The sequence below is a fragment of the Paraliobacillus sp. X-1268 genome (assembly GCF_003426095.1).
GTDB classification, from domain to species: Bacteria; Bacillota; Bacilli; order Bacillales; family Amphibacillaceae; genus Paraliobacillus_A; species Paraliobacillus_A zengyii.
This window is the reverse complement of sequence record NZ_QJSK01000001.1, coordinates 230,687-461,372: the sequence shown is the minus strand read 5'-3', so window position 1 is coordinate 461,372 and position 230,686 is coordinate 230,687. Positions and strand designations below refer to the sequence as shown.

At 34.3% G+C, this 230,686-nt stretch carries 226 protein-coding genes, 2 pseudogenes, 3 riboswitches and 1 other annotated feature (2 of these 232 cut by a window edge); of the genes and pseudogenes, 185 read left to right on the top strand and 43 right to left on the bottom strand.

The window, feature by feature from the left end; translation table 11 throughout:
* From rpsB to glnA, 62 genes are all read left to right on the top strand, one after another.
* On the top strand, positions 1-383 hold the 3' portion of the coding sequence (gene rpsB / locus D2K62_RS02365; protein ID WP_112180870.1) for a 30S ribosomal protein S2. Its footprint begins 385 nt before the window's first position; the window shows 383 of its 768 coding nt (coding positions 386-768); its start codon lies off the left edge, out of view; its stop codon occupies positions 381-383.
* Between the two features lie 135 nt (positions 384-518).
* Positions 519-1,406, top strand: coding sequence for a translation elongation factor Ts (tsf, locus tag D2K62_RS02360; protein ID WP_112180871.1), 888 nt, complete (start codon positions 519-521; stop codon positions 1,404-1,406).
* A 138-nt stretch (positions 1,407-1,544) separates the two neighbouring features.
* Positions 1,545-2,267 (top strand): UMP kinase, encoded by a 723-nt coding sequence (pyrH, locus tag D2K62_RS02355; RefSeq protein WP_112180872.1) that lies wholly within the window; start codon positions 1,545-1,547, stop codon positions 2,265-2,267.
* Between the two features lie 3 nt (positions 2,268-2,270).
* Positions 2,271-2,828, top strand: coding sequence for a ribosome recycling factor (gene frr, locus D2K62_RS02350; protein WP_112180873.1), 558 nt, complete (start codon positions 2,271-2,273; stop codon positions 2,826-2,828).
* A 230-nt stretch (positions 2,829-3,058) separates the two neighbouring features.
* Positions 3,059-3,841: an undecaprenyl pyrophosphate synthase gene (locus D2K62_RS02345; protein WP_112180874.1), complete on the top strand. Its 783-nt coding sequence runs from the start codon at positions 3,059-3,061 to the stop codon at positions 3,839-3,841.
* 86 nt (positions 3,842-3,927) lie between these two features.
* A complete protein-coding gene (locus tag D2K62_RS02340) occupies positions 3,928-4,692 on the top strand; it encodes a phosphatidate cytidylyltransferase (protein WP_112180875.1) in 765 nt (254 codons plus the stop codon).
* Positions 4,693-4,713: 21 nt separating this feature from the next.
* On the top strand, positions 4,714-5,859 hold the full coding sequence (gene dxr / locus D2K62_RS02335; protein WP_117160860.1) for a 1-deoxy-D-xylulose-5-phosphate reductoisomerase: 1,146 nt from the start codon (positions 4,714-4,716) through the stop codon (positions 5,857-5,859).
* Between the two features lie 42 nt (positions 5,860-5,901).
* The gene (rseP, locus tag D2K62_RS02330) at positions 5,902-7,161 is read left to right on the top strand and encodes an RIP metalloprotease RseP (protein ID WP_117160859.1); all 1,260 of its coding nucleotides are present in this window, start codon (positions 5,902-5,904) and stop codon (positions 7,159-7,161) included.
* A gap of 32 nt (positions 7,162-7,193) precedes the next feature.
* Complete coding sequence (locus tag D2K62_RS02325) at positions 7,194-8,897, top strand: proline--tRNA ligase (protein WP_117160858.1); 1,704 nt, start codon at positions 7,194-7,196, stop codon at positions 8,895-8,897.
* 100 nt (positions 8,898-8,997) lie between these two features.
* Positions 8,998-13,287: a PolC-type DNA polymerase III gene (locus D2K62_RS02320; RefSeq protein ID WP_117160857.1), complete on the top strand. Its 4,290-nt coding sequence runs from the start codon at positions 8,998-9,000 to the stop codon at positions 13,285-13,287.
* 1,234 nt (positions 13,288-14,521) lie between these two features.
* Complete coding sequence (gene rimP / locus D2K62_RS02315; protein ID WP_112180880.1) at positions 14,522-14,995, top strand: ribosome maturation factor RimP; 474 nt, start codon at positions 14,522-14,524, stop codon at positions 14,993-14,995.
* Positions 14,996-15,008: 13 nt separating this feature from the next.
* Complete coding sequence (gene nusA, locus D2K62_RS02310; protein WP_112180881.1) at positions 15,009-16,124, top strand: transcription termination factor NusA; 1,116 nt, start codon at positions 15,009-15,011, stop codon at positions 16,122-16,124.
* Positions 16,125-16,140: 16 nt separating this feature from the next.
* Positions 16,141-16,422: an RNase P modulator RnpM gene (rnpM, locus tag D2K62_RS02305; RefSeq protein WP_112180882.1), complete on the top strand. Its 282-nt coding sequence runs from the start codon at positions 16,141-16,143 to the stop codon at positions 16,420-16,422.
* Entirely contained in the window at positions 16,415-16,735 is a 321-nt protein-coding gene (locus D2K62_RS02300) for a YlxQ family RNA-binding protein (protein ID WP_112180883.1), read from the top strand. Before rnpM ends, D2K62_RS02300 begins: the two co-directional genes overlap by 8 nt.
* Positions 16,736-16,739: 4 nt before the next feature.
* A complete protein-coding gene (infB, locus tag D2K62_RS02295; protein ID WP_117160856.1) occupies positions 16,740-18,758 on the top strand; it encodes a translation initiation factor IF-2 in 2,019 nt (672 codons plus the stop codon).
* A complete protein-coding gene (locus D2K62_RS02290) occupies positions 18,755-19,033 on the top strand; it encodes a DUF503 domain-containing protein (protein ID WP_112180885.1) in 279 nt (92 codons plus the stop codon). The genes infB and D2K62_RS02290 overlap by 4 nt, the downstream gene beginning before the upstream one ends.
* Positions 19,034-19,073: 40 nt before the next feature.
* On the top strand, positions 19,074-19,424 hold the full coding sequence (gene rbfA, locus D2K62_RS02285; protein ID WP_112180886.1) for a 30S ribosome-binding factor RbfA: 351 nt from the start codon (positions 19,074-19,076) through the stop codon (positions 19,422-19,424).
* Between the two features lie 103 nt (positions 19,425-19,527).
* Positions 19,528-20,448, top strand: coding sequence for a tRNA pseudouridine(55) synthase TruB (truB, locus tag D2K62_RS02280; protein ID WP_117160855.1), 921 nt, complete (start codon positions 19,528-19,530; stop codon positions 20,446-20,448).
* Positions 20,445-21,410 carry a bifunctional riboflavin kinase/FAD synthetase gene (locus tag D2K62_RS02275; RefSeq protein WP_369974616.1) on the top strand — a complete coding sequence of 322 codons (966 nt, stop codon included), beginning with the start codon at positions 20,445-20,447 and terminating at the stop codon, positions 21,408-21,410. Before truB ends, D2K62_RS02275 begins: the two co-directional genes overlap by 4 nt.
* Before the next feature lie 122 nt (positions 21,411-21,532).
* Positions 21,533-21,802 carry a 30S ribosomal protein S15 gene (gene rpsO / locus D2K62_RS02270; protein ID WP_112180888.1) on the top strand — a complete coding sequence of 90 codons (270 nt, stop codon included), beginning with the start codon at positions 21,533-21,535 and terminating at the stop codon, positions 21,800-21,802.
* A 300-nt stretch (positions 21,803-22,102) separates the two neighbouring features.
* Complete coding sequence (pnp, locus tag D2K62_RS02265; protein ID WP_112180889.1) at positions 22,103-24,220, top strand: polyribonucleotide nucleotidyltransferase; 2,118 nt, start codon at positions 22,103-22,105, stop codon at positions 24,218-24,220.
* Positions 24,221-24,447: 227 nt separating this feature from the next.
* Positions 24,448-25,659 carry a M16 family metallopeptidase gene (locus tag D2K62_RS02260; RefSeq protein ID WP_112180890.1) on the top strand — a complete coding sequence of 404 codons (1,212 nt, stop codon included), beginning with the start codon at positions 24,448-24,450 and terminating at the stop codon, positions 25,657-25,659.
* 61 nt (positions 25,660-25,720) lie between these two features.
* Complete coding sequence (locus D2K62_RS02255; RefSeq protein WP_112180891.1) at positions 25,721-25,966, top strand: YlmC/YmxH family sporulation protein; 246 nt, start codon at positions 25,721-25,723, stop codon at positions 25,964-25,966.
* A 214-nt stretch (positions 25,967-26,180) separates the two neighbouring features.
* Positions 26,181-27,089, top strand: coding sequence for a dipicolinic acid synthetase subunit A (dpaA, locus tag D2K62_RS02250; protein ID WP_112180892.1), 909 nt, complete (start codon positions 26,181-26,183; stop codon positions 27,087-27,089).
* On the top strand, positions 27,083-27,676 hold the full coding sequence (locus D2K62_RS02245) for a dipicolinate synthase subunit B (RefSeq protein WP_112180893.1): 594 nt from the start codon (positions 27,083-27,085) through the stop codon (positions 27,674-27,676). The genes dpaA and D2K62_RS02245 overlap by 7 nt, the downstream gene beginning before the upstream one ends.
* 94 nt (positions 27,677-27,770) lie before the next feature.
* On the top strand, positions 27,771-28,817 hold the full coding sequence (asd, locus tag D2K62_RS02240) for an aspartate-semialdehyde dehydrogenase (RefSeq protein WP_112180894.1): 1,047 nt from the start codon (positions 27,771-27,773) through the stop codon (positions 28,815-28,817).
* A 15-nt stretch (positions 28,818-28,832) separates the two neighbouring features.
* Complete coding sequence (gene dapG, locus D2K62_RS02235; RefSeq protein WP_112180895.1) at positions 28,833-30,053, top strand: aspartate kinase; 1,221 nt, start codon at positions 28,833-28,835, stop codon at positions 30,051-30,053.
* 48 nt (positions 30,054-30,101) lie between these two features.
* Positions 30,102-30,971: a 4-hydroxy-tetrahydrodipicolinate synthase gene (dapA, locus tag D2K62_RS02230; RefSeq protein WP_112180896.1), complete on the top strand. Its 870-nt coding sequence runs from the start codon at positions 30,102-30,104 to the stop codon at positions 30,969-30,971.
* A gap of 144 nt (positions 30,972-31,115) precedes the next feature.
* Complete coding sequence (locus D2K62_RS02225; RefSeq protein ID WP_112180897.1) at positions 31,116-31,832, top strand: ClpP family protease; 717 nt, start codon at positions 31,116-31,118, stop codon at positions 31,830-31,832.
* The gene (locus D2K62_RS02220; protein WP_112180898.1) at positions 31,829-32,038 is read left to right on the top strand and encodes a YlzJ-like family protein; all 210 of its coding nucleotides are present in this window, start codon (positions 31,829-31,831) and stop codon (positions 32,036-32,038) included. The genes D2K62_RS02225 and D2K62_RS02220 overlap by 4 nt, the downstream gene beginning before the upstream one ends.
* Before the next feature lie 198 nt (positions 32,039-32,236).
* Positions 32,237-34,543, top strand: a complete 2,307-nt coding sequence (locus tag D2K62_RS02215; RefSeq protein ID WP_117160854.1) for an FtsK/SpoIIIE family DNA translocase — start codon at positions 32,237-32,239, stop codon at positions 34,541-34,543.
* A 385-nt stretch (positions 34,544-34,928) separates the two neighbouring features.
* Complete coding sequence (locus D2K62_RS02210; RefSeq protein WP_112180900.1) at positions 34,929-36,056, top strand: BMP family lipoprotein; 1,128 nt, start codon at positions 34,929-34,931, stop codon at positions 36,054-36,056.
* Positions 36,057-36,272: 216 nt separating this feature from the next.
* Positions 36,273-37,781, top strand: a complete 1,509-nt coding sequence (locus D2K62_RS02205; RefSeq protein WP_112182705.1) for an ABC transporter ATP-binding protein — start codon at positions 36,273-36,275, stop codon at positions 37,779-37,781.
* Positions 37,781-38,827, top strand: coding sequence for an ABC transporter permease (locus D2K62_RS02200; RefSeq protein WP_117160853.1), 1,047 nt, complete (start codon positions 37,781-37,783; stop codon positions 38,825-38,827). The genes D2K62_RS02205 and D2K62_RS02200 overlap by 1 nt, the downstream gene beginning before the upstream one ends.
* Positions 38,828-39,781, top strand: a complete 954-nt coding sequence (locus D2K62_RS02195) for an ABC transporter permease (RefSeq protein WP_117160852.1) — start codon at positions 38,828-38,830, stop codon at positions 39,779-39,781.
* 176 nt (positions 39,782-39,957) lie between these two features.
* Positions 39,958-41,244, top strand: a complete 1,287-nt coding sequence (gene yfmF, locus D2K62_RS02190) for an EF-P 5-aminopentanol modification-associated protein YfmF (RefSeq protein WP_117160851.1) — start codon at positions 39,958-39,960, stop codon at positions 41,242-41,244.
* On the top strand, positions 41,237-42,523 hold the full coding sequence (yfmH, locus tag D2K62_RS02185; RefSeq protein ID WP_112180904.1) for an EF-P 5-aminopentanol modification-associated protein YfmH: 1,287 nt from the start codon (positions 41,237-41,239) through the stop codon (positions 42,521-42,523). The genes yfmF and yfmH overlap by 8 nt, the downstream gene beginning before the upstream one ends.
* A 6-nt stretch (positions 42,524-42,529) precedes the next feature.
* Positions 42,530-43,249, top strand: a complete 720-nt coding sequence (gene ymfI / locus D2K62_RS02180) for an elongation factor P 5-aminopentanone reductase (RefSeq protein WP_112180905.1) — start codon at positions 42,530-42,532, stop codon at positions 43,247-43,249.
* A 69-nt stretch (positions 43,250-43,318) separates the two neighbouring features.
* A complete protein-coding gene (locus D2K62_RS02175) occupies positions 43,319-43,579 on the top strand; it encodes a DUF3243 domain-containing protein (RefSeq protein WP_112180906.1) in 261 nt (86 codons plus the stop codon).
* A 232-nt stretch (positions 43,580-43,811) separates the two neighbouring features.
* The gene (locus tag D2K62_RS02170; RefSeq protein WP_117160850.1) at positions 43,812-44,711 is read left to right on the top strand and encodes a helix-turn-helix domain-containing protein; all 900 of its coding nucleotides are present in this window, start codon (positions 43,812-43,814) and stop codon (positions 44,709-44,711) included.
* A gap of 80 nt (positions 44,712-44,791) precedes the next feature.
* Positions 44,792-45,370, top strand: coding sequence for a CDP-diacylglycerol--glycerol-3-phosphate 3-phosphatidyltransferase (pgsA, locus tag D2K62_RS02165; protein WP_112180908.1), 579 nt, complete (start codon positions 44,792-44,794; stop codon positions 45,368-45,370).
* Positions 45,370-46,617: a competence/damage-inducible protein A gene (locus D2K62_RS02160; RefSeq protein WP_112180909.1), complete on the top strand. Its 1,248-nt coding sequence runs from the start codon at positions 45,370-45,372 to the stop codon at positions 46,615-46,617. Before pgsA ends, D2K62_RS02160 begins: the two co-directional genes overlap by 1 nt.
* 210 nt (positions 46,618-46,827) lie before the next feature.
* Positions 46,828-47,910 carry a recombinase RecA gene (gene recA / locus D2K62_RS02155; RefSeq protein WP_112180910.1) on the top strand — a complete coding sequence of 361 codons (1,083 nt, stop codon included), beginning with the start codon at positions 46,828-46,830 and terminating at the stop codon, positions 47,908-47,910.
* A 318-nt stretch (positions 47,911-48,228) separates the two neighbouring features.
* Positions 48,229-49,791 (top strand): ribonuclease Y, encoded by a 1,563-nt coding sequence (gene rny, locus D2K62_RS02150; RefSeq protein WP_198663115.1) that lies wholly within the window; start codon positions 48,229-48,231, stop codon positions 49,789-49,791.
* A 174-nt stretch (positions 49,792-49,965) separates the two neighbouring features.
* On the top strand, positions 49,966-50,763 hold the full coding sequence (locus D2K62_RS02145; RefSeq protein ID WP_112180912.1) for a TIGR00282 family metallophosphoesterase: 798 nt from the start codon (positions 49,966-49,968) through the stop codon (positions 50,761-50,763).
* Between the two features lie 104 nt (positions 50,764-50,867).
* On the top strand, positions 50,868-51,128 hold the full coding sequence (locus D2K62_RS02140; protein ID WP_112180913.1) for a stage V sporulation protein S: 261 nt from the start codon (positions 50,868-50,870) through the stop codon (positions 51,126-51,128).
* 83 nt (positions 51,129-51,211) lie between these two features.
* Entirely contained in the window at positions 51,212-52,138 is a 927-nt protein-coding gene (locus D2K62_RS02135; protein WP_117160849.1) for a dipeptidase, read from the top strand.
* A 120-nt stretch (positions 52,139-52,258) separates the two neighbouring features.
* Positions 52,259-53,836: a tRNA (N6-isopentenyl adenosine(37)-C2)-methylthiotransferase MiaB gene (miaB, locus tag D2K62_RS02130; protein ID WP_112180915.1), complete on the top strand. Its 1,578-nt coding sequence runs from the start codon at positions 52,259-52,261 to the stop codon at positions 53,834-53,836.
* A 1-nt stretch (position 53,837) separates the two neighbouring features.
* A complete protein-coding gene (locus D2K62_RS02125; RefSeq protein WP_112180916.1) occupies positions 53,838-54,215 on the top strand; it encodes a YlbF/YmcA family competence regulator in 378 nt (125 codons plus the stop codon).
* 272 nt (positions 54,216-54,487) lie between these two features.
* Positions 54,488-55,045 carry an outer spore coat protein CotE gene (cotE, locus tag D2K62_RS02120; RefSeq protein ID WP_117160848.1) on the top strand — a complete coding sequence of 186 codons (558 nt, stop codon included), beginning with the start codon at positions 54,488-54,490 and terminating at the stop codon, positions 55,043-55,045.
* Positions 55,046-55,172: 127 nt separating this feature from the next.
* Positions 55,173-57,761 carry a DNA mismatch repair protein MutS gene (gene mutS, locus D2K62_RS02115; protein WP_112180918.1) on the top strand — a complete coding sequence of 863 codons (2,589 nt, stop codon included), beginning with the start codon at positions 55,173-55,175 and terminating at the stop codon, positions 57,759-57,761.
* 2 nt (positions 57,762-57,763) lie between these two features.
* Positions 57,764-59,608, top strand: a complete 1,845-nt coding sequence (mutL, locus tag D2K62_RS02110; RefSeq protein ID WP_117160847.1) for a DNA mismatch repair endonuclease MutL — start codon at positions 57,764-57,766, stop codon at positions 59,606-59,608.
* A 66-nt stretch (positions 59,609-59,674) separates the two neighbouring features.
* Entirely contained in the window at positions 59,675-60,124 is a 450-nt protein-coding gene (locus D2K62_RS02105) for a Dps family protein (RefSeq protein WP_117160846.1), read from the top strand.
* Between the two features lie 106 nt (positions 60,125-60,230).
* Positions 60,231-61,166: a tRNA (adenosine(37)-N6)-dimethylallyltransferase MiaA gene (gene miaA, locus D2K62_RS02100; RefSeq protein WP_117160845.1), complete on the top strand. Its 936-nt coding sequence runs from the start codon at positions 60,231-60,233 to the stop codon at positions 61,164-61,166.
* 38 nt (positions 61,167-61,204) lie between these two features.
* Complete coding sequence (gene hfq, locus D2K62_RS02095) at positions 61,205-61,429, top strand: RNA chaperone Hfq (RefSeq protein WP_112180922.1); 225 nt, start codon at positions 61,205-61,207, stop codon at positions 61,427-61,429.
* Positions 61,430-61,678: 249 nt separating this feature from the next.
* Complete coding sequence (locus D2K62_RS18675) at positions 61,679-61,828, top strand: hypothetical protein (protein ID WP_157967832.1); 150 nt, start codon at positions 61,679-61,681, stop codon at positions 61,826-61,828.
* 114 nt (positions 61,829-61,942) lie between these two features.
* A complete protein-coding gene (locus D2K62_RS02090) occupies positions 61,943-62,887 on the top strand; it encodes a DUF2268 domain-containing putative Zn-dependent protease (RefSeq protein WP_157967831.1) in 945 nt (314 codons plus the stop codon).
* Positions 62,888-63,082: 195 nt separating this feature from the next.
* Positions 63,083-63,994 carry a stage V sporulation protein K gene (gene spoVK, locus D2K62_RS02085; RefSeq protein ID WP_117160843.1) on the top strand — a complete coding sequence of 304 codons (912 nt, stop codon included), beginning with the start codon at positions 63,083-63,085 and terminating at the stop codon, positions 63,992-63,994.
* A 35-nt stretch (positions 63,995-64,029) separates the two neighbouring features.
* Entirely contained in the window at positions 64,030-65,253 is a 1,224-nt protein-coding gene (hflX, locus tag D2K62_RS02080) for a GTPase HflX (RefSeq protein ID WP_112180925.1), read from the top strand.
* A gap of 21 nt (positions 65,254-65,274) precedes the next feature.
* Positions 65,275-66,513: a methionine gamma-lyase family protein gene (locus tag D2K62_RS02075; protein ID WP_117160842.1), complete on the top strand. Its 1,239-nt coding sequence runs from the start codon at positions 65,275-65,277 to the stop codon at positions 66,511-66,513.
* A gap of 173 nt (positions 66,514-66,686) precedes the next feature.
* Entirely contained in the window at positions 66,687-67,079 is a 393-nt protein-coding gene (locus D2K62_RS02070; RefSeq protein ID WP_112180927.1) for a MerR family transcriptional regulator, read from the top strand.
* Between the two features lie 26 nt (positions 67,080-67,105).
* Positions 67,106-68,440, top strand: coding sequence for a type I glutamate--ammonia ligase (gene glnA, locus D2K62_RS02065; protein WP_112180928.1), 1,335 nt, complete (start codon positions 67,106-67,108; stop codon positions 68,438-68,440).
* An 881-nt stretch (positions 68,441-69,321) separates the two neighbouring features.
* Here glnA and ymzB read toward each other — a convergent pair.
* Positions 69,322-69,678 carry a protein YmzB gene (gene ymzB, locus D2K62_RS02060; protein ID WP_117160841.1) on the bottom strand — a complete coding sequence of 119 codons (357 nt, stop codon included), beginning with the start codon at positions 69,676-69,678 and terminating at the stop codon, positions 69,322-69,324.
* 195 nt (positions 69,679-69,873) lie between these two features.
* Between ymzB and D2K62_RS02055 the strand changes: the two genes are divergently transcribed.
* Together D2K62_RS02055 and D2K62_RS02050 are read left to right on the top strand one after the other, a co-directional pair.
* Positions 69,874-70,593: a 3-ketoacyl-ACP reductase gene (locus tag D2K62_RS02055; protein WP_112180930.1), complete on the top strand. Its 720-nt coding sequence runs from the start codon at positions 69,874-69,876 to the stop codon at positions 70,591-70,593.
* Positions 70,594-70,714: 121 nt separating this feature from the next.
* Positions 70,715-72,388 carry a ribonuclease J gene (locus tag D2K62_RS02050; protein ID WP_117160840.1) on the top strand — a complete coding sequence of 558 codons (1,674 nt, stop codon included), beginning with the start codon at positions 70,715-70,717 and terminating at the stop codon, positions 72,386-72,388.
* Positions 72,389-72,453: 65 nt separating this feature from the next.
* Here D2K62_RS02050 and D2K62_RS02045 read toward each other — a convergent pair whose 3' ends face one another.
* Entirely contained in the window at positions 72,454-73,989 is a 1,536-nt protein-coding gene (locus tag D2K62_RS02045; RefSeq protein WP_117160839.1) for a C40 family peptidase, read from the bottom strand.
* Between the two features lie 203 nt (positions 73,990-74,192).
* Here D2K62_RS02045 and D2K62_RS02040 point away from each other — a divergent pair, with 203 nt between their 5' ends.
* A complete protein-coding gene (locus D2K62_RS02040) occupies positions 74,193-74,444 on the top strand; it encodes a hypothetical protein (RefSeq protein WP_112180933.1) in 252 nt (83 codons plus the stop codon).
* A 58-nt stretch (positions 74,445-74,502) separates the two neighbouring features.
* Here D2K62_RS02040 and D2K62_RS02035 read toward each other — a convergent pair whose 3' ends face one another.
* Positions 74,503-75,168, bottom strand: a complete 666-nt coding sequence (locus D2K62_RS02035) for a restriction endonuclease (RefSeq protein ID WP_157967306.1) — start codon at positions 75,166-75,168, stop codon at positions 74,503-74,505.
* Positions 75,169-75,315: 147 nt separating this feature from the next.
* On the opposite strand from D2K62_RS02035, the gene D2K62_RS02030 reads away from it, so the two are divergent.
* Positions 75,316-76,134, top strand: a complete 819-nt coding sequence (locus D2K62_RS02030) for a YitT family protein (protein WP_112180935.1) — start codon at positions 75,316-75,318, stop codon at positions 76,132-76,134.
* 132 nt (positions 76,135-76,266) lie between these two features.
* Here D2K62_RS02030 and D2K62_RS02025 read toward each other — a convergent pair whose 3' ends face one another.
* Positions 76,267-76,623, bottom strand: a complete 357-nt coding sequence (locus D2K62_RS02025) for a hypothetical protein (RefSeq protein ID WP_198663108.1) — start codon at positions 76,621-76,623, stop codon at positions 76,267-76,269.
* Positions 76,624-76,905: 282 nt separating this feature from the next.
* Between D2K62_RS02025 and D2K62_RS02020 the strand changes: the two genes are divergently transcribed.
* From D2K62_RS02020 to D2K62_RS02005, 4 genes are all read left to right on the top strand, one after another.
* Entirely contained in the window at positions 76,906-78,126 is a 1,221-nt protein-coding gene (locus tag D2K62_RS02020) for a Bcr/CflA family efflux MFS transporter (RefSeq protein ID WP_117160838.1), read from the top strand.
* Between the two features lie 71 nt (positions 78,127-78,197).
* Positions 78,198-78,410 (top strand): hypothetical protein, encoded by a 213-nt coding sequence (locus D2K62_RS02015; protein WP_112180937.1) that lies wholly within the window; start codon positions 78,198-78,200, stop codon positions 78,408-78,410.
* A 91-nt stretch (positions 78,411-78,501) separates the two neighbouring features.
* Positions 78,502-78,732: a hypothetical protein gene (locus tag D2K62_RS02010; protein WP_117160837.1), complete on the top strand. Its 231-nt coding sequence runs from the start codon at positions 78,502-78,504 to the stop codon at positions 78,730-78,732.
* 83 nt (positions 78,733-78,815) lie between these two features.
* On the top strand, positions 78,816-79,817 hold the full coding sequence (locus tag D2K62_RS02005) for an LLM class flavin-dependent oxidoreductase (RefSeq protein ID WP_117160836.1): 1,002 nt from the start codon (positions 78,816-78,818) through the stop codon (positions 79,815-79,817).
* Positions 79,818-79,909: 92 nt separating this feature from the next.
* Here D2K62_RS02005 and D2K62_RS02000 read toward each other — a convergent pair whose 3' ends face one another.
* On the bottom strand, positions 79,910-81,388 hold the full coding sequence (locus tag D2K62_RS02000; protein WP_232827951.1) for a NarK family nitrate/nitrite MFS transporter: 1,479 nt from the start codon (positions 81,386-81,388) through the stop codon (positions 79,910-79,912).
* Between the two features lie 402 nt (positions 81,389-81,790).
* Between D2K62_RS02000 and D2K62_RS01995 the strand changes: the two genes are divergently transcribed.
* The 11 genes from D2K62_RS01995 to D2K62_RS01945 all read left to right on the top strand — a co-directional run bounded on the left by D2K62_RS01995 (position 81,791) and on the right by D2K62_RS01945 (position 91,623).
* The gene (locus D2K62_RS01995) at positions 81,791-82,609 is read left to right on the top strand and encodes a squalene/phytoene synthase family protein (protein ID WP_112180940.1); all 819 of its coding nucleotides are present in this window, start codon (positions 81,791-81,793) and stop codon (positions 82,607-82,609) included.
* Between the two features lie 111 nt (positions 82,610-82,720).
* A complete protein-coding gene (locus D2K62_RS01990; protein WP_117160835.1) occupies positions 82,721-83,281 on the top strand; it encodes an NADPH-dependent FMN reductase in 561 nt (186 codons plus the stop codon).
* Positions 83,282-83,423: 142 nt separating this feature from the next.
* Positions 83,424-84,368, top strand: a complete 945-nt coding sequence (coaA, locus tag D2K62_RS01985; protein WP_112180942.1) for a type I pantothenate kinase — start codon at positions 83,424-83,426, stop codon at positions 84,366-84,368.
* 336 nt (positions 84,369-84,704) lie between these two features.
* Positions 84,705-86,267 carry a DUF6583 family protein gene (locus tag D2K62_RS01980; RefSeq protein WP_112180943.1) on the top strand — a complete coding sequence of 521 codons (1,563 nt, stop codon included), beginning with the start codon at positions 84,705-84,707 and terminating at the stop codon, positions 86,265-86,267.
* Positions 86,268-86,285: 18 nt separating this feature from the next.
* The gene (locus tag D2K62_RS01975; RefSeq protein ID WP_112180944.1) at positions 86,286-87,509 is read left to right on the top strand and encodes an ABC transporter permease; all 1,224 of its coding nucleotides are present in this window, start codon (positions 86,286-86,288) and stop codon (positions 87,507-87,509) included.
* Positions 87,506-88,642, top strand: coding sequence for an ABC transporter permease (locus tag D2K62_RS01970; protein WP_117160834.1), 1,137 nt, complete (start codon positions 87,506-87,508; stop codon positions 88,640-88,642). The genes D2K62_RS01975 and D2K62_RS01970 overlap by 4 nt, the downstream gene beginning before the upstream one ends.
* The gene (locus D2K62_RS01965; RefSeq protein WP_117160833.1) at positions 88,635-89,306 is read left to right on the top strand and encodes an ABC transporter ATP-binding protein; all 672 of its coding nucleotides are present in this window, start codon (positions 88,635-88,637) and stop codon (positions 89,304-89,306) included. The genes D2K62_RS01970 and D2K62_RS01965 overlap by 8 nt, the downstream gene beginning before the upstream one ends.
* An 80-nt stretch (positions 89,307-89,386) precedes the next feature.
* The gene (locus tag D2K62_RS01960) at positions 89,387-89,590 is read left to right on the top strand and encodes a hypothetical protein (RefSeq protein WP_112180947.1); all 204 of its coding nucleotides are present in this window, start codon (positions 89,387-89,389) and stop codon (positions 89,588-89,590) included.
* Between the two features lie 99 nt (positions 89,591-89,689).
* A complete protein-coding gene (locus D2K62_RS01955; protein ID WP_112180948.1) occupies positions 89,690-90,034 on the top strand; it encodes a cupin domain-containing protein in 345 nt (114 codons plus the stop codon).
* Positions 90,035-90,155: 121 nt separating this feature from the next.
* On the top strand, positions 90,156-90,806 hold the full coding sequence (locus D2K62_RS01950) for a M50 family metallopeptidase (protein ID WP_112180949.1): 651 nt from the start codon (positions 90,156-90,158) through the stop codon (positions 90,804-90,806).
* Between the two features lie 94 nt (positions 90,807-90,900).
* The gene (locus tag D2K62_RS01945) at positions 90,901-91,623 is read left to right on the top strand and encodes a 3-ketoacyl-ACP reductase (protein WP_112180950.1); all 723 of its coding nucleotides are present in this window, start codon (positions 90,901-90,903) and stop codon (positions 91,621-91,623) included.
* Between the two features lie 114 nt (positions 91,624-91,737).
* Here the strand turns inward: D2K62_RS01945 and D2K62_RS01940 are convergent, their stop codons facing one another.
* On the bottom strand, positions 91,738-92,868 hold the full coding sequence (locus D2K62_RS01940) for a CAP domain-containing protein (protein ID WP_117160832.1): 1,131 nt from the start codon (positions 92,866-92,868) through the stop codon (positions 91,738-91,740).
* A gap of 274 nt (positions 92,869-93,142) precedes the next feature.
* On the opposite strand from D2K62_RS01940, the gene D2K62_RS01935 reads away from it, so the two are divergent.
* Positions 93,143-93,382 carry a YozQ family protein gene (locus tag D2K62_RS01935; protein WP_117160831.1) on the top strand — a complete coding sequence of 80 codons (240 nt, stop codon included), beginning with the start codon at positions 93,143-93,145 and terminating at the stop codon, positions 93,380-93,382.
* Between the two features lie 80 nt (positions 93,383-93,462).
* Here the strand turns inward: D2K62_RS01935 and D2K62_RS01930 are convergent, their stop codons facing one another.
* Positions 93,463-94,458, bottom strand: a complete 996-nt coding sequence (locus tag D2K62_RS01930; protein ID WP_112180953.1) for a methyl-accepting chemotaxis protein — start codon at positions 94,456-94,458, stop codon at positions 93,463-93,465.
* 277 nt (positions 94,459-94,735) lie between these two features.
* A complete protein-coding gene (locus tag D2K62_RS01925) occupies positions 94,736-95,689 on the bottom strand; it encodes an alpha/beta hydrolase (RefSeq protein WP_117160830.1) in 954 nt (317 codons plus the stop codon).
* A gap of 173 nt (positions 95,690-95,862) precedes the next feature.
* On the opposite strand from D2K62_RS01925, the gene D2K62_RS01920 reads away from it, so the two are divergent.
* Positions 95,863-96,495 carry a ribonuclease H1 domain-containing protein gene (locus D2K62_RS01920; protein ID WP_112180955.1) on the top strand — a complete coding sequence of 211 codons (633 nt, stop codon included), beginning with the start codon at positions 95,863-95,865 and terminating at the stop codon, positions 96,493-96,495.
* A 45-nt stretch (positions 96,496-96,540) separates the two neighbouring features.
* Here the strand turns inward: D2K62_RS01920 and D2K62_RS01915 are convergent, their stop codons facing one another.
* Both D2K62_RS01915 and D2K62_RS01910 read right to left on the bottom strand, forming a co-directional pair.
* Positions 96,541-97,254 carry a DUF2161 domain-containing phosphodiesterase gene (locus D2K62_RS01915; protein ID WP_112180956.1) on the bottom strand — a complete coding sequence of 238 codons (714 nt, stop codon included), beginning with the start codon at positions 97,252-97,254 and terminating at the stop codon, positions 96,541-96,543.
* 172 nt (positions 97,255-97,426) lie between these two features.
* Positions 97,427-99,238: a DUF2207 domain-containing protein gene (locus tag D2K62_RS01910; RefSeq protein ID WP_157967307.1), complete on the bottom strand. Its 1,812-nt coding sequence runs from the start codon at positions 99,236-99,238 to the stop codon at positions 97,427-97,429.
* Between the two features lie 188 nt (positions 99,239-99,426).
* Here D2K62_RS01910 and D2K62_RS01905 point away from each other — a divergent pair, with 188 nt between their 5' ends.
* Complete coding sequence (locus D2K62_RS01905) at positions 99,427-99,588, top strand: YfhD family protein (RefSeq protein ID WP_112180958.1); 162 nt, start codon at positions 99,427-99,429, stop codon at positions 99,586-99,588.
* Positions 99,589-99,631: 43 nt separating this feature from the next.
* On the opposite strand, the pseudogene D2K62_RS01900 reads toward D2K62_RS01905, so the two are convergent.
* Positions 99,632-100,294 (bottom strand): annotated as a pseudogene (locus D2K62_RS01900) (peptidylprolyl isomerase).
* Positions 100,295-100,523: 229 nt separating this feature from the next.
* Here D2K62_RS01900 and D2K62_RS01895 point away from each other — a divergent pair.
* Positions 100,524-100,994: a hypothetical protein gene (locus D2K62_RS01895; RefSeq protein WP_112180960.1), complete on the top strand. Its 471-nt coding sequence runs from the start codon at positions 100,524-100,526 to the stop codon at positions 100,992-100,994.
* 66 nt (positions 100,995-101,060) lie between these two features.
* On the opposite strand, the gene D2K62_RS01890 is transcribed toward D2K62_RS01895, so the two are convergent.
* Entirely contained in the window at positions 101,061-101,972 is a 912-nt protein-coding gene (locus tag D2K62_RS01890; protein WP_232824027.1) for a DMT family transporter, read from the bottom strand.
* A gap of 219 nt (positions 101,973-102,191) precedes the next feature.
* On the opposite strand from D2K62_RS01890, the gene D2K62_RS01885 reads away from it, so the two are divergent.
* On the top strand, positions 102,192-102,974 hold the full coding sequence (locus D2K62_RS01885; protein ID WP_112180961.1) for a SurA N-terminal domain-containing protein: 783 nt from the start codon (positions 102,192-102,194) through the stop codon (positions 102,972-102,974).
* 84 nt (positions 102,975-103,058) lie between these two features.
* On the opposite strand, the gene D2K62_RS01880 is transcribed toward D2K62_RS01885, so the two are convergent.
* From D2K62_RS01880 to D2K62_RS01870, 3 genes are all read right to left on the bottom strand, one after another.
* Complete coding sequence (locus D2K62_RS01880; protein ID WP_232824029.1) at positions 103,059-103,511, bottom strand: GNAT family N-acetyltransferase; 453 nt, start codon at positions 103,509-103,511, stop codon at positions 103,059-103,061.
* A gap of 93 nt (positions 103,512-103,604) precedes the next feature.
* Positions 103,605-103,847 (bottom strand): YppG family protein, encoded by a 243-nt coding sequence (locus D2K62_RS01875; protein ID WP_112180962.1) that lies wholly within the window; start codon positions 103,845-103,847, stop codon positions 103,605-103,607.
* Between the two features lie 179 nt (positions 103,848-104,026).
* A complete protein-coding gene (locus tag D2K62_RS01870; RefSeq protein ID WP_112180963.1) occupies positions 104,027-104,884 on the bottom strand; it encodes a MurR/RpiR family transcriptional regulator in 858 nt (285 codons plus the stop codon).
* A gap of 177 nt (positions 104,885-105,061) precedes the next feature.
* Between D2K62_RS01870 and gnd the strand changes: the two genes are divergently transcribed.
* The 14 genes from gnd (at position 105,062) to D2K62_RS01800 (ending at position 123,268) form a co-directional block, all read left to right on the top strand.
* Positions 105,062-105,958 carry a phosphogluconate dehydrogenase (NAD(+)-dependent, decarboxylating) gene (gene gnd, locus D2K62_RS01865; RefSeq protein WP_117160829.1) on the top strand — a complete coding sequence of 299 codons (897 nt, stop codon included), beginning with the start codon at positions 105,062-105,064 and terminating at the stop codon, positions 105,956-105,958.
* Positions 105,959-105,985: 27 nt separating this feature from the next.
* The gene (locus tag D2K62_RS01860; RefSeq protein ID WP_117160828.1) at positions 105,986-107,329 is read left to right on the top strand and encodes a GntP family permease; all 1,344 of its coding nucleotides are present in this window, start codon (positions 105,986-105,988) and stop codon (positions 107,327-107,329) included.
* Between the two features lie 83 nt (positions 107,330-107,412).
* Positions 107,413-108,960 carry a gluconokinase gene (gene gntK / locus D2K62_RS01855; protein WP_198671267.1) on the top strand — a complete coding sequence of 516 codons (1,548 nt, stop codon included), beginning with the start codon at positions 107,413-107,415 and terminating at the stop codon, positions 108,958-108,960.
* 178 nt (positions 108,961-109,138) lie between these two features.
* On the top strand, positions 109,139-110,134 hold the full coding sequence (locus D2K62_RS01850) for a substrate-binding domain-containing protein (RefSeq protein ID WP_117160826.1): 996 nt from the start codon (positions 109,139-109,141) through the stop codon (positions 110,132-110,134).
* Positions 110,135-110,158: 24 nt separating this feature from the next.
* The gene (locus D2K62_RS01845; protein ID WP_117160825.1) at positions 110,159-111,979 is read left to right on the top strand and encodes a sensor histidine kinase; all 1,821 of its coding nucleotides are present in this window, start codon (positions 110,159-110,161) and stop codon (positions 111,977-111,979) included.
* A complete protein-coding gene (locus D2K62_RS01840) occupies positions 111,972-113,165 on the top strand; it encodes a response regulator transcription factor (RefSeq protein ID WP_117160824.1) in 1,194 nt (397 codons plus the stop codon). The genes D2K62_RS01845 and D2K62_RS01840 overlap by 8 nt, the downstream gene beginning before the upstream one ends.
* 186 nt (positions 113,166-113,351) lie before the next feature.
* Positions 113,352-114,458 (top strand): multiple monosaccharide ABC transporter substrate-binding protein, encoded by a 1,107-nt coding sequence (chvE, locus tag D2K62_RS01835; RefSeq protein ID WP_117160823.1) that lies wholly within the window; start codon positions 113,352-113,354, stop codon positions 114,456-114,458.
* Between the two features lie 74 nt (positions 114,459-114,532).
* Positions 114,533-116,083: a multiple monosaccharide ABC transporter ATP-binding protein gene (gene mmsA, locus D2K62_RS01830; protein ID WP_117160822.1), complete on the top strand. Its 1,551-nt coding sequence runs from the start codon at positions 114,533-114,535 to the stop codon at positions 116,081-116,083.
* Entirely contained in the window at positions 116,067-117,233 is a 1,167-nt protein-coding gene (gene mmsB / locus D2K62_RS01825; RefSeq protein ID WP_112180972.1) for a multiple monosaccharide ABC transporter permease, read from the top strand. Before mmsA ends, mmsB begins: the two co-directional genes overlap by 17 nt.
* A 125-nt stretch (positions 117,234-117,358) precedes the next feature.
* The gene (locus D2K62_RS01820; protein ID WP_112180973.1) at positions 117,359-118,141 is read left to right on the top strand and encodes a PRC-barrel domain-containing protein; all 783 of its coding nucleotides are present in this window, start codon (positions 117,359-117,361) and stop codon (positions 118,139-118,141) included.
* 172 nt (positions 118,142-118,313) lie between these two features.
* On the top strand, positions 118,314-119,306 hold the full coding sequence (locus D2K62_RS01815; RefSeq protein ID WP_117160821.1) for a glycosyltransferase family 2 protein: 993 nt from the start codon (positions 118,314-118,316) through the stop codon (positions 119,304-119,306).
* Positions 119,254-119,628: a GtrA family protein gene (locus tag D2K62_RS01810; protein ID WP_117160820.1), complete on the top strand. Its 375-nt coding sequence runs from the start codon at positions 119,254-119,256 to the stop codon at positions 119,626-119,628. The genes D2K62_RS01815 and D2K62_RS01810 overlap by 53 nt, the downstream gene beginning before the upstream one ends.
* A gap of 12 nt (positions 119,629-119,640) precedes the next feature.
* Positions 119,641-122,214 (top strand): YfhO family protein, encoded by a 2,574-nt coding sequence (locus D2K62_RS01805; protein ID WP_117160819.1) that lies wholly within the window; start codon positions 119,641-119,643, stop codon positions 122,212-122,214.
* 244 nt (positions 122,215-122,458) lie between these two features.
* Positions 122,459-123,268, top strand: a complete 810-nt coding sequence (locus tag D2K62_RS01800) for an N-acetylmuramoyl-L-alanine amidase (RefSeq protein WP_117160818.1) — start codon at positions 122,459-122,461, stop codon at positions 123,266-123,268.
* Positions 123,269-123,309: 41 nt separating this feature from the next.
* On the opposite strand, the gene lexA is transcribed toward D2K62_RS01800, so the two are convergent.
* The gene (gene lexA / locus D2K62_RS01795; protein ID WP_112180978.1) at positions 123,310-123,942 is read right to left on the bottom strand and encodes a transcriptional repressor LexA; all 633 of its coding nucleotides are present in this window, start codon (positions 123,940-123,942) and stop codon (positions 123,310-123,312) included.
* 292 nt (positions 123,943-124,234) lie between these two features.
* Here lexA and D2K62_RS01790 point away from each other — a divergent pair, with 292 nt between their 5' ends.
* The 7 genes from D2K62_RS01790 (at position 124,235) to D2K62_RS01760 (ending at position 130,099) form a co-directional block, all read left to right on the top strand.
* Positions 124,235-124,900: a YneB family resolvase-like protein gene (locus tag D2K62_RS01790; RefSeq protein WP_117160817.1), complete on the top strand. Its 666-nt coding sequence runs from the start codon at positions 124,235-124,237 to the stop codon at positions 124,898-124,900.
* Between the two features lie 77 nt (positions 124,901-124,977).
* Entirely contained in the window at positions 124,978-125,202 is a 225-nt protein-coding gene (locus D2K62_RS01785; protein WP_112180980.1) for a DUF896 domain-containing protein, read from the top strand.
* A gap of 107 nt (positions 125,203-125,309) precedes the next feature.
* Positions 125,310-127,316 carry a transketolase gene (gene tkt, locus D2K62_RS01780; RefSeq protein ID WP_112180981.1) on the top strand — a complete coding sequence of 669 codons (2,007 nt, stop codon included), beginning with the start codon at positions 125,310-125,312 and terminating at the stop codon, positions 127,314-127,316.
* Between the two features lie 142 nt (positions 127,317-127,458).
* On the top strand, positions 127,459-127,887 hold the full coding sequence (sirA, locus tag D2K62_RS01775) for a sporulation inhibitor of replication protein SirA (RefSeq protein WP_112180982.1): 429 nt from the start codon (positions 127,459-127,461) through the stop codon (positions 127,885-127,887).
* Positions 127,888-127,958: 71 nt separating this feature from the next.
* Positions 127,959-128,183 carry a YneF family protein gene (locus D2K62_RS01770; protein WP_112180983.1) on the top strand — a complete coding sequence of 75 codons (225 nt, stop codon included), beginning with the start codon at positions 127,959-127,961 and terminating at the stop codon, positions 128,181-128,183.
* Positions 128,184-128,320: 137 nt separating this feature from the next.
* Positions 128,321-128,788 (top strand): CcdC family protein, encoded by a 468-nt coding sequence (locus D2K62_RS01765; RefSeq protein ID WP_112180984.1) that lies wholly within the window; start codon positions 128,321-128,323, stop codon positions 128,786-128,788.
* Positions 128,789-128,974: 186 nt separating this feature from the next.
* On the top strand, positions 128,975-130,099 hold the full coding sequence (locus D2K62_RS01760) for an ATP-binding protein (protein WP_112180985.1): 1,125 nt from the start codon (positions 128,975-128,977) through the stop codon (positions 130,097-130,099).
* Between the two features lie 52 nt (positions 130,100-130,151).
* Here the strand turns inward: D2K62_RS01760 and D2K62_RS01755 are convergent, their stop codons facing one another.
* Positions 130,152-130,262: a small acid-soluble spore protein P gene (locus D2K62_RS01755; protein WP_112180986.1), complete on the bottom strand. Its 111-nt coding sequence runs from the start codon at positions 130,260-130,262 to the stop codon at positions 130,152-130,154.
* Between the two features lie 217 nt (positions 130,263-130,479).
* On the opposite strand from D2K62_RS01755, the gene acnA reads away from it, so the two are divergent.
* The 4 genes from acnA (at position 130,480) to tlp (ending at position 133,894) form a co-directional block, all read left to right on the top strand.
* Positions 130,480-133,188, top strand: a complete 2,709-nt coding sequence (gene acnA / locus D2K62_RS01750) for an aconitate hydratase AcnA (RefSeq protein ID WP_117148777.1) — start codon at positions 130,480-130,482, stop codon at positions 133,186-133,188.
* A 113-nt stretch (positions 133,189-133,301) separates the two neighbouring features.
* The gene (locus D2K62_RS01745) at positions 133,302-133,448 is read left to right on the top strand and encodes an FbpB family small basic protein (protein ID WP_112180988.1); all 147 of its coding nucleotides are present in this window, start codon (positions 133,302-133,304) and stop codon (positions 133,446-133,448) included.
* Between the two features lie 65 nt (positions 133,449-133,513).
* Entirely contained in the window at positions 133,514-133,657 is a 144-nt protein-coding gene (locus tag D2K62_RS01740; protein WP_112180989.1) for an acid-soluble spore protein N, read from the top strand.
* Positions 133,658-133,669: 12 nt separating this feature from the next.
* Entirely contained in the window at positions 133,670-133,894 is a 225-nt protein-coding gene (gene tlp, locus D2K62_RS01735; protein ID WP_112180990.1) for a small acid-soluble spore protein Tlp, read from the top strand.
* A gap of 127 nt (positions 133,895-134,021) precedes the next feature.
* Here tlp and D2K62_RS01730 read toward each other — a convergent pair whose 3' ends face one another.
* Both D2K62_RS01730 and D2K62_RS01725 read right to left on the bottom strand, forming a co-directional pair.
* Positions 134,022-134,465 (bottom strand): GNAT family N-acetyltransferase, encoded by a 444-nt coding sequence (locus tag D2K62_RS01730; RefSeq protein WP_232827950.1) that lies wholly within the window; start codon positions 134,463-134,465, stop codon positions 134,022-134,024.
* A gap of 38 nt (positions 134,466-134,503) precedes the next feature.
* The gene (locus tag D2K62_RS01725; RefSeq protein ID WP_112182710.1) at positions 134,504-135,067 is read right to left on the bottom strand and encodes an MSMEG_1061 family FMN-dependent PPOX-type flavoprotein; all 564 of its coding nucleotides are present in this window, start codon (positions 135,065-135,067) and stop codon (positions 134,504-134,506) included.
* Between the two features lie 245 nt (positions 135,068-135,312).
* Here D2K62_RS01725 and D2K62_RS01720 point away from each other — a divergent pair, with 245 nt between their 5' ends.
* Genes D2K62_RS01720 through D2K62_RS01710 form a run of 3 tightly spaced genes read left to right on the top strand, consistent with a single transcriptional unit; the run spans position 135,313 to position 138,320 of the window.
* Complete coding sequence (locus D2K62_RS01720) at positions 135,313-137,592, top strand: AAA family ATPase (protein ID WP_117160816.1); 2,280 nt, start codon at positions 135,313-135,315, stop codon at positions 137,590-137,592.
* Between the two features lie 6 nt (positions 137,593-137,598).
* Positions 137,599-138,018, top strand: coding sequence for an acyl-CoA thioesterase (locus tag D2K62_RS01715; protein WP_117160815.1), 420 nt, complete (start codon positions 137,599-137,601; stop codon positions 138,016-138,018).
* 2 nt (positions 138,019-138,020) lie between these two features.
* The gene (locus D2K62_RS01710; protein WP_117160814.1) at positions 138,021-138,320 is read left to right on the top strand and encodes a hypothetical protein; all 300 of its coding nucleotides are present in this window, start codon (positions 138,021-138,023) and stop codon (positions 138,318-138,320) included.
* Between the two features lie 120 nt (positions 138,321-138,440).
* On the opposite strand, the gene yidD is transcribed toward D2K62_RS01710, so the two are convergent.
* The 3 genes from yidD to plsY form a co-directional block, all read right to left on the bottom strand.
* The gene (yidD, locus tag D2K62_RS01705) at positions 138,441-138,677 is read right to left on the bottom strand and encodes a membrane protein insertion efficiency factor YidD (RefSeq protein ID WP_117160813.1); all 237 of its coding nucleotides are present in this window, start codon (positions 138,675-138,677) and stop codon (positions 138,441-138,443) included.
* Between the two features lie 12 nt (positions 138,678-138,689).
* The gene (folE2, locus tag D2K62_RS01700; RefSeq protein ID WP_117160812.1) at positions 138,690-139,619 is read right to left on the bottom strand and encodes a GTP cyclohydrolase FolE2; all 930 of its coding nucleotides are present in this window, start codon (positions 139,617-139,619) and stop codon (positions 138,690-138,692) included.
* A gap of 138 nt (positions 139,620-139,757) precedes the next feature.
* The gene (plsY, locus tag D2K62_RS01695) at positions 139,758-140,342 is read right to left on the bottom strand and encodes a glycerol-3-phosphate 1-O-acyltransferase PlsY (protein WP_117160811.1); all 585 of its coding nucleotides are present in this window, start codon (positions 140,340-140,342) and stop codon (positions 139,758-139,760) included.
* Between the two features lie 165 nt (positions 140,343-140,507).
* On the opposite strand from plsY, the gene D2K62_RS01690 reads away from it, so the two are divergent.
* The 8 genes from D2K62_RS01690 to D2K62_RS19240 all read left to right on the top strand — a co-directional run bounded on the left by D2K62_RS01690 (position 140,508) and on the right by D2K62_RS19240 (position 150,021).
* Positions 140,508-141,488, top strand: a complete 981-nt coding sequence (locus D2K62_RS01690) for an ABC transporter ATP-binding protein (protein ID WP_117160810.1) — start codon at positions 140,508-140,510, stop codon at positions 141,486-141,488.
* Complete coding sequence (locus D2K62_RS01685; protein ID WP_112180999.1) at positions 141,488-143,014, top strand: ABC transporter permease/substrate-binding protein; 1,527 nt, start codon at positions 141,488-141,490, stop codon at positions 143,012-143,014. The genes D2K62_RS01690 and D2K62_RS01685 overlap by 1 nt, the downstream gene beginning before the upstream one ends.
* A 26-nt stretch (positions 143,015-143,040) precedes the next feature.
* The gene (locus D2K62_RS01680) at positions 143,041-143,460 is read left to right on the top strand and encodes a CoA-binding protein (protein ID WP_112182711.1); all 420 of its coding nucleotides are present in this window, start codon (positions 143,041-143,043) and stop codon (positions 143,458-143,460) included.
* 231 nt (positions 143,461-143,691) lie between these two features.
* Positions 143,692-145,644 (top strand): DNA topoisomerase IV subunit B, encoded by a 1,953-nt coding sequence (parE, locus tag D2K62_RS01675; RefSeq protein ID WP_112181000.1) that lies wholly within the window; start codon positions 143,692-143,694, stop codon positions 145,642-145,644.
* A gap of 15 nt (positions 145,645-145,659) precedes the next feature.
* Positions 145,660-148,119 (top strand): DNA topoisomerase IV subunit A, encoded by a 2,460-nt coding sequence (parC, locus tag D2K62_RS01670; RefSeq protein WP_117160809.1) that lies wholly within the window; start codon positions 145,660-145,662, stop codon positions 148,117-148,119.
* 169 nt (positions 148,120-148,288) lie between these two features.
* Positions 148,289-148,750 (top strand): flavin reductase family protein, encoded by a 462-nt coding sequence (locus D2K62_RS01665; protein WP_117160808.1) that lies wholly within the window; start codon positions 148,289-148,291, stop codon positions 148,748-148,750.
* A gap of 19 nt (positions 148,751-148,769) precedes the next feature.
* The gene (locus tag D2K62_RS01660) at positions 148,770-149,822 is read left to right on the top strand and encodes a C45 family autoproteolytic acyltransferase/hydrolase (protein ID WP_117160807.1); all 1,053 of its coding nucleotides are present in this window, start codon (positions 148,770-148,772) and stop codon (positions 149,820-149,822) included.
* Positions 149,823-149,892: 70 nt separating this feature from the next.
* Positions 149,893-150,021 carry a hypothetical protein gene (locus D2K62_RS19240; RefSeq protein WP_255421347.1) on the top strand — a complete coding sequence of 43 codons (129 nt, stop codon included), beginning with the start codon at positions 149,893-149,895 and terminating at the stop codon, positions 150,019-150,021.
* A 111-nt stretch (positions 150,022-150,132) separates the two neighbouring features.
* On the opposite strand, the gene hisJ is transcribed toward D2K62_RS19240, so the two are convergent.
* On the bottom strand, positions 150,133-150,972 hold the full coding sequence (gene hisJ, locus D2K62_RS01655) for a histidinol-phosphatase HisJ (protein WP_117160806.1): 840 nt from the start codon (positions 150,970-150,972) through the stop codon (positions 150,133-150,135).
* Between the two features lie 159 nt (positions 150,973-151,131).
* Here hisJ and D2K62_RS01650 point away from each other — a divergent pair, with 159 nt between their 5' ends.
* From D2K62_RS01650 to D2K62_RS01550, 22 genes are all read left to right on the top strand, one after another.
* Positions 151,132-152,259 carry an ATP phosphoribosyltransferase regulatory subunit gene (locus tag D2K62_RS01650; RefSeq protein ID WP_112181005.1) on the top strand — a complete coding sequence of 376 codons (1,128 nt, stop codon included), beginning with the start codon at positions 151,132-151,134 and terminating at the stop codon, positions 152,257-152,259.
* Positions 152,256-152,876, top strand: coding sequence for an ATP phosphoribosyltransferase (gene hisG / locus D2K62_RS01645; protein ID WP_112181006.1), 621 nt, complete (start codon positions 152,256-152,258; stop codon positions 152,874-152,876). Before D2K62_RS01650 ends, hisG begins: the two co-directional genes overlap by 4 nt.
* Positions 152,873-154,156, top strand: coding sequence for a histidinol dehydrogenase (gene hisD / locus D2K62_RS01640; RefSeq protein ID WP_117160805.1), 1,284 nt, complete (start codon positions 152,873-152,875; stop codon positions 154,154-154,156). The genes hisG and hisD overlap by 4 nt, the downstream gene beginning before the upstream one ends.
* Before the next feature lie 18 nt (positions 154,157-154,174).
* Positions 154,175-154,762, top strand: coding sequence for an imidazoleglycerol-phosphate dehydratase HisB (gene hisB, locus D2K62_RS01635; RefSeq protein WP_112181008.1), 588 nt, complete (start codon positions 154,175-154,177; stop codon positions 154,760-154,762).
* On the top strand, positions 154,759-155,358 hold the full coding sequence (hisH, locus tag D2K62_RS01630; RefSeq protein WP_112181009.1) for an imidazole glycerol phosphate synthase subunit HisH: 600 nt from the start codon (positions 154,759-154,761) through the stop codon (positions 155,356-155,358). Before hisB ends, hisH begins: the two co-directional genes overlap by 4 nt.
* Complete coding sequence (hisA, locus tag D2K62_RS01625; RefSeq protein ID WP_117160804.1) at positions 155,355-156,065, top strand: 1-(5-phosphoribosyl)-5-[(5-phosphoribosylamino)methylideneamino]imidazole-4-carboxamide isomerase; 711 nt, start codon at positions 155,355-155,357, stop codon at positions 156,063-156,065. The genes hisH and hisA overlap by 4 nt, the downstream gene beginning before the upstream one ends.
* Complete coding sequence (gene hisF, locus D2K62_RS01620) at positions 156,062-156,820, top strand: imidazole glycerol phosphate synthase subunit HisF (protein WP_112181011.1); 759 nt, start codon at positions 156,062-156,064, stop codon at positions 156,818-156,820. Before hisA ends, hisF begins: the two co-directional genes overlap by 4 nt.
* Positions 156,810-157,469: a bifunctional phosphoribosyl-AMP cyclohydrolase/phosphoribosyl-ATP diphosphatase HisIE gene (hisIE, locus tag D2K62_RS01615; protein ID WP_112181012.1), complete on the top strand. Its 660-nt coding sequence runs from the start codon at positions 156,810-156,812 to the stop codon at positions 157,467-157,469. Before hisF ends, hisIE begins: the two co-directional genes overlap by 11 nt.
* Positions 157,470-157,630: 161 nt before the next feature.
* Positions 157,631-158,455, top strand: a complete 825-nt coding sequence (locus tag D2K62_RS01610) for an amino acid ABC transporter substrate-binding protein (RefSeq protein WP_112181013.1) — start codon at positions 157,631-157,633, stop codon at positions 158,453-158,455.
* Positions 158,439-159,143, top strand: coding sequence for an amino acid ABC transporter permease (locus tag D2K62_RS01605; RefSeq protein ID WP_117160803.1), 705 nt, complete (start codon positions 158,439-158,441; stop codon positions 159,141-159,143). Before D2K62_RS01610 ends, D2K62_RS01605 begins: the two co-directional genes overlap by 17 nt.
* A gap of 13 nt (positions 159,144-159,156) precedes the next feature.
* Positions 159,157-159,909 (top strand): amino acid ABC transporter ATP-binding protein, encoded by a 753-nt coding sequence (locus D2K62_RS01600; RefSeq protein ID WP_117160802.1) that lies wholly within the window; start codon positions 159,157-159,159, stop codon positions 159,907-159,909.
* 136 nt (positions 159,910-160,045) lie between these two features.
* Positions 160,046-161,041: an LLM class flavin-dependent oxidoreductase gene (locus tag D2K62_RS01595; RefSeq protein ID WP_117160801.1), complete on the top strand. Its 996-nt coding sequence runs from the start codon at positions 160,046-160,048 to the stop codon at positions 161,039-161,041.
* Positions 161,042-161,094: 53 nt separating this feature from the next.
* On the top strand, positions 161,095-161,352 hold the full coding sequence (locus D2K62_RS01590) for a hypothetical protein (protein ID WP_112181017.1): 258 nt from the start codon (positions 161,095-161,097) through the stop codon (positions 161,350-161,352).
* 16 nt (positions 161,353-161,368) lie between these two features.
* Positions 161,369-161,890, top strand: coding sequence for a DinB family protein (locus D2K62_RS01585; protein ID WP_117160800.1), 522 nt, complete (start codon positions 161,369-161,371; stop codon positions 161,888-161,890).
* A gap of 181 nt (positions 161,891-162,071) precedes the next feature.
* Positions 162,072-162,440 carry a nuclear transport factor 2 family protein gene (locus D2K62_RS01580; RefSeq protein WP_112181019.1) on the top strand — a complete coding sequence of 123 codons (369 nt, stop codon included), beginning with the start codon at positions 162,072-162,074 and terminating at the stop codon, positions 162,438-162,440.
* A 163-nt stretch (positions 162,441-162,603) separates the two neighbouring features.
* A complete protein-coding gene (locus D2K62_RS01575) occupies positions 162,604-163,167 on the top strand; it encodes a hypothetical protein (RefSeq protein WP_112181020.1) in 564 nt (187 codons plus the stop codon).
* A gap of 37 nt (positions 163,168-163,204) precedes the next feature.
* Positions 163,205-163,786, top strand: coding sequence for a copper resistance CopC family protein (locus D2K62_RS01570; protein ID WP_157967830.1), 582 nt, complete (start codon positions 163,205-163,207; stop codon positions 163,784-163,786).
* A complete protein-coding gene (locus D2K62_RS01565) occupies positions 163,783-164,868 on the top strand; it encodes a copper resistance D family protein (protein WP_112181022.1) in 1,086 nt (361 codons plus the stop codon). The genes D2K62_RS01570 and D2K62_RS01565 overlap by 4 nt, the downstream gene beginning before the upstream one ends.
* A 34-nt stretch (positions 164,869-164,902) precedes the next feature.
* The gene (locus D2K62_RS01560; protein WP_112181023.1) at positions 164,903-165,265 is read left to right on the top strand and encodes a VOC family protein; all 363 of its coding nucleotides are present in this window, start codon (positions 164,903-164,905) and stop codon (positions 165,263-165,265) included.
* Positions 165,266-165,300: 35 nt separating this feature from the next.
* Entirely contained in the window at positions 165,301-165,435 is a 135-nt protein-coding gene (locus D2K62_RS19235) for a hypothetical protein (protein WP_255421346.1), read from the top strand.
* A 230-nt stretch (positions 165,436-165,665) separates the two neighbouring features.
* The gene (locus tag D2K62_RS01555; protein WP_117160993.1) at positions 165,666-166,856 is read left to right on the top strand and encodes an MFS transporter; all 1,191 of its coding nucleotides are present in this window, start codon (positions 165,666-165,668) and stop codon (positions 166,854-166,856) included.
* 16 nt (positions 166,857-166,872) lie between these two features.
* Positions 166,873-167,154 (top strand): hypothetical protein, encoded by a 282-nt coding sequence (locus tag D2K62_RS01550; RefSeq protein ID WP_112181024.1) that lies wholly within the window; start codon positions 166,873-166,875, stop codon positions 167,152-167,154.
* A 121-nt stretch (positions 167,155-167,275) separates the two neighbouring features.
* Here the strand turns inward: D2K62_RS01550 and D2K62_RS01545 are convergent, their stop codons facing one another.
* Both D2K62_RS01545 and msrA read right to left on the bottom strand, forming a co-directional pair.
* The gene (locus tag D2K62_RS01545) at positions 167,276-167,932 is read right to left on the bottom strand and encodes a YitT family protein (protein ID WP_117160798.1); all 657 of its coding nucleotides are present in this window, start codon (positions 167,930-167,932) and stop codon (positions 167,276-167,278) included.
* Positions 167,933-168,116: 184 nt separating this feature from the next.
* The gene (gene msrA / locus D2K62_RS01540) at positions 168,117-168,644 is read right to left on the bottom strand and encodes a peptide-methionine (S)-S-oxide reductase MsrA (RefSeq protein ID WP_112181026.1); all 528 of its coding nucleotides are present in this window, start codon (positions 168,642-168,644) and stop codon (positions 168,117-168,119) included.
* Between the two features lie 118 nt (positions 168,645-168,762).
* On the opposite strand from msrA, the gene D2K62_RS01535 reads away from it, so the two are divergent.
* Positions 168,763-168,903 carry a small, acid-soluble spore protein L gene (locus D2K62_RS01535; RefSeq protein ID WP_369974615.1) on the top strand — a complete coding sequence of 47 codons (141 nt, stop codon included), beginning with the start codon at positions 168,763-168,765 and terminating at the stop codon, positions 168,901-168,903.
* A gap of 14 nt (positions 168,904-168,917) precedes the next feature.
* Here the strand turns inward: D2K62_RS01535 and gltC are convergent, their stop codons facing one another.
* Positions 168,918-169,811, bottom strand: coding sequence for a glutamate biosynthesis transcriptional regulator GltC (gene gltC, locus D2K62_RS01530; protein WP_112181027.1), 894 nt, complete (start codon positions 169,809-169,811; stop codon positions 168,918-168,920).
* A 126-nt stretch (positions 169,812-169,937) separates the two neighbouring features.
* Here gltC and gltB point away from each other — a divergent pair, with 126 nt between their 5' ends.
* Both gltB and D2K62_RS01520 read left to right on the top strand, forming a co-directional pair.
* Positions 169,938-174,500, top strand: a complete 4,563-nt coding sequence (gene gltB / locus D2K62_RS01525) for a glutamate synthase large subunit (protein WP_117148779.1) — start codon at positions 169,938-169,940, stop codon at positions 174,498-174,500.
* A 15-nt stretch (positions 174,501-174,515) separates the two neighbouring features.
* Positions 174,516-176,012, top strand: a complete 1,497-nt coding sequence (locus D2K62_RS01520; RefSeq protein WP_117160797.1) for a glutamate synthase subunit beta — start codon at positions 174,516-174,518, stop codon at positions 176,010-176,012.
* A gap of 37 nt (positions 176,013-176,049) precedes the next feature.
* Here the strand turns inward: D2K62_RS01520 and D2K62_RS01515 are convergent, their stop codons facing one another.
* Positions 176,050-176,469: a hypothetical protein gene (locus tag D2K62_RS01515; RefSeq protein WP_117160796.1), complete on the bottom strand. Its 420-nt coding sequence runs from the start codon at positions 176,467-176,469 to the stop codon at positions 176,050-176,052.
* 200 nt (positions 176,470-176,669) lie between these two features.
* Here D2K62_RS01515 and D2K62_RS01510 point away from each other — a divergent pair, with 200 nt between their 5' ends.
* The 9 genes from D2K62_RS01510 (at position 176,670) to D2K62_RS01470 (ending at position 187,046) form a co-directional block, all read left to right on the top strand.
* Positions 176,670-177,746 (top strand): branched-chain amino acid aminotransferase, encoded by a 1,077-nt coding sequence (locus D2K62_RS01510; RefSeq protein WP_112181031.1) that lies wholly within the window; start codon positions 176,670-176,672, stop codon positions 177,744-177,746.
* Between the two features lie 48 nt (positions 177,747-177,794).
* Positions 177,795-178,790 (top strand): LLM class flavin-dependent oxidoreductase, encoded by a 996-nt coding sequence (locus D2K62_RS01505; RefSeq protein ID WP_112181032.1) that lies wholly within the window; start codon positions 177,795-177,797, stop codon positions 178,788-178,790.
* Positions 178,791-178,867: 77 nt separating this feature from the next.
* Positions 178,868-179,083, top strand: a binding site (T-box leader).
* A 60-nt stretch (positions 179,084-179,143) separates the two neighbouring features.
* Positions 179,144-180,259: a glutamate 5-kinase gene (gene proB, locus D2K62_RS01500; protein ID WP_117160795.1), complete on the top strand. Its 1,116-nt coding sequence runs from the start codon at positions 179,144-179,146 to the stop codon at positions 180,257-180,259.
* A 2-nt stretch (positions 180,260-180,261) separates the two neighbouring features.
* A complete protein-coding gene (locus D2K62_RS01495) occupies positions 180,262-181,506 on the top strand; it encodes a glutamate-5-semialdehyde dehydrogenase (protein WP_112181034.1) in 1,245 nt (414 codons plus the stop codon).
* Positions 181,507-181,596: 90 nt separating this feature from the next.
* On the top strand, positions 181,597-182,523 hold the full coding sequence (locus tag D2K62_RS01490) for a manganese-dependent inorganic pyrophosphatase (protein ID WP_117160794.1): 927 nt from the start codon (positions 181,597-181,599) through the stop codon (positions 182,521-182,523).
* 182 nt (positions 182,524-182,705) lie between these two features.
* Positions 182,706-183,965, top strand: a complete 1,260-nt coding sequence (ilvA, locus tag D2K62_RS01485) for a threonine ammonia-lyase IlvA (protein WP_112181036.1) — start codon at positions 182,706-182,708, stop codon at positions 183,963-183,965.
* A gap of 167 nt (positions 183,966-184,132) precedes the next feature.
* The gene (add, locus tag D2K62_RS01480) at positions 184,133-185,191 is read left to right on the top strand and encodes an adenosine deaminase (RefSeq protein WP_112181037.1); all 1,059 of its coding nucleotides are present in this window, start codon (positions 184,133-184,135) and stop codon (positions 185,189-185,191) included.
* 265 nt (positions 185,192-185,456) lie between these two features.
* Positions 185,457-186,377: a cysteine synthase A gene (gene cysK, locus D2K62_RS01475; RefSeq protein WP_117160793.1), complete on the top strand. Its 921-nt coding sequence runs from the start codon at positions 185,457-185,459 to the stop codon at positions 186,375-186,377.
* A 15-nt stretch (positions 186,378-186,392) separates the two neighbouring features.
* Positions 186,393-187,046: an SDR family oxidoreductase gene (locus D2K62_RS01470; RefSeq protein ID WP_112181039.1), complete on the top strand. Its 654-nt coding sequence runs from the start codon at positions 186,393-186,395 to the stop codon at positions 187,044-187,046.
* An 81-nt stretch (positions 187,047-187,127) separates the two neighbouring features.
* Here D2K62_RS01470 and D2K62_RS01465 read toward each other — a convergent pair whose 3' ends face one another.
* Positions 187,128-187,565 carry a YaiI/YqxD family protein gene (locus D2K62_RS01465; protein ID WP_112181040.1) on the bottom strand — a complete coding sequence of 146 codons (438 nt, stop codon included), beginning with the start codon at positions 187,563-187,565 and terminating at the stop codon, positions 187,128-187,130.
* A 102-nt stretch (positions 187,566-187,667) separates the two neighbouring features.
* Here D2K62_RS01465 and D2K62_RS01460 point away from each other — a divergent pair, with 102 nt between their 5' ends.
* Positions 187,668-188,534, top strand: coding sequence for a CvfB family protein (locus D2K62_RS01460; RefSeq protein WP_117160792.1), 867 nt, complete (start codon positions 187,668-187,670; stop codon positions 188,532-188,534).
* 44 nt (positions 188,535-188,578) lie between these two features.
* Here D2K62_RS01460 and dapA (D2K62_RS01455) read toward each other — a convergent pair whose 3' ends face one another.
* Positions 188,579-189,466 carry a 4-hydroxy-tetrahydrodipicolinate synthase gene (gene dapA, locus D2K62_RS01455; RefSeq protein WP_117160791.1) on the bottom strand — a complete coding sequence of 296 codons (888 nt, stop codon included), beginning with the start codon at positions 189,464-189,466 and terminating at the stop codon, positions 188,579-188,581.
* 148 nt (positions 189,467-189,614) lie between these two features.
* A riboswitch (Lysine riboswitch) is annotated at positions 189,615-189,802 on the bottom strand.
* Between the two features lie 230 nt (positions 189,803-190,032).
* On the opposite strand from dapA (D2K62_RS01455), the gene D2K62_RS01450 reads away from it, so the two are divergent.
* The 10 genes from D2K62_RS01450 (at position 190,033) to tenA (ending at position 207,682) form a co-directional block, all read left to right on the top strand.
* Positions 190,033-191,757, top strand: coding sequence for a methyl-accepting chemotaxis protein (locus tag D2K62_RS01450; RefSeq protein WP_117160790.1), 1,725 nt, complete (start codon positions 190,033-190,035; stop codon positions 191,755-191,757).
* Positions 191,758-191,939: 182 nt separating this feature from the next.
* Entirely contained in the window at positions 191,940-194,708 is a 2,769-nt protein-coding gene (locus D2K62_RS01445; protein ID WP_112181044.1) for a bifunctional diguanylate cyclase/phosphodiesterase, read from the top strand.
* Positions 194,709-194,855: 147 nt separating this feature from the next.
* On the top strand, positions 194,856-195,245 hold the full coding sequence (locus tag D2K62_RS01440) for an IDEAL domain-containing protein (RefSeq protein WP_117160789.1): 390 nt from the start codon (positions 194,856-194,858) through the stop codon (positions 195,243-195,245).
* A gap of 147 nt (positions 195,246-195,392) precedes the next feature.
* The gene (gene htpG, locus D2K62_RS01435) at positions 195,393-197,273 is read left to right on the top strand and encodes a molecular chaperone HtpG (RefSeq protein WP_117160788.1); all 1,881 of its coding nucleotides are present in this window, start codon (positions 195,393-195,395) and stop codon (positions 197,271-197,273) included.
* 179 nt (positions 197,274-197,452) lie between these two features.
* Positions 197,453-200,647, top strand: coding sequence for a DEAD/DEAH box helicase (locus D2K62_RS01430; RefSeq protein ID WP_117148781.1), 3,195 nt, complete (start codon positions 197,453-197,455; stop codon positions 200,645-200,647).
* Positions 200,648-200,903: 256 nt separating this feature from the next.
* A complete protein-coding gene (locus tag D2K62_RS01425; RefSeq protein ID WP_117160787.1) occupies positions 200,904-202,259 on the top strand; it encodes a cytochrome ubiquinol oxidase subunit I in 1,356 nt (451 codons plus the stop codon).
* Positions 202,256-203,269 (top strand): cytochrome d ubiquinol oxidase subunit II, encoded by a 1,014-nt coding sequence (locus D2K62_RS01420; RefSeq protein ID WP_117148782.1) that lies wholly within the window; start codon positions 202,256-202,258, stop codon positions 203,267-203,269. Before D2K62_RS01425 ends, D2K62_RS01420 begins: the two co-directional genes overlap by 4 nt.
* Before the next feature lie 39 nt (positions 203,270-203,308).
* Entirely contained in the window at positions 203,309-205,042 is a 1,734-nt protein-coding gene (gene cydD / locus D2K62_RS01415) for a thiol reductant ABC exporter subunit CydD (protein WP_112181050.1), read from the top strand.
* Positions 205,039-206,757, top strand: a complete 1,719-nt coding sequence (gene cydC / locus D2K62_RS01410; protein ID WP_117160786.1) for a thiol reductant ABC exporter subunit CydC — start codon at positions 205,039-205,041, stop codon at positions 206,755-206,757. Before cydD ends, cydC begins: the two co-directional genes overlap by 4 nt.
* 55 nt (positions 206,758-206,812) lie before the next feature.
* A riboswitch (TPP riboswitch) is annotated at positions 206,813-206,921 on the top strand.
* Positions 206,922-207,007: 86 nt separating this feature from the next.
* The gene (gene tenA / locus D2K62_RS01405; RefSeq protein WP_117160992.1) at positions 207,008-207,682 is read left to right on the top strand and encodes a thiaminase II; all 675 of its coding nucleotides are present in this window, start codon (positions 207,008-207,010) and stop codon (positions 207,680-207,682) included.
* 178 nt (positions 207,683-207,860) lie between these two features.
* On the opposite strand, the gene D2K62_RS01400 is transcribed toward tenA, so the two are convergent.
* A complete protein-coding gene (locus tag D2K62_RS01400; protein WP_117160785.1) occupies positions 207,861-208,373 on the bottom strand; it encodes a DUF3231 family protein in 513 nt (170 codons plus the stop codon).
* Between the two features lie 144 nt (positions 208,374-208,517).
* Here D2K62_RS01400 and D2K62_RS01395 point away from each other — a divergent pair, with 144 nt between their 5' ends.
* The gene (locus D2K62_RS01395) at positions 208,518-209,153 is read left to right on the top strand and encodes a spore coat protein (RefSeq protein WP_117160784.1); all 636 of its coding nucleotides are present in this window, start codon (positions 208,518-208,520) and stop codon (positions 209,151-209,153) included.
* 45 nt (positions 209,154-209,198) lie between these two features.
* On the opposite strand, the gene D2K62_RS01390 is transcribed toward D2K62_RS01395, so the two are convergent.
* Positions 209,199-210,332, bottom strand: a complete 1,134-nt coding sequence (locus D2K62_RS01390) for a zinc-dependent alcohol dehydrogenase (protein WP_117160783.1) — start codon at positions 210,330-210,332, stop codon at positions 209,199-209,201.
* A gap of 88 nt (positions 210,333-210,420) precedes the next feature.
* On the opposite strand from D2K62_RS01390, the gene D2K62_RS01385 reads away from it, so the two are divergent.
* Complete coding sequence (locus D2K62_RS01385; RefSeq protein WP_369974625.1) at positions 210,421-210,900, top strand: DUF2512 family protein; 480 nt, start codon at positions 210,421-210,423, stop codon at positions 210,898-210,900.
* 102 nt (positions 210,901-211,002) lie between these two features.
* On the opposite strand, the gene D2K62_RS01380 is transcribed toward D2K62_RS01385, so the two are convergent.
* Positions 211,003-211,836 (bottom strand): manganese catalase, encoded by an 834-nt coding sequence (locus tag D2K62_RS01380; RefSeq protein WP_117160781.1) that lies wholly within the window; start codon positions 211,834-211,836, stop codon positions 211,003-211,005.
* A gap of 159 nt (positions 211,837-211,995) precedes the next feature.
* Between D2K62_RS01380 and D2K62_RS01375 the strand changes: the two genes are divergently transcribed.
* A complete protein-coding gene (locus D2K62_RS01375) occupies positions 211,996-213,321 on the top strand; it encodes an amino acid permease (protein WP_117160780.1) in 1,326 nt (441 codons plus the stop codon).
* On the opposite strand, the gene D2K62_RS01370 is transcribed toward D2K62_RS01375, so the two are convergent.
* Positions 213,307-213,936 carry a LysE family transporter gene (locus D2K62_RS01370; protein WP_112181058.1) on the bottom strand — a complete coding sequence of 210 codons (630 nt, stop codon included), beginning with the start codon at positions 213,934-213,936 and terminating at the stop codon, positions 213,307-213,309. The genes D2K62_RS01375 and D2K62_RS01370 overlap by 15 nt on opposite strands.
* Before the next feature lie 109 nt (positions 213,937-214,045).
* Here D2K62_RS01370 and D2K62_RS01365 point away from each other — a divergent pair, with 109 nt between their 5' ends.
* Positions 214,046-214,867, top strand: coding sequence for a manganese catalase (locus tag D2K62_RS01365; protein ID WP_117160779.1), 822 nt, complete (start codon positions 214,046-214,048; stop codon positions 214,865-214,867).
* 52 nt (positions 214,868-214,919) lie between these two features.
* Here the strand turns inward: D2K62_RS01365 and D2K62_RS01360 are convergent, their stop codons facing one another.
* The gene (locus D2K62_RS01360) at positions 214,920-215,246 is read right to left on the bottom strand and encodes a four-helix bundle copper-binding protein (protein ID WP_112181060.1); all 327 of its coding nucleotides are present in this window, start codon (positions 215,244-215,246) and stop codon (positions 214,920-214,922) included.
* 209 nt (positions 215,247-215,455) lie between these two features.
* Here D2K62_RS01360 and D2K62_RS01355 point away from each other — a divergent pair, with 209 nt between their 5' ends.
* The 3 genes from D2K62_RS01355 (at position 215,456) to D2K62_RS01345 (ending at position 218,030) form a co-directional block, all read left to right on the top strand.
* Positions 215,456-216,898, top strand: coding sequence for a UDP-N-acetylmuramoyl-L-alanyl-D-glutamate--2,6-diaminopimelate ligase (locus D2K62_RS01355; protein ID WP_117160778.1), 1,443 nt, complete (start codon positions 215,456-215,458; stop codon positions 216,896-216,898).
* Between the two features lie 96 nt (positions 216,899-216,994).
* A complete protein-coding gene (locus D2K62_RS01350; protein WP_112181062.1) occupies positions 216,995-217,183 on the top strand; it encodes a PspC domain-containing protein in 189 nt (62 codons plus the stop codon).
* 160 nt (positions 217,184-217,343) lie between these two features.
* On the top strand, positions 217,344-218,030 hold the full coding sequence (locus tag D2K62_RS01345) for an SGNH/GDSL hydrolase family protein (protein WP_112181063.1): 687 nt from the start codon (positions 217,344-217,346) through the stop codon (positions 218,028-218,030).
* Between the two features lie 84 nt (positions 218,031-218,114).
* Here the strand turns inward: D2K62_RS01345 and D2K62_RS01340 are convergent, their stop codons facing one another.
* On the bottom strand, positions 218,115-218,267 hold the full coding sequence (locus tag D2K62_RS01340) for a YjcZ family sporulation protein (protein ID WP_117160777.1): 153 nt from the start codon (positions 218,265-218,267) through the stop codon (positions 218,115-218,117).
* Positions 218,268-218,312: 45 nt separating this feature from the next.
* Positions 218,313-218,435: a YjcZ family sporulation protein gene (locus D2K62_RS01335; protein ID WP_112181065.1), complete on the bottom strand. Its 123-nt coding sequence runs from the start codon at positions 218,433-218,435 to the stop codon at positions 218,313-218,315.
* 173 nt (positions 218,436-218,608) lie between these two features.
* Positions 218,609-218,653: riboswitch (PreQ1 riboswitch) on the top strand.
* 84 nt (positions 218,654-218,737) lie between these two features.
* Here D2K62_RS01335 and queC point away from each other — a divergent pair.
* From queC to queE, 3 genes are read left to right on the top strand one after another with little or no spacing between them, the layout of a single operon-like run.
* Positions 218,738-219,406, top strand: coding sequence for a 7-cyano-7-deazaguanine synthase QueC (gene queC, locus D2K62_RS01330; protein WP_117160776.1), 669 nt, complete (start codon positions 218,738-218,740; stop codon positions 219,404-219,406).
* Entirely contained in the window at positions 219,406-219,873 is a 468-nt protein-coding gene (gene queD, locus D2K62_RS01325) for a 6-carboxytetrahydropterin synthase QueD (RefSeq protein WP_112181067.1), read from the top strand. The genes queC and queD overlap by 1 nt, the downstream gene beginning before the upstream one ends.
* Positions 219,866-220,594, top strand: a complete 729-nt coding sequence (queE, locus tag D2K62_RS01320; protein WP_198671266.1) for a 7-carboxy-7-deazaguanine synthase QueE — start codon at positions 219,866-219,868, stop codon at positions 220,592-220,594. The genes queD and queE overlap by 8 nt, the downstream gene beginning before the upstream one ends.
* 192 nt (positions 220,595-220,786) lie before the next feature.
* On the opposite strand, the gene D2K62_RS01315 is transcribed toward queE, so the two are convergent.
* The 3 genes and pseudogenes from D2K62_RS01315 to D2K62_RS19010 all read right to left on the bottom strand — a co-directional run.
* A complete protein-coding gene (locus D2K62_RS01315) occupies positions 220,787-221,479 on the bottom strand; it encodes an SdpI family protein (RefSeq protein WP_117160774.1) in 693 nt (230 codons plus the stop codon).
* A gap of 31 nt (positions 221,480-221,510) precedes the next feature.
* A complete protein-coding gene (locus D2K62_RS01310) occupies positions 221,511-221,699 on the bottom strand; it encodes a PspC domain-containing protein (protein WP_117160773.1) in 189 nt (62 codons plus the stop codon).
* A 106-nt stretch (positions 221,700-221,805) separates the two neighbouring features.
* Positions 221,806-221,947: pseudogene (locus D2K62_RS19010) on the bottom strand (IS1595 family transposase); the annotation flags it as partial.
* Between the two features lie 175 nt (positions 221,948-222,122).
* Here D2K62_RS19010 and D2K62_RS01305 point away from each other — a divergent pair.
* Complete coding sequence (locus D2K62_RS01305; RefSeq protein WP_117160772.1) at positions 222,123-222,953, top strand: undecaprenyl-diphosphate phosphatase; 831 nt, start codon at positions 222,123-222,125, stop codon at positions 222,951-222,953.
* Between the two features lie 51 nt (positions 222,954-223,004).
* Here the strand turns inward: D2K62_RS01305 and D2K62_RS01300 are convergent, their stop codons facing one another.
* Positions 223,005-223,547: a site-specific integrase gene (locus D2K62_RS01300; protein ID WP_112182714.1), complete on the bottom strand. Its 543-nt coding sequence runs from the start codon at positions 223,545-223,547 to the stop codon at positions 223,005-223,007.
* 609 nt (positions 223,548-224,156) lie between these two features.
* Between D2K62_RS01300 and D2K62_RS01295 the strand changes: the two genes are divergently transcribed.
* Positions 224,157-224,624, top strand: a complete 468-nt coding sequence (locus D2K62_RS01295; RefSeq protein WP_117148784.1) for a GNAT family N-acetyltransferase — start codon at positions 224,157-224,159, stop codon at positions 224,622-224,624.
* A 160-nt stretch (positions 224,625-224,784) separates the two neighbouring features.
* Complete coding sequence (locus D2K62_RS01290) at positions 224,785-225,594, top strand: YitT family protein (RefSeq protein WP_117148785.1); 810 nt, start codon at positions 224,785-224,787, stop codon at positions 225,592-225,594.
* A 118-nt stretch (positions 225,595-225,712) separates the two neighbouring features.
* On the opposite strand, the gene D2K62_RS01285 is transcribed toward D2K62_RS01290, so the two are convergent.
* A complete protein-coding gene (locus tag D2K62_RS01285; RefSeq protein WP_117148786.1) occupies positions 225,713-226,534 on the bottom strand; it encodes a vanadium-dependent haloperoxidase in 822 nt (273 codons plus the stop codon).
* 146 nt (positions 226,535-226,680) lie between these two features.
* Entirely contained in the window at positions 226,681-227,241 is a 561-nt protein-coding gene (locus D2K62_RS01280; protein WP_112181072.1) for a hypothetical protein, read from the bottom strand.
* Between the two features lie 104 nt (positions 227,242-227,345).
* Here D2K62_RS01280 and D2K62_RS01275 point away from each other — a divergent pair, with 104 nt between their 5' ends.
* The 5 genes from D2K62_RS01275 to D2K62_RS01255 all read left to right on the top strand — a co-directional run bounded on the left by D2K62_RS01275 (position 227,346) and on the right by D2K62_RS01255 (position 230,227).
* A complete protein-coding gene (locus D2K62_RS01275) occupies positions 227,346-228,254 on the top strand; it encodes a phosphatidate cytidylyltransferase (protein WP_112181073.1) in 909 nt (302 codons plus the stop codon).
* A gap of 84 nt (positions 228,255-228,338) precedes the next feature.
* Positions 228,339-228,680: a hypothetical protein gene (locus tag D2K62_RS01270; protein ID WP_117148787.1), complete on the top strand. Its 342-nt coding sequence runs from the start codon at positions 228,339-228,341 to the stop codon at positions 228,678-228,680.
* Between the two features lie 228 nt (positions 228,681-228,908).
* Entirely contained in the window at positions 228,909-229,010 is a 102-nt protein-coding gene (locus D2K62_RS01265) for a YjcZ family sporulation protein (protein ID WP_112181075.1), read from the top strand.
* Between the two features lie 495 nt (positions 229,011-229,505).
* The gene (locus D2K62_RS01260; RefSeq protein WP_112181076.1) at positions 229,506-229,610 is read left to right on the top strand and encodes a YjcZ family sporulation protein; all 105 of its coding nucleotides are present in this window, start codon (positions 229,506-229,508) and stop codon (positions 229,608-229,610) included.
* Between the two features lie 227 nt (positions 229,611-229,837).
* Positions 229,838-230,227, top strand: a complete 390-nt coding sequence (locus tag D2K62_RS01255) for a hypothetical protein (protein ID WP_198663120.1) — start codon at positions 229,838-229,840, stop codon at positions 230,225-230,227.
* Positions 230,228-230,274: 47 nt separating this feature from the next.
* On the opposite strand, the gene D2K62_RS01250 is transcribed toward D2K62_RS01255, so the two are convergent.
* A protein-coding gene (locus tag D2K62_RS01250) for a polysaccharide deacetylase family protein (RefSeq protein WP_112181077.1) crosses the window boundary here: on the bottom strand, positions 230,275-230,686 show its 3' portion. The gene runs 155 nt beyond the window's last position; 412 of the gene's 567 nt are visible here — the last part of the coding sequence; the start codon falls outside the window, past its right edge — the gene reads right to left on this strand; the stop codon is at positions 230,275-230,277.

Sequence of the window (230,686 nt, the reverse complement as noted above, 5' to 3'; positions counted from 1 at the left end):
TTCCTAAAAAAGAAGTAGTAGGCTTAATGAAAGAAAGAGATCGTCTTGACAAATTCCTTGGTGGAATTAAAGAGATGAAGAAAGTTCCTGATGCTTTATTTATCATTGATCCACGTAAAGAGCGTATCGCTGTTGCAGAAGCACACAAATTGAACATCCCGATCGTTGGTATTGTAGATACTAACTGTGATCCTGATGAAATTGATTATGTAATTCCAGCAAATGATGATGCTATTCGTGCAGTAAAACTTCTTACTGGTAAAATGGCAGACGCTATTTTAGAATCAAAACAAGGTGAAGAACTAGAAGAAGTTGAAGCTCCTAATGCTACAGAAGCTGAGGCAACTGAGCAAAAAGAAGCGGAAGCTGCAGTAAAAGAATAAGTTTAATTTACATGGGGTGATAAGGGGGTAACCCTTTATCACCTTTTTTCAGAAATACTATCTTACATTTGAATGATTTTACTTATATAATTGATAGAAAACTATCAATTTGGATAATCTAAGGAGGAAAACATAATGGCAGTAACAGCACAAATGGTAAAAGAACTGCGCGAGCAAACTGGTGCGGGTATGATGGATTGTAAAAAGGCTTTAACAGAAACAAACGGTAATATGGAAGAAGCAATTGATTTTCTTAGAGAAAAGGGTATTTCAAGTGCAGCTAAAAAATCTGATCGTATTGCAGCAGAAGGTTCTGCATATGTAATGGTTGACGGTAATACTGCTGTATTATTAGAAGTTAATTGTGAAACAGATTTTGTTACAAAAAATGACCAATTCAAGTCAATCTTAGAAGAATTAGCAAAACACTTATTATCACAAAAACCAGCAAATGTTGAAGCAGCACTTCAACAGCCATTACATGGTGAAGGTGAAGTATTAGAGCAATTTATTCATGCTAACATTGCAAAAATTGGTGAAAAATTATCTTTACGTCGTTTCTCTATTTTCGAAAAGACAGATGCTGACGCTTTTGGTGCTTACATTCATATGGGTGGAAATATTGGTGTTGTAACTATACTTGAAGGCACAACAGATGAAGCTTTCGCTAAAGATGTTGCGATGCATATTGCTGCAGTAAATCCTCGTTATGTGACACGTGATGCTGTTGCAACTGAAGAAGTAGACAAAGAGCGTGAAGTACTTAAGACACAAGCTTTAAATGAAGGTAAGCCAGAGAAAATTGTTGAAAAAATGGTAGAAGGTCGCTTAAGTAAATTCTTTGAAGAAATTTGTTTGCTTGAACAGAGCTTTGTTAAAGATCCAGATCAAAAAGTTAAAAAACTAGTTGCAGATAAAGGAGCAACTGTTAAAGGCTTTGTTCGTTATCAAGTCGGTGAAGGTATGGAAAAACGTGAAGATAACTTTGCTGAAGAAGTAATGAACCAAGTAAACAAAAAATAACGTTATATCTCATTTTATATCGTGGGATAAAATCGATTTAAACAGTTAGGGGACACGTGGTGTTCCCTTTTGTTTAGAAACAAGACAAGAAATATGAAAATAGAAGAAAACAATAAAATTACATATATGGAGGTTATTATGACTACTGCCCACTATCAAAGAATTGTGTTAAAATTAAGTGGAGAAGCGCTAAGTGGAGAAAAAGGTTATGGACTTGAACCAAGTGTAATTAAATCGATAGCTACGCAAGTAAAAGAAATTGCAGAGTTAGGTGTTGAAATTGCAATTGTAGTAGGCGGCGGTAATATATGGCGCGGTAAAGTTGGAAGTGAAATGGGAATGGATCGTGCAAACGCTGATTACATGGGTATGTTAGCAACAGTAATGAACTCCTTAGCTTTGCAAGATAGCTTGGAAAACCAAGGAATTCAAACGCGTGTTCAATCATCGATTGAAATGCGCCAAGTTGCCGAGCCATATATTAGAAGAAAAGCAATTCGTCACTTAGAAAAAAAACGGGTTGTTATATTCGCGGCTGGTACAGGTAATCCATACTTTTCTACTGATACAACGGCGGCACTACGAGCTGCTGAAGTAGATGCTGAAGTAATCTTAATGGCAAAAAATAATGTAGACGGTGTGTATACATCAGATCCTAAATTAAACAAAGATGCAGTTAAATATGAAGAACTTACTTACTTACAAATGTTAAATGATGGACTTGGTGTAATGGATTCTACGGCTTCATCGTTATGTATGGATAATGATATTCCGCTTCTCGTTTTTTCAGTTATGGAAGAAGGAAATATTAAGCGCGCCGTACTTGGTGAAAAAATCGGTACAATTATAAGGGGGAGATAAGTTATGTCACAAGCAGTAATTAATGATCTAAAGTCAAAAATGGCTCAAGCAGTGCAATCTTTTTCTAAACAATTATCGACGGTAAGAGCAGGCCGTGCTAATCCTGCATTATTGAATAATGTGTTTGTTGATTATTACGGTGCCCCAACACCTTTAAATCAACTTGCAACGATATCGGTACCAGAAGCACGTTTATTACTAATTGCACCTTTTGATAAAACATCTATACCGGATATTGAAAAAGGAATTCAAAAAGCGGATTTGGGATTAGCGCCTTCTAGTGACGGAAATGTTGTACGTATTAGCATTCCAGCACTTACAGAAGAACGTAGAAAAGAATTGGTAAAAGTTGTTGGCAAATATGCCGAAGAATCTAAAGTTCAAATTCGTAATATTCGTCGTGATTCAAATGATCAATTAAAAAAAGATGAAAAAAATGGCGATATAACAGAGGATGAATTAAGAGGTTTCCAGGATGATGTTCAAAAAGAAACCAATAACTATATTTCTGAAATTGATGAAATAGTAAAATCAAAAGAAAAAGAAATATTGGAAGTCTAATCGTAAATAATTAATTGAAGATGTATAATAGACGAAGGCCCTCTGAATAAAGGGGGTCTTTCCTTTTTATAACAATATTACTACTGAACAGTTAGAAAGCTAGCTGAAGTGAAAGTGTTTTTCATTTGCTAGTGATTCGAGTGCCATTACGTGGTAAACTGATTAAAGGTATGATATCTTATAATGAATTCATCATAGCGTTAAGTTTTACACACGATGGGGGACAGACAATGTCGATTTTTAGATTTCCTTTCTTTAAAAATAAAAACTCTAAAAAGCAGTTAATTGAAGAAAATGATAGAATAAATGATGCTTTTGCACTACCTGAACATGTTGCAATCATAATGGATGGAAATGGTCGTTGGGCTAAAAAACGTGGACTTCCAAGGTTTGCTGGTCATAAGGAAGGTATGGATAATGTAAAAGATATTGTACGTGTAGCAAACAAGCACCATATTAAAGTACTTACTTTATATGCTTTTTCGACAGAAAACTGGAAAAGACCTAAATCAGAAGTAGAATATTTACTTAAATTACCTAAAGAATTTATACATACATATTTACCAGAGCTAATTAGAGAAAATGTTCAAATTAAAACAATTGGAGCATTTGATTTACTACCAGAACATACGAAAAAAGCTGTACAAGCTGCGAAAGACAAAACGAGTGAAAATGACGGACTCATTCTAAACATTGCGTTAAATTATGGTAGTAGATACGAAATAATACAAGCGATAAAACATATTGCGAAAGATGTAGAAACAAATCAGTTGGATATGGATCAGCTTGATGAATCTGTATTCTCCAATTATTTATTCACAAGTGATCTAAAAGATCCAGATTTAATTATTCGAACAAGTGGAGAGCAACGTTTAAGTAACTTTTTATTGTGGCAAGCAGCCTATTCAGAATTTTGGTTTACTGATGTGTATTGGCCTGATTTCAATGAGAAAGTATTTGAGCAAGCGTTAGTGGATTATCAAAACCGTAAGCGTCGCTTTGGTGGTTTATAGTCACTATATATTTTAAAGTGTAAATGAGCAGATATAAAATATACTAAATCAAAACTAGTAGATTTAGGACATGAAGGTGAACAAATATGATGCAAAGAGTAATCACAGCAATTATAGCAATACTGCTTTTCTTCCCGTTTGTTTTTATAGGCGGATGGCCCTTTTATATAGTAATGTTCTTAATTGGTTCAATTGGTCTGTTAGAACTATTGTACATGAAGAAGATGACGCAATATCCAATTCCAACTGCTTTTACACTTCTTTTATTATGGACGTTATTATTCGATTTTAAGATTGATAAATCAGAAATAATGTTGATTATTGTTTTATTGTTATTAAGTTATACTGTACTTGTTAAAAATAAGTTTACATTTGAAGATGCTGGTTTTCTGTTATTATCAGCTATGTATATTGGTTTAGGTTTTTATTACTTTATTGAGACACAGCAAGCTGGATTAGAATTTATTTTTTACGGGATAGTTATTATTTTAGCCACTGATACAGGTGCATACTTTTTTGGGAAAGCATTTGGTAAGCGAAAACTGTGGCCAGAAATTAGTCCGAATAAAACAATTGAAGGTGCATTGGGTGGAATCTTTTTAGCTTGTGTTGTTGCGGTTATTTTTCAACTAATTGCACCAGTACATTCCTCTATACTGATCGTATTACTTGTAACTATTTTTGCAAGTATATTTGGGCAAGTGGGCGATTTAGTGGAATCTGCTTTTAAACGATACTATAATGTAAAAGACTCCGGAAAAATACTACCTGGTCATGGTGGGATTTTAGATCGATTTGATAGTTGGTTATTTGTCTTTCCATTTCTGCATTTTATTCAATTTGTTTCATAGAATCAGATAGGAGTGTTTGAAATGAAACATATCACTTTACTCGGTGCCACTGGTTCAATAGGGCTGCAGACCTTAGATGTGATTCGACATCATCCAACTGATTTTTCGATCCATGCATTGGCTTTTGGCAAAAATGTTAAACAAGCCGTTCCTTTAATAAATGAATTCAAACCAACTAAAGTTGTTGTTTTCGATAATGAGACAAGGCAGTTATTAAAGAAAGAAGTTTCATCTGTTCAGATATTAATAGGAAATGAAGGCCTGGTAGAAGTTAGTGTGGATATAGAAACAGATGTTTTAGTAAATGCTGTAGTAGGTAGTGTGGGACTAGATGCGACAATGCATGCCATACAAGCGAATAAAACAATTGCGATTGCGAATAAAGAAACATTAGTAATGGCAGGGCATTTAGTAATGGAGAAGGCGAGAAAGCATCAGGTAAACCTATTACCGATTGACAGCGAGCATTCTGCTATTTTTCAATGCCTACAAGGCGAGAACAGTAAAGAAGTGAACCGCCTTATATTAACTGCATCTGGTGGTAGTTTTAGAGACAAAACAAGAAAAGAATTAGAAGATGTTACGGTTGATGATGCGTTAAAGCACCCAAACTGGAATATGGGTAAAAAAATAACAATTGACTCAGCGACTATGATGAATAAGGGATTAGAAGTGATAGAAGCACATTGGTTATTTGATATCCCATATGATGCAATCGATGTTATATTACATAAAGAGAGCATTATTCATTCCATGGTAGAATTTCATGATAAAAGCGTAATCGCGCAATTAGGTACAGCTGATATGCGTACACCAATCCAATATGCATTAACATATCCATCACGTTTAGCATTACCACAAACAAAGCGATTAGATTTATTAGAAATAGCAGAACTACATTTTGCTAAATTAGATTTTGAACGTTTTCCATGTTTGCATATGGCTTATCAAGCTGGTAAAGTTGGCGGAACAATGCCAACGGTGTTAAATGCTGCAAACGAAATCGCTGTTCAATTATTTTTACAAGATAAGATAACTTTTTTACAAATCGAATCTATTATTGAACGCGTTATGAATGAACACGAAGTTATCACTTATCCAGATCTAGAAGTAATTCAGGCAATAGATAAAGAAACAAGAATAAAAGTTGCTTCTTTTCTAAAGTGATGTAAGTTAAGTAGTAGGTAAAAATAAAGGAGAGTGCTGTTGTTGAACACAATTATTGCATTTATTTTAATGTTCGGCTTACTTGTGTTCGTTCATGAGTTTGGACATTTTATCTTTGCTAAAAAAGCAGGGATGTTAGTAAGAGAACTTGCAATTGGATTTGGTCCAAAAGTCTTTTCGATAAAGAAAAAAGAAACACTATATACGATTCGATTGTTACCTATGGGTGGATATGTTCGTGTGGCTGGTGAAGATCCAGAAATAACGGAATTAAAACCAGGACAGCAAATTGCACTTGAATTTAATCAAGCAGGTTCTGTCGATAAAATTATTATTAATAAAAAATCGAAACATCCAACTGCTCGTGTTATTGAAGTGGAAAAGGCAGATTTAGAACATGAATTATTTATCGAAGGTTATGATGTAGGAGAAGAGGAGAAGTTACGATTTACTGTTGATCCGAAAGCAGATTTTGTTATGGATGAAGTCGAGACGCAAATTGCTCCTTTTGATCGTCAATTTGCTTCCAAAACAAAAAGACAACGTTTCATGCAATTATTTGCTGGCCCGATGATGAACTTCCTTCTTACAATTGTAATCTTCGCTATATTAGGGTTTACACAAGGTGTTCCAACAGATGAAGCTAAATTAGGAACTATTCAAGAAGACAGTCCAGCTGAGGAAGCAGGATTTGAAGCTGGTGATGAAGTAATTGCAATTGATGGCACGCAGGTGACAATGTGGACGGAATTTCAAACGACAGTTAGAGATAATCCGGAGACAACGTTAACCATGACGATTTTACGAGAGAATGGTGAAGAACAGGAACTTGTCGTAACACCACGATTGGTAGAATCACAAGATCAACAATTCGGGCAATTGGGAGTTAGGCAGTATATGGAGAAATCAATTGCAAAAGCAATTCCATATAGTATAGAGGAAACATACGCGACTTCCATCTTAATTCTCACTAGTTTGAGCCAACTTGTAACAGGTGATTTTTCAATTGATATGCTTGCTGGACCGGTTGGGATTTATGACGCAACTGATCAGGTTGTACAAAATGGGTTTGCAACCTTCTTAATGTGGACGGCTATGTTAAGTGTTAATCTAGGTATTATCAACTTACTTCCGTTACCAGCATTAGATGGGGGAAGATTATTGTTTGTTGGTATCGAAGCTGTTCGAGGTAAACCAATTTCTCCAGAAAAAGAAGGGTTTGTTCATTTTGTCGGATTTGCTTTACTGATGTTATTAATGATTGTCGTAACATGGAACGATATTCAACGCTTATTTTTATAAGAAATGAACTATTACAAGAGGTGTAAAATAAAATGAAACAAAGTAAAACACTAATACCTACATTAAAAGAAATACCAGCAGACGCAGATGTAACAAGTCATCAATTATTATTGCGAGCAGGCTTTATTCGACAGACTGCATCGGGAATCTATAGTTTTTTACCATTGGGAAAGCGAGTACTTCGAAAGGTAGAAGATATAGTTCGTGAAGAGATGGATAATATTGGGGCAAATGAAATGTTAATGCCAGCTTTACAACCAGCTGAATTATGGAAAGATACTGGCAGATGGCAAACTTTTGGTCTAGAGCTGATGCGAATTAATGATAGACATGAGCGAGAATTTGCATTAGGAGCTACACACGAAGAAGTAGTGACAAGTTTGATTAAAGATGAAGTGAAAAGTTATAAAAAACTGCCACTTACTGTTTATCAAATTCAATCAAAGTTTCGTGATGAAAAAAGACCTCGTTTTGGCTTATTAAGAGGTCGAGAATTTATTATGAAAGATGCTTATTCGTTTCATGATTCATATGATAGTTTAGCTGATATGTATGATAACATGTACCAAGCCTATTCAACTATATTTACAAGATTAGGTTTGAATTTCCGAGCAGTTATAGCAGATTCAGGTGCAATGGGTGGAAAAGATACACATGAGTTTATGGCGTTATCTGAAGTTGGTGAGGATATTATCGCATTCTCAGATACATCTGATTATGCCGCCAATATCGAAATGGCTGAAGTGGTTGATCAATACGAGAAGTCGAATGAGCAAGCTTTAGCGTTAGATAAAGTTGCCACACCTAATCAAAAAACAATGCAAGATGTAGCTGATTACCTTGAACATACATTGGACAAGGGGTTAAAAGCCTTATTTTTCAAAGTTGATGAATCTTTTGTTTTAGTTGTTACAAGAGGGGATCATGAAGTTAATACAATAAAGCTTAAAAATCTTTATCAAGCTGCAACTGTTGAATTAGCAACAGAAACAGAAGCAAAAGAAATATTAGGTGCAGGTTTTGGTTCTTTAGGTCCAATAAAAGTTGAAAATGATGACGTGGATATTGTGGCGGATTATGCCGTTCGTCATGCTGTAAATGTGACGTGTGGTGCTAATGAAGAAGGCTATCACTATGTGAATGTAAATCCAGAGCGTGACTTTTCTGTAACTAAATATGCAGATATTCGTTTTGTTACAGAAGGGGATCCTTCTCCAGATGGACAAGGTGTAATTAAATTTGCTAGAGGTATTGAAATTGGTCAAGTTTTCAAATTAGGTGAATTTTATGCAGAGAAGCTAGGGGCTAGCTTCTTAAATGAGCAAGGAAGAGCAACTACGATGATTATGGGCTGTTATGGAATTGGTGTTTCTAGAACGTTAGCAGCAATTGTGGAGCAATACCATGATGAAAAAGGGATAACATGGCCAAAACAGCTTACACCTTTTCAAGTACATTTACTTGTCCTAAATAGTAAAAAAGAAGAACAAGTAACGCTTGCTGATGAATTGTATGCTGATTTAAAAGCTAAAGGTATTGAAGTACTTTACGATGACAGAGCTGAACGTGCTGGTGTTAAATTCGCTGACAGTGACCTTATCGGAATCCCTTATCGAATTTCTGTTGGTAAGCGTGCAGATGAAGGTATCGTAGAATGTAAAACACGTGTTAATGGGGAACAGTCAGATCAGCATAAAGATGATGTAATTGCTTATATACAAAGTTTATTAGCATAAGAATTTAAAAGCCCTTGTCCTAAAGAATAGGTGACAAGGGTTTTTATGCGTAGTAGAATAAGATAGAAAGATTATTTGTTCAAATGCTAGGGGGATTAAATTGAGTATATCGAGTAACGATAAAATGAAAGTATTATTAGAACAAATAAATTTGACAGATCCTGAAGACACTTATTTTTCGGAAAGTCAATTAACGAAATTAGAAGTATTCAAAGCAGAAAAACGTTGGCATTTTCATATTCAGATCAAACAAATCTTACCTGCTAAAACGTATCGACTTTTCTGTTTGAAACTACAAGAAACCTTCTCGCATATTGCCTCTGTAGATTGGACACTTTATGCTGAAAATAAAAATATGATTAACGAAGAGGTTAGTGCCTATTGGCAGGATTTCATTGGATCAGTCGGGGATCTTTCACCTGCATATAAAGATCTTGTTGAGAAGCAACAACCACAAATAAATGGTAATAAGATTATTGTAACCGCCCGAAATGATGCGGAAGCAAATGCCCTTAGAAAAAGGTTAGAACCAGCATTTCGAACATATTGTCATAAGATCGGTGCAATGGCTTATACATTATTAGTTGATGCGAAGACTGAAATAGAAGATATAAAGAAGTTTAGAGAGCAAAAAGCCCTGGAAGATAAAGAATTAGTCCAAAAAGCAGTAATGGATAAAGAAGTTCGCGCTAAAGAGAAACAGGCAGGCGTTTCGAATGAACCAGTAATGATTGGATATAAAATTAATGATGAACCAGTACCAATGAAAGAAATAATAGAAGAGGAAAGACGTATTGTTGTACAAGGGTATGTTTTTGCTGTTGATATTAGAGAATTACGTTCAGGAAGACATTTGTTAATCATTAAAGTAACAGACTATACAGACTCTTTCTCCTTAAAAATGTTCTCAAAAGGTGATCAAGATGCTGATAAATTTAAAACAGTTAAAGAAGGCATGTGGATTAAAGCAAGAGGTAGTGTACAAACGGATACATTTACCAATGAATTAACGATGATGCTTAATGATATTAATGAAATAAAAGTTAAGAAAAAAGAAGATAAAGCTCCTGAAGATGAGAAGCGTGTTGAATTACATGCGCATACCACAATGAGTCAAATGGATGCTGTTGTAACAGCATCAAAATTAATTGAACAAGCTAGTAAATGGGGACACAAAGCATTTGCCATTACGGACCATGCAGTAGCACAATCTTATCCGGAAGCTTATGCAGCAGGTCAAAAGCATGGTGTTAAAATACTCTATGGCCTAGAAGCTAATATAGTAGATGATGGTGTACCAATTGCTTATAATGAACAAGATATTGATCTCGAGTCAGCAACTTATGTTGTTTTTGATGTTGAAACAACTGGTTTATCTGCAGTCTACGATACGATTATTGAGTTGGCGGCAGTGAAAATTAAAGATGGAGATATCGTGGACCGGTTTGAATCGTTTGCAAATCCACATCATCCGTTATCAGAGACGACAAATGATTTAACTGGTATTACAGATGATATGGTGAAGGATGCTCCTGATATTGAACAGGTACTAGAAGATTTTAAAAAATGGGCAGGAGAAGATATTTTAGTTGCACATAATGCAAGCTTTGATATGGGTTTCTTAAACCAAGGAAACGAAAAGGCTGGATTAGATAAAGCAATTAATCCTGTCATTGATACGTTAGAATTAGCTCGGTTTTTGTTACCGACTTTAAAAAGTCATCGCTTAAACACATTGTGTAAGAAGTTTGATATCGAATTAACCCAACATCACCGTGCGATTTATGATGCGGAAGCAACAGGTTATTTAATGTGGAAATTGTTAAAAGAAGCAAGAGAAAAAGAAATCACCAATCATAACCATTTTAATATTCATATGGGTGAGGGAAATGCCTATCAACGCGCACGTCCACATCATGCAACAATACTTGCACAAAACGAAATTGGACTAAAAAACATTTATAAGTTAGTTTCTCTTGCACATATAGATTATTTCTATCGCATACCGCGAATACCACGTTCTAAATTACAAGCACACCGTGAAGGTATTTTAGTTGGTTCTGGTTGTGAAAAAGGTGAAGTTTTTGAAACAATGATGCAAAAGTCGCAGGAAGAAGCTGAAAAAGTTGCTGCTTTTTATGATTATATTGAAGTGCATCCACCGGCAAACTATTATCCGTTGATCAGTAGAGAGCTTGTTCAAAATGAAGCGCAAATTTTAGATATATTACGAAACCTCGTTGCACTTGCGGACCGGTTAAAGAAACCTTGTGTTGCAACAGGAAATGTACATTATTTAGAAGATCGAGATAAGTTATATCGTCAAATTCTTATTTCATCTCAAAGCGGAAACCCGTTGAGTCGACAAACACTTCCAGATGTACATTTCCGAACAACAGATGAAATGCTTGCGAGTTTTGACTTTTTAGGTCAAGAAAAGGCAAAAGAAATAGTTGTTGAAAACACACAAAAAATTGCGGATCAATTAGAATCAATTAAACCGATAAAAGAAGATCTATATACACCAAACATTGATGGAGCAGAAGACGAAATACGAGAAATGAGTTATAATTTCGCTAAAAACATTTATGGTAATGATTTACCTGAAATAGTTGAAAAGCGTATTGAAAAAGAACTGAAAAGTATTATTGGGCACGGTTTTGCTGTTATTTACCTTATCTCACATAAACTTGTAAAAAAATCATTAGATGATGGTTATTTAGTTGGTTCTCGTGGTTCAGTTGGTTCGTCATTGATTGCAACATTAACAGAAATAACAGAGGTAAATCCTTTACCACCACACTATGTGTGTGCAACCTGTCAACACCATGAGTTTTTTACAGATGGTTCTGTTGGTAGTGGCTTTGATTTACCAGATAAGAATTGTCCGTCTTGTGAAACAAGTATGCGTAAAGATGGTCAGGATATACCATTTGAAACCTTCCTAGGATTTAAAGGGGATAAAGTTCCCGATATTGATTTGAACTTCTCAGGTGAGTACCAACCAGTAGCACATAACTATACTAAATTGCTGTTTGGTGAAGATAAAGTATTTCGAGCCGGTACAATCGGTACTGTGGCAGAGAAGACTGCATATGGTTATGTAAAAGGATATGCAAGTGATAATCAATTACAAATGAAAGCTGTAGAAACCGATCGCTTAGTTCAAGGCTGTACGGGAGTAAAACGTACTTCTGGACAGCACCCTGGTGGAATTATTGTTGTACCTGATGATATGGAAATCTATGATTTCACACCTATCCAGTTTCCTGCCGATGATCGTAATTCAGAATGGAAAACAACGCATTTTGATTTCCACTCGATTCATGATAATTTATTGAAATTAGATATACTTGGACACGATGATCCTACCGTGATACGAATGCTACAAGATTTAAGTGGTATTGATCCAAAAACAATCCCAACAGATGACGAAGAAGTAATGAAAATTTTCTCAGGCCCTGAAGTATTAGGTGTAACGAAAGAGCAAATCATGTGTAAAACAGGTACATTAGGTGTTCCGGAGTTTGGTACGAAATTTGTTAGACAAATGTTAGAAGATACAAAACCAAAAACATTCGCAGAGCTCGTAATTATCTCTGGTTTATCCCATGGAACTGATGTGTGGCTTGGGAATGCACAAGAACTAATTAATAAGGGGATTTGTAAATTACCAGATGTAATTGGTTGCCGTGATGATATTATGGTTTATCTAATGCATAAAGGGCTAGATGCCTCATTAGCTTTTAAAATTATGGAATTCGTTCGTAAAGGAAAAGGTCTACAAGACGAATGGATTGTAGAAATGAAGAAAAATAATGTTCCTGAATGGTACATTGATTCGTGTAAGAAAATTAAGTACATGTTTCCAAAAGCACACGCTGCAGCATATGTTTTAATGGCGGTTCGAATTGCTTACTTTAAAGTACATCATCCGATTCTTTTTTACGCAGCTTACTTCTCTGTGCGTGCAGATGATTTTGATTTAGATCTTATGGTGAAAGGTTCATCTGCGATGCGTAAACGAATCGAAGAAATTTTGGCTAAAGGTAATGACGCTTCACCAAAAGAGAAAAACGTTTTAACAGTATTGGAATTGGCGCTTGAAATGAATGAAAGAGGATTTACTTTCCAAAGCGTTGATTTATACAAATCAAGTGCAACAGATTTTCTAGTTGATGAAAATAGTTTGATTCCGCCGTTTAATGCTGTTGATGGTTTAGGAACAAACGCAGCATTAAATATTGTAAAAGCACGTGAAGAAGGCGAGTTTTTGTCAAAAGAAGACTTACGAGAAAGAAGTAGAATTTCTAAAACAGTTATAGAATATTTAGAGAATCATGGTAGCCTAAAAGGAATGGAAGATAAAAATCAATTATCGTTATTTTAGATAAAGATTTTTTTATGAAAAAATGTTTAATTACTCAACTTTCACAATGAAAAACAGGCGCTTAAGTCTTGGTATAACAATATAGTCTAACAATAGAAGTTGACTTCACACTTCTTTAGTAATCATCCGTGCGTGTGATCTTAAGCACTTGAGAGAGAAACGCTGTCATAAGTGTCTTACAACTTTAGACACGCTACGGTAGCCAATGGTCTCCCTTTCCGTAGCACAAAACGTTTGCTATTTCCACAGGACAAGGAATGCTTCTAAGAATTTACATCGCACGAAGGAAATCGATTTGTATTTTCGAGGAGTCTCAACCATTTGCTACCTTCGCTGGATAGCGTATCTTTGTTTTAAACTTTTGAAAATATTACTCTTATTGAACCTAACGCTTATCTTGCTATGCTTTAATTACAAATAATTGAGCATTTTACACAATTTTTAATTCGCGGACTAAAACTAGCGGATCAAGCGAAATGGCCGAGACTCCTGCAGGAACAGCACGGGCTGAAGATCCACTTAGTAAAGCGATTTTCGCTTTACTAAGTTAGCTGAAGCCGTGCCTGCGGAAAGGGAGGCTATTTCGCTTGAGGAGCGGGGAATAAGTTCTGTTATATTTCCATATAAATCAAACACGTTACCGCAGAGTCTATGTTAACTCAACTTTATCACCCAGTGAATACGGATTGATGATTGACTGGGCCTAGTTGGTGGAAAGCTTTATAGTACTTGACTGTCTTTTAAATGCCTGCTCCCTTAGAGGTTTCCGTTTATTACGAAACAAACCTCTAAGTCGCATTTTACATCAATTGTGACATTTTAATTGTAATAAAGCATACGAGCGAGCATGAAAAGGGTGTATTTAACTTGTTGTTTTGCGTTTCCTTGCATGAAATTAAGGAATATGGTATAGTAATTTATGGTACGAATTGATACGTTAGTAAGAAAGAGTGGGGGAACCCACTCTTTCTTCACACCTATCATTCTTTTTGATAAATAGAACCTTATTGTTAAAGAGGATGGTATACGTTTTGCATGTATTCTATGTGCAGACATCTTTTGATTTTAGTATGAAGCGTAGTATTCCCTTGCCGTTTTTTGGCAAGGGTTTTATGTTTCTTATATAAGATGCTAATGAAAAAAGACTAAAATGTGTAAACTTTAAAAGTATAACTAAAAACGTAGTAACCTAATGTAATACAGTTTATTTAAAGTGATAAAGGAGGCGAAATGAATGGGAATGAAAGTAACGGAAAAAGCAGAACAACTTCTTGAACCTATCTTAGAAGAAATGAATTTACAACTTGTAGATATTGAGTTTGAAAAAGAAGGAAAAAACTGGTTTCTTCGTATTTTTATTGACAAGCAAGGTGGTATCGACATAGAAGAATGCGGCATCGTATCCGAGAAATTAAGTGAGCAATTAGACGCTGATGATCCAGTTTCAGTACCTTATTATCTAGAGGTTTCATCACCAGGTGCAGAGCGCCCATTGAAAAAACCAAAAGATTACATTGATCATATAGGTCATAACGTATTTCTTACGTTATATGAACCTATCCAAGGCGCTAAATCATTTGAAGGATTGTTAAAAGCTTTTGAAGAGGATATCATTACATTAGAAGTATTAAACAAAACAAGGAAACAAGAAGTGACTATTCCTTATCAAAAAATAGCAAAAGCCCGATTAGCAGTTACATTTAATTAAAGGGGGAGACATAGTGAGTAGTGAGCTTTTTGATGCCATTGATTATTTAGAAAAAGAAAAAGGTATTAATAAAGAAATATTAATGGAAGCGTTAGAGGCGGCGCTTATATCTGCTTATAAGAAGAATTTCAAATCCGCAACAAATGTACGAATCGATTTGAATGAAGACACTGGGAGCATGCATGTTCTTTCTAGAAAAGAAGTTGTCGAAGAAGTAGAGGATAACAACCAAGAAATTAGTCTGGACGAAGCAAAAGGAATTAAACCAGATTATGAAATAGGCGATATAGTAGAACTAGAGGTTACTCCAAGAGATTTTGGACGTATCGCAGCACAAGCAGCGAAACAAGTGGTTACACAGCGTGTTCGTGAAGCGGAACGAGGCGTTATATTTAATGAGTATATTGACCGTGAAGAAGATATTATGAATGGGATTATACAACGCATTGATCCACGTTTTGTTTATGTTAACCTTGGTAAAGTAGAGGCGAAACTGCCTGAGGGCGAACAAATGCCGACAGAGGATTACCATGTGCATGATCGACTTAAAGTGTTTGTAACGAAGGTTGAAAATACGAATAAAGGACCACAAATCTTTGTTTCTAGAACACATCCAGGTCTATTAAAGCGTTTATTTGAAATGGAAGTTCCAGAAATTTACGATGGAACTGTAGAAATACGTTCTGTAGCAAGAGAAGCAGGTGACCGTTCTAAAATATCTGTTTATGCGGCAGATTCTGATATTGATCCTGTTGGCTCTTGTGTTGGTCAACGAGGTCAACGTGTTCAAACAATTGTCAATGAGCTTAAGGGTGAGAAGATTGATATAGTAGAATGGTCAGAAGACCCAATTGTTTATGTGTCTAACGCTTTAAGTCCATCAAAAGTCGTTGATGTTCTTGTGAATGAAAAAGATAAAGCAACGACTGTAATCGTTCCTGATAATCAATTATCGTTAGCTATTGGTAAACGTGGTCAAAATGCACGATTAGCAGCCAAATTGACTGGTTGGAAAATTGATATTAAAAACGAATCAGAAGCGCGTGAAGCAGGTTTAATAACAGAACCTGTTCGAGTACTTGATGAAGAAGCATCATCATTTGATGGAGACGGCGATTTATTTGATTAAGGAGGAGAAATAAGTCATGCCTAAAAAGAATAAAAAGGTTCCTCTTCGCAAATGTATTGTTACACAAGAAATGAAGCCAAAACAAGCATTAATTCGAATTGTTCATAATAAAGATGGTGAAGTGTTTGTTGATCCTTCAGGTAAAAAGAATGGACGAGGAGCATACATTTCTAATAGTTTAGAAGTAGTAGAAAAAGCTGAAAAGTCTAAAGTTTTAGATCGTCATCTACAAACACATGTAGATGAAACGGTGTATCAACAATTAAAGCAAGTGATAGAAGGTAAAGACATTGAGTAAGGGGAAAGAATATCTCAACTTAATTGGTTTAGCTTATCGCGCACGTAAATTGACGTTAGGTGAAGAATTAATTATTAAAGATATCCAAAAACAAAAAGCGAAGCTAGTACTGCTTGCAAGTGATACTGGTCCACAGACAACAAAGAAAATTACGGATAAATGTAATTTTTATGATATTCCAATACGAGTTGTTGATGATCGGGATACCATATCGCATGCAATAGGTAAGTCTGGAAGAGTAGCAATTGCTATTTTAGATGAAGGTTTCGCTTCGAAAATAACCTCGTTACTCGATAAATCTATTCGGGGGTGAATGTATGAGTAAATTACGCGTATATGAATATGCAAAACAAAAGAATGTATCAAGTAAAGAAATTATAAATAAATTAAAAGAAATTGATGTGGAAGTTTCCAATCATATGTCAACTATTTCTGATGATACAACTAAAAAGTTGGATGAAATATTTACAGAAAATGCTACACCAGAAGTTGCTGTAAAAGGTAAAGAGAAAGCAACTAATACTACTAAAAAGGATTCAGGTAATACACAATCTAAGTCAGCTCGTGAGTCCGAAGAAAAGTCTTCTACAAAAATAACGTATACAGATTCATTAACTGTAGGTGAGCTAGCTGAAAAATTAGGTAAGGATGCAACAGATCTAATTAAGAGCCTAATGGCTGCTGGAGTTATGGCTACTAAAAATCAAAGTTTAGATGATGAGACTATAACTATGATGGCTGAAGAGTATGGCGTTGAAGTTGAGAAAGAGACAGAAGTTGATGAAATGGATTTAGATAACTTTATTCAAGAAATCAATCAAGGTGAAGCAATTGAACGTCCAGCTGTAGTTACGATTATGGGACACGTTGATCACGGTAAAACAACTTTACTTGATTCTATTCGCCATACCAAAGTAACAGAAGGAGAAGCTGGCGGTATCACTCAACATATTGGTGCATACCAAATCGAAAGTAATGGTAAATATATTACTTTCTTAGATACACCAGGGCACGCTGCCTTCACAAGTATGCGTTCACGTGGTGCTCAAATAACAGATATTGCGATTCTTGTTGTTGCTGCAGACGATGGTGTTATGCCACAAACAGTTGAAGCAATTAATCATGCAAAGGCTGCTGAGGTTCCAATCATTATTGCAGTAAATAAGATGGATAAAGAAGGCGCTAATCCTGACCGTGTTATGCAAGAATTAACTGAATATGAATTAATCCCTGAAGACTGGGGTGGAAATACAATATTCGTTCAATTATCTGCATTAAAAGGAGAAGGTATTGACGATTTAATCGAAATGATTCAACTAGTTGCAGAAGTTGAAGAATTAAGAGCGAACCCTGATAATCGTGCAATTGGTACTGTTATTGAATCACAATTAGATAAAGGCCGTGGACCGGTAGCAACATTACTTGTGCAAAATGGTACGTTACACGTAGGAGATCCAATAGTTGTTGGAAATACGTTTGGCCGTATTCGCGCAATGGTAAATGATGTAGGTCGTCGTGTTAAAACTGTTGGTCCATCAGCTCCAGTTGAAATAACTGGATTAAATGAGGTGCCATCGGCGGGAGATCATTTTGTTGTCTTTGCAGATGAGAAAAAGGCACGTCAAATTGGTGAAGCACGTCAGCAGAAACAAATTGAAGTAAACCGTGGTGGTGGCGTTAAAGTTAGCTTAGATGATTTATTTGAACAAATTAAGCAAGGCGATATTAAAGATATTAACTTAATTATAAAAGCTGATGTACAAGGTTCACTAGGTGCTTTATCATCTTCTCTAGAAAAGATTGATGTAGAAGGCGTTAAGGTTCACATCATTCATACCGGTGTTGGTGCAATTACAGAATCAGACGTTATTTTAGCATCTGCATCAAATGCTATTGTGATTGGCTTTAATGTACGTCCAGATGTTAATGCTAAAAAAGCAGCCGAATCAGAAAAAGTAGATGTTCGCCTATATCGTGTTATCTATAAAGTTATAGAAGAAATTGAATCTGCAATGAAAGGGATGCTTGATCCAGAATTCGAAGAGAAGGTAATTGGACAAGCGGAAGTTCGTGAAATTTTCAAAGTATCTAAAATTGGTACGATTGCAGGTAGTTACGTAACTGATGGTAAAATCACGCGTGATGCAGGCGTACGCGTAATCCGTGATGGCATTGTTATTTATGAAGGTGAAATTGACACATTGAAAAGATTTAAGGATGATGTCAAGGAAGTTGCGCAAAACTATGAGTGCGGGATAACCGTAGAAAAGTTTAATGATATTAAAGAAGGCGACGTTTTTGAAGCGTATGTCATGGAAGAAATTAAACGCACATGATTCTTTATGCTGAAGTAGAATGTTATATCTATCATGCACATTCATTGAAAGAAAAACGTTCTGTTATTAAAAAGATAACAAAACGGATTCATAATGAGTATAATATTGCAATTAGTGAGATAGATTTTCAAGATCTTTGGCAACGTACTATGTTTGGTTTAGTAACGATCTCTAATGAGAGAGTACAGGCGGAAAGGGTAATCGATCAGGCTTTTAAGTTGATTGATTCTTTTCCGGAAATCGAACGCACAAAAACGCAAAAGGAATGGTTATAAGTTACTGTACACCATTGCTGAATTCTAAGAGGTGAACTTCATGAATCAAATGAGAGCAAATCGCGTTGCAGAACAAATGAAAAAAGAGTTAGGTGACATCCTTAGCAGAAAAATTAAAGACCCACGCGTTGGTTTTGTAACAATAACTGATGTGGAAGTTACTGGTGACCTGCAACAAGCAAAGGTTTATATTTCTGTTCTAGGTGAAGAGAAACAAAAACAAGATACATTAATTGGTTTAGCGAAAGCAAAAGGATTTATTCGTTCTGAAATAGGTACGCGCATTCGTTTACGTAAAACACCAGAATTGTTTTTTGAATTCGATGAAGCTATTGAAAAAGGTAATCGAATTGAACACATCCTACGCGATATAAATGATTCTAATACGTGATATTTACTTCCTAAAACCCTTGTTCTATAATAGTACAAGGGTTTTAGTTTATTTTTAATTACCCCGCTTAAACAAAAAATTAAAGAGATGGTGAATAAAGATTATGAATGGTATTCTGCCACTTTGGAAACCAATAGGGCCTACATCCCATGATTGTGTTATCCAAATGAGAAAGTTATGTCATACCAAAAAAGTTGGTCATACTGGAACGTTGGATCCAGCTGTAGAAGGTGTATTGCCAATTTGTATTGGAGAAGCGACGAAAATTGTTCCATATCTAACGGATACAACAAAGACTTATATTGGTGAAGTAACACTCGGTTACGCAACAGATACAGAAGATCAAACCGGAACTGTTACGGAGGAAAAGTCAGTAGGTGAAACGTTTGATATAAGTACATTAGAAGCTGTTTTAGCAACATTTACAGGTGAAATAAGCCAAGTGGTTCCTTTGTATTCTGCTGTTAGGGTTGATGGTAAGAAATTGTATGAATATGCTAGAATGAATGAACCTGTTATCAGACCAGAACGTGAGGTTACGATTAAATCCATTAAATTATTGGAAGATACAATAAAGGTTGAAGAGAATCTCTTTAGGTTTTCATTTGAAGCAACCTGTTCTAAGGGAACGTATATGCGAACGCTATGTGTAGACATTGGTAAAAAGTTAGGTTATCCTGCTCATATGTCTCGTTTAGTACGTACAGAAACAGGCAATATTACTGCTGCACAGACTTTCACTTTTGAACAACTAAAAGAAAAAAGTGAGCTAGGACAATTAGAAGAAATTTTACTTCCGATGCAGCAAGGTATCCAACACTTAGATGTTTATCACGTAGAAGGGCATTTAGCTAAAAGAGTTTGGCAAGGCCAGAAGTTAGCGTTACCTGATCAAGAAATTAAAACAGACCCGTTTAGAGTGGAATATCAAGATGAACTCTTAGCCATCTATCAGATCCATCCATCAAAAGTAGAAGAAATAAAGCCAGTTCGTGTATTCCGTTACAATCAGGAAAGTAGGTGAAAACCTTGGAAATCATATCGTTACAATATCCACACCAATTTATTCGAACAGAAATGGAAGAAACCGTAGCAGCTATTGGATTCTTCGATGGTATACATAAAGGGCATCAAAATGTTATTGAAACTGCAAAAGAAATTGCAAAAAGGGAAAATAGGAAGAGTGCTGTTATTACATTCTCTCCTCATCCTTCAGTTGTACTAAAAAAACAAAAAAAGCCTATTCACTATCTAACACCATTTACTGAAAAAAAAGCGATTTTAGAAGATATGGGTATTGATGTTTTATATATCATTACCTTTAATAAGGTTTTGTCGCAATTGTCCGCAAGTGAATTTGTTTCAGATTTTATTGTTGGTCTTCATATTAAACACCTTGTAGCTGGGTTTGATTTCACCTATGGTTATATGGGTAAAGGAACAATAACCACATTAAAAGAAGATGCAAAAGGTAAATTTGCTGTTACGACAATTGATAAATTAGAAGATGAAGGCGAGAAAGTTAGCTCAACTTGGATTCGTCAATTGTTAATTGATGGAGAAGTGAAAAAAATAAATGATTTATTAAATAGACCATATCAAACGAGTGGAATAGTCGTACAAGGCGAAAAACGCGGAAGAACAATTGGTTTTCCTACTGCTAATATAGCAGTCGAAGCGGATTATGCACTTCCTAAAGTCGGTGTTTACGCAATACGCGCTTCAATTTCCAATCAGGAAAAAGTTACTGGAATGGCTAATGTAGGATATAAACCAACGTTTCATGAAGACAATCAAATAGACCATCCTACCATTGAAGTACATCTATTTGATTTTGAACAAGATATCTATGGCAAATCAGTGCGTATAGAGTGGATTGACTTTATTAGAGATGAAGTGAAATTTAATGGTGTCGATCAATTGATCGACCAATTAAAGAAAGACGAGCAACAGATTCGACATTTGTTTACTACAATTGATGATTAATACTTGCAATTTATGATAAAAGGATGTAATCTAAATAACGGAAACCTTCCACTTGGCAAATCGATTCTCCGACGTTTGCTAGGGGACAGGGGTTTTACAATTTTTCACAGGAGGTGAACAGGATGGCTATAACACAAGAACGCAAAAATGAACTTATGAATGAGTTCAAAACGCATGATAACGATACCGGATCTCCAGAGGTTCAGATCGCTGTCCTAACAGAAGAAATTACGAACTTGAATGAGCATCTTCGTTTCCACAAGAAAGATCATCACTCACGTCGTGGTTTATTGAAAATGGTTGGTAAGCGTCGTAACTTACTAAATTACTTACGTAATAAAGATGTTGCACGTTACCGTGATTTAATTCAAAAACTTGGATTACGCCGATAATATACGTAAAAGCGGGATTATTCCCGCTTTTTCTGTATGTTTAAAATAATTCGGTTGATCCGATAATGTTTGTAGGAAGTATTTGTTTTGGGTGTATATGTCCTATTATAATCCTTTCGCTCGATTCTGATCAAACAGTTGAAACTATTTTTTCAACTGTTTGATCAGGATGGAGCAACATAATGTAAATGATGCAAAAGGATAGTAAAACAAGAAGTGATACGGATTTATATAGCCCTAATGATGGATATACTACTACAAAGCGTTTTTTTGGTAAATAAGAGAGGGGTACATAAGTAAATGGTAGCAAATAAAAAAGTGTTTTCAACAGAAATATCAGGTAACACGTTCTCTGTAGAAATTGGAGAATTAGCAAAACAGGCAAATGGTGCATGTATGATTCAATATGGAGATACTTCTGTATTATCAACAGCAACTGGTTCTAAAGAGCCAAAAGACTTACCGTTTTTCCCGCTAACTGTAAACTATGAAGAACGTTTATACGCAGTAGGTAAAATTCCTGGAGGTTTTATTAAAAGAGAAGGTAGACCGTCTGAAACAGCTGTTCTTACCTCTCGTTTAATTGACCGTCCAATACGTCCACTATTCCCGGATGGATATCGTAACGATGTTCAAGTAATAAGTATGGTAATGAGTCTAGATCAAAACTGTCCGTCAGATATTGCTGCAATGATTGGTTCATCCATCGCGCTATCTATCTCAGATATACCATTTGATGGTCCAATTGCTGGTGTTATTGTTGGAAGAGTAGACGGTGAATTTGTTATTAATCCTACTACTGAACAACGCGATAAGAGTGACATTGATCTTACGGTTGCTGGAACAAAAGACGCTATTAACATGGTAGAAGCGGGTGCAGATGAAGTACCAGAAGATGTTATGCTTGAGGCTATAATGTTTGGACATGAAGAGATTAAGCGTTTAGTTGCTTTTCAAGAAGAAATTATTGCTGAAGTCTCTAAAGAAAAAATGAATATTACATTATTCGAACTAGATAAAGAATTGACTGTTGAAGTGGAAGAAAAAGTTAAAACGACTTTAGTAACAGCAATTCAAGTACAGGAAAAGCATGCGCGTGAAGATGCAATTGAAAAAGTAAAGAAAGATTTGCTTGCAGAATATGAAGAAAAAGAAGCAGATGATAAAACAATTAAACATGTAAAAGGAATTCTAGATAAGATTGTTAAGGAAGAAGTTCGTCGTTTAATTACGAAAGAAAAAGTTAGACCAGATGGTCGTAAAATTGATGAAATACGTTCTTTATCATCTCGTATTAGTGTGCTTCCAAGAACACACGGATCTGGTTTGTTCACACGTGGACAAACACAAGCGTTAAGCATATGTACGCTTGGTGCTCTAGGTGATGTGCAAATTTTAGATGGTATTGGATTAGAAGAATCAAAACGCTTCATGCATCATTATAACTTCCCATTGTTTAGTGTCGGGGAGACTGGTCCAATTAGAGGACCAGGTCGTCGTGAAATTGGACATGGTGCATTAGGAGAGCGCGCACTAGAAAAAGTGTTGCCTACTGAGAAAGACTTCCCGTATACTATTCGTCTTGTATCAGAAGTGTTAGAATCAAACGGATCGACTTCGCAAGCAAGTATTTGTGCTAGTACTTTAGCAATGATGGATGCAGGTGTGCCAATTAAAGCACCAGTTGCTGGTATTGCTATGGGACTAATTAAATCAGGTGATGATTATACGATTTTAAGTGATATTCAAGGTATGGAAGATCACTTAGGAGATATGGACTTTAAAGTTGCAGGAACTGCTAAAGGTGTTACTGCTCTTCAAATGGATATAAAAATTGATGGTTTATCACGTGATATTTTAGAAGAAGCACTTACGCAAGCCAAAAAAGGTCGTATGCATATTTTAGAGCATATGCTTGAAACGATTAACGAACCAAAAGAAGAACTATCCACATATGCTCCGAAAATCTTAACGATGTCAATTCATCCTGATAAGATTCGCGATGTAATTGGACCAAGTGGTAAACAAATCAATAAAATCATTGAAGAAACAGGCGTAAAAATAGATATTGAGCAAGATGGTGGAGTATTCATTTCATCTATCAATAATGAAATGAATCAAAAAGCGAAACAAATTATTGAAGATATTGTACGTGAAGTGCAAGTTGGTGAAATGTATCTTGCTACAGTTAAACGAATTGAAAAATTTGGTGCGTTTGTTGAATTGTTCAAAGGTAAAGAAGGACTTGTACACATTTCAGAAATGGCAGCTGAACGTATTAATAAAGTAGAAGATGTTGCTTCTATAGGGGATCAAATGATGGTTAAAGTAAAAGAAGTTGATCGTCAAGGTCGTATTAATTTGTCACGCAAAGCCGTTTTAGCTGAAGAAAAAGAGAAAGAAGCAGAAAGTAAATAAACTTACCACTGAAAAGAAACTGGTTTACCAGTTTCTTTTTCTTACATATATAGTCGTTTCATAATAAACGATAATCTTATAGTAAACTGGCTTTTTAAAAGACTGTCGAGTAATATGATAGAAATACTTCAAACTTAAAACAGTCAACGAATTGCACTTATTTTTTGTGCGAAAGTTGCGTTATATATTAGTAGAAACTAATGGTTAAAAAATAGGAGGGCATCCAGATGCTTCAGAAACATACTTCCAGAAATGGATTACGTATTGTATTGGAAAATATACCGAGTGTTAGATCAGTAACAATAGGAGTTTGGGTTCGTACGGGTTCAAGAGATGAAACGCTAGACAATAATGGGATTTCACACTTTTTAGAGCATATGTTTTTTAAGGGAACAAAAAAGAGAACTGCCAAAGAGATTGCTGAAGAGTTTGATGCGATTGGTGGTCAAGTAAATGCTTTTACTTCAAAAGAGTATACTTGTTACTATGCTAAAGTCCTTGATACACATAAAGACTTCGCCTTAGAGATGCTAACAGATATGTTCTTTAATTCAAAATTTGCTCAAGAAGAAATCGATAAAGAAAAAAATGTAGTATTAGAAGAAATAAAGATGTCAGAGGATACACCAGATGACATTGTTCATGACTTATTAGCAGAAGCCTCTTATGGGGGACATCCATTAGGATTTCCAATCTTAGGAATAGAGGAAAGGTTAAATGCTTTTACATCTGAGGATTTACACCAGTACAAACTGGAACATTATCGACCAGATAATATAGTAGTATCTGTAGCAGGAAATGTCGACACATCTTTTATTGATAAAATTGAAACGTCTTTTGATCAATTTACACAAACTAGCAAAGTTAGTACTTTTGAGAAATCAATTTTCACTCCAAAACAATTAACACGTCAAAAAGAAACAGAACAAGCACATCTATGCTTAGGATATCAAGGGTTGCCAATTGATGCTGCGAATATATTTAGCTTAGTCATTGTTAATAATGTACTTGGTGGTAGCATGAGTTCAAGACTGTTTCAAGAAATTAGAGAAAACCGTGGATTAGCCTATTCTGTATTTTCTTATCACAGTTCGTTTCTTGATGATGGATTATTAACAATCTATGCGGGAACAGGTGCAGAATATCTTCCCGTTCTTAAAGAGACAATACATCAAACAATTGCAGAATTAATGGAGCACGGATTAACAGATAAAGAATTACGTAATAGTAAAGAACAATTAAAAGGGAATCTTGTACTAGGTCTAGAAAGTACGAATAGTCGCATGAGTCGTAATGGTAAAAACGAGTTACTTATGGGTAGGCATCGTAGTTTGGATGAATTAATTACTGAAATCGATGCGGTAAGTATGGAGTCAACGAATGAATTAATTCAACAAATATTTAAGCAAGATTATGCAAGTGCATTAATTTCTTCGTAAAAAGAGAATAGACTTGTTCACCTTCTCATACTTTTTATAAAGATGAGAAGGAGGAAGTAGAATGCGTTATAAGACATTAAGCGGCAAAGAAATTGTTGATCTTTATAGTGGCTCGAGATTAGGTGTTCTAGGCCAAACAGATATTGAATTAGATGAAAAAACTGGTCAAATTACGGCCTTCATCATTCCAAATTATAGTTGGTTAGGTATGAAAAAAGAAGGGGAAAATTTGCGGATAAATTGGTCGGATATTCAGAAAATAGGCGAGGATATGATAATGGTTAATCGCCTTCCTCCTACTAAATAGTAGAGCCACCCTATAACTATCATGATTTTAAAATTGAGCTAATTGACAAGATGTAAGTAGAATCTGTCGATTAGCTTTTTTTATCTAGATTATTGTCTTATTTAATCTGCATCGTAGTTAAAACCTTCACTTTACTCCCATAAATTCATATGATATTAAGAAAATTTATAAAACAGAATAGAAGTGCAATACAGTTTGTGAAAGAGGTGGAAGTATGGATTCAACCATCCGTATAGCAATCTTAGGTGGAGATGCCCGTTATCTTGAAATGATTAAAAAACTTTCTGAAAATGACAACTTAAAAATGGAGTTAGTTGGCTTTGATCAATTGAATCAAGGTTTTACAGGTATTAAACAAACAGACTTTGATGAATTAGAAGTAAGTTCACTTGATGTGATTATCTTGCCGATACCTGGTATTGATGAAGAAGGTAATATAGACGCTATATTTTCAAACAAAAAAATACAGCTCACAGAAGAATGGTTTGGTACAGTAGCAAAAGACTGTTTACTATTCACCGGCATAACAACACCTTATTTAAGTAAATGTGTTAAAAACGCAGGTCTAACACTTATTCCGTTAATGGATCGAGATGATGTTGCAATTTATAATTCTATCCCAACTACAGAAGGTACAATTATGCTCGCCATTCAGCATACGAACTTTACGATTCATAGTGCTCGGATCGTAGTTTTAGGAATGGGAAGAGTTGGATTAAGTGTAGCAAGTAAATTTGCTGGATTAGGAGCAAATGTAGTGGTTGGTACGAGAAAAGATGTAGATGTAGCGCGAGCTTTTGAGATGGGGATGCAAGGTTTTCACATGGAAGAGTTACCTGCATATACTGGGCAGTGTGATATTTTAATCAACACGATTCCAAGTAAAGTTGTTACTGAATCAGCGTTAAAATTAATGAAATCAAATGCATTAATCATTGATTTAGCGTCTAAGCCAGGTGGAGTTGATTTTGTTTATGCAAAAAAGAGAGGGATTACAGCTATACATGCACTTGGGTTACCGGGGATGGTGGCGCCAAAAACAGCGGGAGAAATTTTAGGAAATGTTATTAATCAACTCATCTGTACACAGATGAAAGAAAGCGGGGAGAAGCGACAGTGTTAAAAGGGAAAAAAATCGGTTTTGGTATAACAGGCTCACATTGTACGTACGCAGCGGTATTTCCAGAAATGCAAAAACTAATGGATTTAGGTGCAGAGTTGGTTCCGGTCATTTCGAATACCGTTCAACAAACAGATACAAGATTTGGTAAGGCGGAAGATCATATTAAGACAATCACAGAAATAACAGGTCGAAAACCAATTGGTTCAATTGTCGATGCTGAACCACTTGGACCAGTTGAACCACTAGACTGCATGGTGATAGCGCCTTTAACTGGTAATTCAATGAGTCGATTAGCAAACGGTATTTCGGACTCGGCTGTACTAATGGCAGCAAAAGCAACGATGCGCAACGGTAATCCAGTTGTTTTAGGAATTGCGACAAACGATGCATTAGGATTAAATGGCGTGAATTTGATGCGTTTAATGGCCACTAAATTAATCTATTTTGTTCCTTATGGTCAAGATGATTATATTAAAAAACCAAATTCACTAGTTGCAGATATGACTCTATTATCCCCTACTATATCAAGTGCTTTATCCCACGAACAAATACAGCCGATTTTAATTCCAAAGATGGATAAAGAATAATATAGCGTTGAAATACCCTTTCCTTAACAGAGTATGTTAAAATAGAGATTACAAATTTAATCAATTCATTGATAATTAAGGAAGGGGATTTATTATGTCAGAAATTAGAGGTTACCATGTTGCAGTTGTTGGTGCTACTGGAGCTGTAGGACAAAAAATACTAGAAACACTAGAGAAAAAGAATTTTCCAATTGGACAGTTAACATTATTATCTTCTCCACGTTCAGCTGGAACTAAAATAAAATTCAAGAATGAAACGTTTACTGTTCAAGAAGCTACACCTGAAAGCTTTGAAGGAGTTAACATTGCATTATTCTCTGCTGGTGGTTCTGTATCTAAAGCTTTAGCACATGAAGCGGTAGCTCGTGGTGCAGTAGTAGTAGACAATACAAGCGCTTTTAGAATGGATGAAAATGTTCCTTTAGTTGTACCAGAAGTAAATGAATCTGATATCGAAAAACATAATGGCATTATTGCCAATCCAAACTGTTCAACGATTCAAATGGTTGCTGCGCTTAAACCAATAGAAGACGCATTTGGACTAAATCGTGTAATAGTATCTACTTATCAAGCTGTTTCAGGTGCAGGTGCAAAAGCGGTTGAAGAATTAAGAGAGCAATCGCAAGCCTTTTTGAATGGAGAAGAACTTTCTCCTGAATTATTACCTGTTAAAGGTGAAAAAAAGCATTATCCAATAGCTTTTAATGCATTACCACAAATTGATGTTTTTCAAGAAAATGGCTATACTTTTGAAGAAATGAAAATGATTAATGAAACGAAAAAAATCCTACACGCTTCGGATTTAGCTGTTGCAGCTACTTGTGTACGTTTACCATTTTTTACATCACATGCAGAAAGTGTATATGTTGAAATTAATGATGAGAACGTATCAGTTCAAGCTATTCAAGAAGTTTTAGCAAATGCACCTGGTATTGTTTTAGAAGATGATCCATCAAATCAGGTCTATCCAACACCACTAAATGCAGTAGGTAAAGGCGACGTTTTTGTAGGTAGAGTAAGAAAAGACCTCGACGAACCTAAAGGCTTCCACTTATGGGTTGTCTCAGATAATTTACTAAAGGGTGCTGCATGGAATTCTGTGCAAATCGCTGAATCATTAATTAAAAATAATTGGCTATAATTTAGAGGTGTCAACATGGAGATTTTAGTGCAAAAATTTGGCGGGACTTCTGTACAAAGTAAGACCACACGAAGTAACGCGATTAAGCATATAAAAACAGCTATTGATGAGGGGTACAAAGTGGTTGTTGTAGTTTCTGCAATAGGCCGCTATCCTGATCCATATGCAACAGATTCATTATTGGGATTAGTTGGTTTTCCTAATATGCATATTAGTAATAGAGAACAAGATTTACTCATGTCTTGTGGTGAAATAATCTCTTCTGTCGTTTTCTCTAATGAATTAAAAGAAAATGGCGTAACTTCGACTGCATTAACAGGAGGGCAAGCTGGTTTTATAACGAATCAAGACTTTACGTCTGCAAAAATAAAGGCAATGGAAGTAGAACGGATTCATCATGAATTAAAAGAACATCAAGTTGTTGTCGTCGCAGGTTTTCAAGGGAAGTCAGCTACTAATGAAATAACTACACTAGGACGCGGTGGAAGCGATACGTCAGCTGCTGCATTAGGTGCAGCGTTAGACGCCACATATATTGATATTTTTACTGATGTAGATGGCATAATGACAGCTGATCCAAGGTTAGTTAAAAATGCCCGAACATTAGACGTGGTCACATATAATGAAATTTGTAATTTAGCTTATCAAGGTGCAAAGGTCATTCATCCACGAGCAGTTGAAATAGCTATGCAAGCGAAAATCCCAATGCGAGTAAGATCAACAGCTTCTACTGAAATCGGTACATTAGTTACTGATTCAATCGATTCAGTAAAGGGTAAAGATATACCAGATCGCATTGTTACTGGAATTGCGAATATGTCTAATATTACGCAAATAAAGGTATTAACGAATGAAAATGTGGATCAATTACATTCAGATGTTTTTAAAGCAATGGCGGAAGCGGGTATTTCGGTTGATTTTATAAATATTTCACCAAATGGTGTTGTCTATACAATTCCAGAGGTGTTTACTGCAAAAGCAATTGATATATTACAAGCACTACATTATCAACCTGAAACAGTTTCTAACTGTGCAAAAGTCTCATTAGTTGGGGCTGGTATGACTGGAGTTCCAGGGGTAACGGCCAAAATAGTGCAAACACTAACAAATGAAGGGATTCAAATCCTTCAATCTGCAGACAGTCATACAACGATATGGGTGCTGATTCACCATGATGATCTTATCCCAGCTGTAAATGCATTGCATGAAACGTTTGAATTAAATAGAAAAATCTAAACATCTAGGGAATGGATGGATCAAGATGGATGAAGGGAGACGCAACCTATCGTGAACTTTGGAAAATTATTGACAGCAATGGTTACGCCATTTGACTCTTTAGATCGAGTGGATATGAATAAAGTGGAGCATTTAATTGAACATTTAATTACGCATCAAACAGATGGTTTAGTTGTGGCAGGTACTACAGGAGAATCACCTACACTTTCCACGAAGGAAAAAATCGGGCTATTTGAACAGACAGTTAAAGTAGTAAACGGTCGAATACCTATTATTGCTGGAACCGGTTCGAATAACACAAAAGAGACAATAGAATTAACAAAGCATGCAGAAAAGGCGAATGTTGATGCAATTTTGCTCGTAACACCTTATTATAATAAGCCGAATCAAGCAGGATTATATGAACATTTTCGAACAGTTGCAGAGTCTACGAGTCTCCCGGTGATGTTATATAATATTCCCGGTAGAACAATGGTTCATTTAACTGTCGACACAATTGTTGCGCTATCGCAAATTGATAATATTGTAGCGGTTAAAGAATCAAGTGGTAATTTAGATGCAATTTCTCAAATCATTGAACAAACCGATGATCAATTCTTTGTATACAGTGGCGATGATAGTTTAACGCTACCATTACAAGCAATTGGTGCTGACGGGGTGGTTTCCGTTGCATCTCATATTATTGGAGATGAAATGAAACAAATGCTTAATTATTTTGAACAGGGAAATGTTAAAGAAGCGGCCAGGATTCACCGTCAGTTATTACCTATTATGAGAGGGTTGTTTATGGCGCCATCTCCAGCTCCTGTTAAAGCAGCCTTACGTTTAAAGGGGATAGATACAGGTGATGTTCGTTTGCCGTTAGTAAATTTATCTGAAATTGAAGAGCAACTAGTGTATGATCTAATCAAAAACTAATTAAAGTCATGTGTAGTTTAAACAACCTCTGCTTAAATAAGCAGAGGTTGTTTTTTGTTTGCACTCCTTTTTAATCTAAAAATGGTATGTTCTTTTTTTGATTCGTTCATACTAATGAAGATAGATTCGAAAGGAGATTTTTTGATGTCTAAAGACGGGAATGAACAAGAAGAAGGAAAACACTCATCATCATTAGTCGATAAAATTCAGCAATTAGGTCAATCCACTGTTCCAACGGCACCTGATTCTAATATTCATGTTTTGTCGATTATCGGTCAAGTTGAGGGGCATGTACAGTTACCTCCACAAAACAAGACGACTAAATATGAACATTTATTGCCGCAGCTTATTGCTATTGAACAGAATCCGAAAATTGAAGGGCTTATTATCTTATTGAATACGGTAGGTGGAGATGTTGAAGCAGGATTAGCTCTCTCAGAAATGATTGCCTCTTTGTCTAAACCAACTGTATCCATTATTCTAGGCGGCGGTCACTCTATTGGTGTACCTATTGCTGTTGCAACAGATTACACGTATGTCGTTCCTTCTGCAACAATGACAATCCATCCAATTAGGTTAAATGGCTTGGTTATCGGTGTGCCACAAACTTTTGAATATATGGATAAGATGCAAGAGCGTGTTATTCATTTTGTAACGTCTCATTCCAACATATCAGAGGAAAAGTTCAAATCTTTAATGTTTGAAAAGGGTAATTTAACACGAGATATTGGTACAAATGTTGTAGGTGCTGACGCAGTAGAATATGGATTAATTGATGCCGTTGGTGGTGTAAAGGAAGCAATGCAAACATTAAATAAGATGATTGATGATAGAAAGGAAAGTGGGGGTGTGATGCAATGACCTTATATACGCCACTAAGTGATCACGACATATTTCCCACAGACCAATCATTATTTCAAATACGTCAAGTTGTAACTAGTAATAATCAAATGATGCTAGTTGATAGTTTGGATAACGGTAAATATCGTATTGTTCAGCTACTGTCGACAGATCCACAAGATTATTTATCCCCTTCACTTACTCCAGGGGAGATTATTGGTGAATAATAAATATAAATGATGAGTTATATAAGATTTTCACGAAGGAAAAGTCTACAGATAAAAATAGATATGCTATAATAGTGATAGCGAAGAATAGGATTTGTATGAAGAATAAATAAAGATAAACCCTTGTCAAACGGACAAGGGTTTATCTCATCATAATAGTGGGAGAAAGAATTTTGATAGAATACAGGGGTGGGGAATTTGGCTAAGGCTAAAAAGAAAAAGAGAGGGAATCAAAAAAAAGTACAACAACAATTAAAATATGAACTATTAGGCATTCTATTTATTTTTCTAGCTGTTTTTGGAAGTGGTGCAAGTGCGATTAGTGAAGGAGCAATACCAACTGGATTAGAGAACTTTTTTCGTTTATTATTCGGTGTGTGGTATATGATCGCCTCACTTGTATTGTTGAGTGTCGGTATTTATATGATTATAAAAAGACAATTACCAAATTTAATTAATCGACGCATGGTAGGTTTAGGGATTATTTTTTTAGGTGTTTTATTACTAACACATATTGATTCATTTGAAAGCTTGTTACAACAACAACCAGGTGGGTCTGTGTTGGCAATGACATGGTCAAACTACTTTTCATACTTAGACGGGAATCTTACTTCTTATTATTTAGGTGGCGGAATGATAGGGGCAATTTTATTTGCTTTTTGTTATGTACTATTTTCAGCTACAGGTGCACAAATTGTTGCGGTCTTTTCCATTATTATTGGTATCGTTTTTGTTACAGACTTTTCAATCGGCAACTTTTTGGCTGTTAATGGTAGTAAAATAAAAGCTGTAACACAAAGTGGACGAAAAAACTGGACAGAAAAGCGTCAAGCTAAAAAAGATAGTAAAAAAATGGAGCAAGAATACGATCGAGAAGAACTACTAACGAATACATCTGATACAGTAGTAGATGAGGTAACAGATTATCCGGTAATTGAAGAATTTACAGATATCTCATATGCTACTAAAAATGTGTCAAATGAGATGGATACAAAAGATCAACCAGAGAATAAAAAAGAAGAAAAAGAAACAGAGATTGAAATAATCGAACCATTACCAATGACAGAAATGGAAAATGCGTCCTATTTATTGCCACCTTTAAAATTGTTAAAAGAACCTGTTAAACATCAACAACAAGCAGAAAAAGGTGCAATTCAGGCAACTGTTCGTAAATTAGAGAGTACATTTGTTAGCTTTGGTGTAAAAGCAAAAGTTACCAAAGTTCATGTTGGACCTGCTGTTACAAAGTATGAAGTCTATCCAGAGGCTGGTGTGAAGGTGAGTAAAATTGTAAATCTTCATGATGATCTTGCGCTTGCATTAGCCGCAAAGGATATTCGAATAGAAGCACCAATTCCAGGAAAATCTGCAGTTGGAATTGAAGTTCCAAATAAGGAAGTCGCTGCTGTATCTCTTCGTGAGGTTTTAGATACGAAACAAGCAATGAATGGGAATATTCTATCTTTTGTACTTGGACGAGATATTTCAGGCGAAGCAATTGTTGCTGAATTGAATCGTATGCCGCACTTACTAGTTGCAGGTGCAACCGGAAGTGGTAAAAGTGTCTGTATCAACGGTATTATAACTAGTATATTGATGCGAGCTAAACCACATGAAGTGAAAATGATGATGATTGATCCTAAGAAAGTAGAATTAAATATTTATAATGGAATTCCTCATTTGCTTGCACCTGTAGTTACGGATCCAAAGAAGGCATCTAGAGCACTTAAGAAGGTTGTAGCTGAAATGGAGCGCCGCTATGAATTGTTTTCAGATACTGGAAGCCGTAATATTGAAGGGTATAATGAGTACGTTAAACGATATAATAGCGAAGAAGAAGATCAACAACCTTTGTTACCTTATATTGTTGTTATCGTTGATGAATTAGCTGACTTGATGATGGTTGCTTCAAGTGATGTTGAAGATGCAATTACAAGATTAGCACAAATGGCCCGAGCAGCTGGTATACATTTAATAATAGCGACACAGCGTCCTTCTGTTGATGTTATAACTGGCGTAATAAAAGCGAACATTCCTTCTCGAATAGCTTTTAGTGTGTCATCTTCAACCGATTCAAGAACTATTTTAGATTCTGGGGGAGCGGAAAAATTATTAGGCCGAGGAGATATGTTGTTTACACCAGTAGGATCATCTAAACCTACCCGAATTCAAGGGGCATTCTTATCTGATGAGGAAGTGGAAAGTATCGTTGACCATTGTATTGAACAACAAAAAGCACAATATCAAGATGAAATGATTCCAGAGGAGGAATCTGAGGTAAAACATGACGAAAAGCAAGATGATTTGTTTGATGATGCCGTTAAATTAATTGTGGAAATGCAGAGTGCTAGTGTTTCCATGTTGCAAAGAAGATTTAGAGTAGGCTATACACGCGCAGCTAGATTAATAGATGCAATGGAAGCAAGGGGAATTGTTGGTCCTTATGAAGGATCAAAACCTAGAACTGTATTAATTTCAGAATATCCAGAACAAAAAACTTCTTAATAAATACAAAAATAGGTATATTTTAAACAAATTGGTTATTAAGTAAATTATTAGACCAAACATTGTTAGATAATCTAACAATGTTTGGGAACTTTTTGATATTTTCACTCTTTTTTGTAGGAATAAGTATTTATTTCTCGAATTAAAAGTGTTATATTATTCTTTGACTATATTATTAGTATTTTTCATATGAACTGATAGGTAGGACAACCATTTACTTTCACAAAAGTTAAGTATACATAATGTGGATTAGTTTTTAAAAGTTAATTTTTAAGTTGTATTGTTAGAAAAAGAATGTTAAATTCCATACTTTTAGGAGGTGGTGCGCAACATCGGGTTTTAGCAAAGTTTAAGGGTTAACATAAAAATTATTGGGGGTATTTCGTTGAGAAAAAATCGTTTATTACTTATTTTAGGTTTATTATTAGCAGCTGTTTTAATTTTAGGGGCTTGTGGTACTTCTGATGAAGAGGATACTTCAAGTGAAGATACAAGTTCAGAAGATACTACAGAAGATGCAACAGAGGACACAGAAGAGGAAGTTGATTATAAAGTTGCAATGGTTACTGATGTTGGTGGAGTAGATGACAAATCATTTAACCAATCAGCATGGGAAGGTTTAGGTGCATTTGGTGCAGATAATGGCTTAGTAGAAGACGAAGGTTATACGTATGCACAATCTGATCAAGATGCAGACTTTTTACCAAACTTAAACCGCTTAGTACAACAAGATTTTAATTTGATCTTTGGTGTAGGCTATAAATTAGCTGAAGCACTTGGAGAAGTTGCAGGTCAAAATCCTGATACGAATTTCGCTATTATTGACTCAGTTGTAGAAGGTGATAACGTTGCGAGTATTACATTTGCTGAACAAGAAGGATCTTTCTTAGTAGGTGTTGCTGCAGCAATGAAGTCTGAATCAGGTAAAGTAGGTTTTATTGGTGGAGAAGAAAGTGATTTAATTAAACGTTTTGAAACTGGTTTTGTTGCTGGTGTTGCTTCAGTAGATCCAGAAATTGAAGTGGTAAGAGAATATGCCGCATCATTTGCTGATGCAGCTAAAGGTAAAGCAATTGCAGCTAGTATGTATAACGATGGTGTAGATGTAATTTATCACTCATCAGGTGCAACTGGTAATGGTGTATTTGCTCAAGCAAAAGATATTAAAAATAGTGATCCAGATGCTAATGTTTGGGTTATCGGTGTAGACCGTGATCAATATGATGAAGGTGCAATCAATGATACAAATGTTACGCTTACTTCTATGCTAAAACGTGTAGATGTTGCAGTTAACGATTTAGCAACACAAGGTTTAAATGGTGAATTCCCAGGTGGGGAAGTTCTTACATTTGGTCTTGCTGAAGATGGTGTTGGTGTCGCTACTACTAACGAAGAAGCGTTCACTGAAGATATAGCAACAGCTGTTGAGGAATCCAAGCAACAGGTTCTTGATGGAACAATTGAAGTTCCAACAACAGATGACGAATTAGACGCGTATCTAGAATCTCTTTAAAAAGTAAGAAAAGGCTAGAATTTTCTAGCCTTTTTCTTACTATAAATACTTAATTGTTAACTAATAATAAATTACAGAATAGGTGCACATAAATAAGTGTGCGTTAAAGTCATTAAATGAAGAGCTAACTCGCCCCTTTTCATTTGACGATTTTATTTTAATTCTCAAGAGAGAACCGTATAAGGAGTGGGGATTTTGGATAACTATGTAGTCGAAATGCTTCGAATACGAAAAGAATTTCCGGGTATCGTTGCAAATAATAATATTACGTTACAAGTAAAGCAAGGAGAGATTCATGCTCTTCTAGGCGAAAATGGTGCTGGAAAGTCAACGTTAATGAATGTTTTATTTGGTTTGTATCAACCAGAAAAAGGTGAAATAAAAGTAAAGGGGAAAAGTGTTAAAATAACTGATCCCAATGTTTCAAACAAACTAGGAATTGGAATGGTGCATCAACATTTCATGTTAGTTGATACATTTACTGTTACGCAAAATATTATACTAGGTAAAGAACCGCGAAAAAATGGACAAATAGATATCAAAAAAGCTGAGAAAGATATTGTTGAACTTTCCCAAAAATACGGTTTACATGTTGATCCAAACGCAAAGATTCGTGATATTTCGGTTGGAATGCAACAACGTGTTGAGATATTGAAAACACTTTATCGTGGTGCTGAGGTACTCATTCTGGATGAACCTACAGCGGTATTAACACCACAAGAAATAAAAGAGTTAATGGCAATAATGAAATCATTAATTAGTGAAGGGATTTCTATTATCTTAATTACACATAAACTAAAAGAAATTTTAGATGTATGTGATCGTTGTACAGTTATTCGTAAGGGAGAAGGTATTGGTACAGTAACGGTTAAAGACACCAATGCGAATGAACTTGCTTCTTTAATGGTTGGTAGAGACATTAGTTTCTCAACAGATAAAACACCTGCACAACCAAAAGAAAAGGTATTGACGATCAATAATTTGTTTGTAAAAGATCTTCGAAATGCCATGATGGTAAAAGATTTGAATTTAGATGTAAAAGCTGGCGAGATTGTTGGTATTGCAGGTATTGATGGAAATGGACAGACTGAATTAATTGAAGCAATAACAGGTTTAAGACCTTCTGAATCTGGTGAAATTTTAGTGCATGATAAGGTAATAACGAATATGTCACCGAGAAAAGTTACTGAATCAGGTGTCGCACATATTCCACAGGATCGTCATAAATTTGGTTTGGTTCTAGATTTTCCAATTGGAGAAAATATGATATTACAAACTTATTATCAGAAGCCATATGCTAATAAAGGTGTCTTATCATTTAAACGTATATATGAATATGCTAAAGGACTAATTAGTGAGTATGATGTGCGTACGCCTAGTGTCTATACAAAAGCAAGAGCGTTATCTGGTGGAAATCAGCAAAAAGCAATTATTGCACGTGAAGTTGATCGTTCGCCTGATTTATTAATAGCTGCTCAACCAACCCGTGGTTTAGATGTGGGTGCAATTGAATTTATTCATAAAAAGTTAATAGAAGAACGCGATAAAGGGCGGGCTGTTTTACTATTATCATTTGAATTAGATGAAATTATGAATGTAAGTGACAGAATTGCAGTTATGTTTGATGGTAATATTGTTGCAAATCTTAAACCTGAAGAAACAAATGAACAAGAATTAGGCTTATTGATGGCTGGTAGTAGTAAGCAGAAAGCAGGTGAACATTAATGTTTTCTAATCGCCTATTTAACATATTAATACCAACAATTTCTGTCTTTTTAGGTCTTTTAGCAGGTGCCATTATTATGCTTGCTTTTGGCTATAATCCTATCGAGGGATACATCGCATTATGGAATGGGGCTTTTGGAAGCAGTTATTTCTTTGGAGAAACAATTCGACAGGTTACACCATACATATTTACAGGTCTAGCAGTAGCATTTGCCTTTCGTAGTGGGCTGTTTAATATTGGTGCAGAAGGTCAAGTAATTGTTGGTTGGCTTGTGGCAGTTTGGATTGGTTCAAGTTTTGAAGCGCCAATGATTATACATTTACCACTTACCATCTTAGGTGCAGCTTTAGCGGGAGCCTTTTGGGGATTTATACCTGGTTTGTTAAAAGCAACAAAGGGTGTACATGAAGTTATTATTACAATTATGATGAATTATATTGCGTTACACTTATCTAATTATATGATCCGAAATGTATTGACAGATAATCAAGATTCATCAAATCGAATTGCAGAGAGCGCGTCTCTTTCTTCAACTTGGTTAATGGAATTGACCGATTATTCACGTATACATTGGGGAATACTCATCGCTCTTTTCGCTGCATTTATCATGTGGTTTTTAATAGAAAAAACAACTGCTGGATATGAATTTAGAGCTGTTGGTTTTAATCCTAATGCTTCAAAGTATGCAGGAATTAACGTGAAGAAAAATATTATACTATCAATGGTCATTTCGGGTGCATTTGCTGGTTTGGCTGGTGCTATGGAAGGCCTTGGAACATTCGGTTACATGCCTTCACACTCAGCATTTACTAACTTAGGATTTGATGGTATCGCTGTCGCATTATTAGGTGGTAATGCTGCTTTAGGTACTGTAATTGCCGCTTTCTTATTTGGAAGTCTAAAGGTCGGTGCATTAAACATGCCAACTTCAGCAGGTGTTCCTTCTGAATTAGTTGAAATTGTTATTGCATTAATCATCTTTTTTGTAGCTTCAAGCTACTTTATTCGTTGGATTTTACTTCGATTTAAAAAGGAGGGGAAGTAAATGGCATTTATTGATTCGCTACAATCAATTATACCAATCGCCTTGTTTTATTCTGCTCCTCTTATCTTCACTGCACTTGGTGGTGTCGTTAGTGAACGTTCAGGTGTTGTAAACATTGGTTTAGAAGGTCTAATGGTAATGGGTGCGTTTGTTGGAATTGTATTCAACTTAACCTTTGCAGATGTATTTGGTGCTGCTACACCTTGGATTTCGATTATTGCTGCGGCTGTAGTCGGAGGGATTTTCGCTTTATTACATGCTGTAGCTTCTATTACATTCCGTGCTGATCAAGTTGTTAGTGGTGTTGCAATTAACTTTTTAGCAGTTGGACTTGGTGTATTTTTAACGAAACAGTGGTATGGAAAAGGACAAACGGATATGGTACAACAACCATTTTATTCTAAATCCGTTCCGATCCTTTCAGATATTCCAGTTATAGGAGAAATGTTTTTTGCTAGAGCATATTACACTTCTTACTTAGCTATTTTCCTTGCCTTTGTTGGCTGGTTTGTTTTGTATAAAACAACGTTTGGATTACGCCTTCGGTCAGTTGGAGAGCATCCGATGGCAGCTGATACAAATGGAATAAACGTTTATAAAATGCGGTATATTGCTGTTATCTTATCAGGTGCATTAGGTGGTCTAGGTGGGGCTGTATTCGCACTCACTATTGCGTTAAATTTCTCTGGATCAACGATTGTAGGTCAAGGGTTTATGGCGTTAGCAGCTGTTATTTTTGGGAAATGGCATCCACTTGGTGCTTTAGGTGCAGCTTTATTCTTCGGTTTTGCACAAAGTTTAAGTGTCTCAGGTCTTCCAATATTAGATAATGTACCTGATGTTTATTTAACTATTGCACCATACTTATTAACTATTCTTGCGTTAGCAGGGTTTATTGGTAGGGCAGAGGCACCAAAAGCAAGTGGTGACCCATATATTAAAGGTAGCCGTTAATTAGATAGTTTTCATTCGTAAACATAGTATAGATAAGAACACAAAAGAGCCTGGTAATTGTTACCGGGCTCTTTTTCTAGTAAAATGTATTTTAGGGTTATATTAATGGATAGGAAAGATATATATTAACAATGCTATGTACATCAATGTACATTAGATTTAGAGGAGGAAATGTAATGACTTTTGTCACAGAAGATGTAACAGAGCAACAAGGTTACAACTTACATGTTTTACAAAGTAAAAAATTTAAAACAATTCACCTTACAGTGAAATTAAAATCACCATTAAATCGTGAAAATATCACAGAAAGAGCTTTGCTTCCTTTTGTATTGCAACAAGGAACGAATAAGTATCCAACATCAAGTCTATTTCGTAGGGCATTAGATGACCTATTTGGCGCAACCTTGTCTATTGATAGTGCCAAAAAAGGAAATGATCATGTTATGAGTTTCAGGATGGAGATAGCAAATCAAACATACTTATCGACGGAGCAAAACATTCTTGAGGAAGCGTTACAGTTCTTAAGTGATGTCATTTATGATTCCAAAACGATAAAGGAAGCATTCGATCAAACAATTGTCAGTAGAGAAAAACAAACATTGAAACAAAAAATAAATGCAGTAGTTGATAATAAAATGAGCTATGCGAACATGCGTTTAATTGATAAAATGTGTGAGGGAGAAGCTTATAGTCTACATGTGCATGGTTATCAGGAGGATTTAAATCGGATAGATGAAAAAAGTTTATATACTTACTATCAACAACTACTACAAGAAGATCAAATGGATGTTTATGTGTTGGGTGACTTAGAAAATATTGATGTAAATAAATTAATTCCGTCTTATTTCAATAAAAAAAGAAATCCAAAGCTTGTTGAAATTGAGCACGATCAAAAAGAACAAAGTGAGCCTAAGGAAATTATTGAAGAGCAAGCGATGCAACAAGGCAAATTACATTTAGGATATAGAACAAACATAACCTTTCGTGATGATGCGTACCCTGCACTCCAAATATTCAATGCTATTTTTGGAGGTTTTCCAAGTTCGAAGTTATTTATTAATGTGCGCGAGAAAAATAGCTTAGCTTACTATGCATCCTCTCGTTTTGAAAGTCATAAAGGTTTATTATTTGTTTTTAGTGGAATTGATCCAAAAGACTATGCAAAAGCAAAAGGGATTATAGTGGAACAAATGGATGCAATGGTTAATGGTGATTTCACTGAAGAACAGATAGAGGAAGCAAAAAAATTAGTTGTTAACCAGTGGAAAGAAACGTTAGATCATCCAGATGGTTTAGTAGAAATATTATATCATCAAGTGTTGGCAGGTGCGGAACGATCACCAGATCAATTTGTTAAAGAGATTAATCAAGTTTCTAAGGATAACCTTTTGGAAGTTGGCCAAAAGATCCAGTTAGATACCGTCTACTTTCTAACAGCACAAGGGGGTAACGAAAATGCATAAACAAACATATGACCAATTAAAAGAAACGGTATATACAGAAACACTCAATAATGGTTTACGTGTCTTTTTATTACCTAAACCTGAAATGACCAAAACATTTGGTATTTTCACCACGGACTATGGATCAATTGATCAATCTTTTACACCGATTAATCAAAAGGAGCATGTAACGGTTCCAGATGGCATTGCTCATTTCTTAGAACATAAATTATTTGAAAAAGAAGATCGTGATGTTTTCCAAGATTTCACCAAACGTGGAGCATCCGCTAATGCATTTACTTCCTTTACAAAAACAGCTTATTTATTCTCTTCTACAACAGAAGTTGAAAATAATATAGAAACGTTATTGGACTTTGTTCAAGATCCTTATTTTTCAGATCAGTCAGTTGAAAAAGAAAAAGGAATTATTGCACAAGAAATTCAAATGTATGATGATCAACCAGATTGGCGTTCGTTTTTTGGAACACTAAAAAGTATGTATCATCATCATCCAGTTCAAACTGATATTGCTGGTACGGTTGCTTCGATACAAGATATTACAAAAGAAGATTTATATACCTGTTACCAGACGTTTTATCATCCAGCAAATATGGTTATATCGGTAGCAGGAAATTTTGACCCTGATCAAATGATGGAACTTATCCGTTCAAATCAACAGGCAAAAACATTTAGCCCATTAGAAAAGATTGAACGCTCATTTCCAGATGAACCTGATACAGTTGCTAATTCGAAGGAAGTATTGGAAATGCCTGTGTCAATCTCAAAATGTATGGTCGGTATTAAAGAGAACGCCCAAAAAATTGATGAGTCCTTTATGGAGAAAGACTTATTAGCTGACATGCTTTTAGAACATTTTTACTCGAAAAGTGGTCCTTTCTACCAAGAATTATATGAAAAGAATTTAATTGACGATAGTTTTTCTTTTGAATCTAGTCGAGAGAAGAATTTTGCATTCTCAATTATTGGAGGAAATACAGAAAATCCAGATGAATTAGCTGAAGCGTTGAAAGAGCAATTAATGAGTTGGAATGATATAAAGATAACGGAAGAAGATTTTGTTCGAATGAAGCGTAAAAAAACTGGTGAGTTGTTACGTGGTATGAATAGTTTGGAAAATATGGCGAACCAATTTACACATTATCAATTACTTGGTTTTGATTATTTTAATTTACTTCCTACTACGGAAAAGCTAACTTTAGAAGCAGCTAATACATTTCTAAATAATTGGGTACATGAAATGAATGTTTCTGTTTTTCAAATTGTCCCAGAAAAAGGTTGAGAGTAAATGAAAAAGCATTGCCTTATTCTAGGCGCTAGTGGATCAATTGGATCTGCGATTGCGATGCGTTTAGTTAAAGAAGGGTATACATTATCCTTACATTTTAACCAAGATCATCAGTCCATCAGAAAAATGGTTCAAGCGTTTCCAGATGAAGTAGTATTAGAAGTAATTCAAGCTGACTTAAGTAATAAAGAGGGAATTGACATGTTTCTTGAAAAATTAACTCTATCGCCTACACATATTGCTTTTGCCAGTGGTCAAGCGCATTACGGGTTACTGCAAGATACACCATCTGATGTGATGGATAGCTTATACCATGTACATGTGAAAGCAATGTGGAAGATTACGCAAGCATGCTTACCTTCGATGATTGAGAAGCGAAATGGTAACATTATTGTCATTTCATCCATTTGGGCAGAGATGGGTGCAAGTTTTGAAGTGATTTATTCATCTGTTAAAGGTGCACAGAACAGTTTTGTTAAGGCGGTTGCACAAGAAATTGCAGGGACTGCTATTCGAATTAATGCAGTTAGTCCTGGGTTTATTGATACAAAGATGAATCAACAACTTACAGAAGTTGAGAAACAATCGGTCATTGACAACATTCCAGCAAATAGAGCAGGAAAGCCAGAAGAGGTAGCTGAACTTGTTTGTTTTTTATTTGACGATCAAAAGTCTTCCTACATTAATGGTGAAAACATAAAAATATCTGGTGGCTGGTAAAAATGATGTATATTTTTTATTCCAAATTCAAAAGCTACACGCGTAAGCAAAAAGAAGGAGGAATAAAATATGTCAGTTCTAGATAATTTTGAAACATGGAAAGATTTTCTAGGTGATCGTTTACACCAAGCAGAGGGGCAAGGAATAAGCCAGAACGCCATCTCAGATCTGGCTTATGATATAGGTGATTATTTAACGAATCATGTAGAGCCTAAAAATGATCAAGAAGCTGTAATCAAAGAACTTTGGAATGCAGCAGATCAAAAAGAACAACATGCTATTGCAAATACAATGGTTAAGCTTGTGCAAAGTGAAGGTACAGATCGTTAATGTAACATGAAAGAAATGAAAGTCCTTGCTATTGTTAGCAAGGACTTTTTATTGAAAATTGACTGATTTGTCTTTATTCTTGTATGGTTGAAATTATAAAAATTGTTTAACATATAAAAATTCCCTTTTATAAATCTTGAAAATCATTTATCATAAGAAGATAGTGTATAGAAGATGTGGATTTAATATATAAAGATACTTAGTGATAATAAAGATGGATGGTGTTATATAAATGGAAATTGGATTGAAATTAAAGGAAGCAAGAGAAGCGAAGGGTTTATCGTTAGATGACTTACAAAAAAAGACAAAGATTCAACCGCGGTATTTAAAAGCAATAGAAAAAGGCGACTTTTCTGTCATGCCTGGCAACTTTTATATTCGTGCGTTTATAAAGGAATATGCTGCTGCTGTTGATTTAAATCCTGACGAAGTACTGACTGAGTTTAAACATGAGCTACCTTCTGCTGAAGAGGATACAGTTGAATACACCCGTATTCAGCGTAGTCGAAAAAACACACCATCAACCAAAACACCGGCTGTCTTTTCATTATTGCCAACGGTGATTGCTGTATTGTTAATTATCGGTGTAGCTTTTGTAATTTGGTTATTCACCTCTGATTACTTTTCAGAAGATAGTTCACCAACAACAGAGAATGAAACAAGTGAGCAGAATGGTGGGGATGAGGTGCAATTACCTGCTGAAACAGAAGAAGAGGAGCCAGTAGAGGAAGAAACCGATGAAAATGCGGAAGAGGACGAAAATGCTAGTGAAGCGGAAGATGAAGAAACGGTAGACGAAACAACATTAGAGTTAACTGAGTATGCAAATAACGAATCTACTTATACCCTGACAAATGCGGGGGATAGTTTAGAATTAGTATTTGAAACAGATACAGCGAATTGGTTGGAAGTTGAAAATGATTCAGGTGAAAACTTTTATGAAAGTACATTCCAAGCAACAGAATCACCATTGGAACTGGATCTATCTGGAACAGAACAAATCTATTTGCGTTTTGGTGAACCAACAGAATTATCTATAATGGTTAATGGCGTCACATTAGAATTGTCAGAAGATATTGGTCCAGCTCAAATACAAAGAGTTTGGATTAATGTAGAACAGGATACAGAATAAGTAGAAGCAAACCCTTTTCATCAAACGGTGGGAAGGGTTTATAATTGTGTTAGATATGAACAGGGAGGATTTACTTTATTATGAACATTCCAAATCGCATTACATTGTCACGTATTTTTCTAATTCCGGTATTTATTATTTTATTAACCGTTCCTTTTGAGTGGGGAAGTTGGACGATTGGTAATCAAATCTTACCAGTTGTTGATTTTGTTGCAGCAATGCTATTTATTCTGGCTTCCGCTACAGATTGGGTGGATGGTTACTATGCTAGAAAACATAATCTTATTACAAACTTAGGAAAGTTTTTAGACCCTATGGCAGATAAATTATTAGTAACTGCCGCATTTATTTTATTAATAGAAATGGAAATGGTTCCGGCGTGGATTGTTATTATTATTATTAGTCGTGAGTTTGCTGTGACAGGATTGCGTTTGGTAGCAGCTGGGGAAGGACTTGTTTTAGCAGCAGGGCAAATGGGTAAATTAAAAACGGTATTTCAATTGGCAGCTATTTCCGTGTTATTGTTACATAACTTTCCTTTTTCTTATATAGGTTTTCCTTTTGGTTCCATTCTACTTTATGTAGCTTTAGCATTAACGGTAGTATCTGGCGTTGATTATTTCATTAAAAATTGGCATGTAATGAAAGGATCGAAGTAATGCAAACATACAATGCAGAAATTATAGGAGTAGGAACAGAACTATTATTAGGTCAAATTTCAAATACGAATGGACAGTGGATTTCTAGTCAACTAGCAGACAAGGGTATTAGTGTATTTTATCATCAGGTGGTTGGTGATAATTTAGAACGTGTTAAGACGACTTTTTCAGCTGCGGCTGACCGGTCTGATCTGGTTCTAATTACTGGTGGTCTTGGTCCAACGGATGATGATTTAACACGGGAAGCTTTTCAGGCATTAACAGGAAAATCGCTTGAAGAAAATGAAGAGATTATCGAAAAAATTTCCGGTTATTTCAATAGAACAAATAAACAAATGTCAGTTAATAACCGTAAACAAGCACAAGTGTTTACAGATGCGGTTATTATACCCAACCAGGAGGGAACTGCACCTGGAATGATTGTTAGGTATAATAAGGCACTGTTCATATTTATGCCTGGTGTACCAAGAGAAATGAAAGCGATGATGACTAATTTTGTTTTACCATATTTAAAAGAAAATTTAGGTTTGAAAACAATTATTAAATCTAGAATGCTAAAATTTATCGGTATTAGTGAATCACAATTAGAAACAGATGTGAAGCAAGTAATAGATAAACAAGACAATCCAACAATTGCCCCCTTAGCAACAGATGGTGAGGTAGCACTTCGGATTACAGCTAAAGCTGATACGGAATCAAATGCTGATCGAATGATCGAAAAAACGGAAGCAGAAATAAAGGCTACAGTCGGTCACTACTTTTATGGTTATGATAATACAACGATCAATCATACTGTTTTACGTCTATTATTAGAAAAGAAGTTAACGATCGCAGCAGCGGAAAGTTTAACAGGTGGTCGGTTTGCTGACGCGCTTGTTTCAATACCCGGGGCAGGAGACGTATTTCAAGGTAGTATTGTTAGTTATGCCGCGTCATCCAAGGTAGATGTATTAAACATACCTGAGCACGTAATAGAGAAAGAGGGCGTCGTAAGTGAAGCATGTTCTTATGAGATGGCCATGCGTGTTCGCGAGAAATTTGATGCATCAATTGGTATCAGTTTTACAGGCGTAGCTGGACCAGATCCTTCAGAAGGAAAAGAAGTAGGAACGGTGTTCATTAGTATTGTGGAGAAAGGTAAAGAAGTACTAACGAGATCGTACTATTTTCCTGGAGAAAGAAATACCATTCGAAATAGATCAGTAAAAAAAGGTATGGAATTATTATATAAGTGGTTAGTCAGTTAATATTATTTTAGTTTAAATTTTTTGTGGAATATGATGTAATGTGATTTTATCTGTGGTAAATTAGCTTAAAATTGAAAATCACACTAAATAAATAACAAAATTGGAAATAAAAAAGTTCTGAATTTTTGGGAACATTTATTCGCTTTTTGCTTGTTAAATCTCATAAAACAAGTTATGATAGATATAGTTAAATGACGAGGGGGAAATAATGTGAGCGATCGTAAACAAGCCTTAGATATGGCGTTAAAACAAATAGAAAAGCAATTTGGTAAAGGTTCCGTTATGAAATTAGGAGAACGTCCGGAACAAAAAGTTGCTACTGTGTCAAGTGGTTCTTTAGCTTTAGATGTAGCGTTAGGTGTTGGTGGATACCCAAGAGGAAGAGTTATTGAGATTTATGGACCAGAATCTTCAGGTAAAACAACTGTTTCCTTACATGCAATAGCTGAAGCACAACGAGAAGGCGGAACAGCTGCTTTTATTGATGCTGAGCATGCGTTAGATCCTATTTACGCTAAAAATTTAGGTGTTAACATAGATGAACTTCTTTTATCACAACCTGATACTGGTGAGCAAGCATTAGAAATTGCTGAGGCACTAGTTCGCAGTGGCGCTGTTGATATGGTAGTTGTTGATTCTGTAGCAGCGCTTGTACCAAAGGCTGAAATTGAAGGTGAAATGGGTGACGCACACGTTGGTTTACAAGCTCGTTTAATGTCTCAAGCATTACGTAAATTATCTGGTGCGATTAACAAATCAAGAACAACAGCTATTTTCATTAACCAAATCCGTGAAAAGGTTGGCGTTATGTTCGGTAGTCCTGAAGTAACACCAGGTGGTCGTGCCTTGAAGTTTTATGCATCGATTCGTTTAGATGTTCGTCGTGCTGAAACATTGAAACAAGGTAATGATATGGTTGGTAATAGAACAAGAATAAAGGTGGTAAAAAACAAAGTTGCTCCTCCGTTTAAACAAGCAGAAGTAGACATCATGTATGGAGAAGGTATCTCAAGAGAAGGTGAAATGCTTGATATGGCTTCAGAAGTAGATATCGTGCTAAAAAGTGGTGCATGGTACTCATATAATGAAGAGCGTCTTGGACAAGGTCGTGAGAATGCGAAACTATTTCTTAAAGAGAATCGCGCTTTAGCAGATGAAATCTATCAAAAAGCTAGAAATCATTATGGTTTAGGTGAAAAAGTAGAAGAAGTAGTAGCGCCTGTTAAAGAAGAAAAGGCTAAGAAAGACGAAAAAGCTAAAAAAGAAGAGAAAAAAGAAGAAAATAAAGTTTAATGCTTTGTTTAACTTATAAAGCTGTTGATGAGACATGAAGTCATGTTTTATCAACAGCTTTTTTATAAATAAGTCTAGAAAGGTGTAATTTTTATCCAAATAGGTATTGACTTTAACGACAATATAATAAATTGTCGTCAGAATATGACGTTTCCTTGACAATACATATATGCAAGATTAGAATTAAAATGTATAATTTTATTAGTAAACAATTATACATTTTGATTAATTATGCATTCATAATGGTAAAACTGTACATGCCGACCTGAAATTGTTTTGTACAAATTTATAGCAAGAGGAGGTGAAACCATGGATTTCATGGATATATTACTAGTAGTCATCTCCAGTTTGCTTACCCTTATCGTCGGTATTGTTGTTGGTTATCTTGTTCGTAAATCTATTGCAGAAAAGAAGATTTCTAGTGCAGAAGAATTAGCGAAACAGATTGTTGAAGAAGGACATCGCAACGCGGAAGTAGCCAAGAAAGAGGCGCTTTTAGAAGCGAAAGATGAAAATCATAAAATTCGTCAACAAGCGGATCAAGATCTTCGTGAGAGAAGAGCTGATTTACAAAAACAAGAGAATCGTCTTATGCAAAAAGAAGAGAATTTGAACAGAAAAGATGAGACGCTTGATAAGCGTGAACTCATGTTAGAGAGAAAAGAAAGTTCGCTAGCAGAAAAACAACAACAAATTGAAGTAATGGAAAGCAAAGTGGGAGCTATGTTAAGCGAGCAACAAACAGAACTTGAAAGAATTTCTGGTTATACAACTGATCAGGCTAGACAAGTTATTCTAGAACGAGTAGAAAAAGAGCTAAGTCATGAATCAGCGGTCATGATTAAAGAATCTGAGAATCGTGTCAAAGAGGAATCGGATAAAAAAGCAAAAGAGATATTATCACTCGCTATGCAACGTTGTGCGGCAGATCATGTGGCTGAAACAACTGTGTCTGTTGTTAATCTTCCAAATGATGAAATGAAAGGTCGAATAATAGGACGTGAAGGACGTAATATTCGTACACTTGAAACATTAACTGGTATTGATTTAATTATAGATGACACACCTGAGGCTGTTATTTTATCTGGTTTTGATCCAATTAGAAGAGAAACGGCACGAATTGCTTTAGAAAAACTAGTACAAGATGGGCGTATTCACCCAGCACGTATTGAAGAAATGGTTGATAAATCAAGACGTGAGGTAGATGAATATATTCGCGAAGTTGGCGAACAATCTACTTTTGAAGTTGGCGTACATGGTCTACACCCTGATTTAGTTAAAATTATTGGTAGATTGAAATATCGTACGAGTTATGGTCAGAATGTATTGAAACACTCTATGGAAGTGGCGCACCTTTCTGGTCTGCTTGCTGCGGAACTTGGAGAAGATGTAACACTTGCAAAAAGAGCTGGTCTACTTCATGATATCGGAAAAGCGATTGACCATGAAGTTGAAGGAAGCCACGTAGAAATAGGTAAAGAATTAGCTATGAAATATAAAGAAAATGAAGTTGTTATTAATTCAATTGCTTCTCACCATGGTGATGAAGAAGCAACTTCTGTTATTTCAGTACTTGTAGCTGCAGCAGATTCTTTATCTGCCGCTAGACCTGGTGCACGTAGCGAAACATTAGAGAATTACATTAAGCGCTTAGAAAAACTAGAAGAGATTTCAGAATCTTATGCTGGGGTAGAAAAATCGTTTGCTATTCAAGCAGGGCGAGAAGTGAGAATCATGGTGAAGCCTGATGAAATTGATGATTTAGAATCATTGCGCATTGCGAGAGAGATTCGTAAACGTATAGAGAATGAACTCAATTATCCAGGACACATAAAAGTAACCGTAATTCGAGAAACAAGAGCAGTAGAATATGCAAAATAAAGCGACCATTGGTCGCTTTATTTTTTTAGATACACTTTTGTCACTTTAAGCGGGTATGTTATGTCGTAGTTTATTAAGAAAATGAATATGATTCTAGTATTTCTATGTTTTGACTTTTTATTATGGATATGTGACACTAAATGTAATTTAAGAGCGAGGAAGGTTCAACTTATAATGAAAATATTATTTATTGGTGATGTAGTAGGCTCACCTGGAAGAAATCAATTGCAACATTACTTACCAAAACTAAAACAAAAATATCAACCACAACTTACAATTGTAAATGGAGAAAATGCTGCAGCTGGAAAAGGAATAACGGAAAAAATATATAAGCAATTCTTAGAGTGGGGCGCTCAAATTATTACAATGGGCAATCATACATGGAATAAGAAAGAAATATTTGAATTTATTGACAGTGCAAAGTATATGATTCGACCAGCCAACTTTCCGGAAGGGACTCCTGGACAGGGCATGCAATATATTAATTGGAACGGAATTAAGATTGCTGTCATTAATTTACAAGGTAGAACATTTTTAGACCCAATTGATGATCCGTTTCGAAAAGCAGATGAACTTGTCGATGAAGCAAGAAAACATACGAATATTATTTTTGTTGATTTCCATGCAGAAGCAACAAGTGAAAAGCAAGCTATGGCGTGGTATTTAGATGGACGTGTTAGCGCTGTCGTAGGGACGCATACACACACACAGACAGCCGATGAACGTATTTTAGATAGTGGAACTGCCTATATCACTGATGTAGGTATGACAGGGCCATATAACGGTATTTTAGGTACAGATCGGGAAGCTGTAATGAAACGGTTCTTAACAAGCTTGCCCGTTCGTTTTGAAGTAACAGATGAAGGTAAAGATCAACTAAATGGTGTCATCATTGATATTGATGACAAAACAGGAAAAGCAAAGAATATCAAACGAATTTTAATTAATGATGATCATCCATTCTTTTCTTAATAGTTGATTTATTTGGAATACAGTTCATAATAAAAGTAATAACTATCATCTCCAAGAATATAGTAAAAGTGGAACTACTATAGTTAATGAAGGAGGTAGCAGGAATGGACGTATTAAAAGTTTCAGCAAAATCAAATCCTAATTCAGTAGCAGGAGCACTTGCGAATGTTCTAAGAGAACGCGGTACAGCAGAGCTTCAGGCAATTGGCGCCGGTGCAATAAATCAAGGCGTTAAAGCAGTAGCAATCGCAAGAGGGTTCGTTGCACCCAGTGGTGTTGATCTAATTTGTATTCCGGCTTTTACCGATATTATGATTGATAATGAGGAACGAACAGCAATTAAGCTGATCGTAGAACCTAGGTAATACAAAGACAACCTGTTTGCATTCCGCGCAAACAGGATTTTTTTGTTAACCATTAATTTTTCAAAAGAAAAGAGTGAAGATTTATGATTATTGATGCGCATTGTGATGTGTTGTTGAAGCTTTGGGAAGAAGACATATCATTTAAATCAAGCGATAAATTACAAATAAATGAGAGAAAATGGAAGGAAAGTCCGGTTAAGGTACAATGTTTTGCGATTTTTGTTCCACCAGAAGTTCCAGATGATATACAATTTCAAGTTGCATTAGAAATGATTACAATTTTCTTTGAAAAAATCATTCAACCATATGACGATATAAAATTTATATCAAATAAACAAGATTTACAAACGTTAAAACCGAATGAACGTGGTGCGATCTTGACACTTGAAGGTTGTCAAGTTATCGGGCGTGACTTGAATAAATTGAAAACATTAATTCGATTAGGTGTTCGAGCGGTAGGTTTGACTTGGAATGAAGCAAATGCTGTTAGTGATGGAATTGGGGAAAAACGTGGAGCAGGTTTAAGTAGTTTTGGTGAACAAGTGATTAATATATTGAATGAAGAACAAATTTGGACCGATGTTTCACATATTTCTTATCAAGGATTTTTTGACGTTATCAAACGTGCTGACTATGTGATGGCATCTCATTCTAATGTTTCACAACTATGTGATCATAGGAGAAATCTGGATGATAAGCAAATTCAATTATTAATAAAGAAAAAGGGCTGGATCGGCGTTACATTTGTTCCATATTTCACACGGAGAAAAGAACCTGTTAGCTACGAACATGTAATCGAACATATCTTATATTATGTAGAACAAGGTGCAGAAGATTGTTTGGGCTTCGGTTCTGATTTTGATGGAATAGAAACTTATATTAATGGTTTGGAAGATATTACTGGTTATCAGGAGTTTCAGAATGCTTTGAGAGCACAATTATCTACTGATCAGTTTATAAAAATAACATATCAAAACTTCATCAATAAATTTCCAAGAGTAAAAGAATAGCTGAAAAAGTTTTGTTTTTACTCAGAATTCTTGCTATAATAGTACAATTGGATTGATTGGTATGAATCGACTTGAACTAGGTATTTTACTAGTCAACTTTGAAAGGAGTTTTACATTGAAATGAATGAGCAACAGCGAAAAGAAACAAATCAAATTAAACAAGTAGATTCAACAGACGTAAAATCTGGACTGGATTCTAACTTAGATAGACTCAAAAACATGGACTCTGATGAATTAATTGGTAAATATTTTCAAGCGACTTATGAACCACCTAATTTAAAGCAAGCTAAAAAAAGAAGACGTGAAGACGTTCAAATACATTATGATTATTCAATTTCTCATGAAATGAAAAATATTGGGCAAGGAAAGAAATTTTTGATTCGCACGTATGGTTGTCAAATGAATGAGCACGATACGGAAGTAATGGCTGGGTTATTAACGGACATGGGGTATGAATCAACAGATAATACAAATGATGCAGATATTATTTTACTAAATACATGTGCAATTCGTGAAAATGCTGAAAATAAAGTATTTGGTGAAATCGGACATTTGAAACCACTTAAATTGGAAAAACCTGATTTAATTGTTGGTGTGTGTGGCTGTATGTCACAAGAAGAATCAGTAGTAAACAAAATACTTAAGGTACATCCGTTTATTGATATGATTTTTGGTACACATAATATTCATCGCTTACCAGAGTTATTAAAAGAAGCGATCTTTAGCAAAGAAATGGTCTTAGAAGTTTGGTCAAAAGAAGGCGATATCATTGAGAACTTACCTAAAGTACGTAAAGGGAAAATCAAAGGATGGGTAAATATTATGTATGGCTGTGATAAGTTCTGTACATATTGTATCGTTCCATACACACGTGGAAAAGAACGAAGTCGTATGCCAAAAGATATTATCCATGAAGTACGTCAACTGGCTGCACAAGGTTATAAAGAAATTACGTTACTTGGTCAAAATGTCAATGCGTATGGAAAAGATTTAGATATTGACTATGGTTTAGGTGAACTAATGAATGAGATTAGTAAAATTGATATACCGCGTGTACGCTTTACAACTTCACATCCGCGTGATTTTGATGATCGTTTAATTGAAGTACTTGCACAAGGTGGAAATCTTCTAGACCATATTCATTTACCGGTTCAGTCAGGTAGCTCAGAAGTATTACGCGTAATGGCGCGTCGTTATACACGAGAAAGCTATTTAGAACTAGTTAATAAAATTCGCAAGGCAATGCCAAATGCTACACTTACAACAGATATTATTGTTGGTTTCCCTAATGAAACAGATGAGCAGTTTGAAGAAACAATGACACTAGTACGTGAAGTTGGTTTTGATGGTGCATATACATTTATCTACTCTCCAAGAGAAGGTACACCAGCTGCCAAATGGGAAGATAATATTCCAATGGAAGTGAAGAAGGAACGTCTCCAGCGTTTAAACGCATTAATTAATGAACAAGCGAAAAATGCGATGTTAAAATACGAAGGAGAAACGGTTAAAGTATTAGTTGAAGGTGAAAGTAAAAAGAATCCAGATGTACTTTCAGGTTATACAGAAAGAAATAAACTTGTTAATTTTAAAGCTCCAAAATCAACAATTGGTAAAATAGTTGATGTAAAAATTATCGAAGCGAGAACATGGTCACTTAATGGTGAACTAGCCGAGCAACCAGTTGAGGTATATTAATATGGCATATTCTAAAGAAGATGTCATTTCAAAAGCTGATGAGCTAGCTGCACAAATTGCAAATATTGAAGAAGTAGACCGTTTCAAACAAGTTGAAGAACGATTAAATAATAATCAAAAAATAAAAAAACTAATTAACCAAATGAAAGCTTTACAAAAACAAGCGGTAAACTTTCAAGCATATGGCAAGACAGAAGCACTAAAAAAAGTGGAGAAAGAAATCGACCTTCTCCAAGAAGAAATTGATGAGATTCCAATCGTGCAGGAATTCAGGGAATCGCAAGTAATGATTAATGACATTTTGCAAGTGGTAACAGAAACAATCACAGATGAAGTTACAAAAGAAATGAAAGATGCATCCTCTTTTACAGATAAGTAAAACAAATAGAAATGGCTAACAGTGTGTTTAACGACATGTTAGTCATTTTTTTGTGTTTATGGAGAGTTTTGTTTATAACAACTAATTACGTCATTGAATAGCACTTTTTAAAAAATATTAGAAATCATTTGTACCGTTTTATAGGCAAATGCATACGATGAATTAGAAACGCATGCAGATCGCCTTATTTAAAAAAGGGCAAGTGTATCATATGCACTTTAGGTAGATGTCCTGCATAAACTGACAATGAATAAAGAGGAGGTTATATATTTATGTCTTTCCTTGATCAAGAATACCGCGAGATCATCACAAGGGCTGTTATCGGAAAAGGGCGTAAATTCGTTCAAGATACCAACACAATTACACCAACGCATAAGCCGTCTAGTATTTTAGGTTGTTGGATCATCAATCATTTATACAATGCCAAGAAAAAAGGAGATGGCTTGGTAGAGGTAAGTGGTAGTTATGATGTAAACGTTTGGTATTCTTATAACGATAACACTAAAACAGAGGTTGTAACAGAACGTGTCGTGTACTCTGATGTCATTAAATTATCTGTAAAAGATAAACAGACATTAGGCGACAAAGCAGAAGTTTTTGCTAAAGTATTACAACAACCAAACTGCTTGGAATGCACGATTGCAAGCCACGACCACAAAATCGTAGCAGAAGTTGAGCGCGAATTTTTAGTCGAAGTAATTGGCGATACAAAAGTGACTGTTAAAGTTGATCCAAGTGGAATTGTGGCAGATGATGAAGATTGGGATATTGAATTAAGAGACGATGAATTTGAAAGTCTTGATCCTGATTTTCTAACAAATGAAAAATAAACTGTCTGAAGAGCGTGATGCAACAATCACGCTCTTTTTCTGTATTGTATATGTTACAAGTACAAAAATCATTCATAGATATGCTATAATATAAGAATGAAATTTTGTACGTGTGGGGGATATAAAGATGGCAGAATTCACGCCAATGATACAGCAATATTTAAAGGTAAAAGCAGACTATAAAGATAGTTTCCTATTCTTCCGACTTGGGGATTTTTATGAAATGTTTTTTGATGATGCACTTAAAGCTTCTAAAGAATTAGAGATAACATTAACAAGCAGAGATGGTGGTGGAGAAGACCGGATTCCGATGTGCGGTATTCCATATCATGCAGCCGCTAATTATATTAAAAATTTAGTAGAAAAAGGTTATAAAATAGCAATCTGTGAGCAAGTGGAAGATCCAAAGGTAGCTAAAGGCGTAGTCAAACGTGAAGTTGTCCAGCTTATTACACCAGGAACGATTATGGAAGGTAATATGTTAAATGAAAAGGAAAACAATTATTTGGCTAGTATTAGTCAGTTTGATACAGATACATTTGTGATTACTTACAATGATTTGTCAACTGGTGAAAATAGTGTTGCTTTAATTGACACTGGTTGGGATCAATTGATGAGTGAACTTTTCAATAGACCGATTAAAGAAGTAGTTATTTCAAAGGAATTAGAGAAACGTTATCAAAATGATTTAACAGAGCGCTTACTCGTTACGTTATCATTTGCTGAATCAACAACAATTGATAGCTCTTTCACTCCACTAGTAAAGGAATTAGCGGATGAACGATTAAAAGTGGCCTTTGGTCGAATGCTTTGTTATATTCAATCAACCCAACAACGATCGTTGGACCACCTTAAACCTGTTCAACTAATTGAATTAAAACAATATATGACATTAGATATGTATTCAAAACGTAATTTAGAATTGACCGAAACAATCATGCGTAAAGGAAAACAAGGTAGCCTGTTATGGGTATTAGATAAAACTGTAACAGCAATGGGAGCACGTAAATTAAAAAAATGGTTAGAACGTCCATTGTTGCAAAAGTCTTTACTTGAACATCGTTATCATTTAGTTGAAGGATTAATCGCACAATTTTTAGAACGAGAGGCACTACGAGACACATTAGAATCAATCTATGATATGGAACGCTTATGTGGACGAGTTGCTTTTGGGAATGTAAATGGTCGTGATCTTCAACAACTCAAACTTTCATTAGGGAAAGTTCCAGATTTAAAAGCTATTTTAGATCAATTTGAGAACAAAGAAGTACAAGCATTAGGAAATGGTGTAAACACGATAGATGCGCTTTATGATCTACTTGAAAGTAGTATTGTGTTAGACCCACCAATGACGATTAAAGAAGGTGGCGTTATTAAAGACGGCTATCATGAGCAACTTGACCAATACCGTTATGCTTCAAAAAACGGCAAGCAATGGATAGCTGAGCTTGAACAAAAAGAAAAGAAAGCAACGAATATAAAATCCTTGAAGATCGGCTATAATCGTGTCTTTGGTTATTATATTGAAGTGACAAAAGCGAACTTGCACCTATTACCTGAAGGGAAATATGAGCGTAAGCAAACGTTAACGAATGCGGAGCGTTATATTACACCAGAATTAAAAGAAAAAGAAACGTTAATTTTAGAAGCAGAAGAGAAAAGTGTTGATCTAGAACATCAATTATTCACTGAACTTCGCGAGCAAGTAAAAACATTTATTCCACAACTACAAACACTAGCTGACAAAATAAGTGAAATTGATGTTTTACAAGGATTTGCTACAGTAAGTGAACTAAATGATTATCATCGTCCAACTTTTAATGAAGATCGTCAAATTAATATCGAAAAAGGACGCCATCCAGTTGTTGAAAAAGTAATGAAAGATGATATGTATGTGCCGAACGATGTTGATATGAAAGATGTGACAGACATTTTATTAATTACTGGGCCAAATATGTCTGGTAAAAGTACGTATATGCGCCAATTAGCCCTAATTACGATCATGGCCCAAATTGGTTGTTTTGTACCATGTGAAAATGCATCACTCCCAATATTTGATAAGATATTTACTCGAATAGGTGCAGCTGATGACTTAGTTGCCGGTCAAAGTACATTTATGGTCGAAATGCTTGAAGCAAAACATGCGATCACAAATGCAACAGAAAACAGTTTAATTTTATTAGATGAGATTGGTCGTGGGACAAGTACTTATGATGGAATGGCACTCGCACAAGCAATTATTGAATATGTACATGATCATGTAGGTGCCAAGACATTATTCTCTACCCATTATCACGAATTGACAACATTAGAGGAAACACTAGAACAATTGAAAAATGTGCATGTTAGGGCCGAAGAATTTGAGGGGAAAGTTGTTTTCTTACATCAAATTCAAGATGGCGCAGCTGATAAGAGTTATGGTATTCACGTAGCCAAGTTAGCAGCCTTACCAGATCAACTGATTGACCGTGCTACAGTTATCCTAGAACAACTAGAGACAACAGATGTAAAGGGTAAACAGAAGGAAGCTGCGGATGATGCACAGTTAAGTTTTTTTGTTGCGGAACAAAAGGCAAGTAGTCAAACAGTAACAAAATCAAAAGCTGATAAAGCACTACAAAAGTCACTTAAAAAGATTAATATAATGGAAATGACCCCAATGCAAGCAATGAATGAGTTATATCGCTTACAACGCCTAGCGAACGAGGAGGAGTAATGGTGAAGATATTACCGATGCCAGATGGACTTGCTAATAAGATCGCAGCTGGAGAGGTAGTAGAACGTCCAGCATCTGTTGTAAAAGAATTACTAGAAAATAGTATTGATGCAAATAGTACATCGATTAAGATTGAAGTGGAAGAAGCTGGACTCCAGCAAATTAAAATAACCGATAATGGAGAGGGCATGGATCCAGAAGATGCTGAACATTCCTTTGCACGTCATGCAACAAGTAAAATTCGTAGTGAAAATGACTTATTTCATGTCAAAACATTAGGATTTAGAGGTGAGGCACTTGCTTCTATTGCAGCGGTTAGTAAACTTACACTAAAGACTTCAACTGGTGGTGAAGCGGGTACAGTCTTAAAACTTGATGGTGGTAAGATTGTTGAACGAAATAAAGGGGATGCCAGACAAGGAACTGAAATGACCATAGATGCATTATTTTTTAACACACCAGCCAGGTTGAAGTACATGAAGACAATCCATACGGAACTTGGTCATATTACGGATGTTGTCAATCGAATAGCGCTTTCTAATCCGACGATTCGATTTGAACTGTACCATAATGGGAAAAATATTTTCCAAACAACAGGTCGGGGAGATGTCATTCAGGTCATTTCACAGGTTTATGGAATTAATGTGGCAAAGAAAATGCTTCCAGTATCTATAGAAACGTTAGATTTTTCAATTACAGGCTACATTGCAAAACCAGAAGTAACACGTGCATCACGAAGTTATATTTCAACGATTATTAATGGACGTTATATTCGTAGCATTCCGTTAAATAAAGCGATAGCAAGCGGCTATCATACGTTATTGCCAATTGGTCGTAGCCCGATTGTTATATTGAAAATTGAAATGGATCCAATCTTGGTAGATGTGAATGTACATCCTGCTAAATTAGAAGTTCGTTTTAGTAAAGAAAAGGATTTGTTTTACGCAGTGGAAGAAACTATTCGCAAAGCTTTTCGTAAAGAAACGCTTATTCCTGATAACAAACAGGAAGAGCCAAAATCTGAGAAAGTCAAAAGTACACAGCACACTTTTGCATTTGATTATAACAAGAGAGCTGATTTGGAACAAAATCATTACCCAAAATCATATACACCTCCTCGTGATGATCAGGATACGTTTGAGCCAGCACAAGCAGCCGCGTTAGAATCGATGGCAACATATGATTTGGAAGCTATTCCCCGAGTAGCAGAAGAGGTTAATGATACACATGAAAATAATATATCAGCTCAAGAAGTGAAATCGGATCGAATTCCTGTGATGTATCCAATTGGACAACATCATGGTACGTATATTATGGCAGAGAATGAAGAAGGCTTATATATGATTGATCAGCATGCTGCGCAAGAACGAATTAAATATGAATATTTTCGTGATAAAATTGGTGATGTTCCAAATGAACTACAAGAACTTTTGTTACCGTTAACGTTCGACTTTTCTAAACAAGAGGCTTTATTAATAGAACAACATCAAGAAGAATTAAAAAAGGTCGGTTTATTTTTTGAACACTTTGGTCAACAAACATATATCGTTCGGGCTCATCCGCAATGGTTTCCACAAGGATTCGAGGAAGAGGTTATTCGTGATATAGTTGAACAAGTAATAGAAGAAGAGAAAGTGGATATTGCTAAGTTACGTGAGGATGCTGCTATCTTAATGTCTTGTAAACGGTCGATCAAAGCAAACCATTATTTAAATAAAGACGATATGTTTCAGCTATTACAAGATCTTAGAAAATCAACTGATCCATTTACATGTCCGCATGGTCGACCTATTATTATTCATTTCACGGGATACGAGATGGAGAAGATGTTTAAACGAGTAATGTAAAATACTTGTATAAAAGAGGCACCTAGTTAAAGACTAGAAGTAAAAGTAAAAAGGTTAGGTGCCAATATGCAAGAAAATAAAGACTTGATTCACTATTTAAATCTTGAGTTATCCAACGTTGCAGTACTTTATGTAAAACTTCATCGGTATCATTGGTATATCCAAGGAAGTCAGTTTTTCACATTACATGCTATTTTTGAGGAGCATTATAAGGAATTAGCTACCGATTTTGATCAAATTGCAGAACGTATATTAGCGATTGGTGGCAGGCCGTTTGCAATAATGGAAAAGTATTTGCAAACAACGAGTCTGAAAGAAGCACAAGCTGATGATGAACCATCAGAAACAATGAGACAACTGATAGAAGACTATCAGCAAATTTGCGATGAAATAAACGAAAATGCTTTACCAAAAGCGAGAGATTATCCAGATAAACCGACTGAGGATCTCTTAATTGGCTTACAAGCAAAGTTAGAAAAATATATTTGGATGCTAAAAGCACACCAAAAACTATAATGAATGAGGGGCTATCATGATGGAAGATTCATGAGCCTTTTTTTTTATTTATTTTAATGTATAATTAGTCCAAGAAGAATGGAAAGCGATGATAAGGGGAATACCGATGAAACAAATTGTAATTGCTATTGTTGGTCCCACAGCGGTTGGGAAAACTAACCTTAGTATAGAAATTGCGAAAAAATTTGATGGAGAGATCATTAGTGGTGATTCCATGCAAATCTATAAAGGGATGGATATTGGCACTGCTAAAGTAACCGAAGAAGAACAACAAGGAATTAAGCACCATATGTTAGATATTAAATCACCAAACGAAGACTTTTCTGTTGCAGATTTTCAAAATGAAGTAAAGCGACATATTGAAGAAATTAAAGAGCGAGGAAAACTTCCGATTATCGTCGGCGGTACAGGGTTATACATAAAAGCTGCCTTATATGACTATCAATTTACAGACGAAAAAAGAGATGACACGTTTCATGAAAGAATAGAAGAAGAAATAGAAGTACAAGGCATGACTTCAGTCTATCAAAGATTGCAAGCCATAGACCCCGCGCAAGCAGAGAAGATTCACCCGAACAACGTAAGAAGAGTAATTCGTGCGCTTGAAGTGTTTGATCGAACAGGAATAACCATGACGGAACACCATGCAAACCAAAGTGAATCATCACCGTACAATCCTATTTTAATTGGATTGGAAATGGACCGGGAAATATTGTATAATCGAATCAACCAACGAGTTGATCTCATGATAGAAAAAGGATTACTAGACGAGGTAGAATATTTCTATACGAAAGGATTAGAAAAGGTCCAAGCAATGCAGGCAATTGGATATAAGGAGTTTATTCCATACTTTAAAAGGGAACAATCTTTAGAAGAAGTAATCATGCTATTAAAACAAAATTCAAGAAGATACGCAAAACGCCAATATACATGGTTTAAAAATAAGATGGATGTACATTGGTATCAGATCACTCCTGATGAGCAATTAAAAATAGTTGAAAGAATTTTAGATGATTTAGCAGGAATGATTGAAAAGAAGTAGAAATAATATAATAGAGATAGAAAAGAGGAGGAAACTATATGTCACAATCTGTTAATATTCAAGATCAATTCCTAAATCAAATACGTAAAGACCATATCCAAGCTACTATATTTCTAACAAATGGCTTTCAATTAAGAGGTACTATTAAAGCATTTGATAATTTCACCGTATTATTAGACACGGATGGAAAGCAACAATTAATTTTTAAACATGCAATCTCTACTTTCGCGCCAGTTAAAAATGTTACATTAGAAAAAGAGTAAGTTAAGTAGAAATACTATATTCCACCATGGCTCCCTTTCCAAATAATTAATAATTGGAAAGGGAGTTATTTTTTGAAAAATTCTTCTTTATAATTTAATTAATAGTTATTGGAAAAGTAACTTTGCTAGAAACGTGCCCAAACTGTATTGGTTACTAAATTAATAAAGGTATTTTTCAAAGGTTATTTATAAGAGTGAATTACTTATCTAAGAATGTTAACGAGACGGATAGATTCAGGAGGGATGACTTTGGAGAAGAAAAAACGGGGGAGAAAAAGTGATATCTTAGAAATAATGACTTATTGGATACCAGAAATTATTTTATTACCATTCAGGCTAGTTGGATGGACGCTAAGAGGTGTCGGTAGGTTGATACGAATTATATGGGAAGGATTTTAATTTATTTAGAAGTAACGCTAAATTAAAATTAACTCTATCTAATACTGTTACTAGAAGGTGATTAAAATTAAAAAAATATGTTGTTTCATTATGTTAATAAGTAGCTTAATTCTTATGATTGGTTGTTCTAATGGCACTACAGAAAGTGATACACCTTCAAATTCAACAAATAATTTAGAACCAATAATTTTTAAGTATAATGAGAATGAGTATAAAATTGTGAATTTTTATCAGGAGTTTTCACAATATATTAAAGAGGCTGAAAACCATCCTGACAATTTAGATACATTATATATTGACACGGTTCTAGAACCATTTACAAAAAGTGTGTTCGGTGAAGATTATGGAGAATTCATTTCCAAGCAATGGGGGTTTGGGACGCCTACTCGCCCAAAGATCCTTGAGGAATATCTTCTTTATCTGAATGAAAATAATAATAAAATCAATGACTTAATAATTGATGCTTTAAAAAAATCAACTGATGAACTTTCTTCTGAAGATGATAAAGTAGTATACATACTCCTTGCAAGTCCAGATGATGTGACTAAGATGAAGTGGTTGAAAGGTGTTACGGGTATGACGTGGGATCAAAACGTTATCACCATTCAAATTGCTCCACCATTTCTTGATGAGGATATTTTAAAGTTTGTTGTTGCCCACGAATATCAGCATGCTGTTTTCTTTGAGAAAAACGAGATTGGGACAAATGCAACAGTTTTGGAAGAGGTTATGTTGGAAGGTAAAGCGGATACGTTTGCACAAATTATGTATCCAGAAGTTGTGACACCATGGAATGATTTTTCAACGAAAAGTCAGGAAGAAAACACTTGGAGTTATTTAGAAAAGAACTTAAATTCTATTAATGCTTCTATAAAAGATGACTTATTTTACGGGAATTCTAGCAAAGGGATTCTAGATACCTCTAATTATAAAATGGGTAACAAAATTATGGATAGTTTTATTCAAGAAAATCCAAGTATTTCTATTGAAGAGTGGACGGAGATGTCAGCAGATGAAATACTCGAAAAAAGTAAATATGAAGCAAAGAACCAAGAATAATAAATCGTAAAGTATGGGATACCCTTAATTGACTTTGCCACACGATTTTAGATATGTATAATATGTGTAGCTTCTTTTAAATCAAGTTGTTTATCTATTCAATTTAAATATTATAGACTCCAATACTTTTTTATATAGGCATGTGTCACACACTAGGCTTATACCACGTATAATGTGGATGGTAAGGGGTGATTGATGGTGGAATCGCAAGTATCTTTTCCTAAACAAAATCAAATAAATATTGTCTTGCAAGATCAACGCGAGCGATTAGGGAGTAGTGACGAGAAAATTTATGACCCTTTTCAACAGTTAGACCAAGCATTTTCAAGTTTTGTTGGTCTTGATTTATTAAAAGATAACATCAAAGAAATATATGCAAATGTACAAATTAATCAACAAAGAGAAAAAGCTGGGATGAAAACACAACCACAAGTATTACACATGTTATTTAAAGGGAATCCTGGTACGGGAAAGACTACCGTTGCACGTAAATTATCCGTATTATTTCGCGAGTTAAATATGTTGTCAAAAGGTCATTTTATTGAAGCAGAGCGAGCTGATTTAGTTGGAGAGTACATTGGTCATACGGCTAAGAAAACACGTGATTTAGTAACTAAAGCACTTGGAGGTATACTATTTATAGATGAAGCTTATGCTTTAGCTAGAGGTGGCGATAAAGATTTCGGTAAGGAAGCGATTGATACACTAGTGAAACAAATGGAGGACCATCATGGGGAGTTTATTTTAATATTGGCGGGGTATCCGTTAGAAATGGAATATTTTTTATCTATGAATCCAGGTCTTGGTTCACGTTTTCCGATTGTTTTAGACTTTGATGATTATTCTATTGATCAGTTAATTAATATAGCGCATAAAATGACTGCCGAAAGAGAATATCAATTAACAAAAGAAGCAGAATGGAAGTTAAGAACACATCTAACTAAAGCAAAGCGTGACAGTAATCACGCCAATTTTGCTAATGCACGTTTAGTGCGAAATATGATTGAAAAGGCAATTCGGAAACAAGCTGTTCGTTTATTAAAAAAACGACATTATAGTACAGATGATTTAATGTTGATTACAGTTAAAGATATTGTGTTAGAATAGAAGTATTGCTTCATAGAAGAAAAGAGGATTAAGATATGGTAGAAAATGTACTAGTAATTGCAGTTCATAAAAAAATGAGTGATGAAGAAAGACTATATTATTCACTTGAAGAGTTAAAATCATTAACAGAATCAGCTAAAGGTAAAGTTATTGAAACGCTTATTCAAAAGCGGGATCGGATTCATCCCGCTACATATATAGGATCTGGTAAGCTAACAGAATTAATGGAATTAATTGAGGAGCATGAAATTGATTTAATTATTGCGAATGACGAATTATCATCTAGTCAAATGCGAAATTTAAATGAAAAATTAGAAATACCAATTATTGACCGTAGTCAATTGATTCTAGATATTTTTGCGCAACGTGCCCACACAAGAGAGGGTAAATTACAAGTAGAGTTAGCACAGTATAAATACATGCTTCCAAGGTTACATGGTCAAGGTGCATCTTTATCGCGATTAGGTGGAGGAATTGGTACACGTGGACCAGGTGAAACGAAACTTGAAACAGATCGACGTCATATTAATCGTCGAATTGATGAAGTGAAAGAAAAACTTGAAACTGTTGTGAACCAACGTGCACAATACCGTAAACGTCGTAAAACAAATAAAGCTTTTCAAATTGCGATTGTAGGGTACACGAATGCTGGTAAATCAACCTTATTTAATCGCTTAACAAAAAGTGAGTCAATGGAAGAAAATCAATTATTCGCAACGTTAGATCCGATGTCTAGACAAATGCAATTTCCAGTTGGTTTGCAATCAATTGTGACTGACACAGTTGGATTCATGCAGGATTTACCAACGGCATTGATTGCTGCTTTTCGTTCTACGTTAGAAGAGGTAAGAGAAGCGGATTTTATTTATCACGTAATTGATGTAAACCATCCTGATTACCCACAGCACTATGAGACAGTACAAAAACTGTTGAAGGATTTAGACGCAGACACAATTCCTTCTTTAATGATCTATAACAAAAAGGATTTGTTAACAACAGGTTTTATTCCGTCTGTACATCCATCAATTTTAATTAGTGCTCTAAGCCAAGAAGATCGAAATCAAACATTGTTAAAGACAGAAGAAATATTAAAAGAGCAATGGGTGTTTTATGAAAAGATCATCTCAGCTACAGAAGGTAAAAAATTGTTGTCCTTTCGAAATCATACGCTAATGACAAAACAAGAATTTAATGAAGATGAAGAAACGTATCTAGTACAAGGTTATATGCCTGATGGTCATCCATTACAGTATAGCTAGAAGGAGCAAAGGACCAAGCAAATGTTAGATGAAAAGATTATCCAAGTAGAGAAAGATATTGAGATAGAACGCAGGAAAATTCAACAAACTGCAGAGCGCAATCAGCTACGGGTATTAAATGCATTTCGCAATCAAAAGATTAGTGAGAGTCATTTTAACCCTACAACTGGTTACGGATACGATGATGTAGGTAGAGACGGACTAGAACGAGTTTATGCTTCTGTATTTAATACAGAAGACGCACTCGTTCGTTTGCAGTTAATTTCTGGTACGCATGCGATTACGACAGCGCTTTTTGGTATATTACGACCTGGAGATGGACTAGTATATATTACAGGTTCTCCCTATGACACTTTGGAAGAAGTGGTCGGGGTTCGTGGTAAAAATAATGGCTCCTTAATTGATTTTGGGATTGAGTACCAAGCTGTTTCATTAACAAATCAAGGTCAGATAGATTGGCAAGGAGTAAAAAGTCAAATAAATAAACATACAAAGGTAATTGGTATCCAACGTTCTAAAGGATATGCCGATCGTCCATCATTTACAATTGATGAAATAGAAGAAATGATTACATATGTAAAGTCAATTAAAGAAGATGTGATTGTATTTGTTGATAATTGCTATGGTGAATTTGTCGAAGAAAGAGAACCAACAGATGTAGGAGCAGATTTAATAGCAGGTTCTTTAATCAAGAATCCAGGTGGTGGAATTGCACGTACTGGTGGTTATATCGCAGGAAAGAAAGACTTGATAGAATTAGCGGCTAATCGACTAACAGCACCGGGTTTAGGTAAAGAAACTGGAGCAAGTTTAGGGATTTCACAAGAACTGTTTCAAGGTTTATTTCTAGCGCCTCATGTTGTAAGTGAAGCATTACAAGGAGCTGTATTCACTTCAAGGATGTTAGACGTAGTTGGTTTTAAGACTACACCTGCTTATAATGCCAAAAGAACAGATCTGATTCAATCTGTTACTTTTGACACAGCTGAACAAATGATTGCTTTTTGTCAATCTATCCAAAAATCGTCACCAATTAATGCACATGTAATGCCTTATCCAGCTGCTATGCCTGGATATGAGGATGATGTAATCATGGCAGCAGGGACATTTATTCAAGGTGCAAGTCTTGAATTAACAGCTGATGGACCAATCCGTCCACCATATACAGCGTATGTTCAAGGTGGTTTAGTATATGCGCATGTAAAAATAGCAATAATAGAAGCGATTGAAAGTTTTCTTAAAAAGGGCTTTCTCAAGTAAACAACAAAGATTAAACCAATAAGTGGAAAAATAGGGTTAAAATTATGCGAATTCGTGTAATAATATAAATTTTTTGAATATTTTTATGTAAAGAAAGCTCACACGTATTGACAATTATATTGGCGAATGTATAATAGAAATATGGAAAGGCAAGTAAGGAAGGGGTTGAGGTTATGAGCGAGATTGATAGACGTTCAATGCCCTTATTTTCCATTGGTATAGTCAAATCTTTGGCTGATTTAACAGCAAGACAAATTCGGTATTACGAAGAACACAATTTAATTCATCCTGCTCGTACTGATGGTAATCAGCGCTTGTTTTCTTTTAATGATGTAGATCGTCTTTTAGAAATAAAGGAACTAATCGATAAAGGAATTAACTTGGCTGGAATTAAACAAGTCTTATCTGTTAAAGACTTGCCCAAAACACAAGTAGTAGATGAACAAAACCCACCTGAATTAACAGAAAAGGAACTCAGAAAAATACTCCAAAAAGAGTTGCTAGATTCAGGTAGGTTAGGCAAGGCTTCGTTGAGGCAGGGAGAGCTATCACGGTTTTTCCATTAAAAAGATTATCTAAAGGAGAGGAAAGCATGTCAAAATTCACTAAAGAATCAATCAAGCAACAGATTAAAGAGGAAAACGTTAAGTTTATCCGTCTTCAGTTCACGGATTTACTAGGAACAATTAAAAACGTTGAGATTCCTTTAAGCCAATTAGACAAAGCATTCGACAATGAAATGGTATTTGATGGTTCATCAATTGAAGGTTTTGTTCGTATTGAAGAATCAGATATGAAATTATATCCAGACTTAGATACTTTCGTAGTATTTCCTTGGACATCTGAAAAAGGTAAAGTCGCTCGTTTTATTTGTGACATCTATAATCCAGATGGTACGCCTTTTGAAGGTTGCCCACGTTATAACTTAAAACGTAATATTAAGAAAATGGAAGAACTAGGATTTTCTAAATTTAATATTGGTACAGAACCAGAGTTTTTCTTATTCGAACTAGATGCAAATGGTAACCCAACACTAGACTTGAATGACCATGGTGGTTATTTTGATTTAGCACCAACAGATCTTGGTGAAAATTGCCGTCGTGATATCGTTCTTGAACTTGAAGAAATGGGTTTTGAAATGGAAGCTTCTCACCACGAAGTTGCTCCAGGACAACATGAAATTGACTTTAAATATGCAGATGCAGTAAAACATGCTGACGATATTCAAACGTTCAAATTAGTTGTTAAAACAATTGCACGTCAACACGGATTACATGCTACTTTCATGCCTAAACCATTGTTCGGTGTAAACGGTTCTGGTATGCACTGTAATATGTCATTATTCAAAGATGGCAAGAATACATTCTTGGATGAAAATGGTCCATTACAATTAAGTGAAACTGCTTATCAGTTTATCGCTGGTATCATTAAGCATGCATTAAGCTTTACTGCAGTTACAAACCCTACAGTGAACTCTTATAAGCGTTTAGTACCTGGTTACGAAGCACCTTGTTATGTTGCTTGGTCTGGTTCTAATAGAAGTCCACTTATTCGTGTACCATCTTCAAGAGGATTGAGCACACGTATTGAGGTTCGTAGCGTAGATCCAGCTGCTAATCCATACCTTGCAATGGCAGTATTATTAGCTTCTGGTCTAGACGGTATCGAAAACAAACTAGACGCTCCAAAAGCTATCAACCGCAACATATATGTAATGGACAAAGAGGAAAGAGAAGCAAATGGCGTTCAAGATCTGCCAGCTACTCTATATGATGCAGTACAATTACTTAAAGGTGATGATGTATTAGTTTCAGCTCTTGGTGACCACTTATTCGAACATTTCGTTGAATCTAAAGAAATCGAATGGGACATGTTTAGAACGCAAGTACACCCTTGGGAAAGAGAACAATACATGCAAACATATTAATAGGCAAAACCCCTTGATGCTTAAAGCATCAAGGGGTTTTTGTTTGTTTTGATTTTACTAGAGTAATTACACCAGCCGCGAACGCACTCACAAAACACCCACGAACTAAGTATCTTAATTAAGTTTTCGGAGATTTTAAAATAAATATGTACGATACACACTAAAAATTTCTCTATTTGATAAATTTGTTATAAGTGGATTTTTATTATTGTGTTTTTTTGTTAAATAATCTAGAATAAAAAGAAATTTATTTCAATTTTGACGATCATTTTATAGAGAGGTGATAACATTAGAATCTTTTATTTAATTTATATAGCGTACATTTTAGTTATTTTGTTATTAAACAGTATTTTTAATTTAGAGAACTCTATTTTGACATGGTTTTTTGCTGTGTTTTTGTTATTTGTTATTTTTTCCAGCTTTATTAGCAAAGTGAAAAGAATAAATGAACAGAAGGATGAATGAATTTTTCAGTTACGATTATATAAATAACTTGCTATTTTATGTTTTTATTTTTTAATGATTTTTAAAATGAACCAGCCTACTAAAACTATAAGTATAAGCAAAATTAAAGCATTATTAAAATTGAATGTATGCATGTAAAATCTCCTTTAATTATAAAATTTCATTATTATAATCAATAGTTGCAACAGTTTTAATTAGAATTATAAGTGCAACCATAGATCCAAATAAAATTAGAATACTTATTTACCATGAATTATATTTTAAGGTAAAATTTACTGTTTAGAATAATATAAATTAACCTAATGCATTTAGCAAGTAATTATAAGGTTATTTTATTAAAATAATAAATTTAACGTCAAAACCCCCCTTAGCACATCTCTTAGTGCTTTAGAGGGTCAGGTATATTTAATGTAATATTATTTATCTGTTGCAAGTTTAATGGTATAGGTTCCTCTGTCCGTGATCAATGTAAATGTTGAATCTTCAAATTTGTAAATGGTTGTGTCTTCAATTGGTATTTCATATAAAGATGATGGAAGGGCCTGTCGTGTCTCTTCATCTGTTTTGATGTCACCTGAACCATTCAATTGTAATGTATGCATTGGTTCGTATTCATCGAGCCTTCTTGTATCCTTTGAATAAGAAATAGATGTTAACTCCAAGATCGTGTTATCATCATCTTCAAGTTCGTGTTTCGATATTTCAATTGTTTTGCCTGTCCACTCTTTAAGTGTTTCATTAAAATCTTCAATAGACATGTATTTTTGTGTCATCGTTATCACTCCTATCCATTATATTTCCGAATTAACTCAAAAAAATACGATAGTGTGTAGAAAAGATAATGTTTATTTCCTCGCCTAATTGAAATTATAAAAAATCACTTTATTGTGATAAAATCAATTAATGTAAATTAGTTTTTATCGCTGAACGAATCGAATCAAATATTTTAAGAAGAGGGGTCATTTTATATGGGACAATCAATTAAAGGTAAAGTAGCGCTCGTTACTGGTTCAGGTAAAGGTATTGGAAAAGCAACAGCCATTGCATTAGCGAAAGAAGGTGTCCACGTTGGATTGCTTGCCCGAACTGAAAAGGATCTTAAAAATGTCGCAGCAGAGATTGAAGCGTTTGGAGTGAAAGTTGCTTATGCAACAGTTGATGTAGCGTCACTTGAGCAAGTCGAAGCGGCTGTTAAAAAGCTAACGGATGAACTAGGATCGACGGACATTTTAATTAATAATGCTGGTACAGCTAAGTTTGGTGGGTTTCTTGACTTAGATCCAGAAGATTGGAAAAATATTATTGATGTGAATCTAATGGGCGTATATTATGTAACAAGAGCTGTATTACCACAATTAATAGAAAAAAACGGTGGAGATATTATCAATATCGCCTCAACTGCAGGACAAAAGGGTGCTCCTGTAACAAGTGCATATAGTGCCTCGAAATTTGGATTGCTTGGTTTAACGGAGTCGTTAGCAATGGAAGTTCGGAAACATAATATTCGCGTAAGTGGATTAACACCAAGTACAGTTGCCACGGAGCTTGCGGTTTCCAATAATTTGACTGATGGTAATCCTGAAAAAGTTATGCAGCCAGAAGATTTAGCAGAATTTATTATTGGACAATTAAAATTACACCCACGTGCATTTATCAAAACTGCAGGTTTATGGTCAACTAATCCATAAGAAGGTAGACTAAAGAAGGATTCCATAACTATTGTTATGGGTCTTTTTTTATGGAAATCATTCATAATTGTCCACTTATTGGGGCATACTAAAGTATTATTTACGATGGGAGGACATTTATTTGAGTGAGACTAATAAAACAATATCCGTTTTCGGACTAGGTGGTTTGAGTGAGATTGGGAAAAACATGTACGCTATTGAATATGGTGAAGCTATTTTTGTAATTGATTGCGGAAATAAATTTCCTGATGAAAGTTTATTAGGGATTGATTTAATCATTCCAGATATTACGTACTTAGTAGATAATAAAGATAAAGTGAAAGCACTAATTGTTACACATGGACATGAAGATCATATTGGGGCTATTCCCTTTTTTCTAAAAAAACTACAGGTACCTGTTTATGCAACCAGTTTCACATTAGGGTTAATTGAAATTAAATTAAAGGAGCACAAATTATTAAGAGAAACAGACTTGGTTGAGATTGATTCACACACCGAGTTGGAGTTTGATCAAATGGAAGTAAGCTTTTTTAAAGTTAGTCATAGTATTCCAGATTGTCTGGGTATTGTGTTCAAAACACCAGAGGGAAATATTGTGCATACTGGTGACTTTAAGTTTGATTTAACGCCTGCAAATGATCGGAAATCAGATATTCACAAGATGGCTGAGATTGGTAGAGAGGGAGTACTACTTCTTTTATCAGAAAGCACTAATGCTGAACGTTCTGGTTTAACACCATCTGAACAACTAGTTGGTGAGCACGTTATTGAAGCTTTTGAAAAAGCAGAGCGTAAAGTTATTATTTCAACTTTTGCATCAAATATTTATCGCGTACAACAGGTTGTAGATGCGGCACAAGTAACAGGTCGTAAACTTGCACTTCTTGGTCGGAGTATGTTGAATGTTGTAGAAGTCGCAACCCAGCGTGGTTATTTAGATATTCCAGATGATATGTTGATCGATCAAGCTGAAATTAATGATCTGCCTCCCGAGAAAGTAGCGATTCTTTGTACGGGAAGTCAGGGTGAACCACTTGCAGCACTATCACGTTTATCTACTGGTAACTTTAGAGGTGTTGATATTCTTGCTGATGATACAGTGATTTTTGCTGCTGGACCAATACCAGGCAACGAAACTAATGTTACACGAATTGTAGATAATTTATTTTTGATTGGTGCTAAAGTGATTTATGGTGCTGAGAGTTCATCTGGTTTACATGTATCGGGACATGGTTATCAAGAGGATTTAAAATTGATGCTTACATTCATGCAACCAAAATATTTCATTCCAATCCACGGTGAATATCGCATGCTATATAAACATCGATTATTAGCAGAATCAGTTGGAGTAGAGAAGGGCAACACATTTATTCTTAATAACGGCGATGTTGTTGATCTTGATGACTCTATTGCACGACAAACGAGAACAATACCAGCGGGAAATACATACGTCGATGGGATTGGAATCGGTGGTGTAGGAGAAGTGGTTTTGCGTGATCGCAAACAGCTGTCTGAAGATGGTATGTTAGTTATTGTCTTAACGATGAGTAAGAATGATAAGAAACTCATTTCATCACCAGATACTATTTCTCGTGGATTTGTTTATATGAGAGATTCAGAAGAACTACTGGGAGAAGTGAATAATTTAATAACACAAACGGTTAAGGATTTTGAAAAGTCATCTAAAAGTCAGTGGAGTGCAATTAAACAAGATGTTAGGAAATCTGTAGGGAAATATATATTTAATCAAACAAAGAAAAAACCAATGATCCTACCGATTATTATTGAAGTTTAACTAAAAAAGATGGTACGCGTTATAAAGCGTAGCATCTTTTTGTTTGTATGACTTTTTAAGGTGGATTAAAAAACGCGCTTTGCTCCTTCGTAATAGTTAGACCAGTAAGCGTTATCCATGTCGTATTCCCAGATACCTTTAGAAGAAGTTGCAGAAACAAAACTATTTTCTCCTGTATAGAAACCAACGTGCGATATCGTACCTGGTTGATTTACTGCGAAAAACACTAAATCACCGGGTTGTAAATTATTTTTACTAATGGAGGTTCCTGTATGGTAAAGCGAACTTGATGTCGATCTGGTCATCTCCACATCATGCTGGTTAAACATGAAGTATACGAATCCACTACAATCAAATCCAGAGGGGTTAGTGCCTCCCCAAACGTACGGAACACCTGTATAATTTGACATATCATTCACTAAATCTTGTTTTATGACCGCATTCTCTAATTCTTGTTGTGTACTAGAATTTACTTTTCCGGTAATGGGTAGTTGATATGCTTGTTGGAATGCTGTAATTGCTCGTACTGTATTTGTGTCATCAACTCCTGTAACATCTCCATTGTAAAATCCTAGTATCTTTAAATTTGCTTGTACCGATTCTAATTGCGTATTGATTTGTTCTAGGTTAGGTGGGGAAGAGATTCCGTCGACACCACCTATTGGTAGTTGAATTTGTTGACCGATATAAATTGTATCGCTTATCAAATTATTCGTAAGCTTTAATTCTGCAACCGTTATGTTGTATTGTTTCGCAATTCCAGACAGTGTATCTCCGGAAACTACAGTATAATTGCTTTGAACGGTGGGTATTTGATTTGATGGCACATGTGGCATTTTTAATGATTGTCCTGTATATATCAGGTCCGATGAAAGGTTATTTAGTTGCTTTATTTGAGAAACTGTTACATGGTATTGTTTTGCTAATCCTGATAATGTATCCCCTGCTGTTACTTGATGTGTACTGGATAAATCAGGCGACGATTGTTGACCTGTAGAAGATGGTATTTGTAACATTTGCGTAACATATATCATATCCGAAGATAACTGATTAATTTGTTTTATTTCATCTGTTGTTGTGCGATGTCTTTTGGCAATTTGAGATAATGTATCTCCTGGTTTTACTTGATAAGAAATGGTTTCTATTTCGATTTTTTTTTGAGTTGGAATGGATAAAACTTGTCCAATATAAATCGTGTTAGCTGATAAATTATTTTTTTGCTTAATCAAGTCGACAGATGTATTATATGTTTGCGCAATTTTGAACAAGGAATCGCCACTTTTTACGCTGTAAGTACTAGGGTCTTCTATATCTGTCAGTTTATTAGGTAGAGGAGCTTTTGTACTTGCAGATACTTCCGTTTCATTTGCAAACGCAAGTGTCATTACTAAAATAGAACCTAAAAAAACTTTAATTGTATTTACCTTTTTATTGGGATAACGATCTGCTACATAATCCTTCATGTTCTCATTTGTTTTAGAAGAATTCATATTGTCGGTTCCAAGTTCACTAGAAAATTCAGAGAAGTTCTGATCTAAAAAGAGAATGACTGTATATCCTTCCTGATCTTTTTCTAATCTATGACTTCTTATAAAGTCCATTCTAAAAATCACCACCTATTCTTTTAGAATGCCAATAAAGTTAGGAGAATATCAGAGGAAAATTTATCAATTTTCACAGTAATGTGTTACATACAACAGGAAAAAATATAAGTGTTATATTAGAATAAAGAGGTTATCGCGTAATATAGTGGATACAAAAGAATAGTTAGCTGAAGTAACTAAATTTAAAGGAGAAGCGAATAATGGATGAATCAAATTCACAATATAAAGAAGAACTTTTATTACAGGCGGTAAAGACACAATATTCTATCTTACGCTTATTGGATAATACTTTATACGAAACGTATCAATCAGAAAAACGACTACCGGAAGATCAGCAAAATACAGATTTAATAAATCTAGCTTATCAAATTAGAAACATTGTCGGTAAAAAACCAAAGTTGAAGGAAGTATATAAAAAGTTAGAAGATGAGTATGGTATTCATTTAAATTAATTAATTAGAAGGGGAGTTAGGACCAAGCATAATATATGCTTGGTCCTAATTTGATCTTTCAGCTTTCTTTTGTAAGTTTCTTTTTCTGTCTCTTCTGTGGTGTATTATATGCTTTGAGCATTTGCAATAAGTCATCACGATTCAATAATGTAACGCTTTTTAAGTGTGCTTGTAGGATTGCGTCACTTGTGTAATCTCTATTTGTAACGATCCATTTCTTGTTAGCGTTATAATTCTCTGCAGCAAGAACAAGTTCCTTAACTGCTGAAGCACCGATTTCAATTGATCTTCGTTTAGCTTGAACAACTATTACATCTTTTTCCTTTTTTAAAAGTAAGTCGGCACCAATTCCATCTGACTTTGGTATTTGTTTCACCTGATAGCCTTGCTGCTTGAATAAATGTGATAATAACTCCTCAAATTCGTCACTACTCATTTGATTAATTTCGTTAATCAGAAATTTTTTATTCTTAAAGTAGGCTGGCTTAGAAGAAAATACCATTATTCTTCTAAGCATTTGCTTTCCAATTAAATAAATGAAGTAAGAAATGGAAGTCAAGAAGAAAACTGTGAAAAAAGTATTTAAGATGTCACTTTCATTAAATGAGATTGCTAAAGTCAACATAAGCAGATTTGTTATTGAAAAGAATTTTACTTTGTCATTAAAATCCCAGTGTCTAAACATTTTTACCTTCAAAAATTGTTTTATGTAATATTTGAACATACTCATCACCTTCTATTGTTTAAGTGTTTTTATGTTCTCCATAATTTAATGAAATATACATAATAGATAGTTACCTCTTTACTTTCTTTGAAAATACCATTAAAATGCACGATAAGTTTCATTTATTAAATGATCGGAGTGAGCAAGATGTTTCAACTATATAAATATAGTATTCTTTTCGTATTTTCTATTGTTTTAGGCTTTGCTTTTAATATGTTCTTACTTCCTCATGAAATACTATCTGGTGGTGTAACGGGTCTTGCAATGATTTTTGGTTTATTAACCCCGATAAACAGTGGTATTTGGCTTGTGGTATTAAATGTACCTATTTTCATCATAGGTTGGTTGAAGTTAGGTAAGCAATTTATTATGAATAGTGTATTTTGTGTCTTTGTGACATCTATGTCGATGCAGTATATTCCTGTCGTAGAGATAACCGACGATGTATTATTATCCTCGGTGTTCGGAGGGGTTATTATAGGTATTGCAGTTGGCCTAATCGTACGTTTTTATGCTTCATCTGGTGGTGCTGATATTATTGGACTCGTTATCACGCAAAAACATGATATTCCACTTGGCGGAATGATATTCGGTTTAAATAGTATTGTCGTCTTTATTTCTGGATTTATTTTTTCTTGGGATCTTGCCTTATATACAATGGCATCCATTTATATTAGTGGAATTGTAGTTGATCGAGTGCATACACGTCATATTAAATTAAGTTTAATGGTCGTATCAAGTAAAGGTGATGTGTTAAAAGATGAGTTAATAAAAAATTTGATAAGAGGTATTACAGTTATGAACGGTGAAGGGGGTTATTCTAATTCTCAAAGAAAAGTATTATACACTGTGATTTCTCGCTACGAACTAGCATTAGTTAAGTCTTTAATTAAGAAAGTAGATGACACTGCTTTTGTGAGTATTACTGAAACGGTTGAGGTAATGGGTAACTTTAGGCGAAATTAATAAAAAAAAACATACTAAATTAAATATAAAAGGGATCAGGACTACAAGTCGAAGTGTTTTGGTTGCAGTTCCTGACCCCTTTATAGAAATTGGACTTTGTTATTTTTGAATCAATATACCTACCATTTCTACTTACCAGTAAGGATATGGATAATATCCTGGATAGACTGGGGATACATAAGGTAATAAGGACAGGGCGGCTAAACTTGCCAATGGAAACCTTCTAGGTCTGTAACGTCTATATCTTCTTGATGGGTGACCATAGCCATAGCTACCATATCTGTTATTTTCTGCGTCATCTTCGAGCATATCTTCACCAACCAATACCGTAACATTACTAAGATCTACATTAACAATTATCCCGTCAAAAGAACTTCCATCTTGATGGTTAAGAAGAACATGGTGATGCATAAAATTTTCACAGGAATCATGCATATTTCTATATTGGTATTGTTCAGCGTTGTTCAGATCTTGGTGTTCAACATTCACTTCTTCTTCAACTCCTTTCAAAATATAGGATATTCATCTAGTGGATGTAAGTGCCTGTTCTTGATCAGAAAGATGTAAAAGCATTGCGTGCAATATGTCAAAAGATAGAATAATAAGATTTAAAAATCCTAAATATTTACTAATATAGTTTAAAATCAGACAGATACGCTATTCCTTTATACCTATTGCTATCTAAATCCGATCATTTACTGGACAAGATTAGCCGTCTGTCATAAACTATATAGTTGTCTATTAAAAAGTAGAAGAGGTGCGTTTAAAATCATGTTACATAACCCAACAGGAAAAGAGCGGTTAGCATTAGCTTTTCTGCTCAGTATGCTCGGGATACTAGGTCCGCTTAATATTGATATGTATTTGCCTAGTTTTCCAGATATAGCAAGTGATTTAAATGCCAGTGCTTCACTTGTTCAATTAAGTTTAACAACATGTTTAATCGGTCTTGCAGTTGGTCAAATAATTGTAGGACCAATTAGTGATGCACAGGGGAGAAGGAAACCTTTATTAATATCGATTTCCTTATTTGCATTAGCATCAGTACTATGTGCAATTGCGCCGAATATAACTACCTTAATACTAGCTCGATTTTTACAAGGACTTACTGCTTCTGCTGGAATTGTTCTATCGCGTGCCGTCGTCCGTGATGTCTTTACTGGAAGAGAATTCACGAAATTTTTTGCGCTATTAATGGTCATTAATGCAGCAGCACCAATGATTGCCCCAATGACGGGTGGTGCCATCTTATTACTACCGTTTGCAAGTTGGAATACAATATTTTTCTTTTTAGGATTATTAGGTTTCATTATCGTGGTCACAGTAGCAATTCGGTTAAAAGAAACCCTTCCAGTTGAGAAAAGAATTCCAAGTTCATTAGGACATTCTATTCGTACAATGGGTAATTTAATGAAGGATCGTTCCTTTATCGGGTATGCATTAGTTGTAGGTTTTGTTCATGGAGGCAGTTTTGCTTACGTATCAGGAACGCCGTTTGTTTATCAGGGAATCTATGATGTATCGCCACAAGTTTTCAGCGTTTTATTTGGTATAAATGGTTTAGCAATTATAACAGGTAGTTTTACTATTGGACGTTTAGGTGGCATTATTCATGAAAGGAAATTGTTGCGAATTGCGGTTATTATTGCTGTCAGTGCGACTTCATTGTTGCTTATTATGACAATCATTCAAGGTCCATTAGCAATGCTTGTCCTATCGATTTTCATTTACATGACCGCAATGGGCATGGTATTGACCAGTTCATTTACACTCGCAATGGAAAAGCAAGGGCATCGAGCAGGTAGTGCAAGTGCTGTATTAGGTATGTTTCCTTTATTGCTTGGTTCTTTTGTTTCTCCACTTGTTGGTATTAATGAAACGACAGCCATACCAATGGGCGTGATATTATTTATTACATCTTCTATTGGCGCTGTTGCATTCTTTACTTTAACTAAAAATCAAACAGTTCAAGAAGTAGAAATAGGGAGTTAACTCCTATTTTTTTTGGATAATTTGTTGATCAAGTACATATCCTAACCCTGTTGATCGGGGAGGTGAACGATATGGAAAACCAATACAACAACAATCAAAAAGGTGGAGCGAAGAAAGCTGCAAAGGCTGTTAAAAATACGGCTGGTGTTGCTTTTGAAGCTGCTGAAAATACAATCCAAGCAACAGAAAACATTGCAATGAATGCTGTTGACCAAACCGCTAACCTTGTAGATAAAACAACGAATTCAATGAAAAAAGATTCTAACCAACAAAACAATAAATAATTGATAGTATTTTTAGGTAATACCCTTCACTCCATTAATAGAGTGAAGGGTATTACATACATAGTATAAAATTATCTAAGGAGAGTAAATCATGGACTTATATCAAATCAAGAATATGATTATTGATGATGAACAATATAGCGAAGAATCCATAACAGTGGATTTCACTAATAATAATAAACGCTACAGTATCACGTTAAATAAAGCAGATTTGGAGGTTGTTAATACTTGGGTATTTGAGAATAACACATCTATTCCTGCAAGTTTGCCAGATGAGATTATTAAATCAATAAGAGAAGATGTGAAAAAGCAGATTAACTAACCTAAGCCTTTCTGTTTGTTTCCTTGTTTTTAAGGTGCTACTATTATAAGGGAATAATCAAGAGAAAGAAGGGACAGAGCTAAATGTCACACACAAATATACCTGTATCTGTCTTAAACTTAGCGCCTATTAGAGAAGGTCAGGGAGCTAAAGATGCAATAGATGATATGGTTCAACTAGCACAAGCAACAGAGAAAATGGGCTATAAACGCTATTGGATAGCAGAGCACCACAATACACCAACATTAGTAAGTTCAGCTACTTCCATTTTAATTAAACATACTTTGGAACATACAGAACACATTCGTGTTGGTTCTGGTGGCGTCATGCTTCCTAACCATGCACCATTAGTAGTAGCTGAACAATTTGGTACGATGGCTACCATCTATCCAAATCGTTTAGACTTAGGTTTAGGTCGCGCACCAGGAACTGATATGATGACCGCTAACGCGTTGAGGCGATCGGGTAATGATACCGTCAATACTTTTCCAAATGATATTAAAGATTTACTCACTTATTTTGGACCAGAAGAAGGACAAGGATATATTAAAGCACATCCAGGGGTAGGTACACGTATTCCGCTTTATATTCTTGGATCATCAACAGATTCAGCTGTATTAGCAGCCAAATTAGGTTTACCATATGTATTTGCTTCACACTTTGCACCTAAACATATGGAAGAAGCGATAGCCATTTATCGTGACCGTTTCGAACCTTCCGAATACCTTGATGCTCCTTATATGACTGTCTGTCTAAATGTAATTGCAGCTAAAAGTGATGCAGAGGCAGAATTTCAATTAACAACCATGCAGCAATTTTTCTTGAATATTGTACGAGGTACTAAAAATCCATTAAGCCCCCCAGTTAAAGACATGGACCAAATATGGGGACCGCAAGAGAAAGCAATGGCAAGTTCGATGTCAAGTGTAGCTTTAATTGGTGGAAAAGACACAATAAGAAAACAATTGACAAATTTTCAGGAGAAATATAATGTAGATGAAATAATGGCTGTATCTTATATATATGATCCAGAAGTACAAAAGCGGTCGTATGAAATCTTTAAAGATGTAGTAGATGGTAATTAAGAATTGCGGTCTTAGTGTAAGTTAAATAAATTTATTTTTTATAAAAAGAGGTCAGAAACTAGGGGCGAATGTCTCGCTAGTTTCTGACCTCTTTACATTATATTAGTTGAAACTTTCGTATTACTCTTTTTATCTTTTTCAAATGTCTGTTCTTGAATTGCTTCCATATCTGGTTCTCTTAAGAATAGTGTACAAAAGAAACAAATAACTGCAGCACAAGCTATTGTTACAAAAAAGAATCTAGGACTTACAAAACTAAAGATAGTTAAAAATACTGTACCACCAATATTTCCATAAGCGCCGACCATACCGGAAACTTGTCCTGTTACACGTTTCTTAACAAGTGGAACCATGGCATATACAGCACCCTCACCTGCTTGAACAAAAAACGAGCAACACATTGTGATAGCAATGGCAAGACCTATTGGCCAACCTGATTCAATTTGAGACATACCGATGTAACCTAGAGCTAGTCCAAGCATTAAGATATTTAGGGTCTTTTTTCGTCCGAATTTATCACTTAACCAGCCACCACCGGGACGTGACATGAGATTCATAAAGGCAAAACTACTGGCAATTAAACCAGCCTGTGCGATACTTAGTGTAAATGTTTGTTCAAAGAAAAATGGTAACATCGATACAACAGCAAGTTCCGATCCAAATGTGCAAAAGTAAGAAAAGTCTAAAATAGCTACTTGTTTAAATGCGTATTTTTCCTTCTCTGGTACACCATTCTTTAGTGTTTCTTTATTTACATCCCAAATTTTATAAACATTTAATAATAGGAAAAATAATAAAACTCCTAGAACAGTAAATGCAATACCATCACTAATAAAATTTAATTGCCAGCCTAGTCTATAAGTTAGAAAACCAAGAATACCGTATACTGGAATTGTCATTATAATGAGACCGACCATATCTTTATGACTGGTAATCTCTAATGCGCCACTTTTCTTGGGTCGTTTGTATTCTATGCCTTCTGGCGTATCACTGACTATTCGCTTAAATATAAATCCGTAGCCAAGTGCAATAAGCCCTGTTAAAGCAATTGCAATTCTCCAACCATTGTCACCACCGAAAATGACTGCTAATGTTGGTAAAATAATTGCGGCTGCAGCAGAACCGAAATTCCCCCAACCACCATAGATTCCTTCTGCTAAGCCTACTTGTTTTGAAGGGAACCATTCAGAAACAAGTCGAATACCAACAACGAAACCTGCTCCGATAATTGCTAGAAACATTCGAGAGATCATTAATTGAATAAAGGAATCTGATAGAGCGAAAGCGAAACAAGGAATACTCAATATCATTAATAAGTTAGAAAATACTTTTTTTGGACCAAACTTGTCAACTAACATACCAATTAATACTCGAGCAGGTATTGTTAGTGCAAGGTTTGCTATACCTAAAATAGCTACTTGATCATTTGTTAAATTAAATGTTTCTTTTAAGGTAGAGATGAATGGAGCCATGTTGAACCAGACAACAAACGTAATGAAAAATGCTAACGTAGTAAAACTTAATACTTTTCGATTTCCTTTGTAAATGTTTTTATCCATATTTGCTTCCAATTTGAAATCCACCTTTCAATTACTTTCTGTTGCTCTTATTCTAATGGATTAAAAGAGGTATTCAATAAACATGTTATATTATCTTACAGACAAAAGCAGAAATGAAAGTTGTTTTGTCAGAGTTTGTAAACACTTACACCGTTGACTTGTATGTAAAAATCAGTATCTATAATTCGGAATATTTAGATTTATCGAAAAACTGTTAATTTACCAAATATAATTGTATTTCATTATTTCGATTTTTGTTAAAAACTATTTCTTTGTGATGCATGCGTTTATTTACTATATTATGAATAAAAATTTCATGGTACAATAAATATGTACTAAACTGCATGAGATAGACTCATCTTAATAATGGGAGTTGTACCTATTTGACCTCATGGTTTAAAGGAGGAAAAAGAATTGAATGATGAAAAGAGACTACAAAAAGAAGCTATGAACGTACTCAAACAAACAAGTCGGACGTTTTACATACCAATTACTTTATTGGAATCTACATTAAAAAGAACCGTAGCTTCTGCATATCTTTGTATGCGTGCAATTGATGAAATTGAGGATCATGAAATGCTTGAACCTGAAATAAAACAATATTTATTGAATTCTATTAGTATGCTATTAAAGAATGAATTTGATAATGAGAGATATGAGCAACTACTAGAGGAATATAAAGCTTTATTACCTGAGGTTACCTTACGTCTTGGAGATTGGCTTCATATATGCCCCCAAGGTATAGTTGATCAAGTAAAAGAGTCGACTAGTATAATGGCCGCTGGTATGGGCAAATGGGCGATGAAAGATTGGCAAATCACTAGTAAGGAAGAACTTGACGATTATACGTATTATGTAGCCGGACTAGTTGGTGTGATGTTATCAGATATTTGGAAATGGTATGACAACACGGAAACAGATAAAGAATTAGCGATTGCTTTTGGTAGAGGTTTGCAATCTGTTAATATATTACGGAACCAAGAGGAAGATAGTGAACGCGGGGTTAGTTTTATGCCGGATAATTGGAATCGTGACGACATGTTTCATTATGCAACAACGAATCTTAATTTAGGTCAGGAATACATAAAAGATATTAGTAATCGTAATATTCTGATTTTTTGTAAAATCCCTTTGGCTCTCGCAAATAAAACATTAAAAGCGTTAAAAAGCGGAAGAGAAAAGATCACCAGAAATGAAGTAGAATCTATCGTGGATCAGGTAACTACTGAGTAGAGATATTTTCCTTTTAACCTAAAACATAAAATTAGACTTCTTGCTAGTAAAAGCTTAGAATTAAATTATCTTGTTTTCGAGATGATTTACTTTAAATGAGGGGGATATGAAATGTTAAAAATAGGTATTATTTTAGGAAGTGTCCGTCAAGGACGTAATGGAGAAGCGGTAGCTAACTGGACGTATGATTTTGCAACAAATCGTAACGATGAGGCTTCATATGAGATTGTTGACTTAGTGGATTATAACTTACCATTTTTAGGGGCGGCAGTACCCGAAGCTGGTAAACAAGAGGCGGAAGCGGCTATCAAGGCATGGTCAGAAAAGATTGCCTCGTTTGATGGGTATATTTTTGTTGCACCAGAATATAACCATTCAATAGGTGGTGCTTTGAAAAATGCACTAGACTACTTGAATCCAGAAATAAATAATAAAGCTGCAGGCTTTGTTGGTTATGGTGGAATGGGTGGTGCGAGAGCATATGAAAACTTACGTTTAATCTTAGGTGAATTACAAGTCGCTGATGTGCGAACTGCTATTGGATTTTCATTAATGACTGATTTTGAAAACTTTAGTGTATTCAAACCGGCAGATTACCATGCAGTTAATGCCAATGAGATGCTTGATCAACTCATTTCATGGAGTGGAGCATTAAAAACGATTAGAAAATAAAAAGACAAGAAAACTTTCGTGCTACATGTGCATGGAAGTTTTTTTGTTGATATTGTAAATGATATAATAGAAAATAAATATGGTTTTTATGTTAAAGTTATATATAGCTAGATAATGTAGTTCATAGTTTAGGAGCTTGGATATGGAAAAAAGTAAATACTCAAGATTCATGTCGTTTACAAGAGATGAATGGGCTAAGTTTCGCTCAAATACGCCGCTAACTATCTCACAATCTGAAATTAAATTCCTACACGGAATAAATGAACAGATATCTTTAGAAGAAATAATCGATATATATTTACCACTAATTCGATATTTGTCCTATAGAATGGAAGCAGTTAAAAAAACAGATAAAGTTAATGAAGCATTTTTTCAACAGGATATTAAGAAAGGTCCTTTTATTATTGGTGTAGCAGGAAGTGTTGCAGTAGGAAAAAGTACGACGTCAAGAATTTTAGAATCTTTACTGTTAAATTCACCTAATCAACCAAAAGTTGCTCTCATTACAACAGACGGCTTTTTATTTCCAAACGATGTTCTTGAGGCTAAAGGAATTATGAATAAAAAGGGTTTTCCTGAGAGTTATGATATAAAAGCTTTGATTACTTTTATGAAACAAGTTAAGTTAGGCGAAAAAAAGCTTCAAGCACCAATATATTCACATGAAAAATATGATATCATACCAGATCAATACATAGACATTAATGAACCAGATATTGTAATCATTGAAGGAATAAATGTTTTACAGACATCAAAATCCATAGGTGAACGTACACCAAATATTTTTGTTTCAGACTTTTTTGATATTTCGATTTATGTGGATGCAGATGAACCTGATATTAGGAAATGGTATATTGAACGTTTTAAAATACTGAAAAATACCGCTTTTGCTAAAAAGAATTCTTATTTCAATAAATATGCGGAGCTTTCTGATCAAGAAACGGAAGTTATTGCAAGAGATATTTGGAATAAAATAAATAAAAAGAACCTTAAACAGAATATAAGACCAACGAAAAAGCGTGCTGATATTATATTAAAGAAAGGAGAAGATCATCGGGTATCTTCTGTTAAAATACGTAAAAGATAGTGCTGAGATAAATACCACTATTTTCGTTTAAGTCTCTAAGAGAATGAATAATTACTCATTTGACATCTTTAAAGAATTAGACGCAAAGTTATTACAAAGACATAATCGTATACATGTACCAAATGATATTTATCGACTGAGCTTTCTCGTATGTTCACTCTATTGACTTTGTTGAAATATGATGTGATAATTTTAAAGGATCGCTAGTAATCTGGTAATCCATAATATAGTTTTATTGGTGAAAATTTTTAGTTAATCTTAATTATTTCTGGCATGATTTAAGTCATGCACTATTTTTTTACAACAATAGAACAAACAAAAGAAAGAGGGATATTATTGGAAGGAAAAAGTAAACGATTTTCAAAAAAAACAATTTGGCTTACTGTTATTATAGCTGTCATAATAGTTGGAGGAACGATCACAGCTACAACATTTCTCACCAAAACGTCAAAACAAGCCTACTTTTTGGCCGAACTGAATGCAGCTAATTTCATGACAGAAGTGGTAGAGGACCGTTATAGTGATGAATTAGATTGGGCAGAAAAAATAAAAGAAACGCCAAGTGAATCCAATTTAGAGCTTTCAGCTGAATTTAATGATCCATCTGGTTATGATTCAACAGGAATGCAAGAACTTATTAATAATTCTACTATATCTGTAATGAGCGGTTTAGATCCAGAGAATAAAGAAATGAAATTTAAAGGTTCGATCAACGTAGGTGAAATTTCAATCGAGGATATTGAATTTTATCTTACATCTGATAGAATGCTGGCTTCGTTATCATTTCTTGATCAATATGTACAAGTAAAAGAAAGCGAAATTGGTACCTTACTATATGAAATAGATCCAATGAGTTATACAGGAGAAGAAGAAATTGAGTTTGATCCTTTCTTTGATCAAACTGTGCTAAGTGAGGAAGATAAAGAACATTTCCAAGATACATATATCAAAATGGTTTATGAAGAACTACCTGATGATGCCTTTACTTCAGAAGATGAAACAATAGAAGTTAATGGGGATTCAATTGCGACGTCAAAGGTTACACTTCAATTATCTGAAGAAAAGATAAAAGATATTATGAATAAAGTACTCACTGAAGCTGAACAGGATGAGACGTTAAAAGAAATTATTCAAAATCAAGCTACCTTTGATACTATTTCTACTAATTCTGATGAACTTGCCCAAATTACCGAAGACTTTGAAGCGGAAATCTCTAAGGCAAAAGAAGCAATAAATGATTTTAGTATTCCTGGTGGATTGACTTCTACGTTGTGGATAAAAGATGACCTTATAGTTCAACGTGATTTTTCTATGGAAATGGGACCTTCTGAATCGGAGTTAATGGTGTTTAGTTTAATGGGTACACAATTAATGAATGAACAAAACCAAACGTTTGATTATGAGTTAGCAGTAACAGATGAATTTGGAACAAATACAATTAATTTAAATGGTGATTTATCTTGGCAAGATAATGTTGCAGATGACCATATTACCCTTTCAGCAAATGCTTTTGAATTATCCTATACAGGAACGGAAGAATTAAATGATGGAACGAGAAATTTTGATCGTAGATTAACTTTTCAAGATGAATCTTCTTCTCCGATGGAAGTAATCTGGAACGGAACATCTACTTATAATAATGATCAAACAAATACGGAACAGTACCTATCTCTTACTGGTGAAGGTATAAGTGAGAATGACTTTAAGTTACATATTAATTCCAATTCAAAATTAGTAAAAAGCTTAGATATCGATACAGAATCAATGGATGTCGTGAATTTAGGTACGATGAGTTCAGATGAAATCGACACATTTATGATGGATGAAGTAACACCTCAGTTTCAGCAATGGCTGGCAGAGTTTTATGGATCAATGTTTGATGCTGGTGCTGGTTTTTAATGAACGGAAGTGTTTATAATGTCTAGTTTAAAGAGAATTTTATTTTTTATAAAACATTATCAGAAACAGCTACAAAAGAAGTGGAAGTCTATTCCTCTTCTTTTGTTGTTTCCAATTCTAATTGTTGGTTTGTGTTTTACTATTGTTGTCACTCTGCTATTACCGAGCGAAAATAAGCCTATAGAAGTAGGTTTGATCGATTTAGACCAATCTGAGGAAACTACAATGTTAGTCAATGTGATTGATGATTCCTCTTTATTGGGTTCTTACATACATATTAGCAAATACACGGAAGAAGAGGCAGATCATGCAATAGAGCAAGGTACCATTAGTACGTACATTATGTTTCCAGAAAACTTCACAGATGATTTATATAATGGAAACTCTGTAGGTGTTTCCATCATTGGTAATCCTGATATGCCAATAGATAGTTACATGATTAAAGAACTCATTGATAGTATGACTAGATATATTGCATCGGCACAAGCAAATATATTAACGATAGATAAATATGCAAAGCAATTACCAATAGACAATCAAAAAAGACAAGAAATACTAATGGAACAGTTTAATCAATTTTTACTATTTACCGTATCAAACGATAAAGTGGTTTATGAAAAAGAAATAACGAACTTAACAACCACTTCACCAATCGAATTCTTTTCACTTTCCGGTTGGTTTGTGATATTTACAATATGGATTATTGCAATTTATATTGTATTAGGAAAAGATGAGAGCTTGTCTTTGTGGAACCGAATGCGTTTATATGGTGTAACTATGTTACAACGGCTTATTTCTCGATTAATTTTATCACTATTTTACGGGTTTATATTAGCAATAGGTGGATTTTATCTCTTTATACAAGTAATGGATATAGAATTTTATCTTATTGACTATGCAAGAATTGGAATGTTAGTTAGTTTTTTCTGTACATTGTTTTTAGTCGGTTTATCATTTATTGACTTATTAATAAAATCAAAGAAATTAGCACTAATAATACAGCTCTTTTATACTAGTAGTGTATTATTTATGAGTGGATCGATTTTACCAACTTTGTATTTTCCAGAAGATGTGAAATATTATCTACCATACTTATTTTCAGCAGAGACATTTTATTGGTTAACTGAGATAGCGATTAAGGGACGAATGTATGTTGATTACACATTACTTTTCCTACTTGTTGTCATTAGTGTAGCAACTTTAATTGCACTAGCTATGTGGAAGGAGCGTCGACATAGATGAAAGCAATTTTATATACGCGCATAATACATTGGAGTAAACACCCTGTTAGTATGATATGTTGGCTTCTGTTACCAATTATTGCAACATGTACATTTTTTTCAGTAACAGATCTATGGCAAAGTGAAACACAAATTCCAGTTGGACTAGTAATTGAGGATGAGTCGATAATGGCTGAGAACTTATCTCAATCAATAGGTGATATACCTCTTCTTGCTGTTAAAGAAATGAATAAGGATCAAGCATTGGTTCAACTCGAACAACATGAATTAGACAGCGTTTTTATTATTAAAGATGGTTATCAAGATAGTATCCAGAGCAATAGTCGTAATCAAGTAATAACGGCTTATATATCTGATATGTCCATAGCATATATTCCGGTAAAAGAAGCAATTACCTCCTTTGTTCAGCAAGACGCTGGTAACTCAAAAGCTGCACATGTTGTTGACCAGTTAGTAACACAATATGGAGGAAATATAAGCTGGGAGTGGGAAGAAATTGTCGTAACGAGTAATGAGATTCGGGAGGAAGAGGCGTTATTACATTCAACTTTTTCTTTTTATAATCAAAAGGATCCAAAGCAACAAGACAGTAGTATTTCCTTATGGAATGTTTGGGGGATTTGGTCCTTTTTTGCTTTATTAACAACTTTTTATATTTACGACTGGGTTATTAAAGAAAGGCGATCTACTGTTAAAGTTAGATTGTCTCTTTTAAAGATCTCTTTTAGATCATATATGATTGGAAATGCCTTTATTTATCTAGCTTTATTAAGTCTATTTGATGTAATAAATGCTGCGCTTCTCGTTATTTATTTTGAGCAAACAATAAACTTTGTACAAATAATGACGTTAGTGAGTTTTCGTTTAACGATTAGTATAGCAGCTTTCTTGTTTGCACTATATTTCCAAACAACCTTTATATATTATGTTTCTTCTATGCTTGTAACTATATTTTTTTCTATCATCGGAGGATCTCTCATATCAATAGAAGGAGTAACAAATCGTTGGCCGTGGCTAACCTATGGAAGTCCAATTTATGCCTTTTTAGAAGGTTGGATTATCAATCCTTGGCTTATTGTTCTACTTGTCCTGCTCTTTATTTGGTACTGGAGAAAGGAGAAAATCAATGCTTAAAGTAAATGATCTATCAAAACATTTCGGTTCTAAACAAGTACTGACAAATGTCTCCTTTCAAATAAACAAGGGAGAAGTAGTAGGTTTAGTTGGCGAAAATGGTGCGGGGAAATCAACATTGTTAAGCACGCTAGCAACACTGCTTTCTCTTGAAAAAGGCGCGATAATTTATAATGATCTTGATTTTGCTTCGGATAAACAGAAATTTAGGAAAAAAATCGGTTATATCCCACAAGAAATTGCTATATGGGAGGAATTTACTGTCGAAGAAAACATGGTTTTTTTTGAACAGATATCATGGGAGAAAAAATCCAAGAAGCAGCTCAGACAAATTTGCCTAGATATGAAACTGACGCATTGGAAAGAAAAAGCAAAGACTCTATCTGGTGGAATGAAGCGTAAATTAAATATTGCGATTAGTCTTATCCATGATCCAGAAATTTTACTATTAGATGAGCCAACCGTTGGAATAGATTTGCGCTCAAGAAAAGAAATTGGCAGCTATCTTTATAATTTAGCTAAAGAAAAAGATAAAATTATTATTTATACCTCGCATGACATGGAAGAAATAATTTCTTTTTGTGATTACATCTTTTGTATTGGGGAGGATCCCTTTTACAAGGAGATATTAGAAGATAAAGGTAAACCTGTTTTCGTGTTATAAAATGTAGTTTATTGAGGGTGGAAAGGGAAATGCTGACCTTGCAATTATTATAGTATAAATCAAAGAAGGGAGTGTTTAATTTGAATAATGAAAAGATTGAAAAGTTGAGACGATTAAAAAATATCCTGTTTTCTATAATGATAATCTGTGTTGTTTCCTTACTAATATTTCGGTATTTTGATTTAGATACTTTAGCAGACTATGCATATGCAGTGGCTCCTATCGCTGGAATTTGTGTGATTGTACTTAATAGAGTATTAAGAAAAGAATTAAATAAGAAATAAACAGTGTTAGTATTTAAGTGTTTTAAATCACAGCAGTGATAATAATTATCATATATAATTGGAATAGATAAATTATTAAATTATAGGAGCTGCTAACTAGTGAAAAAAAATAATATAAATGACTTTGTAGAATTTAAAACAGATAGTTTAACAAAACGTGTAGTAATCAAGGATGGTAAGATGACAGTATTCATTCTAAACTTTAAACCTGGCCAATCATTACCAGCGCATAAGCACCCAGGATCGAATGTGCAATTATTAGTTTTAGAAGGTAATGGGGAATTTAATATTGATGGAGTAACTGTTGGGGTAGAAAAGAATGACACGATTTTTATTGGCGGGGACGAGGAGCTTGCTTTTTTAAATAATGGATCTGAGAATGTAAGTCTTTATGTAGTACTAAATAATATTCCGGATGATAGATATGCTGAAAATTTTAGATAATATGTGGAATTAATCGTAAATGTTAGGTAACAAATGGACAATTGTCTTTTTGTCGCCTAACATTTTTTTAGTTATCATTTCATATAGGTAATTGTTATACTGTGAACAAAGGGGGAATTCCATGAAAAAAAAGTTGGTTTTATTTTTAATTTTGGCATTGTTTTTAACACAAATGCCACTTGTTGGTACATACTTTTCAATTGTTAATACGTTACTACATGAAACAGGTCATGCATTGATGTCAATTATTACTGGTGGTAATGTACAATCAATATCCTTATTTTCAAATACGGAAGGCGTTACACTTGCTAGTCATCGCTATTGGTTTGGTGGTTTTTTAACTAGTGCAGCTGGGTATGTATTTGCATCTTTTATGGCCTTTTTATTTATGACATTGATTTATAAAAGAAAAAGCAACTATGTATTAGTAATTATATTAGGAATACTACTTATTAGTTTACTATTTTGGATCCGTAACGCATACGGTCTATTCTGGATTATTACAATCATAATTGTATTTTCATGGGTTTTGGTTAAAGGTTCTAAATCAATTATAGATTATTCTGCACTATTCATAACCTCGTTATTATTAGTAGAGTCTGTAACTTCATCATTTGAAATTATGTACATTAGCTTAGTCTCACCTAGTAGAGCAGGAGATGCAACGAACTTAGCTAATATGACAGTACTTATTCCAACAATGGTATGGGGCGTTATTTTCTTTTTACAATCTCTCTTTTTCGCTAGATTAGGATTAAAAAGATACTTTTAAGTTTTATGTTAGGAGAATTCCAAACGCTTTTCTGGTAACTACAGTTTCTAAGCTTTACACTTATATAAGATAAGTATAGAAAGGATGAATGAAAATGGCACAAGAGATAAAAGGAAAAATTGCTTATATAACAGGAGCAAGCAGTGGGATTGGAAAGTCAACTGCACTTCAATTGGCTAAAGAAGGTGTAAATGTTGGACTCATTGCGCGCACAGAAACAAAATTACTTGAAGTAAAGAAAGAGGTTGAAACATTTGGGGTAAAATCTCATATAGTAATTGCTGATATTGCAAATATGGTAGAAGTAGATCAGGCAATTACAACACTTGAAAACAAACTGGGTCCAGCGGATATATTGATTAATAATGCTGGCATTGGATTGAGAGGATCATTTTTAGAGACTGAACCAGCAGATTGGAAACATACGTTTGAAGTAAATGTATTTGGTACGTATCATGTTACGCGTGCTGTGTTACCACAAATGATTAAAAAAGATCAAGGCGATATCATCACTATTTCATCTAGTAGTGGCTTAAAAGGTACAGCAGGTTCTACATCCTATAGTGCTTCTAAATTTGCGATTCAAGGAATGACAGAAGCTTTAATGCAGGAAGTGAGACGTAATAATATCCGCGTATTTACACTCAATCCAAGTTTAGTTGCAACTGAACTCGCTTTTGGTGATAACTTAGATGAAAAGAATGACGATAAGTTTATGCAACCAGAGGATCTTGCAGAATATATGGTTGCACAATTGAAATTAAATCCACGTATCTTTATCAAGCAATCCTTACAGTGGGCGACAAATCCATTTTAAATAAAAATGCTCATGTGTGTAAACTTTCTATAAGAACCAGTATATTTTGCTAAAACAATTAGCTAATAAAATGCGACTAACTATTAATTTTGTATAGTTAGCCGCATTTATATTCTATTTAGTTATAAAGTTTTCTGTGTAATAGGGCTGTGAATCTTCATTAAATGCGACGCCAACAGCAAGCGATTCAAATTCGGTTTTTAATATATTTTCTCGATGACCGAGTGAATTCATTAAACCCTCATGTGAAAAAATACTACTTGGTTGGCCAGCAGCAAGGTTTTCTCCTGCCATCGTGTAACTGATATTATCCTCAGTCATTCGGTCAAAAGGAGATTGACCCTCTAGATTTGTATGACTAAAGTAATTGTTTTCAGCCATATCTAAACTATGATCGCGGGCAGTCGTCCTGACTGATTCTTCCCATGATAAAACGGAAAGTCCGTGCTCCACTCGTGCCGCATTAGTAAGATCAAACAATTGATATTCAAAACCTTCTTTTAGCGCATCACTTGCTTCTCCGAAATACTTTTCTCTTTTTTGTTCCATTTCATCACTGATGATTTGAATAGCTGTTACCGTGCTATCTTCATGTTTGTCATAAAATATCGTTACATAATTATCGTTGATAAGAAATATATCATATTCTTGATTTTGCTGCACTTGATAGCTTATTAACCCCTTTTTTATGCTTTCCAGTGGATCATTTAATACATTAAGCACGGAATCCCTTGTACTTTCAAAGGAGATGTCTTTTGTGGAAGTTAATAAATTCTGATTGGTATATAATCCTATTACTTTGTTTTCCTCATTATAGGCTGCCATAAAAAAATTATGATAATCTTCATGGTAAGCAACCCAATTGACCTTATATTCATTCATGGAAGATCGTTTCGGTTCTCCAACTTGTGCTTCTACTTTTGAACGATCATCACCAATTTCAACATTATGAATTGAAAATGGTTGTTCAGTAGGTTCATCTAATGCAGGATCATCTGGAACGGATTCTTCAACATTTTCACTATCTTCGCTATCTCCTTTAACGCTATTAATCAACTGCTGCAATTCTGTATTAAAAGATTCAACAGTACTAATTACCCTTGGATTCTCTTTTATTGCATTTACATCTGATTGTATTTCATTATATACACCTGGAAAACCAGACTGGTTAAATGTATCTCCATAAAAATGCAAAAAAGCAGCTACAAGAAGTAATATAAAGATAATATTTCGTATTTTTGGCATAAATCAACGCTCCTACTGTTACTTGCTTTCTAAATAATTATTGTAGCAAGTTTTACTATTATAAACAACTTAGATGTCTATTAAACGAGGGTTAATATTAGACAACTCAGTAGTTGTATATAATTACTTTTAAGGTTAATCCAGTGTTGGGACATTTAAGTCTTCATATTTGTTTAAGTAGTGGGAGAGGGGTATAAAATTATTTGCAAATAAAGGAATAAATATTTTTTTGTTTTTTTCACATGCTAGTTATTATATATGAGGAGGATGAATTATGAAAAATAATAATAATGAATCAATTGAAAACGCAAAAAAAGTTGCGGGAAAAGTGTATGACGTTTCTGATTATAAAAGTAATGATCCCACCGACAAGGGGATAGCAATAACTCATGAACAGGTATCAGATGATTATATGGAAGGTACAATTGATGCAAAAATAGATAAGGTAAATAACGATGGTGTGTTAAAAAGTCATAAAGGAAAAGAAATACCAAGAAGAGGTTATTTTAAATAAAAAAGATAAATAATAAACGAGTTTTATCCATTAGAATGGAATAAAACTCGTTTTAAAATAGAAATTATTTTTGTTTGTAATCAGATTGACTCGGTAACAATGACAGACCAACCTTTACCTTTATAGGCATTATAACCTTCCGTTAAGCAGTAAGCATAAATTTGGTTATTTTCAATGGTGTACCCTCTTTGGTCTTTACCGGAAAGAACATTTTTTACTGCTTTTAAATCATTTAAATTTTTTTCTAGAATACCTTTACGGTCTTGCGAAGCGATAATATAGCCTTTCGAGTTGATCGCATAAAGTTTACTTTTTTCATGAAGCTTAGCACGATCAATAATGTCATAAATAAATTCCCAGTTAAATCTAGTAGTGAAGACACCAATAATTTCTCCTTGGTCATTATGAATAGGGGAGGAATAGCCCATTGTATATCCACCAACTGCTTCAGAATAGTACATATCCGTTACATGGACAGCGTTTGTTCTAATTGTCTCATTAAACCATTCTCTATCTGACATATTAGCTCCAACTTGACTTTGATTTTGAGCTGCGACTGTTATTTCGCCTGATATGTCAACCACAAATAAATCAAAGTAGACTTCATATATATCATAAATATTCTTCATAAATGATTTAGCGCTTTTTTTCATTTCAGGAGTTGGATTGGTTAGACAATCTTTTATTGCATCAAATGTAGCCCATGCTTGTACATCACAGTTTCTTTCGAAAAGGTTACGGTCAATCTTATCAATCGTATCAAAAGCGATATCAACAGTGCGCAAGGCAATTATTTCGTTTGCTTTATTTTGAATTCTATTTATTAAAACTTCACTCTCTTTACTTGAATCTAAACACTCCTCAGCAAACTTCTTGATTTCTTTTGCAACGACAGAAAATGCTCTACCAGCTTCCCCAGCACGAGCTGCTTCAATTCCTGAATTTAGTGCTAGAATATTTGATTTCATGGAAATATCTTTTATTTTATGCATAACATCTTCCATATTTCTATTATCTAGCTTAAGCTCATTCATTAGTATCGACACATTTAGATTTTTTTCAATCGTACTTTCCATAACAGTAATCCCCCCAAAGAGTCATTATCTCTATAATTAATTATACCTATATTATTTCTATAATATGTAAAAACTGCTAGCTCAATAATACACAACAGTAATTATTATGTCAATATAATTAAAAGATAATTTAAAATATTTAGAATATAATCATTGGAGTTTTTGAAGAGAATGAATATAAGTTAAAATTATTGTAATTATTTTAACTCACTATTTTCTAGATAAAAAAGCACCTTTAATCTCAACACATTTGAGAAAAGGTACTTCCTTTTTAAATTTACATATAGTTATCAACAAAACCCCATACTGTTTTCCAATAAAGTTCTGGATCTACATTTTCAGCTTGACCATGTTCTGCACTTGGAATCACTAATCTTTCTTTATCTACCTTTGCAGCACGATAGACCTCATCTAACATTTCAAACGGGACAAAACTATCGGCTTCTCCATGAATAAATAGCATAGGGGTAGTGCTTTTGGAAACCTGATCAATAGCTGATGCATCATTTAAATCGTATCCAGCTCGTATTTTTGTAATAGTGTTTGCTGCATTCATTACAGGGAAGGGTGGTAAATTAAATAAATCATCTAATTGATACGTAAACACATCCATTACAGAGGTATATCCACAATCCTCCACAATAACTTTTACATTATCAGGTAATGTTTCACCTGAAGTCATCATAACAGTAGCGCCACCCATCGAGATACCGAATAAAGCAATTTCAGCGTCTGGATCTTTTTCTATAATAGTATCAATCCATTGCAACATATCTTTCCGATCATCCCATCCCATGCCAATGTAATCTCCTTCACTTTCACCGTGTCCACGTAAGTCAGGTGCTAACACACTATAACCTTTATCGTAGAAATTACGAATCCATCTGGTCATTTGTGTGCTATTTGATGTATAGCCATGTGCAACTATAGCCCATTTATGATCTGCATTGTTATTTTCATATACATTGGCGTTCAGTGTTAGATTATCCTCAGAAACAATATTTTCTTGGCTTGGTATGTTTGTATCTGAAAAAGTGATATCTAATAATTCATTTTCTTCAGCTACTAATGCTGACACTGCTTCAGATTCACCTAAATTGGGGTTATCTTGTAGAAACTCTTTCTCTTCTTTAGGATTTAAAGCAAAGTTATAAAAATAGTTACCTACAAACCCGTAGGAAATAATGAGGATTCCAATAACTGATGTAGCAATTATGTAACGTTTTTTCATACTAAATCTCCTCGCGTCTAATACTGTGAATTTTTATTTCAAATTATAATATAGCATATAGAAGGATAAAAAGGTTAGGATAAAGATTATTATTTGAGGAATAGTGTGATAGAATCATGTTCAGAGAAATAGTTCAAACTAAGATAAATTATTTGTTATGAAGGAGCATAATTTTGACTAAAAAAAAGTACTATGTTGTTTGGTCAGGTAAAAATACTGGGATTTTTGATACATGGGATGCATGTAAGAAACAAGTTATTGGAATAAACGGAGCAAAATATAAGTCTTTTCCTTCAAAAGCTGAAGCTGAAACTGCTTTTAAAAATGGACCTAAAATGCAGACGAATTCTAAGCAAAAAGTCTCGACAAAGGGACAGGCATCTTCAAAAATAGAAACAACGTTTATTGAAGATAGTATAAGTGTTGATGCCGCATGTAGTGGAAATCCAGGAGTAATGGAATATAAAGGAGTTTACACAAAAAACAATGAAGAGTTGTTCCATTTTGGTCCTGTATCAAATGGAACAAACAATATCGGTGAATTTTTGGCAATCGTACATGCATTAGCTTTATTAAAAGAGAAGAGCAGTAGTTTACCAGTTTATTCGGATTCTAAAACGGCAATCAGTTGGGTTAGAAAAAAACATGCGAACACGACGATACCAAGAGACTCTTCAACTGAACACTTATGGGAATTAATTGATCGCGCAACGAACTGGCTAAATCAAAATAGCTATAAAACGGAGATTATTAAATGGGAAACGAAGCTTTGGGGTGAAAGCAAAGCAGATTTTGGTAGGAAATAAATTAGAAAATACAATAGGAGTGAAGTTCTCTACTAGGAAAGTGCTTCACTCTTTTTTGTAAAACTTACAAACTTCAGGATATTGTTTCATTTCTTTATGACCTTTCTCACTAAGAGCATAAATCCCTCGTTTAACTCTTTCAAACCACCCATAGTAATTCTTTGTTAGTATAGAGGGAGTTTTCTTACCAGCTCCCATTTCAATTAATGCTTTTGGGGATAGTGAACCAGCATATTCAAGGTAACAGGCAATTTGAATACAATTCTCTCTATAAGCAGTCATAATTTGTGTTCTATTTGATCCACCAATATTAAAATCCGCACTTCGTCCATTAATTTCTTTCAGTACTTCTTGTCGCTTTCGCTTATTTTTCCCAATCAGTTTTTTACGATTAAATGGTGTAGGGTGAAAAATAATTTCTGTCTTTTTCGTGTTTCCTGAAAAAGTAACTAGAATTAGTCCTAAATCTAATCGTCTTACTAAATGGCATATATCTGTCCACCGTTTAGATCTACGGTTATACTTCGGTTTTGGAATTGCTATGTATACAAATTCGGATAAGCGTTGTCTTTTCGCTGCTTGTATAAGCAACTCGACAGTTAAATTCAGCTTTAATTCAATGATGATTAGTTCATCATCTTTTATGACTGCGATATCACAGTCTTTTACTTCTCCGTAAACTTGATAACCCTCTCTAACAAAGTGGCTTTGAATAGGCTTGTATAAATCAGATTCTAGTATTTTATTTGTCTCTTTCATATTGCACCGTCCAATTTCAAAAATCATTTCTACTAATATTTTATCATAAATGAGCATGATTAAGCTTGAAATAAGATACTTTGTATACCTATTCTTACGATAATATCAATGTGTATATAAGATCTTTAGAAATAAAGAGAGAAAGGAGCTTCTCTTCATTTCCTTTAAATGATTATTTTGCAACTGGTTGACTAATTGTCTGTAGGCTGTGATCAAAGACAGCAGCAGTGTGTTTTGAATTATGAAGCAAGGGATAATTGCCAGTTACTAAAAGACTGGGTGGAATTGGTTTGCATGCTTGTGCAAAATTACTTTCTTGGTTTAGAATTATCGCATACTGCATTTGATTCTGAATGTGTTTTGGCGTAATTCCGATAGGATATTTATTTTGTTTAAATAGTTTTTTCGCTAATTTAATTGCTCGTCGTAATTCATTCATGTCGCTTCTCCAACATGCAGTTGGAATCAAAAAGGTTAGGGATCCAGCAATTATAATGAATGCTAAATAAAGAAATGTAGCAGTTGTGAAAGTGAAAAAAAGACTTTGTAAAAAAATTGCACACAATAAAAGGTTTAGAAGTAATTTGCGGCAATTGTAGACTAAAACAATGGCCCCATATAAAGTAAAACTAAGAATGACTGTGTATTGTTGGTTACTTCCCCAAACATCATTTAAAACTAGATAAGTAAACATCCCAAGGGTAAAGAAAACAAGTGAGAAACTAAATAGTTGAAAGGGAATGTAGTTTGTTTTTATCTTGTTAAAGGAATCATACTTTTTAAGTAGTGGACACCATTTATCGAAGTTAGACATATCCGAATTTGTCGTACGTTTCTTCTTTGAACGACATTTGTTTTGTTCAAAGATCATCATTGATTCAAGTAGGAAATAGGGACCTTGTTCATCATGCTTTGTAAATAGCCAATTCTTCAAATGAAGTTCAGGTTCATCTAGTTTTTGATGTACTCTTTTCCAGGTGAAACGAAATGTTGTACCTTGATTTAAAGCAGATGGGACCTCTGATAGTGTAATTATGTTGCGTTTGTGTAAGGAGAAAAGTCCGGCTATAATAGCTTCTTTTGTTAGTTTTGCATGTTTATTTACGTAATGAACAATTAACGGATCTGTCTTTTCCATTAATGCTAATAGTGCCTTTTTATTCTTTTTTTCATGGTTTATGGTGTTTGGATGTCTTAAAATAAGATATGCTCCAATAACTATACTACTTATTATAGCAATAAGCAGAATGGAAACCTTACTGTTAAAATTATCTTCAACATTCTTATAACGGGATTGCAATGCACTTTCTGAAATTAGAAGTTCATTTTTAAAATTTTTTGCTTCATCAATTGGTCGATTAGTTAATTCGATAGCAGGGAAAATAAATCTGAAATCAATAGACTCTGATTGAGAAAGGAAATCATATGTGTAGTAGGTCTCATCATCAACGGTATGAATAATTGGTTGGTTACTAGAATGAAAAAAGATAAAAGTATCCTGATTTTTCTGTTTCTTAGGAGTGCTTAGTTTAAGCATTACATCATCAATACCACCATCTTTTATTTCATCAAAAAAGATGTACTGTAAATCGGCAATATCGTTATATTTTGTAATAGCATCTTTAATATCATAGCTAAAAACGATTTGTTTTAATTCATTTTCGGAGGAAGAGCTAATTTGATAGTCATTTTTCATTTTTTTAACAGTTAAAGGTTCTAGATTGAGCGTTTCAAGATCTTTCTCTGCAAGTTGATTTGGTGCATGATAGGCTTCGAAGTTTTCAATATTGTCATCCATAGATCTAGTAGTTTTATTGAATGAATTGTGATAAGTGTATAACTCTGTTATATGTACTGTTCCGTCACTGTCTATATTAGCTTGAATATTTGCAGATTCAATTGTTAGAGCATGGTTGTTATCTCCGCAGCTAACTAACAATAATAAAAGTGGAAACAGACAAAATAATCGGTGCTTTATTTTCAATTTAATCATCCTTTTTAGTTACATAAAATACATCAAACTTGTCCAAATATCTGATAGTTAAATCTATGATGAAAAGCTACTGAACATGTATAGAACGATGAATAATATAATCCTTATAAAAAATACGGATAATTTAGAAGCATAATTACCATGCTAAGTGTCAAAATCACTAGAAAGGAGTGGGCACAATGGGAAGAGACGAACATCAACATGGCAAACATAATAAAGCGAAATTGCCACAAACACCCAAAAACCAAAAGGATTCGGATGGTGTTGATATTGAAATGTCCAACAATCCAGAAGTTCAATTTGGTGTTAATGAAGCAGAAGAAAAAGATAATAGAAAATAAAAGAGTAGCATCCATTCATTCAATGGATGCTACTCTATCAAGATTACTCAACATTCGGCTCTGGATAATCATAACCAAATGTATTAACAACAACAGTTTTCATACGTTGATCGTTAAGGGGTTTGTCAGTTGCATTTGGATCTAGTTCAGATGCTACAATTGTATCTACAACTTCCATACCTTCGATAACCTTTCCAAAACTAGCATATTCACCATCTAGACTAGGTGAATCAGCTACCATAATGAAAAACTGTGATCCTGCTGAATCAGGTTCGTTTGTTCGTGCCATTGATAGTACCCCTCGTTCATGTAATAAGTTATTTTAGAACCCATTAGAACTAAATTCACCTGGAATCGAGTAACCTGGACCACCACCTCCAGTACCATCAGGATCTCCTCCTTGAATCATAAATCCAGGAATGACACGGTGAAAGATAAGCCCGTCATAAAAACCTTCTTCAATTAAGCTGATAAAATTCGCAACTGTATTTGGAGCGATTTTTGGATATAGCTCTAAGATTATTTCTGTTCCATTTTCCATTGTAATAGTAACAACTGGATTTTCCTCGACATCCGACAAGTCTAATTGTTCACTCAATTGCTCTTCAACATCATCTGTTTCTGTTACAGAACCACAACTTGCGATTAGTAATAGTAGTAAAAGGCTACTAATCAAAGTTAGGATTGGTTTTATTTTTATTGTCATAATTGCTATTCCTCCTGTTAAATTATCTCATCTTAAACGTTTCAATATAGTATTATATCACGTGCTTGTTACAAATTAGTAGCGGTACTTTTCGTTATTTGCAACGATATAATTTTTCGGAACCCTTCTTGTAGAATGGTTTAGAAGGAAAAAATTCCACTATTATGGATATAAAATTTGGATTTGGGAAACGTAAACATAATACGGTAGAAATGGAGATGATCATTTAATGCGTAAACTTTTGTTTGTTTTATCAATAATAGCTTTCTTTACATTAACAGGTTTTAGTTCTAATACAACTGATATAAATGTGGATGACATCATAGTTAATAAAGAAGAGGTACAAGTGAATTCCAATATCTTTATGCAAGATAGGATAAATAATAGTAGTGATACCACAATTATGGAAGGAGTAAATACTGTTTTAGCGACCATTGAGGCGTTAAAATATACTGCAGTTCATTCCCCTAACGATAGTGCTAAAATAATAAAAATTGGTAAGAAGTTGAAAGAAGATTGGGAGCTTATTGAAGAAAAAGTAGAAGCTGCTTACCCTGAGGATTATACGAATATTGAAGAGAGTTTTTATCCATTAATTGAGGAGACACAACACGATAAACCAGATACAGATGTGTTAATGAAACTGACAGCAGAAGTAAATGATAAATTATTTAAATTCAAAGAAAAAATATCTGCTTAAATAAAATTGTATAGATAAATAATAAAAAGACATTAGATGGTTTTGATCTAATGTCTTTCTATTACGTTAATTCATCTTATTTACTGTTGATCTCTTTATTCGAAAAGAAAAAACAGTTAAAAATAAAGATAAAAATACAAGTATAAAGCCAAATACCTGCCAACTGCTCAACATTTCATCTAATAGGAGGAGACCTATTAAAACGGCTACAACTAACTCAAAAGAAGAAAGGATAGAAGCTTTGCTTGATTCGACATAAGAAAGCCCGATAGTGAATAAAATATAAGCGAAGATTGTAGAGATGATTGAAATCCCTAAGATGTTCAACCAAACTTCTTTCATGATAAAAGCTTCTTTTTGCGTCCAAATTCTACTTGTAGGAATCATAAAAATACTGCCGCAGATCATCGAATATACTGTAATTGTAAGTGGATGGTAGATTCTACTAGCAGATTTCCCAATAATACTGTAAGACGAACAACATAGGCCAGATAATAATCCTAAAACAATCGTAGTCGTTGTTAAAGAAAAGTGTCCAATAGGTAAAAATTGAATGACAAGTCCACATCCTAAAATAGTTAATAAAACAGCGATTATTTTCTGAAGTGGTAATTTTTCTTTAAATAAGAATCTGGCTATTATGGCCGTGAAAGCAGGTGATGTATAAATGAATATAACAGCGACAGAAAGGGTTGATCTTTCTATTACTTCAAAATAACACCAATTAAACAGGGCCATGCTTACTACACCAAGTGCAATAAAGTAAGGTAAATCTTTCATTCTTATCTTTAGATAACTTCTTGCGATACTCGCTAGAATGATAAATAATATCAAACTGGATATACTTAAGCGAACCGTTACTACTTGCCATGGTGTGAAACTAAACGTGTACAAATTCTCGACAAATAAACCTGTTAACCCCCAAAAGGATGCTCCCAGAATTACAAGTCCGTAAGCAAAATAATGATTCATTTGCATGGTTATACCCTCCCATTTCTCTCTATCTACTAGGTTCAGGATAACTATTATAATGTTGTGAAAAATTTTCACTTATATTAAGTAAGTTTAACGTATATGTAGCTCTAAAGCAATATTTGTATTTTTATGAATGATTCAATTAATTTTGCGGATGATGTTTTAATAATTAGTTAGACTATGTTACAATATCCAAATAATTAGGATGGAAGGAGAACTACAATGACAATCAATAAAAAATGGTTATTAAGTTTATTTCTCGTATTATTTGTGCTTGTACTTGCGGCATGTAATAGTGACGATGAAACAACGGAAGATACGAACGATGAGACAGCGACAGAAGAGGAAGAAAGTGAAACAGCAACTACCGAAGAAGCAGCAATGCCTGAGGCGGATTTGGAAGGCATACCTGAAGTTGTTGCTGAAGTAAATGGAGAAGAAATAACACGTGAAAAATTTGAGACAACTTATCAAGGGCAACTCCAACAAGTGGCTTTACAAGCACAAATGTCTGGGTCAACAGAAGAGATAGATCAAGATCAATTAAAGACACAAGTTGCAGAAGGTATGGTTGGACAAGAACTCTTAATACAAGAAGCAAATAATCGTGATTATGATGCTTCAGATGAAGCTGTAGATGAAGTTTTAAACGGATTAGTTGAACAAAATGGACTTGAATCGCAAGAAGAGTTCCTCGCAGCTATAGAAGAACAAGGAACAGAGCAAGAAGAAGTAATGTCCCAAATTGAGTTGCAAGTAAAGGTTGATCAACTTATTGCAAATGAATCAGCAGACATCGAGCCAACAGACGAAGAAATGCAAACCTATTATGATCAATTAGTGGAACAACAAGAGCAAACGGGTGAAGAAGGAGTAGAAATCCCTTCTTTTGAAGAGGCAAAACCACAGATTGAAGAACAGTTAAAGAGTCAAAAAGAAGCAGAAGTAACGCAAACTCTTATTAATACGTTACGAGAAGACGCAGACGTAACGATTAATATATAGTGTAATAAACAAGGTCCAATATAATTGGACCTTGTTTACATATTTTTACAGCCCCAAAACCTATAATGGTTATTTAAAAGTCTTTTATTCATTTGATAAATTTCTTTCCATTAAGGTAGAAACTTCACGGAAACCAAGACTTTGATATAAATATTTAGCATGATTTCCAGAAAAGACATTCAACTGGATGTCATGATACCCTTGAGCTTTTAACCGTTTGAATACCTCTTTACACAATTGCTTTGCGATTCCTTTTCTTCGATAGGGAGGAAGCACATACACTTCAGAAATATGGCCAATCAATTTGTTAGAATAATAATCAAAACTTTCTCCTACACCAATCCAACCATTAATATAACCGTCCTTACTATATACCATATAATAACCACCGCTCGCTAAAAAGTTGGATACTATTCGATGTGCTTTTTCTTGACTTGGTTTACCATATCCCATAGTTGCTTCTTTTAGCACAACAGGTGCATGGTTTACTATTGTTTGTATCTCACTATACGTAGCTTTGTTAATATTAATAGTCATGATGTTAAAACTCCTTATGGCAATGTTGCTGATTTAAGAGAAAAATAACAACTTTTAATGCGTAGAAAGGCTAATTGCATTAAAGAATAATGCTTATTTTTTAATATATTTTGTGATCAATGGACTCACTTGTTTGATCATTGGGCTTACCTGCGTGTAAATACCTTGCACTTGTTGAGCAGTTGCTGTTATTTTATCAAAATCAAAATTTCCATCAGCTGTTTTAAATTGTGTTAACAAACTTTGCTTCTTTTGAACTGGAGGCATTTGATATGGTCTTCGATTTGGTATTAACGGATAAGGTTGATTTGGACGTACTGGCCTTTCTGGAAACATTTCTTCACCTCCTATAAATTATAGTTGGTATATATTATTCAAGTTGGGGAGTTATGGAAAGGTATTTGTCCATATATTTTCTGTGTTAAAGTTTTTTCTTTCTTCACCAACTTAACGGACAATAAAAAACCAAGTCAAAATCAATTTGAACTTGGTTTACTTCATTTTGTTAACTTCACTTAAATACGTCTAGATGATATAGCTCTTCTCACTCTTCTCATGGATTCTTTACCAGCCTCTTTTTGAGCAATTAGAACATTTACATAAATCGCATCAATTAAACTGAGCTGGGCAATACGGGAAGATAAGGCCTCCGAGCGATAGTCTGTTTCTTCAGACAACGTGTGTAATGGGATATCTACCTTTTGACTGAGCGGTGATTTAGCTAAACTAGTAATTCCAATTGTTTTAACTCCGTTCTCTTGTACGATTTCCAGTATGTCTAAAATGTCTTTCGTTGTACCAGTATGGGAAATAAGTACAGCTACATCATCACTAGTCATTTGTGAGGCTGACATGAGCTGCATATGTGTATCAACTTGAGCAAAGACAGGAATACCTGTTCGAATAAATTTATGGTAAGCATCTTGGGCAATAACGCTGGACCCGCCATTGCCAAAAAATTCGACTCTTTTTCCTTGAAGAATTAATTTTATAGCAGATTTAAGGGCATGCTCATCCATTACTTTTAATGTGTCCTCAAGTGTTTTTATGTTGGAGTGAAAAATTTTTTCTGCTACAGTTTTTTCTGTGTCTTCTGGTAGAATTTTTTCGTGAATGTCATTTACAGGTTCTGTAATTTCAGAAGCTAATACTATTTTCATAGATTGATAACCTTTAAAACCAATTCGCTTGCAGAAACGGAAAACTGTTGAGTTTGCAATGCCGATATCATCTGCAACCTGGTTAATTGTACCGTAAACAACTTTATGAGGCTTTTCTAATATATAATCAGCAATTCTTTTTTCTTTATGACTAAATGTTGCGTAGTGTGATCTGATTCGTACCAGGCAATGTTGCATTTCAGTGGTTGGCATTAAATACCCTCCTTATTTATATCTATTACTATTATTATATAGGGAAATACGAATAAAGGAAATATTTTTTTATAACGCTTTCAAAAAAAGAAATATTTTTTTCAGAAAACGCTTGCAAAAGAATAATATTTTTTTGTATAATGAATTTAAGAAAAAAATTTCCGGGAGTTGAAATATATGAAAATAGCAATGATTGGTTTAGGGAAGATGGGTATGAACTTAACACTTAATTTATTAGATCATGGTCACCAAGTTGTGGCCTACGATGTTTATTCAGATTCTGTTAAACGAGCAGCAGACCAGGGGGCTGAAGCAGCTGAATCACTTGAGGATCTCGTAGGAAAGGTAGAATCACCTAGAGTCATATGGATGATGGTGCCAGCTGGGGATGTTACAGAAACAGTAGTGTCTGAGATTAATAGATTGTTAGATAAAGATGACATATTGATTGATGGTGGAAATTCAAACTATAAAGATACCGTTCGTCGTGCAGCAGAATTAGCAGAACAAAGTGTTTATTATTTAGATGTTGGAACAAGTGGTGGAACAGATGGTGCAAGAGAAGGTGCCTGTACAATGATAGGTGGAGATGAAACAGCTTTTAATAAAGTAGAAAAATTATTTTCTGACACATGCGTTGAAAGCGGTTACCTTTATACAGGTAAATCAGGAAGCGGTCACTTTTTAAAAATGGTTCATAATGGAATTGAGTATGGCATGATGCAAGCAATTGGAGAAGGTTTTGATATATTAGATAAAAGTGAATTTAATTATGACTACGAAAAGGTAGCACGTGTTTGGAATAATGGTTCTGTCATTCGTTCCTGGTTAATGGAACTTATGGAAGACGCTTTCTCTGATGATAGTAATTTAGATGATATAAAAGGTATTGTTCATTCATCAGGAGAGGGTAAATGGACGGTGGAAACAGCATTAGACTTGCAAGTTTCTGCACCAGTAATCGCTCTATCTTTAATGATGCGGAATCGCTCATTAGAATCAGATACGTTTAGTGGTAAGGTAGTTGCAGCACTCAGAAATCAATTTGGTGGTCATGCAGTAGAAAAGAACTAATACATAATACATTAGGAGGAATGCATCATGTCAGGAACAATATTAATTTTAGTAGCAGTAGCTGCAATTTTTACATTATTATATTTAGTAATTCGAATAAAGCTTCATGCATTTGTAGCATTAATGGTTGTAAGTTTACTAGTAGGTATTGCTGCAGGAATGCCATTAGATCATGTTATTGAATCTGTCGAAAATGGAATGGGTGGTACATTAGGCTTTGTAGCAATTGTTGTTGGTCTAGGTGCCATGTTTGGAAAGATGTTAGAAGTTTCAGGAGGGGTAGAACGCCTTGCACAAACGTTATTAAATAAATTTGGAGAAGATCGCTCACAGTGGGCATTAGGTATTACCGGATTTTTGGTAGCGATTCCAGTATTTTTTGATGTTGGTTTTATCATTTTAGTACCATTAGTATATGGTTTAGCGAAGAAAACAGGTAAATCATTATTATACTATGGTATTCCTTTGTTAGCAGGTTTAGCTGTTACACATAGTTATCTTCCACCAACTCCAGGCCCAATTGCTGTAGCAGATTTAATTGGTGCAGATCTTGGTTGGGTAATATTATTCGGTATTATCGCAGGTATACCGTCAATGATTATTGCTGGTCCTCTATTTGGTAAGTACATTTCAAAGAAGATACACATTACAGTACCTGATTATATGAATTTTGAAGAAAAAGAGTATGATAAAGATCTACCAGGCTTTGGGATGATTACATCTATTATCATGGTTCCATTAGTTCTGATTTTAATTAATACACTATCAGCAGTAATGCTTCCAGAAGGAAATACATTCCGAGCGTTCACTACTTTCGTCGGTAACCCGATTGTTGCATTAACGATCGCAACATTATTGACATTTACATTTTTGGGTACAAAAAGAGGATATTCAAGGCAAGATATACAAGATATAGCAACAAAAGCATTAGAACCAGCAGGTATTATTATTTTAGTAACAGGTGCAGGTGGGGTATTTAAAACAGTTTTAATTGACTCAGGTGTTGGTGATGTTTTAGGTAATATTATGGCAGGTTCGGCTTTACCACCAATTCTTTTAGCGTTTTTGATTGCTGCGGTTGTACGTGTTGCACAAGGTTCAGCAACAGTGTCGATGGTAACAGCTGCCGGTTTAATTGCACCTGTGATTGGCATTATGGGTCTAGAAGGTCCTGTTTTAGGACTAATCGTTATCTCAATTGCGGCAGGTGCAACCGTCCTTTCACATGTTAATGATTCTGGATTCTGGTTAGTTAGTAGATATTTCGGTCTTGATGTGAAAGACACATTAAAAACATGGACAGTGATGGAAACATTAATAGGTGTTGTTGGTTTATTTACTGCACTTACACTTGGTCTATTTATTTCATAGGATGGAAGGAGCGCCTAAAAAAGCGCTCCTTGTGTTTTAATTGAAAAGATAGGAAAATGTACATAAATGTTATTGGAGGTATAATGATGCAAAAAAAATATTTGTTGGGTGTAGATATCGGTACGACTAGTACAAAGGCAGTATTATTTAATCGATCTGGAAAAATACAAAGCCAGCATGCAGTTGAATATCCATTGCATACGCCTGTTCCTGGGGCCGCTGAACAAGATGTGGAAGAAATTCTGCAAGCTGTTAAAATATCAATTCGAGAAGCAATCAAAAAAAGTTCGATCAACCAAGATGAACTATTATTCATTTCATTCAGTGCTGCGATGCATAGTTTGATTGCAGTGGATGTTGATGGTAAACCATTAACACAGAGTATTACATGGGCTGATCAACGTAGTGAACCGTGGGCTAAAAAGTTAAAAGCAGAGAATGGACATCAAATCTATTTACGAACGGGTACGCCGATCCATCCGATGTCTCCACTAGCAAAGATTATTTGGTTAAAAAATGAACAACCAGAACTATTTAAAAAAACAGCTAAGTTTATATCGATTAAAGAATATATTTTTAAACAATTTTTCGATACTTATATCATTGACTTTTCCATCGCATCAGCAACAGGGTTATTTAATTTAGAGAATCTTACATGGGATCAAGGTGCATTAGATGCTGCGGGAATCAGTAATGATCAATTATCAACTATTGTTCCAACTACACATAAGATACATGGTTTACAGCAAGAATTGGCTGATGAGCTTGGTATAGATGCTGATTTACCATTTATAGTTGGCGCTAATGATGGTGTGCTATCAAATCTTGGTGTTAATGCAATTGAACCAGGTGTTGTAGCACTAACAATAGGAACTAGTGGAGCAATACGAACGGTGACAGACCGCCCAGTGACAGATCCTAAAGGAAGAATTTTTTGTTACGCACTAACAGAAAATCATTGGGTTATTGGTGGACCTGTTAATAATGGTGGAATGGTTATGCGTTGGCTTCGAGATGAAATCTGTCATGAAGAAGTCTTACAAGCAAAAGAGCAGGGAATTGATCCTTATGATCTAATGACAGAAAAAATAAGCAACGTACAAGCTGGTGCAGAAGGATTGATTTTCCACCCTTATTTAGCAGGAGAACGGGCTCCTTTATGGAATGCAAATGCGAGAGGTTCATTCTTCGGGTTAGGCATGCATCACAAAAAGGAACATATGATGCGTGCGGTACTAGAAGGGATTAATTTGAATATTTATACAGTCCTGCTAGCACTAGAAGAGATTATTGGAATTCCTGAGAAAATTCATGCAACTGGTGGTTTTGCCAAATCACCAGTATGGCGACAAATGCTTTCCGATGTTTTTAATCAAGAGGTTCAAATTCCAGAAAGTGTTGAAAGCTCATGCTTAGGTGCAGTTGTGCTTGGGTTATATGCGTTGGGTGAAGTAGATGATCTAAACGTCGTATCAGAAATGATTGGTACAACAGAAAGTAATCGTCCTAACCAAGATCAGGTGGATATTTACACAGAGTTAATACCAATTTTTATCCGTCTGAGTCGCCTTTTTGAGGAAGACTATGATGCAATTGTTGCATTTCAACAAAAGCACGTAAAAACTGAATAATTGATTTAATCAAACGGTATTAGTAATCCTACTAATGCTGTTTTTTTGTGTTGTCATTTAAAATAATAGCATATTAATAATATAAAGCTATTTCTATTCTATGTTTTATTCTAACTATGCTATAATAAATCCATTTAAATGGAAGCGTTACCAAAATATAAAATAAGGAGGTTCTTACTTGAAGAATCTACTTTTTGTGTACTTATTATTGATTAGTTTATTTGTATTGTATGTTTATCACTATCAAGCAAATGAGTTAACGACTCAGGAATGGTCAAAGAATGAACTACAAGGAAATATGGATGAAACATATGTGATGGTGACATTTCAAGTTGGAATTGATTATTGGAAACGTGCCCTAAAGGGTTTTGAAGATGCTGCAGGTGCATTAAATGTTTCTGTAGAATATCGTGGTGCGAGAGAATATGATGTCAATGAAGAGATTACTGTCTTAGAACAAGTAATTGCAAAAAATCCTGCTGGCATAGCGATATCAACAATGGATCCTGAGGCGTTAAGTTCCGTAATCGATAAAGCAGTAGAAGCTGATATTCCGGTAGTTATGTTTGATGCTGATGCACCTGAGAGTAAAGCATTTACATTTTTAGGAACGAATAATTATCACGCAGGAGAAGAAGCAGCACATAAGATGGCTGCATTAGTTAATGAAAAAGGAAAAGTTGGGGTTATAACACAACCATATCAATTAAATCACCAGGAAAGAACACAGGGTTTTCAAGATACTATTTTCTTGGAATATCCTGAAATGGAGGTTGTTTCTATTAAGAATGGAAGAGGAGATCAGTCGGAATCTAAATTAGTTGCACAAGATATGATAACTGAGTTTCCAGGTTTAGTTGGTGTATTTGCTACTGAAGCAAACGGAGGAGTTGGAGTAGGTCAAGCAAGCTTAACTAATAATTTAGAGGATTCATTAAAAATCATCAGTTTTGATACGGATAAAGGAACTCTGGATATGATTCAAGACGGAGTTATCTCTGCAACCTTGGCACAAGGAACATGGGATATGGGTTATTGGTCATTACAATTTTTATTTCATTTACAGCATAAGATTGTAGAAGAGGAAGATGCAGAAACACCATTACCACGTTATGTTGATACGGGTATTACGATCGTTACACAAAAAAATGTGGATTCGTATTATCCGCAATAAAACTTCTAGAATGGATTGATAGTAGTGAAAAGTTGGATACAAATTAATAATTTACCCATTCGATTTAAGTTAATCTCACACTTTCTATTTGTTAGTATCATTCCTATTATCTGTCTTGGCTTTTTAATCAATTGGACGGTAGAGCGTGTTTTAGAAGAACAAGTAAATAATAATACATTGCAACTTATAAATAAAGTTAATGAAACCCTAGAATTTCACATCAATAATATGCAAAGTATCACATATTTTATTGCTGCTAATAAAGATATACAACAATTTCTAAATCAAAATCAAGAAGAAGTTATTTATAAAGTTAATGAATATGATATGACAGACTACCTTCGTAATTTTACGACTTTATCACCTGAAGTAGCAGGATTATTAGTAATAAATAGTGAAGGAGACTACATAAGCAATGAACTGTATGCACCGTCAGAGAAAAATTTGACGGATGAGTATTGGTACCAAGAAGCAGTTGATAATAAAGGAATTTTTAAAATTATTGGAAAACCTAAGGGGCGCAGCATAACATCATTAGTGAATTATAAAAATGATGAAGTGATATCAGTTGTTCGTGCAATAGTAGATCCCTATACACAAAAGGTCCAAGGTGTTATTTTAATAGATTTAAAAGTTCGAGTTATTGCTGAAACAGTAAGAGACATCCGCTTAGGGAAAACTGGTTATCTAATGGTTATAGATGATCAAAATAATACTATATATCAACCGAATGATCCCTTAATTGAATCAATACCCGATCATTGGCTAGAAGAAAAAAATACTGGTACTTTCTCTAAAATAATAGAGGGACAGAAACTGCAATTTATTTTCAACAAGTCACCCTTTGCCAATTGGACGACGATTGGTGTTTTTCCTGCCGAAGAGACAATATTTGAAATCCGTGAAATACGATTTTACTTAGTTTTTTTTGTATTTATACTCATGTTATTCGGAATTCCTGTCTCCTACTTTTTATCCAATTCGATATCAAAACCAATTTCAGAATTAATGCGTTTCATGCGTAAAGCTGAAGGAGGTAATCTAGCAGTTCGTTATCATGAAAACCGGCATGATGAAATAGGATTACTTGGTCGAAGTTTCAATAAAATGTTGGTGCAAATGAATCATTTAATGTTTTTAACAAAGCGACACGAAAGACAAAAGCGAGAAGCTGAATTTAGAAGTCTACAAGCAAATATTAATCCGCATTTTCTCTATAATACGTTAGATACAATTCAATGGATGGCTAGAAAGCGAAAAGCAGATGATGTTGCTGAGGTAGTTGAGTCATTAGCTAAATTATTTCGAATAGGATTAAGTAAAGGAAGACATAAGATTACTCTTTCTGAGGAGATAGAACATATAGAGAGCTACTTAATGATTCAACAAATAAGATATCGTGAGAAATTAAACTATCAAATTCAAATTGGTGAAAATTATCGTTCTTTGTATGTTTTAAAATTCATCTTGCAGCCCATTGTAGAAAATGCTATTTATCATGGCATTAAGGAAAGACGTGGTTTGGGTCATATTACTGTAACCGTAAATGCAAAAGAAGAAAAGCTATCTATTATCATTCAGGATGATGGAGTCGGGATGTCAGAATTGCAACTAGAAGAAATGAGACAGGCTTTAAGTGAGGCGATTATACGTACAGAAAACCAAGAAGAAAATAGAGATAAAAAAGGTTACGGTATGTTAAATGTTCAAGCTCGAATTCTTTTAACGTTTGGAGAGGAATACGGAATTTATATAGATAGTAAGACAGGTGTTGGAACAAGGGTTGAAATCACATTACCAATTTTAGGTGATTATATACTAAAAGGGGATAAGCCTAATGCTTAAATGGAAAGTGTTAATTGCAGATGATGAAGTGATGATACGTGAGGGAATTCGGTCCTGCATCAATTGGGAAAAGTATGAAATGGAAGTAGTAGGGGAAGCGGAAGATGGGGAAGAAGTAGTGCAGTTGGCAATTGAGAATCAAATTGATTTATTATTAATTGATTTAAATATGCCTATAATGGATGGTATTACAGCTATGAGACAAGTAAAGGAACAACTACCACAATGCAAAATGGTTGTAATATCTGGTTATGACACGTTTCACTATGCACAAGATGCCATTAGATTGCAAGTAGTAGATTATATTCTAAAACCTGTAAATTCAGAAAAACTAGGAAATATATTAATGACATTAAACCAAACGCTTATAACAGAGGTAAATCAAGAAATATATTTAAAACAAGCTGAAAAACAACTATTAAAAAATCATGAACAACTTAAAGATCGATTTTTAAAAGATTGGATAGCAGCTAAATTAACAGATGATGAGATAATAGATCAATTACATTTTTTAGGATTACCAATAGTGATGCCTCAACAATATTTGGTAGTGATGTGGCCTGGTTATCAACAAAGCAATACAATTATTACAGAGAATGAAAGAGCGATTTTCATATTCGCAATTGATAATATAGTTGAGGAAATACTGGGTTCATCAGCTATTTTTCAGTTTAGAGAAGGTTCTGAGTTACTTCATGTTTGTATATGGAAGACTGTCACAAAGGAACAGATAACCGAACTAGTACTGGAAATAAAAAAATGTTTGAAAATTAATGTTTATGTACAAATGGAAGATATTCATATTACGGAATTAACGGATTTGTACAAAATTCATGACTTATGTAAGGTAAAAGTCGCTAAGCAAGCACGAGTTTCTCCTATTGTTAAACAAGCGCAAACATACGTCCAACAACATTATCAAGATTCGTCCATTACACTTGAAAAAGTTGCAGAGAATACGCATGTTTCAACAGTTTATGTAAGTCGAATGATCAAACAAGAGTTAGGTATCTCTTATATTGCTTTATTAACACAATTACGCATAAATAAAGCAGCAGATTTATTAAAAACAACAAATATGACAATTAGAGAGATAGCAGAAATTGTAGGTTATGAGACACAGCATTATTTCAGTACTGCTTTTAAGAAAACAACAGGTATTTCTCCAAATCAATTCAGAAAGTAAAAATTAATAACATCGCTACATATTAGCTAGAAGCTTATATGTAGCGATGTTATTTTAATTTAAAAAGTTGTCATATTTCAATTTGATTAAATTTTTATAAAAACACTTTAAAATAATGTAAAGGCTTTCATTTATTTAAATGCTATTGTAGTTACGAGGAAGTTAAATTGAAAGGGGTTACAAAAGATGAAGAAATTAGTCTTACTTGCACTATTATTTAGTTTTATGGTTGTACTTGCTGCATGTGGAGGGGATGACAGTACTTCTAGTAGTTCTGATGATGGGGGCGAAACTGTATCAAATGATGCATCAATCGGTATAGCAATGCCAACGAAATCATCAGCTAGATGGGTGGATGATGGTGACAACATGGTGGAACAATTAGAAGCCCTTGGTTTTGAAACGGATTTACAATATGCGGAAGATGATGTAGATAAACAGATCGAACAAATTGAAAACATGATTGTCAAAAGTGCGGATGTTTTAGTAGTTGCATCAATTGATGGTACAGCATTATCTAATGTATTAGCAAAGGCAGCTGACCAGGATATTGAAGTTATTGCCTATGACCGATTAATTATGGAAACACCTGATGTTAGCTACTATGCAACATTCGATAATTTTCAAGTAGGTGTATTACAAGCAACATACATTGAAGAGGCATTAAATCTTGCAGAAGCAGAGGGACCATTTAATATTGAATTATTTGGTGGATCACCTGATGATAATAATGCCTATTTCTTCTGGGATGGTGCAATGTCAATCTTACAACCACATATTGATAGTGGAAAAGTTGTCATACAAAGTGCACAGACAGAATTTGAACAAGCGGCAACTATGCGTTGGGATGGAAATAACGCAAAATCTCGGATGGAAAACATTCTTAGTAAAGCATATTCTGGTGGAGAAACTGTTGATGCAGTGCTATCTCCATATGATGGGATTAGTCGTGGGGTAATTCAAGCATTAAAAGGTGTCGGTTATGGTTCGGGTGATTTACCAATGCCCGTTATAACAGGTCAAGATGCTGAATTAGCTTCCATTAAATCAATTGTTGCACAAGAGCAAACACAAACTGTATTTAAAGATACACGAGATTTAGCTGCTGTTGTAGTTACAATGATTGACGCAATCCTTACAGGCGAAGAAGCAGAAGTTAATGATACAGAAACGTATGACAATGGTATAGAAGTTATTCCGTCTTATTTAGTAGAACCAGTGTCCGTAGATATAGATAATTATCAAGAAATTGTGATGGACAGTGGTTACTATTCAGAAGATGAACTAGAGTAGTATAGCGTGAAATTAGTGGTGGGAGGCCACCACTAATTTAAATTATTTCTTTAAGTGGGGAAGGTGGCGAGTGTATGTCGGACTATATTTTAGAGATGCGTAACATAACGAAAACATTCCCTGGTGTTAAGGCACTAGATAATGTAAATTTAAAGGTTGAAAAAGGAGAAATTCATGCGTTAGTTGGTGAAAATGGTGCAGGTAAATCAACTTTAATGAAGGTTTTAAGTGGTGTCTATCCAAACGGGTCCTATGAGGGTGGCATCTACTTTGATGAAAAAGAGTGCCATTTTAAAGATATAAAGCAAAGCGAAAATGTTGGTATTGTTATTATTCATCAAGAATTAGCGTTAAGTCCATTTCTTTCAATTGCAGAAAATATCTTTTTAGGTAATGAAAGACACGTTCGTCAGATCATGGATTGGAAAGATACTTTTTCGAAATCCAAGGAATTATTAGAACAAGTAGGATTAAAGGATTCTCCAGAGACAGCAGTTATGAACATTGGTGTTGGTAAACAACAGTTAGTTGAAATTGCAAAGGCATTATCAAAAAATGTCAAGTTGCTGATTCTTGATGAACCAACAGCAGCCTTAAATGAAACAGATAGTGCAAATCTGTTGAAATTATTAAATGACCTAAAAAAACAAGGGATTACATCTATCCTTATTTCTCATAAGTTAAATGAAGTTTCTTCTATATCGGATTCCATTACAATTTTACGTGATGGTCAAACAATCGAAACAATAAAAAGTAATGATGGTAATGTTTCTGAAGATCGTATTATTAAAGGCATGGTTGGTCGTGAATTAACTAGTCGTTTCCCAGTAAGAACTGCAGAAATCGGTGAAACCATTTTTGAAGTTAAAGATTGGAATGTTTATCATCCACAGCAACGTGATCGCAAAGTTCTTGATAATGTGAATATTCATATTCGTCGTGGAGAAGTTGTTGGGTTAGCGGGTTTAATGGGAGCAGGAAGAACAGAGTTAGCGATGAGTATTTTTGGTAAGACATATGGTAAAAAAATAACAGGTTCGTTATATAAGAATGAGCAAGAAATAAATGCTAATACAGTTAGTGAAGCAATTGCAAATGGGATAGCGTATGTTTCGGAAGATCGAAAAACATACGGATTAAACCTCATTGATGATATCAAACGAAATATTACATTATCTAACTTAAAACGTGTTTCGCATCATTCTATTATTGATGAGAATATGGAAATAAAACAAGCACAATTATTACGTGAGAAATTAAACATAAAAACACCTTCGCTTGAGCAGGTCACTGGTAATCTTAGTGGTGGGAATCAACAAAAAGTTGTATTAAGTAAATGGATATTCACAGAACCAGATATTTTAATCTTAGATGAGCCTACACGTGGTATTGATGTTGGAGCTAAGTATGAAATATATTCTCAAATTAATGAATTAGCAGCAGAAGGAATGGGTGTATTAATGATTTCATCTGAGCTTCCAGAGGTACTTGGTCTCTCAGATCGGATTTATGTAATGAATGAAGGCCGTATAAGTGCGGAGCTTGATCGTGCGGATGCGGACCAAGAAAATATTATGCGTCATATGACTGGATTTGGAGGTGCTAATCGTGCAGACATTAATTAATTTATTTCGTAATAATATTCGTCAATATGGAATGATTATTGCACTTGTATTTATTACGGCATTATTTTGGGTACTGACAGAAGGAATTACTTTTAATCCTTTAAATTTAACGAACTTGATTCTGCAAAATGGCTTTATTCTAGTATTAGCAGTCGGTATGGTTTTGGTTATTATTACAGGAAACATTGATTTATCAGTCGGTTCTGTCGTTGCTTTTGTAGGTGCTATTGCAGGTGTACTGATGATAAACAATAATGTACCAGTTTGGCTAGCAATAATTCTATCTATAATTGTAGGTGCTTTAATTGGTGTTTGGCAGGGGTTTTGGATTGCCTATATCGGAATACCCTCTTTCATCGTTACGTTAGCTGGGATGTTGATTTTTCGAGGACTAACCTTATATCTATTAGATGGACAGTCGCTTGCACCATTTCCGGATTCATTTGGTTTTCTCAGTGGTGGTTTTCTACCAGATATGTTTGGTTCAGGTGGTTTGCATACTCTGACGATCATTTTGTCCGTAATACTATCAATCATTCTAGTATATTTAGAAATTAAAAATCGAAAAACACAGTTACAATATAGTTTTGAAGTTGTTCCGATGTGGATTAGTATTACAAAACTTGTGTTATTGCTATCTGTTATTAACTGGTTTGCTTATCAACTGGCATTGAACAAAGGTATCCCAATGGTATTAATTATTGTAATTATACTGATTGTAGTTTATACCTTTATTATGAATAATACAGTAATGGGAAGAAGGATTTATGCAACAGGAGGAAATAAAAAAGCTGCTGATTTATCCGGTATAAAAACAAAAGGTGTTGTATTTTGGGTATTTGTTAACAACGGGGTTATTGCAGCATTAGCTGGATTAATGTTTGCATCTCGGTTAGATTCTGCAACACCTGCAGCAGGTAATATGTTAGAACTAGATGCAATAGCTGCAGTATTTATTGGTGGTGCTTCTATGTCGGGTGGGGTCGGTACGATTATTGGCGCAATAGTTGGTGGTCTTGTTATGGGTGTAATGAATAACGGGATGTCATTAATCGGTATTGGTATTGATTGGCAACAAGCGATAAAAGGGATGGTACTATTACTTGCAGTCGGATTTGATGTATATAATAAAAATAGAGCTGGAAAATAAGTAGTCAGAAGAAACATCACGTGATTTTATTTCGTGATGTTTCTTCTAATAACACCCACTACTCTATTAAAATGTTTAAAGAATAGATGAAAAGGCTAAATACATGTATTAGTGAATGAATTTAGTTGAGGAGGCTAACTATTTATTACTTAGCAACAACATTGAAACATTTTAATATTCGAGCAACGGATGATGTATTAGGAAAGATAAAAGATATCTATTTTGACGATAAGTTCTGGACAGTACGTTATTTAGTAGCTGATACGGGTAAATGGCTCCCAAGTGAAAAAGTATTGTTATCACCTTTGTCAGTTAATAAAGTAGATTCTGAAAACGCGACAGTAGATGTGTTAGCATCGAAAGAAAAGGTTAGAAATGCACCAAATAAAAAAGCGGATGAACCAATCTCAAAACAAGATGAAATAGACTTGACTGGATATTATGGATGGCCAAATTATTGGAGTCAAATTGGACCATGGGGAGGCTTTAGTACCCCAGCTGCTCTTGCTGTTGCTGATAAACAACGAGAAATTCAAGAAAAAGCTAAAGCTGACCAAAAAGAAAGTCATCAATTAAGAAGTGTTAATGAAATAAAAGGTGAATTAACTGGGTACAAAGTAGAAGGTATTGGTGGGAAAATAGGTCATGTTTCTGATGTTATTATAGATGAAGAGAATTGGAAAATCACCTACTTAGTAATAGAAACAAGTAAATTCTTAGCAGCGAATTTTATTTTAATAGCTACGGATTGGATAAGTGATATACACTGGTATGATAAGAAGATCTATGTTGAAGTAGATAACGAAAAGGTGAAAAATGTAACGGATTTTGATATACATGCACCACTAACGAAAGAATATGAGGAGAAACTCTATTCTGACTTAGGGAAACAAAAGAAATCCGAATAAACAGATGTAAATCTAGAGACTGTCATGAAAGTTTACTTTCAGATAGTCTCTATTTTATTACCCTACGCTCATCTATAAAACTCTTCTAATAATTATGACATTATTGTTTATACTATCCGTATAAATAGTGAATATTTATCACTGTTATCAATTAATAGAAGTAGGTGTATCTATGAAAAACCGCCTTATCTCTATCATTATTCCTTCTTATAATGAGTCAAATAATATTGAAATAATATATGATGCGATAACCAATGAATGTTTAGACATTGATTATAACTTTGAAATTTTATTCATTAATGATGGTAGTACGGATAATACGCTTAACCTAATTAAAAAGTTGGAATCAACTAATGCCAACGTAAAGTACATTTCTTTCACACGGAATTTTGGAAAAGAAGTTGCACTATTAGCTGGTTTTCAACATGTTAGTGGAGAAGCTGTTATTGTAATGGACGCTGATTTACAACACCCATGTAATTTGATAAAACCATTTATACATGGCTATGAGGAAGGATATCATCAAGTGATAGCACAACGTAATCGAAAAGGTGAAAATCGACTCCGTGCCTGTTTTTCATCGATTTATTATGGCCTAGTAAACAAAATAGTTGATGTAGAAATAAAAAATGGGGTAGGGGATTTTAGATTATTAAGCCGGAAAGCTGTTGAGGCCCTTCTATTATTGAATGAAGGGAATCGCTTTTCAAAAGGCCTTTTTTCTTGGATAGGTCTAAGCCAAAAAACTATTTACTATGATAATATTTCACGTAAAAATGGTAAATCCAAATGGTCCATTTCTATGTTATTTAATTATGGAATTGATGGGATTATCTCTTTTAATAATAGGCCACTCAGAATTTGCTTTTATTCAGGTGCGTTCATATTATTATTATCTCTTCTGTATATATTTATTAACCTGTTCTTTATTATAACTAATGGAATCACAGAGCCAGGATATTTTACTATAATGTCAGCTGTTCTTTTTTTAGGTGGTATTCAGTTACTTTGTCTTGGTGTTATTGGAGAGTACATTGGTAGGATTTATTATGAAACGAAACATCGTCCACACTACTTAATACAAGAAACAAACATTTCATCAGGAGAAAATTATGAGCATACGCAGCCAAGAATTTATAAAATTCATCATCGTGGGCATCATTAATACGTGCAATTACTATGCGGTTTATTTATTCGTGCATGCATATTGGGAAATTAATTATCTGGCTTCACACATCACAGGATTTATTTTAAGTTTAATTATATCCTTTTTTTTAAGCTCTTATTTCACGTTTCAAGTAAAACCAACAGTATTGAAATTTATTCAATTTCCGGTTACGCAAGTTATTAACATTATTGTTTCCTCTATATTTATTTATGTATTCGTTGAATATTTTGTCCTGGGTAGCACGATAGCACCGATTGTTTCCATGATTTTTACTGTTCCTCTTACATTTTTTGTAACAGGAAAAATTTTAAGAAAATAACGGGGAATACATATGCTGATCAAACGAAAAATCCTCTATCTTATAATAAGTAGTCTAGTCGTTGCTGTATTAGGTCATTTGTTTTTTTTGAGAGAATGGCTATTAGATAGATATATGGTCGGACCAAATGATGGTTTGCAACAGATGGTTACCTTTAAAAAAATTTTGTATGAACAATATAAAAGTGGAAATTACTTTTATTCCTATCAATTTGGTCTTGGAGGTGGAACGTACAGCCAATTAGCATTTTATTTCTCCACATCATTTCTATTCATTTTGTCAGCAATTTTTATTTTTGTATTACAAGCCTTAGATGTTATTGGACCTGCTGATACACTGTTTTGGGCAAATGCTTCAATATTTATAAGTATTGTTCGATTAACTTCAATCATTGTTATAACAAGTATTGTATTTCATTATATGAAAAGTGATTGGTTGCCTGCATTTACAGGGGCCTGTTTCTATGGATTAGCTACTATTTATTTCCGACATGTGACGTATTGGGAGTTCTTTGCCGATGCAATGATCTGGATTCCACTACTCGTATTTGGAGTTGAAAAAGTTTTCCGAGAGAAAAGACCAAATTGGCTCATTTTTGCGATAGCTGTAACGCTTATTAATAATTTTTACTTTGCATATGTTAATTTAATTTTTATTATTCTATATATTATCTTTCGTTGGTTTATTCCGTTGGCAGAGAATGAATCAGATAAAGGCAAGTACGCTAAGCTTTTTATTTGTTCAGGTTTTTTAGGATTTGGAATTAGTGCAGTAGCTTTTATACCAGCTGTTTATGGATATTTACATAACTTTCGACCAGCATATCAGAAATCCGTATCTTTTTTTAGCTGGGATAATATTTTATTTGATAGTCGTTATATTATTCTACCTACCGTATTTTTACTACTTTTATTCAGTCTTTCTCTTTTCAAAGTGCAGACATTTAGACTGTATTCTGTTTTAAGTAGTTTTTTTATCTTCTTTCATTTTAGTCCACTTGTTGCAAGTGCATTCAATGGCTTCTCAGCACCTCAATATCGTTGGGAATACTTGATTTCTTTTTCTATTGCAGGAGCTATTTCATTTGGTTTAGAACACATTCAACGTGTAACGAAAAGAAGAATGATCTTATCAAGTGTAATTGTACTAATTCTTTATCTTGGTACAATTATATTTATTGATGATTTACATGTTTTTTCACTGCTTTCTTTGGCAATTTTATTAATGGTATCTATTACTATCTTATTACTTTTTTATGCTGTATTTAAAAAAGAAAAAAGTGCTTTTTATATTATGTATGTAGGACTTTTGTTACTCGTAATCATTTTTGCGAATAGTTTTCAATATGGTCTTTCTCAAGCAGGGGAAGTTAGTAAATCCTCTAAAAATTATTTGTTGAGCGATAAATATAACGGAAAAGAACAAAGAGAGCTTTTGCAACAAATTAAAAACAAAGACCCCGATTCGCTATACCGGATTGACTGGAAAGTAGACAGACTTAATAATACACCAATTGTGCAAGATTTTAACGGAATAAGTGTGTACGGTAGTATACTAAACGAACGCTTGATCGATCTTTATTTGAACGATCTAAATATTGACACAGGGAGGGAAAGTGTTAGTAGATATGCAACATTTGGTAATCGGGCGCACTTATATAGTTTATTTCAAGGAAAGTACATGATAAGGGAGAAGGAAAGCGAAGAGGGCGTACCATATGGATTTTCAAAAATACTTGAATCAAAGAACTATATCGTTTTAGAAAACAATAATGTATTGCCTTTTATTCGAACAACTAAAAATTTCTTTTCAGAAAAAGATGTCGAACAGGTTTCTGATTTAAGTAAAGAGTATGCGATGCTCGAAGGTGTAATTATACCCAACACGAAACAAACAAACGCAGAAATAGCACAAGACGCTAATCTTATCGACCAAACGAAAATCATGATGGTTGGTGCTTCTTATACGAATAACGTATTAACTGTTACTGAGGAAAATGGTGGTTTAGATATAGAAACAGATTCATTAACGTCTGCAGCAAAGGATCTGTACGTACACTTTCATTTAGAGAACACTGCAGTCGATCAAGGGTTTACATTAAAAGTAAACGATTATAAAACTGCACGAAAATCTAATCAATCTATTTATAAAACATATGATGATGAGCTAACAATCCGCGTAGATAATTCGAATAAAATTCGAATTAGACTACCTAAAGGAAAGTACATCTTAAGAGATTTAGAACTATATCAAACAGACTATGCCCGTTTGGAATATCAAAAAAACAAGGTATCAAATAATAGTACGTTAAAGTGGAAAGATAATCGAATATCCATAACTTTTAACAACGATAGAAATGATTATTTCATGATGCTACCTATTCCATTTGAAAAAGGGTGGCAAGTTAAAGTTAATAATAAAAAGCAAAAAATTGAGAAGGTTAACTATGCTTTTATTGGATTTCCCATAGACAAAGATGAAAACGAGATAGAATTACTCTATTATCCACCTTATTTTATACTATCGATTGTTTTATCGAGTTTTAGCCTACTCTTATCTATATTAATTTGCAGAAGAAACCAATAAGAGAAAAAGTCATATTTTGCGGTTGCCCGGGTAATATTTTCGGAAAGTCTTATATTAAATCAGTTGTTTTCTTATGGAATTTGTTATTAGAGGAATTCTAAGCACCAGTTTTAATGAGGATATAGGAATTAGTTGTTAGAATATTTAAGAAAAGAATATCTAAATTTAAGCCTCCGTTATGGAAGATCAGTCCACACGTAAAACCTTTTTATTTCATATAAAGGTAGTGAAGGAGGTTTGACAAATGACGAAAATTTTTATTGATCCTGGACATGGGGGAAATGATTCAGGTGCAAGTAGTAACGGGTTAGTAGAAAAGGATATAACATTAAATATTGCTCTAAAATTACAACAGATATTGAACGATTCTTATCAAAATGTCACCACACGTCTATCAAGAACAACAGATCAGTCAGTTTCCCTGACCAATCGAACAAACGCTGCGAATGATTGGAATGCCGATTACTATCTTTCCATTCACATTAACGCAGGTGGCGGTGTTGGTTTTGAAAGCTATATATGGAATGGTAATTTTGCTTCGAAATCTGAAACAGAACGATTGCGATCTACTATTCACGACGAAATTGTTGAAACGATTGGATGGCGTGATCGAGGTAAAAAAGAAGCGAATTTTCATGTGTTAAGAGAAACGACGATGCCAGCAATATTGACAGAAAATGGTTTTATAGATAATGATGCTGAAGCTGAAGAAATGAAAACGCCACAATGGATTGAACAAGTAGCACGTGCACATGCATCTGGTATCGCACAAGCATTTGAATTAGAAGAAGACTCGAATGCAGAAGAACCTGATACGTCATCTTTTTACCGAGTTGTTACAGGTTCGTTTCAATCCGAGAAAAATGCGAAGCAACGTAGATATGTTCTAAATAGGCATGGTTATAGTAGTTTTATAACGGAATTTAATGACCAAGGGCAAGTTTACTTCCGAGTGATTGTTGGGTCATTTCAAAACAGGTCCAATGCTGAAGGCCGTGTAGATGAATTAAATGAAATAGGGTTTGATTCATTTATTAGTACGTTCAACGGATAAAAGAAATCTCCACTATGTTTAAGTGGAGTTTTCTTTTATTGTTAATGGATATTTCTATATAAGCCTATTACTCTACCTAAAATGGAAACATTATCATATATGAGTGGTTCCATTGTTGCGTTTTCGGGTTGTAGACGAATATGGTCTTTTTCTTTGAAAAAGCGCTTAACTGTAGCCTCATTCTCATCTGTCATGGCGACTACAATTTCTCCATTTTGAGCGGTTTGCTGTTGTTTTACAATTACCATGTCACCATCTAATATACCTGCTTCGATCATACTTTCGCCTTCAATTACAAGTACAAAAATTGACTGATCGGTAGCATCTCCATGTGTAAGAGTTAAAGGTAGTGGGATGTATTCTTCAATGTTTTCAACAGCAGTAATGGGGATACCAGCAGTAACTTTCCCTATAACAGGTGCAAACGTTACTTCTCCTTTAGGAATACTAGAGTCATCAGCGGCATGTAATACTTCTATTGCTCTAGGTTTCGTTGGATCTCTACGTATGTATCCTTTTTTCTCTAGTCGAGCAAGGTGCCCATGTACGGTGGAACTTGATGCTAGACCAACAGCCCCGCCAATTTCTCTTACTGAAGGTGGATATCCTTTTGCTGCTACTTCATCTTTAATATAATCTAAGATTGCTTGTTGACGTTTTGAAATTTTCGTCATAATGATGCACCTCCGTACATATTTTATTAGTGAAAGTATAGCATGTTTATCACAAATACACAAACATAAGTTCTAAAAAAGACTTGACAGGAACAATCGTTCGGTTATAATAAAATACAGATGCGAACAATCGTTCTTAATATCAAAGGAGGAAACAAAATGTTTAATAAAATAACTAATATTACTATGGTGGATTTATTCTATTTCATTTCGTTCATTCTTACGTTAGGATTTATGTATATGGGTTTAGTTTCTAGTTAAAAAATATGTTTAAAATAGAAAGGTAGTTATCATGCGAGCGATTATATACTGTCGGGTAAGCACGGAAAAAGAAGAGCAGTCTTCTTCCTTACATAGACAAAAACAAGAATTGATAGAGTTAGCAGAAAAAGAACAAATGGAAGTCATCAGTATTATAGAAGAAAGGCAAAGTGGATATGAAATTGAACGAGATGGTATTTTATCCATATTAGAAAAATGTGCAACTGAAGCAGTGGATTGTCTATTAGTTCAAGATGAGACAAGACTAGGAAGAGGTAATACTAAAATTGCCTTATTCCATCAATTTTCTAAGTTAGGTGTGAAAATATATGCTTTATCCAATCAAGGAGAATTACAATTATCTGAATCTGATGCAATGGTTTTACAGATTGTAGGTGTTGTTGAAGAGTACCAACGTAAAATTCATAACATTAAAATAAAACGAGGGATGCAAAAAGCTATTAAAAATGGCTACGATCCAGCTAAAAACCTTCGTAACCGTGATCACGCAATTGGTCGCAATCGAATTGAATTTCCAATTGAAGAGGTAAAACGTTTGCGAGACAATCAATTAACTTTTGGTGAAATAGCGACTACGCTTCGTGGATTGGGTTTTCAAGTGTCCAAAGCAACAGTTCACCGAAGATACCAAGAATATGTATCGCTTGAATCTGAGCATACCTTTCATATAGAATGAATAGACAAGGAATCCATATTAAAGGATACTTGTCTTTTCTGTTTTCGAGAAAACTTTATACGTAAAGGAGAAGAATGATGTTAGCTAAAGATAAATTAGATCGTATTAATATGCTGGCTAAAAAGGCCAAACAAGAAGGGTTAACAAGTGAAGAAAAAGAAGAACAGCAAAAACTAAGACAAGAATATTTAAAAAATGTACGACAATCTTTTAAAAATGAATTCAAAGGGATGAAGATCATTGATCCTAATGGAGATGATGTCACTCCAGAAAAAGTGAAGAATTTGAGAAAAGAAAATTAAAAATAATTGAATATTCTTGAAGATAGTACTTGTTTATTATCCGTTTTCATTATAGGATATTAATTGTACGTACATATTTTCATAATTTTCGAAAGGGGATACAAAGTATGTCAAAACAAACTGAACAACGCTCTATTAACACGATTCGCACGCTATCTATTGATGCAATTGAAAATGCTAACTCTGGGCACCCAGGATTACCAATGGGGGCAGCACCAATGGCATATACATTATGGACTGACTTTATGGACCATAATCCGAAAAACTCTAGTTGGTTTAACCGAGATAGATTTGTATTATCAGCAGGACACGGATCTATGCTATTGTACTCGTTACTACATTTATCAGGTTACAACGTATCAATTGAAGATTTAAAAGGATTTCGTCAGTGGGGATCTATCACTCCAGGTCATCCTGAAGTAACACACACGGACGGAATTGAAGCAACTACTGGGCCATTAGGACAAGGTGTTGCGATGTCTGTTGGTATGGCAATGGCTGAAGAGCACTTAGCTGCTAAATACAATAGAGATAATTTTAATGTAGTTGATCACTTTACTTATGCGCTTGTTAGTGATGGCGATCTAATGGAAGGTGTTTCACATGAGACAGCATCTTTAGCTGGACATTTAGGCTTAGGTAAACTTATTGCACTATATGATTCTAATGACATTTCATTAGATGGTGAATTAGACCAGGCTTTTTCTGAAAATGTAGAAGATCGTTTTAAAGCATATGGCTGGGAAGTAATTCGAGTAGAAGATGGCAATGATATTATCGCTATTCGTGAAGCGATCAAAAAAGCGAAAACAAATCTAGATCAACCTACTTTAATTGAAGTGAAGACTGTTATTGGATATGGTTCACCAAATAAATCAGCTTCTTCTGCTTCACATGGTGCGCCATTAGGTGCAGATGAAATTAAATTAACAAAAGAATTTTATGACTGGAGTCATGAAGATTTCTTCGTGCCTGAAGAAGTTTATCAAGATTTTGAAGAGAAAATTGTAACACGTGGTAAAAAGACTGAAGCAGAGTGGAATGATGTATTTTCAGCATATAAAAAAGCACATCCAGAGCTTGCTAAGGAACTGGAAGATGCAATCAAAGGTGAACTACCATCAGATTGGGCAAAAGACCTTCCAGTATATGAAGCTGGCGAACATACACTTGCTACAAGAGCATCATCAGGTGAAGTTTTAAATGCAGTAGCGGAAGCAGTACCATATTTCTTTGGTGGAAGTGCTGACTTAGCTGGTTCAAATAAAACAAAAATTAATGGTGCAGAAGATTTCTCTAAAAATAATTATTCTGGTCGAAATATTTGGTTTGGTGTACGTGAATTTGCGATGGCTGCAGCCTTAAATGGTATGGCATTACATGGCGGATTAAAAGTTTTTGGTGGCACATTCTTTGTATTCAGTGACTATTTACGTCCTGCTGTACGTTTATCTGCCATTCAAGAATTACCTGTCACATATGTTTTGACACACGATTCTATTGCTGTTGGGGAAGATGGTCCAACACATGAGCCGGTTGAGCAGCTTGCTGCATTTAGAGCAATGCCAAATCTATCAGTTATTCGTCCAGGTGATGGTAATGAAGTACAAGCAGCATGGCGTCTAGCTTTAGAGTCTGAAAAGGTACCAACTATGCTTGTTTTAACAAGACAGAACCTACCAACATTACCAGATACGAAAGATAATGCATATGAAGGTGTTAAAAAAGGTGCTTATGTAGTAAGTGCTGCAACAAAAGCAACACCTGATGCACTATTACTTGCTTCTGGATCTGAAGTTCAGTTAGCAGTAAAAGCACAAGCCGAATTAAAAGAAAAAGGTTATGATGTAAGTGTTGTGAGTATGCCATCTTGGGATCGTTTTAATAAACAAGATAAAGCATACAAAGAACAAGTCATACCATCTACTGTTAAGAAGCGTTTAGCAATTGAAATGGCATCACCATTTGGTTGGGAACGTTATACAGGTGATGAAGGTGACATATTAGCAATTGATACATTTGGTGCATCTGCTAATGGTGATAAGATCATGCAAGAATATGGTTTCACTGTTGATAATGTAGTTAAAAGATTTGAAGCGATGATTAAAGCGTAATTTAACCAATTCCTCACTTTATTTCACAATAAAGTGAGGTTTTTTTTGGATTTGACAAAAGCTTATTATTTTTTTACTTCATTATGACAAGATATGCATCTTTTTTTTTGTATACTGTTTGTCAAAAGAGGGGGACAAGCTTATGCAAAAATATTATGTGTTTTTTTTAAATAGTGAAGTTTGTTATTCTTATTTCTATAAACCAGAGTTACTAAATCGGTTTTTTCAATCTTATTTTGATCAGCAAAACAGAAAAGATTTAGCTGCACAATTTCTATACATAACTAGGACGATATCTGCTGATCAATTGCTGCATTATGTAAATGAAAATGCAAAAAAAAATCGTTATGTCCAGAATAAACGTATTGTCTATTATTTTAACCAGAATGCTACTAATACATTTACTGTGCATGAAAGATGGCTTGAAGTAGATTGTGAATCACTAGAGGTAGCCAATACCATGTTATTTGAATGGCTAGAGAAGTATGATCACTGTTGTTATATTATGGAGAAGAGTGGCATGAATTACGGCTGGCTCTCTCCAATCAAAAAACAAGTCTTGCTTTCCTAGCTCTACTATTGTAATCTTTGTTATTGTCTACTATACTATATGAGAGAGAATTTGAAGGAGGAAGGCTAGACATGGGCACGATTTGGATTGTAGTTATTGCTATAGTAGCTTTAATTGCTGGTGTTGCGCTTGGGTTTTTCATCGCTAGAAGATACATGATGAATTATTTGAAAAAGAACCCACCAATTAATGAACAAATGTTACGAACACTAATGATGCAGATGGGTCAAAAACCATCACAGAAAAAGATTAATCAAATGATGCGTGCAATGAATAATCAAAATCAAACGAAATAATATATTCAATGATTCAATGATTCGATACGTATAGGCATTGCAACTTATAAATCCCTTGCCACCAATTGGTGCAAGGGATTTATAAGTTTTAACGCAAATATTATCATCTAAAATAAAATGTAAAGGAAGTATAAATGATGTTTTGGGCTATAGCTAGTACAGTTGTGGGATTAATAATGGCAACAACGATGATTATTGTTCGTGCACGCGCATCAAAAAGGCCGACAAACGCGGCACGGATCTTACTACCACCTCTTTTTATGAGTACAGGTGCTTTTATGTTTGTAGTGCCTATATTTCGCGTCTCTTTCTCACAAGTTGCAGAAGCATTAATTGTGGGAATGGTCTTCTCAATATTTCTTATTAAATCAACTTCGTTTACCTTCGAAAAAGGGAATATTTATTTAACGCCTTCAAAATATTTTGTTGTTATTTTGGTAGGTCTATTAATTGTTCGAATTATATTAAAGTTAGCTATCAGTTCCTCTATATCTATTGGTGAAACGAGCGGTATGTTTTTTTTGTTAGCTTTTGGTATGATTGCGACATGGAGATTAGTAATGTTCACGAAATATTTAAAAATAAAAAGTGATAATTTCGAATAATCTAATAGTTCGTACGACTCATTATGTTATCATATACTTTATACCTACTTAAGTTTTATTAAAAAAGATTAATTTATCACTATTTTCGCTAATATTTACTACAAATTGCTAATATACATGAAATAACTGTGTTATCATTGTTAAGTAATGGTAGGGTGGGTTTGGTTCCTTGAAAGGGGGTATTTTATGTCAGGTTATGAAATTGATGAAAATACAGACAATGCTATTTTAGCAACATTCTCAATTGCAAAGAAACCCAAACAATTTAAACTAGCCAGTTTACCGGAAGAAGTATTAAATTGGATTGATAAACAAGGGTTTGATTTTATTACAATTTGTAATGATAAAAGTGAAGTAATTTACGTTTCTAATTCTATAGAGAAGGTTTTAGGTTTTGAAAAAGATGAACTAATTGCAAGTAATGCTATTAGTTATTTTTCACCAATGGACCAAGAAAGAATTCCAGAAAAAATTAACAAAAACGAAAAAAAAGTTCAAAAATTCACTGCTAACATTCGAGATGCATTTGGAAGATATAGGAGCATTGATTCTGTAATTGCTTCATTGTTTTCAAGAGATACACAAGAAAAATTATATATCTGCTTGTCTAAAGATATCACAGACAAAAAAGAAGCAGAACAAATGTTAATTCGTTCTGAAAAAATGTCGATAGCAGGTCAATTAGCAGCCGGTGTCGCGCATGAAATTAGAAACCCGCTTACATCCTTGAAAGGGTTTGTTCAACTGCTTCAGGCTGGTATAGATCGTAAAGAAGAATATTATAAAATTATGATTGATGAAATTGAAAAAATAGATGCTATATCATCGGAACTTTTATTTATTGCTAAACCAATGACAGATGAACGAAAAAATGAGAGTGTATCTGATATGGTTCAAGATGTTATTACATTACTGAACACACAGGCTAAAGTATATAATATTAATCTTATTTCGCAAATTGAAGTAGATCAGACGGTCTATTGTGATCGTACACAAATAAAACAAGTCCTTATAAATTTAATTAAAAATGCAATTGAAGAAATGCCTAATGGTGGTACGATACAGATTCATGTAACAGATGATCAAACATATTGTTCTATTTCTGTTATTGACGAAGGTCCAGGGATACCAGAGAGTTTATTACATAAGTTAAAAGAACCTTTCTTTACAACAAAAAAAGAAGGTACTGGATTGGGTTTAATGATTTCAAATAAGATTATAGAAAACCATAATGGTGTATTAGATATCCTACAAAATCAAGATAAAGGAAGTACCTTTTGTGTTTCCTTACCACTAATTAATAATAGCTGATTATACGTAAAAACAGCCGAGATTAACATGGCTGTTTTTACGTGTAATCAAACTATAAATCATGACTTGCATTTTTCTTTTGTCGACTATGATTTCTATTTTTAACTTTTTTTGATCCACTTAAAGGTTTGTTAGGTTTTTCTGTTTGTTTTTTATCTGCCATTTGTTGTCACCACCTCAATAATTAATGTGTGTTTCTATATGGTTTTTATTCTTAAAATTATCGATTTGATTAACACAATGACTGACAAATGTAGACAAATTATTTTACTTATCTGTCGATTTCAATTAAAATGAAATATACGTAGATGTTTGGAATCCTACTATTGATAGGATACGGGGAGTATTATGAGTTTTATTTAATATGGGGGGTATCATGTATGACAGAAATAAATCATACTATTAACGCGCAAAAAAAGTTCGATTTAAATGGTAAAACGTATAATTATTATCAACTAAAAGCCTTAGAAAAGGCAGGAATTGGAGAAATATCTAGGTTACCTTTCTCTATTCGAGTACTATTGGAATCTTTACTTAGACAATATGATGGAAGAGTTATTAAAGACGAGCACATAGCAGGCTTAGCAAAATGGGGTCAAGTAGCTAAAACAGACGTACCATTCAAGCCTTCACGTGTTATCTTACAGGACTTTACTGGTGTTCCTGCTGTAGTTGATCTTGCATCCCTTCGAAAAGCGATGGTTGATCTTGGTGGTTCACCTGATAAAATCAATCCCGAAGTACCGGTAGATTTGGTTATTGATCACTCTGTACAGGTTGATGAATATGGTTCAAATAAAGCTCTATTAGCTAATATGAGTTTTGAATTTGAACGTAATGCAGAACGCTATGAGTTTTTGAATTGGGCTCAAAAGGCATTTGAAAATTATCGTGTAGTACCACCAGCAACAGGTATTGTTCACCAAGTTAATTTAGAGTACATTGCAAATGTAGTACATGCAACTGAAAATAAAGAAGGTGAATTTGATGCTTACCCTGATACATTGGTTGGAACTGATTCACATACAACAATGATTAATGGTTTGGGTGTATTAGGTTGGGGTGTTGGCGGTATTGAAGCTGAAGCAGGCATGTTAGGTCAACCTTCCTATTTACCGGCACCAGAAGTAATTGGAGTGAAATTCACTGGAAGTTATCCTGATGGAACAACTGCTACAGACTTAGCATTAAAAGTAACACAAGTGTTACGCGAGAAAAAAGTGGTAGGTAAATTTGTTGAATATTTTGGACCTGGCTTACAAGACATGCCACTTGCTGATCGTGCTACCATTTCAAATATGGCTCCTGAATATGGAGCAACTTGTGGATTCTTCCCAGTTGATCAAGAATCGTTAGATTATTTACGTTTAACAGGCCGAAGCGAGGATCATATTGCTTTAGTCGAGAAATACTGTAAAGAAAATAGTCTTTGGTATTCACCAGATCAAGCAGATCCAGAATTTACAGATTTAGTTGAAATAAACTTATCTGATTTAGAACCGAATCTATCTGGTCCGAAGCGTCCACAAGACTTAATTGCTCTATCTGACATGAAAAAGCTTTTTCATGAAACTATTTCTAATCCTGCCGGAAATCAAGGGTTCGGTTTAGATAAATCTGAATTTGAAAAAGAAGCCTTAATTGAACATCCTGACGGTAGTACATCTAAGATGAAGACTGGCTCATTAGCAATTGCTGCGATTACATCTTGTACAAATACATCAAACCCGTATGTAATGTTAGGAGCAGGTTTACTTGCTAAGAAGGCTGTAGAGAAAGGGCTAGATGTACCAAGTTATGTAAAAACATCTTTAGCACCAGGTTCAAAAGTGGTGACAAGATATCTTGAAGATGCTGGTCTAATGACTTATTTAAATAAATTAGGTTTTAATTTGGTTGGATATGGTTGTACAACTTGTATCGGTAATTCTGGTCCGTTATTGCCTGAAATTGAACAAGCTATTGCAAATGCAGACTTAACAGTATCATCTGTTCTATCTGGTAACAGAAACTTTGAAGGACGTATCCATCCACTTGTTAAAGCAAATTATCTAGCTTCTCCACCACTTGTTGTAGCTTATGCTTTAGCTGGAACGGTTGATATAGATATTAAAGATGAACCACTTGGTATGGACAAAGATGGAGAACCTGTTTATTTTGCTGATTTATGGCCAACAATGGAGGAAATTCGTTCAGAGGTTGCTAAAGTTGTTACGCCAGATATTTTCAAGAAAGAGTATGAGAATATTTTCAAATCAAATGAACAGTGGAATGCAATTGAAACAACTGATGAGCCTATATATGAGTGGGATGATGATTCTACCTATATTCAAAACCCTCCATTTTTTGAAGGTTTAGCTAAGGAAGCTGATCAAGTTAAAGCACTATCTGGTTTACGCGTAATTGGAAAATTTGCTGATTCTGTTACAACAGACCATATTTCACCAGCAGGTGCAATTGCAAAAGATATGCCAGCAGGGCAATACTTGCAAGAAAATGGTGTAACACCAAGAAACTTTAATTCATATGGTTCGCGACGTGGAAATCACCAAGTGATGATGCGTGGAACGTTTGCTAATATTCGTATTAAGAACAAACTTGCACCTGGTACGGAGGGTGGATATACAACATATTGGCCAACGGATGAAGTGATGCCAATTTATGATGCAGCAATGAAATACCAAGAAGATAATACAGGTTTACTTGTTATTGCAGGAAAAGATTACGGCATGGGAAGTTCGCGTGACTGGGCTGCAAAAGGTACCAAGCTATTAGGTATTAAAACAGTGATTGCAGAAAGTTATGAACGTATTCACCGTAGTAATTTAGTTATGATGGGCGTTTTACCATTGCAATTTAATGAAGGCGAATCAGCTGAATCATTAGGTTTAACTGGAACAGAAACATTTGAAATAAATATTGATGAAACAGTTCAACCCAATCAACTTGTAAATGCAAAAGCAACAAGAGTAGATGGAAGTGAAGTAAGTTTTCAAGTTGTAGCTCGCTTTGATAGTGAAGTGGAGATTGATTACTACCGTCACGGTGGAATTCTGCAAATGGTCTTACGTAATAAACTGAAAGACTAATAATAAATGAGAAGAGGTTTCGCAATTGCGGAACCTCTTTTTTCGATTTTTAAAAGTATAAATTATCAGAATAATGGGAAAGATCTATTTAATCAAGAAAAGGAGTGGTAGGAATGGTTCGAGCTAAGAAATTGTCGTTTCAAACACTAGTGGCAGAAAATAGAAAAGAAATTATGCAGGATGAAAAAACGATAGAAAAAATTACAGATCGAATAGAAGACAAGATTCATGCAACGATAAAGACAAATATTTCTTCATGAAAAGATCTTGTATAAATACAATACCCTAAGCCAAACTAATTGTGAACAACGAAGGGGGCTTTTTGATGAGTAATCCTAAACGAGATAGTGAGCAATTTCAACCTGATCATTATGGCACACAGCCGAGAAAAGCTGAAAGCAACAAAGGAAAACAAATGGGTATGAAAAGTAATGAACAACCCGACCTCATACAACAAAAAGGCAAATAGGAGGTATGAATAATGAGTGAAAACAAACCAAATCCAGATAATCGTGCCGATAATGTAGAAAAATTACAAGAGATGGTTCATAATACAATTGAAAATATTGAGCAATCACATGATGCGTTGCAACATGCAACCGATCAAGAGAAAGAAAATATCGAAGCTAAAAATGAAAGAAGAGAAGAGTCCTTAGAAGCAATACGTGTAGAGATCAAAGATGAATATAAAAATCAACAAAAGTAATTTTTATGCTATATTGGATAAAGAAGCGCTGTTAATGGCTTCTTTATCTACGTTATTAAGAGAACGTTTGGTTAGATCTGCCTGTTATAGCGTAGTGTAACCTGTTCTTCTCCAGTTTCCGTTTGAGCTATTTTTTTTTTTTTTTCTGAAAGGTAAATCCACGTGCTTCATAGAATGGGATACCTCGTTGGTTTCCATCCTGTACAGATACCCATTGCTCTTTTACATTTATTTTAAGTTGATATTCTGTAAATCTTTCAAGAAGTTGTTTTCCGACGCCTTTATATCTGTATTCTTCATCTACATAAAAAACAAAAATTTCTCCTATATTTGGCTCTTTTAATCCTCCACCAATTACACCAACGACTTTATCGTCTATAAGGGCTACATATGTATAAATTCCTTTCTCAATATCCTGTTTAACACGTTCCTTTTGATACCAAAAAGCAACAGTTTTCACTTGATGTTTGTCACTTAATTTATTTTCAACCGTTTGTTTCCAGCCATTTGTACAGATTGTAGCAATTTCACTTGTATGATTTTCACTTGGTTTAACAATCGTTAGTTCCATTATTCCCACCTCATTAGTACTATTATTGAAATAAATTTTTATATTTTAAGATTGGGTAGTTTTGTGTGTTCTGATACTATTTTTGCAGCTTTAGGCAGGGTATCTTGCTTACTCCAAGAATTTTGTTCCCATATACCAGAACGTTGAAATGCTTTGGCACAATGAATGAAACATTCTTCTACTTCTATAGCAATTCCCAAAAGGGGTTTTTCCCCTTTGACTATCATTTCGTCAAGTAATTGCTTATCTTTAACTAAGCAAGCTTTTCCGTTAATTCTTAATGTTTCTCCGAGACCAGGTATAAACAAGAGAATACCGACGTTGGGGTTGGACAAGATATTTCGTAACGAATCGCTACGTTTATTCCCAGATCTTTCAGGGATGAATAATTGTTTTTCATTTATTACTTTAACCAAACCATTACGATCTCCTCGGGGTGATACATCACAATTTCCGGAGTTATCTGAAGTGGCCAATGTTAAAAATGGAGATTTCGAAATGAAATCTATACAATTTTGATCTAAATAGTTTATCACTTTATTTTCTACCAGTTCACTTGGTTGACCAACTAGCGTACGAAGGTCTTCAGGTGTGTTGATCATATCTTTAAAAACAAATATATTATTCAAAAAAACAACTCCTATATTTAGTTATTTCAAATACCATAATAAACGTATCTTTATTTTATCATAAAAAATCAGAAAACTCTGTAAAATAAAATTAAATATAGGGACCGATTAAGATGCTATCATAAAAAAACTCATACCTAGTGTTTAAAATCTTTCGAGTCAACATAAACAGATAGTTATGATAAAATGTAGTTGTAAGTGAAGGGAGCGGTTATTTTTTGAGAAACACAATTACGGAAGCAGAGATTATAAAGTGGGATACGTTAGAAACAGAAGTTCCACTTACTGAAGTTGACACATTACGTATGTTAGATCAATTGGAGTCAAATGAAAGAGATTATTCAAAGCAGGCGATCGCTGTTCTCTATAGTATGTTGGCTTTTCATCGATTAAAACGTCTTGAAAACTCAGACTATTTAATTGATTTATTACTAGATAAAGCAGCGTCATATGATGATACAGTAACTGTATATCAATCATTGCGTGATATAAAAACGTATTTTCATTTTTATAATGAATTAGAAAAACTTGAAGTAGCTACATGGTCGATTAGAGAGACAGATTTCGATCCAGTTAAATTAAAAAAATTAAATGAATGGCTGATACAATTACAACAATTGAAAAAAAATGCGATTACAAAAAGGGAACCAAATGAAACACAACCTGAAATCGTTTCGATTTATAAACGTATAGAGAAGACGATAAGTGATTTTATAGAGATAGTAGAAGATAGCATTGCTTCATTAGAGAATAAACGATCAGGTATTCCAGTACAGCGCCTAAATGATTACATCAAAGAATTAGTCGGTCTGAAAAAGGACTTTTATCGTGCATTTCCTGATGTATTACGTGCATCTAATGAAAAAAGTCCATTAGAAAAATTGGATGAAATGGTTGGTTTAGATGATGTAAAAAAATATATTTCGCAATATTATCATTACCTTAAATATCAAAAAGAACGTAAACATATGGGCTTTCACATGATTGATGAACCTGGTTTACATATGGTAATGACAGGTAACCCTGGGACTGGTAAAACGACAATTGCTCGTCTCTTAGCAGAAATCTATCATGAGTTAGGTTTATTAGATACCAAAGAAGTAACAGAAGTAAATCGATCGCATTTAGTTGGCTCATATGTTGGTCAAAGTGAAGAAAATACAATGTCATATATTAAACAATCCCTTGGTGGAATCCTTTTTATTGATGAAGCTTATAGTTTAAAACGTCCCGAACAAAGCGGTAGTGATTATGGACAAGCTGTTATTGATACACTTGTTTCCGCTATGACTGGTAAAGAATACGCGAATAAGTTTGCCGTTATTTTAGCTGGTTATCCAGAAGAAATGCGTCAGTTTTTATGGTCGAATACTGGACTACGTAGCCGTTTTCCTGAACAAAACGTTGTTTCATTACCTGATTTTAAAATGGTTGAGTTAGTACAAATAGCTCAAAATACTGCATTAAGTAATGATTACTTTTTTACGGAAGAAGCCTTAAATCGCTTCGAAAGTGTCATTGATCGAGCGAAAGTGGATGATACTTTTGGTAATGCACGAACGGTAAGGGACCTTGTATTAAAAGCTATCTTTAAAAAAGGTGCTACTAAAACAATTAATTCGTCAGATAATTGGTTAGAACACATGCGTATCGATGTTAGTGATTTAGATATTATGGAAGATAATGAAAGATTAAAAAATGAACCGATGAAGCAATTAGATAATTTAATTGGATTAACAAATATCAAAGAAGAAGTAAAAAAACTTTCATCATTTGTTACTGCACAACAAAAACGAAAGAAACTAGGATATCCAGCTGTGCCAATTCAATTGCATGCAGTCTTTTCTGGTAATCCAGGGACGGGTAAGACAACAGTTGCAAAGATTTATTCACAATTACTGAAAGAATGTGGTTTATTAAAAAGAGGACATTTCGTATTAGCATCTAGAAGTGATCTTGTGGCTGGATATGTTGGTCAAACTGCGATCAAGACAAAACAAAAGATAAGAGAAGCGCTTGGCGGCGTATTGTTTATTGATGAAGCCTATGCTTTATTTCGTGGAGAAAACGATTTTGGTAAAGAAGCTATTGATACGTTAGTAGATGAAATGACAAAACATAATGAAAATTTGGTTGTTATTTTAGCTGGATATGAGAATGAAATGAAACAATTTATTAATAGTAATCCAGGATTATCATCTCGATTTAAAAAATATTTTAAGTTTCTTGATTATAATGGGAAAGAACTGGTTGAAATCACAGACTATCATGTAGCTCGCTATCAATATCAACTTGATAAATACGCTAAAACCTATATTCAAAAACAATATCAAGCACATTCAATTAAAGGTAACGCACGTTTTGTCGTTAATTTAGTTGATGAGGCAATTCAATTTCAATCATTACGTATCGCAGACGAAAAATACTCAACGGATACACTATTATTGCTAAAACAAGAGGATTTTGAAAAAGCATGGCAAACGGTCAAGGGGGATTAATTATATATGAAGGTGAGAACACCAATTAAAGTACGCTATCAAGAAACAGATCAAATGGGGGTTGTGTATCATGCGAACTACCTCATTTGGTTTGAAATAGGTAGGACAGCATTTATAGAAGAATTAGGTTTTCGTTACTTTGATATGGAGGAGAACGGCATTGTTTCTCCAGTCGTAGATGCGCATATGTATTTCAAACAACCAATTCGCTACGGTCAACCTGCCTATGTAGAAACATGGGTAGAAGCTTATGATGGTTTACGGACAACATATGGCTATAACGTTGTAAATCAGGAAGGTAACATTGCCGTTACAGGTTCGACAAAGCACGTAATAGTAAAAAAAGAAAACTTTCGTCCCGTTTCCTTGCGTAAGAAATTTCCAGAATGGCATCTTGCTTACCAAAAAGCGATGGGTGATGAATAAGGATGGCTTTTGGAATTAAACGGAAAGAATTGATGGAATGGAAAACGAATGTCGAGCAAGGAAATATTGCATTTTTAACACATTATTGGTTAGATGATAGATTTCCTGGTTGTAAAACCGTAACAAAAGTTGGGTGTAATAACATAGAAAGTTTAATCAAGTGGGGCAAAAAGTACGGTTTAGAGGCAAGCTGGATTCATAATGACCCTATACATCCACATTTCGATTTATTTGGGATGAAACAAAAAGAAATACTAACAAAAGAAGAACAGTGGAAACAAATAGAACATTTTAACTTATAAATTTTTTGCGAACTAAGACTGGTGTCCACAGAAAGCAAGCAAATTTTATTTAATCGGAGTCTATAGTAATTTAGTATGAAATAACAATCTTTTATAAAACAGATTAAAAAAACGCGAATCTCATCTAGATTCGCGTTTTTGGCGTTTTTCGGGAACTGGGTCAAAACCACCTGAATGAAATGGCTGACATTTTATTATCCGTTTTACTGTTAAATATCCACCTTTTAATGCACCAAATCTTCTAATTGCTTCCATACCATATTGTGAACAGGTAGGATAGAAGCGGCAACTTGGTGGTTTGATAGGACTTATAAATTTTTGATAAATACGAATGATTCCTAGAAAAAGGTACTTCATCTTAGCCCTTCTTTATTGTTCGGCATATTTATCATAAGTAACAGAAGCAATTGCATCGTGTAAATGAATTGATTCTTCATTTCGACAACCAACGTAAAATGCTTGAACAAATGCATATTCATACAGATCAGCAGCTACTAAACGAACCATATCTTCAACAAATCGTGGATTTTCATAAGCTTGCTCGGTTACCATCTTTTCATCTGGCCGTTTTAAAACGGGGTGGATACGAGCGCTTGCATTACTTTCAGCTGCTTCTAATAAAGCGTATTTCCAATCTACTTCCTCTTCATCAAAATCTTCCGTTAATTCAACTTCCATCGTGATTTTTCCACGTTGATTATGAGCACTGTATTCACTGATTTCTTTGGAACAAGGGCATAAAGTTGTAATGGTACCAGTCAATCCTACCGTTATATCATAACCTAATTCAGTGTCGTACTGTATACGGATCGTAGCATCTGCATGGTTAAGTCCCGAAAAATCGGAAGAAGGTCCTTTTCTTTCAAAAAACCAAGGGAAAGTTACTTCTATAAATGCATCCCGTTGTTTTAATCGCGTAGCTAATTCTTCGGCAAATTTTTTCAAATTAGTAAGCGACAAGGTGAATGAGCCATCTGCATGATATTCTTGTAATTGTTGTGTAAAACGACTCATGTTTGTACCTTTACTATCTTTTGTGATACTAGAAGAAAAAGTGAAGGTTCCAATAGTTGTTTGTAAAGCAGGCTCCATTTTACTAGTTATTTGGATCGGATGTTTTACATTAGCGATCCCTACAGCATCTAAATCAAACAGAAAATCACTTTGTGTATTTTGAAGATCAGACATCAGATCTTTATCTATCGGTTTAGTTTTGGCTCCAGGTTTAACGGATCCAAATAATGTATGTCTTTCTAACTTATTTGGTAAAACTTTTTTATGGTGTTTATGTGCATCCATAATGATGCCCCCTTTCATACTCTTATTTAGATATTTCAAAGTATACTGAACAACATATTAAAGTTCAATTTTTTTGACTTGAACGTACATAATTTGACAAAATGGTCTATATTTCATCTGAAATATAGACCATTTTGTTTACATCCAACTAATTTTAGGCTCTGTTTTATTAAGAATTCGCTTGATATTTGCTCGATGTCGATAAAATATAAAAACAGTTAAAATACTTGTTACGATTACTAAACCATAATCTTCTATAAAAATAGAAGCCGTAATAGAAATAAGCCCTGTTATCATCGATGATAATGATACGTACTTACTTATGTACAACGTAAGAATAAAAGATAGTAATATAATACCGAATAATAATGGACTAAGTCCTAATAACATGCCTCCAGAGGTAGCAACAGCTTTGCCTCCTCTAAATCTAGCGAAAACAGGATACATATGTCCAATTACCGCAAGAACACCGATTATAAGAGGACTAATTTCGGTCAAATTAAAAATAATTGGTAATAAAGTAGCAATTGTTCCTTTAAAAATATCCCCAAGTGTCACGATAATGCCAGCCTTTTTACCTAATACGCGGAATGTATTTGTTCCACCTAAATTCCCACTTCCATGTTCACGTATATCGGTCTTGTAGCCAATTTTGCCAACTAATAGTCCGAATGGAACAGAGCCTATGAGATAAGCTAATATTGCCATTAATATATAAGTCATAATACTACTCCTTTTCCAATCAATCTATATACAGTATCGTTATTTTAACACGAATTCATGTATCCTTGTACAACTATTTAAATGCATATTCATGTAACTTTATTAAAAATGTTTGGTTTATCAAAAAAATGGGAATTGACTATATAATAATATGGAGGTGCACGTATGATTGAATTTGATCAGGTTACAAAAAGATTCCCTGATGGAACAGAAGCCGTAAAAGACTTCTCGCTATCTATTAAAGAAGGAGAATTATTAACATTAATAGGACCAAGTGGCTGTGGGAAAACAACCACTTTGAAGATGATTAACCGTTTGGTAAATGAAACAGAAGGTACGATAAAAATAGCAGGCAAGGATATTACTACATATGATTTACACCAGTTAAGATGGAATACTGGTTATGTAATACAACAAATTGCACTATTTCCTCACTTAACTATAGCAGAAAATATTGCAATAGTTCCAGAAATGAAAAAGTGGAAAAAAGACAGTATTTTATCACGAACCGAAGAACTTCTAAATATGGTCGGTTTAGATCCAAAGCAATTTATGAATCGAATGCCTTCTGAATTATCAGGTGGACAACAACAACGAATAGGTGTTGTACGTGCACTAGCTGCGGATCCAGATATTATTTTAATGGATGAACCGTTTAGTGCTTTAGACCCAATTAGTCGTGAACAATTGCAATTAGATATTCAATCATTACAACAAAAAATTAAAAAAACAATTGTATTTGTAACACATGACATGGATGAAGCATTAGCTATTTCTGATCGTATTTGTTTAATGAAGGATGGTAAAATTATTCAAATTGGTACGCCTAAAGATCTAATTCTACATCCAGCAAATGACTTTGCTAAAGAATTTATTGGTGATAAAAGATCGCCATGGCAAGAAATGATGGATACGGTTATCCAAACGATTAAATCGCTATCTGATCAATCCACTGTACAAACTGAAGGACTTTTTTCAATTAGACACGACCAACAAGTGATAGATGCAGTTAAACTGTTTGAGGAATCTGAGAGAACAGCGATTCAAGTTGTAAAAGAAGATGAATTTATTGGAACAATAACCTATCAAGACATTTTTCGCTTTTTACGTGAACAAGTAAAAATGGAAAAAGGGGTGATTAAGTAATGGATAACTTTTTTGACGTATTTCAGGACAGAAAGGGAATGGTGTTCGAATTAATTCTTGAACATCTTCAGTTATCGATCGTATCTTTATTAATCGCCATTTTAGTTGCAGTTCCCTTAGGTTTATTATTAACACGCAAGCAAAAAATTGCTGAGCCAATTATAGGTGTAACAGCAGTATTACAAACAATCCCTAGTTTAGCAATCCTAGCATTTTTAATTCCTTTCCTAGGTATTGGACAAACCCCTGCTATCGTAGCACTCATTGTATATGGGTTACTACCTATTTTACGTAATACATATACGGGAATAAAAGAAGTTGATCCTGCTTTAAATGAAGCAGCTACAGGTATGGGTATGAGCTCATATAGACGCTTAATGAAAGTGGAATTACCAATTGCAATGCCCGTCATTATGGCAGGTATTCGCACATCAATGGTCTTAATCGTCGGAACAACTACAATAGCAGCATTAATTGGTGCCGGCGGGCTCGGTGAACTGATTCTACTAGGGATTGATCGTGGTGGAGATATAAACCTAATTATCTTAGGTGCTATCCCAGCTGCATTACTAGCAATTATTTTAGATTTAGTATTACGACTGTTTGAAAAAATATCAAAAAAATCAGCATTCACATCAATAATTATAATGGTCGTGCTTGCATTGGCATTAGTTTTTGTACCTTGGATTATAAATCAAGATCAAGAACCAGATTTAGTATTAGGTGGAAAGCTTGGTTCTGAACCATCCATCTTAATTAATATGTACGAGTTATTAATCGAAGACCAAACAGATTTAGATGTTGAACTAGAAACAGGACTAGGTAAAACGACATTTGTTTTTAGTGCATTACAAGAGGGAAGCATCGATATTTATCCAGAGTTCACTGGAACGTCGATTGTAACGCATTTAGAAGAGCAAGCAGTTAGTAACGATGCCGAAGAAGTATATGAACAGGCAAAAGAAGGTATGCTTTCAACATATAATATGGCTTATTTAGAACCAATGGCATTCAATAACACATACACATTATCAGCTAAGCAATCTTTCTTAGATGAAAATAATTTATCAACCATTGCAGATCTTCGTTCAATGGATGATGAAATAACAGCAGGTTTCACTTTGGAATTTAACGACCGTGAGGATGGTTATGTTGGAATTCAAGATGTCTATGATATCGAATTTGGTGAAGTGAAAACAATGGAACCTGGAGTACGACAAGAAGCAATACAAAATGATGAAGTAGATATAATAGACGCTTATTCTACATCATCCTATATGGTAGAATTAAATCTTGGATCTCTAGAAGATACAGAGAATTTATTCCCGCCTTATCAAGGCGCGCCTTTAATGCGACAAGAGACTTTAGAACAGTATCCGGAACTTGAAGAAATATTGAATCAATTAGCGGGCAAGATAACAGATGAAGAAATGAGAGAAATGAACTATCAAGTTGACTTTGAAGATAAAGCACCGGTTACAGTCGCTAGAGAGTATTTAGTAGCTGAAGGCTTATTAGCAGAGTAAAAACAGTGAAGAAAGTGAGTGGAAAAATGGATTATAAGCAGGCTGATAAAGAAACGATGAAAGACATTTTAGAGAATACAAAGACAATTGCAGTAGTTGGATTATCAGACAACCCAGAGAGAACATCATATCAGGTATCAAAGGCCATGCAAGCAAATGGCTATCGTATTATTCCGGTTAATCCAACTATTGAAGAATCACTAGGTGAAAAAGCTTATCCTTCTTTAGCTGATGTACCTGAACCATTTGATGTTATTAATGTATTTAGAAGATCTATATTTTTAAAAGATGTAGCAGATCAAGCGGTAAAAACAGATGCAAAAGTTTTCTGGGCACAGCAAGGTGTCTTCGATCAAGCCGCTTATGAAGACTTATCAAGTAAAGGTTTTACAGTTATTATGGATATGTGTATAAAAGTTGCGCATGCCATCACAATTGGTAAATAATATGAAAAAAATCTCTGTTTCGGCAGAGATTTTTTTCTGCTTTTTGATAAAAAAATCAATTGATTTTAAAAAAAACTAGATTTACATTATATAATCAATGCTATACTAGGAGAAATAAGCTTTACATAAACAAACGTCTGTTCTAAGATAATAGATGTATTATTCATTTGTGTTAGTGTATATGTTATAAACAAATTAGTTAGGAATGTAAGAGAAAGGGGCTTAATAAAAGTGAGTAAACAAACAACCTCTTATTCAGATGATTCGATTCAAGTATTAGAGGGACTAGAAGCTGTTCGAAAACGCCCAGGGATGTATATTGGTAGTACGGATGCAAGAGGGTTACACCACCTTGTATTTGAAATAGTAGACAATGCTGTAGATGAGGCATTAGCTGGTTTCGGTAACAAAATAATGGTTACGATACATAAGGATAATAGCATTTCTGTATTGGATGAAGGTCGTGGAATGCCGACGGGAACACATCGAAGTGGACGACCAACACCAGAAGTTATATTAACAGTCCTACATGCAGGTGGTAAGTTTGGTCAAGGTGGTTATAAAACATCTGGAGGATTGCACGGTGTAGGTGCATCGGTGGTTAATGCTTTATCAGAACGTTTAACTGTTACCATTTATCGTGATGGGCAAACATATAAACAAGAATTTAATAATGGCGGTATACCCACAAAGCCTTTACAAAACCAAGGGAAGACGAAAAAAACGGGAACATTAATTCACTTTAAACCTGATAAATCTATTTTTTCATCGACAACATATCAACAGGAAATGTTGGCAGAACGATTAAGAGAATCAGCCTTTTTGTTAAAAGGTTTGGAAATAGTTCTTCATGATGAGCGAAGTGAAAAAATTGAATCTTACTGCTATCCAGATGGATTAAAATCATTTGTAGAATATCTAAATGAAGAAAAAGATGTTTTACATCCGGTTGTATCATTCGAAGGTGAGAACCAAGATATGGAAGTAGATTTTGCTTTTCAATTCAATGATGGTTACGCTGAAAGTATGCTCTCATTTGTTAATAACGTAAGAACAAAAGATGGTGGAACACACGAATCAGGTGCTAGATCAGGTGTTACACGCGTATTTAATGAATATGCAAGAAAGACAAACTTGCTAAAAGAAAAAGATAAAAATTTAGAAGGAAACGATATAAGAGAAGGCTTTACAGCGATAATTTCGGTTCGGATCCAAGAAGCCAAATTACAATTTGAAGGACAAACAAAAGGCAAACTAGGAACATCAGAAGCTAGATCTGCAGTAGATGCAGTTGTATCTGAGAATATTTCTTATTTTATGGAGGAAAACCCTGATATAGCGCTAATGTTACTTAAAAAAGCTGTCCGAGCAAAAGAGGCTCGCGAAGCAGCGCGCAAAGCTAGGGAAGATGCACGTAGTGGTAAGAAAAAGAAACGAAGAGATTCATTACTAAGCGGTAAGTTAACACCAGCACAATCTAAAAATGCAGAAAAGAATGAACTGTATCTCGTAGAGGGTGATTCAGCTGGTGGATCCGCTAAACAAGGAAGAGACCGAAGATTCCAAGCTGTTCTGCCTCTTCGTGGAAAAGTAATTAATACTGAAAAAGCAAAACTTGCAGACGTACTGAAAAATGAAGAAATTTCAACCATTATTCATACAATAGGTGCTGGTGTAGGTGGCGATTTTAATATAGATGATGTACAGTACAATAAAATTGTAATCATGACCGATGCAGATACAGATGGTGCACATATTCAAGTATTACTACTTACATTCTTTTATCGATATATGCGACCTTTAATCGAATCTGGAAAAGTATTTATAGCATTGCCACCGCTATATAAAGTTTCTAAAGGTAAAGGTAAGAAAGAAGTGGTTCATTATGCTTGGAACGAAGATGAAATGAAAAAAGTAATAAAAGAGTTGAAAACCGGTTATTTACTACAACGCTATAAAGGTTTAGGTGAGATGAATGCAGATCAACTATGGGAAACGACAATGCGTCCAGACACAAGAACGCTAATTCGTGTAACAATTGATGACTTAGCACGTGCAGAACGTCGTGTAACCACGTTAATGGGTGATAAAGTCGCACCTAGACGTAAATGGATTGAAACCAATGTTGCATTCGGTTTAGAAGAAGATTCAAATATAATGGATAATGAAAATATTCATTCCTAGTAGGGGGTAAGCTTTTTGGCTTCAACAGAGAAATTTCTTGATTTACCATTAGAAGATGTGATTGGAGACCGTTTTGGTCGATATAGTAAATATATTATTCAAGATCGTGCATTACCAGATGCACGAGATGGTTTAAAACCAGTTCAACGACGAATTTTGTTTGCTATGCATGAAGAGAAGAATACGTTTGATAAAGCTTTCCGGAAAGCGGCAAAAACAGTCGGTAACGTAATTGGTAATTATCATCCACATGGCGATAGTTCCGTTTATGAAGCAATGGTTAGATTAAGTCAAACTTGGAAGGTTAGAAACGTATTAGTAGAAATGCATGGTAACAACGGTAGTGTCGATGGTGATCCACCAGCCGCTATGCGTTATACCGAAGCAAGACTATCAAGTATTAGTTCTGAGTTATTACGTGATATAGATAAAGAAACCGTGGATTATATTCCGAACTTTGATGATACAATTGATGAACCTGTTGTATTACCAGCACGGTTTCCTAACCTATTAGTCAATGGTTCTACTGGGATATCAGCTGGTTATGCAACAGATATGCCACCACATAATCTAGATGAAGTAATTGATGCAGTTATTAAGAAAATTGAAAATCCAAACATTACAATAGAGCAAATAATGAAAATTATGAAAGGACCTGACTTTCCCACAGGTGGTATTATTCAAGGGGTAGAAGGTCTAAAATCTGCATATGAAACAGGTAAAGGTAAGATCATGGTTAGAGGTAGAGCAAAAGTTGAACCTTTACGTGGAAATAGAGAGCAAATCGTTATAGATGAGATACCTTATGAGGTAAACAAAGCAGTACTCGTAAAACGAATGGATGAATTACGACTTGATCGAAAAGTAGAAGGTATAGCAGAAGTTCGTGATGAGACAGACCGAACGGGGCTTCGAATCGTAATTGAACTGAAGAAAGATGCTGATAGCGAAGGAATTTTACATTTTTTATATAAGAGTACTGATTTACAAATTACGTATCATCTTAATATGGTTGCAATAAAAGATAAAACGCCAATGTTATTAAGTCTTACAGAATTACTTGACGCGTATATTGCGCATCAAAAAGAGGTTGTAACTAGACAATCCACATATGATTTAAGAAAAGCAAAAGAACGGGCACATATTGTAGAAGGTTTAATTAAAGCCATCTCCATTCTCGATGAATTAATTACTACGATTCGAGCTTCAAATGACAAACAAGATGCTAAAAGACGGATTCAGGATGCATACGGCTTTTCTAATGAGCAAGCAGAAGCAATTGTAAACTTACAATTATATCGTTTAACAAACACTGATATCACGTCTTTAGAAGAAGAAGCTGCAGTATTGCGTGCTAAAATTGAAGAACTAGAAGCAATTTTAGGAGATGAAAAGAAATTATTTTCTGTTATTAAAAATGATTTAAAACAAATTAAAAAGAAATATGCAACACCACGCATGACAAAGATTGAAAATAAGATTGAAGAGTTAAAGATTAATTTAGAAGTAATGGTTGCAAGTGAAGATGTATTAGTTTCCGTTACAAGAGACGGTTATTTAAAACGAACAAGCTTACGTTCCTATGCTGCTTCAAATGGGAAAGACTTGGCAATTAAAGATGAAGATCACTTGGTAGGTCTATTAGAGGTGAACACAACAGATACTGTCTTACTTTTCACTAATAAAGGAAGGTATATTTATGCGCCAGTTCACAAACTACCAGATATAAGATGGAAAGACCTTGGCCAACATATCTCAAATGTCGCAGCTATTGATAAAGGTGAAAATATAATAAGAGTCATACCAATTAGACAGTTTACTGAAGAAAGTTATTTAGTTTTCTTCACCAAAAACGGCATGATTAAACGTAGTGAATTGAGTTTATATGAGGCACAACGTTATTCAAAAGCCTTGGTAGCAATTAATTTAAAAGGTGATGACGAAGTGGTTAATGTTGCATTAACCACGGGAAATGACGAGGTATTTATTGCTACTGATCGTGGACTTGGATTATGGTACCCTGAATCAGAGGTAACGCCAGTCGGACAAAGAGCTGCAGGAGTAAAAGCTATCCAGCTTAAACAGGAGGAAAAAGTAGTCAATGGCGTTGTACTTGGTCAATCTAAGACAGGCATTAATTTAGTAGTAATTACCCAAAGAGGTGCTGCAAAACGAATGACTTTAAATGATTTTGAGTTGTCGTCGCGCGCTAAACGCGGTCAAAGTATGTTACGCGAATTAAAGAAAAAGCCGCACCGCATCGTAGGATTTGTTTGTACGACCAAAGAAGATTCTGTACAATTCATGACCAATTCTGGTGTGAAACATCCATTATATCCAATGGAATTAAGTACAAGTGACCGATATAGCAATGGTTCATTTGTAATTGACACGGATATAGAAGGTGAAATTGTTGACGTGTGGAAACAAGCCAATTATGTTAAAGTGTTTGAAGCAGACGATTCAACTGATTAATCAGATATGATTTAAAGTTAGAAGCGAATTTAATCTATTTTTCAGAAGCAAAACAACGTGAAATAACTGTTGTTTTGCTTTTTTATACTTATTAGGCAATTTAGTTTTTATTCAAGATAAGAAATGGTATGATTTTAACAGTTAGTATAGAGATAAAGGGGTTTTAAAAATGGAGAAACGATTATTTCGGGATGCAATGGGGAAATTTGCTACTGGTATTACAGTAGTATCAACAAATTACCAAAATGAAGTAAAAGGGATAACGGTTAATTCTTTCATGTCATTATCATTAGATCCAACATTAATAGCAATTTCTATTGATAAAACGGCATCAATGTATGACATTTTACAAGAGGCAAATACATTCGGTATTAGTGTTTTAAGTGAAAATCAAAAGGAAGAATCAATGATTTATGCAAATCAAAAAGAAGTAGACCAACCAGTTAAATTTACAGATCTAGCAGGAACTCCTGTTTTAAATAACGCATTAGTTCAACTATCTTGTGAAAAAGAATCAGCTGTTGAAGCTGGTGACCACATGATTTTCATCGCAAAAGTAAATGATCTAAAAATATCTGATGGGAATCCTTTATTGTATTTTAGTGGAAGCTATCAACAATTAGATAAGTAATACGAAGGAAAATAAATTTATGAGAAAATACTACGCAGATATTATTCAGTTTAGAGGTGACCACGAAACATTTGGCTATGAACAAGGTAAATGGCTTCTTGGGTCACCCCTTTTTAAAATATACCAACAACAACATACTCCAACAAAAAGACCACGTTTTGTCGTTAATACAGAAGAAGCAACGGACTGGTTAGCTGCTTTATTTCCTGCATTATTGAATGAATTAAAAGGGATATCCGCAGCAATTGGTTTTACAATAGAGCAAACAATAGAATTTTTTAGTGGTTATCAGCAAGAATGGAAACGATCAGGGTGTTCTATTTTAACAGGTCCCGACTTTTTAATTCGAAATTACGATTTTCATCCTAAAACATATGAAGGTCGTTTTGCTATCTATCAACCTCCTTCAGCAAAAGGATATGCAACGATTGGCGCGTCGCAACGTATAGTCGGTCGAGCCGATGGAATGAATGAAGTGGGTCTTACTGTTGGCTATAATTTTGTGAATCGTAGAAATCCTGGGAATGGTTTTATTCCAACAATTATTACAAGAATGTTATTGGAACAATGTGCTACTAACGAAGAAGCAATTTCTTTAATTAAAAAGGTTCCACATCGCCATTCCTTTAACTATGTAATAGCTGATAAATTAGGAAATTCACATGTTATAGAAGCTACTGCTCAAGCTATTCGTGTGAAGGAAAGCAAAATTAGTACGAATCATTTCGATATGTTACCAGAAGCAAATCGTTATCATTTGGCAGATTCAAGACGAAGATATGCAATACTTAAGAAACAACCTGTTTATTCAATTAGAAAAGAGCAAGCATTTCAGTTATTTAATAATATCGAAGAACAGATTTTTTCTAAAAAATACAGTCAATCAGCTGGTACATTACACACATCACTTTATGATCAGAAGAATTTGGACGTTTATCTTGCTTTAGGTAATAACCGAAAGCCCACACCATTTTCATTTAAAAACTGGTTAGATGGTGAAAATACAACCATAAAAAAAGTTATAGGCGTAATCGATACGGATGAAAAAATGCCTTATATGGATGGTTTATAATCAATATAACCAATGTATAGTATCTTAACACCTTCGTATACTTACTATATGATATGGAGGTGTTATTATATTGCAAAAAGATATACAACAAATGAATGAATCAGACATAACTAACGAAGAGCAAGAAGGTATGAAAGAAACAGCAGAACAATTAAGAGATCAATTTATGGTTGGAACGATTGATCAAGTTAAATGGTGAAGAAAGATGCTTGACGAAGACCAAATCAAATAAGATTTGGTCTTTATTTCGCTCTCTATTAACAAATAGATCAAATTAGCCTATATATAAAAACGCTAGCTGTTCGTTCAGCTAGCGTTTTCCTAATCTATTTGGAATGGATAATACAATATCTTTTGATAGAGCATCGAAACCTCTACCAATTGTTCTTGAAACATGGCTATCTGAACCTATTACAAAAGGAATGGATAGTTGATTAGCTTTTGTTATAACCGATTGATTTGGATAAATACGCATACAATGTTCTTTATAAAGACCTGCTGTATTCAAATCAAGTTGATATTCTTTTTCCTTGATTAAATATAATAGCTCGTCCGTTTGATAATCAAAAGAAGTTGTTGTAGGAAATAACTTCACAAATTTTTCAATTAAGGTTAGGTGCCCGATTCGTGTTGGTTTATATCTTCCCATGTCTTGTGTAATAGCTTGTTTTACGGTTTGATAATATTTTTTGTAAATTGCTTCAACTGAACCGAACAATCCAATAATACGAGCAAATTCTTCAACACTATAGTCGAGACAGACATATTTACCATTTGGGGCTTTTAACATATGGACAGATAGAATTGCGTCATCTATAAATGTGCCATATCGATTTAAGAATTTTTCTGTTTCTTCCTGATATCCTTCGATAAAATCAACTTCAAAGCCAATATAAATCGTGATTTTTTCTTGATATTTTAGTTTTAAACGATTTCCTTCTTTAAGATAACTTTTAACATCGTCAAGCTTCATCGCACTATCATTTGCCGGTGTTGGATCGGTAAAGTTAACCGGAAGTGGTGCATGTTCAGTAAAAGATATGTAATCGAGATCTTGCTCTATTGCTTTTAAAACATATTCCTCCATTAGATCCGAAGAACCATGGGGACAAAAGTTTGTATGTACATGAAAATCTCCGGTAACTTGCATTTGTCATTCCTCCCTTTCTTAATTCTATCTTAAATAGTATAGTTAAAAAAGAAAAGTTTTTTATTGACGAGAATAGGAACCACGTGATAGTGTATAAATAATTAGACACTTTACTTAAGTAAAGTGGTAACGCAATAAAGAAAATAGGATGTGTCTTATATGTTTTTACCAGCTGGAAGCCAAGATGAAATCGGAAAAAAGTTAGATAATCGATCAAAAGCGTATGAAATATTTCGAGATGTTGTAACGTCTCGAAATTATAAAGCAATTTCTACACCAGTTGTGGAATATGCAAATACGTTTACCAACGAACATGTTGGGATGAAGTTACATGCCATGTTGAAATGGTTTAATCGCGAAGGTGAAATAGAAGTACTCCGCGCTGATTGGACCACAGCAATCGCTCGAGCGCTAATCAATCAACATCCGAAACAATTAAAATGGTCGTATCAAGGATCAGTGTTCCGTAATGATAAAGATGGGATAGAAAGCAGACAAGCGGGTATTGAAATTATACGTACAACACCATTTCTAGGTGAGAGTGAAAGTTTATTTACTGCTGTTACTTATTTAAATGCATTAGAGATAAAGGATTATTTAATTGAACTAGGCCATACTGGCATATTTGATGAATTAACAACTCCCTTAGAATTAAACAAAGCAGAGGAAGATCAATTACGACAGGCAATGCATGATAAACGAAGAGATGTAGTCTATCAAATTGCAACAGATAAAGGACATCCAGTTATAGCTAATCAACTTACACAAGTGATTGAAGCATATGGTACGATTAATGAAATAGAGAAATATGAAACGATCTGGGCAAGTAACCCACGACTAGTAAAAATACTACATCATTTGAAGCAACTAGCTACAGTTCTCAAGGGACTAGGTATTGATGAAGTATTAGTAGATTTAGGCCGCGTTAAAAACTTACCGTATTACAGTGGTACGATGTTTAGAGGTTATTTAAAAGAGAATGGTGCTACATGTTTTTCTGGTGGTCGTTATGATAAGCTTTATGAACAATTTAATGAAAAAATTTCTGCAGTTGGTCTAGCATTTGATGTTGATGTGCTAGCAGACCAATTAAACAATGTAACGGAAAGAGAAAGCATCTGTATCATAGCATCAGAAGAATCACATGTATTTGCAGAGCGCTTACGAGCATCTTACTCAAATTACATTGTAGATATTCAATATACATTAATGGATGAACATGACTATGATAAAATTATAAGAATTATCACGGACAATAATAATGAATTTAGGGTGATAGAAGAATGAAACCATGTATTGCATTAACTAAAGGTCGATTAGAAGAGCAATTTCTCGCATTTTTTAAATCGCTAGATTATAATATTGAACCACTTGTTAATAAAGGCCGAAAATTGCGTGTGGAAACAGATGAATTTCAATTTATTTTTGCTAAAGGACCTGATGTAACAACATATGTGGAACACGGAATTGCTGATTTAGGCATTGTTGGTGGTGATATTTTAGCAGAATTTCAACCAGATGTTTTTGATTTATTACCATTACCATTTGGACAGTGTAGAATGGCAGTTGCTACGGAAAAAGGCAAAGTTTGGCCAGATCACAAGAAAAAAATCGCAAGTAAATATACTGGGATTACAAAAGAATATTTTCGTAATAAAGGTGAATCTGTAGAAATCATTAAATTAGAAGGTTCTGTTGAATTAGCTCCAATTTTAGGGTTGGCAGATGGAATTGTTGATATAGTAGAAACTGGAACGACATTAAAGGAAAATGGCTTAGTTGTTCAAGAAGAATTCTTTTCATTCAGTGCACGTTGCATTGCAAACCGCTCTTCATTAAAAATTAAAAGAGAGGCACTTGCTCCAATTATTCAAGCCTTCAAGCAAAAGGAGGAATTGGTATGATACCTATCTATCAGTCAACCAAATTTGAGTCGGAATTTTTATCAAAAAAAGAAGAAAACGCAACAGATGAAAAAGTTTATCAAGTTGCGAAAGAAGTTATTGCAGAAATACGAGCAAATGGTGATGACGCTCTCAAAAAATATGTTGAAAAATTTGATCGTTCCGTACCAGAGCAGTGGGAAGTTACAAACGAGGAACGTGAAAATGCATGGAATAAAGTAGATCAAAAGACAATTGATGCACTTACAAGGGCAGCAGAAAATATTAGGGGCTTTCATTCGAAACAACTTCAATCCTCCAAATTTATGCAAGTAGATGGTGATATAATGTCTGGTCAATTATATCGAGCTATTGAACGAGTTGGTATTTATGTACCAGGTGGAACAGCGTGTTATCCGTCATCTGTACTAATGAATGCTATCCCGGCTGTGTTGGCAGGTGTAGAACAAGTTATCATGGTGACTCCTGCACGTGATGGGGAAGAAATCGCACCAATTTTATCTGTTGCGGCTGATATTGTAGGTGTCGATCGAATCTTTAAAATTGGTGGTATTCAAGCAATTGCTGCTTTGACATACGGAACGGAATCAATACCTACTGTAGATAAAATTGTCGGACCAGGTAACGCTTATGTAGCTGCTGCAAAATCACTCGTATATGGTGATGTAGGGATTGACATGATTGCTGGACCATCAGAGGTTGCGATTATTGCAGATGATACAGCAAATCCAGTTTATATCGCAGCTGATCTTATCGCACAATCAGAACATGATACTAATGCTCGATCATTTTTGTTCACAACGTCTAAAAATTTGTTAGAAGAGACAAACATAGAAGTGGAAAAACAATGTGCCGTTTTACCAAGAAAAGATATCGCATCTGCTTCTTTAAAAGAAAAAAGTGGATTAGTATTAGTTGATAATTTAGATCAAGCATTTCAATTATCGAATCGTTTAGCACCAGAGCATCTAGAAATCCAATTAGATAATCCACTTGAATATTTAGGCAAAATAAAAAATGCAGGTTCTGTATTTTTAGGTCATTATACACCTGAATCCCTTGGTGATTATTATGCTGGTCCAAATCATGTGCTTCCAACTTCAGGGACTGCAAGGTTCTCTTCTGGCTTATCTGTTGATGATTTTATCAAGAAAACAACATTCCTCTACTATTCAGAAAACGCATTAAAACAAGCATCAGAAGACGTGATGACGATTGCCAAAGAAGAATTTCTTGATGGTCATGCGAGAGCAGTTGAAAAAAGATTAAAGAAAAACTAGAAAAGGTCGGGATGCACAATGCGAACAGCTAGTAAACAACGAAAAACAAATGAAACAGTAATTGAAGTAGCTTGTAATTTAGATAATAGTCAAGAAGTAACTATATCTACTGGTGTTGGTTTCTTTGATCATATGCTAGAATTATTTGCCCGTCACGGTCGAATTGGACTTACTGTTAAAGCAAACGGTGATTTACATATTGACAGTCATCATACTGTTGAAGATGTCGGTATTGTACTAGGACAAGTGATTAAAGAGGCTTTAGGCGATAAGAAACAAATTAATCGATATGGTACAGCCTATGTGCCAATGGATGAAACACTCGGTTTTGTTTCGCTTGATATAAGTGGTAGGCCTTTTCTAGTCTTAGATGCGACATTTGAAAATCAAAAGCTAGGTAATTTTGATACGGAATTGGTGAGAGAATTCCTTCAAGCATTTGCATTTCAAGCAGGCATTACACTTCATGCGCGTATTTTATATGGGATAAATACGCATCACAAAGTAGAAGCACTATTTAAAGCACTCGGTAGAGCTTTAGCAGAAGCAATTCGAATTAATCCAGAAATCCTTGGCGTTAATTCTACAAAGGGGCTAATAGAATGATAGCTATAGTAGATTATGGGATGGGTAATATCGCGAGTGTTAAAACAGCATTGCACAATCTTGGTTATGATGTGATCGTTACGGATAATCCTACAGAGTTAGCTAAAAGTTCGCATATTATCCTACCTGGTGTTGGCTCCTTTCAAGCTGCTGTAGAAGAAATAGAGAAACGTAATCTAAAAGAAATACTGCAAACATTAGCAGAAAATAAGCCATTTCTTGGTATTTGTTTAGGTATGCAACTGTTATTTACAGAGGGATTAGAAGGCGGAAATACAAAGGGATTAGATTTAATTCCAGGTACAATAGAAAGAATAGACACGCCATACCTTTTACCTCATATCGGTTGGAACGCATTAGACATAATAAATGATCAACCTAATTTTCAATCTTTTCAAGATCAGCATGTTTACTTTGTTCATAGCTTTGCAGCAAAAACAGACAAACAATATATTGTTGCAACAGCAGAATATGGTCCAGATGTGACAGCAATTGTTAAGAGCGGTCTTACTTATGGGATTCAATTTCATCCAGAAAAAAGTGGAGAAGTTGGCGTGGCAATTTTAAAAGCATTTTTACAGGAGGTATCCCAATGAAAATATTACCAGCAATTGATTTAATAGATGGCAAGTGTGTTAGATTATACCAAGGTGACTTCAGTAAAACGACCGAAGTTGGATCTGATCCAATTACACAATTAAAAACGTTTATTACTAACGGTGCTGAGATTGTTCACATTGTTGATTTAGATGGAGCGCGTGATGGAGAAAAAGCGCGTCAATATCAATTAATAAGTGAATTATGTAAATTATCAACGATACCAATTCAAATAGGTGGCGGTATTAGAAGCATGGAAGCAATTGAAAAATTGATTGCTGCGGGAGCAGATCGATTAGTACTTGGTACAGCGGCAATTGAAGATCCGGATTTCTTAAAAGCTGCCTTAGCTAAATATGCTGAACATATCGTTGTTGGAATTGACGCGAAAGATGATAAAGTAGCGATTCATGGCTGGGAAACTGTATCAGAAATCGATTATCTTACATTTGCTAAACAAATGGAACAGTTAGGTGTCCAAACGATTGTTTTTACTGATATTTCAAAAGATGGCACTATGACAGGACCTAATGTAAGAGCACTAGAAAAGTTACTCGCACATGTTTCCTGTAAGATCGTTGCATCAGGTGGTATAAGTAATAATCAAGACATCGAAGCTTTGGCCGCAATTGGCATAGAAGAAGCAATAGTTGGTAAGGCAATTTATCAAGGTACGGTTACGTTGAAAGGGGAAACGTCCGCATGATTGTAAAACGCATTATACCCTGTCTAGATGTCAAAGAAGGTAAAGTTGTGAAAGGTACAAATTTTGTATCCTTACGTGAATTAGGAGACCCAGTAGCAATGGCTGCTAGTTATTCCAAAGCGGGCGCTGATGAGATTATATTCCTTGATATTTCAGCAACGAACGAAGGGCGTGATACAATGGTTGACATTGTGCGTCAAACAGCGCGAAATGTCTTTGTACCATTTACCGTTGGTGGTGGTGTGAGAACCATTGATGATGTTACCCGTTTATTAAAAGCAGGCGCTGATAAAGTTGGTATCAATTCAGCTGCAGTTAACAATCCTAATCTGATAACAACTGCTGGTGCTCGTTTTGGTGCGCAATGTATTGTCGTAGCAATTGACGCAAAGCTATTTGACGATGGATGGCATGTAATGACACACGGAGGAAGTAAAGATAGTGGTTTGGATGCAGTTGAATGGGCAAAAGAAGTGGAAAAACGTGGCGCTGGTGAAATATTGCTGACAAGTGTTGATACAGATGGTGTGAAGAACGGATTTGATTTGAAGCTGACAAAAGCAATTGTTGATGTTGTTCGTATCCCCGTTATTGCATCAGGTGGCGTTGGTCATCCAGATCATTTCCCAGAAGTATTCAAAGAAACAGATGTGTCGGCAGGTTTAGCTGCATCAATTTTTCATGAAAATACCTTTTCAATAGAAGAAGTGAAAGCTAGTTGTCAAGAAAAAGGAGTGCATATACGTGAAGCCTGACTTCTCTAAAGGATTAATTCCAGCTGTTATTACAGATAATCAAACAAAAGATGTGTTAATGCTCGCATTTATGAATGAAGAATCGTATCAAAAAACTTTGGAAACGAAAGAAACGTGGTTTTACTCTCGATCAAGACAATCATTATGGCACAAAGGGGCAACCTCTGGTAATACACAAACTGTTATTTCTATTAAACTTGATTGTGATCAAGACACACTCTTAATAGATGTTGTGCCAAATGGTCCAGCATGTCACACGGGGGAACGGACTTGTTTCTTTAACTCTATCTTTGAAGCTGAAAAAACAAATAAAAAACTAGTAGAGCCGTCTATTATTGATAAAGTAATGGCCGAAGTAGAAGAACGGAAAGAAACTCGCGTTGCTAACTCATACACGAACTATTTATTTGATAAAGGTATTGATAAAATAGCTAAAAAAGTAATTGAAGAAGCAGGAGAAGTGGTAATTGCAGCAAAAAATAGTGATAAAGAAGAAATTATTTTAGAAGTTAGTGATTTGTTGTACCACACCTTTGTTTTAATGAGTGATCAATCTGTTTCATTGGATGAAGTTAAAGAAGAATTAGAAAACCGTTTTTTCAAAAAAGGCAATAATAAAGGAGATCGTCCCGAAATTGAGAAGTGGTAAACACTTTTCAGTTTCTTTTTTTATATATAAGAAACGCATAATAAACTAAATTAAAGTAAAGATAGTAAAGACTATAACTGCAAAATCTTTTACTTTTTAATATGTATATGCTACGATTTCGTAGTAATATTATTCCGACAAAATAACTGGGGGTTAACAGCATGAGGAAATTAGTAACAGGAATAGTTATAATGAGTTTTATACTAGTATTAGCAGCATGTGGCACAAATGAAGAAGACACGTCAGATACTGATAATACTTCTACATCAGATGAGTCAGCAAGTCTATATGATGAAGTAATGGACAAGGGTGTTCTTACAGTAGGAACAGAGGGCACATACGCACCATTTACTTTTCATGATAACGATGGTGAATTAACGGGCTACGACGTTGAAGTCATTAGAGAAGTAGCTGAAAGAATGGGTGTTGAAGTAGAGTTCATGGAAACACAATGGGATTCTATGTTTGCTGGTTTGAATTCAGAACGTTTTGATTTAATTGCTAACCAAGTTGGTATTAATGAGGATCGCTTAGAGAGTTATGATTTTTCAAATCCTTATACGTATTCATCAGCTGTTGTTGTTGCACCAACAGATTCGGAGGATATAAATTCTTTTGAAGATTTAGAAGGATTAAGTTCAGCACAGTCGCTAACAAGTAACTTCGGTGAGATAGCTAAAGAAAATGGTGCTGAGATTGTAAGTGTGGAAGGTCTCGCACAATCAATTGAGTTATTGAAGACAGGACGTGCGGATGTTACAGTCAATGATAAACTTGCTGTTCTTGATTATTTAAATCAAGAAGGCGATGAAAGTGTTCAAATTGTTGCGGAAGAAGATAATGTTTCTGAAACGGCATTTGCGTTAAACCAAGGTAATGAGGAATTAGTTGAAGCGATTAATGAGCAATTAGAAGCGATGAGAGAAGACGGTACTTTAGCGGAGATTTCTGAAAGCTGGTTTGGTGAAGATGTTTCCTCTCAGTAATACATTGTTTACTATCACTGCAGATCTAGAAGGATGGGAGTTATTTCTAAACTCCCTTCTTCCTATGATTTTAGGTGCAATTAAATATACAATACCGCTTACGCTTATCTCGTTTTCAATAGGGTTGATATTAGCATTACTAACAGCAATTATGCGTCTATCTAAGTCATTTATTGTACGCACACCAGCAGTTATATATGTTTCTGCAATCAGAGGAACGCCTTTACTTGTGCAATTATTTATAATCTTTTATGGGTTACCGAGTTTGAACTTAACAATTGATCCATATCCAAGTGCAATTATTGCATTTAGTTTAAACGTAGGTGCTTATGCATCAGAAATTATTCGTGCTTCTATTTTATCTATTTCAAAAGGGCAATGGGAAGCAGGTTACACCATAGGTATGACACAAAACACTGTGTTGAAACGGATTATTCTACCGCAAGCAACAAGGGTTTCCGTTCCTCCATTATCAAATACCTTTATTAGTTTAGTAAAAGATACATCACTTGCTTCACTAATACTTGTTACGGAACTTTTTCGAAGAGCGCAAGAAATCGCCGCAGTGACATATGATTTTATGTTGATCTATATTGAAGCTGCTATTCTTTATTGGGTAATTTGTTTTCTTTTATCCCTAGTTCAACAAGCAATAGAGAAACGTCTCGAACGTTATACAGCAACATAAAGGGGGGAAAGAAATGTTATTATCGGTTAAAGGTTTAGCTAAAGCGTTTGGTGAACTGGAAGTCTTGAAGGATATTGATGTAGAGATTAACAAGGGGAAGGTTATATCCATAATGGGTCCTTCTGGATCAGGAAAGACAACGATGTTACGTTGTCTAAATGGATTAGAACAACCCAATAGTGGTATCTTCACCTTTGATGATGGATTCACTCTTAATTTTAAGGATAAAATCAGCAACCAAGATGCATTGAAATTAAGACGTAAGTCCGGAATGGTATTCCAATCTTATAATCTTTTTCCACATAAAACAGCATTAGAAAATGTAACTGAGGGACCAATCATTGTTCAGAAGCGAAATAAGAAAGAAGTTAAGGAAATGGCAGAGGGTCTTTTAGAGAAGGTTGGTTTAAAGGAAAAGATGCACCTTTATCCACATCAACTTTCCGGTGGTCAACAACAACGTGTTGGCATAGCAAGAGCACTAGCAATTGAACCAGACTTAATGTTGTTTGATGAACCGACATCTGCACTAGACCCAGAATTAATTGGAGAAGTATTAACGGTTATTCGGGAGCTTGCAAATGAAAATTGGACAATGGCTATTGTAACACATGAAGTACAATTTGCTGAACAAGTTTCGGATGAAGTAATATTTATGGATGATGGCTATATTGTCGAACAAGGACCACCAAAAGAAGTTTTAAGAGCGCCAAAAGAAAAACGCACACAACAATTTTTAAACCGAATACTTAATCCTTCACAATAAGAAGAAGGAAAATGTCCAGAAATGGAGAAGTAATAGAATACTCCTCTAAGTCTGGATTTTTTATTAAACAAGCTATTTTGGTTTTGTAGTGTGTTCTTGTATACTAAAAGAAATTGAGCATGAAAGAAGGAAAACTATGCGATTAAGTGTGTTAGATCAAGTACCAATTTCACAAGACTCATCACCAGAAGAAGCATTAGATAATACAGTTAAGTTAGCAAAAATGACCGAAAATTTAGGCTATACACGATATTGGGTAGCTGAACACCATAACACAAACGGATTAGCAAGCTCTTCACCTGAAATATTGATGACACGTCTTGCTGGTGCGACTAGTTCTATTCGTATTGGTTCTGGTGGCGTTTTATTACCACAATATGCACCATTGAAAGTGGCGGAAAACTTTCGAATGTTAGAAGCTATGTATCCAAATAGAATTGATTTAGGTTTAGGCCGTTCACCAGGAGGTTCAAATGAAACACGATTAGCATTAACCGATCATATTAAAAAAAGTATGAGTTTATTTCCACGTCAATTAGAAGAGTTATACGGTTTTTTGCACGATGATTTACCTAAGAATCATCCATTTCACACTGTTAAAGCAAGTCCAAGAACGAAGACAAATCCGCCAATTTGGGTTCTAGGTTTATCTGAACGAGGAGCAACTAATGCTGCAAACATTGGTGCAGGGTTTACATATGGTCATTTCATTAATCCAACTAAAGGAAAAGAATCGATTGCAACTTATAAAGAAAAATTTAAACCGAATAAAAACTTTGATGAACCACATGTGGCTGTCTGTATCTTTGTGATTTGTTCACAGACAAAGGAAAAGGCAGAAGAGCTTGCCTTATCGCAAGATCTTTGGCTGTTGCGAGTAGAAAAAGGAATTGGAACGCGTGTGCCGTCAGTAGAAGAAGCAAAGAAAAAAGTTTATACAGAATCAGAACAAATGATAATTGATAAAAATAGAAAGAGATGTATCATTGGGACCCCTGAAACAGTTAAGAAACAATTAGAAGATATCCAAGTAAGTTATGGCTGCAATGAATTTATGATTATAACAAATATCTACTCATTTGAAGAAAAGGTGAATTCTTATCGGTTATTAGCCAAAACATTACTTAATTAACAATAAGATCATTATATAATAGATAAGATGAAAAAATTATGAGGAGGTGCAATATGACTAATATTAATAAATTTGGCCTGCTGTCTTTATTAATGGTTATTATCAATTTCATTTTCTTTATTTTTAATAGAGGACCAAATGCAAATATTACGCTTGCTATCAGTATATTTACGTTATTATCTGTTTTAGGTATAATTTTTGCTCTAATGTCTAAGAAGCGAATTGTAACAATTACAGGAATTCTCTTAAATGGATGTATATTTGTGTTTGCTATATTACTATTACTTGCTGTTGGAATAGGGTCACCTTAAGAAGTTGGGGGTAAACATGATTGATTACAGAATAGTTGAAAACGAAATTTATACTGGTAAAATTGGATCACTAGTTTCCATGCTTGAACATACGCGTGCTGTGACAATTGACGAAGTTACGAATCTAACCCAAAAGGAATTAGACTATTTGGTAGATAGTAGTTCGAATTCGATTGGTGCTCTTTTACATCATATTGCTGCGATTGAATTTGTACATCAAGTAATATCATTTGAAGAAAGAGATCTCAATGAAAGCGAATTTATGAAATGGAAGACTTCATTAGAACTTGGGGATAAAGCTAGAAGTGAAAAGAAAAACAAACCCGTTTCATATTACCTTCATGAATTATCAGAGGTTAGAGAAAACACATTAAAACAGCTAAAATCAAAACATGATAGTTGGCTATTTGAAGAACATAAATGGCCGAATGACGTTCCTTATAATAATTATTATCTTTGGTTTTATGTTATGGAAGACGAAATAAATCATCGTGGTCAAATAAGATCTATTAAAAGATTGCTGTTGAATGATAAGTAGAATTGGACTTCAAAAAGGGAATTAATGTAATAATTCCCTTAGATGTTTCAAGATGCATTCTATTTCCAAAACATTAAATTTAGATAGTGCTGTCTAGAAGTCCTTTTTTCTTAATTTGATAGTTTCTTAATAAAAAATAGATGACTTTTTGAAAATATAGAGGTAGAAGGGATATGGTAAGATGACTAATAACTTAAAAGTGCAATTAAAAGCATTAGAGGAAAGTCATTTAAGTCTTGACGTTCGAAAAGATGTTAAAAAGCTAGATGAAATATTAGCTAATGATTTTATCGAAATAGGAAGTTCTGGTTATATGTTGGATAAAGCAGAATGCCTTAAAAATGGCGTCGTATTAGCAGAAATGTCCCTATATAATTATCAAGTTCATAGTTTAGCACCTGACGTTGTCCTAGCTACTTATTTAATACAAGATAATACAAGAAACCGAAATACACTTCGAAGTTCGATATGGAAGTATATAGATGGTAGATGGCAATTATATTTTCATCAAGGAACGATTACGGATCAAAAAACCTCAGATCAAGAATAAATCATTAAATTTAAATTGACTAAAAAAAGTGAAAAAGCTCTAAATTACTCATTAGTTATCATTCATTTCGCTATCATGTACAAATAAGAAATGGTAAGATAGAGATAATGACCTTTAATTGGTTAGGCTTAAATCAATAAGATAATTAAAAGTGAGGGGTTACATGAAAAATAATTTCTTAGACCAATTTTATACAGTTGATCCAGTTACGGGTGATTATATCATTGAGATTTCGATAAAGGATTATGATGAAGTATTTAATACTTGGGACTCCTCTGTTTATAATATCAGAGATCTAGATGCAAGCTTGAAAGCTTTCCTTGAAGAATTTTCGTTTGAGATTGACTCACGAAAAAATGTGAAGTTGAAGTTTGATATGTTAGATGAAAAAAAAGATGTTGAAATGGAAAAAAATATTATAAAAGGTATCCGAAACAATTTCAATTACAAGTATTATTTACTAAATAAACAGACAGTACAAAGTAGGAAAAAATCATTTATCTACATTATTGTTTCTGTTATGTTCACAATAGCATCAAGCTACATACAGTTTTCAGAAGAAAATAAGATTTTCCAAGATCTAGTTTCACTAAATTTAACAGTTGGTGGCTGGATATTTCTATGGGAAGCTTTTTCGATTCTCTTTATGCAAAGTGGTAATTTATCAAAGAGAAAAAAGCACTACAAAAGAATTATAGCTGCTCCAATTATCTTTAGATACCACTAAATATAAATAGAATTAAATTTAAAAAGGGGTGCGCAATTTGAAAGTCTATATTAATTTTTTAGCAGTAATTGTTTTATTATTAATTCCTGTCCAAGTGTTTGCTCACACGCATTTGGAAAGTTCTGATCCAGCTACAGATGAAGTGGTTTCTTCAGACAATCCAATAATTACATTAACATTTGATTCACCAGTCCAAGAACCAAATACAATTTCTGTATCACAGAACAATGAAGAGATAACAATTACAGAAATCAATCATTCTCCTGAAAATGTAATAGAAGCAACATTACCTACTGATCTTGAAGACGGTGAGATCGTACTTTTTTATAGTATAATTGGTGAAGATGGGCATGTAATAGAAGATAGTCTTGTATTTACTTATGAAAAAGCAGACGATAATTCTAGTTCTACGGATGAAACACAATCTTCTGAAGAAGAGAGTATCGAGGCAGAAGAAGATGAAGTAGAAGAAAATAACATAGTGGAAGAGACAGAGCAGGCATCTATAGAAGAAACAGAAATTACTAATGAACAAAATGGATGGCTTTTGCCAGCTATTGCAGTAATTCTAATTGGGATTGCAATAAGTGTTTTTCTGATAAATAGGAAGAAAAAATGATTTATGCGGTAACAAATGGACTTTTATATGTGTGCTTTGCTATTTTGATTGGTGTGCATTTCCTATCCTTATTTCCTAAAGAAATGAGTATGAATATAAAAGTCAAAGATCGTCTTATGTTTGGTATAACACTTGTTATACCTATACTTGCAGTTATTCCTATTATTGATTTAGTAAACACGATTAGTAAATATCGAGACGATTACGGCTTCACCAGTTTTGTGTATGTTATAAAAGAAATAGAGATAGGAAGAGCATGGTTCATTTTGTTGCTCCTTTGTATTTTCCATCTTTTACTATTATTAATTCGAAAAAACGTACTTATATCTTCCGGAATCGGTATATTTCTACTGTTAGGTATAATCTTGACACAAAGTGTTGTTGGTCATGTAGCTAGTATGGCAAGCTATCCTGGTGCTCTAGCACACACGATCCATTTGCTTGCTGTTTGCTTTTGGGCAGGTACATTATTAGTTGTAAGTTGGTTAGCTAATGATGAAACAAATTGGCATGTTTTTATTAATTGGTTTTCCGCTATTGCTTTACTATGTCTTTTACTTGTTACGTTTACTGGCATATTTATGAGTTTCAGCTTAACAACAGGAACAATTGTTTCACCATGGCGTGTTTCATATGGTCAAGCTTTGCTAATCAAGCATTTATTATATGTCGCTTTATTACTGTTTGTTTTTATTAATGCTATACTTGTTCGCAAGAAAGCAAAGAAATCTGATTTTTCACCTAAACGATGGTGGCGAGCTGAAAGTGTGATTATTTTACTTATATTCTCTGTGACAGGCTTTATGAGTGAGCAAGAGCCACCGTTAAATACAGAGAAACTAGCTAATAGTGGTGATATCTCTATTTTATTTCGCATTTTTGCATCAGTTAATATGGGGGATAATGTATTATTTGCTCCTAATCTTATAAGTGTTTTCTTTATACTATTATCTGTTGTTTTTCTACTTTCAACAGTTTTAGTTTTTTGGTTCCATGAGAAAGTAATAAGTACTTTACTAATGAGTGGCCTTTCAGTATTCAGTATGTATGTTGGATTGATGTCCTCAGTTACAGTTCTCTAAATAATGATATACGTTAATAAGGAGGTAAATAGAAATGATTATAGGTTTAAATCATGTGCAAATTACTATACCAAAAAATGCAGAAGAATTAGGCAAGCATTTTTATTGTGATCTATTAGGGTTAAAAGAAAAAGAAAAGCCTGAATCACTAAAAGGCAGAGGTGGATTTTGGTTACAAGTCGGAAACATGGAATTACATGTTGGGACAGAAGATGGTATTGATAGATTAGCTACAAAAGCACATTTAGCATACCAAGTAGAGGATCTTGCACATTGGAGAAACATATTAGAAGAGAACAAAATTGATATCTCAGAATCCATCCCACTTCCTGGTTATGATCGATTTGAATTTCGAGATCCGTTTGGTAACCGGGTAGAGATGATACAAGCAATCTAAACAAAAAATCCCCTGATTTTAAGGAGTGAAATTGTTTGATAACTATACTATTATTATTTATAATCTTGGGTTTAGGTACAATTATTAGAAACTTAAATGAACAAACTAAACAAAACAAAAAGATCATACAAATTCTTGAAGATAAACAAAATCAGAATGAAAATATATAATAGAATAAACGATGAAGAATAAGCAGTTGAGCTATAGCTCAACTGCTTATTTTAGTTTTTTAATAGCTCTAGCTATTTGTTTAAATATTTCACTTAAAAGAATAAGTCTTATTCTTTTAGGAAAGATAATGGTGAAGTAGTATTACGACAGGCTAAATAGAGAGGAGCTTAAGTAATTGGCTAAATCGAATAAGTTAGTGATAGTAGCAATAAGCTCCATTCCATTAATTATGACACTTGGTAACTCAATGTTAATTCCATTTTTACCAAAAATGCAAGAGGAATTAGGTTTAAGTTCATTTCAAGTTAGCCTAACAATAACAATATTTTCTGTAACAGCCGCTATTTTCATTCCCATATTAGGTTATTTTTCCGATCGATTCTCCCGTAAAGCTATAATTGTTCCTTCTTTAATATTATATGGGTTAGGTGGTCTATTAGCGGGTGCTGCGGCAGCATGGTTTAGCGGTAGTGCTTTCATTTGGATTCTGATCGGAAGAGCAATGCAAGGGATAGGAGCTGCTGGAACGACACCGATAGCAATGGCTCTAACAGGCGACTTGTTTAAAGGCAATGAGCAAAGTAGAGTTTTAGGCTTAGTTGAAGCATCAAATGGACTTGGAAAAGTCTTGTCACCAATAGTGGGATCATTATTAGCTATATTAGTTTGGTATGCTCCTTTTTGGGGATTTCCGATCTTTTGTATTGTATCGGTCTTGCTAACAGCTATTTTTATTAAAGAAACAAAGAAAAAACAAGCTCCACCGACAATCGGTAATTATATAAAGGGATTATTTTCCGTTTTCAAAAAGGATGGTAGATGGCTATTTACATCTTATTTAGCAGGTGCAACTTGTTTGTTTACCTTATTTGGAATTCTCTTTTATATATCGGATATTCTAGAAACGAAGCATAATATTGATGGTGTTCTTAAAGGAGCAATATTAGCTATTCCATTGCTATTTATGATGACTACATCTTATATTACGGGTAGTAAAATAGGGAAAAATCTAAAAGTAATGAAACGTTTAATAATCTTTGGTTTATTATTCATGACGATTTCGTTTGCTACATTAACATTAGTTAAAAATTTAATCCCCTTTTTTTCTATACTTATTATAAGTAGTATTGGAACTGGCCTGGTTCTTCCTTGTTTAAATAGTTTAATTACTGGTTCAGTTGGTAAAGCGAGAAGAGGGTTTGTAACATCGCTTTATGGCTCGGTTCGATTTCTCGGAGTAGCGGCAGGACCACCAATATACGGTTGGTTAATGGGCATATCTAGAACGTGGATGTTTTTAAGTACCGCTAGTTTAACATTTATTGTTGCTTTTCTTTGTTTAATTTTCATTCATGTAAAGAATGCTACTAAAGATAAAAATTCTGAGTCATTGTTTCAAAAAGTGCACATAACAGAATAAAAAAGGAGTGCTTAGCATGCAAATATATTTCACACCAGAACTTTTAAAGGAAGATGCACAAGTATTAAATATTGTAGATGATAAAAAGAACGCAGTTGGTTATATGGCTTTTTTGATTGAGGAAAAGAAAATGTACATTTATGGTTTACTTGAATCAGAAGGTGTTGAAGAGGATTTCAAGGACTTAATTGAACCTTATATACAAGGACTTACTAAGTTAAAGCCTGACCTTGAAGTATTATCATATTTATCTGTTGGTGGGAAAAAGATAGAAATAGAACGAGAAGGAGAAGAATAATAAAAGTATTTAAATATAGGTAAATATCATATCCTAGCTAACTTTTATGACAGTTAGGATATATTTTATAATAGGAATATTTATGTTTTCCCTTAAATTAATAAGCTTAAAGTGAACAAAATTATTTTTTTCGCCAACTTAAAATTGGAGTGATACTTGGTATTGTTTTTAAATTATAAACAACATTAATGATTCCTGTAGAGATAAACTGTACAAATATGGCTTGGAATACAATAATAAAGTGGATAATTGATCCTGTTACAATAAAGATCAGCCCATTAAATAAAAGAAGTGTTGTTCCAGGAGAAAAGTCTCGATACGTAGCAAAAATTAAAGCAATGACACCAATACCTCCATTTGATACCTGTTGTCTCAAAAGAATCCCAATTCCTATACCTAACATACAGGAGCCTAATAGTAAATCAGCCCATATATTAGAATAATGTAAAAATATATCCGCACTAAATATTTGAACGGTTATAGATGTAATGGTGATACCAAATATAGTTCCTGCTGTACTAGTATTTCCTAACCAATAAATAGCTAAAATGATTAATGAAAAGTTAACAAACCAAAGTGCAAAACTAATTGGTATGTTAAACCAATAATTTAATAGAACAGCAATACCTGCTGCACCTCCAGAGGGAATGGAGTGGGGGAATAGAAATATAGCCATCGCAATTCCTTGAATAAATGCTCCACAAGAAATAATTACATAATGAATTATATGATCTTTAAAATGTATTTCAGATGATTCACTGTTGCTTCTATTTACCATTATGTATAGGCCTTCTTTCTATTAAATACTTTTTTAAAAAGTACACTGTCTTTTTGATAGTATGTTTTGCTTGTCCTAATATAGTATTATTAAAAGGCTGAAATATGTGAATATAGATGTATATTAAATAAAAACAAAAAAGAGGCCAGAACAAGTTTTACCTTGTTCTGGCCCCTTAAATATATTATTTCCAGTTTTCTTCAATGAAATTGTCTCTTCCGGATTTAGCGCGATCTTCTAGGTATTCTTTTTCGTTCTTTTTATAAAAGTCTTGATGGTAACTTTCTGCAGTATAGAAGGATTTAGCTGGTAAAATTTCAGTTGCAATTGTTTTTTTGAACTTCCCACTAGTATTTAATTTTTCTTTTGAAGCTTCTGCTATTTTTTTTTGTTCACTATTGTGATAAAAGATTGCCGTTCGATATTGTGGTCCCCGATCGTGAAATTGTCCTTCAGGATCTGTTGGATCAATTTGTGGCCAATAAAGATCAACAATTTGTTGGTAATCAATCAAGGTAGGATCATAAGTTATTTGAACTGCTTCATAGTGACCAGTTTCTCCACCTTTAACATCTTCGTAACTAGGATTTTCTAGTGCGCCTCCGGTATAGCCTGAAATGACTTGATGAACACCATCCCATTGATCAAAAGGCTTTACCATACACCAGAAACATCCACCAGCAAAAGTTGCTATTTCTTGTCTATCTGTCATTCTAATTCCCCCAGTAAAAATCATGTGTGATCTAAATTTAGCTGATTTAGCTCTGAATGTCCATTATAAAGAATAACAATCATTTTTATAAGCAAAATAATTGTATGGAGGTGATTATTTGAAACGGCAAACTAAGCAAAAAGGTAATAATGGAATGAATTCAGGTATAAATCCACAAGGTTATTCCGAAGATAAGGCAGACCAAGAACCAAAATCACAACTTGAACAAAAAGCTAAACATTCACATACAAAAAGATAATAGTTTCAACCATTTTAATCTAATTTTTTAAAATGGTTAATAACAAATTGATAAAAAACTGTTTCAGAAGGAGCAAGATTACGATGTTTTGGTGTTATAATTCCAACTGTTCTGCACAATTGTGGATTACTTATTGCAATTTTAGATGTGAATGTAGTGTTCACTTCACTAAAAGCACTTTCCGGTAGGAGAGTAATCCCCATACCAGCAGCAACAAGTCCTTTGATAGCATCAAGATCTTCTCCTTCTGAAGTTACATTAGGTTCGAAACCTGCTTCTTTACAACCATCAATTGCCAATTTCTCGAAGATATATCCTTTTGGAAATAACACAAACGGGTCCTGTTTTAATTCTGTTAAATAAATACTTTTTCGATTTGCCATCGGATGATCTTTTGGAACTAAGGCATATAAATCCTCAGAAAACAAAATATCCCCTGTTATATCAGGATCATTAGTAGGTACTGGTCCAAGAAAAGCCACATCAATCTCTCTGCTTTTAACTGATTCTATCAGAAAATTATAAGACCCCTGACGAAGCTGAAAGGTAATCTTAGGATGTCTCTTTTTAAACACTGCTAACACATTAGGTAATAAATTACTTGCTAAACTTGTAGGGAATCCAATTTTAATCGAACCTCGTTCTGGATCGATATATTCATCCACCTGCTTTTTAGCATGGTCAATTGCTTTCATAGCTATTTTAGTGTGATGAAGAAAGGTTCTCCCGATTGGGGTTAGTTTAACATTACGACCTGTTCGATCAAAAAGTTGTACCGTTAATTCCGCCTCTAAATTAGCAATCTGTCTACTTATTGCAGATTGAGCAATGTGTAAGTGGAGGGCTGCTTCTGACACATGTTCTCTTTCAGCAACTTCCATAAAATAACGTAATTGGCGTAATTCCATTTGATTCCTCCTAACATATATCAAAATCAGATCGTTCTTATCTATATTATATATTGTTTGGATTGATAAATAAACCTACAATAGAAATAGACACTTTAAAAGAATTCGTAAATGGGGGCGAAAGATTTGAGTTATAGTAAAATGCCTGAAGCGCAAGGTTTATATCGTCCTGAGTTTGAACATGACGCATGTGGAATTGGGTTGTATGCGCACATTAAGGGAATGCGCACACATGAGATTGTCCAAAAAGGATTACAAATGTTATGCCAGTTAGACCACCGTGGTGGACAAGGTAGTGATCCTGACACAGGTGATGGCGCTGGGTTAATGGTACAAATACCAGATAATTATTTTCGAAAGGTTTGTGATTTCACTTTACCTGAAGAAGGTCGTTATGGTGTTGGGATGGTATTCTTCTCTAAAGATGATCAAGAAAGACAACACATTGAAACCAAAATTAATGAATTAATTGAACAAGAGGGTCAACTGTTGTTGGGTTGGAGAAGTGCACCAACAGATGTCAGAAAAATCGGAATAAATGCGCAAGATACAGCACCTGTTGTAAGACAAGTTTTTATAGGTGCAGCTTCAACAATTACTGATGATTTGGCTTTTGAACGTAAATTATTTATCATTCGCAAACAAGCGGAAAATTGGGCGAAAGAACAAGCGTACCGATTTTATTTTGCGAGTCTTTCAAATAGAACGATTGTATATAAAGGCCTGCTTACACCAAGTCAGGTAGATCAATTTTATCTAGAGTTACAGGATGAAGATTTTGTTTCTGCATTCTCACTTGTACACTCACGTTTTAGTACAAATACGTTTCCAAGTTGGGAACGCGCGCATCCAAACCGTTATTTAATTCACAATGGCGAAATCAACACAATGCGTGGCAATATGAATTGGATGCGAGCACGTGAACAACAATTTGTTTCGGAAGCATTTGGTGATGATTTAGATAAATTATTACCGATATTAAATGCAGAGGGTAGTGATTCTTCTGTATTAGATAACGCATTAGAGTTTTTTACGCTAGCTGGACGAAAGCCTGCACATGCTGCAATGATGCTGATTCCAGAACCATGGAAAAAGAATCCACACATGCCTGCTGATAAGCGTGCATTTTATGAGTACCACAGTTGTTTAATGGAACAATGGGATGGTCCAACATCGATCACATTTACTAACGGTAAACAAATTGGTGCAATTTTAGACCGTAATGGTTTGAGACCTGCCCGTTACTATGTAACAAAAGATGATTATATTGTTTATTCATCAGAGGTTGGCGTAATTGACATTCCAGAAGAAAACGTTCTATATAAAGATAGATTAAGTCCTGGGAAAATGCTTTTAATTGATTTAGAAGAGGGACGTATTATTGCAGATGAAGAAATTAAAAATGAAATAGTAAGCGAACAGCCATATCAAAAATGGTTAGATGATAATCTTGTTACATTAAGTGGTGAATTGGTTGAGAAAGACGATAAACCAATTGATCAGTTAACTATACGCCAGAAAGCTTTTGGTTATACAACAGAAGATATTGAAAAGTATCTATTACCGATAATTACAGAAGGAAAAGATCCGATTGGTGCAATGGGTACGGATACACCACTTGCAGTTCTATCTAATCGTGCACAATCACTATTTAATTACTTTAAACAGTTATTTGCGCAGGTAACGAATCCGCCAATTGATGCATATCGGGAGCAAATTGTAACTTCAACGATGACGTTATTAGGGCCTGAAGGAAACATACTAGAGCCAACTGAAGCAAATAGCCATCGTATTCAATTGGAAACACCTGTATTGTCGAATAGTCAGCTAACGCAATTTAAAAATAATGTGTATCCAGATTTTAAGAGTAAGGTGATTGACTCATTATTTACAGATGATTTGCAAACTGGATTAGAGGCAGTTTTTGCAAAAGCAGACCAGGCTATTAAAGATGGCGTAAATATATTGATTCTATCAGACCGAAATATGGATGAAAAAAATATTGCAATACCTATTTTACTAGCAGCAAGTGGCTTACATCAGCATCTAGTTAGACAAGGTAGTAGAACAAAAACGAGTTTACTAGTTGAGTCTGGAGAAACTAGAGAAGTACATCATTTTGCAGCATTAATTGGTTTTGGTGTTGATGCGATAACACCATATTTAGCTTATGAAACGTACCGAAATGAAATTGCTAATGATAATCTAGCTGTTACGTACGAGGATGCAGTTGGCGGTTATATTAATAACGTAACTGAAGGCGTTATTAAAGTTATGTCTAAAATGGGGATATCTACTGTCCAAAGTTATCGTGGAGCTCAGATTTTCGAAGCATTAGGTATTAGTAATAAAGTCATTGATCAACATTTTACTGGAACTGCATCACAAATTGATGGAATTGGTTTAGATACAATTGCTGAAGAAGCGAAAATCCGTCATCAAAATGGGTATGGAAAAGCAGTTGATGATACATTAGAGCCAGGTAGTGATTTTCAGTGGAGACAAACAGGTGAACATCACGCGTATAACCCGACAACGATTCATAAACTTCAATGGGCAACAAGACGTGGAGATTATCAATTGTTTAAGGAATTCTCTAAAGCAGCTGACGAGGAGCGTTTAGGTTTCTTACGTAATCTGCTTACCTTTAAAACCGAAAATTCAATTTCTATCGATGAAGTTGAGTCAGTCGACTCTATTGTGAAACGCTTTAAAACTGGTGCCATGTCATTTGGTTCTATTAGTCAAGAAGCACATGAGTCTTTAGCTATTGCAATGAACCGTTTAGGTGGTAAGAGCAATAGTGGTGAAGGTGGCGAGGATGCAAACCGTTATATTGTTGATGAAAACGGAGACTTCCGTCGAAGTGCAATAAAGCAAATTGCTTCAGGTCGTTTTGGCGCAAAAAGTCACTATATGGTGAATGCAGATGAATTACAAATCAAAATGGCACAAGGTGCAAAACCTGGAGAAGGCGGGCAATTACCTGGTAAGAAAGTTTACCCATGGGTTGCAAATGTACGTGGTTCTACCCCAGGTGTTGATTTAATATCACCTCCACCACATCATGATATTTATTCGATTGAAGATTTAGCACAACTAATTCATGATTTAAAAAATGGAAATCGTGATGCTCGTATTAGTGTTAAACTTGTATCTCGTGCTGGTGTCGGTACAATTGCTGCTGGTGTAGCAAAAGGAAGCGCAGATGTTATATCAGTAGTGGGCTATGATGGTGGCACTGGTGCGTCTCCTAAAACAAGTATTAAGCATGCTGGATTACCTTGGGAGATTGGATTATCAGAAGCACATCAAACATTGATGTTAAATGGGTTACGTGAACGTATTGTTCTAGAAACAGATGGAAAATTATTAACTGGTAAAGATGTAGTAATGGCAGCGTTACTTGGTGCAGAAGAATATGGCTTTGCAACAGCACCTTTAGTTGTATTAGGTTGTGTTATGATGCGTGTTTGTCATATGGACACTTGCCCAGTTGGTGTTGCGACACAGAACCCAGAATTACGTAAAAAGTTCACTGGTGACCCAGATCATGTAGTAAACTTCATGCGATTCATTGCTGAAGAAGTGCGTGAAATCATGGCAACACTTGGGTTTAAAACTGTCAATGAAATGATTGGCCGTACTGATGTCCTAGAGATTAGTGAGCGTGCAAAAACACATTGGAAAGCAAAATATTTAGATTTATCTAGATTGCTTTATCAACCGAAAAATACTGGTAGTGCACGTTATAATAAAACAAAACAAGACCATAAAATTGATAAATCATTAGATATTACGAATATACTACCAGTTGTTCAAACTGCTATAGATACAGGCAAGAAAGTAAATGTTTCTTTCCCTATTAGAAATATTAATCGAGTAGCTGGAACAATAGTCGGTAGTGAGATTTCTAAAATGTATGGAGAAGAAGGTTTGCCTGACGACACGATAACGATTAACTTTACCGGTTCTGCTGGTCAAAGCTTTGGTGCATTTGTGCCAAGAGGTATGACACTTAATTTAACAGGTGATGCAAATGACTATGTTGGTAAAGGTTTATCTGGTGGAAAGCTTACAGTACGTGTACCAAAAGAATCTAGTATTACAGCAAGCCAAAATGTAATTGCTGGTAATGTTTGTTTCTATGGTGCAACAAGTGGCGAAGCATATATTAATGGCTATGCTGGTGAACGTTTTGCTGTTCGTAATAGTGGAGCAACAATTGTAGTTGAAGGTATCGGGGACCATGGTTGTGAATATATGACAGGTGGTAAAGTTGTTATTCTCGGTGAAGTAGGTAAGAACTTCGGCGCAGGTATGTCTGGTGGTATTGCGTATGTATTAGCTGATGATAAAGAGAAATTCGAACAATTAAGTAATATGGAATTAATAGAATTTGAAACACTTCAATCAGAAGAAGAGATTGATAACCTAAAAACAATTATTAATGACCAATATCTTTATACTAACAGCAGTCGAGCAAAAGAAGTATTAGATGATTGGGAAAATAGTGTACAGAAGTTTGTCAAAGTAATTCCAAAAGACTATAAATTAATGCTACAAACTATCCAATCTTATGTAGAATCAGGCGAATCAGATGACGATGCTAAGATGAGTGCATTTCTAGCTAAAAAGGAAAACCGTATTGTCTTAAATGACGAACGCAAAAAAATGATCGTTCAGTAGAAAGGAGATATGAATATGGGTAAAGCAACAGGTTTTATGGAAATAGAACGGGAAGAAGCAGTTGATCGTGATCCTGTAGAACGGGTAAAGGATTGGAAAGAATATTCTGCTCCTTTCACTGATGAGGTCGCTGAAAGACAAGGGGAAAGATGTATGGATTGTGGTACACCTTTCTGTCATATCGGTATGGAAGTTGGTAATGCTACATCCGGTTGTCCGGTTTATAATTTAATACCTGAATGGAATGATTTAGTTTATAAAGGCAAATGGAAAGATGCATTAGATCGCTTATTAAAAACAAATAACTTTCCTGAATTCACTGGGCGCGTTTGTCCAGCCCCATGTGAGGGGTCTTGTACAGTTGCAATTTCAGAGCCTGCAATTGCAATCAAAAATATCGAGCAAGCTATTATTGACAAAGGGTTTGAAAAGGGTTGGATTAAGCCTCGAATACCAGAAGAACGTACAGGTAAGACAGTTGCAATTATTGGTTCAGGACCTGCGGGAATGGCAGCAGCAGATCAATTAAATCAAGCAGGTCATTCTGTAACAATCTATGAACGTGATGATCGTGCCGGCGGATTATTAATGTATGGTATTCCAAATATGAAACTAGAAAAAGACATTGTAACACGAAGAATTAAATTACTAGAACAAGAAGGGGTAGAGATTGTTCTAAATACAGAAGTCGGTAAAGATATAACTGCCGATGAATTAAAAGAACAATTTGATTCCGTTATTGTATGTACAGGTGCACAAAAACCACGCGACCTAATTGTTGAAGGTCGTGAATCGAGTGGTATTCATTTAGCAATGGATTATTTAACTACTGCTACTAAAAAGGTATTGGATGATAAAACAGTAGTCCCAGCAACTTTAAATGCAGCAGATAAAGATGTTATTGTTATTGGTGGCGGTGATACGGGTGCTGATTGTGTAGCAACAGCACTACGTCAAGGTGCAAAATCAATTGCACAATTTGGCATTAACCCAGCTCTACCATTAAAACGCACATCAGATAATATGTGGCCAGAATATCCACAGGTATTCAGTTTAGAATATGCGCATAAAGAAGCTAAAGAAGCATTTGGCGAAGATATTCGTGAGTACTCTGTTTTAACTAAGAAAGCTGTTACAGATGAAAATGGTCAATTGAAAGAATTACACACAGTAGAAATGATTAAAACAAGAGATGAAAATGGGATGTTCGTTTACCAGGAAACACCTGGTACTGAAAAAGTTTGGCCTGCGGAATTAGTTGTTATCGCAATCGGTTTTGAAGGTCCAGAACAACCATTATTAAAACAATTTGGCATTGAAACAAATAGAAACAAGATTGATGCTACTTATGGTGAATTCGATACAAATATCGAAGGTGTATTTGCTGCTGGAGATTCTAGAAGAGGACCGAGTTTGATTGTTTGGGCAATTAATGAAGGTCGTGAAGTTGCTTATGCAGTAGACAACTATTTAATGGGAGCGACAAGCTTACCAACTGTATTGGCTGTATAAAATTAAAAAAGATCACTGTGAACCCTTATAAAGGCCTTCACAGTGATCTTTGTTTAATTTTTTTCTTTTTATACCATTTTGTTATGAGATAAGCGATGATTGCAAGGGACGCATAGACAAAAAAGAAAACCAGAAATCCCCATAGACCTATTACAGCATCTGCAAACTCCATATTACCTCTATTTGTGATAGCTTGTTGTATTTCTATAGCAAAAACAAGCACAATCATTAGCGTAAATGTATAAACAAATGAAAATATAGACGTACTCCATTTAAATGCAGCTAGAAGTTTAAAAAAGAAATAAACAAAAAAGTAAGCGAAAATTCCAATAAATCCTATAATCCAAAAATGTAACTGTTTATCCGTTAAAGAAAAGCCTAATTCTCGAAAAAGTACAATTAAAATATCGTGGCCTGTATTTACTATTTCGGCTAACCACGTAATTATTTCACGCATTAATTCACCTCTTCACTAATTGAACTGTAAAAAATGCTTAGTATGATCATATCATATTAAGCATCAGATGAGCTTATTTTTAAAGTTTAGAAAATAGTTTGAATATTTTTAATACAAATAGGTTGTCTAAATTGATCATTTAGTAATAAAATAGAGTTTATACTATTAGATTTAGAATATATTGCAGGGGGACTAGAAATATGACACAACAATCGATATCTATTACTAAAACAACAATACATAAAGAGAAGCCCGTATCTGATCAATTAGAATTTGGCCGCGTATTTACGGATTATATGTTTATTGTAGATTATCAAGAAGGCAAAGGTTGGTATGATCCAAGAATTGTGCCATACCAACCAGTTTCGTTAGATCCAGCATCTATGGTATTTCATTATGGTCAAACTGTATTTGAAGGACTTAAAGCTTATTTAACAGATAAAGGCGAGGTTAACTTATTTAGACCAGAGAAGAATATGGAAAGATTAAATCGATCAAATGAACGTATGTGCATTCCAGCAATTGACAAAGAATTAACACTTGAAGCGATTAAACAATTAGTAAGTCTTGAAAAAGACTGGGTTCCAAACGCACCAGGTACTTCGTTATATATTCGTCCTTTCGTTATTTCAACAGAACCTTACCTAGGTGTTGCACCATCAAAAACATATAAACTAATGATTATTTTATCACCAGTAGGCGCTTATTATAAAGAAGGTATTAATCCAATCAAAATCGCAGTAGAAAGTGAATTTGTTCGTGCTGTAAAAGGTGGAACAGGTGAGGCAAAGACAGCAGGTAATTATGCGTCTAGCTTAAAGGCACAGGAAATTGTTGCTAGTAAAGGCTATGCACAAGTGCTTTGGTTAGATGGTCTAGAAAAGAACTACATTGAAGAAGTTGGTAGTATGAATGTGTTTTTTAAAATTGCCGGAGAAGTTGTTACACCAGCCTTAAATGGTAGTATATTAGAAGGTGTAACAAGAAATTCTGTTCTGGAGTTATTAAAGCATTGGAATATTCCCGTATCTGAACGTAAAATTTCAATGGACCAAATCTATCAAGCTTATCAAGCTGGAACTTTAGAAGAAGCTTTTGGAGCAGGTACCGCAGCAGTTATTTCACCAATTGGTGAATTAGCTTGGCAAGGGGAAAGTCTAAAGATAAATAATGGCGTGACAGGTGATGTTTCCAAACGCTTATACGATACATTAACAGGTATTCAATACGGAAGAGAAGAAGATCCATTTAATTGGATTAGTAAATTAAACGAGTAAAAGCACCCACTTGGGTGTTTTTTTCTTAATAGAAGGAGATCCGATTAGATGAGATTAAGTATATTAGATCAGTCACCACTTCTTGAACAGGTAACATCATCAGAGGCGCTTGTTGAGTCAGTGAAATTAGCTCAAGTTGCAGAGGCGTATGGCTATCATCGATTTTGGTTAACAGAACATCATGGCATTAACACGCTTGCCAGTTCTGCTCCAGAAGTTGTATTAAGTTATATTGGTAGTAATACCAAGAAAATACGATTAGGTGCTGGTGCAATATTGCTGCCGCATTATAAACCTTTAAAAGTCGCAGAAACATTTCATACTTTAGCTACGTTGTTTCCAGATCGAATTGATTTAGGAATTGGACGCGCGCCGGGAGGATCTGCTCAAGCATCTATTGCATTATCAGGTAATTATTTGGAAAATGTAAAACAAACACCAGATAAGATAAGGGAATTACTCCATTTTATAAAGCAAGATTTTCCTAACGACCACATCTATCATTCAGTAATTCCTATGCCATTGCCAGAAGTACAACCTGAAATTTGGTTGCTAGGAACAAGCGATAAGAGTGCGAAATTGGCCGGCGATTTAGGAATCAAGTATGCTTTTGGTGAATTCATGAGTGAAAATAAGGGTCCAGAAATAACAAATAAATACAAAACGAATTTTTCTGAAAATAAGCAAGCTGAACATGCTTATACATTAGTGACAGTTCAAGCTATTTGTTTAGAAACTGAAGAAGAGGCTTCACAAGAAGCTTTTTCTCATAGTCTAAACCAAATTGAGAGCACATTAAATAAAAAAATTGAGAATAGGTCACTTGATCAATTTGAGGAAAGATTTAAACAGTTAAGTCCTACAGAACAAGAATTAGTGCACCAAGCAAAAGAAAAAATTGTTTATGGTACACCCAAACAAGTGAAAAATCAATTAGAAATGATTCAAAATAACTACCAAGCGGATGAATTAATGATCATTACAAACACAAAAAGTTACGCGACTCGTTTAAAGTCATTTCAGCTAATAGCTGAGGCATTCTAAAAATCAACTGATTTTTCTGACAAAAGTAGTTGACATTTTTATTTTACTACAGCATAATATGATGTAATTAGATAATTCGGAAGACGAAGAAGAGGATTAGTAAATTGTTATCATATGATAAGAGAAGGGGATTCATCGGCTGAAAGGTCCCTGCATAATCGATACTTTTGAACCTACCTTGGAGTTGTTAAGCAAATACCTTAACCGCCTCCTAGCGTTATAGGATGAGATGGGCAAGTATAAAACTTGTCAATATAAGGTGGTACCGCGGAAAAACTTTTTCCGTCCTTTACAATAAAAATGTAATGGATGGAAAGAGTTTTTTTATTTTTATACAGAGAAGGCGACTAATAATGGCAAATAAACGAGTGGTTGTGAAGATAGGGAGTAGTTCATTAACAGAAAAAGACGGGCGATTAAGCCTGTTTAAACTAAAAGGTCACGCAGATGCCATCGCTCGATTAGTTAAGGCAGGAATGGAAGTGGTACTTATTTCCTCAGGTGCTGTTTCAGCTGGTTTTGGAAACTTAGGCTATTCTAGTAAACCTGTAACTGTTTCAGGTAAACAGGCAGCTGCTGCAGTCGGTCAAGGGCTATTAATTGAAGCGTATAATGATGCATTTAAAAAGTATGACATGGTTTGTGCTCAATTATTATTAACGAGAGATGTATTTGTTAATCAGGAGCAATTCAGCAATGTATATCAAACAATTACAGAATTATTAAAGAGATCAGTTATTCCAATAATAAATGAAAATGACTCTGTTGCAATTGATGAATTGACTTTCGGTGATAATGACATGTTATCTGCACTAGTTAGCGGTTTAGTAAATGCAGATTATTTAATTCTTCTTACTGATATTAATGGGATTTACGACGCAAACCCAAATCAAGATCCATTGGCTAAAAAATATCATTATCTTGATTCGATTTCAGATGATTTGATCAAGCAAACGAGTGAAACATCTAGTTCTAAAGTGGGAACAGGCGGAATGAAATCAAAACTATTAGCAGCACAGACGTCACTTTCTTTAGGTGTCGATGCATTTGTTGGTCTTGGTGAAGGTGAAGAAAAATTTTTGAATATCATTGATGGCAATGGTGATGGTACCTATATCGGGAATCACCAAACATATCATATTCGCAAACAAAAACAATGGATTGCATTTCATTCGAATATATCAGGACAAATAGAAATTGATAAAGGTGCACAACAGGCAATTATATTAAAAGGAAAAAGCCTTTTACCAGTTGGTATTAAAGAAGTCATTAATACCTTTGAAGCAGGAGAAGTGGTTGAATTAATTTATCAAAATAATGTGGTAGCAAAAGGACAGGTTAGCTATTCTTCAGATGAGCTTTTTAAAGTAAAAGGTTTAGGAAGTATAGAAGCGATGAAAATAACGAATAGAAAGCGACCAGAAGTGATTCATCGAAATAAACTAGTACTAACTTTACAGGGGGTATAAAAATGTTCGATTTAATCGAAGTTGCAAAACAAGCAAAAGAGACGTGCCTATCATTATCAAATGCAACAACAGAAGAAAAAAATACTGCATTACAGTTGATAGCAAAAGAACTTATTGAACAACAGGAGTTCATCATTACTGAAAATAAAAGAGATATTGCATCCTCACAGAAAAATGGCGTAACAGAATCAATTATCGACCGTTTACGATTAGACAAGATTCGAATTGAGGAAATGTCTCATGCATTAGAGCAATTAGTTATACTAGAAGATCCAATTGGCGTTACTTTAGAAGATTGGAAACGTCCTAATGGTCTTATGATTAAGAAAGTTTCCGTTCCGATTGGGGTGATTGGAATAATTTATGAAGCTAGACCAAATGTTACAGTTGACGCAGCAAGTCTGTGTTTGAAAACAGGTAATGCTGTCTTATTAAGAGGAAGCTCCTCAGCTATCCATTCAAATAAAGCAATTGTTTCCGTTATTCAAACTGCACTAGCAAAATCCGATCTACCCGTACATGCTGTACAATTAATCGAAGATACAAGTCGTGAGACAGCTGAAAAAATGTTTCGTTTAAATGATTATTTGGACGTTTTAATCCCAAGAGGTAGTAAAAATTTAATTGATACAGTTGTAAATAAATCTTCTGTACCAGTACTCGAAACAGGTGCTGGTAATTGTCATCTATTTATTGACGAAACTGCTAATCCGGAAATGAGTGTGCAAATAGCAATTAATGCAAAGACACAACGCCCCTCTGTTTGTAATGCTATTGAAACTATACTTGTTCATGAGAATTGGTTTAAAGAGCATGGCGATTTATTAATTAATGCACTTCGTGATCATGATGTCGAAATACGGGCTGATGCTAAAGTAATATGGACACATTTTGAATTACCATTAGCAACTGAAGAGGATTGGGAAACAGAATTTTTAGATAAAATTGTTGCGCTAAAAACCGTATCAAGTGTAGATGAGGCGATTGCACATATAAATTGGTACAGTACGAAACATTCAGAATCAATTATTACTGAAAATAGCAATCACGTTGTAAAATTTATGAATCAAATTGACGCTGCATGTGTTTACCATAATGCTTCGACGCGCTTTACCGACGGTTTTGAATTTGGTTTTGGTGCTGAGATTGGAATTAGCACCCAAAAATTACATGCTCGTGGACCAATGGGATTAAAAGCATTAACATCAACAAAATATACTTTATATGGTGATGGACAAATTAAATGATTTTACGTGAAAGATTGTTTGTTTTGCGTTACAATAGATTATGGATTTATGTAACGCAGTATTATTTAACAGTAAAGGGAGTGTAGTAGAATGTCGAAATCATTAATTTTTGGACATAAAAGTCCAGATACTGACACAATTACAGCAGCAATTGCGTATGCTTATTTAAAAAAACAACTAGGTGAAGATGTTGAAGCAGTCCGTTTAGGAGCAATTAATAACGAAACACAATTTGCGTTAGATCATTTTAAAGTAGAAGCTCCAAGACAAGTTGATACAGTGGCTAACGAAGTTGATTCTGTTATATTAGTTGATCATAATGAACGTCAACAAAGTGCAGATGACATTGAGCATGTACAAGTAAAAGAAGTGATTGATCATCACCGTATTGCAAACTTTCAGACAAGTGATCCTGTTTATTATCGTGCTGAGCCAGTTGGCTGTACTGCAACTATTTTGAATAAAATTTATAAAGAAAAGCATGTCGAAATCCCTAAAGAAATAGCAGGATTAATGGTGTCAGCAATTATATCGGACTCTTTATTGTTTAAATCACCAACATGCACGAATGAAGATATCGAAACTGCACGAGAACTTGCAGACATAGCAGATATAAACCTTGATACATATGGACTAGAAATGCTTAAAGCTGGAGCAGATTTAAGTCAAAAATCAACTGCAGAGTTAATCACACTAGATGCAAAAGAATTTGAAATGGGTTCTTATAAAGTAGAAGTAGCTCAAGTAAATACAGTTGATATAACTGAGGTTTTAGTGAAACAACAAGAATTAGAAGCAGTTATTACGAATACAATAAATTCAAAAAAGCTTGATCTATTTGTGTTTGTAATTACGGACATACTTAATAATGATTCTGTGATTCTATCACTAGGTAAAATGGCAACTAGTGTTGAGAAAGCATTTGATGTTAGATTAGAAAATAATCAAGCCTTATTAAAAGGTGTTGTTTCTCGTAAGAAACAAATAGTGCCACAATTAACAGAAACATTAGGATAACAAAAAGGAAAGGCAGCTATAGAAATGAAATAGTTGTCTTTTCTAATATAGAATAACAAATAAAAAATTAATTAGTTTTTACCTGGTGCAACAAACAAGCATTCAGGGGAAAGTTTAAACTTGATTTGTCATTTTTTCTGACATATCAAACCTAAAATTTTTCAGAAAGGATCCTATTAATTATGAGTACTGAAGTTAATGCAATTCAAATTAAAGATATTCTCATTGCACAGAAAATGTTAAAGGACGTTGTTCGAAATACGCCATTACAAAAGGATGCGATCCTTTCCGAAAAGTACGAATGTAATGTCTATTTAAAACGGGAAGATTTACAAGAGGTGCGATCTTTTAAAATTAGAGGCGCCTATAATTTAATGAAAAGTTTGAATGAAGATGAGTTAAAGAATGGTGTTGTTTGTGCAAGCGCGGGTAATCATGCGCAAGGTGTAGCCTATTCATGTAAGGCACTAGGTGTAAAAGGTAAAATATTTATGCCTACTACAACTCCAAGACAAAAAGTTAAACGTGTCGCTTTTTTTGGTAACTCTTATGTTGAAACTGTCCTAGTTGGCGATACTTTTGACGATGCATATAAGGAAGCAAAAGCTTATTGTGATGAACATAATATGTCATTTATCCATCCTTTTGATGATTATCGGACAATTGCAGGACAGGGCACACTAGGATTAGAAATACTCGATAATATGCAAGAACCAATTTCGCATATGTTTATGTCAGTTGGTGGCGGTGGGTTAATCTCTGGTGTAGGTTCTTATGTGAAGAGTATTAGTCCTAATACGAAGATTATTGGTGTTGAACCAGCAGGTGCGCCATCGATGCAAACATCGCTAAAGCATAATAAGGTGGTACGTTTAGACAAAGTTGATAAATTTGTTGATGGTGCTAGCGTACAACAAGTTGGTAATCTGACATTCGAAATAGCAAAAGAAGTAATCGATGATATTTCAATTGTACCAGAGGGTAAAGTATGTACGACACTGTTAAATCTGTATAATGATAATGCTATTGTTGCAGAGCCTGCTGGCGCTATGCCAGTAGCAGCTTTGGATGAATATAAAGATGAGATCAAAGGGAAGAATGTTGTTTGTATTATAAGTGGTGGAAATAATGACATAGACAGGATGCAAGATATTAAAGAAAGATCCTTGATTTATGAAGGCTATAAACATTACTTTATCGTTAATTTCCCGCAACGTGCAGGTGCTTTAAGAGAATTTTTAAGTGAAGTTCTTGGTGAAACAGATGACATTACACGTTTTGAATATACCAAAAAAAATAACCGTGATAAAGGTCCTGTTTTAGTAGGAGTAGAATTAAAGGATCGGCTCGATTATTATCCATTAATAGAACGAATGGAACAGAATGGATTTACTTATATTGAAATTAATAAAGATCAAGACTTATTTCACTTATTAATTTGAGTTAAAAACAGGCAGGTAACTGCTTGTTTTCTTGTTCTTAGCGATATAATTTATACTATCTAACATAAACAGTAAATAACCATGTGAGGATAACTAACAAAACACTAGTAATCACGCATCACTTTTATTAACATAGGAGTAATATATTAATAAAAGGAGAGGGTACAATGATTACAGAAGAAACGATGCGTGTTATAAAAAGGTTGCCTAAAGTTGACTTGCATGTTCATTTAGATGGTAGTGTAAACCCACAGACTGTACTCGAATTAGCAAAAAAACAGCAAGTAAGATTACCTAAAACAACACTTACTGAATTAAAGCCCTATCTTGAAGTAAATGACGCTTGCTCGGATTTGTCCGAATATTTAAATAAATTTAATCTAGTTGCAAAGGTTCTTCATACCAAAGAAGCGTTGGAACGTGTTGCATATGAATTAGTCGCTCGCGCTAAAGAACAAAATTACAAGTATATTGAAGTACGGTTTGGACCTCAATTGCATCGTGCTAACGGATTAAGTGTTTCGGAAGTAATTGAGTCTGTTATTAAAGGATTAACCAAAGGTGAGCTAACGTATCGTGTAAAAGCCAGAGCAATAGCATGTTGCATGCGTCACCAACCTACAGATATGAATAAAGAGGTTATAAAGTCTGCTGGAACCTTTTTAGGAAAAGGTCTTGTTGGTGTCGATCTAGCTGGTGATGAGTCTGCATACCCAACTTATTTGTTTAGAGAAGTATTTGAGTTAGCTAATCACTATGAATTACCTGTAACGATTCATGCTGGTGAAGCATCTGGTTCTGAAAATATAAAAGAAGCTATTTTAAATCTAGGTGCCAGTCGTATTGGCCATGGTGTTCGACTAAAAGATGACGAAAAATTATTTAACAAAATTGTTAAACAACAAATACCTTTAGAAATGTGTCCAATCAGTAATATACAGACGAAAGCTGCTGATAGTTGGGAAACGTATCCGATTAGGGATTATTTTGATCGAGGTGTAAAAGTTACGGTGCATACTGATAATATAACAGTATCTAATACGACGTTATCAAAAGAATTCGCTATTTTAATGGAACATTTTAACTTTTCAATAATAGAACTAAATCAATTAACAATGAATGCAATTGATGCTTCCTTTCTTGACTTTGACGAAAAGATGGATCTTAAAAATAGCTGTATACAAGAATATAAACGAATAGATGAAATGCTGCAATTAGTTGTTTAAATGTACAGTATCCCTAATTCAATTAGTAAACCTTATTTTATTAAGGTTACTAGTTGTTTTTTTTGCTCTTTTTTATGTAACCTTAATAAAATAAAGTTACGGTTCATTTTATATCTACTTTATAGAGCTTATTATTATGAAATGAGTCTGCTGTTGTGAATTCAATTATTGGCTAAAATATGTTTGGATTGATATAATAACGCAGTAAATAGGTCAGATTAATAATACATTTAAATGAAGATTTTTTTGAAAGGGGTTAAATGAAATGCGTGTTGTAAATAATATGACGGAATTAATTGGAGATACACCAATTGTTAAATTAAATCGAGTGGTACCTGATGGAGCAGCGGACGTTTATGTAAAACTTGAAATGTTCAATCCTTCTAAAAGCGTTAAAGATCGTGCAGCGTATAATATGATTAAAGTCTCAGAACAAGAAGGAAAGATACAATCTGGAGCAACAATTATCGAACCGACAAGTGGCAACACTGGAATTGGATTAGCGATGACAGCTGCAGCTAAAGGCTATAAAGCTATTCTAGTAATGCCAGACAATATGACCAAAGAACGCATTAACATTTTAAAAGCGTATGGCGCAAAAGTTGTGTTAACACCTAGTGATGAGAAAATGCCTGGTGCTATTAAAAAGGCAAAAGCATTACACGAGAAAACACCAAACAGTTTTATGCCACAACAGTTTGAAAATACTGCGAATCCAGACATTCATCGGACAACAACTGCCCCAGAGATCTATCGGCAAATGAGTGGGAATTTAGATGCCTTCGTTGCAACAGCTGGTACTGGTGGAACAATTACTGGTACTGGTGAAGGCCTAAAGGCGCTACTTCCGAATATACATATTACTGTTGTTGAACCTAAAGGATCGCCTGTTTTATCTGGTGGGAAACCCGGTAAGCATAAACTTGTTGGGACTAGTCCAGGATTTATTCCTGACATATTGAACACAACGATTTACGATGAAATTATGGCAATAGAAGATGAAGACGCTATTTCCATGTTTAAACAAATGGGCACAAGGGAAGGTATATTTATAGGCCCATCAGGTGCAGCTGCAGTTTATGCTGCAATTGATGTTGCAAAACGTCTCGGAAAAGGTAAAAAAGTAGTCTGTATTGCACCAGATACAGGAGAACGTTATTTAAGCATGAATTTATTTGAACAATAAGAAAGGATGAGTTAAATGAAAGTAGCAGTTATAGGAGCAAACGGACAAATAGGACAACATACCATAAAAAAACTACAAGAAGATAAAAATCATGAAGCAATTGCTATTGTTCGCAAAAAAGAACAACAAGAAAGTTTTGAAAACCAAGGTGTAACGAGCAAATTAGCGAACCTTGAAGATAGTGTTGATTCAATAGTTGAAGCAATTAAAGGCGCTGATGCAGTAGTTTTTACAGCAGGTTCTGGAGCAAAAACTGGTCCTGACAAAACGTTAACAATTGATCTTGATGGTGCAATTAAAACTGTAGAAGCAGCAGAAAAAGCTGGAATCAAAAAATATATAATGATTAGTGCATTTCAAGCAAATAATCGTGAAATGTTTAATGCAGCAGAAGGAATGAAACCTTATTATGTTGCGAAACATTATGCAGATGAATTCTTGAAGTTAAGTAAATTAGATTATACGATTATTAGACCAGGTGGCCTGTTAAACGATGCAGGTACAGGTAAAGTAAAAGTAGGCGATAATAATATAGAAGCTGGATCTATACCACGAGAAGACGTAGCAACTACAATTATTACTGCATTAGATAAAACGAATTTAAAAAATAAATCCTTTGATCTCGTTAGCGGTGATCAATTAATAACTGATGCATTAACTAAAATTTAAGTCTTTACAACTAGCGAATTGAATAGAATGGTTTATGGTTAACAGAACAACTCGGTATCAAAGTGACCGAGTTGTTCTGTTTTATGTAAGAAGTTCTTTAAATATACGGTGAAATTTAGCTCTGTCTTCATTACTAAATGCTTTAGGTCCTTTTGTTCGGTATCCACTTTTTCGAGCTTGTGCACTTTGATAGCGTGTTTCTAATAAAAAGTCTATATTCTCTAAAGAATAAAGGAAACCCTTATGATGAATAACAGTAGCATGTTTTTCTAAGGCTAGTGATGCTAGTCCATAGTCTTGGGTAATCAAAATATCTTTTGAAGCAAGCATCGACATAATACGATAATCAGCTGCTTCTTTATCTGAATCAACATATACAGAAGTCACACCAATTGGGTCATCTTGAGTTGAGAAATGTGCATAGCTTTTGACTAAAAAAACTTCAATAGTATGTTTTTTTGCCTCTTTTATAATGATATCTTTAACAGGGCAAGCATCCGCATCTACATAAATTTTCATTAATTATCACCTTTTTCTAATTGTTTGTTTAAATCTATTTTACCAAAGATCATCATCGGTTATAATATGAAGGAGTAATTTATTTAAGGAAGAGGGCAAAGAATGGGATTATTAAAAGCAGGAGAAGTTTTAGAATTAGAAGTTGTTCGTAAAATTGAAACAGGTTACGTACTAACTGATGGATCAGAAGAAGTATTATTACATGCAAATGAAGTTGAACATACACTAGAAGTGGCAGATAAACTTGAGGTGTTTTTATATCACGATAAGAAGGACAATTTGATCGGTACAACTTCAATTCCTTCAGTTCGTCCAGATGTATTTGATTGGGCAGAAGTAACCGAAGTGGTTCCTAATTTAGGTGTGTTTGTTGATATTGGTACCACGAAACATACACTAGTCTCAAAAGATGATTTGCCACTTTTTCAATCAGTTTGGCCAAAAGTAGGCGATGAATTATATGTTACATTATCAAATGATAAAAAAGGAAGATTGTTAGCCAATCCAGTTTCTGAATCTGATTTTGGTGACAATTGGGACCGCGCTCCAGAAGATTTGCGAAATAAAACGATATATGGCAGAGTATTTCGTACAGATAAAGAGGGAGCGGTTATCATAACGGAAGAGAGTTATCGTGGTTTTATACATCATACGGAGCGGAAAGTTGAACCACGTTTAGGTGAATGGGTGAAGGGACGTGTGATCGCTGTAAAGGAAGATGGAACATTAAATGTGTCACTACTCCCTAAAAGAAAAGAAGCAAGAATTACAGATGCTCAGATGATACTTAACCTTTTAAAAGAAAATGGTGGTGAATTACCATTTACCGATAAAAGTGATCCTGAAGCAATTAAACAGAAATTTGATATTAGTAAAGCCGCATTTAAACGAGCCATAGGAAAACTAATGAAAGAAGCAAAAATTTTACAAGATGATAGTAAAATTAGTATCAGGAAGACAGAAGAATAAGCTAAAACGCCAAATCTGCTTTAACGGATTTGGCGTTTCTAATGTTAACCAACATGTGCTTTTTTCATAAAGTAAAGAGCATGTTCCAAACGTTGTCTTTCTTCTTGATTTAAAGGAATCAACGGTAAACGAACAGAACCAACGTTAACACCGATCATGGCAAGACCTTCTTTTACTGTCGTCGGATTTGGTGCCATAAAAAGTGTTTTCATAATTGGCAAAATGTTTTGATGGATTAAAGCTGCTTGTTGAGCTTCACCATTTATGTGATGCTCAATCATAGCTTTCATTTCATTTCCGATTATATGAGAGGAAACAGATACAATACCATATCCACCAATTGCTAGAACAGGTAAGGTTAAACCATCGTCTCCACTATACAATACAAATGAATCAGGTGTTTCTCTAATTATTGTTGTCATAGCTTCTAAATCACCACTAGCTTCTTTTATAGAAGTTATATTTTCAATTTCAGCTAAACGGATAACCGTTTCTGTCGTTAGACCAACAACACTACGACCAGGTATATTGTATAGCATCACAGGTAAGTTAGTAGCATTTGCTATTGCAAGAAAATGTTGATACATTCCTTCCTGGGATGGTTTGTTGTAATACGGTGTTACAAGCATGACACCATCTACACCAATTGTTTCTGCTTGTTTCGTTAGAGCAATAGATTCTCGAGTGTTATTTGATCCAGTACCCGCTATAACTGGAACTCTTTTATTAACATGTTTAACAACGAACTGTATAAAAGAAAGTTTCTCTTCTTTTGATAAGGTTGGAGATTCTCCTGTTGTTCCTGTAATAACTAAACCATCTGTTCCATTTGAAAGTAGATGATAAATTAATTTTTCTGTTTTTACATAATCAATATTTCCGTTCTGATCAAACGGTGTTACTAAAGCTGTTAATAGTCGACCAAATTGCATGGTCCCCACCTCTATTCATAAAATTTTGTTTCGGGTTAACCTTTTGTTCACAAGGATGAATAGAGGGTATCTCATCATAATGTAAATAAAAAAACAAAAAACAGCAACGAAGGGCCTCGTTGCTGCATCATGATTTATTCATTATGATGCGTGAGATAGCCCTCCATATAGCAAACAATTAGCTATATGACAGTACTGCATTTATTAAATACAATACCAATGAACAAGATCGATGAGTTTCTGTTCACTTCGGCAAATCACCCTTTCTGTTACAGTCAATAGCCGCTCATCAGCTTCTTGTAACATACTTATGATCATTGCACCTCTATGCTCACTTCAATTTCTTATTGAAGTAAAGTTATTATATTAGCTCAACTATATCAAATATATAATACAGTTGCAATGACAATGGGAGATTTATTATCAGGAAATTTAAAAGTAAGCGAAATATAATAGGTATTTTGTCACATTGCAGTTGTCAGTTTGATACTTTATAGGCTATTATTATTATAATCGCAACTTTTATAAGGTTTATATAAAAAAGAAGAGACTTGGGGGATTTACATATGAAAAGATGGAGAAATATGTCGATAAGTTCAAAGTATGGTTTTACGTTTTTTGTAGCCTTTTTGTTAATAGTTATTTCTACCGCAATTGTTACGAAATTATTATTTAATGTTAGCGAAAATGTTGATGCATTAGATCGTCGTGGTGATCGAGCAGTGAAAGTTACTGAAATGGGTTCCTTAATTAGAGCAAAAAGTATTCAAGTTGTAAATTATGCGAATAACGGTGAATCAACTTATGTGGACGAATATGAATCGTTAAGAGAAGCATTTAACACGTTAGAAGCAGATATTTCCAGCCAAATGGATACGACAGAATTGGCCAATCTTTTTGATCAAGTTGTTGTTAATGACCAAGCGATGAATGATTTATTTTTAACTGATATAGTAGAAGCGATGGGAACAGGAAATCGTGCTATGGCAAATAGTTATACGAATCAAACAAATGAAATACGGTTAGAAACGTTAGATTTATTGGATCAAATCCGTGTGGTTGTAAATGCTGAAAGAAGTGAAGCAGTTACGAATACAAGAGAGAGTCAGTTATCTGCATTGATTATATTAATAAGTTCAATAGTTTTTTCAATAATAGTGAGTGTGATTTTACTATTCTTTGTAAACAGAGCAGTTACAACTAATCTAGGTAAAGTTGTCGCTGTAAGTGATCAAATCTCAAATGGTAATCTAAATGTTAAAAAAATCAATTACGATAGTAAGGATGAAATTGGTGTATTAGCATCTTCAATTGATATAATGGCTGAAAACTTGCGTACAATTATTGAGAAAGTAAGTTCTATATCTGGTACGGTGACCTCACAAAGCGATTCGTTAAGTCATTTTGCTTCTGAGGTACGATCAGGATCAGAACAAATTGCTTCAACTATGCAAGAACTTGCTTCAGGTTCAGAATCACAAGCAAATCATGCTGGTTCTCTTGCAACAATGATGGAAGCTTTTCAGTCAAAAGTAAATGCAGCAGATAAGAATGGGACAAGTATTTCTGAATCATCCTTGCACATGTTAAATTTAACAGAGTCTGGTTCAGAATCGATGCAAAATTCAATTGTACAAATGACTGTTATTGACCGTATTGTACAAGATGCAGTTAAAAAAGTACAAGGATTAGACAGTCAATCTCAACAAATAACTAAATTAGTATCTGTTATTCAAGATATTGCAGAACAAACAAATTTATTAGCTTTAAATGCTGCAATTGAAGCAGCTAGAGCCGGTGAACATGGTAAAGGTTTTGCCGTCGTAGCAGATGAAGTGCGTAAGTTGGCAGAACAAGTCTCAACATCTGTATCGGATATCACAACAATCGTACAATCGATTCAAACAGAATCCAGTAGCGTTGCAAATTCTTTACAGAATGGCTACCAAGAAGTTGAAAAAGGTACCGATCAAATCAGAACGACAGGTGAAACTTTTAACACGTTACAACAATCGATTAAAGAAGTGACAGCCAATATAAATGCAGTAAAAGAGAATATGACAACACTTGTTAAAAGTAGTAATGAAATGAATCATTCTATTGAAGAGGTAGCTTCCATATCTGAAGAGTCAGCAGCTGGTATTGAAGAAACTGCTGCTTCGTCACAGCAAACAAATAGTGCTATGGAAGAAGTGGAGAGTAGCTCAAATCAATTAGCGTCACTAGCAAATGAATTAAATGAAGTAGTACGTGAATTTGATTTAACTAATAACAATAAAAATAATGGATAAATAAGATGATTGTTTATTATGTCGAAAAATGTTGAATAAAAACTATTCACCGTTTATAATAGACTTAAGAAATGTACAAAAAGACTACTCTTTAGAGTAGTCTTTTTTTCGTAATATAAGTTTAACCAACAGTAATACTATCGTGTAAGAGTAGCTAACAAGACAAGAAATGGAGTACAAAAATGAAAACATTAACATTTTGGAGATCAAAAAGATTTTGGCAGATTCTAGGTTTAAATAGTCTTATAATTATTGGTCTTTTTGTTTTGTTGACTTTTACATCGCAAAAATTGCTTAATGATTATGCTGAAACTAATTATAAAAATATGATGAACGGTTCCACTATAAGGTTAAACAGTCAAGTAACTAATATGATACAGGAGCTAAACTATATAGGTGAAAACATTCAGAAAGATAGTGGTGCTAATAGTACCACAGAAGAAGAGATGGTTCGTTATTTGAAAGAAATAGCGACATTTGCCTCCTTGATAGATGGAGGTTCAGTAGTTGATGTTGATGGCACGGTCTTAGCACATTATCCAGAGCATTATTCTTTAACAAACACACAGTCTAATACATTCTCTGATGAAGAAGACATTTCGTTTAAAAAATTCACGAATTCTAGCGGGAATAAGTTGATGCAGGTAACGGTACCTATCTTTAAAGATGATAAAGTTTATCGTAATTATAAATTGATTATCGATGTAGCTAGAAATCCGATGTTTCAAACTTTATTTTCTACACTAGAATTCACAAAAAATAGTTATGTAGCAGTTTATGATTCAGATGGAAAGTCTATATTTGAACATAATAAACTTGATAGTCAAATTTCGATTTCATCTTTTCAAATTAATCGGCAGATGCTAACAGATATGTCGCCCGGATTTAAACAAGTATATTATCAAGCAAATCAGGAAGATAAATCTTATTTTGTTTCCCAACAGCTAATTAGTGGATTAAATTGGTCTGTCTTAATGGCTATTCCAGAAGAGGAAATTAACATTGCCTCACAAGAGTTGAATAAGGTTTTAATACCTGTTTTCCTTATCTTGTCTATTATCCTATTCTTCACTATTACAATCATGATGCACCGTAACTTACAGCCAATAAATCGCCTATTTCATGCCGTAGAGAAAGTTAGTGAGGGTGATTATACACATCGTATTAAGCAAGTTGATCCAACTTCAGACATAGGAACGATTAGTGCAAAATTTAATGTAATGGTACACGAGTTAGAAAAATATCGTACAGATGTAAAACAAAAGACTGTCGAGTTGAAACAACAAAAGAATTTTCTGAATCGAATAATTAATTTTAATCCTAGTGCTATTTATACGATGAATTGGGAAGGTAAGTTTACTTTAATAAATAAAGAATTCGCTTCTTTATATAGCTTAACCCCTGACGATATTATAGGAAAAAAAGAACAAGACTTCAATCCAAATGCAGAGGAGGCTTGGCGTTATTTAAAAGTGAATCGTGAAATCATGATGACTAATGAAGCGAAAGAAACAGAAGATTATCTTATCGACCATAATGGTGATAAAAGATGGTTTCACATTGGTAAAGTACCAATTGTCGGTAATATAGGCGAACAGTTACAATTACTATGTGTAGCAACAGAGATAACGGAGATGAAAAAACAAGAAGAACTTATTAAATATCAAGCATTTCACGATGAACTAACGAAACTTCCAAACCGAAAACTATTTATTGAAACAATAGATTCAGAAATTAGCTATGCGCAAGAACACGATACGAAAATTGCACTATTCTTTCTAGATCTAGATCGATTTAAGTATATTAATGATACATTCGGCCATGATGCAGGCGATTCTTTATTAAAGACTGTTGGACAACGTCTACAGAGCATTCTAAAAGATGCAGACAAAGTTTTCCGTTTTGGTGGTGATGAATTTACTATTTTAGCAACGCAACTTAATGATAAACAGGAAGCAGCGGATATCGCTAAAGAAATTTTATCTATCCTAACAAAACCTTATCAATTTAATGAACATAGATTTATTATTACAGCAAGTCTCGGGATTAGTATCTACCCAATTGATGCTACTGGGGTTAATGCACTTACAAAATATGCAGATACTGCAATGTATCAATCAAAACAACAAGGTAAAAATACATTCCGATTTTATACAGAAGATATGGAAAATGAAGTAGCTGAAAAATTAAAACTAGAAATGGACCTGTATCAAGCAAACGAGCGCAATGAGTTATTTATGCATTATCAACCAATTATAAATACTAATTCAGGTAAAATGACTGGCGTAGAAGCATTGTTACGCTGGGAACACAAAGAACTTGGATTGATTACTCCTGCAGAATTCATTCCAATTGCTGAAGAGACGGGTTTAATACATGAAATTGGAGAGTCAGCGTTACGTATCGCATGTATGCAAATGAAGAAATGGAATGATAAATTAGATAAGCCGTTATTCCTATCTGTCAATCTATCACCTGTGCAATTACAAGATCAAGAAATTGTTACGAAGATATGCAAAATATTAGAAGAGACCAACTTTAATCCAGAACTTTTGACATTAGAAATTACCGAATCAACAATTATGAAAAATAAAAATAAAGAAATTCGTCTTATTAAGCAACTAAGAAAGTTAGGCTGCAAAATTGCAATTGATGATTTCGGAACGGGCTACTCATCATTAAATGTAATAAAACATTTACCAATAGATACGTTAAAAATTGATCGATCATTTATTCAGAACTTACTAATTGACGAAATAGATGATGCCGTGCTGACTGCCGTATTTGAAATGGCAGCAAAGCTTAAGTTGATCGTTATTGCAGAGGGAATTGAGACAGAAGAACAGTTTGAATATGTTAAACAAAAACACTGTCACTATGTACAAGGTTTTCTCTTTAGCCAACCATTAGAAGCCGAACAAATTGATATATTCAGAAATGACAATCAATAGGATCAATTGCCAATGCGAAATCGTTGACATTTCTGCAATTTAAAAATAAAATGAACAGTAACTATTTAATTAATAACCCATTTAGAACTACGCATTTGTTATTAAATAGTAATAAGCTTTTTTACTTTAATAAGGTGGTGGCAATGCATGGAAACGAATCATACAAATCAAGTTAAAATTGGTGACTGGGTTCGAGCTAAATCAAGTAAAGGTGAGCTAATTCATGGTTTTGTTGAAAAAAATGCATTAGATCACAATATTATTCAATTACGTGTTGTAGCAAGTGATAACAAAATGCTTATGGGTCATAGTATTCAAATTAATAAGATTAAACTAAATAAATTGGATATGACAGTATCTAAGACTGAGAAACAATTACGTCAATTAATTGATATTGCATTAGAAACAAAAGATGAAGCTTGGTTTCTTGATTTAACAAAACAACTACAATATGTAGAAAAAACAAAAAAACAAGCTTACATTAAAGCATACCAGTCAAAACCTAATTCTACTCAAGAAGATTTTCGTTCGAATTAAGATAAGCAAAGACATCCTTTTCCTATGGATTGGATGTCTTTTTTTGTGGCTATTTTATTGACATGATTTCTGTTATATGGTAAATAAGTAATGTTAGCACTCGTTAGTTAAGACTGCTATTTTAAAATTTGAAAGGGGTATCGATATATGAGTAAGCAACAATTTGAAGCTGAATCAAAAAGACTATTAGAAATGATGATTAATTCTATTTATTCAAAGCGTGAGGTATTTATTAGAGAATTGATCTCTAATGCGAGTGATGCGATTGATAAAATGTATTATAAAGCTCTAACGGACGATTCGATTACATTTAATCAAGATGACTATTACATAAAAGTGGCTACGGATAAAAACAAACGTCAACTAACTATTACAGATACTGGCATCGGTATGACGAAGGAAGAATTAGAGAACAACTTAGGTGTGATTGCCAAGAGTGGATCATTAGCATTCAAAAAAGATAATGAAGTAAAAGATGGACATGATATTATCGGACAATTTGGTGTTGGTTTCTACGCTGCATTTATGGTTGCAGATGTTGTTACAGTATGGACAAAAGCATTAGGTAGTGAACAAGCATATAAATGGCACTCCGAAGGCGCTGATGGTTATTCGATAGAATTAGCCGAGAAAGATACTGTTGGAACTACTATCACATTAGATATAAAAGAGAGTACAGAAGAAGATGACTTCGAAAGCTTTTTAGATGAAAATGAATTGAAAACGATAATTAAAAAGTACTCTGATTTTATCCGTTATCCAATTAAAATGGATATCATTGAAGAGCAAGTAAAAGCAGATGACGAAGATGAAACAGAAGAAGTTGTTGAAGAACAAACAGTAAACAGTATGATACCAATTTGGAAAAAGAACAAAAATGAGCTAAAAACAGAAGATTATGAACAGTTTTACGCTGATAAACATTATGGGTTTGATAAACCGCTACAACATATTCATGTTAGTGTAGATGGGAATATTCGTTATGAAGCGATTTTATATATTCCGGAAAACATGCCATATAATTACTACTCTGCAGAATACGAAAAAGGTCTAGAATTATATTCAAATGGTGTATTAATCATGAATAAATGTGCAGATTTACTACCAGATTACTTTAGTTTTGTCCAAGGGCTTGTGGATTCAGAAGATTTATCACTTAATATCTCTCGTGAGATGTTACAACATGATCGTCAATTAAAATTAATTGAGAAAAATATTACGAAGAAAATAAAAACAGAATTGCAAAAAATGTTACGAAATGATCGAGAAAAATACGAAAAATTTTATACCTCATTTGGACGCCAGTTAAAATATGGTGTATATAGCGACTTTGGTCAAAATAAAGATATCTTACAAGATTTATTATTATTCCATTCTTCTAAAGAAAAGAAACTCGTTACTCTAGAAGAATATGTAGAGAGAATGCCAGAAGATCAAACGTTTATATATTATGCTTCAGGTCAAACAAATGAGCGAATTGAAAGACTGCCACAAACTGAAATGGTCTTAGATAAAGGCTATGAGATTTTATACTTTACAGATGACGTTGATGAATTTGCAATCAAAATGATTATGAATTATCAAGGCAAAGAATTTAAATCAGTATCAAGTGGTGATTTAGGATTTGATTCAGATGACACAGAAACAAATACAGAAGAAGAAACAAAAGCTAATCATGATTTATTAGATCATATGAAGACTGTATTATCTGGTAAAGTAAAAGATGTTCGAGTATCTAAACGATTAAAAACTCATCCGGTTTGTTTAAGTAATGATGGTGAAATTTCAATTGAGATGGAGAAAATTTTAAGTATGATGCCTGATAACCAAGAAGTGAAGGCTGATAAAATCTTAGAAATTAATATTCATCACGATGTATTTGAATCATTAAAAGATGCATTTGATAAAGACAAGGATAAAGTAGATGTATATACAAACATTTTGTATAACCAAGCATTATTAATTGAGGGACTAGCTGTAGAAGACCCGATTGCTTTTACCAATGATATCTGGAAAGCTTTAGCTTAATTTCATACAAAAACAACCTCTTCTTTTTTAGAAGAGGTTGTTTTTATGTTTTATTTGGAAGCATTTGCATATGGAAGGCGAGACTAGTTGCTTACGTACGCTTTGTTATTTATTATATTTATGTGCTGATGTGATACAATTCCACTAGTGGATTTTTCTTCATAGGAGTGACTAAACAATTGAATTTAAAATTAGACCGTAAAATTATAGAAGCTAGATGCGGTGAACTTTCCTATAAAAGTGGGAATGTTTTTTATCGTAATAATAAAGTTAAGATTGAAACAAGTACACCGAACTTATGTAAAGCAACTGTTTTAGGTAAAGAAGCTTTTCAAGTTGAAATTGAGAAAAAATCAAATAAAGATTTCCAAGCGACTTGTAGCTGCCCTAATTTAGCTAGTTATACGTTTGATTGTCAACATGTAGCAGCCGTATTAATAACAATTAATGAACTACAACGCAAGACGAATGACTCTCAGCCATCACCACATTTGACAAATGGCTTGTTGGAAATTTTTAATCAACCCACTTCACGCACAAGTGCAGAACAATTACATTTTGAAAATAGAAAAGTACTTGATGTTGCTTTTATTTGCAATCCTGTAATAGTAGATAAAGAAGGTCATCTACTAACAATAGAAATGAAAGTAGCTGGAGTAAATGTGTCAGATATTCGAGCGTTCCTAACAAATCTTAAAGAAGGAAGATCCTATAGAATTTCTTCAGGGTTTATAGTTGACTTACAAGAACATTGTTTTAATCATAAGACGGATGAAGTTATTCAATTACTAATTCAACTTATGACGGATGAACGTTTTTATCTCGAGCATTTATCGAGTGAAACCATCGATCAGATAAAAAAGCAGCAAATACTCATTCCTGCTACTTCATGGGCCAAAATATTACCGTCATTAAAAAACGTATCAGAGGTTACTGTTCATTATAAATCAGCTACTTATCAAGGGATCCAACTAACCGAAGAAAAATTACCGTTACTGTTTGAATTAATTGAGACAGCTGAAGATGGTTACCAATTAATTGTAGACGGCTTAGATAATATGATTGTGTTTCTGTCCTATAAGATGGTCTTCTTCGATGGTAAATTCGAACAATTAAATCAGCAACACACGAAGCAATTAACGGAATTAAAAAGAATATTAGATAATTCAAATGCGAATAAAATACCAATCCCTAATCAGCAAGTAAACTTTTTTTTAGAAAAAGTTGTACCAGGACTGAATGGATTAGGAAAGGTTACGATTTCAAAAGAACTACAAAAAAATGTTGTACAAATCCCGTTGATTGCTAAACTCTATCTGGATCGTGTTAAGAACCGTTTGCTGGCAGGACTAGAATTTCATTATGAAAATACTGTGATTAATCCATTAGAAAATAGGGAACCAACGTTAAATACCCTGTTTATAAGAGATGAAGCTAAAGAAGCCGAAATTTTGCAAGTTATGGAAGATAGTCTGTTTGCTACGACTGAGAGTGGATATGTTCTTTATAATGAGGAGTTAGAATATGACTTTTTATATTATAAGCTTCCAGATTTACAACGGTTGACACAAGTTTATACAACAACTGCAATTAGAAACCGGATTGTAAAAAGTAACTCGTTTCCCAAAATAAGAGTGAAGTTTAAAAGAGAAAGAACAAACTGGCTAGAATTCACTTTTGAAATGGATGGAATACCAGATGATGAAATTCGAGAACTTTTAGAAGCATTGGAAGAAAAGCGTAAATATTATCGTTTGCAAAATGGTGCTTTACTCACATTAAATACAAAAGAATTTGACGAGATAAATCGTTTTCTTCAAGGTCTACCTAGAGAAGAAACCGGTAATTTAGTAGATGGTTTAACCATTCCAATAGTTAAGTATATGGAGATACTCGATTCGGTCGAATCGAGCAATACCTTTTTAGTGGAAGACTCATTTCGCCACTTTTTAAAAACAATTGAAGATCCTAAAAATATTGCTTTTGCTGTACCTGAAAAATTAATATCTATTTTAAGGGATTATCAAGTAGATGGTTACCAATGGTTAAGAACACTAGCTAGCTATGGCTTCGGTGGAATATTAGCCGATGACATGGGACTTGGTAAAACGATTCAGAGTATTACTTATATTTTATCTGAGTTGCCAGCCATTCGGGAACAGAAGCGGCCAATATTGATTGTATGCCCATCATCTATTACCTTTAATTGGTTAACTGAGCTTACTAAATTCGCACCAGAAATAAAAGCGATTGTTATTGGCGGAAATAAAAATAAAAGGATGAAACAACAAACAAATCTACTGAAGATGGATGTCATTATTACTTCCTATCCAATTGTGCGTCAGGACATCCGAATTTTTGAAAAGAATGTTTATCATACTGTCTTTTTTGATGAAGCACAGGCTTTTAAGAATCCTGTCACTCAAACAGCCAGATCCGTTAAACGGATTGATGCTGATCATAAATTTGCTCTAACAGGAACACCAGTAGAAAATACAATAGAAGAATTATGGGCTATTTTCCACGTTATCTTTCCAGATCTATTTTTAGGACTTAAGGAATACAGCACACTTTCTAGAAAGACAATAGCAAGGAGATCGCGTCCTTTTCTACTTCGTAGGTTGAAGACTACAGTATTAAAAGAACTTCCTAAAAAAACAGAAACACTCGAAACAATTGAGTTATTTTCGGAACAAAAGAAACTATATACAGCATATTTGGCTAAACTAAGACATGACACAGTAAAACATTTGGATAAAGAGACATTTCGAAAAAACAAAATTCGAATTTTGGCAGGATTAACAAGATTACGACAGATCTGCTGTCATCCAAGTCTTTTTATTGATGGTTACACAGGAACATCAGCAAAATTCGAGCAATTGTTGGCTATAGTTGAAGAGATTAAACAATCAGGTAGAAGGGTGTTAATCTTCTCGCAATTTACGAAGATGCTCGATCTAATTGGTAGAGAATTAACCAACAGAGAACATGCTTATTTCTATCTTGATGGACAAACACCTGCTGAAGATCGTCTTAAAACATGTAACCATTTTAATGATGGTGTACGAGATATCTTCCTTATATCAATGAAAGCAGGTGGACAAGGACTTAATTTAACAGGAGCTGATACTGTGATTTTCTATGATAGCTGGTGGAATCCTGCTGTCGAAGAACAAGCTGCGGACCGTGCTTACCGATTTGGACAAACTCGAGATGTACAAGTGATAAAACTTGTTTCTAAAGGAACAATTGAAGAAAAGATGCACGCATTACAAGATAAAAAAAGAAATCTAATCGGTGAAATCATTGATTCAGAAGAACAAATTAGCGCGGCAATTACGGAAGATGACATTCGTGATATTTTGATGCTTTAAATAGATCAATTCAAACTTTCACGAAAATAATGGTTTATTTAATACGTTAAAAGGTAAATTAAGAGCAATGATATTTTAATAAAAGGTAATCGTCACGAATTCGTCACAGAAACTTCATTAGCTATTCACAACTTTTTGAACCTTAAAGTTTATAATGTAAAAGGATAACATTTCTTACTTGATAAATGTTAAGATAGAAAACATAGTATGTGTATTACTTCACTTAAATGTAATAGCCGCGAAGGAGGAATAACCAATGGAATTTGATACAGTCACCATAAGTAGATTAATCACAGCAATGACCCTGACATTTCATATCATCTTTGCGACATTAGGTGTTGGTGTGCCATTATTTATTTCATTAGCAGAATTTATCGGAATTAAAAAGAAAGACAAACATTATGAGTTATTAGCGAAGCGATGGGCAAGAGGTTTTGTTATAACTGTCGCAATTGGTGTTGTTACAGGAACAGCAATTGGTCTGCAACTTTCATTAGTTTGGCCAAACTTTATGCAACTTGCAGGTAATGTAATAGCATTACCGTTATTTATGGAAGTTTTCGCTTTTTTCTTTGAAGCAATTTTCTTAGGTATCTATTTATATACGTGGAACCGATTTAAAGGGAAATTTACACATTGGTTTATTTCATTACCAATTGTAATTGGAGCAGGTATGTCTGCAGTTTTCATTACGACAGTAAATTCGTTTATGAATTCACCTGATGGCTTCACAATGGAGAATGGAGAGTTCGCTGCTGTCAATCCACTTGAAGCAATGTTAAATCCATCTGCACCAACTAGAATTGCGCATGTAGTAGGAGGATCATATCTTACAGTTGCCGCAATACTAGCAACGATTGCTGCAATTGCATTATTACGACGAAAAGGGGCTACTGAGTATCATAAAAAGGCGTTAAAGCTAACTGTGATCTCAATGTTTGTATTCTCTTTAATAACAGCAGTTGCAGGAGACGCATCGGCAAAATATCTGGCAAATAATCAGCCTGAAAAATTAGCTGCTGCAGAATGGCTTTTTGAAACAGAAGAGAACGCTGATCTGCTCTTATTTGGCTGGCTAAATGAAGACAATGAAATTGTTGGCGCAATTCGAATACCTGGAGCGTTAAGCTTTTTAGCACATGGAAATTTCATGAGCGAAGTTACAGGTTTAGAAGAAACGCCCGAAGATGAACGTCCACCATTGTGGATACATTATATGTTTGATTCAATGGTTTCAATTGGAATGTTTTTAATCGGTATTTCATTTCTCTATCTGGTTCTAACTCGATTTAAAAAATGGGATGAAAATAATAAATTTATGCTTTGGCTTATAGCATTAACTGGACCATTAGCAATGTTAGCTGTAGAATTCGGTTGGATATACGCAGAAGAAGGAAGACAGCCATGGATTTTGCGTGGTTATATGCGAGTTGAAGAAGCAGCAACATCATCTCCATATATTTTGCATATGTTCTTTTTGTTTTTAGCTTTATATATTGTTTTAGGTACATTATTTGTTATCACGTTAAGAAAATTATTTAAAGACAATCCGGCAGAGATAGAATTAGAAAAACACTACCCTGAAACTATGGAAGAGGGGGAAGAAAAATGAGTTATGAAATAATTGGAATTACTGTTCTATGGTTATTTTTGTATGGGTATCTGATCATTGCATCGATCGATTTCGGTGCAGGGTTTTACGCCTTTTACGCAAAAATGACGAAACAAGATCATATTATCAATCAAATAATTTCAAGATATTTATCACCGGTTTGGGAAGTTACGAATGTGTTTCTAGTTTTCTTTTTTGTTGGAATAGTAGGCTTTTTCCCATCAACGGCATATTATTATGGTTCTGCTTTACTCGTTCCAGCAAGCTTTGCTATCGTACTGTTAGCTATTCGAGGATCATTTTATGCTTTTGAAAATTATGGGTCAAAACAAAGTAATATTTACATGTTTTTATATGGAGCAACTGGGTTGTTAATTCCAGCCTCTTTATCAGTTGCGCTAACTATTTCAGAAGGTGGATTCATAACCGAAGAAAATGGTGTAGTTTCGCTTAAATATTTGGAATTGTTCACAAGTCCTTTAGCATGGAGTATTGTTGCATTAGCGATAACGGCACTATTATTCATTAGTGCGAGTTTTTTAACGTACTATGCTTCCCGAGCAAATGATCACGCAGCTCTTAAAATAGTGCGAAAATGGGCTCTCTTTTGGGCTACACCAACAATTATAATGGCTTTAACGACAATGATTGCTTTAGGTCAGCATAACGAACGTCATTTTGATAATATGTTAGATCTATGGTGGATATTCGGTTTATCTATGGGCTTTTTCTTAATAGCAATGGGTCTATTATATATTGGCAGAAATTATGGATCAGCGTTTATCGCCATTATGTTGCAATTTTTCTTTGCATTCTTTGGCTATGGTGTTGCGCAGTACCCATATTTGCTTGATCCGTACATTCACATAGAGGATAGTGTAACGAATGAAGCTATGGGTATTGCTTTAATTGTGGCCTTCATTGGGGGATTACTCTTGTTAGTACCTTCTCTTTTCTTGCTCATGCGTTTATTTCTATTTAATGCAGATTATGCGAAAGGGAAAAAATAATTGTGTACGCAAAATTTGTATTAAAGGACTGAGTCGTTCATGCAAAATTTACAGCAAACCGTATGGATGCATAAAATAAGAATCTTCTTCTTAATTGGATTAACCGTAACACTAGGCCTCTCTATAATTGTACAGGCTTTTGCTATGACAACTATTGTCGATGGGGTCTTTTTAAAAAACCAAACGTTTCATGCGATGATTCCATGGCTACTGTTATTGTTAATCGTTCTATTTATTCGCGCATTAACGGATTATATAAGTAAACGAATTGGTGTTTCACTAGCAAGTGATGTAAAAGGAAATGTACGTAAAAAACTATTATCTAAATATGCTGCCCGTCCTGTTCAACTGGCTGAAAAAGGACAAACGGGTAAGAAAGTTAGTATGTTATTAGACGGTGTCGATGAGATGGATAGTTTTTATAGTCAGTTTATTCCTCAAGTAATGCAGAGTACTTTTGTACCGTTACTTGCCATGATCGTAATTTTCACTCAACATGTTAATTCAGGAATTATATTGCTTGTTACAGCACCGTTTATTCCAATTTTTATGATTGTAATTGGCTTACAAACACAAAAAAAGTCAGAAGAAAAGCTAGATAAATTAGCTTCTTTTTCTGGCACTTTTTTAGATACATTACAAGGTCTTGTTACATTAAAACTATTTAACCGAACAAAACAGCAGAAAGATAAAATTGAAAAGAGTAGTTTAGGCTTTCGAGATACGACAATGGAGATTTTAAAAGTTGCTTTCACTCAATCTTTTATGCTTGAAGTCATTTCGATGCTAAGTATTGGTATTGTTGCTTTGGAATTAGCTATCCAGTTAATAATATATGAAAGTATTTCGTTTTTCACTGCATTTGTCATACTTGTGCTTGTACCTGAATTTTTTACGTCGTTGAAAGAACTTGGTACGACTTTTCATAATGGTAGAAGTAGTTTGGGCGCCGCTAAAAAAGTATTAGAAGAATTCGATGAAGAAGACGGTGCGATACAATGGGGAGAAAAGCAATTAAGTAAAGAAGGCGGACCTCCAATGATTACGTTGGAACAGGTAGACTTTAGTTATCCAGATAGTAATTTTAACTTGCAGGCTATCACAGCGACTTTTCACCCGAAACAGAAGATAGCAATTGTAGGAGCAAGTGGTGCGGGTAAATCTACGTTATTACATTTGTTGGCTGGTATGATCACTCCTGAACATGGTGCAATCAAACTTGATAATCAACCGCTTGTTGAATTTTCGGAGTCATCATGGCTTGGGAAGCTTTCTTATATTTCACAGCAACCATATATCTTTTCAGGTACAATCGGCGAGAATATCGAAATGGGAACAAACTTACCAGTTGATGAACAGGATATACGAAAAGCTGCGCAGTTAGCAGGAATTGCGCCATTGATTGAATCATTGGAGAAACAATACGATACACCCATTGGAGAAGCTGGTCGAGGATTATCTAGCGGGGAAAAACAACGTGTATCTATTGCACGTGCATTTTTAAAAAAGCCAAAAGTTGTCTTACTCGATGAACCAACACGTGGACTTGATCTAGCTACAGAAAAAATCTTACAACAATCTATCGAACAATTGTCCAAAACGGCAACTGTTATCACGGTAGCACATCGATTACACACGATTAAAAAAGCAGATCAAATTCTATTTATGGAAAAAGGACAATTACTAGCGATAGGAACACACGAAACATTGCTAGCTACTTTACCTGCTTATAAAGATATGGTGACGATTCAACAGGGGGGAGAAGAAGCATGAGCGCTCTTTTTAAAGTCATAAAACTTATGTTGATTGAGAAAAGGGATATTTTGTTTGCTATTTTATTTGGTTTTATTGCTGGTATTAGTAGCGTTGGACTATTTGCTGCTAGTGGCTATCTTATTTCCAAAGCAGCTTTAATGCCTCCATTCTATGCATTAATTATGCTTACTTCTACAGTTAAATTACTTGGGTTTATTAAAGCTAGTTCAAAATATGGCGAACGTATTTATTCTCACAGGGCAACTTTTACTATCTTAAGTAATTTACGTGTTACTTTTTTTGAAAAGTTAGAACCTCTTGTTCCACAAATTTTTCATAAGTATAGAAGTGGAGACATACTTGGTCGAGTAGTAGGAGATGTGGAGAGTTTACAGAATTTCTTTTTACGTGTTTTTTATCCACCAATTGTGTTATTACTCGTTTTTGTAACAACAATCTTATTTAGTAGCTTTTATTCCATTGAAATCGCGCTTATTTTATTAGTTGGTTTCTTACTAACGGTATTTGTTATCCCAGCTTTTTTTTCGTTACGACAAGTAAGAATTAATGGTAAAGTCAGACAAGAACGTGGAGATCTTTCAACGGAAATTACTGAATTGATGTATGGTTTTCGAGATTTAAAGATATTTCAACAATTAGAAAAAAAACAAGAACAAATAACTACGCAATCAGAAAGTTATATTGAAAAACAAAAACGTGAAAATATTAATAAAGTCTATAGTCAATCGTTTAATGGTTTTATAACCTTTATCGTAAGCTGGTTCGTACTTGCAGTCGGAGCTTATTTGGTTGTAGATGGTAGGTTAGAAGGGATATTTTTAGCTATGCTTGTTATGATCTCACTAACCGTTTTTGAACCTGCTGCTCCAATGGCTGTTTTCCCAATTTATATGCAAGAAAGTCGCGATGCATCCAGCCGTTTGTATGAGGTAGTGGAGGATCCAGATATTCAAGTTAGCGAAGTCGAAACTAACGTTGAACAAATCACTAATAAACCACCAATGATTGGATTTGAAAATATTACCTTCACGTATAGGGGGGATTGGCGCACAACCATTCCATCACTTAGTTTAGAGATTCCTGCAGGTTCGAAAACAGCGATTGTTGGAGCAAGTGGTTCAGGAAAATCAACCTTACTACAGTTAGTTTTGAAACTACAGCAAGTACAAGCAGGTAAAATTTATTGGGATCACCACGATATTTCAACTGTTTCAGGAAATGCATTGTGGGAACAGTCAAAAGTCGTGCTACAAGAAAATCATTTCTTTTATGGAACAATCCGTGAAAACTTATTAATCGCAGATTCTGATTTAGATGACATTGTATTGCATGAAGCATTAATGAATGTGCAACTTGAAAACTTTTCACTCGATGACCATGTATTAGAAAACGGTGAGAATCTTTCTGGCGGTGAAAAACAACGTCTAGCAATTGCTAGAGCAATCTTGAAAAACGGTCATATTTGGATTTTAGATGAGCCAACGTCATCACTTGATGCTAAAACAGAAGAAAAAATATATAAACAACTTTTTGAACAAGCACAAACAGATACATTATTGTTAGTTAGTCACCGTTTAAAAGGATTAGAAAAGATGGATCAAATTATAGTCATGGATCATGGTGAGATTATTGAATCGGGATCTTATACGAATTTAATGAAAAAGAATGGTTATTTTTATCAAATGAAGACACTGGAAGAAAGTTTACTTTAAGAGTATTGACATCTTCTTCCTAGATGTTATTCTATAGACAGAATAAAATAGCAAGAAAAACCACTAGAGGAGTCTTTATAAAAGACTGAGATTGAAGTGTTACTTCAAGACTCTTAGAACCTGATCTAGTTTAAACTAGCGGAGGGAAGTGGATGGGAATAAAGTCCTTTGGTTCTTTTACTTTATCATGCCACCACTTTCTTTTAATCAAGGAAGGTGGTTTTTTTATGCAGATAGGGAGGAAGTTGAGATGAAATTTTCACAATACATTCGGAAAGAGGCAGATCCAGTTTGGCAAGCTAGTTTTAATCATCCTTTTGTTAAGGGGATTGGTAATGGCACATTACCTTTAGAGAACTTTCGCTATTATGTCATGCAGGACTCTTATTATTTAGCACAATTTGCTCGTGTCCAGGCAATAGGTGCTGCAAAGGCGGAAGATTTAGAAACAACCAGTAGTATGGCGGCACATGCACAAGGAACTTATCAAGCAGAATTAGAATTACATCGTACTTTTTCTAAGCTATTATCTATTACTGAAGCAGAACAAAGAGCATTTAAACCTGCTCCTACCTCTTACGCTTATAGTTCACATATGTATCGAGCTGCTTATCATGGTCATCTAGGTGATGTGATTGCCGCAATATTACCTTGCTACTGGGTTTATTATGAAGTTGGAGAACAGTTAAAAAATAAAACACCAGATGAACAAATTTATCAAGAATGGATTAAAGCATACGGATCGGATTGGTTCAGAGCATTAGTAGAGGAACAAATTGATAGACTTGATCAACTAGCTGAAACTGTAACAGCCTCTGATCGAGAACGTATGAAAGAACACTTCTTACTTAGCAGTCAATATGAATATTTATTTTGGGATATGGCTTATAAATTAGAAAAATGGCCATTAGAAGAGATGGGATAATCCTGCTTGACTCGAATGGAGTAGGTGTTAATCCGACGGAAACGATCTGTGATTCGGCGGAAGTGTTAGAAATTAAGACTTAAGGTGATCTGCTTTCCCTCCTCCTTGTGTGTTAAACCCAATTCGAATTACAAAGTAGCAAGAAAAAAGCACTAGAAATAATCTAGTGCTTTTTTTACTACTCTTTATTTGGAATCTTTGCTTGCATTGGAGGGAGTATAATCCATCCTTTGTCTTTATTTAATCGAAGTGCTTTTGCTCCAGCTTGCGCTTTATTCATATGGAACTGGCCAAAAAGCATGGCAATATCTTCGCGAAGTGACTGTCCAATTATTGTACTACAAGCGATTAAACCTGCTGCAATGTTTGCAGAAACTACAGCACTAATTTCTTGATCACTGAACTTCGCACCAGATGGAATATCTTCAATGTCTGCGAGGGAACGTTCTGGAGGAGAAGGAGGCAAAGCTATTCCATTAACTTTAAGAATCTCTTCCACACTTTCCATTTCCTGTTTCATTCCTCGGTTTAAATCTTCTAATAAATTTTTTAATTCTTTATCACCTGTATGGTTAATAAATGTTTGATACGCCGCATAGTTACCTTTAGCAGCTGTTAGAAAGGACCACATGCTAAAAACTTCACCATAATGAAGTGGTTGTTTCTTTGGATTACCTGATAGTACACCCATTTCTAAACACTCCTTTGTTAAGTCTTACATAGATAGTCTTTTCATCAAGGCAAAACTTATTCCAGAAACATTGTAAATAATAATTTAAAATTGGTATAGATAAGACTTTTTGAGCAAAACTATAGCCGAAAAGGAGGAGAAAAAATGAAATTAGCTGCACACGAATTACAAGATTTAAATGAATTAACAATGAGTTGTGTGAACTCTGTGACTTCTATGGCGTACATGTTAGATCATGTTCAAGATCAGGAACTCAAACAATTATTAGAGCGTCATTTCCCGTTTCATGTAAGAGATTATAATATGAAAGTGGAATTTTTAAACAAGGTAGAAGGTGCAACAACAGAACTGCCATTATTTAAAGAAGATGGTAAAATACTATCCGATTATACACAGTCAAATATGAATGCCTATCCACCTGTACAACCTAGAGTGACTGTTACAGATATGAATGATAGAGAGATGGCAACGAACTATTTATTAACGTTAAAAAGAGCTGGCCGTGAATATGCCTGGTCTGCAATGGAAAGTGCTAATCCAGAAATTCGTTCTTTTTTACAAACAGCCTTTATGATGAGTTGTTCACATGCATATGAAGCATGGCAATACATGGTTAGTAAGGGATATTATCCATTAGAACCAGCTGATCAAGCTATGACTACAAAAATCGGCGCGATGTACCAGATAGTGCCTGAAGATCAACAGAAAATTCAAGCAATGATGATGAAATACGATGGTCAAAACCCGATTGCAGGTTCAAGTGATCAAATGTATCAATAGATAATAATATAAAAAAGAACTCTGTGACTAGAGTTCTTTTTTGTATTATGGTTTGAGTATTACTTTAATACAATTGTCTTCTTTTTTATTAAATATGTTATAACCATGTGATGCTTCATCTAGAGGTAGTGTATGTGTAATGATCTTTGTTGGGTCTATTTCACCATTCACTATTTGATTATAAATTGGTTCCATGAAAGACCTAGCATGTGCTTGGCCCGTCTTAATATTTATATTTCTAGAAAAGAAGGCGCCTAAAGGAAATAAATTATAATTACCTCCATACACACCAGTAATTTGATACGTTCCACATTTCTTAACAGCTTTCGTGGCAATCTGAATTGGTCCCATTGTTCCACCTTGCAATTTAAGTTTTTGTTCAACAAACTCTAAAGGGGACTTTTTACCATCCATACCGACACAATCAATGACAACGTCAGCACCACCATTTGTTACGTCTTTTAAAACTTCACCCATATCATCATGTTTCGTAAAGTCGAATATCTCTGTCTTGTTTACATTTTTAGAATACTGCAAACGATTATCGATATAATCTACAGCAATTACCCTTTCCGCACCTTTTTGCCATGCGAATTGTTGTGTCATTAATCCAATAGGACCGGAGCCCAAAACAATCACTGTATCTCCAGCTTTAACGCCTGCATTTTCTACACTCCAATATGCTGTTGGAAGCACATCAGAAAGAAATAGAAGTGACTCATCTTCAAGTTCGCAATCATCCGGAATTCGAAAAGGTGTGTAGTTCCCATAAGGAACACGTAAGTATTCAGCTTGTCCCCCTGGATGATCGCCAAATTTTTCTGAATAACCAAAATAACCACCTGAATCATAATGTGGATTTGCGTTATCACACTGACTTTCTTGGTGTGCGTTACAGTATTGACACGTTCCACAAGCAACAGTAAATGGAATTACAACACGGTCACCTTTTTTTAATTTAGTTACTTCAGAACCAACTTCTTCGACAATTCCCATTGGTTCATGTCCGATTACGTAGCCAATTGGCAATGGAAAGTTTCCTTGATACAAGTGCAGATCAGAACCACAAATTGCAGTAGAAGTAATCCGAACAATAATGTCTTGTTTATCTTGTATTTTTGGATAATCTACTTTTTTTACTGCAATTTCATATTTCCCTTGATACGTAACAGCTTTCACGAATTTCCACCTCAAATGATATAAGATTTAACACCTAAAGTATGTGTTAATTCGTCGAAATCATACAATATTCTAAAATTATGCAAGTATATTATTACGAAACCTACAAAAAATAAGTAGAGGAGGTGTTACTATCAAGCATTTTAATTTAATTGGGTTAAAAATCTTACTATTATTAGTAGTGCTTTATACAATATTGGGAATTGGGTATAATGTATCGTTTGGTAATGTAATGTTTATAAGCATTGTTTTAGGAATTTCTGCTTATTTAATTGGTGATTTGCTCATACTATCTCGAACGAATAATACAATTGCAACAACAGCTGATTTTGGGATGGCGTTTGTGATTATTTATCTAATGACTGACGGATTAACAGTAGGTGGAAATCCATTCGCAGCTGCATTAATTTCAGCTGTTGTAGTTGGGATATGTGAAGTTATTTTCCATAAATATGTTGCGAATAAATTGAATATGAGCAGTGATGATTTTATTCCAATAAATCGTACGAATTTTAGTACGGAGACGTCTGAGGAATTAACACCATATAAGGATGAAGAAGAAAAATAAATAAAATGAAGCATTCCAAACGAATGCTTCATTTGTTTTTGGTTATAAACATGTTAAAGGATCATGAATTATGCATTTTTACTAAATACAATAGTAGCATTTTTATTTCGATGAAAGTGGAGGTGTATTAAAGAGATTTGCTGGTGCGGGTTGTAGTTTAGGTATTCCTGCATATGGTACTGGTTGCGCGATGTATCTAAATTGCCCTCTGCCGTCAGGTGCAACACCTTGTGCCCATGGTCCATTAGCATCTGCTTGCCCTTGTGATGTATTGTATAAATCATACGAAACTTCTTGTTTTTCACATTCTCTTGGAAAATTAGTCGGAACAACAACATCTTGTGCTTGTGCTTCAAGCTCACGAATTGCTTCAATCCATTGGTTTTGGTGCGCAGTATCTCGTGCCAATAAAAAGCTTAGTGAATCTTTGACCAAAGGATCGTCTGTCATCTGGTATAAACGTGCTACTTGTAATCTTCCTTGCGATTCTGCTGTTACGTTAGCACGAAAGTCAGCAAGTAGGTTACCACTTGATATAATATAATCAGCTGACCATCTATTACCAACACTGTCTGCTGGCATGGCGCCCAAACCAGAAACAATCGCATGTTGCGGATTCATACCACCCATAATTGCAGCAAGTGCTGGGTCTGATTGGTATGCTTGTTCTTGCACGTCAATTGGTGTGTTATCTAATAATCTAGCAATAAGTGTTGCTAGAAGTTCAACGTGTGCAATTTCCTCAGTACCAATATCCAAGAGTAAATCACGATACTTTTTATTTCCTCTACAATTAAAACCTTGAAACAGATACTGCATTGTTACCGATATCTCGCCCCATTGACCACCTAATACTTCTTGTAATTTTTTTGCATAGACAGGATCTGGTCTTGAAACTTTTGCTTCATATTGAAGTTCTTTTACATGAAAAAACAATGTTACCCCTCCTATTTAATCAGACTATTCAAAGATATGTGGGCCTTCAACAAGATATTCCGATATGTAGAATAAGTAATTTATTTTTTCGGTTGTAAGAAAAAATATGCTGGCTATACTAAGGTGATATTTTCTTAAAAATAGAGGGAGGTCTATAAAATGGGGTCTAATAAAAAAGGAAAACAAAAGAAAATAAAATGGTGGCAATTAGCTTTAATCGGAATTGGTTGTACGATTGGCACTGGATTTTTTCTCGGATCAGCAATTGCAATTAAAAGAGCTGGACCTAGTGTAATTAGTTTATTTATTCTTGCCGCAATAGCTACGTATATTGTTTATGACGCATTATCAAGGATGAGTGTATCTGATCCACAGAAAGGATCATTTCGTACATATGCAAAAAAAGCATATGGGCGTTGGGCAGGATTTAGTAATGGCTGGGTTTATTGGTCGTCCGAATTATTAATAATGGGAAGTCAATTAACTGCTTTAGCAATCTTTTCACAATATTGGTTTCCAAATATTCCACTTTGGTTATTATCAAGTGTTTTTGCTGTTTTAGGTATTGGCGTGATCATTACTGGTGTTTCAGGTTTTGAACGAATTGAAAATATTTTTGGTGCAATGAAAATTGCTGCAATTCTAATGTTCATTATTATCGGTATTTTAGCTATTAGTGGTTTATTAAAGGGCGGAGCACCGGATCGTGCTTTCTCATTTACAGGAAGGGGATTATTCCCAGAAGGCTTTACTGGAATTTGGACCGCCTTTATCTATGTATTATATGCTTTCGGAGGTATCGAAGTTATGGGTATCATGTCCAATGAACTTAAGAACTCAAAAGATGCCCCGAAAGCCGGAAAAGTAATGCTCTCTGTTTTAACGATAATTTATGTTACTTCGATTGGTTTAGCGGTTTGGATTGCACCAAATAACAAGTTCACCACTGATGAGAGCCCTTTTATCATGGTAATTAATCAATTTGATTTAACTGTCATTGCGCATATATTTAATGGTGTATTAATAATTGGTGGTTTTTCAACCATGGTTGCATCGCTTTATGGCATTACAACTATTTTAACTTCATTATCAGAAGATAAAGATGCACCAGCATTATTTTCTAAGACTGGGCCTCGAAATGTTCCTTATTATTCTGTCATCCTTACAACTATTGGACTGATTGCCTCAATTGTAGTTGCTATACTCTTACCTGGAAAAATTTATGAGTATTTAACGACTGCAGCAAGTCTCATGTTGTTGTATATATGGATTTTCATTTTGTTTTCCTACCATAAATTAATAGATATAAACGGTTGGAAAAAAATCAAACGATGGATAGGTATTTGTTTATTATTTACTGGTATTATTGGAACATTATTTGATAAAGTGGCCCGCATTGGTTTTTTTATTAGTTTTGCTTTTATACTAATTATTTCAATTGTCACTTTCATGATGAGGAAGAAGTGGCGGTCAGAATCTAAATAACAACTGAAGTGCTTGAAAGCCAAAGTAGCCAGCAAATCCGAATAATGATAGGGCTGATACAAACGATATACCTTTAAGCAAGGCTGGTGTTAGAATCTTTCTAAAACTACTAGAGAGAACTGCCATCGTTACATCCCACAACATCAATCCTAACAAAACAGCACTACCATACATGATAACATGTGGCATATCATAGTGATGGATTGTATTTGCTAAAATAGATCCATAAATACCGAGCCAAAATAAAATTGATAAAGGATTCGTTATCGTTAAGAAAAATCCACTCCAGAAAGTTCTTTTAAGTGAATCCGTTTGTCTATTAGTTGCATTGTCTATTTTAGGTACACTAACCATGTTCTCAATTGCTGTGTAAAGAAGTACGAACGTACCGAACGACCATAGAAATGTTTTCATGATTGGCATTTCTAAAAAATGAACAAGTCCAAAAAAGATTGCAATGATAAATAAAAACTCACCAACAATTGAACCTAATCCAATTAACCATGAATGAAAAAAACCATTTTTGATACCTTGATTAATTTGTGCTGCATTAATCGGACCGATTGGAGCAGCTAAAGATAATCCCAATACTAGATAACTTAAAAATACACCCACCAAAATCACTCCTTTTACTGGCTTGTACTATTTTTATTCAAGATGTTGTATTGCTATGCGAATAAATAGTAATTCTATGGTCATGCTAAGTAGAAAAGGAGTGGGTAAAATGTTTTCACATATTAAGAAACTTCAATACACAGCTAAACCAACTACGCCTGATCCCGTTTATGCTAAAAAACTACAAGAGATTTTAGGTGGTCAATACGGTGAAATATCGGTAATGATGCAATATTTATTTCAAGGGTGGAACTGTAGAGCAACTGGAAAATATAAAGATATGCTTTTAGATATTGGAACAGAAGAGATAGCACATGTAGAAATGTTAGCTACTATGATCGCACAACTCTTAGATAATGCACCAGTTCAAGATCAAGAGGCTGGGGCAAAAGATCCTGTTATCGAGGCAGTTCTAGGAGGAATGAATCCGCAGCACGCAATTGTCAATGGTCTAGGAGCACAACCAAATGATAGTGCTGGTTACCCTTGGAACGCGCGCTATACTATTTCTAGTGGTAACTTACTAGCTGATTTCAGAGCAAATTTAAATGCTGAATCACAGGGACGATTGCAAGCAGTAAGATTATACGAGATTGCAACTGATCCAGGAGTGAAGGACATGCTTTCCTTCCTTATTGCAAGAGACACCATGCACCAAAATCAATGGATGGCAGCGATTGAAGAATTGGAGCAAAAGCAAGGTGCTGTTGTACCATCTACATTTAATGCTGAAAAACACAAGCAAGATGTGGCATATGCATTTATGAACTTTTCTGAAGGTGAAGAGAGTAAAGCTGGACGCTGGGCAAGTGGAACATCAATGGACGGCAAAGGAAACTTTGAATATATTCAGAATCCACAAGCAAATGGACAAAATCCAAGTCTAATGCCAGCACCGATCTATATTCATGGAACACCACCACTCCAGTAGTAAATAAAGAGAGCCTCTACTTTGCACATGCGAAGTAGAGGCTCTCTTTATTTTATGCTATTAATTTTTTACAAGCATCTTCACATGCATAACAAGCATCAGCACATTTTTTACAATGGTCATGATCATGTTTAGCACATTCATCCCCACAAGCTTTACAAGCTGTTGCGCACAGTTGTGCGTATTCTTGTACAAAAGCTGTATCATACGTAAGAGCTTGTTCAAAAGAAGCACAAATTGTTGCACATTCTCGATCTAAACGAATACATGCCTCCATTTTATTTGCATCCTCTTCAAAACAAGAGGTGTAACAATGATTACAAGCCTCCATACATTCGTGCAATGTTTTAATTATTTCTTCATATTTCTGATGACTCATTTCCAATGTCCTCCTTTAAATCTTATCTAGTTATAATACCCAGCGTGAATCTCACTAAACATTATAAGTAAAAATTTTACTTGAGTATTATAAAAGGCTTAGGAAATAATAATGTAAATAAATCTCAGTTTTAATACGTTAATTAAAGGGTAACATTCAGTATAATGGACAATTTTAAAAGAGTACGTATGAATAAGGAGTTATACAACATGAAGCTATTAAATTTACTGAGTAATATAAAATTTAAACAGATTAAAAATCAAAATTTAAATGAGATAGAAATTCATGGTATTGCTGAATCCTCATCTGAAGTGAAACCAGGTTTTATTTTCGTTGCGATTAAGGGTTATAGATCAGACGGACATGACTATATTGAAGATGCGATAAAAAATGGTGCATCTATCATCATTGGAGAAAAACAGTTTACTGATTTATCGGTACCATTTATTAATGTAAGTAACAGTCGTAAAGCGTTAGCGGTTATAGCGGGAAACTTTTATGGAAATCCATCTCACAATAAAATAATGATTGCTATTACGGGAACGAATGGAAAAACAACAACAAGTTATCTCGTCAAGCACATATTAGAAAGTAATGGCATGTCTTGTGGATTAGTTGGAACAATTGAAACTATTATTAATGGCGAAAGTAATCCGTCTATTAATACAACTCCGGGTTCACTCACACTCAACAGATTATTGTATGAAAGTAATGATCAAGTCATCATTTTGGAAGCTTCTTCACACGGCCTATTACAATATCGACTGGAAGGAATAAATTTTGATAGTTGTCTCTTTCTGAACTTAAGCCACGAACACTTAGATTATCATGATTCTATTGAAGAATATTTCGAAACAAAAGCAACACTTTTTCAATTGTTAAAAGAAAACGGACAAGCTATTATAAACACGGATGATAGTTGGGGAGCAAAGTTAAATGAGCGATTACAGCTTGATGAAGTTAACACTTCTACAATAGGAAAAAGTGCTACTAATGATTACTGCATTGAAATAACTGGGCAAGATGGTTCGTTCAAAATAAAAAGAGAAGGAAGAACAGAGGAAATAAATCCATCAATGAAGGGCATTCATAATATATATAATTCCAGCATGGCTTATGCAGTTGCACACCAACTTGGAGCTAACGAGAGATTAATAAGTAAGTCATTAAAAAATTTCCCAGGTGTTGATGGTCGATTTCAAGTGTTCCCGCAACAAAATGGCGCAAATGTTGTTGTTGATTACGCACATACTACGGATGCTTTTTATCATTGTTTACATACAGCTAAAGTAGCCGGCGCTAAAAGAATTGTTCACATATTTGGTTTTAGAGGAAATCGAGACAAGACGAAACGAAAAGACATGCTTGAGATTACAGCTAAACTGAGTGATCAATATTTATTAACATTGGATGATTTAAATACAGTACCTTTGGAAGACATGATTGAAACGCTAGAAAATATTCACAACACTATCGGTAACCATAAAGGATTAGTGATCCCAGATCGAACTTTAGCCATTCAACAAGCAATGGTTACAAGTCAGAATGGTGATTGGATTATTATTACTGGAAAAGGTCATGAACCTTATCAACAATCATTTAGCTTACCTACCAAATCCGATAAAGAAACTGTAACTTACTTAACAGAATAAGTTGTCTATAAACTAGTATGCTTAATACTTTATGTCACCTTTTGATTTACAATTCGTATAATTATATATAGCTTCAAGAGGAAGGAAGAATTAAACGTGAAAAATAGAGTAACCCGTTCTGTTAGTGACAGAAAAATATTTGGTGTTTTTGGTGGAATTGGTAATTATTTTAACATTGATCCAACTATATTAAGATTGGCTTATGTAGCTTTGACTATATTTAATCCAACTTTACTATTAGTTTATATTTTAGCTATATTTATCATACCTGAGGAAAAGACTTAACTGTAATGTATCTATTTACACTATTAAGAGACTGTTAAAGGTTCTGTCATTCAATTTAGAATAGAAATGCATTGTCGAAATTAGTCTAATCATTGATTGCATTATAAAAGGAAATGAATGTTATAATAAGAACATCAATGAATTATAGAAGGTGATAGTTATGAAAATAATTTGTTTTGGAGATAGTCTTACACGTGGGGTCTCTGTAGCAAAGGGTAGATTGCGTATTTTAAAAGAGAACTATCCTGCTTTTTTACAGCAATTATTTTATGAAAATGAGGGAGAAACTGTTAACGTTATAAACAAAGGTGTTTTTAATGCTAATTCTGACTCTTTACTTTCCAGATTAAATAAAGATGTAATAGACCAACATCCTGATTATGCTATAATTGAAATTGGTGGCAATGATTGCAATTTTAATTGGCAAGAGGTTGTGAAAAGCCCACGTTTTGAACATGCTCCTATTGTTCCAATTGACCGTTATTTAGAAAACATTCGAACAATCGTTACAAAAGTCCAAGAAAGTGGTATAACTCCAATTATTTCCACATTGCCACCTTTAGATCCGGTACGTTATTATAAAAATGTTTCTGATAAATATAGTGATGTAGTTGGACATCTGATTAGTTCTATGGGTGGTATCGAACATTGGCATGGTATATATAACCGCAATTTAAATAAGTTGGCAGATGAGTTAGGTGTTTTAAAAATTGATGTTAGAAGCGCAATAAAAAAAGCAGGAGACCTTGCCGAATTAATCAGTGATGACGGTATACATCTAACTGCAAAAGGGTATAAAGTTTTTAGTCAAGATGTATATAAAAACATAATGAATTTTGTCAAATAAAATAAAATTTAAGCAAAGATAACTATATGTAGTAGTATGTGGCGTGCACATTAGTACACGCCACAAATATCTATTTGTTAGCTATTAATAAATAGCTGCACCTACAATAATTAGGAGAATAAACAATACAACAATTAATGAAAAACCGCCACCAAATCCTGCACCTGTACCTACACCATATCCAGCACCGGCACCATATCCGACTGGAGCACCATAACCGCCATAACCTAAACTCATATATTTTTCCTCCTTCTTTATTCGTTAGTCATTCCTTCTTCTTTCTTAATAACCGAAACCGCCACCATAAGAAGCTCCTATGATTATTAACAATATAAACAATACGATGAGTAATGCAAAACCTCCACCAAATCCTGCTGTTGGTGCAGCTGCTACTGGTTCACCCATTAGTAAATCCCTCCTTTTCTTAATGGCTCTAAGAGTATACTATGTCATGGTTAACATAATGTTATGGACAAATGCCTGGTTATTCTAAAAAGGTGGGTAAAAGTCATTAAACATACTTTTTAGTTTTTTTATGGTATACTTTAGAAGAAAATAATTAACAATTCTGCAATGATGCAGGAGAGGTTCTAGCTACACCCTCTATAAAAAACTAAGGATGGACGTTACCTTCCTTAAGGTACCGTTTTTTTATTTTGTTATGGGTGTGTGGAATTCTCTTTGTTACTTGAAAGGAGAATTTTTTTATGAAAAAAAATAGTAAAGCAATTGTTGTATTCAGTGGAGGGCAAGATAGCACCACGTGTTTGTTCTGGGCGCTTCAAAATTATGAGCATGTTGAAGCTGTCACATTCGATTATAATCAAAGGCACAATGATGAAATAGAAGTAGCAAAAGAAATTGCTACAGAATTAAACGTTAAACATCATGTTTTAGATATGTCATTGTTAAACCAATTAGCACCTAGTGCGTTAACGCGCGATGATATCGAGGTTAAAGAAGGAGATAATGGTGATTTACCTTCGACATTTGTACCAGGAAGAAACTTACTCTTTTTATCTTTTGCGACTATATTAGCCAAACAAATTGATGCAAAACACATTATTACTGGTGTATGTGAGACTGATTTTAGTGGGTATCCAGATTGTCGTGATATATTTATTAAATCATTAAATGTCACCCTTAACTTATCAATGGATGATGGATTTGTTATTCATACACCACTAATGTGGTTAGATAAAGCTGAGACGTGGAAGTTAGCGGATGAATTAAATCGATTTACATATATTCGCGAAAAAACGTTAACCTGTTACCACGGCGTTCGTGGGGATGGCTGTGGAGATTGTCCTTCTTGTAAGTTACGTCAGAACGGACTAGATGCGTACCTTAAAGAACGCGATGAGGTGAACGATTAATGTATGGTTTTACGATTGTTGAGAACTTGCAGAAAATAAATGAAGATATAAAACGTCACGAACTTAAATATCACACAAAACGGGTGATGGTTAGTAAAGAGTTCACATTTGATGCTGCACATCACCTTCATTGTTATCAAGGAAAGTGTAAAAACTTACATGGACATACGTACAAAGTTATCTTCGGAATAAGTGGTATGGTAGATGAAATTGGCTTAGTTATTGACTTTGGCGATATTAAAGAGATTTGGAAGGAAGAGATTGAAATTCATCTTGACCATCGTTATCTTAATGATACATTACCAAACATGAACACAACGGCAGAGAATATGGTCGTATGGATTTATCAAAAGATGGAAAAAGCACTTGAAACGCATGCAACTCATTTTCGTGTTGAATTTGTTAAACTATATGAAACACCAACAAGTTATGCTGAAGCTAGACGGGAGTGGATGGACGTTGAATAAATTCCCAGTACTTGAAATATTCGGTCCAACCATCCAAGGAGAGGGCATGGTTGTAGGTCGGAAAACGATGTTCGTTCGAACAGCTGGTTGTGATTACAGCTGCTCTTGGTGTGATTCAGCCTTTACCTGGGACGGCAGTGCAAAGGACCAAATCGAAAGACTAACTGCAGATGAAATTATTAAAAAATTAAAAGAAACAGGTGGAGATAAATTTGATCATGTTACAATATCAGGAGGAAATCCTGCACTTTTAGCAAAGCTTGATGAGTTAGTTGACGCCTTACATGAGCAAGATATGGAAGTAGCGCTCGAAACACAAGGAAGTCGTTGGCAGGAATGGTTTCTTAAAGTTAATGACCTCACCATCTCACCAAAACCACCAAGTTCTAAGATGAAGACAGATTGGGAGAAGCTAGACCTTATTATTAAAAACATACAAAGTGCTAATCATTCTCAAAAGACCAGTCTAAAAGTAGTGGTGTTCGATGATGATGATTTACTTTATGCTGAAAATGTTCACGAAAGATATCCTGATATCGCCTTCTTTTTACAAGTAGGTAATGATGAGTTAGCTGAAAATAATGTTTCCAATCTTGCCAGTCATTTACTAGATAAATATGAATGGTTGATTGATAAAGTTGTAGCATCTACAAAATTAAATCATGCTCGTGTTCTGCCACAAGTTCATGCACTTGTCTGGGGTAATAAACGGGGCGTTTAAAAGAATATCCAATTGGATATTCTTTTTTTATTTGTTTTATAAAATAAAGCTAACTATATAGTTTAAAACACGGAACTAAGACATTTATTCTAATTATAAGATTCTCTGATGCAACGGTATATACGGCACACTTGTCTATATAAGTCCAGTTTCATGTCGAAAAACAGCCCTTAAAAAATGTTTGATTTAGTTTTAATTATCCAGATTGACAATTTTTTTATAGGTTTTATAAGAGTGGATTATCGCTATAGCAGCACCTATCATAAACAAAGAAAATCCATAGATAAAGCTGTACTTGGGAATAATCATTATAAGTATGATACTTATAATACCGGTCAAAAGGAACAACTTACCTGTGAATCCATGTGTTATATCCCAAACTCTTTCTTCACTCATTGTCCATTCTGTACGAACACCGAATATCGAATTTGTTTTTACTTTTGGCATTAAAGAACCGGTGATCATTAAGATAAATGAAAAAATTAGTCCCGTTATTACGTTCACATCAAGATTGTAACCTAAATTAATAATAATGATGGTGATATAGAATGTAAAAATCGTTAATAAAGTAATCATAATTAGTGTTTTTTTCATATTATCGCTTATATCATCTTGGGAAGTTCTAAATATGAAACGAAATAGAGCATAAATTAGAATCATTATGAAAGGCATTGAATGTAAAGCTATTGACTCGATTGTAGTAGTGGCAACTTCACCGTTCAACCAATTAATGGCTATTTTGTTATTTAAACCAGAGTAGAAAAACACACTTATTAGCATTGATATTATAAGTATACTAATATTAGGAATCCTCTTTTTCAATTTTATCACCTTCATTAGTTTTAATGACTTAACTGTTGAAGATTTTCTCAATTTATTTTTCAAATCATTTTCTCTAATTTAAATCACGTTAAATTTATAATGATGGAGGGCTATCTGTCATTGTATTAGCAAGAATTAAATAAATTATTATATTAGCGGGTAAAGGTATAAAGATAAATATCAGTCTTACTGAAAAAGAAGATATACCAAAAAACTCAGCTATACCACCACAAACTCCGTGTAATGACTTATCTGTTGAAGATTTTCTTAATTTATTTTTCAATTTAATCTCTCCTCTAATTTAAAATTGCTTTTTATATCGATTTCACCATATAAAACCATTATCGTTAAGAAAGAGGACTGTTTCATTAGTTGAAAGGCAAATATGATTATTCCATAAACATAGATAAACTAAGCCTATCATAATTTTCCATAATTTAATATTAAATTTCTTTTTTGATGTTTACTGCTTTCTAATATTTGAAACCAAGCAAGGTAATTGTTTGAATGTTTAGCAACACCATTAAATCGTTATATTCCTCCATTTAGCAGTATATGTATTAATGTCAAGCCAATAATCCGTACAACATACATTTTCATTTACAAGAGCCATTTCAAAAAATAAAGCTAGCTATATATTTAATTATCATCTATGATTAATAAAATTATATAACATTTAATGCATGAGAGAATGGGAGAAACGTTAATGGATATTTTTATGTTAGTAAAAGCAATAATACTAGGAATGGTAGAAGGTTTGACGGAGTTCGCTCCAGTTTCCTCAACTGGACATATGATTATTGTTGATGATATGTGGCTACAATCAGAAGTATTTTTAACTAAATATGTAGCAAATACATTTAAAGTTATGATTCAGTTAGGATCAATTTTGGCAGTTGTCATCATTTTTAGGCATCGTTTTATTGAGATGTTAAATTGGAAAACAAACAAAAGTAACAAGGACAAACCTAGGCTAAAACTGTCACAAGTAATAGTTGGTCTTATTCCTGCTGGTGTGCTAGGGCTTTTATTTGAGGATTATATTGATGAATATCTATTCTCAATAAATACAGTTTTAATTGGTTTAGTTGTAGGAGCAGTACTAATGATTATCGCGGATATTATTAGTAAAAGAGCAACATCTCAACAAGTGGAAACGGATGATCAAATTACGTATAGACAAGCACTTATGATTGGATTTATTCAGTGTCTGTCACTTTGGCCAGGTTTTTCAAGATCTGGATCTACGATTTCTGGTGGCGTTATGTTAGGGATGAGCCATCGAGCTGCAGCAGATTTCACATTTATTATGGCTGTTCCTATTATGTTAGGAGCAAGCTTCTTATCGTTACTAAAAAATTTACAATACTTTTCTTTAGAGATTATACCATTTTTTGTTGTCGGTTTTGTCAGCGCGTTTATATTTGCATTCATTTCGATTCAGTTTTTTCTGAAATTAATCAACAAAATTAAACTCGTTCCCTTTGCAATCTATCGGATTTTATTAGTTGCAGTCATATATGTTGTTTATTTTTAATTCATTTGTAGCGCTGCTCATCAAGCATGAGTAGCGCTACTTTTTTAGTTATTACAAACTAAAATGTTCAAGACTCTTATCAACAATATCTTGATTTATTCCAATATATCTAAGTGTGATATCTGGTGAGGAGTGATTAAAAATATCTTGCAATAGCGCCACATTCTTATTAATCGTGTAATGCCAAAAACCAAACGTTTTACGCATACTATGTGTTCCAAAATCCTCAATTCCCACACTACTAGCTGCTTGACTCAACACTTTATATGCTTGCACTCTTTTTAATGGTAAATCTGTTTTCTTAGAAGGAAATAAATAATCTTCATCACTTAAATCAATCGTGTAATCTAAGATGATATTTCTTAATTCTATATTAATCAAAAATCGTTTATTTTTCCTCGTTTTTGTTTCCTTCATAACAATATGTGATTTCCCACGTACATCTTGAACACGCAATGGAAGGAGGTCACTAATTCGTAATCCCGTGTTAAGTCCCATAACGAATAGAAAGTAATTGCGATACGATGTGTTTAATAATGCAGCTTTCATCATGTCAATTTGTTGTTTGTCTCTGATAGGTTGGACAGTTTGCATGCCCTTACTAATTAATGCATGGTAATCAGATTTGACTGACTCGATTCTTCTTGGATCTCTTAGTTTTGTTTTATTCAAATCGTTTATTTTTTTAGTAAGTTCATAGTCACCATATTTTTTTAATAGATAGATATATTCGCCTTCTGTTAAATTGACATATGTTGCATATGCTGTTTTGTCGATAGAAATAACCCCCTAATTAATTCCATGCAGAGAAACGCTCTCAGATGAAATTATCTTATCATTCATGACCAACTGTACGATTAATTGTCTTTAAATGCGATTCTACGTTAAAGGTACAAGTGTTCCTATTTATAAGTAAAATAGTATGAAGTCTGGTTTAAAATATACAATTTACTAATTATGTATGAACGTTAAGATTCAATATGTATTATACCATTATTTGATAAAAAGCGATATGATGAGTTTAACCTTGTTATGACTTGTTTTCATTAATTTTCATAATGAAACATAATACATATTATGTTTCATTGTATAATTTAACAGTGAAAAATAAGTAAAATTATTATTAATCCACTAAAAAAAGGATGTATATGTTAAAGTTTAATAGTATTTCATAATATTACTAAAAAATGGAGGTAGCCTAAATTGTTGATACGAAATATTAAATCTGACGACTCTGAAAAAATAACACCTTTATTACATGATTGGTGGGGAGGAAGGGATATGTCTATCCCAAGATTGTTTTTTAATCATTTTCAAGATACGAGTTTTGTTATCGAAGCTGATCATAAAATAATAGGGTTTCTAATAGGTTTTGAATCACAATCCAAAAGAGGCGAAGCGTACATTCATTTTGTTGGAGTAGAACCTAGTTTTAGAAACAAAAAAATAGCGAACAAACTTTATAATCTATTTATTGAAGAAGTTAAGAAAAATGGCGTCAATAAGCTAACGTGCATTACTTCAATTGTAAATAAAAATTCAATCGCGTTTCATACAAGGATAGGATTTGATATTGTGCCTGGCGACAAAAAGATAGATGGAATAAATGTCCATTCCAATTACGATGGAGTTGGTGTAGATAGAGTATTGTTTGTAAAGCAATTAGTATAGACTTTTAGATTGGACTAAATATAGAAAACCGCTAATATTTTGAATTTAACGTGAATGATCTAATGTATTGACAGAACCTATACGCCTTTGCTATTTTTATCCTAGTAAATAAAAAGCATTGCATTTTAAAATTGATATGCGTAGCAGAAGGTTGGTTTTTATGAAACATGGTATCGTTATAATAGGCTCGCTGATTGTTGCATTTGCTTTTAATTTTTTTCTTGTTCCATACGAAATATTAAGCAGTGGGATAAGTGGTATTGCTATTTTACTTGGATTACTTACCCCGTTTAATATTGGACTTATTAATTTAATCCTTAATCTACCGTTACTTGTTTTAGGTTACAATAAACTTGGAAAAGTCATTATAATTAATACAATTACTTGTGTTGTTTCGTTATCTATTTTCTTATACGTTTTACCAGTTATCCCGGTAGCAGATAATATCTTGCTATCGAGCATATTTGGAGGCGTTATTGGCGGCTTAGGTATTGGTATCATTTTAAAGTATTCTGGTACATCTGGTGGGCTAGATATTATCGCCATCATTATATCAAGAACAAGTAATATAAGTGTAGGTATGTTACTAACAGGAATGAATGGGATCATTGTACTTATTTCAGGCGCTATTTTTGATTGGAATATTGCTTTGTACACTATGTTATCGATATTTATCACTGGAAAAGTAATCGATACCATTCACACGAATCATATCAAATTAACGATGCAAATTGTTACAACTAAAGGTGAGACACTTCGAAAAGATTTGGTTGATTCGATATACCGAGGAATAACAATTATGGACGGCTATGGCGGTTACACACAAGAAAAGAAACAAATTCTAATGATGGTCGTTACACGTTATGAAACGATGCAAATTAAATCAATTGTTCGAAAACATGATTCAAAAGCATTTATTAATATATACGAAACTGTCGAAGTAGATGGGGAATTCGCCAAGAACGAATGATAATGCATTGCACTATAATATAAAATTATAATGCAATGCATTATTTAATTTATCTGAAGAGAAATGGTTTAGGTGCATTGATATTATTTTCTGTAACCCTAGTCGTTTCATTTCCTATTTATAGGGAGTGACAGTCTTTTTCAAAATCATACGGAATGAACTGATGATAATTTTTCGGGAAAATAGCTGCATTTTGATTGTCTCGGTGGGGATTATCAATTAATTCCAAAACATTGTTTTGCGACTCTAAATGTTCCACAATTGTTTTGCCAAGGTATCTTCCAAGAACTAGACCTTGATCATTATCCGATGGAAAATGTACACCTGCATATAATCGACCATGTGCATTATCTTCTGCGATTCTCTTTAATTTCTTTGCTTCCTTAGGAAAGAAATAACTTAATACAACTTCACAGCATCCAGCCAACGTAGCATGACCGGATGGATATGTTGGAAAATTTGGCGTACACAACAATGTTCTTAACGTATAGTCATATTGATTTGGTCTAGCTACATCCCATTTGTACTTTAAATCCCACACTATAATCATTGTATCATTTATTGCACCGTGCACGGAAGCTAGTATTCTTGTGGCATGCAATGGCGAGACGTCATATGCATCAATTAACCTATCAATTACAGGTGTCCATTGTTTAGTAGGGACACCTGTACCATAATAAGTACCTATCTTTTTTTGCTCTGGTGTTAGGTTATGCAATGTTTTTCTAACTACATGTAGTTCTTTATCAAAATCAATTACATTAGGTGAAGTTATTGGGAAATGCAACTTTTTTCCTGCTGGATCTAAAAAATCGTCTTTACTATCGCGTTTTAAAAAAACAAGAGGCCAAGAGCCAGCTAGAGGTGTAGCTGAATAACGAGGAGGATTACTCTCTCCAGCGTAAGGTAATGCTGTCCAACGTAAATAATTTTTATCCAAATTCATTCACCACCACATTTTTAATATATTGTATTTTAAAAATGGTTAAGTGCGTGGACTTTTTATATTTCAAAGGGCTAATTACCAAGTTAATAGCGTAAAATCAATGCTTTTCTCCTTTGTTTCATTAATTTTTATACATAATTCTATTTATTAGAAATTTGTTGTTTAATTGGTTCAAATTCAAATAACTTTCCTTCGTAGATATGCTCTAAACGATCATTTTTACGAAAATCATCTGGTGTCACTAATGCTGCAAGTTTATCCCAGAGTTTAATTCCAGAACGATTAAGCACTTCTGCAACAAATTGGGAACAAAAATAAGAATTACTGAATTCAACAGCTTCGTTAACAGATATCCCCATTACACCAAGAAAATTGTATAGAAATTTATCATTATTCCGAATAAAAACATCTAAAATCCGGTTCATCTTTCTTATTTCTCTATCGGTAACGGCCAGCTTATAAATCACACATGTTGTATCTCTATACCTACTATATGTACCAGTGAAAATATCTTCTTTCACAAAACCACCATTTAATGGGTTTGTCGGTTTTTTTCTTCCAAAGCTATACATTTGTTTTAATTCTGGATCAAACGAAAGGGAAGCATGATTATAAGGTGCTTTCGTATATTTTTTTATTAAGTTAGAAAATAATGTCCCTGTATCGGATAGCATAATATAAACATAACGATCTGAAACCATTTTAATTCCTTCTTTTTAAAAATTATTCTTTATTCCTCAATTATATAGTATTCTAGTTAAATACATACAGTTTTTTTAAACTTAATTCCATTAAGGGTGATAAAATGACAGAGGTATTATGGACTTTATCTATTATTTTCATCAGTTTACTTTCGTCGACTATTATATTATCAATTATTAAAAGGAAGGAAAGGAATAAAGACTTTTCTAGTATTTTTATCCGTGTTAAAACATGGTGGGGGATGTTTGCTGTCTTTTGTGTAGCAACATTATTTGGTCCAGTCGTATCGCTATTTGCAATTATGTTTCTGTGTTTCTTTTCATTAAGAGAGTATTTTTCTATGATAAAAACAAGAAAGTCTGATCGTCGCATATTTCTATGGGCTTATTTAACCATTCCTATTCAATTTTATTGGATATACATTGGTTGGTACGGTATGTTTATTGTCTTTATTCCAGTATACGTCTTTCTGTTCTTACCTTTACCACGTATTATTGGTAAAGGTACATTTGGTTTCTTGCGATCAGTTAGTTTGACACAATGGGGATTAATGCTAATGGTATTTGGTTTGAGTCATTTAGCCTATTTTCAATTCATTACACCAGAATACGGATCAAATTTAGTTTTATTCTTAATTGTATTAACACAATTAAATGATGTTGTTCATTTTCTTATTTCTCTCTATATTGGTCGTAAGAAAATTGTTCCATCAGCTAATCCATACATAACATGGGAAGGATTCATTGGAGCATTACTTATTACGACAAGCATATCTTACTTTCTGTATACATTTCTGACACCTTTTGATTTAACCTTTGGCATACTATCGGGGGTGATTGTGGGGATTGCTGGCTTTGTGGGAAGTCTAACGATTTCTGTTCTTAAAAGAGATTTACTAATAGGAGATAAGGAGAAATTAGAAAAAATAATCTACTTAAATCGCGTTGATAGCTTAGCCTATACATCACCCGTTTTTTTTCATATCATTCGATACTTTTTTGACTTTATGTAAGTAAAAAAAGTCTAAATGATACAAGTTAATTTTAAATATAGAACATGTTTTAAGTAATATAAAATAAAATAGAAATAGAAGGAGGTGAGAAGGCTGATTAATAAAAAAACGTTAATCGTTCTTCTTCTCTTACTATTTATCATTTTTGTTGGTATTCCATTAGGTGTTAGTCTTTATTACGGTAATATACCATTTTATAATAACAATTCTCTAGAATCATATGATGTTTTAGTCTCAAATGACGAAAATATTAATGAAAGTGAATTAACTTTTATTAAAGATAATACATACACATGGGCAGAAATAAAAGATTATGTTATTCGAAATCAAATGACCTTTCCTCGCGTGTTTCGAAATACAGTAATATTGATTTGCGTTGCTATTGTATCAGTTATGCTGGATAGATTTCTTTTTAGACGGTCCTAATGGTACATGTTCTATATTAGAATTGTAGTAGGCGCTATCATTAATTTCATAACAATTAGATAACTTTATATGAACACATAAAGTTTGTTATATAAAGGTTTAGCGTTATTTCTAACTATAAAAATAGCTATAAAAAAAGTAAACAGACTAATTTTTCATTATAAATACCCTTACACATTTCATTCAAATTGCATATAGTATCTTGAAACGTGAAAAGGAGGGAATACAATGTCTGCAGGATATGGATATGGTGGCGGTTTTGCATTAATCGTTGTACTGTTTATTTTGTTAATAATTATTGGTGCTTCTTACGGCGGTTATGGTGTTTAATTAATATTCTCACAAAAAGACTAACTAAGTCTGTTTTCAGACTTAGTTAGTCTTTTTTACATAGAGTGGAAAATGCGAAAATACTTATCTCAAATTCATTATATTATATTGTAAAATGTATAATATCTGTTTGTAGCAACATTGTTATCCTATGCTCATATGAAGCTTCACAATCTTGCACCGTGTTTAGTAATCATAAAAGTTATTGATGATTCGGCGCTTTATGTTCTTCTTGCATAATATTCCAATTGTTATTATACAAATTTATTCCTCCTAAAGGTTTTATTCATTTTCACCATGTGGTATGCGCCTATAGGCATCATTGCACTAGGAATTTAATAAATATTTTAGAAATTTTAATAGGTAGTGCTGATATACGCGTGCAATAGGAAAAATGGAAAAAATTAGTTTACTATTATGTATTCATTATAAACGCCCTTTCACATTTTTATGCTCTTGCATATAGTAACTTGAAAAGTGAAAAGGAGGGATACAATGTCTGCAGGATATGGATATGGTGGCGGTTTTGCATTAATCGTTGTACTGTTTATTTTATTAATAATTATTGGTGCTTCTTACGCTGGCGGTTACGGTTACTAAAAAAACGTTAGAAAAATAATTACTATTAAGTTAGTAACCAAATAATAATTTGTCCTCTGTTCAGGAAAGTTATTATTTGGTGTTTATTATAATTGAATGTTATGTTCGTTTTGAAAAAGGATTGATAAAATTAGTGGTTTTGCCCAGTCCATTTTATTAGAAGTCCATAGGATATAGGGACAATAGGAAATTGATTCTATCACATGATGTGAAAAAGGAGCGTTTATATGCATGGAATGAGAAGAGATGTACCCATGAATCAAGTACCAATGAACCAAGTGCAACCGGATGAACGATTTGGACCGGTTGGAGCTGTTAGTCCTTTAACAACAGGTCTAATAGGAGCTGGTTTAGGTTATTTAGGCGGCGAGTTATTTGATGGACCTGAACCAGGACCTGGGTATGGTGGATATGGACCTGGATACGGCGGATATAACCCTGGATATGGTATAAACAATCCTGGTTATGGTAATAATTATTATGGTCCTGGAGCTGGATATACACCCGGTTATAACCCTGGGTATGGTGGCGGAATTGGCTATGGTTCCCCAGGATACAATCCAGGCTACGGACCATTGAATTATGGGAAACCTGGAAGAAAACCCGGATTTTTTTAATTTTAAAAAGTAAAGCTGATTTCCTCTTGAAAGGGGAAATCAGCTTTTTATTTTAATAAACGAAAAGAATATCCTTTTTCTTTTAATTTTGAAATAATGATCGGCAAAACTTCAACAGTTTGTTGTAATTCATGTAATAGGATGATTGCACCATCTTCTACATAATCAATTACATTCGAAACAATTTGGTTTGGATCACATTTTAATTCCCAATCAATTGAAGCAACTCGCCACATTACTGTTTGTAAACCTAATTCTTCAGCGATACGAATAGTATCCGAGTTAAATTGGCCAAAAGGAGGACGGAAAAAATCTACCTTTTTTCCTGTTATACGTTCTAAATCAGTAGTACTCGTTTTTATTTGTTTATATTGCTGTTCATACGTCAAGTTACATAAATTAGAGTGGTTAATAGTATGCGATCCAATACTATGCCCATCATCAATTACACGTTGCCAT

Bases quoted from the DNA above. Each gene is read 5' to 3' on its own strand.
- folE2 (WP_117160812.1), bottom strand. From the start codon at position 139,619: ATGGATGCACATAAACACCATAAAAAAGTTTTACCAAATAAGTTAGAA.
- D2K62_RS01605 (WP_117160803.1), top strand. From the start codon at position 158,439: ATGTTTCCTCTCAGTAATACATTGTTTACTATCACTGCAGATCTAGAA.
- hisF (WP_112181011.1), top strand. From the start codon at position 156,062: ATGATTGTAAAACGCATTATACCCTGTCTAGATGTCAAAGAAGGTAAA.
- D2K62_RS01450 (WP_117160790.1), top strand. From the start codon at position 190,033: ATGAAAAGATGGAGAAATATGTCGATAAGTTCAAAGTATGGTTTTACG.
- D2K62_RS01260 (WP_112181076.1), top strand. From the start codon at position 229,506: ATGTCTGCAGGATATGGATATGGTGGCGGTTTTGCATTAATCGTTGTA.
- miaA (WP_117160845.1), top strand. From the start codon at position 60,231: ATGAAACAAATTGTAATTGCTATTGTTGGTCCCACAGCGGTTGGGAAA.
- D2K62_RS02160 (WP_112180909.1), top strand. From the start codon at position 45,370: ATGCAAACATACAATGCAGAAATTATAGGAGTAGGAACAGAACTATTA.
- yfmF (WP_117160851.1), top strand. From the start codon at position 39,958: ATGACTTTTGTCACAGAAGATGTAACAGAGCAACAAGGTTACAACTTA.
- D2K62_RS01870 (WP_112180963.1), bottom strand. From the start codon at position 104,884: ATGCCAACCACTGAAATGCAACATTGCCTGGTACGAATCAGATCACAC.
- D2K62_RS01990 (WP_117160835.1), top strand. From the start codon at position 82,721: ATGTTAAAAATAGGTATTATTTTAGGAAGTGTCCGTCAAGGACGTAAT.
- D2K62_RS01690 (WP_117160810.1), top strand. From the start codon at position 140,508: ATGATTGAATTTGATCAGGTTACAAAAAGATTCCCTGATGGAACAGAA.
- D2K62_RS01975 (WP_112180944.1), top strand. From the start codon at position 86,286: ATGTCTAGTTTAAAGAGAATTTTATTTTTTATAAAACATTATCAGAAA.
- D2K62_RS01945 (WP_112180950.1), top strand. From the start codon at position 90,901: ATGGCACAAGAGATAAAAGGAAAAATTGCTTATATAACAGGAGCAAGC.
- D2K62_RS02225 (WP_112180897.1), top strand. From the start codon at position 31,116: ATGTCTAAAGACGGGAATGAACAAGAAGAAGGAAAACACTCATCATCA.
- D2K62_RS01860 (WP_117160828.1), top strand. From the start codon at position 105,986: ATGTCAGGAACAATATTAATTTTAGTAGCAGTAGCTGCAATTTTTACA.
- yidD (WP_117160813.1), bottom strand. From the start codon at position 138,677: ATGAAGTACCTTTTTCTAGGAATCATTCGTATTTATCAAAAATTTATA.
- frr (WP_112180873.1), top strand. From the start codon at position 2,271: ATGTCACAAGCAGTAATTAATGATCTAAAGTCAAAAATGGCTCAAGCA.
- D2K62_RS01755 (WP_112180986.1), bottom strand. From the start codon at position 130,262: ATGGCAGATAAAAAACAAACAGAAAAACCTAACAAACCTTTAAGTGGA.
- dxr (WP_117160860.1), top strand. From the start codon at position 4,714: ATGAAACATATCACTTTACTCGGTGCCACTGGTTCAATAGGGCTGCAG.
- proB (WP_117160795.1), top strand. From the start codon at position 179,144: ATGGCAAATAAACGAGTGGTTGTGAAGATAGGGAGTAGTTCATTAACA.
- tkt (WP_112180981.1), top strand. From the start codon at position 125,310: ATGTCAAAACAAACTGAACAACGCTCTATTAACACGATTCGCACGCTA.
- D2K62_RS02220 (WP_112180898.1), top strand. From the start codon at position 31,829: ATGACCTTATATACGCCACTAAGTGATCACGACATATTTCCCACAGAC.
- D2K62_RS01970 (WP_117160834.1), top strand. From the start codon at position 87,506: ATGAAAGCAATTTTATATACGCGCATAATACATTGGAGTAAACACCCT.
- D2K62_RS02030 (WP_112180935.1), top strand. From the start codon at position 75,316: ATGTTTCAACTATATAAATATAGTATTCTTTTCGTATTTTCTATTGTT.
- D2K62_RS01590 (WP_112181017.1), top strand. From the start codon at position 161,095: ATGACTAATATTAATAAATTTGGCCTGCTGTCTTTATTAATGGTTATT.
- D2K62_RS01445 (WP_112181044.1), top strand. From the start codon at position 191,940: ATGAAAACATTAACATTTTGGAGATCAAAAAGATTTTGGCAGATTCTA.
- tsf (WP_112180871.1), top strand. From the start codon at position 519: ATGGCAGTAACAGCACAAATGGTAAAAGAACTGCGCGAGCAAACTGGT.
- D2K62_RS01575 (WP_112181020.1), top strand. From the start codon at position 162,604: ATGAAAAATAATTTCTTAGACCAATTTTATACAGTTGATCCAGTTACG.
- D2K62_RS02205 (WP_112182705.1), top strand. From the start codon at position 36,273: ATGCTTCGAATACGAAAAGAATTTCCGGGTATCGTTGCAAATAATAAT.
- D2K62_RS01610 (WP_112181013.1), top strand. From the start codon at position 157,631: ATGAGGAAATTAGTAACAGGAATAGTTATAATGAGTTTTATACTAGTA.
- D2K62_RS01940 (WP_117160832.1), bottom strand. From the start codon at position 92,868: ATGCCAAAAATACGAAATATTATCTTTATATTACTTCTTGTAGCTGCT.
- htpG (WP_117160788.1), top strand. From the start codon at position 195,393: ATGAGTAAGCAACAATTTGAAGCTGAATCAAAAAGACTATTAGAAATG.
- D2K62_RS02015 (WP_112180937.1), top strand. From the start codon at position 78,198: ATGGAAAACCAATACAACAACAATCAAAAAGGTGGAGCGAAGAAAGCT.
- D2K62_RS01470 (WP_112181039.1), top strand. From the start codon at position 186,393: ATGAAAGTAGCAGTTATAGGAGCAAACGGACAAATAGGACAACATACC.
- D2K62_RS01290 (WP_117148785.1), top strand. From the start codon at position 224,785: ATGAAACATGGTATCGTTATAATAGGCTCGCTGATTGTTGCATTTGCT.
- D2K62_RS02260 (WP_112180890.1), top strand. From the start codon at position 24,448: ATGCTTCAGAAACATACTTCCAGAAATGGATTACGTATTGTATTGGAA.
- D2K62_RS01885 (WP_112180961.1), top strand. From the start codon at position 102,192: ATGACAATCAATAAAAAATGGTTATTAAGTTTATTTCTCGTATTATTT.
- D2K62_RS01815 (WP_117160821.1), top strand. From the start codon at position 118,314: ATGAAAAACCGCCTTATCTCTATCATTATTCCTTCTTATAATGAGTCA.
- tlp (WP_112180990.1), top strand. From the start codon at position 133,670: ATGAGTGAAAACAAACCAAATCCAGATAATCGTGCCGATAATGTAGAA.
- tenA (WP_117160992.1), top strand. From the start codon at position 207,008: ATGAAATTTTCACAATACATTCGGAAAGAGGCAGATCCAGTTTGGCAA.
- D2K62_RS01505 (WP_112181032.1), top strand. From the start codon at position 177,795: ATGAGATTAAGTATATTAGATCAGTCACCACTTCTTGAACAGGTAACA.
- D2K62_RS01890 (WP_232824027.1), bottom strand. From the start codon at position 101,972: ATGCAAATGAATCATTATTTTGCTTACGGACTTGTAATTCTGGGAGCA.
- D2K62_RS02125 (WP_112180916.1), top strand. From the start codon at position 53,838: ATGGCATATTCTAAAGAAGATGTCATTTCAAAAGCTGATGAGCTAGCT.
- D2K62_RS01935 (WP_117160831.1), top strand. From the start codon at position 93,143: ATGAAAAATAATAATAATGAATCAATTGAAAACGCAAAAAAAGTTGCG.
- coaA (WP_112180942.1), top strand. From the start codon at position 83,424: ATGGAAAAAAGTAAATACTCAAGATTCATGTCGTTTACAAGAGATGAA.
- D2K62_RS02055 (WP_112180930.1), top strand. From the start codon at position 69,874: ATGGGACAATCAATTAAAGGTAAAGTAGCGCTCGTTACTGGTTCAGGT.
- D2K62_RS02195 (WP_117160852.1), top strand. From the start codon at position 38,828: ATGGCATTTATTGATTCGCTACAATCAATTATACCAATCGCCTTGTTT.
- pyrH (WP_112180872.1), top strand. From the start codon at position 1,545: ATGACTACTGCCCACTATCAAAGAATTGTGTTAAAATTAAGTGGAGAA.
- D2K62_RS01840 (WP_117160824.1), top strand. From the start codon at position 111,972: ATGCTTAAATGGAAAGTGTTAATTGCAGATGATGAAGTGATGATACGT.
- D2K62_RS02010 (WP_117160837.1), top strand. From the start codon at position 78,502: ATGGACTTATATCAAATCAAGAATATGATTATTGATGATGAACAATAT.
- D2K62_RS01880 (WP_232824029.1), bottom strand. From the start codon at position 103,511: ATGACTATTAATATTAACAAAGCTACGTATAGTGAGATACAAACAATA.
- D2K62_RS01345 (WP_112181063.1), top strand. From the start codon at position 217,344: ATGAAAATAATTTGTTTTGGAGATAGTCTTACACGTGGGGTCTCTGTA.
- hisD (WP_117160805.1), top strand. From the start codon at position 152,873: ATGATACCTATCTATCAGTCAACCAAATTTGAGTCGGAATTTTTATCA.
- truB (WP_117160855.1), top strand. From the start codon at position 19,528: ATGAATGGTATTCTGCCACTTTGGAAACCAATAGGGCCTACATCCCAT.
- D2K62_RS01930 (WP_112180953.1), bottom strand. From the start codon at position 94,458: ATGGAAAGTACGATTGAAAAAAATCTAAATGTGTCGATACTAATGAAT.
- D2K62_RS02135 (WP_117160849.1), top strand. From the start codon at position 51,212: ATGATTATTGATGCGCATTGTGATGTGTTGTTGAAGCTTTGGGAAGAA.
- lexA (WP_112180978.1), bottom strand. From the start codon at position 123,942: ATGACGAAAATTTCAAAACGTCAACAAGCAATCTTAGATTATATTAAA.
- D2K62_RS02290 (WP_112180885.1), top strand. From the start codon at position 18,755: ATGATTCTTTATGCTGAAGTAGAATGTTATATCTATCATGCACATTCA.
- D2K62_RS01495 (WP_112181034.1), top strand. From the start codon at position 180,262: ATGTTCGATTTAATCGAAGTTGCAAAACAAGCAAAAGAGACGTGCCTA.
- ilvA (WP_112181036.1), top strand. From the start codon at position 182,706: ATGAGTACTGAAGTTAATGCAATTCAAATTAAAGATATTCTCATTGCA.
- D2K62_RS02045 (WP_117160839.1), bottom strand. From the start codon at position 73,989: ATGGACTTTATAAGAAGTCATAGATTAGAAAAAGATCAGGAAGGATAT.
- dapA (WP_117160791.1), bottom strand. From the start codon at position 189,466: ATGCAATTTGGTCGACTATTAACAGCTTTAGTAACACCGTTTGATCAG.
- D2K62_RS01895 (WP_112180960.1), top strand. From the start codon at position 100,524: ATGCGTAAACTTTTGTTTGTTTTATCAATAATAGCTTTCTTTACATTA.
- D2K62_RS01375 (WP_117160780.1), top strand. From the start codon at position 211,996: ATGGGGTCTAATAAAAAAGGAAAACAAAAGAAAATAAAATGGTGGCAA.
- D2K62_RS01965 (WP_117160833.1), top strand. From the start codon at position 88,635: ATGCTTAAAGTAAATGATCTATCAAAACATTTCGGTTCTAAACAAGTA.
- D2K62_RS01740 (WP_112180989.1), top strand. From the start codon at position 133,514: ATGAGTAATCCTAAACGAGATAGTGAGCAATTTCAACCTGATCATTAT.
- hisA (WP_117160804.1), top strand. From the start codon at position 155,355: ATGAAAATATTACCAGCAATTGATTTAATAGATGGCAAGTGTGTTAGA.
- D2K62_RS01355 (WP_117160778.1), top strand. From the start codon at position 215,456: ATGAAGCTATTAAATTTACTGAGTAATATAAAATTTAAACAGATTAAA.
- gntK (WP_198671267.1), top strand. From the start codon at position 107,413: ATGATGCAAAAAAAATATTTGTTGGGTGTAGATATCGGTACGACTAGT.
- add (WP_112181037.1), top strand. From the start codon at position 184,133: ATGATTACAGAAGAAACGATGCGTGTTATAAAAAGGTTGCCTAAAGTT.
- gnd (WP_117160829.1), top strand. From the start codon at position 105,062: ATGAAAATAGCAATGATTGGTTTAGGGAAGATGGGTATGAACTTAACA.
- D2K62_RS02075 (WP_117160842.1), top strand. From the start codon at position 65,275: ATGTTAGATGAAAAGATTATCCAAGTAGAGAAAGATATTGAGATAGAA.
- D2K62_RS02070 (WP_112180927.1), top strand. From the start codon at position 66,687: ATGAGCGAGATTGATAGACGTTCAATGCCCTTATTTTCCATTGGTATA.
- D2K62_RS02005 (WP_117160836.1), top strand. From the start codon at position 78,816: ATGTCACACACAAATATACCTGTATCTGTCTTAAACTTAGCGCCTATT.
- D2K62_RS01665 (WP_117160808.1), top strand. From the start codon at position 148,289: ATGGAGAAACGATTATTTCGGGATGCAATGGGGAAATTTGCTACTGGT.
- D2K62_RS01810 (WP_117160820.1), top strand. From the start codon at position 119,254: ATGAGCATACGCAGCCAAGAATTTATAAAATTCATCATCGTGGGCATC.
- D2K62_RS01760 (WP_112180985.1), top strand. From the start codon at position 128,975: ATGTCAGGTTATGAAATTGATGAAAATACAGACAATGCTATTTTAGCA.
- D2K62_RS01280 (WP_112181072.1), bottom strand. From the start codon at position 227,241: ATGGTTTCAGATCGTTATGTTTATATTATGCTATCCGATACAGGGACA.
- D2K62_RS02140 (WP_112180913.1), top strand. From the start codon at position 50,868: ATGGACGTATTAAAAGTTTCAGCAAAATCAAATCCTAATTCAGTAGCA.
- D2K62_RS01710 (WP_117160814.1), top strand. From the start codon at position 138,021: ATGGCTTTTGGAATTAAACGGAAAGAATTGATGGAATGGAAAACGAAT.
- D2K62_RS01340 (WP_117160777.1), bottom strand. From the start codon at position 218,267: ATGAGTTTAGGTTATGGCGGTTATGGTGCTCCAGTCGGATATGGTGCC.
- D2K62_RS01520 (WP_117160797.1), top strand. From the start codon at position 174,516: ATGGGTAAAGCAACAGGTTTTATGGAAATAGAACGGGAAGAAGCAGTT.
- D2K62_RS02255 (WP_112180891.1), top strand. From the start codon at position 25,721: ATGCGTTATAAGACATTAAGCGGCAAAGAAATTGTTGATCTTTATAGT.
- pgsA (WP_112180908.1), top strand. From the start codon at position 44,792: ATGAACATTCCAAATCGCATTACATTGTCACGTATTTTTCTAATTCCG.
- D2K62_RS02105 (WP_117160846.1), top strand. From the start codon at position 59,675: ATGCAAGAAAATAAAGACTTGATTCACTATTTAAATCTTGAGTTATCC.
- dapG (WP_112180895.1), top strand. From the start codon at position 28,833: ATGGAGATTTTAGTGCAAAAATTTGGCGGGACTTCTGTACAAAGTAAG.
- D2K62_RS01730 (WP_232827950.1), bottom strand. From the start codon at position 134,465: ATGGAACTAACGATTGTTAAACCAAGTGAAAATCATACAAGTGAAATT.
- D2K62_RS02090 (WP_157967831.1), top strand. From the start codon at position 61,943: ATGATTGGTTGTTCTAATGGCACTACAGAAAGTGATACACCTTCAAAT.
- D2K62_RS02340 (WP_112180875.1), top strand. From the start codon at position 3,928: ATGATGCAAAGAGTAATCACAGCAATTATAGCAATACTGCTTTTCTTC.
- D2K62_RS01560 (WP_112181023.1), top strand. From the start codon at position 164,903: ATGATTATAGGTTTAAATCATGTGCAAATTACTATACCAAAAAATGCA.
- D2K62_RS01785 (WP_112180980.1), top strand. From the start codon at position 124,978: ATGTTAGCTAAAGATAAATTAGATCGTATTAATATGCTGGCTAAAAAG.
- miaB (WP_112180915.1), top strand. From the start codon at position 52,259: ATGAATGAGCAACAGCGAAAAGAAACAAATCAAATTAAACAAGTAGAT.
- D2K62_RS02200 (WP_117160853.1), top strand. From the start codon at position 37,781: ATGTTTTCTAATCGCCTATTTAACATATTAATACCAACAATTTCTGTC.
- hflX (WP_112180925.1), top strand. From the start codon at position 64,030: ATGGTAGAAAATGTACTAGTAATTGCAGTTCATAAAAAAATGAGTGAT.
- D2K62_RS01585 (WP_117160800.1), top strand. From the start codon at position 161,369: ATGATTGATTACAGAATAGTTGAAAACGAAATTTATACTGGTAAAATT.
- hfq (WP_112180922.1), top strand. From the start codon at position 61,205: ATGTCACAATCTGTTAATATTCAAGATCAATTCCTAAATCAAATACGT.
- D2K62_RS01400 (WP_117160785.1), bottom strand. From the start codon at position 208,373: ATGGGTGTACTATCAGGTAATCCAAAGAAACAACCACTTCATTATGGT.
- D2K62_RS01745 (WP_112180988.1), top strand. From the start codon at position 133,302: ATGGTTCGAGCTAAGAAATTGTCGTTTCAAACACTAGTGGCAGAAAAT.
- D2K62_RS02345 (WP_112180874.1), top strand. From the start codon at position 3,059: ATGTCGATTTTTAGATTTCCTTTCTTTAAAAATAAAAACTCTAAAAAG.
- asd (WP_112180894.1), top strand. From the start codon at position 27,771: ATGTCAGAAATTAGAGGTTACCATGTTGCAGTTGTTGGTGCTACTGGA.
- yfmH (WP_112180904.1), top strand. From the start codon at position 41,237: ATGCATAAACAAACATATGACCAATTAAAAGAAACGGTATATACAGAA.
- sirA (WP_112180982.1), top strand. From the start codon at position 127,459: ATGCAAAAATATTATGTGTTTTTTTTAAATAGTGAAGTTTGTTATTCT.
- D2K62_RS01395 (WP_117160784.1), top strand. From the start codon at position 208,518: ATGAAATTAGCTGCACACGAATTACAAGATTTAAATGAATTAACAATG.
- D2K62_RS01465 (WP_112181040.1), bottom strand. From the start codon at position 187,565: ATGAAAATTTATGTAGATGCGGATGCTTGCCCTGTTAAAGATATCATT.
- glnA (WP_112180928.1), top strand. From the start codon at position 67,106: ATGTCAAAATTCACTAAAGAATCAATCAAGCAACAGATTAAAGAGGAA.
- D2K62_RS01360 (WP_112181060.1), bottom strand. From the start codon at position 215,246: ATGAGTCATCAGAAATATGAAGAAATAATTAAAACATTGCACGAATGT.
- D2K62_RS01685 (WP_112180999.1), top strand. From the start codon at position 141,488: ATGGATAACTTTTTTGACGTATTTCAGGACAGAAAGGGAATGGTGTTC.
- D2K62_RS01680 (WP_112182711.1), top strand. From the start codon at position 143,041: ATGGATTATAAGCAGGCTGATAAAGAAACGATGAAAGACATTTTAGAG.
- D2K62_RS01440 (WP_117160789.1), top strand. From the start codon at position 194,856: ATGGAAACGAATCATACAAATCAAGTTAAAATTGGTGACTGGGTTCGA.
- D2K62_RS02020 (WP_117160838.1), top strand. From the start codon at position 76,906: ATGTTACATAACCCAACAGGAAAAGAGCGGTTAGCATTAGCTTTTCTG.
- queD (WP_112181067.1), top strand. From the start codon at position 219,406: ATGTATGGTTTTACGATTGTTGAGAACTTGCAGAAAATAAATGAAGAT.
- D2K62_RS01425 (WP_117160787.1), top strand. From the start codon at position 200,904: ATGGAATTTGATACAGTCACCATAAGTAGATTAATCACAGCAATGACC.
- chvE (WP_117160823.1), top strand. From the start codon at position 113,352: ATGAAGAAATTAGTCTTACTTGCACTATTATTTAGTTTTATGGTTGTA.
- D2K62_RS01550 (WP_112181024.1), top strand. From the start codon at position 166,873: ATGCAAATATATTTCACACCAGAACTTTTAAAGGAAGATGCACAAGTA.
- mmsA (WP_117160822.1), top strand. From the start codon at position 114,533: ATGTCGGACTATATTTTAGAGATGCGTAACATAACGAAAACATTCCCT.
- D2K62_RS01305 (WP_117160772.1), top strand. From the start codon at position 222,123: ATGGATATTTTTATGTTAGTAAAAGCAATAATACTAGGAATGGTAGAA.
- D2K62_RS01650 (WP_112181005.1), top strand. From the start codon at position 151,132: ATGTTTTTACCAGCTGGAAGCCAAGATGAAATCGGAAAAAAGTTAGAT.
- D2K62_RS01565 (WP_112181022.1), top strand. From the start codon at position 163,783: ATGATTTATGCGGTAACAAATGGACTTTTATATGTGTGCTTTGCTATT.
- D2K62_RS01580 (WP_112181019.1), top strand. From the start codon at position 162,072: ATGACTAATAACTTAAAAGTGCAATTAAAAGCATTAGAGGAAAGTCAT.
- D2K62_RS01490 (WP_117160794.1), top strand. From the start codon at position 181,597: ATGTCGAAATCATTAATTTTTGGACATAAAAGTCCAGATACTGACACA.
- D2K62_RS02175 (WP_112180906.1), top strand. From the start codon at position 43,319: ATGTCAGTTCTAGATAATTTTGAAACATGGAAAGATTTTCTAGGTGAT.
- D2K62_RS01790 (WP_117160817.1), top strand. From the start codon at position 124,235: ATGCGAGCGATTATATACTGTCGGGTAAGCACGGAAAAAGAAGAGCAG.
- D2K62_RS01515 (WP_117160796.1), bottom strand. From the start codon at position 176,469: ATGCGTGAAATAATTACGTGGTTAGCCGAAATAGTAAATACAGGCCAC.
- D2K62_RS01875 (WP_112180962.1), bottom strand. From the start codon at position 103,847: ATGTTTCCAGAAAGGCCAGTACGTCCAAATCAACCTTATCCGTTAATA.
- plsY (WP_117160811.1), bottom strand. From the start codon at position 140,342: ATGACTTATATATTAATGGCAATATTAGCTTATCTCATAGGCTCTGTT.
- rnpM (WP_112180882.1), top strand. From the start codon at position 16,141: ATGCCTAAAAAGAATAAAAAGGTTCCTCTTCGCAAATGTATTGTTACA.
- D2K62_RS01545 (WP_117160798.1), bottom strand. From the start codon at position 167,932: ATGGTAAATAGAAGCAACAGTGAATCATCTGAAATACATTTTAAAGAT.
- D2K62_RS01905 (WP_112180958.1), top strand. From the start codon at position 99,427: ATGGGAAGAGACGAACATCAACATGGCAAACATAATAAAGCGAAATTG.
- D2K62_RS01510 (WP_112181031.1), top strand. From the start codon at position 176,670: ATGACACAACAATCGATATCTATTACTAAAACAACAATACATAAAGAG.
- infB (WP_117160856.1), top strand. From the start codon at position 16,740: ATGAGTAAATTACGCGTATATGAATATGCAAAACAAAAGAATGTATCA.
- hisH (WP_112181009.1), top strand. From the start codon at position 154,759: ATGATAGCTATAGTAGATTATGGGATGGGTAATATCGCGAGTGTTAAA.
- D2K62_RS01555 (WP_117160993.1), top strand. From the start codon at position 165,666: ATGACACTTGGTAACTCAATGTTAATTCCATTTTTACCAAAAATGCAA.
- D2K62_RS01335 (WP_112181065.1), bottom strand. From the start codon at position 218,435: ATGGGTGAACCAGTAGCAGCTGCACCAACAGCAGGATTTGGTGGAGGT.
- gltC (WP_112181027.1), bottom strand. From the start codon at position 169,811: ATGGAATTACGCCAATTACGTTATTTTATGGAAGTTGCTGAAAGAGAA.
- D2K62_RS01950 (WP_112180949.1), top strand. From the start codon at position 90,156: ATGAAAAAAAAGTTGGTTTTATTTTTAATTTTGGCATTGTTTTTAACA.
- D2K62_RS02035 (WP_157967306.1), bottom strand. From the start codon at position 75,168: ATGTTCAAATATTACATAAAACAATTTTTGAAGGTAAAAATGTTTAGA.
- hisB (WP_112181008.1), top strand. From the start codon at position 154,175: ATGCGAACAGCTAGTAAACAACGAAAAACAAATGAAACAGTAATTGAA.
- D2K62_RS01725 (WP_112182710.1), bottom strand. From the start codon at position 135,067: ATGATCAACACACCTGAAGACCTTCGTACGCTAGTTGGTCAACCAAGT.
- cysK (WP_117160793.1), top strand. From the start codon at position 185,457: ATGCGTGTTGTAAATAATATGACGGAATTAATTGGAGATACACCAATT.
- mutS (WP_112180918.1), top strand. From the start codon at position 55,173: ATGGCAGAATTCACGCCAATGATACAGCAATATTTAAAGGTAAAAGCA.
- D2K62_RS01660 (WP_117160807.1), top strand. From the start codon at position 148,770: ATGAGAAAATACTACGCAGATATTATTCAGTTTAGAGGTGACCACGAA.
- D2K62_RS01255 (WP_198663120.1), top strand. From the start codon at position 229,838: ATGCATGGAATGAGAAGAGATGTACCCATGAATCAAGTACCAATGAAC.
- rimP (WP_112180880.1), top strand. From the start codon at position 14,522: ATGGGAATGAAAGTAACGGAAAAAGCAGAACAACTTCTTGAACCTATC.
- ymfI (WP_112180905.1), top strand. From the start codon at position 42,530: ATGAAAAAGCATTGCCTTATTCTAGGCGCTAGTGGATCAATTGGATCT.
- hisJ (WP_117160806.1), bottom strand. From the start codon at position 150,972: ATGCAAGTTACCGGAGATTTTCATGTACATACAAACTTTTGTCCCCAT.
- cydD (WP_112181050.1), top strand. From the start codon at position 203,309: ATGCAAAATTTACAGCAAACCGTATGGATGCATAAAATAAGAATCTTC.
- D2K62_RS01770 (WP_112180983.1), top strand. From the start codon at position 127,959: ATGGGCACGATTTGGATTGTAGTTATTGCTATAGTAGCTTTAATTGCT.
- D2K62_RS01915 (WP_112180956.1), bottom strand. From the start codon at position 97,254: ATGAAAGAGACAAATAAAATACTAGAATCTGATTTATACAAGCCTATT.
- rny (WP_198663115.1), top strand. From the start codon at position 48,229: ATGGATATATTACTAGTAGTCATCTCCAGTTTGCTTACCCTTATCGTC.
- D2K62_RS02040 (WP_112180933.1), top strand. From the start codon at position 74,193: ATGGATGAATCAAATTCACAATATAAAGAAGAACTTTTATTACAGGCG.
- D2K62_RS02170 (WP_117160850.1), top strand. From the start codon at position 43,812: ATGGAAATTGGATTGAAATTAAAGGAAGCAAGAGAAGCGAAGGGTTTA.
- D2K62_RS01800 (WP_117160818.1), top strand. From the start codon at position 122,459: ATGACGAAAATTTTTATTGATCCTGGACATGGGGGAAATGATTCAGGT.
- D2K62_RS01420 (WP_117148782.1), top strand. From the start codon at position 202,256: ATGAGTTATGAAATAATTGGAATTACTGTTCTATGGTTATTTTTGTAT.
- D2K62_RS01765 (WP_112180984.1), top strand. From the start codon at position 128,321: ATGTTTTGGGCTATAGCTAGTACAGTTGTGGGATTAATAATGGCAACA.
- cotE (WP_117160848.1), top strand. From the start codon at position 54,488: ATGTCTTTCCTTGATCAAGAATACCGCGAGATCATCACAAGGGCTGTT.
- D2K62_RS01600 (WP_117160802.1), top strand. From the start codon at position 159,157: ATGTTATTATCGGTTAAAGGTTTAGCTAAAGCGTTTGGTGAACTGGAA.
- D2K62_RS02145 (WP_112180912.1), top strand. From the start codon at position 49,966: ATGAAAATATTATTTATTGGTGATGTAGTAGGCTCACCTGGAAGAAAT.
- queC (WP_117160776.1), top strand. From the start codon at position 218,738: ATGAAAAAAAATAGTAAAGCAATTGTTGTATTCAGTGGAGGGCAAGAT.
- rbfA (WP_112180886.1), top strand. From the start codon at position 19,074: ATGAATCAAATGAGAGCAAATCGCGTTGCAGAACAAATGAAAAAAGAG.
- hisG (WP_112181006.1), top strand. From the start codon at position 152,256: ATGAAACCATGTATTGCATTAACTAAAGGTCGATTAGAAGAGCAATTT.
- D2K62_RS01460 (WP_117160792.1), top strand. From the start codon at position 187,668: ATGGGATTATTAAAAGCAGGAGAAGTTTTAGAATTAGAAGTTGTTCGT.
- pnp (WP_112180889.1), top strand. From the start codon at position 22,103: ATGGTAGCAAATAAAAAAGTGTTTTCAACAGAAATATCAGGTAACACG.
- acnA (WP_117148777.1), top strand. From the start codon at position 130,480: ATGACAGAAATAAATCATACTATTAACGCGCAAAAAAAGTTCGATTTA.
- D2K62_RS01265 (WP_112181075.1), top strand. From the start codon at position 228,909: ATGTCTGCAGGATATGGATATGGTGGCGGTTTTGCATTAATCGTTGTA.
- D2K62_RS01925 (WP_117160830.1), bottom strand. From the start codon at position 95,689: ATGAAAAAACGTTACATAATTGCTACATCAGTTATTGGAATCCTCATT.
- D2K62_RS01365 (WP_117160779.1), top strand. From the start codon at position 214,046: ATGTTTTCACATATTAAGAAACTTCAATACACAGCTAAACCAACTACG.
- rpsO (WP_112180888.1), top strand. From the start codon at position 21,533: ATGGCTATAACACAAGAACGCAAAAATGAACTTATGAATGAGTTCAAA.
- D2K62_RS01595 (WP_117160801.1), top strand. From the start codon at position 160,046: ATGCGATTAAGTGTGTTAGATCAAGTACCAATTTCACAAGACTCATCA.
- cydC (WP_117160786.1), top strand. From the start codon at position 205,039: ATGAGCGCTCTTTTTAAAGTCATAAAACTTATGTTGATTGAGAAAAGG.
- ymzB (WP_117160841.1), bottom strand. From the start codon at position 69,678: ATGACACAAAAATACATGTCTATTGAAGATTTTAATGAAACACTTAAA.
- dpaA (WP_112180892.1), top strand. From the start codon at position 26,181: ATGGATTCAACCATCCGTATAGCAATCTTAGGTGGAGATGCCCGTTAT.
- spoVK (WP_117160843.1), top strand. From the start codon at position 63,083: ATGGTGGAATCGCAAGTATCTTTTCCTAAACAAAATCAAATAAATATT.
- D2K62_RS01715 (WP_117160815.1), top strand. From the start codon at position 137,599: ATGAAGGTGAGAACACCAATTAAAGTACGCTATCAAGAAACAGATCAA.
- D2K62_RS01275 (WP_112181073.1), top strand. From the start codon at position 227,346: ATGACAGAGGTATTATGGACTTTATCTATTATTTTCATCAGTTTACTT.
- D2K62_RS01805 (WP_117160819.1), top strand. From the start codon at position 119,641: ATGCTGATCAAACGAAAAATCCTCTATCTTATAATAAGTAGTCTAGTC.
- D2K62_RS02325 (WP_117160858.1), top strand. From the start codon at position 7,194: ATGAAACAAAGTAAAACACTAATACCTACATTAAAAGAAATACCAGCA.
- msrA (WP_112181026.1), bottom strand. From the start codon at position 168,644: ATGACAGATAGACAAGAAATAGCAACTTTTGCTGGTGGATGTTTCTGG.
- D2K62_RS01300 (WP_112182714.1), bottom strand. From the start codon at position 223,547: ATGCAAACTGTCCAACCTATCAGAGACAAACAACAAATTGACATGATG.